This is a genomic window from Pseudobutyrivibrio ruminis HUN009, from assembly GCF_000703005.1.
In the GTDB taxonomy this organism is placed as follows: domain Bacteria; phylum Bacillota; class Clostridia; order Lachnospirales; family Lachnospiraceae; genus Pseudobutyrivibrio; species Pseudobutyrivibrio ruminis_A.
This window is the reverse complement of the sequence record NZ_JNLH01000001.1, coordinates 950,244-1,180,929: the sequence shown is the minus strand read 5'-3', so window position 1 is coordinate 1,180,929 and position 230,686 is coordinate 950,244. Positions and strand designations below refer to the sequence as shown.

Sequence of the window (230,686 nt, the reverse complement as noted above, 5' to 3'; positions counted from 1 at the left end):
GTCTTCTTACTATAAGAGCTATCTCTATTAAATCAGCTCTAATCCATTTATTTACTATTGCCTGAACACCACTCCATATTAAACAAAACAACAATACCCACTCATTCAAATTCTCAATATATTTATATTTTTTATCCATAAGATTCTTTTTATTTTTAATTTCTAGCTGAGATTGCTCTTCTAATTGTCTTTTTATTTCCTCAGTTTTTTCATTAATAGTACTTTGAATTAATTCTTCCTCTTGTGATAATAATGCTTCATATTTTCTTTTATTCTTTTTTGCAGACTCATTATCAGCCTCATATACCTCAGTAATCTCCTTTACCTTTGCATTACAAGTCGAAATCAATTTCTCTTTTTCTTTCACGCTGGAGTCTAACATTATTTTCAAAGATTGTATTTCTGACTTCATGTTCTTGTTTTGCTCGTAGATTTTCTCTACGTCGCTTAGAGTCTTTATATACTCTGTCTGCTTTTCCAATTGCGATTGTAGCCTCTGATTGATGGATAGCAGCTGTTTGTTCCATTCCATAGTTGCCTCCAACTCCTCTTGTGATGGAGGTATCTCTGTTTTGTTCTCTATCTCTAGATTTTCCAGTAAATTCACTAATCAAACTCTCCTTACTAATATCAATTGAAAATGTCTTTGAAAGATTAGATGCTCTAACCCTCTGTCCTCTGCTGTTAATAAAAGTAATATTCTTCCTATTATCTTCCCAAACTGTATTCCAATCCCTTTTAAGCATTTCTCTAATAAAGTCTGCTTTACTAAAGCTATTTTGCTTTGCATTCATAACAGCATATAAACAATCAACTACATAGCTTTTTACTTTGTTATTCTCAAATAGATGATATTTATCTTTGCTCCATGTGGTAGTAGTTCCAAGTTCAAATTCCTGCCCATCAAAATGCTTTCCCTTTTCGGGCACATGAAAACCACGTTCCATACACATGTCATTAGTTAAGTTCTTCATTTTTTGTAAATCTGCTCTAGTTGTGTGAAGTTTTTTACCATCAATATAACTGACCGTATTTGTTACCATATGAACATGTACATGATCCTTGTCCTGATGAACCGATATGAGAGTTTGAAAACCGGTAAACCATTTGGAAACAAATTCTTTAGCAAAATCAAAAGCTTGAAAAGGCGTAATCTTTTCATCTTTGTGAAATGAAATAATATTATGTGCATACATACGTCCACTATCCTTATCCCATAGCTTTTTCTCGTCTATAAATGCTCTATAAACAGAGTCCCAAGTTATTTCATCGGGAGCTGGTCCGGTCATATCAATCAGTCTATCCGTGGTCTTCTGTTCCTTCAGTACATATTCAATACAGTTTCTCATGGCTCCATGACTCTTTGTTGATGAATTGACTGTCTTGTTAATTGCCAATTCTTTCTCACCTCATTTCTAAAGCTTGTTACCTCATGTGATATCTCCGCTAATTTGATTGCAGATGGTATAACTCCTTGACCATTGGCAACATAAGCCAATTGATTTACATTGGTTCCTATTCCTCGTAATTGCCTGTCTATATCTTCTAAATGATTGCTACGCTCACGAAGAATATTGATTTCTTCAATAGTAGATACTTTGCCTTCTAAGGCTGCATGAATGATGTATGCTTGCATTGATAGACCTGATTGTTTCACTTTACTTTGAAGCTTTTCAAACTCATCAGTAGTCATGCGGATGTAAACTGCATGATTTCGCTTTCGCATATTTTTTACTCCTTTCTATGAACTGCGATAGGGGTTCCAAGGGGGCGAAGCCCACTGGCAAGTTGCAATGTGGCTTGCCACATTGCGAAACTTGCCTATCATATCCGTCAATTCATTGGCGGGTATGATAGTGGTTTGCTGTAATGCTGCTAATGCAAATAGACGAGCGCTCTATTCCTAAAATCTTCCTGCTTACGCTGATAGCGAGTCATTTGCGTTAGCAGCTTTACAGCGTGGTTTGAGCGAAGATGTCTTATGGAAAAAGAAAAACATACAAATCTTTTCTACAGTCAATTTCATAAGACATCCGAGCAAAAACCACTAAGTGGGAAACGATATTCCGCGCCCCTCTAATTAATAAAAGGGCCCAAAATTTTAAAACTGGTATAGTTCAAAGTAATTGTTTCTAAATAAATACAATCCACCAACATCCCGCTACTAAATTCACTTTCCATTAATCCACATTAACGGAAGGATATTCAGGATTAATGGAAAACTTATAATCTAAAAAAGAACAAAAAAATTCCATTAATTGAATTTAACATTACGTTAACTTCAATTAATGGAAAATCATGACAATCTCAAATAATTTACTTTTCGTGGATTTTACTCATGCTCATCTACCCTCACAGCGCTTACCGTAAAGCGCACATCTGAATCATAGGAACAAGTAGACAATGTAACAATATGTGTCTCATCATCAACGTCTATATCTGCATCCACGTAGCTACCTTGACATATAGTATCCTCTACAAACTCCTTAAAATCATCATCCACATACTTCCATGTGGTATAGATGCCACCAGTGAGGGTACTAACATCCTTATAGGCAAATATTTCATAGCGATAAGCACCTGACTCTGTAATTAGCTGGAAATATTTGTTGTCATCTAAGTAATCCTCGTCTGTCTTGTAGTATCTTAGTTTTCCAAACATAGATAGATTTCGCATATTATGACCGTAGATTAAGGTATGTGCCTCGCTTAAATCTGGATTGTTATTCTTATCTATGTAAATAGAGCCTGCCGACTCTTCTTCTTTCTGGTAATTATGCTTTAAATAATAATCATCCCCGGAGTAAAGAAGTGGATAGCTAATACCTACATCACCTTCAAAATAAATCCACCCCACAATATCAGGGTTCAGCTTTTTTAAACCTGCTAAATCTACATCAATGTCATGATACCAGACATTAGGATCATCTTCTGTGGCTTCATCTGTTTCAGAAGAGCTAGTAGCTGGTTTATCAGTCAACTCATTCTTGTCGGATGAGTTGGAAATATATTCTTCCTGCAAGGCTTGGATTTCTTTCTCTTGCTTAGCTTCGGCAGCGTGAATTTGGATTATTTTTGTTATGCTGACTATAGCTAATATTACAAGTACTACACTAAGCAGCAAGGATATTTTTTCTTTTTTATTGCCACTAAGTATATTTTGACATATCCACTTTATTTTGTTTTTTAATAAGTCTAATCTGTCTTTTATCATGTCACCTACAGGACAAATGGCTATGCCGTATAGGGCACAGCTATTTGAATGATTACCTTTTATGCTGTTTTATTTGTTAACTCTTTTCTTCTTTGTATATCCAAGGTATCCTAAACCTCCAAGAGAAACTGCTAGAAGCAAATACCATACTCCAAGATGATTATTGTCTCCTGTTCTTGGTGCAGAAGACTGAGTGCTATTTGATGTACTGCCTGCCACTGCTGAATCATTGTAAGCTAGTGCGTATGTTGAGAACTTATCTGTTTCAAAGGTGAATACGTGGGTGTTCTCATCATAAGTACCTGAAATAACTGTTGGTACACCATCATGTACACGGATGATTTCAAAGTTTCTGCCAGCCTTCCACAGGCTTTCTGGAATAAGAATGCTTGCCTTTACTGTGCCATTTGTTTCAGTTATCTTTGTGGCTGCATTACCACCAACCTTTTTGAAAAGGTTAATGTCTAAATACATACCTACTGTAAAATCATTTGATGCACTTTGTACCAAATCCTTATCAGCCTGAGGCACTGTAGCACTCATATCCTGAATATCAAGCCACACATTAACGCCCTGTGCCACCTCTTCTGGGGTAAGAGATAAAAGTGTGGTTAAGTTATCATTGTTTTCAATCTTTGTTCCAAAAGGATTCTTCTCTGCTGTTGCGGCAGCTGTTCCTGTGATGTCATTTACAGCACCTGTGCTAATTGCAACATTTTCGTATGGAACTGTTGCAGGAGCTGGTGTGCTTGAGCTTGAGTTGCTTGATGTTCCACTGCTTGTATTTGAACTACTAGAAGAACCTGATGAGGAACCACTGTCTGTACTACCACCTGAAGTACTACCACTCTCGGATGAGCCACTGTTTCCGCTGTCAGAAGAATCTCCACCTGAAGATGTTGCATTTACTGTAACCGCACATGTTGCCGTCTTGCTTCCATCTGTTGTAGTCGCTGTTATGTTTGCAGTACCTGAACTAACAGCAGTTACCTTACCGTTGGCATCAACTGTTGCAACACTTGTATTATCACTAGACCATGTAACAGACTTATTCGAAGCACCATCCGGGCTAACTGTTGCTGTCAGTGTTTCTGTATCTCCTACAGTCAGAGCAGTAGAATTTTTATTAAGAGATACGTCCGTAACCGCAACAGTGGTTTGAGTAGCATATCCATAAACCTCGATCGATGTGACGCCATTCATATCATTATTTTCTTCACACATATACTTCCCATGATAGGTATCTTCAACAAAATGAAGTTCAAATGGCTCACTTGCAACTGCGACAGAACGAGAAGCTTGTTTGAATATAACTTTGGTGAAAGTGTACCCTTCACGGCCTGTAACTTTCAGAGTACCAGCAGCAGCATTCCACAGCCATCCTAAGCCATCAGTATAATCGTCATTATTATGTGAAACTATAACGACTCCTGCTTCCGTTTCATCGTAGGTTGTTGTATTTTTGGCTATAATGGTGGTCAGCAGTGTCTCGGTATTATCCGCATGCGCAGTCATACCCATCCCTGGCATCAAGCTCAACACTAGCGCAAAGCAAACTATAATGCCCAATATTTTTTTCTTTAATCTCATAAGCTAATATCCCCTTTCATAATTCACATTTTTAGCTATTCGTATATGTATCTTCAAAAATGCTAAAACTTCTGCATTTTCTTAACAATTACCATATATGAAACTCTTATTACATCAATTACTCCCAACCATATTTTCACCCATCATTCAGCCATCTCTTACCTTTACACAACAAAAAAAGTCCGAAAATTGTAACCATGTTTTACCACAGCTTATTTTCGAACTTAATAAATCAATATTTATATAATTAGGCGCAATAAACCTAATCTTGTCTTGTCTTGTCTTGTCTTGTCTTGTCTTGTCTTGTCTTGTCTTGTCTTGTTTTGTCTTGTCTTGTCTTGTCTTGTCAACAAGCTTGCCTCATAACTCATCCCCGTTCAAGTCCTTCCCAAAAAACATTTTTCATAATCCACATTTTTATTTTAGCCGTTTTTAATTGTATACACAATAACAAATTATAAAATATTATTTACAAACAAAAAGACTACCGCATTATACAGTAGTCCATTCCATATCCACTATTCTATTCACACTATTTCATAGGAACAACCGCTAAAGTCTTACCCAATGCTGCTAACAACTTAATAATAGTTTCAAGCTGCGGATTGCTACTTCCATTTTCGATTCTTGCTATAACAGGCTGCTTAACACCACTTAGTTCTTCTAATTTACGCTGCGATATTCCTTGTTCCTTACGAGCTTTAACTAACTCGCCCATAAGAGCAACCCTTAAATCACTTTCCGCAATTTCTTCAGGTGTAAATAATTCGCTTCTTACTTCATTCCATGTTTTACTCATATCTGTTCATTCCTCTCCAAATAATCCGCCAACTCTCGCTTTGCCTGCTCTATCTCGCGCTTTGGTGTCTTCTGTGTTTTCTTGGGAAACTGGTGTAATAAAATGAATCTTCCATTTACCAATGCTGCAAATAAAATTCTATTACTTAGCGGCCTTAATTCCCATATTTCTCCATCCAGATGCTTGCAAACAGGTTCTCCTATATATGTACCATAGGTTGCTAATGATTGAATATAATCATTCACTTTGTTTGCGTTAATTCGTGCATCCTTTCCCTTTTTAGATGTTAATTCACGAATAAAGTCATATACTTGTGATTTACCATCCTTATCCTCGTAAAAGATTATTTCGTACAATATTATTCCTCTTCCTAATGATAACTTATTCGTTATCTAAAAATATGATAACTTATAAATTATCAGTTGTCAATTATTTATTGCTAAAGAAAAGCCCCTCCACAAAAATATTTTTATCCATAAATATACAGGTATAAACCTGGTATAAAGTATTATTCATTATGCCCCTCAAGCTTGATATTACAGGGTTTCAGAAAAAACCTATAATATAAAACCATGGCAAACAAAAAGTATTTTAGTCATTATTATCCTCCGCTAAGACTGTAAATCCAGAGTCGGCATAGAATCTATTACTTCTTGTAAAGGAGACCATGCCATAACATCAAAATCATCTTCCCCTATACTAGCATTTTCATCCTCGGCATCCAAGCCCTCGCCCTTGTTTCTATTAGATTTTCTTACCTCTTCTATTTCATCATTATTGCTAGGCAAACTAGCATATGCATCTGTCTTTTTGAATTCCCTTACCACTTCATCCAAGGCTGCAATTATAGCTGTTTTATATTCATCTTTATCTGAAATACTGTTGTAAGCAAAGAAAATAATATCGTTAACCTCTTCTTTAGACTGAGCAGTCTTCAGCTGATGCTCCAAGTTTTCAGCCATTCTTCTTATCCTAAGATATTGCTGATAGAGTTCTGGATTATGTTCTTTCAAATATGACTCTTCTTTTTTTGTAAGCTTTTTTCCGCTTTTTATTTTGGCCTGAATTTTTTCCATTAGTTTGGAATCTTCCTTGCTATTTGAATCAGAGGCTTCCTCCTGTAATTTTCTAACCACATTCGTCAAATGTGCTGATACCGTTTGCCCCTCTATACTATTATTTTTGAAACTCATAGTTCCTAAATCAAACGAAATCTCCATAGCTTTCTCCTAAATCTTACTAATAAAATAAGGTTCATGAATGATTGTTATTTCATCCATGAACCTTTTGATATCCTTAATATCGTTTAAAGCATCAAGCCACTCGAACTATAAGTTCCTGAGCTTAGTGCCATAGCCTTATTGACTATTGTGTCAATAGAATCAACTGTGCTAGCAATGTTTTTGTAATATGAAGAGGTACTACCAAGAAGAGTCTTGATATCCTCTGGCTTTGCTGCTGCGAGCTTTTCCTGGTCGATTACAAGCTTGTTATCGCTGCTCATTGTAATTCCAATATTTGCAAAATCCTCAGCCTTTGCTTTATAAGCCTCCAAGAACTCTGATTGGAATGTATTGTATAATGTACCGCCACATGAAGTCAGATTTGTAACAGTGCTGTTGTAAGCTGTTACAAAATTAGTAACACCTTTTAATAATTCAGCATTGTCGTATTCTTTTCCTGACTCTGCCTCATATAAAGATTTATCATCAAGCTTTGAAAGAGCATCTAAAAGATTTGTAGCAGCCTTATCAACATTTTTGTATTTGCTGTTGGAGCTGTTAGATGAAAGCCCCATAGATTCCATCTTGCGCTGGAATTTCAAATCATTGTTTGAAATGATTTGGTCAATAAGAGCATTTCCACTTTTTTTACTATTTAACATTGAAAGCAGACCTTGACTACTCTGATAATACTCATATGAATTATTAATCGTACTCATCAAAACCCTCCTTTTTCATTCTCCACATATTATATCGGATAGGTTTTGCCACAAATTAACAGGTTAAGTTTATTATTTTTATTCTTCTGTTTTAAGCTCGTCAAATTCAACTATTGCTTTAAACAAATCTCCATCAATCTCAAGGGATAATGTGCCTCCCATAGATTCTGTTAAGCTCTTTGCAATTGAAAGGCCTAGGCCATTTCCATCTGTAAAACGAGACTTGTCACCACGAACAAAACGTTCCATAAGCTCATCTGCTGAAATGTTTAACTCATTTTTTGATGTGTTTCTAAAGCTAAATCTGACTTTGCCTTCTACTCTCTTCAAATCAATATACGCTCTTGTATCCGGTTGCGCATATTTCACGATGTTGGACATAAGGTTATCAAAAACTCTCCAAAGATATCGATTGTCCGCCATAAGGAAGATGTCATCTGCTGGAAAATCTGTTACCACTGTAATCTTGCCAGCTTCTAGTCTTTCGCTAAATTCACCTATCGATTGATTTAAAAGAACAACAGCATTTATTTTTTCCATGGTAAATGTAATATTTCCCGTAGATGCTTTTGATGCTTCTATTAAATCTTCTATTAGCTTTTTTAAACGGGCTGACTGGCGACTAAGGACTCCTAAATATTCCTTTGCCTTTTCATTATCAATCTTTTCTTTGTTGAGCAAGTCCACATAGTTAATGATAGATGTAAGAGGAGTCTTAATGTCGTGAGAGACATTTGTGATAAGTTCGGTCTTCATTCTCTCGCTTTTTGTTCGCTCATCAAGAGCTACATTGATACCATCACCAATTTGATTCATTGCTATGGCGTGCTCTGCCAAAAACAAAGGCATTCCATTTAAATCGACCTTAGCTGATAAATCTCCTGCCGCAAGGGCTGTGGCTGTCTCCTTTATTTTGGCATAGCTATATAGCAATTTATGAAGTGCTATAGTAAAAGCTATTTTTTCAAGCGCCCAGAAAGGAGCAATTCCTCTATCATATGACATCATAATTATAAAATATTCAATTATCGTAATTACGATAAAGATAAACCAAATTCTTCTAGTCCATTTAATATTATTACGAATCTTTATTGACTGTTGCTGAAGGATAGCAAGCCGCCCCTTCCCCCAGACGATAATTTTGTAGGCAAATGTATGCTTGAAGAATCGATGTAGCTTTACATTTACCGCTAAGTTTGCAGACCATAAAAGTCCTACTGTCATCATAGTCGCTGTAACTATTCCAAACATAAATATAGACATTCCAAGAGATAAATTGCTATCTCTCATTGTTTCTACAAGCCAATAGGATATTGCAAAAATAATATATTCCGTAATAATAGCGCACCAGAAAAATACATCAGTCCAAACCTTACCAATCCAATTAACGCTAATTTCATCGGAATCTTTTTTATGACCAATGGCACTCATATACAAAATATAACATGCAATTGATAGTATGAATGAAATGATTGCTACTATCGGAAATACGTATTTTGTATCCTCGGCAAATCCGATGAACCATTTAGCCTGTGCATAGAAATCATTTACTCCATTAAATGTATCTTTAGGGAAGCATACAAAAACATAATTCTCTGTTTCGGGATTTAAAGTTGCAATCTCAACTGTAGAAGCAGTTTTTAAATATGCTTCATAATATATTTCTGAAAGTGTGTTATGTATAGTAGAAAAGTCAGCAATATATTCACCCATTGGTGCTTCTTCTCCGTACCCGTCCACATAAATATTTACAGCAAAATCTTCTATACTATCTGTGATTGGAGAAAACTGGGTATCTTCAATATACAAACCATCTGTATTTTCTACAGGAGCATTAGGCAGAGCACGTTCTGCCGGCAAAGAATCTACCACATCCGGTTTATTGGCTTCCCAAATTTTTCTGTAAATAATATTCACAGATGAATTCAAATATTCTGATTTCGATTCTTCATCGGCATAATCAACTGTACCGATGTCATAGCATGACTCACTAAGCTTGTAAAACTCACCGTTGCTATATACGTACATGTTCTGACTTATAGGATCATAGCCAATACCATTGATATCATAAGTTTTCCATTCAGTAGTATTTACATCAATAATCTGATTGCCACCCCATATGTCCAGGAAATTATCACTAAGCACAAATTCTGTATCTGGATTAATGCTGTAATCTCCTACATAAGCATTATCTGGAACAGTTGTGGTGAAATTTTTATATAAATACAAAGATTCATCATCAAGATCAATGTTTTCAGCATTTGTCCCCTTGATGATGCCATAATAGCAATTCATTTCATCTAGCTTGTCTTTACTAAAGTCATCCTGATTATCAGAAAGAGCTAAAGTGGCATAGCTTGTGCCCGCGTATCTATAAGCAAAATCTGAAAATGCTTCTTTATCATTCGAATATAACTTCCAGCTTTGGAAGAATGCGCATATCACCAGTGATAAAACGCAAATAAATGCAAAAATAGTGCATCCCACTGCAAGAAGTATCTTACTTGCATTACTGTATAGTCGTTTCATAATCATCCTCCTGATGAGCTAGTCATCAATCTTATATCCGTGCCCCCAGACAGCCTTTAGGTATCTTGGGTTGGCACTGTCATATTCTAATTTTTCCCTGAGATGGCGGATATGAACAGCCACAGTGCTTTCTGCGCCAAGCACTGTATCATTCCAAACCTTCTCATAAATGTCGCGTGGTGAGAGAACTTCCCCCTTATGTGTCATAAGAAGTTTTAAAATATCGAATTCTAGTGGAGTGAGATTTACCAGATTGCCATCTAATGTAACCTCTTTGGATTTATCATTTAGCTCGATGCCACCAATTTGAAGGATACTAGCGGTGTCTGTATCACTTCCTGTTGATGCACCAAGTAGCGTGTATCTTCTAATCTGAGATTTAACTCTAGCCATCAGCTCTACTGGATTAAAAGGCTTTGTTACATAATCGTCAGCGCCTATTGTTAGCCCCATGACCTTATCAGCATCTTCGCTTTTGGCAGTAAGCATGATGATTGGCACATTGGAAAATGTTCTTATTTCTGCCATAGCTGCTATGCCATCCATGACCGGCATCATCACATCCATAAGAATCAACTTAATATCAGTCTGAGCTTTGATGGCATCTACTGCTTCCTTTCCATTTGAAGCACTAATCACTTCAAAACCTTCACTTACAAGATAGATTTTTAACGCTGAAATGATATCTGGTTCATCATCACATATTAGAATTTTGTTCATTTTATCTCCCATATTGTTTGGACCTTTCGGCCTCCTATGATTAATCACAAATATATATTATTGTATATTATCTTAAGTTCCAATGGGGTAAATTATTAAGATTTGTTTAAGAAAAAGATTAAAATAAAAAACTAGGAGCCTTTACCTAAGACTCCTAGTTCAAAACTCATATTATGGCACTTCTAAATACTAATACTACAACGACAAATCAACATGGGCTACAGTTCCCGCAGCTCCCGTGCTCTCCTTCAAATAGATGCCTGATTTTCTAAGAACTGCATCGGTCTGACCAGCCACATTCTTATATGAAAATTCAGTATCTATATTACCAAGGTAAATGGCTCCCACATCAGCCTGTTTCAGATTCAAAAGCTTATCATTGCCTTCTGAATCTTTAGTCCATACCTTAAGCTTGCTGAAGACGGAATCATTTTCATCTATCCAGCCATTTCTGTCTTCATCATATTCTGACAAATCTCTGAAGCCATCACCGGACTTTGTTCCAAACAATTCTGAACCGTCATTAATCTTGCCATCCTCATTTTTATCCAAAGCCAAGAAGCCACTTCCCTGTCCAACAAAAGAAATGTCGTCTTCCTTTCCATCTGAATCAATATCAAACATAAACTTTTGATCAGATATTGCTGTGGCGTTTGTATCCATGTTTATTACAAGAGGGTCTGTAAGAATTCTTGTGTACGTCTCTTCTGATATGGAATCAATCTTTTGAGACAAGCTGCGGCCTAACATTACTTCCACATTAAAATCTATGGTGCGGCCATCAGAAGTCTGCACTGTCCCCGTACTCTTAAATCCCGTATTTTCATACTCCAAATGAGAACCCGATGTTGCTGTAATACGCTGCCATACCTGGGTGGAAGTTCTGCCACCTGACGATAAATCCAGTGTATTCTGCTGCGCGCCATTTACACTAAACTTAACTCCATCCACTTCGCATTTTGAAAATACATTTCGTTGCCAATCATTGAAGGCTCGCATTTGATCAGACAACTTTTTGTCGTTAGGGCTTGTTTTTCCATTGAGAAGATCAAGAATCTTCTTCACAAGACTAATTTGCAAATCTTCGAAATCCCACTGGGACATTTGAGCATTAGCCTCTCGAATCTGCTTATCATGCTCAGCCATTTGGTTAATCATACTTTGAAGATTCTTTTGTTGTCTTTCCTTTTCCTGTTCCTTTTCAGTTTTCTGATACTCTTCTAGTGATTCTTTTAATGATTTTTCCCCATCTTTTGATAACTCAACAATCGCACCAAGCGTATCCACATTCGCTCTCTGTTCAATTGTAACGGTTTCAATATGGGTGTAAGAATAAGAATTGTGTTGAGATGCCATGTTTACATGGCTGTTTTCAATCTTCATAGCGGACTCCTTTCCACAAATAAAGAATATAAAAGTGCCAAACGCCGAAAACTGTTGCACATCCATGTGCCTAGTCTTCTTATTCTATATCGGATAAAAAACTGACAATTTATAGTTCTAATGCTAAAAAATGTGATAAAATATTTTTATAATGTATTAAAGGGGCTCACGTTATGGACAATAAGGTAATTTCAAAATCTGGAATCGATCCCAAAAAGCAATATTCTGAATATCTCATTATTGCGTATCTGACTTACATGTCGCTGTATATCATTATTAATTCAGCCATCGATTATTTTTATGAATCAACTTCCATCTATCGAATTGGAAACTATGTTGGTCTGATTCTAGCGATTGGCACGCTGGTGCCGCTGGTAAGAAAAGTACCTACAGATTTTCTGATTGAACCACTAAAAGTAAACAAGGCAAAAATCTGGAACGCTATTACCAGAGGCTTTCTGGTTTGCGCCTTCTTCGGTGGATTAATGATTCTATTAAAGTTTGCAATACTTCAGCTGAATCCAATTATGCTTAAGCGATGTCAGCCATTCTTTTATATCGACCGATTAATGCCAGGCAAAATCACAACTAACACAATGCTATATCCTTTCACTGCCTTTTGGCAGGAGTATTGCATGAATGTCATGGGTTATGACGGAATGCGTACACTGTTAGTAGGTAATCACAGAAAGCACAAATCTGTTTCTGTTGTAGCACTATTCTTTGGTGCTATGCATTACACCTACGGTTTTCCGATGATAGCGCTGACAATTCTATTTGTTTTATTTATGAATTACATTTATCGTCGTACTAAAAACCTTTGGGTTTGCATGCTGGTTCATATTATCCTAGGGCAGTTACTTTTCACTTTACAGCTACAAAAGATAACCTTTTCTTTTTAATTGAAAATATACAAGCATTTATCTATAATAGATTGTGTACAATTCATTCCATAAGGAGGATATTTTCATGAAAGAAGTTTGTCAGTTTTTAAAAGATGCTGGTATTTACTACCTTGCAACAGTAGAAGGTGACCAGCCAAGAGTTCGCCCATTCGGCACAATTGAAATTTTCGAAGATAAGCTTTACATCCAGACAGGAAAGTCTAAAGATGTTTCAAAGCAGATTCAGGCTAATCCTAAGGTTGAAATCTGTGCTTTCAAGGATGGACAGTGGATTCGTATCTGTGGAGAGCTTGTAAGAGATGACCGTGTAGAAGCTAAAGCTCACATGCTTGATAACTATCCTGACTTAAAGGCTCAGTACTCTGCTGAAGATGACAACACTGAGGTTCTTTACTTCAAGAACGCTACAGCTACTATCTCATCATTCACAGCTGCACCAAAGACAATCAATTTCTAAATATACTATAAAAGGGAGGTACAAACCTCCCTTTTTACATGCTTTTCTTACATTCTGGACAGATATGCTTTCTGCCATCAGCAATATATAATTTCACATCATTAAAATTCAAATAAACCTTCTTTTTGCATTTTGAGCAAACATACATATATAAAGCCATTACGCTTCTCCCTTTGTTATGATGACTTCTAGCATTCACCATAAAATATACATCACGAGAAGTATAATCTCTTTTGCGTTATGTATCAAGAGGTTTTGTGAAATATCTATCGTTTCATAACTAATTTTGCAACCGTCTCTGTGTGCATGGTGTGACCGAATTGATCAACCACTGTATATTTCTCTAAATGATAGCCATGCTCCTCTAGATGCTTGAGGTCGCGTGCTAGGGTAGCGCTGTCGCAGCTGACGTAAACGATGCGAGATGGCTGCATTTTTATCATAGTATCAAGAGCCACTACATCGCAGCCTTTGCGAGGTGGGTCTACCATGATGACATCTGGATGGGACATCTTCTCATAAATCTCTGGAAGGACTACTTCCGCTTCGCCGCAATAGAACTCTGCATTGCTAAGGCCATTTAACTTTGCATTAGCCTTAGCGTTTTCGATGGCCTGAGGTACTACCTCGATACCGATTACACGGCCTGCTCGCTTTGCCATGGAAAGAGAAATGGTGCCGATGCCACAATATAAATCCCATACTTCCTCTGTACCGTGCAAATCTGCATATTCAAGTGCCTTACTATAGAGTCTTTCCATCTGGTCGTGATTCACCTGATAGAAGGAATTGGCACTGATGTCAAAGGCGATAGTATCACCATTAGTGAGGGTGATTGTATCGCGAATCGCTTCTTTGCCGTATAAGGATTTTGTCTCATATCCCATGATGACATTGTCACGGCGAGTGTTAACATTAAGCACAAGTGATGCAAGCTCTGACTCTACTGTTTTGATATGAGCCACCAGCGAATCTACCTTAGGCAGTGAATCTCCATTAACTACTACACATACCATTGTCTCACCTGTAGCCTTGCCTTCACGAACTAGCACATGACGAATTAATCCCTTACCTGTAGCCTCATCATAAGAAGCTACACCACATTCCTTCATATAATCTATTACCGCATATACGATATCCATGCTCTTCTTTGAGCAAATCTTACAATCATCTGATGGAACAATTCTATGGCTTCTGGCTCCGTAAAAGCCTGCAATAATATTACCATCTTTATCAAGGCCGATTGGAACCTGGGCCTTATTGCGATAGCGAAGTGGCTCGGTCATGCCGATAATAGGCTCACGTATAGAGTCCACAAACTCTCTATCGTATCCGCCGATTTTGACAAGGTTATTAGCTACGATATTATCCTTGATTTCAAGCTGTTTATCATAAGAAACCTGCATGATTTGGCAGCCACCGCATTGTTTTGCATTGGAGCAAGCAGGCTGCACTCGATATGGGCTGGCCTCCACAACTTCCTTAAGAGCAGCAAAACAATAGGTCTTTTTAACCTTTGTGATGATGACGTCACATACATCCCCAACCACGGCATCCTTCACAAAAATGGTCACACCATCAGTGTGACCAATTCCTGCTCCCTCCAAGGACATATCTTCAATTGTAAGTCTTACAATATCATTCTTATTCATTAATTCTTTCCTGTTCTACGGATGTTAGAATCCAATAAACGATTGAATCCCTGCCATGTAAGGTTGTTTTCCTCAACATTTTCAAGGGCCTCGAAGATTGTTTCCATCTTTGCATCAATATTATCTGCAAATGAAAGCGCGATAGCTTCTGCAATGGCTGGCTTCTTTGGTGAACCAAACTCTAGCTCGCCGTGGTGAGAAAGAATACAGTGAATAAGCTCTTTACGCTTTACCTCTGGGAAATTAGGAATATCGTCAATAGCCCTGTCTACCATATTGGCACCAACAAAGATGTGTCCTAGAAGCTGTCCCTCATCTGTGTAGTCGTTTCTAGGGAATTCTGAAAGCTCACGTACCTTTCCGATATCGTGGAAAATAGCAGCAGTGATAAGCAAATCTCTATCTAAAAATGGATACTGATTGCTGAAGTAATCACAGTTTGTAGCAACTGAAAGAGTGTGCTCTAAAAGGCCCCCTGTGAAACCGTGATGAACAGATTTAGCAGCTGAGTGTCCCTTAAATGTCTCGATGAATTCTTTATCCTCAACGAAGTATTTGTTAAGTAATGCTTTCATATATGGTGACTTTACTGAATTGATAAGCTTGATTAAAGCGCTCCACATTTCACCAATATCCTTCTTGCTAGAAGGGATATAATCAGATATTTCGAATTCGCCAGGATTAGCCTTGCGAAGTCTTTTAATATTAAACTGTAAAGCACCATTCCAGCTAGTGATATCGCCGGTAACTGTAATGAAATCAAGCTCATCATAATCGCTGATTCCTTCGGAATCTACATCCCAAATCTTGGCATCAATAGTGCCTGTCTTATCACACAGAGTAAGTGATTCGAATGCCTTTCCAGTCTTAGATACACCAAGTGTTTTCTTCTTACATAAGTATGTCTCTGTACCTCTGTCTCCCTCTTTGAGGGTGTTAATATATTTCATTTATTACTCCATTCTAAGGCAAATAATTGCCACAAAAGATGTATTTAATTATAAGTGATAGCCCCCCGATAATCAATGCGAATGGGATGGTCGAAAATATAAATTATTTCTCTTTTTTTTATTCATTTTTGCACTTTTCGTATGATATTATTCTTTTTAGTATAAGGAGAAGAAAATATGGAAAGAAACAGGCTTTTTACAAAGATTTCTGGGATTTTACACGGGGGTGATTACAATCCAGAACAATGGCTTGATAGACCAGATATTTTGGATAAAGATATTGCCTACATGCGAGATGCCCATATTAATACTGTCACTTTAGGTGTTTTCTCTTGGGCTGTACACGAACCCACTGAAGGAAACATCAATTTAGACTGGCTTGCAGCTATCATTGAGAAACTATACAACAACAATATCTATACAGTACTTGCCACTCCATCTGGGGCTCGCCCTGCATGGCTTGATGAAAAATATCCATCTGCTATGCGATGTGATGAAATGGGTGTAAGAAATCATCATGGGCTTCGTCACAATCATTGTATGCAGTCCCCAGAATATAGGGAGAAGGTTCGCATCATTGATACTGCTCTTGCAAAGCGTTTTGCTGGAAATCCTGCCATTCTAATGTGGCATATTTCAAATGAGTTGGGTGGATATTGCTACTGTGATACTTGCCGCAAGAAATTTCAGGAATGGCTGGCAGATAGATATGATAATGACATTGAAAAATTAAATAAGGCTTGGTGGACCACATTCTGGTCTCATAAATTCAATAGCTTTGATCAAATTGATCCACCATATGCAAATGGTGAGAACTGCGTGCTTGGCCTCAATCTAGACTGGAAAAGATTTAACACCTGGTCGGCTACAGATTTCATGAAGTTTGAAATAGATACTTTAAGAGAAAACGGTGCGACAGAACCTACTACCACAAACTTTATGGAAATGTTTATGGATTATGACTACCACTATATGAGTCAGTTCATAGATGTAATCAGTTGGGACAACTATCCTGAGCTTCACAACAACTGGCAATCCGACGCAGATACTATGCTTGAGCGAAGCTTCAATCATGCTTTGTTTAGAAGCATGAAACCAGGTCAGCCTTTTATGATGATGGAGTCCGCTCCTGGTGTAGTTAACTGGCGACCATATAACAAATATCGTCGTCCCGGGGTACATAAGCTTATTTCAATGCAGGCTGTTGCAACTGGTTCGGATACAGTTCAGTACTTCCAGATTCGAAAGGGCAGAGGTTCTTCCGAACAATATCACGGTGCTGTTATAGACCATATTGGTACCAATGACACAAGAATTTTTAAGGAAGTAGCTTCACTTGGTGATGATTTAAATCACATATCAGAGATAACAGGATCTGTTTCAGACAATAAAGTGGCTATTCTTTTTGATTGGGACAACAGGTGGGCCATAGATGATGCTTGGGCTCTTGCAAAAGATACAAAGAACTACGACAAGACCTGTATGGAAATCTACAATGAATTTATGAGTTTTGGAATTGAGCCTGATATTATTTCATCTGATATGGATTGGTCAAATTACAAAATTATTTGTGCACCAATGCTTTATCTTCTTCACGATGGAATTGGGGATAAGATAGCTGATTTCATCGGTGAAGGTGGACAATTCATGGCAACCTACTTTACCGGCTATGTTGATAAAAGTTGTTTGAACTGGCTTGGAGGATTTCCAGGTGATGGGCTTCACAATATTTTTGGCCTTCGCTCTGAAGAAATCGATACACTTTATCCAGAGGATGTTGTAAATATTAGAATAAGACATAAAACAGGATTTACATATCACTCTGCTGCAGTTCGTGATTACCAGGAATTACTTAGAGATGTAACTGCAGATGTTTTGGCAAGATATGACAACGACTATATGGCTGGAACTCCTGCCATTACAAGAAATCAATTTAAAAAAGGATATGCTTACTACGTAGCATGTCGTACTAATCAAGATGACATTGAATTCCTATATCGTGAAATGCTTGATAGAGCTGAAATTCCTTATAGCAAGCTTCCAGCAGGAATCGAAAAACACACTAGATTCGCTAATGATATTAGATATGACTTCTATCTCAACTGTACCGACAAACCAGTATGTATATCAAAGATAAATGGATTTGAACTTATTTCTTGTACATCAGTTGATGGAAAACTGCACCTAGACAAATATGGCGTAGCTGTAATAAAGAATTAAAAAATGGACTGGCTCATGTAGCCAGTCCTAATTTTTACATATTTCGATTAAATGACACTACTAACACATCATCTGTTTCTTCATCCTCAACAAAGAAATCTGTTATTTCTACTCTGCGAAGCTGACCATCATCACCTTCTTGAATAACTCTGATTTCCACCTTATCTGCACCTTTCTCGTGCTCCTTCAGAAGATTTTCTCTAGAAAATGTTTTCTTGAATAAATCTTTATCCATATCATGGATGGTGGTACACCCCGACTCTATTAATTCATCAAAGGTTCCTGCAGCGCAACACTTAGTGGATGTGAAATTTTCACTAGTAAGCATATAGTATGTGTTTTGTGTCAGATTACCCAATATTAAAAGTGGGTATTTCTTAAATACAGCCTGTTTTAAAAGGCTATTTATATGATCATCTGTTAATAATTCTTTTCTATTAGTCTCCATAATGCTCCCCTTTATTTCTCGACAACTTTATATAATATACTTCTATTGTTGAAAAATTGCAAGGATTAGCATTATATAGTAAATCTTTTGAACTACTTAAACGTTACAATTGTGACACCTGCATCACCTTCGCCAAACTCTCCAAGATGGAATTCTGCTACGTTTTTACACTTGCGAAGATACTGCTGCACACCTGCTCTAAGAGCTCCAGTTCCCTTTCCGTGAACAACACGTACAGATGTAAGATGGCTGATATATGCATCATCAAGATATTTTTCAAGCTTCGCTATACCTTCATCTACTGTACAACCAAGAAGATTGATTTCCGGTGAAATAGATGCTGCTTTGTTGAAACCACCGTAAGTCATATTCTTGACTCTAGTTCCCTTCTTTGGAACGAATTTATCTTCCTCTTCGATAAGTACCAAATCTTTGATATTTACTGTAGATTTCATAATACCCATCTGAACAGTAACATCTCCTTTGGCATTAGGCGCAGTGCATACGTTACCAGTTAGATTCATAGACAATACCTTTACCTTATCTCCCACATGAAGATTTGTTGGCACATTGTGATTCTCCTGAACCTCAACCTTTTCTTTTGCTTTGCTCTTTGATTTATTAATACCTTTACCAAGGGCTGCACGTTTTGCTTCCATTGCGGAAATGTTGCCGCCGCCCTTACCAAATTTATTAAAGTCACGAATAGTTTCGTCTGCAATATCCTTCGCTTCCTGAAGGATTGCTGCTGCATCCTCGTGAGCCTGACGAATAAGCTCTTCACGCTGTGATTTAATCTTTTCCTCTTTTGCTGTGGCATTAGCAAGCTTTGCTTCTGCTTCCTTTAAGTCTGCAGCTGCCTTTGCCGCATCTTCCTCCACCTGGTGACGCTTCTGTTCCAGGTCTACCATCAAATCTTCAAAGGATCTATCATCCTCTGAAAGACGGCTCTGGGCGTCGTCTATTAAATCCTGTGGAATTCCAAGCTTTGATGAAATTGCAAAAGCGTTGGATTTTCCCGGCACACCAATTATCAAATGATATGTAGGGCTTAGTGTTTCAAGTGAGAATTCACAAGATGCATTCTCTACTCCTTCTGTCGAAAGAGCATAAACCTTAAGCTCACTGTAGTGAGTAGTAGCCATAGTACGTACATCCAAGGTGTGTAATCTATCAAGAATAGACTGGGCTAAAGCTGCACCTTCCTTTGGATCTGTTCCGGCACAAAGCTCATCGATAAGAATTAAGAACTGAGGAACCTTTGCTTCCTGATTTGTTCCATATATTACCTTTGAATGATGCAAATCCTTTTGAGTCTTAGCAAGCATTTCTTCTGTCTCATGAGAATAGCTTCCACTGTTAATAGCTTCTAAAATGTGGACAATGTTTACCATATGAGATGAGAATGTTGATAAGGACTGTTCAATTGACTGCTCATCTCCAATATCTGCGTATACATCATCGAAAACAGCAATCTGGCTTCTATCCTTTGCTGGAATGTGAAGGCCAGCCTGGGCCATCAATGTAAGAAGACCACATGTCTTTAGCGAAACTGTCTTACCACCTGTATTTGGCCCTGTAACAAGCAAGAGATTGTAATCTTCACCAAGCTTGATATCTGTAGCTACAACCTTTTTAGGGTCCAATAATGGATGTCTTGCTCCTCTAAGATTAATTATTCCATCCTCGTTAAATTCTGGATTGCTAGCGTTAAGCTCGATTGCATAACGTCCCTTAGCAAGAATAAAATCGATTTCTGTAAGAAGCTCAAAGTTTCTGATGATACCTTCTGATGATTCTGCAATTCTATTTGAGATATTTGCAAGAATGCGGGCAATTTCATCCTGTTCACGAACCTGTAACTCTCTCAGCTCATTATTTAAATCAACAGCCTGCATTGGCTCAATAAAGAATGTGGAACCTGTAGATGACTGGTCGTGTACCATTCCTGGAACTCTTGATTTAAAATCTGAACGTACTGGCAAGCAGAATCTGCCGCCACGTACTGTGACAACTGGCTCCTGTAAATAGCCACGAGTAGTTGTATTGTTAAGAAGTGAATTCATAACTGACTTAATCTTGTCATTTGTTCTCTTCATTCCCATACGAATATCATACAAAGCTGTGCTGGCATCATCAGCAATTGTCTCTTCATCAATAATGCATCTTCTAATTTCATTTAAGATAGCCACCTCTGGTGAAAGACCGTTGAAATAGAATGTTAATGCATCTTCCTCTTCCATCTGCTTGCCATAGGTAGCAACTCTTTTTGTAACCTCAAGAACTGAAGCTACCGCAAGAATCTCCTCAATGGTAAGGCTTGAGCCAAGCTCTAATCTGGCAAGAGATGGTCGTAAATCTGTGGTGCCACTGGCGCTAACATCTGAGAACTTCACAAGACGATTAAAAGCGCATGCTGTCTCCTGCTGCATGATTTTGATTTCTTCTATATCGTTGATTGGCAATAGCTCAAGACAACGTTTCTTTCCTGCCTCACATGTAGCCAATTCAGAAAGTCTATTTATTATTTTGTCGTATTCAAGGGTCTTTAATACTTTTAAATTCATTTATTTACTCCTGATTATTAAGCTTCAAATAAGCCTTTCATATCCGTTAAACTATCCAGCCTTGCGTATAAAATCTTTTGCAGTTCTTCATCTGGCTCTGATAAATCTGGAATCATTATTACATTACATCCAGCTCTGTAGGCACTCATGCAACCGTTCGGAGAATCCTCTACTGCAAAAGTCTCTGCCGGGTCCACCTGCAGCTCTTTACATGCATAGGCGTAAATGTCTGGCGCTGGCTTTCCTTTCTCCACCATATCTGCGCAAATAATAGCGTTGAAATAATCAAACAATCCGATTTTTTTAAGATATCTATGGGCGCGCTCTTTATCATTTGCTGTCACAAGAGAAATAAAGATGTTATGCTCCTTAAGCCATGAAAGTGTTTCATGAACACCTGGCTTTAAAGGGATTCCTTCTTCTTTTAAAATATCCTCTACCAAGGCTTTGCGATAATCACGAATTGCCCAATAGTCTACATCTTCGCCATACCATTCCTTGAATTTTTCGAATACGAATGGCCTTCCTAAGGAGCGAAGCTCAAGTGGCTTCTCAGGTGACATCTCATATCCAAAATGCTTAAGTGCCTCTGGCCATGCCGACTGATAGTATTTTTCTGTATCTGTAAGGGTTCCATCTAAATCAAATAGAACTGCCTTTATTTTTTTCTCCATACAAGAATCCTTCATCCTATAATCTTAACAAAAAGACTTTAACACTGCCTACCTGCAAAAGCAAGAATTACAGGGTTTAAAGCACATTAAAAGAGAGTTGCTTTGATTGCCAAAGTAACTCTCTTTTATAGTTAATCTTATCTGTTTTTAATATCGATGTATGACTTTACTACTTCGATTAATTTGTCATAATCCATAACTCCTGTATCTAAACAGAAATCGTAGTTTCTAGCATCATTCCAATCATGACCTGTGTAGTAACGATAGTAATCTGCGCGATGTTTGTCGATGTCATGCATGCGCTTTATAAGCTCTTCGTCCGTTCCACTAACCTGCTTGTGAAGTCGTTCCAAACAATCGTCCTCGGATGCATAGAAGAAAAGCGATAATACATATGGTCTATCCTTTAAGATATAATCTGCGCATCTACCAACGAAAATGCAACTGCTTGTGTTAGCTATACGTTTGATAACATCCGCCGTCAGTTCGAAAAGATTGTCGTCAGAAGTAAATGCTGCATACTCAGGTGTCAATGGCATGCCTTTGTATTTGCCCTTTGCTGACATGAAAATCTTTCTAACATGCTCATCAACCTGTCCGAACATCTCCTCGTTAATACCACTTTGATCTGAAGCCATACGAAGAATTTCTCTGTCGTATACAGGAATCCCCAATTCCTTTCCCAGCTTCTTTGCCAGAGTCAAGCCTCCTGAGCCATAGCTTCTAGCGATTGTGATAACTAGTTTTTTGTCATCCATGTGATGTACCCCCTACTCACCTAAATAAGCTTTCTTTATGGAGTTGTCATTTAGAAGAGTTGTTGCATCACCAGAAAGTACTATATTGCCTGTTTCAAGGACATACGCCCTGTCCGCAATAGCAAGAGCTTTTTTAGCGTTCTGCTCTACTAAAAGTACTGTGGTGCCCGCCTTTGAGATAGATTCTATGATATTGAATATTTCTTCAACATAGATTGGCGAAAGTCCCATTGAAGGCTCGTCCATCAAAACTATACGTGGCTGGCTCATCAAGGCGCGTCCCATAGCAAGCATCTGCTGCTCACCACCTGATAGTGTTCCTGCCAGCTGATTTTGACGTTCCTTAAGCCTTGGGAAGCTCTCGTAAACTCGCTCAAATGCATCTGCAATCTCACTCTTGTTACTTCTAGTATATGCTCCCATTTTCAAGTTTTCAAGTACTGTTAATCCCGCAAAAACTCTACGTCCTTCAGGCACGTGAGCCATTCCCATAGACACTATTTTATGGCCTGGAACCTTGGTAATATCTGTACCTTCCAACAGTACTTTTCCTGATGTCGGAGTAAGCATTCCTGAAATTGTTTGTAGTGTTGTTGTCTTACCAGCGCCATTTGCTCCAATAAGGGCGATTACCTCTCCTTCATTTACTTCAAAGCTAATGCCCTTTAGTGCTTGAATCACACCGTAATTAACAACTAAATCTTCAACCTTTAACATATGTAAACCTCTAGATTTTATTCTTAATTATTCTCCTAAATATGCCTTAATAACTTCTGGATCGTTTAATACATGAGTTGTCTGCCCCTGTGAAAGCACACGACCAAAGTTTAAAACTGTAAGCTTTTCGCAGATTCCCGAAACAAGCTTCATATCATGCTCAATCAGGAGAATTGTAACGCCAAATTCTTTTCTAATCAGCGCGATTGTGTTCATCAAGTCCTTTGTCTCGTTTGGATTCATACCAGCTGCTGGCTCATCCAATAAAAGCAACTTTGGATTTGTAGCAAGGGCTCTGGCAATTTCAAGCTCTCTTTGCTTTCCATAAGGAAGATTTGATGCAAGTACATCAGCCTCCTTATCAAGCCCAAACACTGACAAAATTTCCAATGCCTTTTTATCCATTGCCTTTTCCACATTGAAATATTTAGGCAATCTGAAGATTCCAGTGGCTGTTCCGTAGTCAAAGGAATTGTGTAATCCGATTTTTACATTATCAAGTACTGATTGATCTCCAAAAAGACGGATGTTTTGGAATGTTCTAGCTATACCAGCTTTATTGATTTCTGCAGTTTTCTTTCCTGTAATATCTTTTCCATCAAGGAAGATTTTGCCGTCTGTTGGCTGGTAAATACCTGTAAGCATGTTAAAGACTGTAGTCTTACCAGCACCATTAGGACCAATCAAGCCGTACAACTCTCCCTGTTCGATTGTTAGATTAAACTCATCTACGGCTCTAAGTCCACCAAAGGAAATGCCAAGATTAGTAACTTCAAGTAAGCTCATTAGCGCACCTCCTTTGTCTTTTTAAACTTGCCTACAATTGCAGCTGTAGTAATACCGTGTTCCTCGCGCCACTTAAGAATTGCAGGAGCCCAATTAAATAACATAAGCACAATCAAAACAATTGAGTAAATAAGCATTCTGTATGTTGAAAGTCCTCTAAGCATTTCTGGCAACATTGTAAGAACAACTGCTGCAATTACAGAACCAGAGAAATTACCAATTCCACCAAGGACTACGTATACAAGAATCATGATAGACATGTTGTATCCAAAGTTGTTTGTTGTAGCTGTAAGGGAGTTGATATTATGAGCATATAAAACTCCACCTACACCTGCTATAGCAGCGGAAATAGTGAATGCTACAAGCTTGTATTTTGTAACTGGAAGACCTACTGTCTCTGCTGCAATCTGATTGTCACGAATAGCCTTTACTGCTCTACCAGTTCTTGAATTTACAAAGTTGTGTGTAACGATAAGTGCCACTATCAAAAGAATAACTGCAATAGTAAATGTTGATTGTCTAGGAGTACCTGTAATTCCCTGGGCACCATTTACTAGCATCTTGCCATCAAGCTCCATACCAAGAGACATTTGATCCTTGATTGAAAAATGAAGGCCATTTGAGTCAACACCTACGTACAAAACATTGATTACATTTTTGATAATCTCACCAAACGCAAGTGTAACGATTGCAAGATAATCGCCGCTCAATCTAAGTACTGGAATGGCAATCAAGAATCCAAATAATGCAGCCATTAAAGTTCCGATGATAAGTGCAAGAATAAAGCGTGGTACATCTGGGATGGAATCCTGGAATAACTTTGAGAAAAATGCAGATGTAAATGCGCCTACGCACATAAATCCTGCATGTCCCAATGACAATTCGCCCAAGTATCCAACACAAAGGTTAAGTCCAACGGCTACAAGTGAATATGCACATACTGGAACCAATAATCCGCTCATTAAAGAGCTTAGATTTCCAGTTCCATCCATTATTGACATTACAATGTAAAGAACAACTATTACCGCTACGGTTGTTATTAATTTTTGTGTAGATTTGTTTAGTTTCTTCATGCCTGTCACCTACACTTTCTCTTTGATTTGCTTGCCTAAAATACCAGTTGGCTTAACAAGCAATACAATGATTAATACCGCAAATACGATGGCATCTGCAAGCTGACTTGAAATATATGCTCTTGCTAAAATTTCGATTATACCAAGTAATAATCCACCAACAAGAGCTCCTGGAATTGAACCGATACCACCAAATACAGCAGCTGTAAATGCCTTGATACCTGGCATTGAGCCTGTGTATGGAGTAAGTGATGGATATGATGAACAAAGCAATGCACCTGCGATTGCTGCAAGTCCAGAACCAATTGCAAATGTAAGAGAAATAGTTGCATTTACGTTAATTCCCATCAGCACTGCTGCATCCTTGTCCTCTGATACGGCTCTCATTGCCTGACCTGGCTTTGTATTCTTTACAAACCACATCAATACAATCATGATAACCACACAAGTGATGATTGTAACAATGGCATTTCCTGTAATCTTTAAAGCTCCACCTGCAAGCGAAAGACCTTCCCAATTAATAACAGATGTAAAAGAAACTGGATTTGAGCCAAATATCATGAGCGCCATATTCTGCAAGAAGTAGCTGACACCGATAGCTGTAATCAAGACCGCTAGGTTTGTTGCCTTTCTAAGTGGTTTGTATGCTATCTTTTCTATTATCATTCCTAAGGCTGTGCAGCATACTATTGAAATAACAATAGAAACAACAGCAGGCATGCCGGAATTAGACATGCACATAAACACCACGTATGCACCAATCATGATTACATCTCCGTGGGCAAAATTCAGCATCTTTGCAATACCATATACCATGGTATAACCAAGTGCTATAAGGGCATAAACGCTACCAAGGCTTAACCCATTAACTAAATAAGTTAAAAAACCCATAATTACTACTCTCTTTCCCGTATAATTTAAACACGATGCGGCCTCCCCCGTGTTCCTGAGGAAGGTGCTCCGCATCGTCTTTGATGTGCAATATTTAGATGAGGTGGTAGTTCACATTCAATGTGTACATCATTTAGATGAGGATGTAGTACACAAGCTCTGATAATTCTTAAGCGAGAAATCTTCGAGCGAAGAATTCATCAGGCTTGTGGACGTAACATCCGGACTTTGTTTGTGAACGTAACCACCGGATGTGGATTACTGTACAGATACGTATCCACCATCCTGGATGATGACAGCCTTTGGTGATTTAGATACTTCACCAGCTGCATTCCATGTCATGCCTTCTCCTGTGAGTCCGTCATAGTTTACTTCCTGGATTGCTGCGATAAGTGCTTCGCAGATTTCCTCATTTGAAGCCTCTGGAGTAAGATTTGCTGACTCAAGAGCTTCCTTAAGGATGTAGATTCCATCGTAAGCATCTGCTGCGAACTGGTTTGGTGTTCCGCCGTACTGCTCTTCATACTTAGAAACGAATGACTGTGTTGCCTCATCATCTGCATCAGCTGCGAATGGTGTAAGAAGATATACACCTTCTGCAAGGCTTACATCGAAGTTTTCAACACCAAGCAATCCGTCAAATCCATCTACACCGAACATTGTTGGCTCGTAGCCCATCTTGTTAGCCTGTGTAAGTACGATTGAGCCTTCTGTATAGTAGAATGGAAGGAAAAGAAGATCTGCTTCTGCATCCTTACATTTCTGAAGCTGTGTTGTAAAATCTGTCTTTGAATCAGCTGTAAATGCTTCTGTTGCTACGATTTCAAGTCCTACATTTGCTGCCTCTGTAGCGAAGTTCTGGTAAACACCTGTTGAATATGGATCTGAGCTATCATAGATAATACCAATTTTGTTTCCAAGACCATTTTCTGCAATGTAATCTGCTGAAACAGTACCCTGGTTAGGATCTGAGAAACAAATCTGGAATGTATTGTCGTGTCCCTCAGTAACACTTGTAGATGATGCAGATGGTGTAACCTGGAAGATTCTGTCGTTGTATGTCTCTGCTGATACTGCTGCGCATGCACCTGATGTTACAGTACCTTCAAGAATCTGCATTCCCCAATCCTTTAATGTGTTGTAAGCATTAACTGCCTTCTGAGGATCTGCCTCATCATCCTGGAAATTAAATGCTACCTGATATCCGTTGATACCGCCTGCTGCATTAACTTCATCAACAGCAATCTGTATTGCATTCATAACGCCCTGTCCGTACTGAGCAGCTCCTCCTGTAGTTGGTCCAATACCACCAATCTTCCAAGTAAGCTCTCCTGATGTGTCAACATTCTCAGACGAACCTGTTGATGCACTATTGTCCCCACATCCTGCAAACATTGTTGCTACCATTGCACCGCAAAGAGCAAGGCTTAACATTCTTTTCTTCATACTAATCCCTCCTATGACATGAAATAGGCTTTCCCCAAAAAGCATATTCCACTTTCTCACTTCATCACTTTAAAGGCCAAAACCCCTCGTTGAAATTATATTAAACTTTGTAAATTAAATCGTCAATAAAAACTTTCACGCTTTAGTTCGATGATGTGACTTTCTGGTAGTAATTCTTCGTCCAACAAAAGTGGTCCAAACGCCGTTCTTTTCAGCTCTAGCACCTGTTTTCCAACTGCAAAAAACATTCTTTTTACTTGATGAAATTTTCCTTCATGAATTGTTATATAACATGTATTTCCACCTTCATATTTGATGGTAGAAGGTGCTGTTAAGTCTCCTTCACCAATATGAACTCCATTTTCAAGTGCATTTATATCCTCAGATGTAAGAGGGCCATCCAAAGTAACAAAATAAGTTTTATCTACATGTTTTTTTGGGGATAGTAATTCATGAGCCAAGGCTCCATCATTTGTGATAAGGAGCAAACCAGTAGTATCTTTATCTAATCTACCAACAGGAGCTAAGCCTTTTGGTGCATCAGGACATTCGCGGTAAAACAAATCCATTACTGTGGCTTCTTTTTTGTCCTCAGTGGCTGTAATCACTCCTTTTGGTTTATTCATCATATAGTAGTGGAACTGGGCATAAGCATAGTCTTTGCCACCATAAGAAATAGTTACACTATTTTCATCTACCTTTGTTTCAGGTTTATTTATTTTTTCTCCGTCAACTAAAATAAGGCCCTTCTTTAGAAGAGCCTTTACTTCAGACCTGGTTCCGATATTTAATTCAACCAGTAATTTATCTAATCGCATCAATATGAAATTACCTCATAGCCTGTTTCTGTTACAAGTACCTGATATTCCCACTGAGCAGAAGGCTTACCGTCTAAAGTAGAAACCTCCCAACCGTTGTTAGGATCAGTTTTAATCTTTTGTGTGCCCATGTTAATCATTGGCTCAATTGTAAACATGAATCCTGGAACTAATAGTAGTTCTGTGCCAGGAAGTGTGTTATATCCAACCCATGGATCCTCATGGAACTCCAAGCCTACACCATGGCCACCGATTTCACGTACAACCTGGTACCCATTTGCATGAGCATGCTCACAAATAGCAGCACCTACATCGCCAAGGAATCCCCATGGCTTAACCTGCGCCAAGCCTAAATCGCAGCATTCCTTTGTTACTTCAACCAGCTTCTTTGTCTCTGGATCTACATCGCCAATCATAAACATTCTTGACGAATCAGAAAAATAACCATCAAGAATTGTAGAACAGTCTACATTTACGATATCTCCACTTTTAAGAATAACATCCTTAGATGGATATCCATGGCAAACCTGATCATTTACAGATGTACATACACTATATGGGAAGCCCTCGTAGTTAAGTGGTGCTGGAATACCTCCCATTTTGATTGTTGTCTCATGTACAATTCTATCGATTTCAGATGTTGGCATACCTTCGCAAATAGCCTCTGCAACAGCATCAAGACATGCCATATTAATAACTGCAGATTCTTTAATCTTTGCAACCTGCTCAGGTGTTTTGAGCATATCGTGTCTTGGTACCTTGTGGCCCTTAACTGCAAAGCTTTCGATTTTTCTATCCATTGCCTCATGGCACTGCTTGTATTTACGGCCACTGCCACACCAGCAAGGGTCGTTTCTGTTTAATTTAACCATCTCTATTGCCTTTCTTCTTTTATTTCTTTTTCTTGTCCTCATCAGTTAATCCATTAATATAATTAAGCTTACCGTGGGATAATGTTATATCACCAAGTACCAGTCTATCCCAAAGTTTGTCGTTCGTTTTGACCTGGTGTTGTTCCATTATCTGCTTATAATAGTACCCATCATACTTGTAGGCAGCCTGACTAGGGCCAAGCTCCTCTGCCAAATAATTCTGATATTTTTCAGCTATGGCAGCAAGTCTGATTTGTTCGTTAATAGTTTCTTCTGAACATGGAAGCTTTTCCCACTGAATATCAAGCAGGTCTTCCCAGAAATCCGTGGTTCGGTATTCTAGCTCCTGCTCCTCTTCCTCTGTAAGGGTATCCATGCCTTCTGCCACTGCCATCTGATAAAAAAGATGATCGTGAACTGCCATCCCCAACACAACCTCTTTTGCCTCTAGCTGTATGAAAGTATCGTTTGTGTGGAGATTCCAGTAATCCTTGGTGTAATCAGGATTATAGATTCTGGCCTGCTCTTCTATCTTACCTTCTTCGTAGAGGATATAAAAAGCTAAATCCTGGAATGTGATTTCCTCTGAATCAACGGTAACCGCTGTATCCTCCAGGTGTTCCTGATAGTTCAGCTTTGCTCTGTTATTTCCCATAGTAAGAAGTGCGTAGGCCATTACAGCTACGCACAGAATTAACACTATAGGTTTTACGAGTTTATTGATTCTCATAGTACCCTTCGTATAGTAATTATTGAATGGCAATTAACTGATCGGTAATTAGTAATACCAGTAGCAGTACTTTGTGCTTCCACAATTGTACCTCCACCTTGGTATATTGCTACATGTCCTGGGTAGCAAACTATATCACCGGGTTGCATATAATTGTAACTAACTTCTTGACCCACACTCCTAAATGAACCAGAAGTCATTCGCGAACCATAAGTAATGCCAAAGTTGGCCAGTACCTGCTGGACAAAACCAGAGCAGTCACATCCACCGCCAAGGGAATTTCCTCCCCATACATATGGACATCCTACATACTGATTTGCAAAAGAAACAACACTGGATCCGCTAATGCCAGTAGCGTAACCAGGATTTAAATCTCCATTAACATTGTAGCTTGAACTTGCTGATGTGTTGGCGCCACCGGATGTGTTGCCATTTGCTGCCGCTGCAGCTGCTGCTCTTGCTGCTGCAAGTGCCGCTTCTCTTGCTGCAATTTCTTTTGCTTCCTTCAGTTCTTCATCCAAGTCATCCATCTCGCCCTGCTTTTCACTAATCATTGTTTCAAGGGCTGATTCCTGGGTTGCTAATTCTGATTTGGATGCTTCCAAACCTGCCTTTTCTTCGTCAAGAGCAGTTGCTAATTCCTCGATTTCAGCTTGTGTAGCTTCGAACTGCTCAAGCTTTTCTCTATCATAGTCATATACGCTGCTTGCGTACTCTAATCTATTTAAGAACTGGCTAATAGAACCAGACTCAAGTAACATCTCGAAAACACTAGGGTCCTCAGTCTCATACATATATTTGATTCTGAGCTTCATAGCTTCGTATTGCTCGTCCCTTGCATCCTGTGCTTCCTGCAAGGCTGCTGCTGTTTCTTCTATTTCTGCTTCTGTATCTGAAATGGCTGTTTCTATTTCTGTAATCTGGCTAACTAATTCGTATAAATCAGAATCCAATGTGTCGATTTCATCCTGTAAAGCATCCTGCTCCGCCTCGATTTCCGAAACAGAACGTACCGCTTTAGAAATAATTGAATCTGATGCAAGAAGACAGCCTATAAGGGCTACTCCCAAAACAGACTTAAATATTTTTTTGTATTTCATAAACACTATCTCCAAAAACCTGAGCCTAAGCCCAATATCTAGTGCAAATTCTCATAATCTCTCTACATTATGATACAAGTTACAAGCCCAGTTTTCAATAATTTTACACAACTATTCAGACATCCTTCACAAAAAAACAAAAAAGAACCGCCGGAATAATCCGACGGTCCTACCAAATCCATATTTAGTTGTAACTAGCAAACCAAGCTTAGCAAAGTTTCATGCGAATCTCTTTAGTAATAATATCTGTATAACTGAAAGAAAGTAACTGTGATGGGCTTGTTTCTGTGTCGTCAACTAAGATAGTGAATACACTAGGATAAGCCTCCTGTATAACACCCTGCTGGATGTCTACCTTATTACGTCCTCTGTCTAACTGAATTACAACTCTACTACCGCACTGCGATCTAACCGATTCACGTACTTTGTCAAAGTCCTCGCGTTCCACGATGTCCTCCCCCTTTTCTAGCATTTGAGTATTTAATGATATACTCTTATGTCGTTGGGGCTATTTTATCACTTTTTGTGAATTTTGTCAAAAAGTACGGCCATTATTTTGAATAATTATTATAAAAAACTCCTGAACCACTTACAATCATCACCATTTTAAGCCAAATTAAATTTAGATATAACTGATAGTTTATTAATACCATTCATTTTTTATGAGTAATTATTCATTTTCTCTTCATTGATAATTAATTATAGCTATTCTATAATATAAGCATTCGGAGAAAATATCTGAATAATACATCAAAATATGGAGGACTCTATGATTAGAACCATAATAACAGTAGCTTTCGTTGTTATATTCCTAATTTGTAGTATTCCAATCTGGCTAATTCTTCTTATCTTAGGTTTGTTCAATAAACCAGCCAAGGATAAAATCGCTTACAACATTGTAGCTTGGGCATTTGGCGTAGTTGCATTCTTAGCCGGAGTAAAATACGAAGTAAAAGGACTTGAGAATATTCCTAAGGACAAAGCAGTACTTTTCATTGGTAACCATCAAAGCTTTTTCGATGTAGTACTTGGTTATCACCTTTGCCCAGCAGTCACTGGTTTTCTTTCAAAGAAAACCTTTGAAAAGGTACCACTTTTAAATGTATGGATGCACATGAATTATTGTCTATTCCTTACACGAACAGATCCTAGACAGGATTTAAAGCTTATTATAAAAGCACAGGAATACATTAAATCTGGCATTTCAATGTTTGTTTTCCCTGAGGGTACTCGTTCAAAGACTGGCGAGATGGCTGAATTCCACGAAGCAAGCTTTAAAATTGCCACAAAAACTGGTTGTCCTATCGTACCAGTAGCTTTCACAAACACAAGAGAAGTTTTCGAGACACATCTTCCTCGCTTAAAGAAAACTCGCGTCATCGTTACCTTCTGCCCTGCGATTGACACTACAGTTCTTGAAGGCGACAACAAAAAGAAGCCAGGCGCATACGTAAGAGGCATTCTCGCAGATCAGTTAGAAAAAGACGCAAAATTAATCTAAATCAAAAGGCACCTCGTCTGAGGTGCCTTTAATATTTATGCTAATCTTTCTTTTAATGCTTCAACTACTTTTGTAAAGTTCATAAAGTGTGATGCCTTTACTAAAATGGTATCTCCACCGCGGATGATAGGAAGTAAATCCTCAAGCATAAGATCCACATCAGTATAATGATGAGCCATGCAAGAGCTATTCTTCTGAGATAATGATTTATTAATCTCTTCTGATAAATCTCCCACAGTGAATACATATCCAATATGATTATCCTCAAGAGCCTGTCCGATTTCGTAATGAAGCTGACGCTCATCCTGTCCAAGTTCTCCCATATCACCAAGGACTGCAATTGTTCTGCCTGTAGCCTTTCCAAGGACCTCAATAGAAGCCTTCATTGATACAGGGTTTGCATTGTAGCAATCATCGATAATGTTGATATCACGAATAGTAATGATGTTGTTTCTACCGGCAATTGTTTCTGCCTTTGATAACCCTTTTGCAATCTCCTGAATTGTAAGGCCAAGCTCTTTTCCAACAGCAGCTGCTGCAAGTCCATTCATAACATTATGGCTGCCTGGCAATGGGATTGTAACATCGATATGTTCATCCCCAACATTAAGAGTTGCATCAGTTCCTGTAAGACCATTTGGCTTTACATCTGTGGCATTGATTTGCTGACCGTTTAGGCCATAGAAAATCTTTCTAAGTCCTAGTGTATTGGCATTGATTAGCTTGTCATCATCACCATTAAGGATAACAAGACCATTCTTTGGCATGTGTTCAAATACCTCTGTCTTTGCCTGAAGAATACCGTCTCTAGACTTTAAAAACTCCAAATGACACTGGCCGATATTTGTCATAACAACAATATCTGGCTTTGCAATATCGCCAAGACGATGCATTTCTCCAAAATCAGATATTCCCATTTCAACAACTGCAACCTGATGATTGTCTCTAATTCTACAGATTGTAAGTGGAAGACCGATTTCGTTATTAAAATTGCCCTCAGTCTTTAAAACAGAAAATTTTGTTTCAAGAACTGATGTAATCATTTCTTTTGTACTAGTCTTTCCTACGCTACCAATAACACCAACTACTGGAATAGAAAGCTCCATTCTGTATGCTGTTGCAATTTGCTTAAGTGCAAGCTTTGTATCCTGAACCTGAATATATGGTCCGCTAGGATTATCAAGCTCTTTCTCAGATAATGTAGCTAACGCACCCTTTGAAAATGCATCCTCTATGAAATCATGCCCATCCACACGAGCGCCAACCATAGGAATGAAAAGGAAATCCTTTTCAACCTTACGATTATCATTTACAGCTCCTGCAATCTCCTGATTCTGTGCAGACTCACAGCCAGTTTTTAAAACTAATCTTCCGTTTGTAACTTCGGCAATCCTTGCCAATGTCATGTTCTTCATAAATATCACTCTTACTTCTATATCTTAGTATTTCTTTAAAGACACCTTAATCAAATGCTCACATAAATCTTCAAAATCCATGCCAATAACCTTTGCTTCCTGTGGAAGTAAGCTTGTTGGTGTCATTCCTGGAAGTGTGTTTGCCTCAAGACAATAGATGTTTTCATTTTCATCCATCATGAAATCCATGCGGGCATATGTAGTAAGCCCAAGTGCCTTGAATGCCATCTCGGCGTATTTTTTCATAGCCTGAGTAGCTTTCTCGCTAATGTCAGCTGGGCATGTCTCTACTGCAGAGCCAGCTGCATATTTATTCTTGTAATCGTAGAATCCCTGCTTTGGTGCAATTTCAATAACAGGAAGAGCCTTACCTTCCATAACACCATCAGAGAACTCACGGCCCTTAATGAACTGCTCGATTACAACTTCATCTTCCCATTCAAATGCTGCATCTAAAGCTGCATCTAAATCCTCTGCCTTTTCTACGATTGTAACACCAATAGATGATCCACCGCAGTTTGGCTTTACAATACAAGGGAATTTGTCAAACTTAAATCCTTTTCTGTTTGCTTTTTTTAGAGATGTGCCAACAGGTGTAGGCACACCTGCTCTGTTGAAGAATTCCTTTGTCATCTGCTTATCCATAGCTATGGCGCTTGAGATGTAGTCATTTCCTGTATATTTGATTCCATATAAATCAAAAGCAGCCTGAACCTTACCACTTTCGCCATCTCCGCCATGAAGTGCCATAAATACAATATCAGCCTTCTGGCAAATCTTTATAACATTTGGTCCGAAAAAGCTTGGGCTCTGATCAGCTCTGCTTTTAATGATAGCATCAATATCTGGAGCTTCTGATGGGATTGTTTCAACCTTAACCGAATTGTTAATGCTATCCTCGAAAATATCTGTAATATCACACTCTGCATCAGAATATCCCATAAAAACATCAAGTACTAATGCTCTATGTCCTCTGGCTCTAAGTGCCTCTGCTACCATTGAACCAGATTTAAAAGATACGTCACGCTCAGAGCTAAGTCCGCCTGCTAAAACTACTATATCCATAATATATCCTCTTTAAAAATGTTTTTTCCGAACCACATTATACGTTTTTTCTTTCAATATATAAAGTCACTTTTTTATTTATCTACTTTATTAGTCTGTTATGGTGTAATAGTTATTAAAATAATTTACCATAACTGCTGCCGCTTCAAAGAAATCATTTATTATTTTCTCCCCCTCCGTGTTTCCCATCTCTTTAAACAATTCTTGCTGCAGACACATAACCTGGAAGAACACTCTTCCGTCAATATTTTTAATGGCTTTTGAAAAGATATATCCAATGCACTTTTCAGCTTTCATATAATCATGCTTCGCTATAAGTAATTTCGCTAAACTTGCTGAAATAGAATTACATCTTTTTCTATAATAATCAGTGTTGTCATGAAAACCATTATTTAGTAATAACTCATACAGCTCCTGCGCTTTTTCAAGATACCCTGTCTCAAGTAAAGCATTTGCCTTCAGATAAATACCAAAATGCTCCAATTTAGTAAACTGATGGCCAGTTAGCAATTTAGATTTTTCCATTTCTTGATTCGTCGGGAATAATTTCTCTATTCTTTCAATAAATTCCTCCTTATCCATTCCGCTCTTCAACATGTAAACTAAATCACTAAGCAGCACGTATTTCTGATGCTCCTCATTTTCATGATCCATATATTTTTTAAACTTTTCAAGTTTCTTTTCAATGGTCTTTTTTCCCTTAGAATTTAAGGCTAAAATTAGTTCCTCCTTAACTTTTTGGAATTCCAAGTTCTCATCCATTGTCAATTCATGATAATCAACTCCATGCATCTCAAATTCGACGCAAATTTTGTCAAAGGTTTTCACGCTCGGACAAGTCTTACCTGTTTCAATTCCTGAAAGAGTGGAAGGTGCACATTTTAGTTTCCATGCCATGGTCTCCTGGCTCCAACCATTAGACTTTCTGTAACTGTGCATATTTCTTCCTAAATTCTTCAATACCATAAAAATAACCTCCTGATATATCTTTCTACCCAAAGCGGAGATTATATAATCAGGAGGTTAAAAATCCTTGAAAATTTTATTATAAAATTGCGAATTTAGAACTCTGGTTCAATCAAGCCATAAGCTCCATTTTTTCTCTTGTAAACCACGTTGATTTCATCTGTATCAGCGTTGCGGAACATAAAGAAATCATGTCCTAACATTTCCATTTCAAGGCATGCATCTTCGGCATACATTGGCTTCATATCAAATGTTTTCTTACGGATAATCTGGATTGTCTCCTCGTCCTGTTCCTTCTCCTCGATGAAATCCTGTGCAAATATTGTTCTAGAATCTGATTGTTTCCTATCTATAATTTTATTTCTGTGTTTCTTTAACTGAGCTTCTAATGTGTCTGTAACTGCTTCGATTGAAGCGTACATGTCTGAAGTAACTTCCTCTGCTCTAAGATAAGAGCCTTTCATTGGAATAGTAACTTCTATTTTCTGACGCCCTTTCTCTACGTCTAAAGTAACGATAGCTTCTGTGTCCTTATTGAAGTATTTGTCTAATTTCTTAAAACGCTCCTCCACTGCGTCCTTTAATCCCTGTGTTAACTCAATGTTCTTTCCAGTAATTGTTGTTTTCATGATGTCTACCACCTTTGCGACGTATTTGAAAAACTATAAAACAGATTAGTGACATTCACTAATTTTATATTTGCTAGGAAGTTTTTCATGTAAAAATTATACCAATAGTATTTCATTTTCTCAAGGCTTTTATCTGAAATCTTTCTTAAATAATTATTAATTGTGTATACAACAGTCCTTGGCGTATTGTGTTATACTAAGCACAGATATTACATTGGAAAGGCGTATATTTATGAAGAAAACTGCAATTATCACAGGTGCCAGCCGAGGAATCGGAAAAGCCATTGCTGTAGCCCTTGCTGCAGAAGGATATCATCTGGCATTGTTTTGTCATAACAATATAGAAATGCTGAATCAATTAGCTTCAGATTTAAAAAATGAATATAAAGTTGAGGTATACACTTATCAAGGTGATATTTCTGATAGTAGCTTTGTAATAGATTCTTGCAAGGATGCACTTGCCAAACTAGGTCAGGTAGATGTGCTTGTTAACAATGCAGGTATCGCTCACATAGGTTTATTAACTGATATGTCTGTGGACCAGTGGAACACAATGGTTAACACAAATCTTTCGCCACTGTTTTACACAGCAAAAGCTGTGGTACCTTCAATGGTTAATAAAAAGGCTGGAAATATTATCAACATCAGCTCCATGTGGGGCACTGTTGGAGCCAGCTGCGAAGTTGCTTATTCTGCTACAAAGGGTGGAGTCAATTCCTTTACAAAGGCTTTAGCCAAGGAGCTAGCACCAAACAATATCGCCGTTAACGCTATCACTTGCGGTGTAGTTGATACAGATATGAATGGAATGCTATCGGCCGATGAAAAAGCCGAGCTTGCAGAAGAAATACCTATCGGTCGTTTCTGCCAACCCGAAGAAATCGCTGAAACAGTTCTTGGCATAATAAAAGCCCCATCATACATGACAGGGCAAATTATTGGTGTGGATGGCGGCTATATTTAATTATTCCGCCATCAATACTTTCCATTATTCTACACCTACTTATCCAGTATTGCTTTTATATAATCCTTAAACTTCCTTTCTTCCTCCTCAGGAAAACATATCGTTGCCCCTATTCCTGTAAGCCAGCCGTACAATTGAGGCGAAACCGCAACTGATATACGAGCTCTAACCAAATCTTCTCCTTCTGCTCGAATATCAATATCCGCCCCAAATTTATCCAGCACAACACCAATCAATCTTTTATCAAATCTGATGGTTACCACTCTTTCATCGCCTGCAAACATACTGATGTGTTGCTTTGCGTATTCGTGAGGATTAAGAGCACCGCGCTGTTTATCACCGCTTCTTTCCTCTTCGAGCATCTCGGCAGATATTATTTTATCTACGCGATAGTGCCTTATCTGCTGGCTATCATCATCGTATGCCACAAGATAATAGTTCTCATCATTTCTAAGAAGAAATGCGGGACTTACAACATAAATTTTGCCACCATGCCTAGGCTTCATCTCCTTTGTGAGAGTCCAGTCCTGATATTTAAAAGACATTTTTTTATTGTTATCAAGGCACTGGTAAATCACATCAATGGAATAGAAAATCTTTTCATTTCCCGTGGACCTTTTCTCTGGCACAACAACCTGACGAGTCAACTGAGCAGCTTCATCCATACTGGCCAGCGTGGTTATCTTTTCCACAAGTTCCTTTGTTTTCTTTTGAGATATGAACTTTGATGCACCTACCGCATCCACAAGTAGTTTGAGTTCCGCAAGCTCAAATACTCGTGAGCCTATGTAATAGCCTTTGTCCCCTTTTACCACATCAACACCGGCTTCCATAAGCGTAGCCATATCTTTATAGACAGTTTTTCTCTCTGCAGGGATTCCTCGTGCTTCGAGACGCCTTGTCATTTCAATAGCATTGATTTGGTGATGTTCATCACTTTCATTCATGAGGATTTGGTATTCATTTATGATTTTATACTTCTGTCCTCCAACGTGTGGCATAACGTCTCCTTAACTATTTTTTATTAAAGTATTATGATATATTATATATTTGATTATAAAAGATTTATAGAATGTTTCAAAGGAATTATATGAGTAGAACAGATTTTTATAAAAAATGCAGATTAGATTATCCTACCTTTACTTATCAGGGATATTCGTACGATTTAAATGACGAAGGCATTAGCATGACCTTTGATTTTTCAATTGATGGATTATCAGAGTTTCATCCAACCTGGTTCATACCTCGCATCAACGCTGTAGATTCTATTGACGAATCACTTATTGATGATATGGTATTTTCACTTGGTATGGTAGAGCTTATTAGCTATTGGAAAATAGCTTGCCCTCCTACCGTTATTATTAAAGATAGAAAGCTTACAGACCAGCAGATTAGCTGGTGGAAGAAGCTCTATTTTAATGGGCTTGGTGAATTCTACTACACAAACGGAATCGAAGAAGACTTCGACGCCTTCATGACAGTTAAATGCGAAAGCGACAAGACTACTCGCCAGTTTACCCCAGTAGATATACCTACAGCTTCTACTAATAAAAAGCCAAAGGTTCTTATACCTGTAGGTGGCGGCAAGGATAGCGTTGTTTCTATTGAATTGCTTAAAGAAAAAGCTGATATCAATTGCTATGTAATCAATTCAAGAGGTGCAACAGATGCTACTGTTGAAGTTGCAAATCTCACAGATAAAACAATCTACGCAAAACGTACATTAGATAAAAACATGCTAGATTTAAACAAGCAGGGATTCTTAAACGGTCACACACCATTTTCTGCCTTAGTTGCTTTTTCAAGCATCATCGCAGGATATCTTAACGGATTAAGCTTTGTAGCTCTTTCAAATGAAGGTAGCGCAAACGAATCCACAGTACTTAACAGCTATGTAAACCATCAGTATTCAAAGAGCTTTGAATTTGAAGCTGATTTCAGAAGCTACGAAAGAAATTACATCGGTTCTGGTGTATTTTATTTCAGCTTCCTTCGTCCACTTTCAGAGCTTCAGATTGCCATGCTGTTTTCTCGTTTCAAAAAATACCATGGCATTTTCAAGAGCTGTAATGTAGGAAGTAAGCAGGATATCTGGTGCGGACATTGCCCTAAGTGCTTATTTGTTTATATCATCCTTTCTCCTTATCTTTCAGTTGAGGAATTGGATGCAATATTTGGAAAGCGCTTATTTGAGGATGAAACCTTAATGGAAGATTTCGATAAGCTATGCGGCATTCTTCCAGAAAAGCCATTTGAATGCGTTGGAAGTCGCGACGAGGTAAATGCATCTGTTACTGAAGCAATCAGCAAATACGCTGCTCGTCAAATGCCTCTTCCTGTACTACTTAAGCACTATCAGGATGAAGCTGTTGTTCCAGCTATTCCATTTGCAAAATATATAAAGCAATATTCAACAGAACATGCTTTAAATGAATACTTTGAAAATATAATCAAGGACGCTCTTAACAATGAAAGAAACAATTAGAAATTTAATTAAAGACAAAAAAGTTTTAATTCTAGGATATGGACGAGAAGGACAATCAAGCTTTCGTATGATTAGCTCTGTAGGCGGGTACCAGGTGCTTGATATTGCCGATGCAAATGCTGTTAGTTCCGATTTAACATCAAGCCACAAGGTTATCACCGGCGCCAACTATCTTGACTGCCTAGATGAATATGATGTTGTTTTCAAAAGCCCAGGAATTGTTCTTCCTAAGGATATTAAAGAATACAGCTGCCATATCACCTGTCAGGCAGACCTATTTTTGCAGGTTTATGGTGCTCAGACAATAGGAATTACAGGAACTAAGGGAAAATCCACAACATCTTCACTTTTATATCATATACTGAAGGAGTGTGGTAAGGATGTTCTCTTCGGAGGAAATATCGGATTACCAATTTTCGATATCACTGATCAGATTCATCCTCGTACAATTATTGTATTTGAGCTTTCTTGCCACCAGCTTGAATATGCTCATTATTCACCATCAAAAGCAATCCTCTTAAATCTTTATGAGGATCACCTGGATCACTATGGTACAGTTGAAAAATACTGGAATGCCAAGAAAAACATATACAGAAATCAAGGTTACTGCGATTTCCTTTTCTGCAATCCAGAGTTTTTGCCAGCTCCAGGAGAATGCAAAGCTACTGTTATCAAGGTTAAATCCGCTGATTTACCTTTCAACTCATTTGATGAGATTGAAGGCGTAACACTTCGCGGTACACACAATCTTTTCAACACAGCATTTGTTTACGATATCTGCAGAAGATACGATATCACTGACGATGAATTCAAGCAGGCATTAACTACTTTTAAAACTTTGGCTCATCGTTTACAGTTCCTCGGCTCCTTAGATGGAGTTGATTACTATGATGATTCAATCTCTACAACTGTAGAATCTGCCATTAGTGCAATTAAAGCCATTCCAAATGCCGGCACAATCCTTCTTGGCGGAATGGACAGAGGTATCGACTACGATCCTTTGGTTGCATTTTTACAAACACGTAGCTTAGAGCATATTATTTTAATGTATGATAGCGGAAAAGTTATTTTAGAAAAGCTTAAGGCCGCTACTAACGATGAGTTCATGACTCATGTACACTACATAGAAGAACTTGCAGATGCTTGTACCTATGTAAAAGAAAACGCATCTAAGGGTACTGCTGTTATTCTTTCACCAGCTTCAGCAAGCTATGGTCACTTCAAGAATTTTGAGCAGAGAGGCGATTTCTTTAAAGAACATATTGGACTATGAGGATAAAGTATGGGTAGTACACGATATTCTTTTTTGAATGATGAAGGTCCTGCAGTTAAACACTGTTCTAAATGTGGTAGACGTATACCACTTAGCTCACCTTATGACCAGTGCAAAGAATGCATGAAAAAAGAACTCTTTCCAAAAGTGAAAGAGTTCATTAATGAAAACTATGATGTCAACGAAATGATTGTTGCTCAAGAGTTTGGTATCGACCGAAGCATCATCCATGAGTGGGTCCGTGATGGTCACTTGGAATATAAAACACGTCCACAACTGTAGAATTTATATTCTACTGTCGTGGCATGTGAAATATACTGTTTGTCGTTCGTCGGCAATTTTATGAAGGAGTTTTAATGACTCCTTTATTTTTTTGTCATCAAGATTTGTAAATGGATCATCCAAAATAAGAATTGGCTTCTCATCTGGATAAAGCACGTCAACAAGAGCAAGTCTGGAACAAAGAGCAACTAAATCCTGGTATCCCTGAGACAGATATTCAGCACTTTTGGTGCTTCCAGAATATGCCAGCTTTATATTTAAATCCATATCAAGCTCAAAATCCTCAATGGCATATCCTGATTTTGTAGCCTCCGGACCATTAATCAATCCAAGGTATTTGTGAAGTCCATTTTGAAGCGGTTGCATATACTTAGACTGGAAGCTTTCTCTGGCTCTTTGAAGGAAGTCCTCTGTCTTTGTAAGAAGCTCAGCATTCTTTTTGTACTCCTTTTCCTTTACCTCAAGACGTTCTATTTGCTCAGAAATATCGCTTAATCTTTCAACATCCTCAAGTGCCTGTGCGAGATTTTCTTTCTCCTGCATGATTTGTCTATTAAGCTCCATGATTTGTTCATCCAAAGCATTTTGCTTTTGCTGAAGATCATCCACTGACTGAACCTGCTCATTCACATCGTACATTTCCTCAAACTTAGCGATTTCTTCTTTGAGGTTGTCCACACGCTCTTTTATAGCAGTGTAGGCGCGCTTTTTAATACTGATGCTTTGAATCTGTTCAAGACGCTCAAGCGACTTATCAATTGGATATCTTGAAAGGATATTGTTAATATCCTCAGTCATAGTCTTTATAGAGCTTTCATGACTGTCAATCTCTTCCTGCTCCTCAAGGTATTTTGCATACTTTTCAGCATCCTTTTTGAGCTGTGCAAGGAATTCGTATTCCCCGCCCATTTCGTAGAGATTGATTCCATACCATGTAGCAAAAGGCTGTATCTTTGTGTATAGCTCTAGCTGCAAATCTGCAAGCTCATCAAGTGTGCCTTCTGCTTCCTGATGTCTTGATTTTTCTTCTTCAAGAAGATGTCGATACTGATCCAGCTTTCTACGAATTTCGTATACATTTTCCTGCATGGTATCAGCTCTGGTAAGAAGGAAGTGGGACAGAAATTCTGAGCACTCTTCCTGCAATTCTCTAAGCTCTAATGTGCTGAGTTCAAGGGCATCCTCTTCTTCCGATACACGCTCCTCGTATTCTGCAGCCTGTTTCATTTTATTCTTGTGAGTACGTCTTCCGCTGATTGAAAGAATAACCACATCCACAATGATGGCCACAAAGCTGACTATTTCTACAATTCTTCCAACAATATCTGTCAGATAGTTGCTAAACACAACACCTGTCATAATAAAGATTGCCAGGAAGATTGTGCCAATAATGTGCCAAACGCTAACTGTATTTTTCTTGTTGAGTTTTTCATTTGCCTCTCGCTCCGCTCTAAGGGCGATAAGCCTTTCGTTGCTTTGACTCACCCTTGCCTCAAGGCCAGTAATCAAAGTTGTCTGGCGTTCTATATGAGAAAGCTGTTCGTCGGTAGGCTCCATTTTATCAAAGAAGAATTTAAGCTCTGTGAGCTGCTTATTGGATTCCTCTGAGAGTTTTGAATGCTCTGCCTTTGCACGGAGCTCTGAAAGATTCGATGCCATTTTGTTCCACATAGCAAACTCAGAATCATCTGGTATTCTCTCTGTAAATGGCTTATCAAAAACTGGTGTCTCTCTACTTCTATCCTCTGATAATCCTCTTAGGGCACGCTCATGAACAGCCAAATCTCGCTCAGTCTGTTCCAGCATAACAATTTCATCATCGCTAGGAATCCCTGCTTTAAAGAATTCTTCTAACTCCGACAGCTTGCCAAGCTCGCTATCTAAGTTTTCTTTATGAATTCTGTATGCACCAAGCTCCTGCTCCTTTTTACTTTGAAGCTGAATTGTCTCGGCCAGCTTAGTTTTTTCTGCATTAAGCTGATTAAGATTGCCCTGCTTTTCCTCTACCAGGCAACTCATGGCCTCAACACTTTCCTCTATAGCTGGAAGCTTTTCGTATTCTTCCTTGCATTTATTTATTTCGCTTTTAACGCCATAAAGCTTGCCTGGATTGATTTTACTATTTCTAGTGTATTCAACACGTGCATCCTTTACGCTCTTTAAGGCTACATCAAAGTTGCTGATGTCATCTCTGGCAGCAGTAAGATTTCCCATTTTTGCATTGAGGGAATCTGTCATTCCTGTTCCCAAAGAAAGCTGTGGAATATATACACTCTTCTCAAATGAATCCCTATCAACTCTGAATAATTCTTCACCAATATCCTCGGTATAGTCGTTTGACAAAAGGCCTGTCACATCATCGTAAAGAGCGAATGTATCATCCTTATCTGTCTTGCCAAAGGTACGCTCGATTCGGTATCTACGGTCTTTTGCCGTAAAGACGATATTTCCTCCACAAAGACTACCATCCCATGGAAGATAATGATTTCTCTCTAAAAGCTTTTTCTTTGTATTTGGAGAATATTCCAATCCATAAAACATGGCCTTAATGAATACTGAAAATGTGGTTTTGCCCCATCCATTTTCCTGAAGTATTGGATTGAAACCTTCATCAAAATCGTATTTAAATTCTGTAATCTTGCCAAAGTGGGCAATATAGCATGATACTAATTTCATTCAATATCCTCCCCCATAATGGCTCTAATTCCTAGTTCGATAATCTTGGCTTTCTCCTCTTCATCCATATCCTGAGCCTGAACCAGACGGACAAATTCGCCCTTCAAGCTCTTGTCGTATTTGAAGCTATCATAATCAACCAATGTCTTTGTTCTGTCATAACATTTTACGAAGAAATATTTATTCTCAAACAAACGCACAAACCGTACAATATCAAGCTCGTCATCCAGCTCACGTTCGCCAGTAATAACGAACTTGATAAGGTCCTGGTCGTCTACATCAAGTAGCAATTCCTTTGCCTTTGCCACTGTATCCTGAAGGGACATATCAGCTGTAACTTCTACCTGAATTTCATGAAGTCTTCTAAGGGCAAATGGAATAAACTCTGATGTGATTTTTCCATCATCTATATCCATCAGCACAAAGCCCTTATCTCCAGTTTCATCGAAGCCACGACCCTCAAGACAGCCTGGATAGCAATACACACCTCTATCATCCAACTGCTCATAAATATATTTATGCACATGACCAAGAGCAAGATAATCAATAAACTTGCCCTTTAAAGCAGTGGTATTGATGATTTCAGCACCATCCCTGCCATCATAATCAGACTGCTGCCCATGCAACATAACGATATTAGTGTTTGCAGAATCAAGCACCAAACGTTGAGCCATAGTTGCAACGTTTGCAGAGTTAATCTCCATACCAGTAATCACAACATCATCTAGCTCATAGCTAGTCCATCCATCATCTGTAAACATATGGAAATTAGAAGGTATCTCATCTATACCCTCTTCCATAAAGTCGCATCTATCATGGTTGCCCTTCAGATAATAAAACTCAATCTGAGGATTATTTACTATCTGCTCAACAACTCTTCTTTTAACTTCTTTTCTAATGTGGATTTTATCGAATAAATCTCCGGCAATAAGAATAGCACGCACCTGATTATCGAGAGCGTACTCTACCATACGTTCAAAAGTCTCTATCAACTCCGAACGCCTAAGAAGTGCCTGGTCTTTATCAAGATTGCTTTCCATCTTGGAGTCTAAGTGCAGGTCTGCACAATGAATAATTCGCATACAATCTCCCTAACAATTTCTCCCTTATTCTTGCCTATAATTCTAGCACAACTCCCGCCCCCGTTACATCTTCTTTTTCACCAAAAAGTAACGGCACCCACTATTCACTTTTTCATAGGGCCGGGCTCCCCCACTGTAACACGGGCGCTGAAACTGCAAGAGAGTGACATCGCATGAATATTATGTTTTTCTAAGGTACAAGGAGAACACACTAATTTGTGGTGTCTTTTGCAGGTCTGTACATTTTCTGAATCTGTATGTCTATGGACGGACACATGGTTCTTGATTAGATTATGGATTTCAAAAACTATGGTAACCTTTGGGTGATTTTGGAAAAAGCTTAGTAGAACAAAAAGAGATATTTGATATGGATGAGCAGCTGTCGCCAGGACGGCGACAGCAGTGGTCACGCTGAAACACGATGTTGAATGTGCCACGGTGCTCATACATACAAATATCTCTTTTTTAGTTCTACTTAGCGAATGTAATATGAACCCAAGGTACCATAGCTTTGGAAATCCATATTTATAGTTTAAAAGTGTCCGTCCTAGCCTATACAGATTCAGAAAAGGTTCATCCCGCAACAAGACACTCACAGTGTGTTCTCCTTTTGTACCAAGAAAAACTATAATATTCGCGAAATCGTCACTCCATTGCAGTGCAAGCGCCCGTACCACAGTGGGGGAGCCCGGTCTGTAGACCTAGATTAAATTCAATTCCTTCATCCCATTATATATTCCGTCTTCAGTGATATTCGTTGTAACGAAATCCGCTATCGCCTTTAAATCATCTGAAGCATTTCCCATGGCAACCCCAATGCCAGCATATTCAATCATTTCAAAATCGTTTGGTCCATCTCCAAAGGCAACTGTGTCTTCTCTTTTGATTCCCAAGTATTCCACAAGCTTTTCCATTCCTACAGCCTTTGTAATTCCACCAACTGCTATTTCACCAGAGGATTCGTTTTCATTTTTAAAGCTCATGGCAGTAATGTAGTAATCTTCCCCAAGCATCTCTTTTATCTGTCCCAGCGATAATCCTGCCTTGTAATAGCATATTTTCTCCGCATTTTTATACTTACCTGCGTTATTTATTAAATTGTCATCTACATATTCATGCTCGAAAATCTGTGAAATATTCTTTGGAACCTTACCCTTTAGACGTTTCTTAAAATTCTCATGCATCGCCTCAAAACACTCTGTAGTACCAACCACCTTATCCGTGCATTGAAGCATGTATATCATTTCTTGAGATTTCATAAAATCAAGAAGTTTAGATAGCTGTGCCTCTGTCATATAGTTTGCAAAAATCTCTTTTCCTCCATATGAAACATTAGCTCCTGCTGCAGATACGAATCCGTCGAATCCGAATTCTAATAATCTTTCTTCGATTTGGCAGATGCTTCTGCCTGTACATAAAATAATCTTGTGGCCATTAGCCTTAGCCAATCTTAAAGCTTCCTTGGCAGATTCTGGAAATTCCCCGCCAAAATTGATGAGTGTACCATCAATATCAAAAAAAATAACTTTCTTACTCATAATAACTAGACCTCGTCGTAATTAATTCGATTATTCCATAATTGAAATTATCTGTCTAGACTATTATTTTCTAAAATATACATAAAAAAGTGAGGTCACCTATGATTACATAAATGGCCCCACCCCTTATCAATATTGAGTATTATTTAGGTTAAATATTGTTTTCAGTGTCCAACTTAAACTGACTAACAACCCTTGTTAAATCATGTGCAATGCCATTTTGCTTATCTGACATTCCATTAATCTCAGTTACTGTCTCAGATAGCTCGGAAACAGAATCCATTACTTCGCCACTATTTGCTGCTGTATTCTGAGTGGCCTCTGCAATATTTTGAATTGCTGATTTAACCTCGTTCATAATTTCCTGAATTGATTCAGTCATATTTGAAAGCTTCTCAGATGTTTCTTTAATTGATTCTGCATCCTGTCCATATCTTTCAGCAACACCTACAAAGTTTTTATAATCTGGTGTTACTGTATTTGAAACATAGTCAAGAAGGGATTTAGCGTTAGTAGCAAGGCCTTCAAAGGCATCCTGTATAGCAGAAATAGTTTCCTGAATCTTCTCTACAGAATCTGTTGTCTGACCTGCCAACTTACCAATTTCTGTTGCTACAACTGCGAAGCCTTTTCCTTGCTCGCCTGCACGTGCTGCCTCAATTGATGCATTAAGAGAGAGCAATGTAATCTGATCTGCAATGTCTGCAATTACACTTGCCATCTCACCAATGTTTTCAACAACCTGAGACTGTGCAATACTGTCTTCCAGCTTGGTCTCGAAGCTAGACTGCAAGGTTTGAGATTTATCGAAGGCCTCCTGGCTGTTCTTGCCGATTTCTGTAGCTCTCTTCTGAATATCAATAGCAAGATCCAAGCTGCCTTTAGTCTCATCATTTAAGCTGTCTGTAGACATTGCAACCTGCTCAACAGATGCTGAAAGCTGCTGTGTTGCAGCTGAGGAATTCATCATATCCTCGTTTACAGCTGTCATAATATCTACAATCTTATCGAACTCAATCTTCAGCTCATTCGCAGAAGATTTAAGATTATTGCTCGCCTCGTTAATATCCACTGAATAATCTGAAATACTTTGAATAACACCCTTGTTATTGCCGTACATATCATTCAATGAGGTTGACATTACAGCAAGCTCATCCTTACCTTTTACAGAAAGCTTCTCAATTGTAAAATCGCCTTCCGCAAGCTCTGTAGCAAAGTTTTGAACCTTTCTGATTGTCTTGGCCACGCCACCGATACCCATAACAATAATTACTATTGCTACTACCAATGCCACAATACATACGATTACTAAACGATTGATTAACAGGTATATTGGCTGTTTTAATTCATATGCATCAATGGAAACCATAAGCTTCCATCCTGTCAAATCTATAGTATCAAAGTATACTTTGTAATCAGTCTTTCCTGCGGTATATCCAGATGTTCCTTCATCTTCAGCAAGCACTGTACTCATCATCGATACAACAGATGCATTATCATCTTCTGTTAAATAGGCACCTGATTGAACTTTTTCGTCATCATATCCTGCAATAAGTAAACCGTCTGCAGATGTAAGGATGCCTACACCTGTTTTTCCTACTGTTACATTACTAATAATTTCGGTAATAGCGGAAAGTTCGATATCTACTGTAACGCAGCCAATCTTTGTGCCGTTTACAACAATAGGAGTAGAACATGAGGACATTACTGTTCCTGATGTTGGATCATAATATGGGTCCGTTATTACAGGGCCATCGCTTGCCATTGCATTTGTATAGTATTCCTGAGCGAAATAATCATATGTGGAATTACTATATTCCCATGTAGTAACTGATTTGTCACCATCCTTATATACATATGGACCATAATATTGTTGCTCTGGGTCGTAGGCATATGGTTCGAACCACAATCCTGAGCCTAATACGATATCGTTTGTTGCAATCATATCCTGAAGCATTTTCTCATATGCTTCCCATGTTGTGTATGTATATGATGAAGCAACACTGATAGCGATGGAATCTGCTAGAGTTTCAACATCCTGCAAATATCCGCTTACCTCAGAACTATTAGCTCGCAATTCTGCACTCATAGACTCTTGAGTTTTTGTATCCACAAGAGCGTCACTTGATGTTGCAGACATAATAGTCAACACTATCTGTGCTATTACGAGTATTGGTAAAATCATTACCAACATCTTTGTCCCGATTTTCTTAAAACTCATACTTACCCCTCCATATTGTCTGATAATTGATTTTATTTTAATCTATAATTGTGTATAAATGTTGAAAATTCAACGTCATCAAGTGAACATTTTGTGCATAAAAAAGCGCCCCTAAGGGCGCTAAGCTTACGATTCAGATTGTTTTAAGAAGATATTCTCTATCGCATTTATGATTTTTGTCTGCATTGGTGGCTTTACAAAATAGCCTGCTGGTTTTAAATCGAGCACGGCATCTACATGCTCCTTATCCGCTATTCCTGTGAGGAAAATAACTGGAACATTTTTGTAATCATCCTCTGCTCTAATCATTTCAAGAGTCTGCTTACCATCTACAACTGGCATCTCATAATCAAGAATGATTAAGTCTGGCCTATCCTGGCCCATAGCCTTCATGCACTGAGCAGCAGATGTAGCAAGTGTAACTCGATATTTATCTTGAAGCATATTTCGCATATTTCTAAGGAGCACTGGATTATCATCTACAACAATGATATGGCGCTTCTCAGTTTCCACTACAGCGTTCAGAATAGCATCTGCATTCATGCTGAAAGCCTTACAGATTTCTTTTATAATTTCCTCACGGCTAGGCTGCTGAATATGCTTGCACTGTCCTGAATAGTAGTAAGAAATAAACATTTGCTTCTTGAGCTCGCGACCAAATGTTATTACAGGAAGTTGATCGTTGTACTCTCGAATCGCTTCAAAAATATCTTCCTGATGTGTTTCAAAGTCGTCAATGTCCATCAAAACTAAATCAGGAGCGTATAACTTCAACATGCTCTTAACTATTTTTGCACTACTAGTACATAACTGTGTATGGAAATGTTGTGCAAGGAATGAATTTACATCTGATGGTGATTCGTTACTAAAATCTCCCACTATAAGTATTTTACGCATTTTGTATTCTCCTTAACTAGCTTTGTAGCTCTTCAATATCTGCAAGTGCCTCATCTTCTTCTAGATTCATAATACGAAGATTTAGTTGCTCCAATTTGATTTGTTTATCTTCATCATAAGAATATGACATAATCTGTTTCATAATATTATCAGCCTGCTCTGAGTCATGTGTCATAATAGACATCTTTAACATTTCTAGCAAAGCAAATAACTCGTCAATATCCTCTAACTTAGGTTTTTCAACATCCGAAGAAAGAACCTTCAGTCTGTCATGCATTATTTCCAACTCTTCAATAAGAATTGGTGTAATTGCTTTTATTCTATCGATATTATTATCTTTTGCAGCGAACTCACAGGTCTTTGCAAGTCCACCTAAGGCTGTGGCACCGATTGTATTAGCCATGCTTTTAACAGCGTGAACTTTTATACGGTAATCTTCAAGTGTATTTCCGCTGTCTATATCTTTATAATACCGAAGAATCTCATCCCTTTCAAACATTATTGAATCATAAAAATCCACTGCCGTCTGAAATACCATGTTTGTATCAGGGAAATGAAGCAGTGCATAATCCCAATCAATTCCTTCAATATCAGGAAGCTCGATTTTCTTAACGCGATTCTTCCTTGCCTCATCTTTTGCATCCGGCTCGTGATACTCTAGTAAGGACTCTGGAAGGAAATCGCGGATTGTTTTTTCAAGCTGTGCTGGAACTACTGGCTTCGAAAGGAAACCGTGGAAGCCAAGTGTTAAATATCTTTCTTTTGCTCCCGCAATAGCATTTGCAGTAAGAGCAATTACCGGTGTGCCCAAGCACTTATTACCTTCAAGCTTTGCCATAGCTTTGAAGGTTTCGACACCATCCATACCAGGCATCATATGATCCAGGAAAATCATATCGAAATGCTGATTCTTGATAAGTTGCAAACAGTCATATCCATTTTCAGCTTCAACAACTTTTACCTTTGAATCTCTAAGCAAAGCCACAAATACCTTGCGGTTCATAGCATTGTCATCTACTACAAGGAAAGTAGCATTTGGCGCCTCAAAGCTTGTGCTGTACTCATAATTTGAAGTAAGCTGCTTTAGCTTTTGCTCGAAATCTCCGATTGGCTCAGGATTAACAACCTCCTGACTGATTGTAAATGAAAAAGTAGAGCCCTCGCCATAGGTACTATCTACATTTAATGTGCTGCCCATCATCTTAAGAAGATTTTGAGTAATGGGCATTCCAAGGCCTGCGCCTTCAATGTTTCTATTTCTATTAACTTCCAGTCTTTCAAAGGACTCAAACATCCTTTTAATGTCCTCTGGCTTAATTCCAATACCTGTATCTTTAACAGAGAATGTAAGCTCAACGTACTCTCCAAAGCTCTTTTTACATGTGGTGGTTATTTCAATGTAGCCTTCCTGAGTATACTTAACTGCATTTGTAATGATATTTGTAAGAACCTGTTTGATTCGAATATCATCACCTAGCATGTTGCAAGGAATATTGCTTGCAATGTTAAGCTTTAATTCCAAATTCTTTTCTTTTGCCCTCAGCACAACATTATTCAAAACATCATGCATAAGGCTCATGAAATCATATTCGCCTTTGACGATGCCCAACTTACCGGATTCGATCTTGGTGATATCCAAAATATCATTAATCAGAGAAAGCAAATTCTGTGATGCAGTCTTTATATCAAGGGCATATTCTTCAACAACCTGTTCTGATGTTTCTCTCAGAATCATTTCATCCATACCCATAATGGTATTGATAGGAGTTCTGATTTCGTGAGACATATTTGCAAGGAAATTACTCTTTGCTTCTGTTGCAATCTGAGCCTGCTTCTCCGCCTTCTTAGCCTGCAAAGTTTTTTCTAGCAAATCATCATTATTTATTGCTGCCTGTCTATATAGTTTTTCATAAATCGATCTTTGGAATTTGATGATGGAGCCAATAGCAAAAGCGCTAATCATCATTGATTGCACAACATCAAAAAATACACTTCGCTTTGTCTGTAAGCTCACAACATATTCTGGATGATAATAAGAAATAACGTAGCAACCAATAATGATTGCCACATCAGTTAATAACATAAACAAGAAATCCATGCCATCCAAAAGCATGAAAATAAAAATTAGTCCCATGGAAAACCAGCAGACCATTCCACTGTTGATTCCTCCTGTAACAAAGAACATTACAGGGAAGAGAGCTATTCCAACCACAAAACATACAGCTATTGTGCTGTTTTTCAGCCTGTTCATATAGTTGGCCATATATATGCAAACTGCATCTATTACTACCGAAACAATAATTACTGCAGTCAAAATTCCAGACATACCATTGATTATATTGAATGGAATTGTAATAACTCCACCAATAAATCCAACAATAGTTATGATGTTAAATAAAACCAAATCTATAGGTAGGTCTGGACTAAAAAACTTTTTCTGAAATGCCTTAAGTTTATTCAAAACAACGTCCCCATTATTCCTTACAAAGTGTGTATTTTCGCCGAAAATACCCTAAAATAAATATAATGGAATAAATAAAATTGTACAATACCGGACACACGAATAATTCGTGAAAAAACTGTGAAGGCATCACATTTGTCACCTATATATTCTCAATCTGCCAGTCAATGGGGCTTAAACCCTTAGATTTCAAGAATTCATTGGTCTGCGAAAAGTGCTTGCAGCCAAAGAATCCTCTATATGCAGAAAGAGGTGATGGGTGTGGTGCTTTCAGTATTAAATGATTTGGGTTATTAAGCTTTGCGCATTTTTTTGCTGCTGGTGAACCCCAAAGCAAAAATACTATCGGACGATCCTGCTGATTCAGAATGTCGATAACCGCATCTGTAAACTGCTCCCAACCAATACCTGCATGGCTGGCAGCCTGATGAGCCCTAACTGTAAGCACATTGTTAAGCATAAGAACACCCTGTCTTGCCCATTTCTCCAGATAACCATTGTTTGGAATATAACATCCCAAGTCATCGTTTAGCTCTTTATATATATTCACAAGTGAAGGTGGTGTTTTCACTCCCGGTTTTACCGAAAAGCAAAGGCCATGTGCCTGCCCTGGCTCATGATATGGATCCTGTCCAATAATAACAACCTTTACCTCAGATAACGGTGTGAAATCGAAAGCATTAAAAATATCATCTGCTGGTGGATAAACCAGATGCTCGTGATATTCCTTTTTTACTGTTTCGTATAAATTTTTATAGTATGGCTTTTTAAACTCTGGAGTGAGAGGCTCAAGCCAATCATTTGTAATTGCTGACATACTACATCCTTTCGTTTCTAATTTGTCATAATATTATGAATATTGCAAAGGTTTCCACAAATCACATCTGCGGCATCTTTTAACGCACATCTATTCATATTTATTCTTTTTACGTGCTCAATTGCCTATTAATCTTTCATGCTTGACGAGAAAAATCAACTTTGCATTCATACTTTATTAGGAAAAAATTGGATTTTGCTACTGCAAAATCCAATCATCTAAAGGTAACCAAAAGCCTAAATCCTTAAGCTCCTGTTCAATAATATCAAGTGTTTCCTCGTTATCTGCACTAATGATATGATAATGGTATCCACTTGTAGCAGAGCTTAGGGATTTTGATTTTCCGGAAACTATCGCCTCCATAAATTCCTTTGCTTGCCTTCTTGAGCTAACATTAAGTGGCGCCTCGAGGCGATTATAAAAACGATGGTTAATAATGATATTTTCTGCACAACCACCATTATCAACTATTGCAAAAAGCTCATCCAATATCTGATCATCATTGTGATGACTCTTTATTATTCTTTTGCATTTGTTCTCCGATGCTAACACATATCCTCGGTTTGTTGATGTGATTTCTATGCCATTAGCTCTAATTAATGCAATATCCGTAACCACAACCTGGCGACTAACATCAAGCTCGTTTGCCAAGGCTGTGCCCGATACAGGCTTATCCGATTTTCGAATTATCTCTATAAGTCTTTTTCTTCTTGCCTGTCCGTCCATAGTTCCTCCCTTTATGCAGATTAAACTGCATGTAAGTTTTTCATTGAAATATCAAGAATTGGAGCAGAATGAGTTAATGCTCCGCTTGAAACATAATCAACTCCGCTGTCTATTATATTTTTTATATTCTCTTTTGTCACGTTTCCTGAGCATTCTGTTTTAGCGCGACCATTAATAATTGCAACAGCCTCTTTCATTGTGTCAACATCCATATTATCAAGCATGATAATATCTGCTCCAGCTTCAACTGCTTCCTTAACCTGCTCAAGACTCTCTGTTTCGATTTCAATCTTTCTAACAAATGGAGCATACTCCTTTGCCATCTGAACAGCCTTTGTAATAGAGCCTGCTGCTCCGATGTGATTGTCTTTTAAAAGAATACCGTCAGAAAGATTGTATCTGTGGTTTTGTCCACCGCCACACTTTACTGCATACTTCTCGAAAATACGCATGTTAGGTGTAGTCTTTCTTGTATCAAGAAGCACTGTCTTGCTTCCCTCTAAAAGCTTTGCCACCTGATTTGTGTATGTTGCAATTCCACTCATACGCTGAAGGTAATTAAGAGCCACACGCTCTCCTGAAAGAAGCACACGAATATCTCCCTTCACCTTTGCCATAAGTTGTCCCTTTGTAACCTTATCGCCGTCCTTAACATACTTTTCCACAATTGTATCTTCATCAAGTATCTTGAATACACGCTCGTATACGTCCATTCCACAGATTACTCCATCCTGTTTACATATAAGCTCTACCTCACCCGCCTGTGGGCCAGGCATAACAGAGTTTGTAGTAACATCTTCACTTGAAATATCTTCTCTTAACGCCATTTTAATAAGCTCATCAGCATTAAGCTTCATTGTAATATTGTTCATTTATATAGCCTCCTTTTCGGCTCTCAAGTCTGCTTCTTTTTTAATTTCACCAACCACCATTGCATGATAGTTTTCCATGATACTTGGAAGGTCCTCATAACCATCCATGTTTACAAGATTATCAAAATCCTGAGCTGTTTTATAGTCATTTCTTGCTGCAATATCCAGTGCTGCACGCTTTGCAAATACAAGGCTTTCAAGCAATGAATTGCTAGCAAGACGATTCCTTCCATGTACCCCATTACAGCTTGTTTCGCCAACTGCGTACAGCTGTTCCATTGTTGTTTTGCTGTCTTTATCTACATAAATGCCACCCATGAAATAGTGCTGTGCAGGCACCACTGGAACCCAATCAGTAAGCGGATCATATCCAGCCTCCTTGCACTTGTTGTAGATATTTGGAAAATGATTTAAAATTTCATCCTTTGGAATTGGTGAAAAATCCAGCCATACATGCTCAGTTCCCTGCTCCTTCATCTTGTCAAAGATTGCATGACTAACCACATCTCTTGGCTGTAATTCATCTGTAAATCTTTCACCGTTCTTATCTCTGAGGACTGCTCCCTCTCCACGAACAGACTCAGAAATCAAAAAGCTTCTTCCACCCTGCTTAGTAAATAATGTGGTAGGATGAATCTGAACATAATCACAGTTTTCCAGCTTTACATTGTGATACATAGCAAGTGCCAGAGCGTCCCCAGAGATATGCCTGAAGTTTGTCGAATGAGGATATACACCGCCTAAGCCTCCGCAGGCCAGCACTGTTACATCCGCTTCTATTGCTGTTGTTTTACCATCCATATCTGCAACAACAATTCCATAGCATACATTTTCATGACAAACCCAATCAACCATAGTTGTATGAGCCATCAAAGTGATATTATCTCGCTCCTGCGCTCTCGCCAAAAGCTTGCTTGTAATCTCGCGTCCTGTAATATCTGCATGAAACAGAATACGATTATTTGAATGTGCTCCCTCTTTTGTAAAAAGGAACTCACCATCTTTTTTATCAAATTCTACCCCATAGTTAACCAAATCATTTATTATACTTTGAGAGCTCCTTATCATGATTTCCACCGACTCACGACGATTCTCATAATGTCCCGCTCTCATTGTATCTTCAAAATATGCCTCATAGTCTGATTCGTCCCTAAGCATACATATTCCGCCCTGTGCCAAAAAGCTATCGCATCCATCCAAAGCATCTTTTGAAATGCATAATATTTTTTTATCCTGTGGTAGGCTCAGCGCGCAAAACAAACCAGCAACACCTGTACCTACGATTACAACATCATATTTCTTTTCCATGATTCATACTCTTTCCCACAAATTATTTTGCCAACTCCAGCATTCTCTTAAGTGGAACCAATGACTTCTCTCTCTTTTCGTCACTTACTTCAACAACGCCTGTGCCGTCTCTCAAACAATCCCTTACCTTCTCCAAAGTAACCTTCTTCATGTTTGGACAAATCTGAACAGACCCTGCTGAATAAAATGTCTTATCAGGATTATTCTTCTTAAGCTGATAAAGCACGCCCAGCTCAGTAGAAATGATGAACTCCTTTTTATCAGATGCAGTAGCATAATCAATAATCCCTGATGTACTTCCAATATAGTCCGCATACTCCAATACATCTAATGTACACTCAGGATGAATAAGAACCTCAGCCTCAGGATGAGCTTCCTTTGCCCTCTTTACAGCATCTACCGTCACTGCCTTATGAACATGGCAATAACCATCGTTAAAAATGAAATTCTTCTCAGGAACCTTACTAGCAATATACCTTCCCAGATTCTCATCAGGAATAAAGTAGATATTCTTATTAGGCAACGACTTTACAATCTTCATAGCATTTGAAGAAGTAACACACACATCAGAATGCATCTTCAGTTCCGCAGTAGAATTGATATAGCAAACAACTGCCACATCATCATACTCAGCCCTCACCTGATTAATCCTTTCCACTTCAGCCATATGAGCCATAGGACAATCCGCTTTTTCATCAGGCATCAACACCGTCTTCTCAGGATTGAGAATCTTAGCCGATTCCCCCATAAACTTAACACCTGCAAAAACAATGGTGCTCTCCTTCAAATCCACTGCAACCTTTGCCAAATAGTAACTATCCCCCACATAATCCGCTATAGCCTGCACATCATCATTCACATAATAATGTGCCAAAATAACAGCGTTCTTTTCCTTCTTTAACTCCTTAATCTCTTCTGCCAGAGTAGACATAACAATTCTCCTTTTACATGCCAATCTCAGTTGACAGCAAGTATACCACATGTATAGTCTACTGACAAGACACTTGTCAAAACACCGTACATCCTCCAGCACTCCAACTCTTTCAGGCCGCCATGCCCTCCCGGCCGCTAACGTATAATGGCCACCCTACCCCGGCCCCGGCACACCCGCCTGCTGCCTCCTGCAAGTATCATTGGAGCAGATTTTTGGATTACCTTAATGTGTAAAGTCGCCCATATGTAGGTGTACTTACGAAGCTTTTACTATTCGAAGGTAATGTATGGGTGGGACGGACAATGGTAATTTACATAATCATCTAGTCTTAACTAGTCTTTGTATTATTACTTTTGCTACTACATTCACTAAGAAAAATTAAAAAAGAGATATTTGTATGAATTGGCACCGTGGCACATTCAACGTCGTGTTTCAAGTGACCACTGCTGTCGCCGTCCTAGCGACAGCTGCCAATTCATATCAAATATCTCTTTTTATTTTTCTAAGTTCACTACAAAGCAAATAGTAATAAATACAAAGCTAGTTTAAGACTGATGATTACTTGGAGTAGTGTTTGTCCGTCTCCACCCATACCTTACTGATAGAATTGTAAAACTTTGTAAGAACCCCTATGCCTGGAGGGCTTGTTCGATGCCGAGGGCAAGTTGGTCGGCGCAGCTGGTGCCTTTGAAGCCACAGAGGTTGCCCTTGAGGATTTCTACGGTGTGGGCTGCATCGGCGCCCTCAAGGAGTTTGCTAATGGCTAGTGTGTTGCCTGCGCATCCCCCAGTGAATTTTACGTTGTGAAGCTTGCCGTCCTCAATTTCGAAGTCGATTTTGCGGGCACAAACTCCCTTTGGTGTATAGCTGTATTTTTCCATTTAAACTCCTTTTATCGCTCTGCCAGTGAGCGTATTACATTGTGTCTATTGAATTTAGCATGTCGAGGTTTTTGACCTCAGTTTCTGTAAATACGTCCTCAGAAAAATCTGCAGGCATTACAGATGGAGAGTACCAAACCTGACCCATGAAATAATTCATTATTTCTGAATCTCTGAAACTATAGCCGTGACGGGCATAGATTTCGTTTTTTGCGATGTGTATAACCTCTGCAGGTACATTTTCAAAATCTGCTGTGGTGTAAACTGTTGTGTCTGTGTTGAATAAGTATGTGCAGTAGCAAGCATCACCGGTGACACCACGTGATGTCTCCCAATAGCTTGATACTGTAGGCCAGTATTTGTTGTCTGTAAGGTATTGGCTGCGTTCGGATATTGCCGCAGATATTTCCTCAGATGACCAGTCTTTGATGGTGTCAACGTATTCGCCAGGATCCACAACTGTGATAACAGAATTGTCTTCTACAGCCTCCTCTGAGGATTCTGTGGATTTTGCTGTGTCGGTTGTTTCTACAACTTCTTCCTGGGCTACCGCATTTTCCTCGCTCACTGTAAGTTTTTTATCCTTCTTGTGAAGGGCATTATAAGAAAAACAGCCTGCAAGTAGACCTACCACTATACATACCACGATTTCGATTGTCCATCGACGAACATTTTTGTTGCTATAAAGTTTAACTATAAACTTGCGTAAATCATCAAAACGTGAAAACATTTCTTCCATAGCTACTCTTCCCTTTTTCTGTTTTTCTTTAGAGTATACCATATTTTGACGAATTTGTTACATTATATTGCGTTTTTGTTACATTGTGCGTTCAATTTCATTTCTGGTGGCTGCTACACTGCCTTGAGCCATTTGCTTGCTACCGCCACCCTTAGCCCCTAGAAGTTCTCGCATTCCTGCTGCAATTGCAGCACAATCTCTGGTCTTGCTTCCAATTACAAAGTTGTAGCCCTCTTCATCGTTTCCTGAAAAGATGCAGCATAATCCATCATGCTTTTCAACCAAAGCATTGACTCCATCACGCATTAACTTTGCATCTAAATCCTCCGAGAAGATTGTAATATCTGAAACCTCAGAAGGATAACTTTCAATCTGGTTCATCAAAATCCCAGATTTGATATCGTTTATACGATACTTTAACTGCTTGCCTTCATCCATTAATGAAATGATTTTGTCCGGGACTTCATCCTCTTTACAGCTCAGTGTGCGATATGCTTTTGCAAGCAATTTCATACGACGGTTGTAATCATCTAAGGCTCTTAACCCACAAAGAATATAAATTCTTGTTCCGCCTTTGTATTTCTCATGCGAAACTACCTTTAGCATGCCAACCTGGCCTGTGCTTTTAACATGAGGTGCACAGCAAGCACATAAATCTACCCCTTCGATTTCTACCAATCGAACTGGTCCATCAATTTCCTTTTTACTTCTGTAGGCTATTGCTCCAAGCAATTCCTGTTTAGGATAATATGCCTTAATAGCCACATCAGCAGCAATTATTTCATTTGCTCTTCTTTCGATATGCTCAACCATATCCTCCGAAAACTCGATATTCAAATCTAATGTGGCTGTATTGTCGCTAAGGTGGAATCCAACATTTTCAGCACCATATTCATTATGAGCAAGTCCTGTAAAAATGTGCTCTCCTGTATGCTGCTGCATGTTCGAAAAACGATGATTCCAATCAATCACACCATGAACTTCCTCACCAATCAGGAAGCCCCCTTTGCAGTAATGATAAACTGTATCCCCCTCAATCTGTACATCCACCACCTGATGATCATCTAAATGACCTATATCACTGGTCTGCCCCCCTTGCTCAGGAAAAAATAGTGACTTATCAAGAACTACCTTATAAAGCTTTTGATCATCGATTATAGCTTCGTCGCAAGAAATTACTTTTGCAGTAAAGTCCTTTGCAAATGCATCTTCATCATAAAGTGCTATTGTTTTCATATTTATTCACCCTTAGTTTTTGCCGATTGGAATGCCAAAAATCTTTGTCTGGAATCCGTCTCTTAAGTTTTCGTAATCTGTGTAGTTAATAGTAGATTTAAAATGATTATTCCAAGTATCCTTTAGCTTGTCACAGATTTCCTTGCCGTTTTCTTCGTTTGTAAGAATAGATGGAAACACGTAATAAATCATGAAGTAATTCAGATTCATTAAATCAGCACCTCTTACCTTGCCAAACTTTTTGAATGCAGCTGTTACATCCTCACAAAGTTCCTTTGCGCTCGCTTCAGCATCATCGGCTTCCACCAAATCCTTTAAAAGTTCGTAGCGCTGCTCATTAAACATATCCATTTGTTTTTCATAGTCCTTTTTGTTGTGGACCTTGCTAAGATATGCTACATCCTCAAACAATTTTTCAACATTAAATCCCATCAATAATACCTCCTAAATCTTTTATGTCATCAACCTTTGCTGCGTAACCATCTACAGAATCACCATAGCCATAGGCTGCCCAGATGAAATCTACCCCCGCTGCATCGCAAGCATCCTTATCGCCTTGAATATCACCAATATATACCGGTTTCTTTAAACCATTTTTCTTGGCAATTCCCTTTATGTTATCAGCCTTTCCAAGGCCATTGTCACCATAACAAATGAAGTCAGTGAAATACTTTCCGTAACCACTTCTCTCTAGAAATGATTCGATATATCCCTGCTGACAATTGCTTACAATAAAAAGCTTTGTCTTTTCACACAGAGTCTTGAGTGTTTCTTCTAAACCTTCGTATGTTGTATCACCCTCTGACTGTGCCAAATCCTGCATTTCATACTCTTCACAGAGCTTCACTGTATCGTATCTACGATTTGGATCTTCGTCAGGAATACAAGCATCAGCAATGTCTGTCATTGTCTTTCCAAAAAGCTTCTGAAGTTTCTCTGGTGTAAACTTTACGTCATACCCTTTATCCTTGCAGGCTCTTTCCCAGCTTGCAGCGAATAGTGGTGTGTTGTCCCAGATTGTTCCATCCATGTCGAAAATCAATCCATCAGTATGTATCTTGCTCATTTAATTGCTCCATTTTCTATATATAACTGGTGCTATTTTATAACATTTTCAGTATAATTGATAGATAAATTACCTAGAAAGGAAACGGTATGAACGACGACGATCAACTTTTATATAAACGATTAATAGAGCTCTCCAACAGAGCTTATCAAAATAACATATATACCTTCAGCGATTTTCTAAGCCTCTCCCAGCAGGATGTACTTTTTCAGGCTGCAAGGGACAAATCTTTTGCGCCTATCAAATACGATTTGTTTGGCGGTTATGAAAATTGCGAGCGTAAAATGGTTCGCTTTGGAAGTGAGGCGGATTTTGGATACGAAATCGATTATCCAATCAAATGTATCAAGGTAGAGCCTCTTGCAAAGAAATTTGCAAAGGAATACACCCACAGAGACTACCTGGGCTCTCTCATGAGCCTTGGCATCGACAGAAAAAAGTTTGGCGATATCTTTGTGGATGGCATGGATGCATATATCTACGCCGATGAATCCACCGCAGATTATCTTCTAGAAAACTTTGTTTCTGTAGGTCGTAATTCCGTTAAGTGCTCCATTTCAGAATTACCTGAATCATATAAAAAATCAGCCCTAAAGGAAACCACCATACAAGTAGCGTCCCCTAGAGCTGATGCTGTTATTTCTAAAGTTTATAACCTAAGCCGCAAAGACACGATTCCATATTTCACAGAGAAAAAGGTATCGGTTAACGGGCACATTGTCGAAAACAACGACAAGATTCTCTCTGCTGGAGATTCGGTATCTGTCCGTGGCTTCGGTAAATTTAACCTTGTAGAAGAAGGTGGCCTGTCTAGAAAAGGCAAGCTCAACCTTGTGGTAGAAATCTTCGGCCGATAGCCGCTGTAATTAATGTCTCTTGTATGCAGGCATTAACTGAAGCTTGTGAAGATTTGCCACATGCTTTCTATCAATTGATTCTCTAACGTCGGCTGGAATGTCGGCGTTGGAATCTGAAATATATTCATCAAGCTGAGCATACTTAAATCCAAGCTTATCTTCATCAGACATTCCTGATAATCCATCAGAAGGTGTCTTGTGTACTAACTCATTTGGAAGTCCCAAATATTCTCCAATCTGAAGAACCTCTGTAACTGTGAAATCCTGAAGCAATGAAACATCACCTGCTGCATCGCCGTACTTTGTTGAATATCCAACATAATCCTCTGAAGCATTGCATGTGTTTACAACGAATGAAGTAACAGGCTGTCCCTGTGCAACTGCGTATAAAGTAGACATACGAAGTCGTGGTGCCAAATTGATACGTAAATCCTTTGTTACTTCAAAAACGCTAGCCTTTTCAAAAGTAGCAATAGCTGCGTTGTAGTAATCTGTGATAGGTACTACCTCGTTTGGTATTCCAAGGAAATCTACAAGCATTTTAGCATCTGCCAAATCTGACATCTCGCCATTTGGCATAATGATTCCAACTACTCTATCTGCTCCAAGTGCCTCTTTTAAAATAGCTGCTGTAACAGAGGAATCCTTTCCACCAGAGATACCAATAACTGCTCTTGTGTTATCTCCAAATTTGTTGAACCACTCTCTTGTGTACTCAATCAGCTTCTTTGTTTGATCTTCAACATTAAACTCTCTCATCGTTATGCTCCTTATTTCAGTCGATATAATTCCGACATTCTACGTCCTACAATTGACTTTTCTTTCCTACCAACTGGCTCAATTCTGTCAGCAACCATAATTCTAAAGTTGGCCTTGTAAAGGCTATGACCTAAAAGTAACTCATAGATTACCTGTAAATCAGGAAGTGTAAATTCTTTGTTAGCCATGCTGAATGGAAGGTCCGTATATTCGATTTCTCTTCTAAGCTTAATCATTGCCTCAACAATAATCTCGTCATGATCGAATGCCAACTGAGATTTGCTCTTTTGCGATGCCACAGTGTTTGCATATCTAACATTTCCGTTTTGGAATCTCTTTGTAGAAAGCTGATATACGATTTCCACTCCAATATCGTCATTGAAAATACGAAGCATATTGTCTGTAAACTCGAAATCAAACCATGCTGCTTCCAATGCATCATCTCCACCTCTTACTGGTGGTGCAACTGGAGAAAGTGCCATGTAGGCAACGCTCATTACACGTGTACGTGGATCTCTGTTAGGCTTTGAGAATGTGTAAACCTGCTCAAGGAATACATTCTTAAGACCTGTCTCCTCCTTAAGCTCGCGGGCTGCAGCCTCATAGCATGATTCATCCTCGTGTACGAATCCACCTGGAAGAGCCCAACAATTAATGAAAGGATGTGCTCCTCTTTTTATAAGTAATATCTTTAAGCCAGAATAATCTTTTTTAGGTCCTAATACCATCATATCAACTGTTACGGATGGTCTAGGATAATCTCCTGGGCTGTACTGTGCAAGAAATTCTTTTTCTGTTAGACCGTTCTTGTCCTTATACTCCATCTTATCCTCCTATAATCCCTCATTATTAATAATTCCATAGTAGTAATGTACTACCTGTTTTATATTTTGTCAATCATTATTCAATATTTCTTACTATTCTTATTTATGATATACTTAGTACTTGAAATCTAAATATTATGATGATTGGAGAATTATTTTGAGAAAAAAACTAATAGTAATCCTTTGGATATCATTGGTTGTTTTAGTTATTGCCTTTTGTTCTCTTGTAATTTATCAGAACAAATTGGCTAACGAAAAATTAAAAGAACAAGAACGTATAGAAGCTGAGCAGGAAGCTGCTGCTTTAGAGGAAGAAGAAGCTGAAGAAGAAACCGATGAGAAGCTTCCAGCTGACGAATATACCTTTACAGATTTAGAAGCTACTTATTTTGCTCAGTCTGACGCCACTGTTCGTGAAGAGCCATACGACACTGCCGAAATAATCGGCACTCTTTCCATTGATTCCCGCATCACTGTTGTGGGCACATGCAACGAAACTGACTACTACAAAATAAAAATTAATGGAGACTATGGTTATATTGCCTTTGATGATGTTTCAGAAGAGTATATTGACATACCTGTTCCTTCTGCGACAAAAGCTGTCCCTACAGCAACAAAGGATATCCTTTTCATAGGAAATTCCATCACTTTCTATCCAGCCACATCAGACTGGTGGGGTTCAGGATGGGGATGCGGTGCATCAGCACCTGCCACTGATTATGTTCATTTGACTGTAGCTGCAAAGGGATACTCATCATACGATTGCATGTCTCTTAGAGCATGGGAGTTTTCAAGCACTAGAAATTACGAGCTTGATGACTTGGATCCATACATCACCAACTATCAATACAGCACTATCGTTATTGAGCTAGGAGAAAATGTTAAGGGACATGAGACTCATTTCAAAGAAGATTTAAAGGATATGATTACATATATCAAATCTTACAATCCTAACGCTCGTATCGTAATGCTTGATAATTTCTGGAAATATAGCAGTATCATTAGTACTAAAAAAGAAGTTGCTTCAGAAATGGGCTGTACTTATGTAAGCCTTTCAGATATACAAGGCGTTGCCGAATATCAGCTTCAGGAGGGTGATCAATATACAGCACCAGATGGCACTGTATATACAATCGGTTCCTTCCTTGCTGGTCATCCAAACGATGCTGGATATGCTGCAATCGCCCAGCATTTAATAAGTGCTTTGTAGTATTATTTCAAAACGTTAATTACACGTTGCATTGTTTTAAATGCTTCGTAGTCGTATCTTTCTACGGCTTCAATAACAATTACATCAGAGTTTTTGATGTCAGAGTGTATTTGCGACATATAATCACGATGTGCAAATGTACACTGAGTAAAATCCTTTGAAATATAAGGCATCATGTTTACACGAAAGCTGTCGCCGATAAGGCACAGCTTTTTTTGATTTGCTCCATCGCTTGTGGTACGGCAAACCATTGCCTCCGTATCCAAACCATTCACTGTAATTTCTGGTCGATAATCCACTGTGTACTCCACATCATCGTGGTAGATTTGATCATCTGGTATTCCCATGTATGTATATAATTCATATTTATCTGCATCCTGAATACCAGCAATCCACTCAGACGGATCAGTCTGTTCAACCCCCATTGCCGCGTAAAGAGCATTTGTACCGTACAATGCCCCCATGTGGTTCCAATGACTATCGTATTTATAATAGGTACGTGTAACTCCAGCAGCATATAACGATTCTGTCAAAGGATACAAAAATGGAGTTGAGCAATTCTCAGTTATATAACTGTGTAACTGCTGCTCTCTTTTATATGTGTTTACTATATCTACTGTAGGCATATACTGGGAATATACCTGAGATTTATTTGGAGCGATGTAAATGTATAGCTCCTTTCCCTGCGCCGTGCATAATGCCTGTAATTCATTAAGTGTAGCTGCGTAGCTAGCCATTTCACTCTCACTAAGTATATTTGTGCCCTGATAGCATTCTATTTCGTTTTCTCCATATAAAAACAGCCAATTTTCTCTAGCAATTATTACATCCTGATATACATGAAGTGGGAAGTACGTATCCGTTCCAGCAACCTCTTCTACCGACTCATTTGTTTGAGCTTCCTCTCCTGGAACAATAGGCTTGTTCGTTTCACCCTTGTCAACAGTTTCAACTATGTTTGTAGGAGTGTAAAGCTTGTTTCCGATAGCAGTTTCAACCTTATCAAACTGGCCTTCCACTGTATCATTAAGAGATTTGTACCAGGTTATAAGGGTATATCGAAATGGTATTCTATCGTCAATAAAGCTTGAAACAGTTTCTCCAGAGTTAAGCAAATCGCCCCAGTCTATTGTGGCCGCCTCTCGATTCTCTGTCTCTACATTGGAAATCTTCCCATAAAAATCAGGAGCAACAACTCTAAGCAATCCTCCGCCCACCCAAGGGAACACAAGAATTGCTAAAAAGATTAATATGAAGATTTTGTTCTTAAGATTCGTAAAATTCATATTGCTCCTTAAAACTGATAATAAATAAATGGATTGTATGTTCCATTTACAAGGAATAACAAACTAACAAGTAAAAGTGCAAGGCATACTACCATGTTGCCCTTTACCGCTTTTACGCTCATATGAGCCTGCACAAATCCAGCAAATATTATTGCTGCAAATAATGCAATCACACCCATTCCTGACAAATATGTAAACAGGTTCAGTATTCTGATTCCCCCTGCAAACATTCTAGAAATATATGTAAATGCAGATATTATGGAATCGGCTCTAAATACTACCCACAAAAGATTTACCACAAAAAATGTCAGCAATCTGTTTAGCATTTTCACCGGATTCTTTTCCAATATCTTTCCAAACCAAACTCTTTCGAATATAAGCAAAATGCCATACACAAGCCCCCATGTAATAAAGGTCCAGTTAGCTCCATGCCATATTCCTGTTAAAAGGAATACTATAAATATATTCATACAGGTCTTCTTAAGTGAGCATCTGCTGCCACCAAGTGGGATGTAAACATAATCTCTAAACCATGTAGATAAAGAAATATGCCAGCGTCTCCAAAACTCTCTAACTGATTCCGCTCTGTAAGGATGATCAAAGTTTTCTTTAAAATCGAATCCAAACATCTTTCCTAGGCCAATGGCCATATCAGAATATCCGCTGAAGTCATAGTATATTTGGAATGTGTAGCAAATGGATCCAAGCCATGCGACTGTGGCATCTAGCTGGGATATATCAGCTGCCCAGATTTTATCTGCAATGGACGCTAACGTATTTGCGATAATAACCTTTTTGCCAAGGCCAAAACAAAACCTTTTGATACCAGCTGCAAACTCGTAGCTTCCGACACTTCGCTCTGTCAACTGACCTGAGATATCTTTGTAATGAACAATAGGACCAGCAATCAGCTGTGGGAAACATGAGATATATAACGCAAAATACCAAAAGCTACTTTGTACCTCCACCTGGTCATTGTATACATCGATTACATAGGACAGAGCCTGAAACGTAAAAAACGAAATACCAACTGGAAGAACAATCTGAGGAAGATTTAATGCACCTGTACCCACTCCCGAAAATAGATTTGTAAATCTATCTGAAACAGTAAGACTTCCTCCAAAGAATATATTTTCAATTATTGCTATGAAAAAGTTGAAATACTTAAAGAAAAACAGAATGCCTAAATCAAGAACAACCACCGATATCAGCGATATCTTGTTGAACCTACGGCTATGACGATTGCTTGCGCACAAAAATCCTCCAGCCCAATTTATAAAAATAACTATGCCTATCAGCAGGAGATATTTCACCCCGCCGAAAGCATAGAACACCAAGCTGAATATTAAAAGGATTATGTTGGAAAGCTTAATCCTATCTGTATATGCCCCACCTTTAAGCCTTGGGATTCCATAGTAGGTCAACAGGCATAAAGGTAGGAAAATTGTAGTAAATATAATAGAACTAAAAACCAAGTTATTCTCCCTTTATAATACTAGTTTTTAATCATTAGTGTTGTAAGTGGCTTTTTCTTGTTAAAAAAAGTAACTACTACATCACATACATAAGCCCCGATAAGAGTCACCACTGTGCATCCCAAAACCTTTGCTGGGAAGCTGATGTTTGGAAGAAGTGACTGCACTAATCTGATGCTGTAAAACTGATTTAAATATATCAACAGGCTCATCTTGCCACACCAACCAAATACTGGTTTGTCAAATACCTGATGACATGGATTTACATTTGAAAATGTAAGAATTAAACCAATCATCATGATAAAAAGTGTAGGGAAACTATACTTAGGATCAACTCCTGTTACCGCATATCCAAATACAAGTAAATAACAAACTAGCTCTACTATTGCTAAGATAGTTTTCCCTGCCTTTGTAAATTCGATTTTGTTAAGCTGTCTTGTAAGGCTGTATGCACTACATCCAAGCGCCATTTCAGACATTCCTCTAAGGAAGCACTTGTAGAAGTGACCTGTCCAACCATCAATTCCAGCTAAGCTGTTGTATTCATGAGCCATGTAGCCCAGCACGAAGAGGGCTAAAAGGGGGCATACAATTTTTACAAAAGCTTCATAGTGACGTCTAAGGAAGTACCAGAAAATGAATGTGACCATAAGCCATACATCCAAATACCAGGTAAGCTTATTTACCCATGTGCTATCAAATCCAAAGACCTGAAGGAAAAATACAGAAGCCCATGAATCAACCACATAGCTGATTCTTCCTTTTACTGTATTCTCCAAGAAATACGCATTTACGATAATCGTAAGAATAATCGCAAACAAATGATATGGAAAAACATTTTTGATTTTCTTCCACATCATCTGTGCTGTTTCTGTACCAATTAATTCTGTGCTGACAGCTCTTTTAGCAAAAGCACTGGCAGCCAGCAAATAGCCTGAAACCAAAAAGAAAAACTCTACTCCAATATACCCATGATTGAAGAAGTATATTCCTTTTATTCCAATGCTAATATTTCCATCCACTGCAAAACGCTTGTGAATATGGAAAAATAGAATCCCCAAAGCAAAAATAAAACGTAAAAACTCCACTCGTCCATTTTTCCCTTGTTTACTCATATCTTCTAAAAATCTCCTTCGTGGATATCGTTGTCATCCACATCATCTACCATATTTTCTCTTGTGTATACACGCTTTGCCTCACGCTGCTGTTCAACCTGAACTGAAAGCATTTCCTTTACATTTGCAGAATGCTTTACATTTCTGATTTCAAAGGTGCCAAGACTTTTGTCCGATGAGCTAACAATGATAGAACCTACTCCAAAAATTCTCTGACCCAAGCTACGCTTAAGCTGTAAGTCAAGAATTCTATATAGCCTAACTTCATTCTGCTCTAAATTGAAAAAGCCTGTTTCAACAAAAAGTCTATCTTCACTCATGCTGTACTTTGTGAAGCTGATAGGTAAGCCAAAATGTCTTTTTCTATCGTGCCATAAAATGTTTGCCATAGTTATCCTCCCAATAAATAAATGATGTAGCCTTCGGCTACTAGAGGAGGCTTTTTCTGCGCAAAGCTTGAAAAAACCTCCTCATTAATTATATCACTTATGCCTCAATTGTTCCTTCTCTTTTTGCTATAGACTTGAGAATCAATCTTGTTAAGAAGAATGAACCAACTGCAAGTACCCCTAAAACAACCGCAGTTGAAATCATGCTAGAAGTATTAGCACGTTCTGCCTCAGCCGCTTCTGCAAAGTCCATCCCAACCTGTTCCATTGCCCAATTCATCATAAATAGAAGAGCCATATTGTATCCATTGAATACGATATGCATAATCATCGATGTAAAAATGCTTCCGCTAGCTCTGTTTGTGTAAGCAAAAATCAAACCTAACACAGTTGCATAGCAGAACTGGTTAATATTCATATGTGGAGCACCAAACATCAGAGCTGAGATAATAGCTGCAGCTGTGAATGACATTATTTTATTAAGTCTATTCGTGAAGAAACCTCTGCATACTATTTCTTCTACAACTGGTGCACAGAGTACTGTAGCTACTAATGTAAGTCCAACCGATTCTGATGCAAACTGGTCAACTCCTTGAACCATTGTATTTGGGACGAAAAACTGTGAAAGAACATTTGCAAACATTGCCATAGGGCTAACTACAATTACAAGTAAAATAGTCTGGAAGAATGTAGCTACCTTAATTCCTTTAAACCCAAATGCTTCAACAATTGAATCTCCCTTTTTGATAGTATATGCAAACACTGGAATCAAAAGGCAGATGTCCAATGCCAATACATGCATATAGGTTGGCACGCTGATTCCTGCCACATTACCTATTACATTTAGAAGGGTTCCTACAGCAAGTGCAATTACTATTTCTAAAATAAATACTAAAACTAACTTTACTAACTCAATTTTGTCAAAAGTCTTTTCCATCGTCTCTCCCTTTATAAATCATTATTTACTGCTACTTTCCTTGTTGTAAGCCAGTTAATAATCAATGTTAAAACAATAAAAATAATAATCTTCATCCAAATACCTCCCTGACTATACGCAGGACTAACAACCATATCTATGCCACTTGCCACAACATCCATTGCGCCTGGCAAAAGATGCAATAATCTCGGAGAACCAAATGTCACTAATAAAAGCAATACATAGTATACCCAGTATGCATTTTTTCCATATCGAATAATACTATTACCAGCAATACCAGATATCAGTGTAAATATTCCAAAGCAAATTGCTCCTACTTTGAATATGACATTGACACCAACCGCAATTGGAAAGCATATCATAATGATTGTTATAAGTAAGATTTCAGCCAAATCGAACAATCGCATATATGCAAACAGCTTTCTTCTTGTCATTCCAAAAGATATACCTTTTGAAAAGTCCAGTGCTTGCATAAATGGTTTGATAAATATATTCAGTCCTATATATGCGCCAGCAACAATACTTACAAGTATTGTAGGCATTTCTATCATATCATCAATTCCTATAGCAAGTATCACCGCAAGAATCACTGCCGAACATACCATTACAATATTAAATATTTCGCTGGATTTCCTTATGGCGAAAGTTGCTTTTAAATCTCTTATCATATCGTCCCCCTACCTAACCATCATGGTTTTGCTGAGCTTGTATACCCATGCTTCCAAAACTACATATATCAGCACAATTATTATTGGGAATATAACTGGAGATATACTAGCTATACTTGTTAATAGATATATATTGCCGTGTACTGCAGCGCTTACGCCAATTGAACCACCTAATATGGCACAGCCAAAAGCAATTATAATAATTACGATTTTGCCATAACGTCTAAGCTTGTATCCAACAATAAGTCCTGCAGCACCAGTTAGCAGCGCTAATAATCCTGTTGAATATGCATATAGCACAAAGAATTTACTCAAGAACAATGATCCAGCCAATGCCACAACAGCAGTATTACATACAATCATAATTAATTGCCTTATTATTTGGCCCACGAATATATCTTTTCTTCTTGCCCCCATTGAAAGAGTAAGACTGTCATACCAACTTGGACCGTACATAGAATAAATACCGTTCATTAATGGCGTAAATAGTCCACATACCATACAGAACATTCTAGGAACATAGTCCGTCAAATCCTCATCACTGCCTATTAAAATCCATTCTACAATTAGCACTAATTCTATTAACAATACAATTCCATAGCTTTTTAGACCATTGAGAAAATAGTACTTATACGTTCTCTTTGAAAGATTAGACATACTAAGCCTCCCTTCTCTCATCCACACTCATGGCATAGAAAAGATTCTGAAGTGAAACCGGTTCTACTAGTACCTCACCATCAAATCCATCAACAGGCGCATCAGCAAGTACTGTAACCACCTTGTTACGTCCGATTGACTCTGGATGATAAACCTTTAAATCCTTTACAGCTGCATCTACGACTGTTTCTTCACCGCTGATGCGATATGCTCTAGCTAATAAGCCTTCTGTATTTTCCTTAATAACAATCTGGCCATCATCAATCATGATAACCTCTTCAAACAATGATGCGGCCTCTTCGATGATGTGTGTACTGATGATGAATGTTCTGCCTGTAGCTGCATATTCTTCAATAACGAGCTTGTAGAACTGTTCTCTTGCTACAACATCAAGTCCTGCTACTGGCTCATCAAGGATTGTGATTTCTGCCTTGCTTGCAAGTGCAATGATAATTGTTACTGCTGAAAGCATTCCCTTTGAAAGCTTGCTGATTCTCTTCTTTACATCGATGTTAAAAAGCTTAACAAGCTCCTTTGCGTATTCCTCATCCCAGTTAGCATAAAATGCTTTTGCTGTAGATAAATATTCCTTTACTCTGTATGTGTTTGGGCCAAACATTGTGACCTGTGAAATCTCTCTCGAATAACAGATTCTTGACAGTGCCTTTTCATTCTCCCAAACAGGCTCACCGTCAAGTGTAACTGTTCCTTCTGAGGCAGGATTTTGAGCTGTAAGGATAGAAAGAAGAGTAGTCTTTCCTGCTCCGTTTCTTCCAATCAGTCCATAAATCTTTCCTGTCTCAATATTAATGTCTACGTTCTTTAGAACTGTATCTTTACCATATCTTTTAACGATATTCTTTCCTACTAATGTGCTCATATATCCTCCATTCCTCCAATAAAGAAAAACTATACTTCACTAGTTTCATCAATAAGCTTTTTCAAATCTTCTTTTGTAATACCAATTAACTTTGCCTCGCTAATTATTTTTTTGAGGTAAGTTTCTTTGAAGCTTGCCTTGCGAGCTTCCATTATTTTTTCTTTAGCTCCTGCCTGCACAAACATACCAATACCTCTTTTCTTGTAAATTATTCCTTTATCAACCAATAGATTAATTCCCTTTCCAGCCGTGGCAGGATTAATCTTATAAAACTTTGATAGCTCTGTTGTGCTAGGCACTTGCTCTTCTTCCTTAATAATGTCCCTTAATATTTCATCTTCTATCATTTCGCTAATCTGTAGATAGATTGATTTATCTTTCCCTAAGTTGCTTAACACATCCCCACCTCCTTTACTTCATCGGTTAATTACTTGTGTAATTAACCATATCACCATATATTATATCTGTCAATTATTTTTCTAATATTTTTTTGCCAATAAAAAAACGTAGCAGACTCTTTCAAGTCTGCTACGCCTTATATTTACTAGGTTTTTAAGCCTTATATACTTAATCGATTCTCCTTCTGTAAATTATTCTTTCACTCTCATATTGAACATATCTAACATCCTCAGGATCGAGAAAATCCCCTTTTTTAACTGTAATTATGCCATCACTATGACTTGTTTCTATTCCTTTCTCTGGATTAACCTCTGTACCTAAAGCAACTAAATACATCCAAACTACAAATATTAATCCTCCTATTACAGCACCCATTATAATAAACAGGTTTTCTAATGCATTAAATCTCTCTAATTTTTTAGTTACCTTATGTCTTAAGATATAGATACATAAAAATCCTATTCCTAATATCCACATGAACAGAACTAATTCATATAAATCCATATATATAAATTCTCTCAGTTCTAATTGTTTTGGCACACTGTGCAAAAGTATATATAATACTACAGATAGAACTGCAAGCACTTCAAAATATATTGTTGCGAATCGCTTTAAAGAGTCTTCTTTCATTTCGCATCCTCAAATACTTTCTCTGCTCTCCAATATGAATAGTTGAACTTTCTAATGCTACCTGCATAATTAGTTTCCCACTGATCAAAGTAGATATTATCTTTGTATTCACTAAGTAACTGCTCATTTGATTCAATAGCTGGAATAGCATCCAATGATAAATTATATACAATGTATCTTTGTACTGAGCCATATATACTTGTATCAGGCATATCTGCATGTGCCAAATCATATTTTGCTACCTGATAATCAGGATTAGCAAATGCAAATGCTAAGTAAGCAACAGTGATTGTCACCATAGCAGCTTTGAATACTGGAAAGTCTGATTTATACAATCCAATAATCAAATATGCAAGCCAAAGGCTAAGAACGCAAAGGAACCAAAGTACAAACAATCTAAGGAATGTAAGCGTATACGCTCCGATGTATAGAATCATTCTCATTGCAGAAGATGCAATCATTATGTATGTACATATGCCGATGATTGATAGAATACATGTTAGCAACTTATTCTTTGCAAACATTCTTGAGCAAACTGACACAAGTGCCACGTTAATCAAGCATACTGCAAGCAACTGGTAGAGTCCCTCGTGAGCATATTGTGCGTATGTGTATCCAGCTGGTAAAGTCATGCTTCCTGTAAATAAGAATAATACCTGTATCAAGCAGAAAAGAAGATACACTAAACCAAGTAGAACCGTGAATGTAATAGCTATAAGCGGATTTGTGTTTCCCTGCTTTGCTGGGCCAATTCCAATTTTCTTCTTATATAAGGAATTTGGAATTATATATGCGCAGATAAATGAGATGCACAAAGTTAATACTATTCCAACAATGTCTCCAAAGTTATCTGGTAGGTGGATGCCCTCAAATACTTTTTCTAAAATGCGGCTGAACACTGCATCTGCTGACACAAGCAAGCTAACAACCACTGCAAGAAGCGGAACTGCAACAATAAGTCCTATAAGAACTGCCATAATAGCATTCTTTTTTTCTTTACTTGTCTCACTGCCTCTTTCCTTTACAAAAAGAGCAACGTCCTGAAATGGCCATGCAATGTTTGCTATAGGTCGTATCATTGTAAGTGCGATTCCGCCAAGCCATCCAACTATATCCCAACCAGTAGTATCAATGTAAAGCTGCATGATAAACGAAAAGAATAGTAGGAATATGGCCAATCCGCTAAGCCACTGAATGCTATAGCTTGTAAACATGCACTTTGTAACTGATAGCAATAACAATGAAATCACATAAAATAAATTTAATCCTACTTTTCCATTTTTGTCTTTCAGGAATGGTAAATCATCTGACTTTCTGACTGCATATATTAGGCCAAATGTTATTGCCATAAAAATTGGATAAGTGATTCCTGATTTATTCTTGTACAAGCAAAACGTATATACGATAGCAAATACAAGAGATAATAATCCATATTTTCTGAAGCTTTTTGCATCGCCTTTAACCTGCGCCTGCACTGGGGCTTCTATAACAATATTTGTCATACTTGGTTCATTATAATTATTTTCTCTAGCGGTATTGTCCATAACTATTCCTCCTCATCTACAACATATTCCAATATGTCTCCCGGCTGGCAATCAAGTGCTTTACATATGGCATCCAAGGTTTCCAGCCTAACTGCCTTTGCCTTATTGTTTTTTAGAATTGAAAGATTGGCATTTGTGATTCCAACTATTCCTGCCAGCTCAGTCAATCCAATTTTTCTTTTTGCCATCATGACATCTAAATTTATTACAATCATATTTTCACCTGAGCTTTCTATATAGTTAAATCATTTTCCTGCTTGTAACTAACAGCTCTTTCAAATACTCGAGCTAAAACCTTGCTGAATAATCCTGCAAAGAAGAATACTCCTGCCACTACAACAGCCGAAGGTGTGAAATATACGAAGCAACGAAGTAGCTTCACTCCAGTGATTACAAATGCGTATGTTCCCATCTTGTAAAGACTTGTTACATTTTGCATTACAAAGCAATCATCCTCGATAACTGTTTTCATCATCTTTCTAAGCTCAAACAGAATCAAAAGTGCTGAGCCGCCAGCTACCATAATGGAAACAACTGCATATGGATAATGCTCTAAAATCTTTGCATACTCTGTTGTCTTGCCAAGAATCTTAATTGTAAGATTTACTGCATATTTCAGACCAAATGGAACGGCCACTTCCATCACTGCTCCTATGAAAAAGCATATGTCCAAAATCCTTTTTACAAATACATTTAATTTATTGTTCATTGTATGCCTCCAATGCATTTCATTTCTTAACTTAATTTTGTTATATCACTCTTATTTTTGTTTTGCAACAATTTTTTATCGATTTGCGATAAATATTTTCCGTTTTACATTTGTTCCAAGTATAAAAAAGCCCACCCCCTCTTCATTGGGATGAGCTAAAAATCAATTATTAAATTACTCTATACTCGTTGTTTTCTAGTATTTCTAGATTCAAATCTGCTTTCTTTGAATGATGTAAAACCTCTAGAGCATTGCGCATATCTGAGTATTCTACGAACTTCCTTGCATCCTCTATTGGAGTATTCTTGGCTTTGCGCTCCACCAGTCTACCACGAAGCATATCTTCATCTGCTGAAATGAAAATAGTGTAGTCTGCCATACTTGAAATATCCTTCCAACCATCTTCATCCAAAAGCAGATAATTGCCCTCCAGAAGCACTATGTCCGAGTCAATCTGGATTGTGTCCTCTACTGGATTGTGGAGATTTCTATCATAGATTGGCCAACCACATTTTGCGCCACTTGCTACTAACTGTACGCGATTTGAAAGCGCATCCAAATCAAAGGTAATTGGTGCACCCTTGATTTCCACCATCTTGATCGTCTTTCCATCTCTGACAGTTTCATGACTAAGTAAGTAGTCCTGATAATGATGAAATCCATCCATTCCAATTGTCTGGATTTCCTTCACCCCATCTGTATTCTTAGACAAATACTCCAGAAAATCAAGAAGCGTACTCTTACCCGCCCCTGGAGGCGCTGCAAGCATCACAAGTATCCTCCGCCCCTTCTCCTGCTGCATAACCGTAAGCTTTCGTAGCAGCGGCACAAAAATCTCGTTGACATTATCTTCACTGTAATACGCCTCAACCGCATAACCGTTGATCGTAGCTGAATAATTCATAGATGTTGAATCTCCCATTTTATTTTTCAAAGAGTAAGAAAGCCCAAGTAGGCATCAAGCTCCGTTGTCTCTCAAAGTAAGAAAGTTCAAGTAGACATCAAGCTCTACTATTTCTTAAGAGAGACGTCCTGTCGAACGTAGAAATAGTAGGCTTGTAGTCGTAACTTGAACTTTCGTATTCATTAGGCTTGTAGCCGTAACTTGGAACTTTCGAAGTCTTTAGAATTACTTAAATATTGGTTTTAAAGCTTCAGCAAGCTTGTCTTTCATTGCCTGTGCTTCAGCGAGATCTTTTCCTTTTGTTGTGAAGTAAGTCTTAATCTTTGGCTCTGTACCTGAAGGGCGTACAACAACTGTGCATCCATTCTCAAGGCCGTAGATAAGAACATTTGAAGAAGGAAGTCCTGTCTCTGCTGTGTTCTTGTAATCTGTAACCTTTGTAACAGCGATACCTGCGATATCCTTTGGTGGATTCTCACGAAGTGATGTCATAATACCAGCCATTGTGTCCATACCTGAAAGGCCTGGGAACTCAAACGAATCTACCTTGTTGAGGTAACGACCATACTCAGCATAAATCTCCTCAAGACGCTGCTTGATAGAGCTTCCGATGCTGCGGTAGTAAGCAGCCATTTCGCAGATAAGCATTGAACCGATAACTGCATCCTTATCACGAACATAAGGACCTGCAAGGTATCCGTATGACTCCTCGAATCCGAAGATAAATCTATCTACTTCTCCATCAGCCTCAAGACCAGCAATCTGATCACCAATCCACTTGAAGCCTGTAAGAACTGAGCGAAGCTCTACACCATAGTGCTCTGCAACTGCATCAGCAAGTGGTGTTGAAACAATAGACTTAACTGCTACAGGGTTCTTTGGCATTGTGCCCTTTTCGATACGTCCTGCTGCAATGTAGTCAAGAAGAAGTACACCAACTTCATTACCAGAAACAAGCTCATAGCTTCCATCTGGGCACTTCATAGCAATACCAACACGGTCTGCATCAGGGTCAGTAGCAAGCATTAAATCTGCGCCCTCTTTCTTTGCAAGCTCAAGACCAAGCTCAAGTGCTTCAAAGATTTCTGGGTTTGGATAGCTGCAAGTAGTGAAGTATCCATTTGGATACTCCTGCTCTGGAACGATTGTGATATCTGTGATACCGATATCGTTAAGTACACGTGTAACTGGAACTAAGCCTGAGCCATTAAGTGGGCTGTAAACAAGCTTGAGGCCAGCTGTCTTGCAAAGGCCTGGACGAACCTGTCTATCTTCGATTGCTGCATAGAAAGCATCCTTGCAGTCATCACCAACGAACTTGATAAGTCCTTTTTCAACACCCTCTGCAAATGACATGTATTTAACGCCATTAAGAATATCTGTCTTTTGAATCTCTGCATAAACGATAGCTGCTGCATCGTCTGTCATCTGGCATCCGTCTGGACCGTATGCCTTGTAACCGTTATATTTAGCAGGGTTATGAGATGCTGTAACCATAATACCTGCGTTGCATTTGTAGTAACGTGTAGCAAATGAAAGTGCTGGAACTGGCATAAGTGCATCGTAAATACGAACATTAATACCATTAGCTGCAAGAACACCTGCTGCAGTCTTTGCAAAAACATCACTCTTGATACGGCTGTCATAGCTGATAGCTACTGTCTGGTTGCCACCCTGAGTCTTAACCCAGTTTGCAAGTCCCTGTGTAGCCTGGCGAACAACATAAACGTTCATACGGTTTGTACCTGCGCCAAGTACACCACGAAGTCCTGCTGTACCAAAGGCAAGTGCTACTGCAAATCTGTCTTTGATTTCTTCGTCATTACCCTCAATCTTTAATAATTCTGGCTTTAAATCTGGATCATCAAGATCAGCTGCAAGCCAACGCTTATATTCATCATTGTACATAATTATTTCTCCTCCATATGTCCTTAACTGTTATAATTTTAAGTTTTCCGGTTAGTGGTGTCAACCTAACCTTAGGCTTTATCAAATAGGGAGATTAGATATAAAGAACCTGCTAGACATACTACCTCTGATTCTTTTTTTATATCTTCAATAGAACTTTTTGAATCCAAAGGCTCAGCTGCAATTCCTCTTTCCTGTATCATGTCAGCAAGCAGCTGTGGCTCCATAGTCCTTGGGTTTGGCACCGCCACTGTGTAGCACTTCTTCATAATTGGAGCCAGTGTATCTATTATCACATCCACTTCTTTATCAGCAAGGATTCCTAGTACAAAAGTAACCTTTTCACCAGGGAAATATGCTTCAAGGGATTCCAATAAAACCTTCGCTCCCTGCCTGTTATGTCCACCATCAATAATCACTGGAGGATTATCTGATAGCAATGTAAAGCGGCCAAACCACTTCGTATTTACGATTCCTTTTCTTATGGACTCCTCAGTAATATGATATCCCTTCTCCGTAAGCTTTCTTGCTGCTGCAATGGCCACTGCTGCATTATCTACCTGATATGTGCCAAGCATCATGGTTTCATATTGACTTCCATCCGAGGTAGCAAATCTCTGACCATGAATATCTCTTGATAAAATCTTTGCAGGCTCCACAAACTCTATTGGAACATTATCCTTCGACTTACAAGTATCTCTTAATACCAGCTGAACTTCCCTCTCTTGGGTAGCACTTACAACTGCTGTACCAGGCTTTATGATTCCAGCTTTTTCAGTAGCTATTTCCGTTAGCGTATTTCCAAGTATAGTCATATGGTCGTAGCTGATAGGAGTGATAATAGATACAAGTGGTGCAGGGATTACATTTGTGGTATCCATTCTGCCACCCATACTTACTTCTAAGAGCACAATCTCACAGCTCTTTTTCAGAAAATAGATAAATGCCATAACAGTCAGAAATTCGTATTCGCTAACAAAGACTCCATCTGCTGCAAGTTCATCGTAGGCTGGCTTTACCTCTGAAAACACCTCAGCAAAATCAGCATCCGAAATATCCTCACCGTTTACTTTAAACATTTCGTTATATCTATACAAAAATGGCGAAGTAAAGGCACCCGTAACAACGGATGCCTCATTTAAAATACTCGCTAAATATGATGTCGTGGAACCTTTGCCATTTGTTCCAGCTATATGAACATATTTCAATTTATCCTGAGGCTTGTCTAGTTTTTCCAAAAGCATTAATTCTGCATCTAAAGAGAAATAATCTTTCTTGGCTCCTCCACCCTTGGGTGGAATGAAATGGGGCATGTTTTTGAAAAAGTCTATTGCCTGAGAATAATTATATTCCTTCATTATCTTGCGAACTCTCCTATTCTTGTTCTGCCAAATGCTTTGACGATTGAATAATAAATCACTGACATAATAGGAATCATGATAAGTTCCTTTGGAAGTCGTGCCATGATTGTTGCAAAATAACCGTTCTGAAAATATAAAACGTCCAGCCAGTAGCTGTTTAATATTATTCCAACTACTATAGTGTAAACAACCTGAGTTGCCAACACTCTTGCAAATGTAATCTTTTTGTTGTGTAGCATTAGTCCAAAGATAATACCGCCAACGATACTGCTAAATGTGAATCCTGGGAAGAATGGACCTGTTGGCTTAACTAGGTAGCCACCGATATCTGTGATTCCTCCTACAACTCCTGCTACAGCTGGTCCAAAGAGCTGACCTGCCATCTCAATTGGCAAAGCGCCAAATCTGATTTCTATCAGCTGATTGATTGGTATTTTGAAAAATCCCAGTACAATTCCAAGGGCTGATAACATGGCTGCAGCTGTAAGTGTTTTTGTGTTAGTTAATTTCTTCATAAAAAATACACCTCCTTTGCAGTCTCCTTTTGTCTACAATGAAGGTGTATGTAACCTCGTATGTAGCAGCGGGATGCGACCATAAAACCGCGGATAATCCTTCGTCCATCTGCCAACTCCCTGTGCAAACGGCACTTAACGCTTTACAGTCTACTCTGCATTTCTTGTTAATAGTTGCCTAGATTATATGTGTATTCCACATAAATAGCAATACCTATTACAGAAAAAATCTCCTTTATTTGAGTTTCTCAATTACATCCAAAACGATTGCAATTGATTGCTCTGCAGCCTTACCTGCAAATGTGTTGTAATCCATTGCACTTCCATCTGCATCTGAAATAGAACGGATAAGTGTAAATGGAACTTTATTTACATAGCATGTTTGAGCAATGCTTGCGCCTTCCATATCTGCTGCAATTGCATCGAATCTGTTTCTGATTGTCTCACGCTGCTTGTTTGTATCTACAAATAAATCTCCTGAAGCAATAACACCAACCTCGTAATTGATGCCTCTTGCAGAAAGTACATCTGTAACATTCTTTCTAAGATCGGCATCTGCTTCAAAGTTAATTACATTGATACCAGAGATAAGTCCTAGTGGATCACCTACTGCTGTTGTGTTCATATCATGCTGAACAGCTGACTCTGCAACTGCCACATCAAGTACCTTAAGTGTAGGTACAAGTGAACCTGCCACACCGATATTGATTACATGGTCTACTCCAAAATGAAGCACCATAATCTCTGTACAAATAGCAGCGAATACCTTACCGATTCCACTAACTGCTGCAACAACTGGCACACCATTAACTTCACCCTCAATAAAATTTACACCACTGATTGTTGATGTTTTTTGATTCTTAATGCTTGGCTTGAGATTCTCAATCTCAATCTGCATAGCACCGATAATTCCTAATTTCATATAATCCTCCTAGTTTATTTCTCGGAAGTTACATACACAAGCCTTAGTATTTCTCCGCTCGACTACATGTCTCGTTTGAGAAATCTAAGAGCTTGTGTATTACTTCCTATCTTAATCTGGATAAGTGAATTCCATATTTGACCATGAATTAAGAACGTCCAAGTAACGCTGGCACTCTGTTTTAGCGAGCTGGATATCCAGGTTCTCATAGTGTCCACACTCAATTGCGCTCTTTCCGAATACATCTCCTTCGTGGTCTACTGTCTGTTTGAATACTTTCTTTACTACCTCGAATGTCTTTTTAGGATCTACGCCCTTGATCACAAGGTAGAATCCAGTCTGGCATCCCATAGGTCCAAAGTAAATTACATGGTCTGCGATTTCTGAGTTACGCATATATGTTGCAATCATATGCTCTACCGAATGCATAGTCGCATTATCCATATAATCACCTGCGTTTGGCTTACGAGTACGTAAATCGTATGTGATTATATCTCCATCATCTACACGTGAAATGTAGAATCCTGGAGTAAGTACATTATGGTTAATTGTAAAGCTTTTAATTTTTTCCATTTTAAACCTCGTTTAATTATTATATACAATAGCCTTTGCTAATTTGTTTGCTACTTCTTCACCCTTGAATGTCTTCACAATTTCAAGTGCAAATGGGATAGCTGTGCCCATACCACGGCTGGTAATAATATGGCCATCATGGCAAACACTGTCTGTTGAAACATTTGCTCCCAGCAAATCCCCTTCCATTCCTGGATAGCATGTAGCTTTCTTTCCCTGAAGTAGGCCTGCCTTTCCAAATACTGTTGGTGCTGCGCAAATAGCAGCAAGTCCCTTCTTTGATGTGTTAAATCCATGTATCTGATCCATGAGAGGCTCGCAGAGCCCAAGATTTAATGTGCCTGGCATTCCGCCTGGAAGCACTATCATATCTGCACTTTCAAAGTCAGTATTTTCTATCAGCTTATCACAGTATGTTGTGATGCCATGAGCGCCAGGGACCTTTTTGTTGCCTGTGATAGAAACCATCTCAATTTCAATATCAGCACGTCTCAGAATATCAACAACTGTAAGTGCTTCTATTTCCTCGTGGCCTTCTGCCATAAATATAAGAACTTTGCTCATATCCTTTACCTCCCTACTATTATCATATCAACTAAAAACTATGATAACACAAAAGAAGCCGAATTTCTCGGCTTCTTTTATCATCTATATAATATTAAATTTATGCGTATGCATCAAATCGACTTCCCGCCATTCCATAGCTAGCGCCTACACCTTTCATACTGTAGCTAGTATTGTTTGATGAGAACTGCATTGCTATGTTGTTATAATCGTTTGAAACCTGAAGTGTTTTCTGCTGTCTCTCCAGCGAATCAATTTGAATAGCAGACTCATCGACATCCTGAATCTGTGCATCTGGGTACTGGACAGGAGATGCCCCATTCACTACTCCACTTTGCTTGGTAGACTCAGTATTGTAAACATCTGAAAAATCTGCATCGTTATCAACCGCATAATTCATCGGTTGAACATACGATATACTGCTATATGAACCTATTCCCATAATTGGTGAAATCGCCATACTCATTTCCTCCGTGCTTTTTCATAATACCACTACTGGATTTTTCAAAACCGAAAATCACAATCTTTATAAAGTAAAATCACAGAGAATTCATTGATACACATGATGCCAAAATATGTAGCCGGAAGTATCTACTTTCCGCTTTTATCTAAGGAATCCTGCCACAATTTGTTCTTCTGCCTCTTCTTCTGTAAGTCCTAGTGACATAAGCTTAATAAGCTGGTCGCCAGCAATCTTTCCGATGGCTGCCTCATGGATAAGTGCTGCATCCACATTCTTTGCATCAAGACGTGGAATAGCTACTACGTGTGCATTTCCCATGATGATAGCATCACAGGCAGCATGTCCGTTACAAGCTGTGTTACCTTCGATTGCTACTTCAAAAATCTGCTCAGACTCATCCTTTGCAACAGAACGAGAAACAACATCTGCACTAGAGTTTTCACCGTTAAGAACAACCTTATAGTCAGATGTAGCCTGCTGCTTTCCATGTGTCATAAGAGCCTCATGAATAAGAAGTGTAGCGCCATCTGCAAGCTCAGCATAGTTTTTTCGAACTGTTGAATCAACGCCCTTAATCTGAACCATTTCCATTTCTACATAGCTACCTTCTTCCTGGTAAACAGTTGTAACTGGATTAAGGATTCTAGCACCATTTCCATCACCTTCGCCATAGTGCTTTTCAACGTATTTAACCTTAGCATTTTTGCCAACGTGGAATGTGTGAATACCATCGTGCTGTGAGTCCTGATCTCCGCAGTTGGAAATACCGCAGCCTGCTACGATAGTAACATCAGCTCCCTCTCCAACATAGAAATCGTTGTATACCATATCCTTAAGTCCACTCTCTGTAAGAACTACAGGAATGTGAACGCTTTCGCCCTTTGTACCTGGCTTGATGATGATATCAATACCTGGCTTATCTTCTTTTGTAACGATGTCGATATTTGCTGTTGTATTTCTGCCGGCGCTTGTACCGTTTGCACGGATATTATATGCGCCCTGTGGAATGCCATCTAAATCAGCGACCTCATGTAAAATGTTCTTTTGAATTGCATCTAAAGCCATTACTGGTCACCTCCTAACTTTTCGCAAGCCATATTTGCTGCTGATGATGTACCTAAAAGTTCAGGAAGGATTTCATCCTTTGGTCCCTGCTTCTTAACCTTACCGTTTTCGATAACTACGATTTCATCAGCGATGTTTAAGATACGTTCCTGATGAGAAATAACAATGATTGTGCCATTGATTGTTTTACGCATGTTCTCGAAAACCTTGATAAGGTTCTGGAAACTCCATAAATCGATACCAGCCTCTGGCTCATCGAAAATTGAAAGCTTTGTACCACGTGCAAGAACTGTAGCGATTTCGATACGCTTAAGCTCTCCACCTGAAAGTGAACCATTTACCTCACGCTCAACGTAATCCTTTGCACAAAGGCCCACGCGAGATAGATATTCACAAGCTGCTGCAACTGAAATATTCTCTCCTGCTGCAAGACGCAATAAATCAATTACTCTAATTCCTTTGAAATGAACAGGTGCCTGGAATGCAAAACTAATTCCAAGCTTTGCTCTTTCTGTAATATTCTTCTGTGAAATGTCCTCGCCATCAAGAATAATCTGTCCTGATGTAAGTTCATTTACACCCATAATAAGCTTTGCAAGTGTTGACTTACCGCCACCGTTTGGTCCTGTGATGACGATAAACTTTCCATCCTCTACTGTGAGATTAAGATTATCAATGATTTCTTTGGTAGTGTCACCCTCATCTTCAACCTTGTAACACAGGTTTTTGATTTCTAGCATATTTCTACTCCTAACTCTATAAAACTCTCCCTAACCACTATGCCAGTAGCAGTTAGGCACAACTAATTCGATTGTACAAAATTAATCGAGCTTTATTATATTACCACGTTTTGCTCCGATTTTTTATTAAAAATTTATTAATAAAGGGCTACTGAGAAACATTCTCAGTAGCCCAACATTTTTCATTGACTAATTAATTGTTCGCTTTTTCTTTTTTTGCAATCATTGGTAAGATTACGCCAAGTGCTGCAAGAACAATTGGTGTAAGGATGTTAAGGAATGTGTTGAATAAATCACCCTCAACATACATACCAAGTAAGCAGCTAGCTGCTGTTACGAAGAAGCACCAGCATCCTGCAAAGATAGCTACGCCCTGATTCTTAACAAACTTGTATTCAGGATTGAATTTCTCGCCAGCCTTACGAAGCATGATGTATGCGAAGAATACCCAAAGGTAACGAAGTGGCATACATACTGAGTTAAGCTTTGTAAGCTGCTTAAGAACTACTGCTGCACCAGGAACGAATGACTGGATAAGGATGATGGCACCTGAAAGAACTGCAACCATCTTGATACCATTTACATAAGCACCTGCATCGTTCTTCTTGAGAAGCTTAGATGGGATGAACTCTCTAGCATCCTCATTATCAAGAAGCATACGAAGTGGAGCATCAATTGAAATAACAAGTGTTGAAAGCTGACCGATAGCATTGCAAAGTGCATATATAATCATGATTGAATTTCCAACATGATAGTACTGACCAAGCTTCTGGAATGCCCAGTAAGAACCGTTTGAATTGTATGCATCAAAGTTTGCATTGATCTCAGCTGGGTCAAACATCATTCCCATTGCGATAGTACCAAGAATAGCACATACCATAACCATGATAGCAAGTGTAATCATAGCCTTAGGGAATCCCTTTGAAGGGTTCTCTACCTTGTTAACATATGGGGAAATCTTTTCACATCCACCTACTGCAAATACAAGGATTGAAAGTGATGTGAAGTACTTAACATTAAACTGTGGAATAAGTGTCTGTCTTGTAAATTCCATTGATACATAATCAGCATGAGGATTGATTGCAGGTGCTGCAAACATCATGATGATGTAAAGAATAGACATAACAAACATTGATGTACCTGCGATTGTAGCAAGCTTCTTAAGTGGGTTAAGACCACGAGATGCTACGTAGCAGAATAAAATCAAAATAGCGAATGTTACAAGCTGAACTGCAAGTGTTGGGAAGCTATCATAAGTTTCACCATTTCTGAAGATTGCCCAGCTAAGAGCCTTTAAGCCACCTGATGACTTAGAAGCGATGTAAGTAATGTGGCAAGCCCAGTATGTCCAACCAGCATAGTAAGCTGCCTTTGCTCCAGTTGTTCCGAAAATCCATGAGCTGACACCTCCGCCTGATGTCTTGAATGCTGAACCAAGCTCACCTACCATAAGTGCGTATGGCACGAAGTAGAGTGCAAACATAAGAATCCAGCTAAAGATGCTCTGGATGCCGTTAAAGTAGATAAATCCGTTTAAAACGTTTCCGAATCCCCATACAGTAGAAAACGCCATAAACGCAAGTGTAGACCACTTGATTTTTTTTGAATCCATTAATTAAATGTCCTCCCTTTTTTCTTTATCGGTTTAAAGCGAATATTAGTATTATACAGCATCTCTTTAAAGAATTAAATCAGGAATTAAATATTCAGACAATTTGCTTTAACACTTTAAACAACTCACCTGTTTATTAAATTGTAATTATATAGTTTTTGTAGTCCACTGACTGCAATCCCAAACGTCTGTAGCAAGACCTTCGTAAAACTCTGGCTCGTGACATACCATAAGGATACTTCCATTGTATTCCTTCAGGGCACGCTTTAACTCATCCTTGGCATCCACATCCAAATGGTTTGTAGGCTCGTCCAAAAGAAGAAGATTTGTCTCACGATTTAACAGTTTGCAAAGACGAACCTTTGCCTGCTCTCCTCCGGAAAGCACTCTACACAAGCTTTCAATATGCTTTGTTGTAAGGCCGCATTTTGCCAATGCAGAACGAACTTCATTTTGATTGTAAGATGGGAATTCATTCCATATTTCCTCAATACATGTTGTTGAAATATGCTGATCCATCTCCTGCTCAAAATATCCGATTTCCAAAAACTCTCCCTGATAAACTGTTCCTGAGAGAGGTGGAATAAGACCAAGAATACTTTTTAAGAGAGTAGTCTTTCCAATACCATTTGCACCAGTAAGTACAATCTTTTGCTTGCGCTGCATTTCCAAATTCAGCGGCTTTGATAGTGGCTCATTTTTGTCATAACCAATAATCAAATCCTTTGTAGAGAAGATTACACGGCTAGGTGTTCTCGCCTCTTTGAAATAGAATTCTGGCTTTGGCTTTTCTGCTGCAAGCTCAATTACGTCCATCTTATCAAGCTTCTTCTGACGTGACATAGCCATATTTCTTGTGGCAACATTTGCTTTATTTCTTGCAACGAAATCCTTAAGCTCTGCTATTTCCTTTTGCTGACGATTATAAGCTGCCTGAAGCTGACTTTGCTTCATAGCATAAACTTCCTGGAACTTATCATAATCACCAACATATCTGTTGAGCTGCTTGTTATCCATATGGTAAATAAGATTGATTACTGAGTTAAGGAATGGCACATCGTGTGAGATAAGAATAAACGCATTCTCATAGTCATTCAAATATCTCTTAAGCCACTCAATGTGTTCCACATCCAAATAGTTTGTAGGCTCATCCAAAAGAAGGATATCAGGCTTCTCCAAAAGGAGCTTTGCCATAAGTACCTTTGTACGCTGTCCGCCTGAAAGCTCCGTAACATCTTTATCCAGGCCAAGCTCTAATACGCCAAGTGCACGTGCTACTTCTTCAACCTTTGAATCAATCATGTAAAAATCATGCATTGTAAGAAGATCAGCGATAGTTCCTGCCTCTTTCATGCGCTTATTCATTTCGTCATCGTCAGTAACATCACCAAGGCTAGCGTAGATATCATTCATCTCCTGTTCCATCTCATAAAGGAAATCGAAAGCAGAGTGAAGTACGCTTCCAATTGTCATGCCCTTTTCAAGAACTGTATGCTGGTCCAAATATCCAACACGAACCTTCTTCGACCATTCGATTTTTCCCTCATCAGGCTGAAGCTTTCCTGTGATGATGTTCATGAATGTAGACTTACCTTCACCGTTCGCTCCAACAAGACCGATATGCTCGCCTTTTAATAATCTAAAGGAAACATCTTCAAAAATAGCTCTATCTCCAAACCCATGGGATAAATGTTCAACGTTTAAAATACTCATAAAAAACCTTTCTATCTCTAACTCTGTTTACGCATTCTACTTAAATATGATGAGGTGGCTGCCGTATAAGAACCTGCTGGCGCTTTTACCTCTGCCTTTATTGTTTCTTCTTTTTGTGGCCTCAGCTCATTTATAAATACTGATTGCTTGTCAGTATATTTGAAGATTGTAAGCTTCTCTTTTGCTCTTGTTATTCCTACATAAAAGATTCTACGTTCTTCTTCAAAATTTTTCTTGTCTTGAACTGTTGCCCTAGAGTTTGACCTAATGACCTTATTAGGAAATACTCCGTTTATTGCATCTATTAAAATGACATTCTCATATTCCAATCCTTTGCTTGAATGAATGGTGGAAAGAATAAATTTTGCCCCAGGAGTATATTGCTTTTCCTGCAGTAGCATTCTAAGTTCATTCAACCTGTTTAAGAATGATGGAATATCCTTTTCCTGCTTTGCTAGCATCTTTAATATAAAGACTTTGTTGTTATCTATATTGTTTGAAATGAGATATTCCCCGTAACCCATAAACTTTTCTATTCTATTTATGGCCTTGTATGGGTTCTCACTGGCCATGTTCTTAAAATGAGTCCTGAGAGATCTGCAATTTCCAAGCACATGTCCATTAAGATTTATAAGCTCTGCTGCATCAAGTATTCCTGAGTGATTTCTCTCTGCAAGCTGACACATTTCAATTGCATCCTTCTTGCTCAGGTATGTCTGGAATTTGAAATAAATCTTCATAAATATTTCTTCATCCATCGGTACAAATGCAAAGCGAAGCATGTTCACTATGTCTATAACCACTCTGTTTGTGAAGAAGGCCATATCTGCATTTTTAATGTTGTATGGCACGCCTTCCCTTTCCAACAGGTCTACTAGTGGCAAAACGCTTTCATTATCTCTATATAAAACAGCAGTCTTTCTATTTACATCTTTTGCCAAGCTTAGCAGATATGAATACTGCTTCTCACGTCCAAGCTTTACAAACTCAATATCTGTTGATGCTGCTTTTGTAGCACAGATATGCTTTTTATGTCTGTCTTTGTTGTGCTGGATAAATATGTCAGCAGCCTCTACGATTCTTGCATTCGAACGATAATTTTTATCCATCACAAGGACCTTTGCGCCTGGATGCTGATTTTCAAAATTGAGCAAGGCATCAGGATAGGCTGCTCTAAATCCATAGATACTTTGATCCTCATCACCTACCATGAAAAGATTGCCCTTAGCGCCTGCCAAAAGAGCAATAATCATATGCTGGATTTTGGATGTATCCTGAGCCTCATCTACGCATATATACTTGTAGATTTCCTGAAAATGATTAAGAACCACTGACGAGCTTTTAAGCATTCTATAGGCGTACATCATCTGGTCATCATAGTCCATCATATTGCGCTGCTTAAGTTCATTATTGTAGGTCTTATAAATCTTTATTAAATCGATGCCCTCATCCTTGCCAAGCTTCTTAATCTCCTCATCAGAAAGGTACATATTTTTACAATATGTGATAAGGGTTCTAACTCCTTTGATATCACTGTCTGTTGGATATTCTCCCACAACGTTTACATATATGTTTGTCAGTAGCTGCCCTGTAAACTTTTCATCTGTGCACAATTCAAATGGGTCTTTTCCAATCATTCGACCATAATATGCAATTATCTTTGCACATATGCCATTGATGGTTCTAAACTCCAATCGGTCAGCAAGCTCCGGTCCAAATATACTAACGAATCTTTCAGACATATCCTTTGTGGCTGCCACCGTGTAAGTAAGTGTTAAGATATTTTCCGGTGCAATGTCCTTGCAATAAATCATATATCCCAATCTATTTACCAGAACTGTGGTCTTTCCACTTCCTGGCACAGCAAGAAGCAGCACAGGGCCTTCTACGGTCTGCACTGCTTCCTGTTGCTGTGAATTCAGCCTTGATATGTACTTTTCAAAAAAATCTTTTTCCTGCATAAATTACAAATCTAAAATTTCTATATCTATTTCTTCTAATTCAACGTCCTCATCTACATCTGATGGTCTTGGACGTTTCTTTTTCTTTGGTCTATTGCCTCTTTCCTTTTCCTTTTTCTTAAAGTAAATCTCTGGAATGAAATGCAAAACAAATATTGCCACTACAATATACAAATGGCAAAAGAAGATATTTGTGATTACTCCGTTATGTTTTAATAAATATGATGTGGAATATCCATATAAACATAGAATACCAAGGTAAGTCAATCCCATAATCATAATAGGAATGTTTGCCGCTGCCTGCTTAATACAATGAAGGAAATCCTTAAAGCTTGCATCAAAATAAACAAATCGACCTATCATAAGTGTAAGGAAATAAGTGATAAACATATCATAATTGTTATCTTCATATATAAACTTGATATAACAAAAGATGAGAATCATATACAGCATGCCTGTAAGTCTGATGGATGCCATTTCATCTCTATCAAGTCGCTTTAAAGGAACTAATATATGGTCAAAAAATGTGTTGACCAATATGGATATTATCATAAATACCAGCAAAAGATAATCCTTATAATCGCTCCAGAACTGATAAAAAGCTCCCGCTGTCACAAAGCGATTAATAAGATAATATGCCGCCATAAATCCTATTATGCTTCCGCCTGAAAAAATCAGCTCATAGAATCTTTCTGTCAAAGAGAAAAACTCATGTTGCAGCTTGCGAGGATTTTTGAAGCGGCCCTTTGAGTAAATATAAAATGCAGCGTAAACAACTGCTAATAATACCAATGCTAATACAAAGAAAATAATACAATCTGGTAATGTAAAATAATGCTTTACATATTCTGCGTAACTCATAATCAGCCTCCATTATTTACAAATATCTCATATTACGTTTAAAACATTTTAAATTTTACCAAACCTCTACCTATTTTTAAATGTTACTTATTGTTAGAAATAATTCAATTTATGCTATATATTTTTATACTCTATTTACTTTAACAAGTTAAAGCGTTAAAATATCACTTAATAAATGCCTTGGTATAAGGTAAATAAACTAATAGGGAGTTCTTATATGAAACTAGTAAAAGCGTATAATAGCGTAAGTCTTATTATTAGGATTTTATGCGGATTATTGATAGGTGCAGTCCTTGGACTACTTTTTGATAATCTCCAAGTTGTTTCACTTCTAGGTACTATTTTTGTTGGAGCATTAAAGGCTGTTGCACCTGTACTTGTATTCGTACTTGTTGTATCTGCCCTCGCTCAAGGAAATGATAAGCTTGATAGAAGATTCGGTCTTGTTATCATCCTTTACATGGTCAGCACATTTTTAGCATCAGTGGTTGCTGTTATCGGAAGCTATATTTTTCCTCAGACAATCATGCTCAGTGAAGCTGCTGAAGCAGAAACTGTACCTACAGGAGTTGGTGAAGTTCTTTCAAATCTTCTTGTAAACATGGTTGGCAATCCTATCGGTGCTATTGTTGACGGTCGCTATATCGGTATCCTTTTCTGGGCTGTTGTTCTTGGTCTTGCTTCTAAGAGAGTTGCCAGTGACAACACAAAGAAGGTAATGGAAGATTTTGCAAACATCGTTTCACTTGCTGTTAAATGGATTATCAATCTTGCTCCATTTGGTATCATGGGACTTGTTTATTCAAATGTTTCAACAAACGGACTTGCAATCTTTACTGATTACGGAAAGCTTTTAGCTCTATTAGTTGGATGCATGCTTGTTGTAGCACTTGTAATTGATCCACTTCTTGCAGCTATCGTACTTCGCACAAATCCTTATCCACTTGTATTCAGATGCCTTAAAGAATCAGGTGTGACTGCTTTCTTTACTAGAAGCTCTGCTGCAAACATTCCTGTAAATATGGAGCTTTGCGAAGCACTTGGCATGGACAAAGAAATGTATGCTGTATCAATTCCACTTGGCGCTACAATCAACATGGACGGCGCAGCTATCACTATCGCTGTTATGTCCCTTGCAGCTGCCAATACTGTTGGAATCCACGTATCATTTGCAACAGCTCTCATCCTTGCATTCATTGCTACTCTTGCAGCTTGCGGTGCTTCCGGTGTTGCTGGTGGTTCATTGCTCCTTATACCAATGGCTTGCTCATTGTTCGGTGTTAACGCAGATGTAGCAATGCAGGTTGTTGCTGTAGGCTTTATCATTGGTGTAGTTCAGGATTCTGTTGAGACTGCCCTTAATTCTTCTGGCGATGTAATGTTTGCAGCTACTGCAGAATACTCACAGTGGAAGCGCGATGGCAAATCTCTTCCTACATTCCTTGGTGGAACTACTAAAGTTGATATCTAATTCTGTCTAGATATATTAAAAGCTCACCTCTTAATGAGGTGAGCTTTTTGCTTTTAGAATAAATCTAATGAACTGTCTAAATAGATTTCTTCTCTGACTATAAGCTGATATTCCGGTTTTACCATATAGTACAATATGAATTCCAAAACTATTGCACTTCCCAGGCTACGTCCTTCTATTTTGAAATTAGAAAAACCCATTGGCATATATGTGTTTTGAATATCCTCTACGCTGATAAAACCAGGATTTCGCATTGCATCTGAGAATCGGTATCCTCTTTTAGCCTGAGGCGATTGACATATGTGATCCTCGCAATCCTCCCCGAGACTTTTACGGCTAACATTCTCATAGCATTCTTTTCTATCTGTGCATCCAAATGAGCAACATTCATTGCACAAAAATTCCACCTTATCTTTCTGGATTGTGGATAACTGACCTAGTTTTTCAAGTGATTTGTTTAAACGAAAGTCCGGAACTACATATTTGAAATCTTCTCTATCAAGTTCTGCTTCTAAATCCTTAAAATCTGTTAGAACTTTTGTTGTCGATGAAACAAAATAATACTCTGGATAGTTTTGCTTTATATAATCCATAAGTAAGTCGGAGTATATGATAATACCGTTTTGAGTACCCGTTTTTTCAAATAGCTCACACAGCCTGTTGCATCGCTTATCTGTTAGATGCTCTTCTCGGATTAATGAATTGCTGAATGTAAGTCTTGCTGATATACCGTATTCCCTGAGTAGCTTTATTACATCAGTTGCCTGTTCTTCGCCAAATCCAACGCGGCCTCCGCCCCACAGGCAATCTGCTGGAGCACCATAGATTGAACCTATTTCACACCAGTCATAAAAATATTCTCTGTGCTTTTTGAAGAGTGGTAAAAGAACTCTATAAAATTCATAAAACTCAAACAAACCTGGTAAATGATAATATGCTTTCATTCTTGCTCCTAACATGATTTTCTATGGCAATTATATCATTTATTTAGCTTATTCTTGTGAAGTATTTTGTATCATCTTCATGATGTATATATGCTCCATTTGCCAGCTGTGCTTTAAGACTTGGAGTGTTATCCTTGTTTACTGATAAATAAATCTCTTGTATATCCTTCTTTCTGGCTTCATTTATAGCAAGTTTTAATCCCTTTGTAGCATAGCCTTTTCCTCTATATGCTCTTCCTACACCATATCCAATGTGACCTGAGCCTTCTCTAAGAGCATCGTTCAAACAATGTCTCAGGTTGAATATTGCCACATACTTATCCTCATCCTCTAAAACAAATGTAGTATCTGGCACAAATCCTTCAGGAAGATTCTTTCCCATGGACCAATCTCTTTTTATCTCTATCCATTCAAGGAATTTGTCATAATTGTAGCCATATACCGGATTCAAGAAACCATTCTCATCTGCCTCAAATGTCATAAACAATTCGTAAGTCTTTTTGTAGTCTGAATCCTGTACTCTAATTAGTTCCATAAGTGTATCCTCCTGTTGTATATTATTTTCCATATCAAATGATATGAAATAAAGGTGTCCGCTTTATTAGCAGACACCTTTATTATTTTGTGGAAGTATACATCTATATCCTTGAATAGTCAAGCATTTCCCCAATATTTATAAATAATCTTTTGCATTTGAGGCATCCACGCTTTCAAATGGAACCCACAAATGTAATTTATCGCTTGAAATCGAATCAAAGTCACTAATGGATCCGCCATTTGCAAGTTCTATTGCCGCCTTTGCTGCCTCAGCTCCCTGTGGTGCTGCTGGCTGATATACTGTGAATACCATCTCTCCGTCTATAATAGCCTGACAACCATCCTGTGTTGCATCGACACCTAAAATTGGCATATCACTAAGATTAATATTATTATCCTGGCACGCTTGGATTGCACCTCTTGCCATGGCATCATTATTGCAAACTATTATGTCAAATTGTATGCCTTTGCTTACTGCAAAGTTTACATATTGTCTTGCAGTATCTGTATCAAAATCTGCAAAGTCCTCAAATACATAGTTTATCTTTTTACCACTGGCATTAAGGCCTTCCTTTAATGTTTTAGTTCTTCCTACTGTTGCAGAATGTCCATCAAGGCCCTTCAATAATAATACATTGATTTCATCCTTTGATGAAAACATATTTAATATATACTCTGCCTGAAGCTGTCCAGCAACACCTTCATCTGATGCACAGTAAATATATTTATCCTCTTTTAAAGTGGCATCATCAGGTGCATTATTACAGAAAATGATAGGTAAATCTCCTGCTGCCGCCTCTAATTGTCTAGCGGTAGATGCATCCTCTGCTATGCACATTATTGCATCATAGCCATTGCTTTGGGCCGACTTAATAGATTCTATCTGCTTCTCCAGAGAATTCTCTGCATAATCACACTCTACTACGGCACCTACACTTTCTGCATATTCCTGTGCCCCCTCAGCTAATGTATCTCTAAATGCATTTCCTTCTTCCTGCGAATATGTAAACAGTATTTTTACACCACCACCGCCAGATGAGCTGCCTTTTGAAGAAGATAATCCACAACCAGAGATACATAATGATACTAATAAAACTAGTGATAATATTTTCTTTCTCATCTCGATTACCTCCATTAAATCTTAAACTGGTGTACTTGTTTGTCTAATTCAACTGAGGTTGATGCTAACATCTCAGATTCCTTAGCAACCTTCTCACTGTTGCTTGTCAGCTTAGATGACTGTTTTACAATTTCTTCTGATGTAGATAGGATTATGTCTGCACTTGCCGCCTGCTCCTCTGAAATTGCTGCTACATCAGTTGCAACTGCATCTACTTCACCTACTTTCTCTATCATGGCAGCAACCATTTCATTAGTCTGCTGAATATTCTGGTAAATTAATGAGAATGTATCAACTGCATTGTTGATGTATTCACTACTCTCATCAATACTCTTAACACTTTCTTCTGCCTTCTTTTCAGCATCCTTTACAAGATTATCAATTCCGTAAACAAGTTCTGTAATCTGCTGTACAGAATTTGTACTTGTCTGAGCTAGCTTACCAATCTCGTTTGCAACAACTGCAAATCCTTTTCCTGTTTCACCCGCTCTGGCTGCTTCAATAGATGCGTTTAATGAAAGAAGATTTGTCTCCTCTGCGATACTACCAATCAACTTAACAATTTCTGTAATTTCATTAGATGCTGTTCCTACGTCGTTAATAGCATTCTGCAAGTCATTAATTGATGAAATGATATTGCTCATTGCATCACTGACTTTTTCCATGTCCTTCTGACCCTTGTTTGCTACAGATACAGTTTCTGTCATTTGCTCGCTTACGCTTTCGCCATTTGTTCTAGTATCTGTTACAACCATCGCTAGTGTTGTTGCACTGTTGGCGATTTCATTGATTGAGCTTGCCAATCCATCAACAGTTTCATTCAAGCCCTGCATAGATGTTTCCTGCATTTTTGAAGCATCATACATTTCTCTTGATACTGAATTACTTTCATCAGCCTGATTATTAAGATTAACTGCAATATTTCCAATCTTGCTTATCAGACCCTGCATAGTGCCAGCGAAATCTCTGATTCCCTCTGACATAGAAGTAATTTCGTTATTACCTTTGACTTCTACTTCCATGGTGAAATCACCATTTGTCATTGTATTGATAACTCCTGAAAGCTTATTTACAGGATTAATCAAGATATGTACTGTTCTTTCAATCAATACAATCAGAACTAAAATACCAACTATCGCAATTACTGCCAGGACCTTTCCAAGCATTCTAACATCATTAAGAATAATATTTGAAGGAACAAATGAAACCAGTATCCAATCTGTACCACTTACCTCACAAAACGCTGTCATATTTCCATTGATTTCTTTTGTTGATAAATCATCAGAATTAATTGAATCAGCTACTCCACTATAGAATTTATCAGAACTATAGTCTGCGATATTTGCGCCAACCTTTGTTGAATCTCTATTACTGATAATTGTTCCAGTTGTGGCTTCTACAAGAAATGTCTCAGCATTTTCCATCTCAACATTAGAGTTAACAATAACGCTGATTTTATCCAATGTAACATCGGCACCAAGTACACTAATTCCTTCTCCATAATTAAGCATACCTGTAGCACTTATTACATTAACGCCATCATTATTAACATATGGTTCACCATATGCCATGTTGATTCGTGTAGAGCCTTCCTTGTACCAATTAGACTCTCTGACATTGCTTTCTGTCTTTGATGAGCCGGCACCAGTGATTAAACGTCCATCGCTTGTTCCAATATAGAATCCATCAGCAAAAGTACTGTTATAGCCCACTGTACCATCCAATATCAGTTTTAGACCTTCCTCATCTGGAGTAGTACTTTCTATTGTGTTTTTAAAAATTTTGAAAGAATCCAAATTATCCTTCATCCATGACTCAATGTCATTTTTCTGACTTCTAATGGATGTCTGTAATAATTCTTCAGCTTCTTTTCTTAAACTATTAGAAGAAATCTGGTACGAGATTGCCACTAAACCAACCATCATAACTGCTACTATTGGAATAATAATAACTAGCAAATTAAACTTGATGGAACCTCTTCGTTTTGTTTTTTTAAGCCCTTCCATTGAACCCTCCTTCAAAATTATTCATATATCACACTATATTTAATAATGTCATTGCATATTCCTTGATACTAGCCTTTATGATACAAAAAGATTATTAATTTTCTGTGTATCTTTCATGTAATATGTATATTTATCAATAAAAAAAGCCCTCCGAGGAAAATCCTCGAAGGGCATAATTTTATAATTTGAATTATTAAATATAGCCTACAATTTTTTAATTTTCTTCATCTAATTTCTCACTGATTCTTATATACCAATCCTTTTTTTTATTAAGCATATCAATAAATCTTGCTATCCCAACGCATACAAACCAACAAAGAATTGAAATTATTGCTACTAGTATATAAACCATTATTTTTCCCTCTTTTCATCTTTATCTTTTTTCTCTGGACCATTTTCAATCCACCATGCAGCAACTGCTCCACCAAATATTATTACTGCAAAAACTCCTATTAAAATATTTTCAAACATATTTTTTAACTCCTTTGCACGCAAAATAAACCTATGCATTTTCTGCATAAGCTTAAAATCCTAGTTGAAGTTTTAAATACGTTTACGCCCGTCCTTATTGTGGATAAATCTGATAACGAAAGTTCTAAGATATGTTGCTTCAGATATGAACAGATTATATCTTTTAAATATATAGGAACATCCTAATATAACTAATATGAGTATATATAAAAAATATCTAAAATTAGAAAATGTTTTCAGTTGAACTGCTTTAGCAATAGTACTTGCTACTACAGCACTAACACTCTTTTCACTCTTGATTTCCATCTGAACACCATTAGGCACATGTATAGTTATAGATGGTGAATCATTATAACTAAATGCATCTGCCTCGGTAAGACCGTCCTTATCAAGACAGAAAAAATTGCATAACAAAAAAAGACATACAAAAACATATATAATTTTTCTAATTATTGTCTTTTTCATTATATGCATCTTTCTATATAATCTCTTATGTTCTACATTTTCCCTTCACCTATTATCACCCATTACATTTTTATTTTCAACAAAGAAAAAAGCCCTCCGAGGAAAATCCTCGAAGGGCATAATTTTATAATTTGGGTTGGGCTGTTCGCTCGAAATTATTCGATGATTGTAGCAACACGACCAGAACCTACTGTTCTACCACCCTCACGGATAGCGAATGTAAGACCCTGCTCCATAGCGATTGGGTGGATGAGCTCGATTGTCATCTCTACGTTATCGCCAGGCATGCACATCTCTGTACCTGCTGGAAGCTCGCAAACACCTGTAACGTCTGTTGTTCTGAAGTAGAACTGTGGACGATAGTTGTTGAAGAATGGAGTATGACGACCACCTTCATCCTTTGTAAGAACGTAAACCTGAGCTGTAAACTTTGTGTGGCATGTTACAGTACCTGGCTTAGCAAGTACCTGTCCACGCTGGATCTGGTCACGGTTAACACCACGAAGAAGTGCACCGATGTTATCACCAGCCTGAGCCTCATCAAGAAGCTTACGGAACATCTCGATACCAGTTACAACAGTCTTCTGTGTATCTTCCTTGATACCGATGATTTCAAGTTCGTCGTTAAGGTGAAGAACACCACGCTCTACTCTACCTGTAGCAACAGTACCACGACCTGTGATTGTGAATACGTCCTCTACTGGCATAAGGAATGGCTTATCTGTCTCACGCTGTGGATCTGGGATGTAAGAATCAACAGTATCCATAAGTTCCATGATCTTGTCGCCCCACTCGCCGTTTGGATCCTCAAGAGCCTTAAGAGCTGAACCCTTAATGATTGGGCAATCATTGAAGTCATACTCTTCAAGCTGCTCTGTAACTTCCATCTCTACGAGCTCGATAAGCTCCTCATCGTCAACCATATCACACTTGTTAAGGAATACAACGATGTAAGGTACACCTACCTGACGAGAAAGAAGGATGTGCTCCTTTGTCTGAGCCATAACACCGTCAGTTGCAGCTACTACAAGGATAGCGCCATCCATCTGAGCAGCACCTGTGATCATGTTCTTTACATAATCAGCATGGCCTGGGCAGTCAACGTGTGCGTAATGTCTCTTCTCTGTCTGATACTCAACGTGAGCTGTAGAAATTGTGATACCTCTTTCACGCTCTTCTGGAGCCTTATCGATGTTCTCGAAATCTACCTTAGCGTTACCAGCTACACGCTCAGCAAGTACCTTTGTGATAGCTGCTGTAAGAGTTGTTTTACCGTGATCTACGTGTCCGATAGTACCGATGTTACAATGTGGTTTGGTTCTGTCAAAATGCTCTTTTGCCATTTTTAAAAATCCTCCTTAATATACTGCCCCTATTTGGGCAAAGTTAGTTCTATACTCTCAGTATCTCGATTATATCGAAAATACTGAGAGTTTTCAACTATTTATGTTTTATTTTGCGTGGTTAGAGATGATCTGCTCCTGAACGTTCTTTGGAACTGGCTCATACTTCTCGAAGAACATTGAGTAGTTACCACGTCCCTGTGTAGATGAACGAAGCTCTGTTGAGTATCCGAACATCTCTGCAAGTGGAACAAGTGCTCTAACAATCTTGCCGCCGCCAAGGTCATCCATTGACTGGATCTGACCACGCTTTGCGTTAAGTGATCCGATTACATCACCCATGTATTCCTCAGGCATTGTTACTTCAACCTTCATGATTGGCTCAAGAAGAACTGGAGCTGCCTTAGCCATAGCTTCCTTGAAGCACATTGAACCTGCAATGTGGAATGCCATTTCTGATGAATCGACTTCATGGTAAGAACCATCGTAAACGTCTGCTTCTACACCAAGAACAGGGAATCCGCAAAGGATACCAGCCTTAGCTGCTTCCTCGATACCCTCACCAACAGATGGGATGTATTCCTTAGGAATAGCACCACCAACTACTGAAGACTTAAATCTGAATGTCTCTTCAGCGTTAGCATCAATTGGAGTAAATCTAACTTTACAATGACCGTACTGACCACGTCCACCAGACTGCTTAGCATACTTGTATTCCTGATCAACTGCCTTTGTAAATGTCTCTTTGTATGCAACCTGAGGTGCACCAACGTTAGCCTCAACCTTGAACTCTCTAAGAAGACGATCAACAATGATCTCAAGGTGAAGCTCACCCATACCAGCGATGATTGTCTGGCCTGTCTCCTGATCAGTATGCTGACGGAATGTAGGATCCTCTTCAGCAAGCTTTGCAAGAGCTTCGCCCATCTTCTGCTGTCCAGCCTTAGTCTTAGGCTCGATAGCAAGCTCGATAACTGGCTCTGGGAATTCCATAGACTCAAGGATTACTGGATGCTGCTCATCGCAGATTGTATCACCAGTTGTTGTAAACTTAAGACCTACAACAGCTGCGATATCGCCAGAATAAACCTTGTCTAACTCTGTACGCTTGTTAGCGTGCATCTGAAGAATACGACCAACACGCTCCTTCTTATCCTTTGTAGCGTTAAGGCAGTATGAACCTGAGTTCAATGTACCTGAGTATACACGGATAAATGCGAGCTTTCCAACGAATGGATCAGCCATAATCTTGAAAGCTAAAGCTGCGAATGGCTCATCATCTGATGAGTGCTTCTCAACTGGGTTACCATCTAAGTCTGTACCCTGAATAGCTGGTACGTCTGTAGGAGCTGGCATGTACTCAATGATAGCATCAAGAAGCTTCTGAACACCCTTGTTTCTATATGCAGATCCACAGCATACTGGGATAGCCTTACACTCGCAAGTTGCCTTACGAAGTGCAGCCTTAAGCTCATCAACTGAAGGCTCTTCACCCTCAAGGTAAGCCATCATAAGATCATCATCTAACTCACAGATTTTCTCAACGAGCTCTGTGTGATAAAGCTCAGCATCATCAGCCATATCAGCTGGGATGTCTGTAATAGAAATATCATCACCCTTATCATCGTTATAGATGTATGCTTTCATCTCGAAAAGGTCGATAATTCCCTTGAAATCATCTTCCTTACCGATAGGAAGCTGAAGAACGATAGCGTTCTTCTTAAGTCTATCACGGATCTGATCAACAGCTCCGTAGAAGTTTGCACCAAGGATATCCATCTTATTGATGAAAGCCATTCTTGGTACGTTATATGTGTCAGCCTGTCTCCAAACATTCTCTGACTGTGGCTCAACGCCACCCTTTGCACAGAAGACACCAACGGCGCCATCAAGTACACGAAGGGAACGCTCAACCTCAACAGTAAAGTCTACGTGGCCTGGTGTATCAATGATGTTGATACGGTGCTCAAGAGCACCCTTCTTAGGCTTGCAGTTTTCCTGCTCAGTCCAGTGACATGTTGTAGCAGCTGAAGTAATTGTGATACCTCTCTCAGCTTCCTGCTCCATCCAGTCCATGGTTGCAGTACCTTCATGAGTATCACCAATCTTGTAGTTAACACCAGTATAGTAAAGAATACGCTCTGTAAGTGTAGTCTTTCCGGCATCGATATGAGCCATAATACCAATATTTCTGGTACGCTCAAGTGGATATTCTCTTCCTGCCACTGTTTGTCCCTCCTATTAGAATCTGTAATGAGCAAATGCCTTATTAGCTTCTGCCATTCTATGCATTTCTTCTTTTCTCTTAACAGCTGAACCTGTGTTTCCAGCTGCATCCATAATCTCGTTTGCAAGACGCTCTTCCATTGTCTTCTCAGTACGTGTACGTGAGAACATTGTGAGCCATCTAAGGCCAAGGGCCTGACGACGATCTGGTCTTACTTCGATAGGTACCTGATATGTAGCACCACCGATACGTCTAGCCTTTACCTCAAGTACAGGCATAACGTTGTTCATAGCTTCCTCGAAAACCTCAAGTGCAGGTCTTCCAGTCTTTTCCTCGACTTTGCCAAATGCACCATATACAATCTTCTGAGCTACACCCTTCTTACCATCAAGCATGATGTTGTTGATAAGCTTTGTAACTACTTTGCTATTGTATATAGGATCTGCCAAAACGTCTCTTTTTTGAGTATGTCCTTTTCTTGGCACGATACTTCCCTCCTTAACTATAATTTGTTAGATCAACGGTACTCACAAATTTACTTGTGTTCATGCATTATTTATTCTATAGAGAAAAAATAACAACATTAACCAAATTTTTGTGATATACAATAAATTTCCTAAGCCTTTACGCTATTTTACTTAGCATCCTTAGGTCTCTTAGCGCCGTACTTTGAACGTCCCTGCTTGCGGTTTGCAACGCCGGCTGTATCAAGAGTACCTCTGATTACGTGATAACGTGTACCAGGTAAATCCTTAACACGACCACCACGAATCAAAACAACGCTATGCTCCTGAAGATTGTGACCTTCGCCTGGAATGTATGAAGTTACTTCGATTCCGTTTGAAAGACGAACTCTGGCAATCTTACGAAGAGCTGAGTTAGGCTTCTTAGGTGTAGCTGTCTTAACAGCTGTACATACACCACGCTTCTGTGGAGAAGAAGTGTTAGTAGGCTTCTTCTTAAGAGAGTTATAACCTCTCTGAAGTGCTGGTGCTGTAGACTTCTTTACAGATGTCTGACGACCTTTTCTAACTAGCTGGTTGAATGTTGGCATTCTTTTTTACCTCCTAATTTATTTCTTTACGCAAAAATAGGCATAAATATCCTATTAGCGCATGCTAGAACATTATATTTCCTTAATTTCATAATGTCAAGGTTAAAAATGTGAAAAAAAGACCCTGGCAATGCCAAGGTCTTTTATATATTTTGATTATTCTACATCTACAAGCTCATCTGAAAGTGCTTCTGCACCATTAGCCTCGCCTTCGAACTCTTCTACAGGCATTGCTGCATCTGCAAGCTGATTGTCTGTTGAAAGAGGAATGTTTGAATATCTCTTCATACCTGTACCAGCAGGGATTAAGCGACCAATGATAACGTTCTCTTTAAGTCCGTTAAGTGGATCAATCTTACCCTTGATAGCTGCATCAGTAAGAACCTTTGTTGTCTCCTGGAATGAAGCTGCTGAAAGGAATGAGTTAGTAGCAAGGGCTGCCTTTGTGATACCAAGGAGTTCCTGTGTACCAGTTGCAACTTCCTTACCCTCTGCCTCCATCTTCTCGTTAGCTTCTTCAAAGTCAAGCCAGTCTACAAGTGAACCAGGCATAAATCCTGTATCACCAGCCTCGTCAACTCTGATACGCTTTAACATCTGACGGCAAAGAACTTCGATATGCTTATCGTTGATATCAACACCCTGTAAACGGTAAACACGCTGTACTTCACGGATGAGATAATCCTGAACAGCTGACTTACCCTTGATTGCAAGGATATCATGTGGGTTTACAGAACCTTCTGTAAGCTCATCACCAGCTTCAAGTTCCTGACCTGAAATTACCTTGATACGTGATCCGTAAGGAATTAAGTACTTCTCTACATCACCTGTTTCAGAGTTTGTAACAACAACTTCTCTCTTCTTTGTCTTTGAATCTTCTTCGATTGAAACTGTACCAGCAATCTCTGTAATGATTGCAAGTCCCTTAGGCTTTCTAGCCTCGAAAAGCTCCTCGACACGAGGAAGACCCTGAGTAATATCGTTACCAGCAACACCACCAGTATGGAATGTTCTCATAGTAAGCTGTGTACCTGGCTCACCGATTGACTGAGCGGCGATGATACCGATTGCTTCACCAACCTGTACAGCACGACCAGATGCCATGTTAGCGCCGTAACACTTAGCACAAACACCAACGTGTGAACGACAGTTAAGTACGTTTCTGATCTTAACTCTCTTGATTGGGTTGCCCTTATCATCAACACCCTTTTCGATGATTGCAGCTGCACGCTTAGGTGTGATCATGTGGTTAGCCTTAACGATAACCTCACCCTTAGCATCGCAGATTGTGTAGCATGAGAATCTACCAGTAATACGATCCTTAAGTGATTCGATTTCTTCACGACCATCCATGAATGCGTATACCCACATACCTGGAATCTCGCGATTTGTACCAGCAACACAGTCAGATTCACGAACGATAAGTTCCTGAGCAACGTCAACCATTCGACGGGTCAAGTATCCTGAATCGGCTGTACGAAGAGCTGTATCAGAAAGACCCTTACGAGCACCATGAGCTGACATGAAGTACTCAAGTACATCAAGACCCTCACGGAAGTTTGACTTAATAGGAAGCTCGATAGTCTTACCTGTTGTATCAGCCATCAAACCACGCATACCAGCAAGCTGCTTAATCTGCTTTTCAGAACCACGGGCACCTGAATCAGCCATCATGAAGATGTTGTTGTACTTATCAAGACCATCAAGAAGGTCCTTAGTAAGCTCATCATCAGTCTCTTTCCAAGTATCAACTACTTCACGATAACGCTCTTCTTCTGTAATAAGACCACGCTTATACTGACGTGTAATCTTATCAACTGTCTCCTCAGCCTTTGCGATAAGCTCTGGCTTCTGAGGAGGTACTGTCATATCTGAAATTGAAACTGTCATGGCAGCAATTGTTGAGTAGTGGTAACCCATTGCCTTGATATCATCAAGAACTTCTGCTGTCTTTGTAGCTCCGTGTGTATTAATAACTTTTTCAAGAATCTGCTTTAACTGCTTCTTACCAACATGGAAGTCTACCTCTGGCAAAAGCTCGTTCTCAGGATTAGTTCTATCTACATAGCCAAGATCCTGTGGAATGATCTCGTTGAAGAGAAGTCTACCAAGTGTTGATGAAACATTACCTGTAACAACAGTTCCGTCAGCATGCTGCTTTGAAACACGAACTGTGATACGTGCATGCATTGTTAATGCATCGTTCTCGTATGCAAGAATTGCCTCGTTAAGGTTCTTGAAGATTTTGCCTTCGCCAAGCTCTTCTCTAGTATCACCTACAGACTTACCACGCTCCTGTGTGAGGTAGTAAATACCAAGTACCATATCCTGTGAAGGAACGGCAACAGGACCACCATCTGAAGGCTTCAAGAGGTTGTTAGGTGAAAGAAGCATGAATCTACATTCAGCCTGTGCCTCCTGAGTAAGTGGAAGGTGAACAGCCATCTGATCACCATCGAAATCGGCGTTGAAAGCTGTACATACAAGTGGATGAAGCTTGATAGCTCTACCTTCTACAAGGATTGGCTCGAAAGCCTGAATACCAAGTCTATGAAGTGTAGGAGCACGGTTAAGCATAACTGGATGCTCTTTAATGACATCTTCAAGGATGTCCCAAACCTCTGGCTCAAACTTCTCTACCATCTTCTTAGCATATTTAATGTTGTGAGCCATACCATTACCAACGAGCTCCTTCATAACGAAAGGCTTGAAGAGCTCGAGTGCCATCTCCTTTGGAAGACCACACTGGTAAATCTTAAGCTCTGGTCCTACGACGATAACTGAACGACCTGAGTAGTCAACACGCTTACCAAGAAGGTTCTGTCTGAATCGACCAGACTTACCCTTAAGCATGTCTGAAAGTGACTTAAGAGGTCTGTTACCAGGACCTGTAACAGGACGGCCACGACGACCGTTATCGATAAGAGCATCAACAGCTTCCTGAAGCATACGCTTTTCGTTACGTACGATGATATCAGGAGCACCAAGCTCTAAGAGTCGACGAAGTCGGTTATTTCTATTGATAATACGACGGTATAAGTCGTTAAGATCAGATGTAGCAAAACGGCCACCATCAAGCTGTACCATAGGACGAAGATCTGGTGGAATAACAGGGATAACTGTCATAATCATCCATTCAGGTCTGTTTCCTGACTCGCGGAATGCCTCAACAACCTCGAGTCTCTTGATGATACGTGAACGCTTCTGGCCTGTAGCGTTATCTAATTCGATCTGAAGCTTTGTAGCCTCTTCATCAAGGTCAATATCCTTGAGAAGCTCCTGGATAGCTTCAGCACCCATTCCTACTCTGAAGCCGTTACCATACTGCTCTCTAGCTTCCTGGTACTCAGCTTCTGTGAGGACCTGCTTATACATGAGAGCTGTCTCTCCTGCATCAAGAACGATGTATGATGCAAAGTAGAGAACCTTCTCAAGTGTTTTTGGTGAAAGATCAAGAATAAGTCCCATACGTGAAGGAATACCCTTGAAATACCAAATATGTGAAACTGGTGCAGCAAGTTCAATGTGACCCATACGCTCACGACGAACGCTTGCCTTTGTGATTTCAACACCACAACGATCACAAACTACACCCTTATAACGAATCTTCTTGTACTTTCCGCAGTGACATTCCCAGTCCTTGCTAGGTCCAAAAATCTTTTCGCAGAAAAGACCATCCTTCTCAGGCTTCAGTGTACGATAGTTGATTGTCTCTGGCTTTTTAACTTCGCCACGAGACCACTGTCTGATCTTTTCAGGTGAAGCCAATCCAATCTGTATTGCGTCAAATGCTATTGGTTGATATGTCGCTTCTTTATTCTCTGGCATTTTCTAGCTCCCTTCCTATTTATTCCTCATCAAAATCATCTGCTACATCTGTAAAATCATCATCTTCTTCAAATGCTGCATCATCTTCATCATCAACAAGATCTCCATCAGAATCAAACTTCTTTGTAGAGAATCCTGCCTGTGCGAATGAATTGTCATCCTCGAAGGCAAAGTTTCTATCGCTTCCAGCGATGATTGCATTGAGGTCTGTATTTCCATATTCACTTGTTTCCATAAGTTCAACTTCTTCACGATTTTCATCGAGAACACGAACATCAAGACCAAGTGACTGTAATTCCTTAAGTAATACCTTGAATGACTCAGGGATACCTGGCTCAGGGATGTTTTCACCCTTGATGATAGCTTCGTATGTCTTAACACGACCGATAACATCATCAGACTTCATTGTAAGGATTTCCTGAAGTGTGTATGATGCACCATAAGCCTCAAGAGCCCAAACTTCCATCTCACCGAAACGCTGTCCACCGAACTGTGCTTTACCACCGAGTGGCTGCTGTGTAACAAGTGAGTAAGGACCAGTTGAACGAGCATGAATCTTATCATCAACAAGGTGGTGAAGCTTAAGGTAATGCATGTGTCCGATTGTTACAGGACCATCAAATGGCTCACCTGTACGACCATCGCGAAGCTGTACCTTACCATCACGAGAGATTGGAACACCCTTCCAAAGTGCACGGTGTGCACGGTTTGTAGAAAGATACTCCATAACATCGTCACGAAGAATATCAACGTACTTGTCGTAGAATGTCTCCTCGCCGTTTGTAGCTTCTTCCTTGTCAAATGGCATATTTACATAGTCATTTGCAAGCTCAAGTGTATCCTGGATATCAATTTCATTTGCACCATCAAATACTGGTGTTTCAATGTCAAATCCAAGTGCCTTTGCAGCAAGTGAAAGGTGAATCTCAAGGACCTGACCGATATTCATACGTGAAGGTACACCCAATGGGTTAAGTACGATATCAAGTGGACGACCGTTTGGAAGATATGGCATATCTTCTACTGGAAGTACGCGGGAAACTACACCCTTGTTACCATGACGACCAGCCATCTTATCACCTACACCGATTTTTCTCTTCTGAGCAATGTAGATACGTACTGATTTATTAACACCTGGAGAAAGCTCATCGCCGTTCTCACGAGTAAATACCTTTGCATCAACAACGATACCGTAAGCACCGTGTGGAACACGGAGTGAAGTATCACGAACCTCTCTTGCCTTCTCACCGAAGATTGCAAGAAGAAGTCTTTCTTCTGGAGTACGCTCTGTCTCTCCCTTAGGTGTAACCTTACCAACAAGGATATCACCTGCACGAACCTCAGCACCGATACGGATAATACCGCTCTCGTCAAGATCCTTAAGTGCATCATCACCTACACCAGCAACATCACGTGTGATTTCCTCTGGTCCAAGCTTTGTATCACGAGCATCGATTTCGTACTCTTCAATATGAATAGATGTATAAACATCATCCTGTACAAGTCTCTCTGAAAGGAGAACCGCATCCTCGTAGTTGTAACCTTCCCATGTCATGAAACCGATAAGAGGGTTCTTACCAAGGGCAAGCTCACCATTCTTTGTAGAAGGACCATCAGCGATAACCTCGCCTGCTTCTACATGGTCACCCTTGAATACGATTGGACGCTGATTGTAGCAGTTAGACTGGTTTGAACGTGTGAACTTGAGAAGATCATATTCATCTCTTGTTCCGTCTTCGTCAGCCTTGATGATAATACGCTTTGTCTCTGACATCTCTACGATACCAGCGCGCTTAGCAACTACGCAGACACCTGAATCGACAGCTGTCTTTGGTTCCATACCTGTACCAACAACTGGAGCCTCTGTAGTAAGAAGAGGTACTGCCTGACGCTGCATGTTTGATCCCATGAGGGCACGTGTAGGGTCATCGTTCTGAAGGAATGGAATAAGGGCTGTAGCAACTGAGAATACCATCTTTGGAGATACGTCCATGTAATCAAACATAGTCTTATCGTACTCCTGTGTCTCCTCACGGAAACGACCAGATACGTTCTTTCTCATGAAGTGGCCTTCTGCGTCAAGCTTGACGTTAGCCTGTGCTACATGATAGTTATCCTCTTCGTCTGCTGTCATATAGACAACCTCGTCTGTTACGCGAGGATTCTCTGGGTCTGATTTATCAATACGTCTGTATGGCGCCTCAATAAAACCATACTCATTGATACGAGCATAGCTTGCGAGAGAGTTGATAAGACCGATGTTTGGTCCTTCAGGTGTCTCGATAGGGCACATACGTCCATAGTGAGAATAGTGTACGTCTCGAACCTCGAATCCGGCACGATCTCTTGAAAGACCACCAGGACCAAGGGCAGAAAGACGTCTCTTATGTGTCAACTCACCAAGTGGGTTGTTCTGATCCATGAACTGTGACAACTGTGATGAACCAAAGAACTCTTTGATTGCAGCTGTAACAGGCTTGATGTTGATGAGGTTCTGTGGAGAAATATCCTCAAGGTCACGAGTTGTCATACGCTCACGTACAACCTTCTCGAGACGTGATAAACCGATTCTGTACTGGTTCTGTAAAAGCTCACCAACAGCACGAATACGACGGTTACCAAGGTGATCGATATCGTCATCCTTACCAATGCCGTACTCAAGATGCATATTGTAGTTGATTGATGCAAATACATCCTCAACTGTAATGTGCTTTGGAATCAAATCAGCTACTGAACGCTCAATAGCATCCTCAATATCTTCTTTTGTTGTGTTTTCTGAAAGAATTCTCTCTAATACTGGATAGTATACGAGCTCTGTAATACCAAGAGCCTCTGCATCGACATCAACAAACTTTGTGATATCAACCATCATGTTTGAAAGAACCTTTACATTGCGTGTCTCAGTCTGGATGAATACATGAGTAACAGCTGCATTCTGGATTTCATCAGCCTTCTCAAGTGTAATCTTATCTCCAGCCTTTGCGATAATCTCGCCAGTTGTAGTGTCAACTACATCCTCTGCAAGAATCTGACCTGCAATACGGTTGCGAAGCATAAGCTTCTTATTGAATTTATAACGTCCTACCTTTGCAAGATCGTAACGTCTTGGATCAAAGAACATACCGTGAATTAATGACTCAGCGCTGTCCTTTGCAAGTGGCTCGCCTGGACGAAGCTTACGATATAACTCAAGTAAGCCTCCTTCGTAGCTACCCTGAGGATTCTTCTCAGTGATAGAAGGATCCTTAGCAAATGTAGCAAGAATCTTTGGCTCTTCGCCAAATACATCAATAATTTCCTGGTTTGTACCTAAACCAAGAGCACGAATAAGTACTGTAACAGGTACTTTTCTGTTACGGTCTACACGAACATAGAAAACGTCATTGGAATCTGTCTCATACTCTAACCATGCACCTCGGTTAGGTATTACTGTACATGAATAGAGCTCCTTACCAATCTTGTCGTGACCGATAGCATAATAGATACCTGGTGAACGAACAAGCTGACTGACGATAACACGCTCTGCTCCATTAATAACGAATGTGCCAGTCTCTGTCATAAGTGGTAAATCACCCATGAAAATTTCATGCTCCTGCATGTCTCCGGACTCCTTGTTTACAAGGCGTACCTTTACTTTCAAAGGTGCTGCGTATGTTGCATCTCTTTCCTTGCACTGTGGGATGGTGTACTTAACTTCATCCTTGCACAATGTAAAGTCAACAAAGTGCAACTCAAGCTGATTACCCCTATCCTGAATAGGAGAGATATCAGCAAATGCTTCTTTTAATCCGTCCTTAACGAACCAGTCATAACTGTTCTTCTGGACCTCGATTAAATTAGGCATTTCAAGTACCTCTTTTTGTCTCGAGTAACTCATACGCAAGTTCTTTCCAGCTTTCACTGGACGTATTCTGTTTTTCTCCATTGACGTTCCACCTCTCATAATATTTAAATTTGGATAAATCTTATCAAATAAAATGTGTGAAAATCCGTGCATAAAAATAAGCATAGAAATACACACTGCACCACAATAGTGCAAACTACATTCTATGCCAAAGTCAATAACAAAGTCAAGTATTAAATTATATATTTTCAAAAAAATTTAGCAGGTTCAAATGAACCTGCTAAATATAAAACAATCGAGTTTGAATTACTTAAGAGTAACCTTTGCACCGATCTCCTCAAGCTGAGCCTTGATTGACTCTGCTGTAGCCTTGTCAGCTGCTTCCTTGATAACCTTTGGTGCGCCATCAACGAGTTCCTTAGCTTCCTTAAGTCCAAGACCAGTAGCCTCACGAACAACCTTGATAACCTTAACCTTCTCAGAACCTACTTCTGTAAGCTCTACGTCGAACTCGTCCTTCTCCTCAGCTGCTGCTGCATCGCCAGCTGCTGCTGCAACTACAACGCCTGCTGCTGCAGAAACGCCGAACTCTTCCTCACATGCCTTTACAAGGTCATTTAACTCTAATACGCTAAGCTCTTTGATAGCTGCGATAAACTCTTCTGTTGTCATCTTTGCCATGATTATTTTCCTCCATTAAATAATAATTAAAATCAATTAAATTACTCTGCTTCTGTTGCAGGTGCTTCCTCTGCTGGAGCCTCTGCCTCTGCAGCTGGTGCCTCTGTAGATGCACCACCCTGCTCTGCGATCTGGTTGAGAACGCGAGCGAAGTTTGTGATTGGTGACTGTAAGCTTCCAAGTAACTTTGAAAGAAGTTCCTCTCTGCTTGGTACAGCTGCAACTGCTGACATACCATTAGCATCATAGAATGTACCTTCTACGACACCAGCCTTGATCTCAAGGTTTGTAGCTGTCTTAGCAAATTTAGCAAGAATTCTTGCTGGAGCTGTAGCATCATTCTTTGAAACAGCGATTGCACTTGGTCCTTCAAGAACATCATCAAGTGATGCAAAATCTGTTCCCTCGAAAGCACGCTTCATAAGTGTGTTCTTGTATACCTTGTAAGTAACACCAGCCTCGCGAAGCTGCTTACGTAACTGTGTGTCTTCTGCAACTGTAAGTCCACGAGCGTCTACAACTACTACTGAAGCTGCATCCTTAATCTGCTCTGAGATCTCGTCAACTATTGGCTGCTTTAATTCAACTTTTGCCACGAATTTTTCCTCCTTATAATATTTGTTTGTTGCTTATATGAGGATAAAGTAAAACCCTCTATGTCAAAGACATAGAGGGTGATTAATCGATAAATACTTAATCGTCCTCGGCTGGTAGATAAAATCTTTACGGCTAACGCCACCTGCTGTCTTCGGCAACAACTTTATGCATTATATCATCATGTATATTGGGCTGTCAACAATTAGTTTGAAACCTTTGCTACGTTAAGCTTAACGCCAGGACCCATTGTAGGAGCAAGTGAAATGCTCTTAATGTACTGACCCTTTAAGCTTGCTGGCTTAGCCTTGTTGATAGCGTCCATAAGAGTCTGGAAGTTGTCCGCTAACTGCTCCTCTGTGAAAGAAGCCTTTCCGATAGGTACATGGATAATGTTTGTCTTATCAAGTCTATACTCAATCTTACCAGCTTTGATTTCTTCAACAGCCTTAGCAACATCCATTGTTACTGTACCAGCCTTAGGGTTTGGCATAAGTCCTCTAGGTCCAAGTACACGACCAAGACGACCAACAACACCCATCATGTCTGGAGTAGCAACTACTGAATCGAACTCTGCCCAACCTTCGTTCTGGATCTTAGGGATGAGTTCCTCGCCGCCTACGAAATCAGCGCCTGCAGCCTGTGCCTCATCAAGCTTAGCACCCTTAGCGAATACTAAAACTCGAACAGTCTTACCAGTACCGTGTGGAAGTACTACAGCACCACGAATCTGCTGCTCAGCGTGACGTCCGTCACAACCAGTTCTGATATGAGCTTCAATTGTCTCATCAAATTTTGCAGTAGCATTCTTCTTTACCTGTGCGATTGCTTCTGCTGGATCGTATGCAGCTGACTTATCGTATGAGCTAACAGCTGCAACGTATTTCTTTCCTCTTTTCATGTTTACCTCCTGTGGTTTATCGAGCTAATGCTCTCCCACTCAAATCTTTAATAGTAAGAACGTTGTTTTCGCTAAGCTGTGAATTATTCAACAACCTCAACGCCCATTGATCTACATGTTCCTTCGATCATGCTCATAGCAGCCTCAAGTGATGCTGCGTTAAGGTCAGGCATCTTTGTCTCTGCGATTTCCTGAACCTGAGCCTTTGTAATCTTTGCAACCTTTGTCTTGTTAGGTGTGCCTGAAGCCTTCTGAAGCTTGCAAGCCTTCTTAATAAGAACTGCTGCTGGTGGAGTCTTTGTGATGAAGCTGAAGCTTCTATCTGCATAAACAGTGATAATTGTAGGAACAATTGTATCTCCCATATCTGCTGTCTTTGCGTTAAACTGCTTTGTAAACTCCACGATGTTTACACCATGCTGACCAAGTGCTGGACCAACTGGTGGGGCTGGTGTAGCCTTGCCTGCTGGAATCTGCAACTTGATATAGCCTTCAATTTTCTTTGCCATGATATTCCTCCTAATCCATCTTGCGTACGTCTGTGAAATCAATTTCTACTGGTGTTTCACGTCCGAACATTTCAACGCTGATGGTTACTGTCTGCTTCTTAGCATTGATAGACTTAACAACGCCCACAGTATCTTTCCAGGTACCGTCTACGACACTAAGAGTATCTCCGACTTCGAAGTCAACCTCAACGTTGACTCTTTCAGTGCTTTCGCCTAGTAAGTATGCTTTAACTTCAGCCTCTGACAATGGCACTGGTTTACTTCCTGGTCCAACGAAGCCTGTAACACCTCTAGTATTTCTGACAACGTACCAGGTCTCATCATTCATAATCATCTCAATAAGAACGTAACCAGGGTACATCTTCTTTGAAACTTGCTTCTTGACGCCATCCCTAGTTTCGGTAACCTCAACCATAGGTACTCTTACATCAAGAATCTGCTCCTCGAGATGTTGTGTCTCGATAGCCTTTTCAATGTTTGTCTTGACTTTGTTCTCATAGCCTGAGTAAGTATGAACTACATACCACTTTGCCTCTGCCATATGCGATGCCTCCATTATAAATTAACTAGGATATTTACACCCTTGTTGATCACTGCATCTAAAACGATGATGATCACTGCTACAACTACTGACACAGCAACAACTGCTGTTGTCTGTTTTGACACGTCTTTTGGATCTGCCCAGACGATCTTTCCGAACTCTGTCTTAAGACCCGCAAAACGTCCTGACTTGGTTTTCTTTTCCTCTGCCATTTCGCACCTCCCGGATGACTATTTAGTCTCTTTGTGCATTGTGTGCTTCTTGCAGAATCTGCAATACTTCTTTGTTTCCATTCTGTCAGGGTGTGTCTTCTTGTCTTTTGTCATGTTGTAATTACGCTGCTGGCACTCTGTGCAAGCTAATGTTATCTTTGTGCGCACAACTTCCACCTCCGTTAAATTTCTACTTTGGTCTACTTACGCTCACTTGTCATAGCGAACAATTTGACAAGGCGAAAAAAGAGCATAAAAAAAAGACCTGCTTTTCTTAGTCGCTAGCTAAATTTAGCATACGACGCAAGAACTGTCAAGTCTTTTTCATTATTATGTTTAGCCCTTTACACCGCCAAGTGTTACGCCACCTACAATATATCTAGAAAGTATTAGATATACAATTATAACAGGGAAGATTGAGAATGCAATCATAATATAAACCTGTCCCATATCAAACTTTAACCAGTCTGCATTACGAAGCTGAGCAATTAATATAGGAAGTGTCTTCTTTGTATCATCATGAAGAACAAGTGCTGGAGTGAAGTAATTGTTCCAGCTACCTACAAAGCTGAAGATTGCCTGTACAGCTATCGCTGGCTTCATAAGGGGTACTACAATCTGGTTAAATGTTCTAAATTCGCCTGAACCATCAATTCTGGCAGCCTCGATTAATGAAAGAGGCAATGTCGAATCCATGTATTGCTTCATATAGAAGAATACAGCTGGAGATGCAATTGCAGGGATGATAAGTGGAATAGCACTATTATCTAAATGCATCTTATCAATGAGCTGTAAGAAACCAAGTACAGTTACCTGTGTTGGAATCATCATAATCATTAATATGAAAGTAAACATGAATTTCTTCAATTTAAAGTTATATGCATGGATAGCATAAGCTGTCATTGTTGAAAAGTATGTTGCAAGTGTTGCTGTAAGCACTGCGATTACAAGTGAGTTAATCATACCACTTACAATAGGTAATGTTCCATTTTTCAAATTTGTCCAGTTCTCTATAAGATGGACACTTGGAAATGGTGTAAAGCCTGCGCTCAATTCTGAATTACTTCTAGTAGAATTGATAAATAGTACATAGAACCAGAATAAGCACAAGAATGATATCAATATTAATACTATATAAGAAACTAGTCTTCTTGCATGGACTCCGCCGCCTTGGCTATTACTTGTGTTATTTGCCATTTTTATTCTCCTCATCTATTTTACTTAATCTCAACGATTTTATTTCTGTTCCTGAACATTAGTAAACTTATAAACTATCAAGCTTAAAATGGCTGTAATTATAAACATAAATACTGAAAGTGCACCTGCAAGTCCAAAGTTCTTACTATATAAATGCTTGTTCAAGTACATAATCAATGTCATAGATGAACGCATTGGATTACCTGTACCATTTGTCAAAATCTGAGGTACATCAAACATCTGCAAACCACCAATAAGAGATGTAATCATAACATATACAAGAATTGGTCGAAGCAAAGGTAATGTTATTTTATAGAAAATCTGATTAGCAGTTGCACCATCAACCTGAGCAGCCTCAAAAAGAGATGGATCAATTCCAAGCATACCTGCCATCAGAAGAATTGTCGTATTTCCAAACCACATAAGGCAGTTCATTGTAGCTACCAATCCACGAACACTTGCTGCATGATCCATAAATGAGAATGCTTCCTTGAATACACCCAACTGGATAAGCAATGAGTTTATTGGTCCGCTATCTGCAAACAATGTAAAGAACAGCATAGCAAAAGCTGATGCCATAATTAAGTTTGGTAAATAAATTACCGTTTTAAAGAATGTCTGACCTTTTAATCTAAGAGATGGATCTGTAAACCATGCTCCTAATAATAATGAAAGAATAATCTGTGGCACAAAGCCTAAAACCCACATAATCATTGTATTCTTGAAATACAATGGCAAATCACCGTTAGTTATGATTGTTGCATAGTTTGCAAGACCTACAAAATTAGGTCCAATTTGTGTAAGTCCTGAACGGTAATTTTCAAAGAATGAATTGTAAATAGTTGAAACTAGTGGGATCAACTGGAATATTAAAAATATTACTGTAAAAGGTATCAGAAAGATATAACCCCACTTATTATATCTAACAACTTTGCTCTTCTTGTTCATAAATGCTCCCTTTTAGTTCTTTTAAATAGGGCGCACAGGGCCAATCCCCATGCGCCCCAAATCATTTCACAGATTAGTTGCAGCTAGAATTAGTCTACTGAAACATCTGGATACTTCTCATGAACAGCTGTCTTGAACATATCAATAGCTTCGTCTTTTGTTGCATTTCCTGTGAAGTAGTTCTTCATTGCCTTCTGGAACTCTTCTGTACATCCCTGATCGTACTTAGAAAGGTTTGAAAGATCTACTGTCTCAGCGCCTGCTGCAAGCTGCTCGTATGGATTCTGTCCGCCGAGAAGGTCAAGGTTACCTTCGTCTGATGATGCAAGTTCTGCAAGAACTTCCTTGCTATTTACGCAGTCAGCGTATGTTGTAGCAATATCCTTAAGAACTCCCTTATCTGTTGTCATTGTTACAATGATATCTTTTACAAGGTTAGCGTTGTCTGTACCTGTTGCAGCGCATACCCATGTACCACCCCAGTAGTAAGACTGAGGACCTTCGCAGTATCCCCAACCGCCCTGGTTAGCGATTGTGCCATCCTGATCTGCATCAAGGCAGAAGTTGAAGAACCAAGCTGGTCCAAAGTAGCAGAATACCTTTCCTTCTGGTCTCTTACCCTTTGCCCAGTCATCACTCCAAAGATCATCTGTATCTTCAGCGCCTGCTTCAATAAGTGCCATAGAATCATCTACCCACTTATCAACGTTAGGATCGATAACAAGCTTGCCATCCTGTACCCACTGTCCAGATACGTTGTTAGCATATGTACGATATGTATCGTTTACAGAACACATTGTGTAACCTGCATCAGCTACCTTCTGAGCTGTCTCATTGTACTTATCCCAATCAGCTACTGCTGCCTGAACCTCTGCTGGATCATCTGTTCCAAGAACTTCCTTTGCTGCCTCTCTGTTGTAGATAAGACCTGCTGAGCATGCCTGCCATGAAGAGCCTTTAAGTCTACCATTGCTATCTGTTACGATGCTCTGTGTGTATGAATACTGATCTGCAACCATATCAGAAGTAATGCCGAGGTCAGATAATGGCATTGTTACATCTTCGTCAACATACTTAAGAGCGTAGTCAGCTTCAACTAAGAATAAATCTACCTTATCATCTGCAGCTGCGTCTGGCTGAGCGAGAAGAGCCTCATCAAGGTTGTTCTGATATGCATTGTCTGTAGATGGTGTAATGTTCCAAACTACTTCAACATCACCAATCTTTCCGTGAGTAGCATCTACTTCTTCGTATCCAGGATAGAAATCCTTTACACGTGTCTGCCACTCATCGTTCCAACAATAGATGTTAAGAACTTTACCTGTATCCTCAGGAAGTTCTACTGCTTCTGCCTCAGCATCAATCTCCTCTGTTGATGCTGGAGCTGCTGCTTCTTCTGTAGAAGCTGTTTCTGAGCTTCCACAGCCAGCAAACATTGTTGCTGTCATTGTTGCCATTGCGAGCAAACTAACTAATCTTTTTTTCATTGTGTGTTCCTCCCAAAATATTTTTCCTGGACTTTCGTCCTTTGATGCTGATAACACATCAACATCATATCTACATTAATTTGTTTGCATTTATATAAGTTGATTTCTCAACTAAATGCCTAATTCAGCTTCTTGAGGGTATCACCTTCAAGCAGTCTCCCTTTAACTACAACCCTTTGTACTAATGTAGTTTTTGGTCTTTCAATTAAATCGATAAGATTCTTTCCTGCTTGTCTTCCTAACTCTTCTGTATCCTGTCTGTAAGTAGTAAGTCTTGGTCTAATATGTCTCGCTACTTTGATTCCATCGAATCCAACTACTGATACATCATCAGGAACCTTTAACCCTTTTTCTGATATTGCCCTCATACCGCCATAAGACGCGTAATCATCAGGATAGAAAATGCAGGTTGGTCTGTTTTCTAATTCCAACAGCTTTAATGTGCATTCATAAGCACCATGTGTATCTCTATATGGAGATTCCATTAAGTACTCATCCGGAGTTTCTATTCCATATTCTTCCATCTTTTTATGGAAGGTAACTAATCTTGTGCGTGTTACCGAAGAATCAGCACCGTGTATGTAAGCGATTTTTCTATGGCCAGAAGCTACTGCAAAATCTACAAGCTCTGTCATGCCTCCAACATTATCCGAAAGGATTGTTGTCGTATCATTATAGACATGATCAATTGTCACAACAGGTATGTCGCTCTTTACCAGCTCAACCACCTCGGGATCTCCGAAGTGAACATTTGCAATTATGACCCCATCGAATCTTCTGTATCTTGCATGTGTGAGATAAGAATCTCTTCCAGGTCTTGATCTGTCATTTGAAATGAAGGTTATATCATATCCTTCTTTTTCAACTTCTCTTTTAAAACCTTCAAGAACACTTGCGAAAAAGTCATGCTGTAAACCGCTGTTGGCATCGTCCATGAAAAGAACTCCTATATTATGTGTACGATTTGTTTTCATGGATTTTGCTGCTGCATTAGGAACATATCCTAATTCATTAGCAACTTTTCTGATTCTTTCCTTTGTTTTTGCGCCGATGTCACTGTGATCATTCAGTGCTTTACTAACTGTAGCAACTGATACACCGCATCGACCGGCAATATCTTTTAATGAAACCATCACTCTCTCCCTAGTGTGTTAAACATTCGCTTAATCGTTTTCGTAATTTCAATATAGCCCCTTTTTACGAAATGTACAATAGTTTTTCGAAAATTTGTCTTTTCGTTACAGTTTCGTAACCCGTTTTAGTGAAATATCGCCAAACATTTAACAACCTAATTGCTTTTTAGGATAATTATGGTATTCTAATGCCGAGAAATTATATCTTTTAACTTAAACGTTTACGCTTCGTTTTCTTTAAATGAACCGCTTTTCTCTCAAATTATTCACTTAATCGTTTTCTGTATGAATAATTGGTTCTTAGTTTTAGGGAGGAATATATGAAGTTCGGACATTTCGACGATCAAAACAAAGAATATGTAATCACAACTCCAAAAACCCCATTACCATGGATTAACTACTTGGGTTGTACCGATTTCTTTTCTTTAATATCAAACACATGCGGTGGCTATACTTTCTATAAAGATGCAAAGCTTTTACGTATGACTCGTTATCGCTATAACGACACAACACCAGATACAAATGGTAAGTATTTCTATATTAAGGATGGAGATACAATTTGGAATCCTGGCTGGCAGCCAACCAAGACTGAATTAGATTCCTATGAATGTCGTCATGGTATTGGTTACAGTAAGTTTACTGGTGCTAAAAATGATGTGAAGGCTGAGCTTATTACTTTTGTTCCAATTGGTGATCCTGTTGAACTTACAAAAGTAACAATCACAAACAACAGCTCAGCTCACAAAGATATACAGCTTTTCTCGTATGTAGAATGGTGTCTATGGAATGCCGATGATGATATGAAGAATTATCAGCGTAACCTTTCAATCGGCGAAGTTGAAGTTATTGATTCAACTATCTATCATAAAACAGAATATCGCGAGCGTCGTAATCACTACGCTGTATATTCAGTTAATACTAAGATTGATGGTTTCGAAACAAGCCGAGATGAATTCAGAGGTGCCTATAATGGTCCAGATAAACCTGCAGCTGTAATTGAAGGAAAGCTTCACAATACTATCGCTTCAGGATGGTATCCAATTGCTTCACATCAGATTAATCTTTCACTTGACGCTGGAGAGTGCAAAACTTTTGTATTTGCTTTAGGCTATGTGGAAAACCCTGAAGATGAAAAGTGGGAAAAACCAGGAATCATTAATAAAAAGAGAGCTAATGCTCTTCTTGCTAAATATCAAACTACAGAAGATTTTGACAACGCACTTGCAAAGCTTAATACATACTGGGATGGACTTCTCAGCAAGTTCCATGTTGAATCAAATGATGAGCATGTAAACCGTATGGTTAATATTTGGAATCAATATCAGTGTATGGTTACATTCAACATGTCTCGTTCAGCTTCTTACTATGAGACCGGTATTGGGCGAGGAATGGGATTCAGAGATTCTTGCCAGGATTTACTTGGATTTGTTCATCTTATTCCAGACAGAGCTCGTGAGAGAATCATTGATATTGCTTCAACTCAGTTCCAGGATGGTTCAGCATATCACCAGTATCAGCCTCTTACAAAGAAGGGTAATTCTGATATCGGTTCAGGATTTAACGATGATCCACTTTGGTTAATCGCTGGTACATCTGCTTACATCCGCGAAACCGGAGACACATCAATTCTTAAGGAAATGGTTCCTTACGATAATGATATGTCAGTCGCTACAACACTTATGGAGCACTTAAAGCGCTCATTTGATTATATTGTAAATCACAAGGGTCCACATGACCTTCCACTTATTGGTCGTGCTGACTGGAACGACTGCCTCAACCTTAACTGTTTCTCAGAGCATCCAGGCGAAAGCTTCCAGTGCTTCGGACCTAGTGAAGGACCTGTTGCAGAATCAGTATTTATTGCTGGTATGTTTGTAAAATATGGTCGTGAATATGCAGCTCTTGCAAAGCTTATGGGAGACACTGCTGAAGAAGCTCGTGTTCTTACAGAAGTTGATAAGATGACTGCTGCTATTGAAAAAGATGGCTGGGATGGTGATTGGTTCGTAAGAGCTTATGACGCTTACAGCCACAAAGTTGGTTCAAAGGAATGTGATGAGGGACAGATCTACATCGAGCCACAAGGTATGTGTGTAATGGCCGGTGTAGGCGTTGATGATGGTAAGGCAAAGAAAGCCCTTGATTCTGTAAAAGAAAAGCTTGATACAAAGTACGGCGTAATGATTTTACAGCCTGCTTATACGAGATATCATCTTGAACTTGGTGAGATTACATCATATCCACCAGGATACAAAGAGAATGCTGGTATCTTCTGTCACAACAATCCATGGATTTCAATTGCTGAGACATGCATCGGCCGTGGTGACAGAGCATTTGAAGTTTACCAAAAAACCTGTCCTTCATACATCGAGGACATTTCAGAAATTCATAGAACTGAGCCATACGTTTACTCACAGATGGTTGCTGGCGCAGATGCCAGATTCCATGGTGAGGCTAAGAACAGCTGGCTTACAGGTACTGCTGCTTGGACATTTACAAATATTTCCCAGTATATCTTAGGAATCTACCCAACCTTAGAGGGATTATCTGTAAATCCATGTACACCTGCTGCATTTGGTGATTTCAATATCACACGTGAATACAGAGGTGTAATATACAACATCGAAATTAAGAATCCTAACAAGGTTCAAAAGGGTGTTGCTAGCCTTACTGTTGATGGCAAGGAGATCGAAGGAAACGTTATCCCATTCGATTCTTCTAAAAAAACAGTTAGCGTGGTTGCTACAATGAAGTAAAAGAGTAATAGCTTTACTTTCTTCATTTAACCAATTCTCCTTCTTCAATAAGAGCTCATACGCCCCAGTATGAGCTCTTTATTTTTGACTTTTTCTTTATATACAGATAAATTATAGCTATGAATAGAACATTAACTTATGAAATCAATTCTGAATATGCAGGATATTCTATAGATAAATATCTAAAAGCTCATGGTTACTCCAGCGCTAACATCACCGCAATTAAAAAAATGCCAAACAATGTGGTTATCGATGGTGAGTGGGTACATATGAATCGCAAACTCCAGGCCGGCGAGATTTTAACTGTAAATATCTCCGAAGATGATTCATCCGAAAAGATTCCACCAGTAAAAATGGATTTGGATATCGTTTATGAGGATGAGGATATAATCGTCATTAATAAGCCTGCTGGACTCCCTATACACCCTAGCTTAAATCACTACGAAGATTCCTTAGCAAACGGTCTAGCATATTATTATGAGGCTCAGAATAAGCCTTTTATATTTAGATGTGCTAATCGACTAGATAAGAATACTTCTGGGCTTACTGTCATTGCTAAGCACTTAGTTTCCGGAAATATTTTATCTACGATGGTAAAAAACCGTGAGTTTCATAGAGAATACTATGCCATCGTCCGTGGTCATCTTGATGAGCCTGAAGGCACAATAGATGCTCCTATAGGACGTGTAGACGATTCTATTATCACAAGACAGGTAGATTTTGAAAATGGCGAGCGCGCCATCACCCACTATAAAGTGATTGATGAGAAAAAAGGGCACAGCCTAATCTCAATTCATCTTGAGACAGGCCGTACCCATCAGATTCGTGTTCATTTTCAATATATTGGCCATCCATTAATCGGAGACCATTTATACAATCCTGATTTTGAATATATGACAAGGCAGGCTTTACATTCACACAAAATCAGTTTTATTCACCCTATAACAAAAAAGGCAATGGAGTTTGTCGCTCCATTGCCTGATGATATGAATTTCATTACATCTGATTTTTGAGATCCTCGTATTCACGATTAATCTCTGCCACAGTAGCTGTGTCGCCAGATTCTCCATCAGGATGGTAAATCTTAATAAGGTCCTTATAACGCTTTTTAAGGGCCTTTGGTGTGGTGACACCAGAAAAGAACATCTCCCCATGGACGATGTTATCCTCAGCTACATAAGGCTCCACAGAGTGAGCCTGTACTTGATCAAAGAATTTCTTCTTTCTCTCAAATTGTAATTTATCATCAGCAAGCTTTTGAGTTTCCTGGATTAGTAATTCCCATTTCAACTCAAACTGTTTTTCCTGCTGTTCGAGAGTATGAATCCTTGCTTCAAACTCTCTTCTTTCTTTTAGCAAATCATTCCATGCTTTTTCTAACTCTTTATGTCGGTCCTCAAGTGCTTGCATGTCGATCTTGCCTTGACATGTGAGATCCTTTGCCATAATAACTCTCCCGTATAGTATTACATCCTAAGTATTGTGGAACATTCCCCAAACTTGTAATGATTATACTATATGTTGTACATGCTTGTAAAATAAAATATCCATTCTATCTTTTGTACACTATGCCGGTATATGGTTGAAGGCTGACGTGAAGGTTTCCTCCTTCAACAATTATATCGGTAGGCATTATTGAATAGCCAACCTCATTGGTCATAATTACTCTTTCCAAGTTGCAATTTAATGGAACGCCAGCTATCCAAACTGGAATATCCACTTCTATGCCATTGCCATTGCTGTTGATAACTACGATAACTTGCTCATTGGCTGTGAATCTGGCATAGCTAATAAATCCCTGACCACAATTTAAAAATCTAAACGATCCCTGCTTAATGGCTGGACTTAGTTTATGAACCATAATCATATCTCTAGTGAAATCGATAAGATCATAGTTACAATGGCCCCATGGATATGTTCTGCGGCTATCTGGATCTGTGAAGCCACATACGCCAGCTTCATCACCATAATACAATGTCGGAGCACCAGGCCATGTCATTTGTATCATTTCAGCCAGCTTCATAACAGGAATACTTACACCATCCTCAGCAGCCTTAGCCCCTTTGGTGGCAAGTCTTCCTACAGTGTGATTTGTTCTTGTCAAAAATCTTGAATGGTCATGGTTAGAAAGCTGATTCATTGCGCAATACAATGATGGAGTCTTCAGCCTTGCCATAAAATGGAGCATTGTATTTTTGAATCTTTCACCGTCACCAATAGCGCTAGGTTGGAATTCATCAGAATGCTTCTCCATTCCCGTTAAAAAGAATGTAAGCGGCTCCATAAAGGCATCATAGTTCATTACTGTATCCCACTGGTCACCAGCCAGCCAGGCAGTCGGATTACCATAATGCTCTGCAAGGATGATTGCATTTGGATTTGCTGATTTTACTGCATCTCTAAAATCATGCCAAAACTTATGATTAAACTCTTCTGAGTGACCTAAGTCGGCAGCTACATCAAGTCTCCATCCATCGCAATTATATGGCTCACTAACCCATTTTTTACCTATATTGAGGATATACTGGCACAATTCAGGCGATTCCTCATAATTTAGCTTTGGCAACGTATCATGACTCCACCAGCCGTCATATGATTTGTTGTCTGGCCATGTATCCTCATAAAAGTAGAAGAAATTGTGATATGGGCTGTCCTTGCTTTCATAAGCTCCTGGAGCGTACCCCTCTTCCTTTGAATAAATCTTTTCTCTGTTGAGCCATTTGTTGAAGGAACCACAGTGATTAAATACACCATCAATAATTACGCGTATTCCCTTCTCATGAGCTTCTCTAACAAAGTCTGCAAAGAATTGATTACTTGCTTCAAGATTTTCCTTATTGGTCACTCTAAGCTTGTATTTAGTGGCATGAGAATTGTCATAATCCCCATCCTTTAGACACTCTCCTCCATCTTTTTTAATTACAGTGAGGTGAGGATCTATGTAGTCATAATCTGAGGTATCGTATTTATGGTTAGAAGGGGAAACAAACAGCGGATTGAAATATATTACTTCAACCCCCAAGCTTTTGAGATAATGGAGTTTCTGTCTGACTCCCTCTAGGTCTCCGCCATAGAATCTTCCTATATCAAGATTTGCAGGTATAGAATCCCAGTTCTCAACACGCTCAACTGGTGCTCCTACATAATGATATTCATTTGTTTCTACATCTGTGCTTGGGTCGCCCTTATAGAATCTATCCACAAGGATTTGGTACATAACCGCACCTTTCGACCAGGAAGGTGTGGAAAAACCTGGCATAATAGAAAACTCGTAATGTTCTCTATGATCACGCCAAAGACCTACTCTATCGTAATAATATAGGCCATAGTCTCCCACTATTTCAAAGTGATATCTAAACTCTTTATCTTCAAGCTTAACATCGCATGTATAGTAATCAAACTCTCCACGAGTTCTCTCTAGATGCATTCTAATGTTCTTATCACCAGATACTAAAAAAGCCTCCAGGTCTTCCTGATGGTATACACGCAATCTGATAGTTACTAAGTCAAAAGGCTCCGGTTCCATAGGAGTTCTATATTCAGCTGTACCGTCCGAGTAAATAGCTTGGATGTTCATTCCAACTCCCCTTAGATATTTTTAGATAGTAAAAAAGACAGCAACGATCGCTGTCTTTTTAGGAGAAGGTATTTTTACTATGGGGTTAGTAAAAATTATATAATGTATTGGGGGGTTTTTACGATGATTATTATATGACCTCACAATACTTAAGTGTGCACAAATATAACAAATACCAACTATGACTTTTGTGCATATTGCACTATTCTCCCCAGTTTATACCCTCTACAGCGGTCTCATTCGTACCTGAAGATTCAAATAGGGCCTCAAACTCGCTTCGTCCTATCTTTTCTTTTTCTAATAATAGATTAGCACATTTGTGTAGTATCTGTTCGTTTTCTCGCAAAATTTTCACAGCTTTTTCATAACATTCATCAATGATTCGTTTAACTTCATCATCGATGGCTTTAGCTGTAGCCTCTGAAAAGCCTTTTGTATGAGCCAAATCACGGCCGATGAATACTTCTTCATCGTCATCACCGTAGTGAATCATACCTATATTTTTTGAGAATCCATACTTTGTTACCATGTTTCTAGCCATCTTTGTAGCCTGCTTGATGTCATTAGAGGCACCAGTGGTAACATCGTCAAATATAAGTTCTTCGGCAACACGTCCACCCAAAGAAACGATAATATCCTGAGTCATCTTGCCTTTTGTATTAAAGATCTCGTCATTTTCATTGATAGGCATTGTGTAGCCTGCTGCACTTGCACCTGTAGGAATGATAGATACTGAATATACCGGTCCTACATCTGGAAGCACATGGAAAAGAATTGCATGTCCAGCTTCGTGGTATGCTGTAATCTTCTTTTCTTTCTCTGAAACAACCTTACTCTTCTTTTCTTTACCAATTCCAACCTTTACGAAAGATCTCTTGATATCTTCCTGAAGGATATATTGTCTTTTTTCACCAGCTGCTAGAATAGCTGCTTCATTAAGAAGGTTCTCTAAATCTGCGCCAGTAAAACCAACTGTTGCCTGAGCAACCTGTTTCAAATCAACATCCTCCGCTAGAGCCTTGTTGCTAGCGTGTACCTTGAGGATTTCCTCGCGGCCCTTTACATCAGGGCTGCCAACATAAACCTTTCTATCGAAACGTCCTGGACGCATGATAGCCTGGTCTAAAATATCTACACGGTTTGTAGCTGCCATAACAATGATGCCTTCGTTAACACCGAAACCATCCATCTCTACAAGAAGCTGGTTAAGTGTCTGCTCTCGTTCATCATGGCCGCCACCCATACCTGTACCACGGCGTCTTGCTACCGCATCAATCTCATCGATAAACACGATACATGGTGCATTCTGCTTTGCTTCCTGGAACAAATCACGGACACGGGAAGCACCAACACCAACAAACATCTCAACAAAATCTGAACCAGAGATTGAGAAGAATGGAACTCCTGCTTCTCCAGCTATAGCCTTTGCAAGAAGTGTCTTACCTGTTCCTGGAGGGCCTACTAAGATAACTCCCTTAGGGATTCTAGCACCGATTTTTGTGTACTTAGCAGGATCCTTCAAGAAATCGACAAGTTCTTCAACTTCTTCTTTTTCTTCCTTTAATCCGGCTACATTATCAAAAGTAGTGTGAATGTCTTCTTTGTTGGTAAGCTTAGCTCTGCTTTTCCCGAAGTTCATCATTCTGGCATTGGCACCGCCACCACCAGCGCCCTGCGCATTCATCATAATCATAAAGAGAATAAATACTGCGCCTAAGACAATAAGCATTGGTAACAATTCAGAAATCCAACTGTCATGTGGAATATCTGAAACAGTATAAGCAACCTTTGCTTCTTTTAATTCATCCTGAATTTCGTTAACATCCGAAACATAAAGAGTAGCCTCTGTGCCATCAGTAAGAGTAATTTCTGCTGCGCCAGTTGGCACCTCTTCATTCTGAGTAATATTGACTGATTTTACCTCATCTCTTGCCAAGGCCTTGTCAAATTCTCTTCGGGTGTATGTGGTAGTTGATTTACCCATGCTTGTGTAAAGAATAGCTAACACAACAAAAACAAACAAAGCATAGATAATCATTCCTGAAGCTCTGTTTTTCTTCAAATCCGCCTCCTAATCTAGCTCTACAACGCCAATGTATGGAAGATTACGATACTTCTGGTCGTAATCAAGGCCGTAACCAACTACGAACTGATCTGGAATAGTAAATCCAGTGTAATCAACGTGTACATCTACCTCACGACGATCTGGCTTATCAAGCATTGTGACCATACGAACTGACTTAGCGCCACGATCTTTGAAAAGCTGACCAAGGTAGTTTAATGTATTTCCACTATCAATGATATCTTCAACGATGATAACGTTCTGGCCTGTTGGATCTAAATCCAAGTCCTTTTTAATCTTAACTACACCAGAAGAAACTGTGCCGCTACCGTAGCTTGATGTAGCCATAAAATCGATAATTACTGGAACTGTGATTCTTTTTGCCAACTCACAAGCAAAGAATGAAGCGCCCTTTAAGATGCAAACAAGAAATACTGATTCTCCTTCATAATCCTTGCTGATTTGTGCTCCTAATTCTGCAATACGTGCTGCCAATTCTTCTTCAGGCAAAAGAACTCTGATGTTCTCACTCATTTTACTATTCCTCCGTATAACTAATCTCTAATACTCGAGTGGTATTTTTTGAAATTTTGTAATACTCGCTGACTCGGTGACCAACCACCCACATTACATGATTTCCATCACATACGAGTGGCACCTCATCTCTTAAATGTCGTGGAATTTTTTCATCTACAAAATAATCCTGTATAGATTTGCGATTTCCATCTGAATCGATGCATAGATAGTCACCCTCTGCACGGGTTCTTATTACAATATTAGCCCCTATTCTATCACAATCAAACCATTTCGTATAGGTTTCGGTAGGGTATTTCATGCTCTCTTCGTAATCAAATTCACGATAATTAAAAGTAGGATTAATCTGCTTTTGATTATCCTCATTTTCTGTATCAATTACATATATTTCTTCATAGGATATGATAAGGGTCTTTTTGTATGGAAGCTGAATTTGACGTTCTCCATCTTCGTTTAATAGGTCCAGGATAGAATCCACGTGAACAGCAGCCACATCCTTCTGATATGGCATAAACTTGCTTAAATAATCCTTTATCGCCTGGCTAGCGATTACACGTGGTGCAGTTGCGATAGTTCTTTTTCTAAGCTTATCTCCATCAAGCTTGGCCATCTGAAGCAAACCATTGGACTCCAGAGAGATATACTCTGCAATTTCAGATAGTCGTGTTGTCATATCCGAAATATGCTCTAGGGCTCTATCATTTATCTTAGTTAATTCCGGCATGATGTTGTGTCTGATTCGATTGCGGTCGTAATCAGTTTCGGCATTTGTTCCATCAATGCAATATGCCACTTCATTTTCGTTGAGAAATTCCAATATGTCTTTCTTAGGAACTGCAAGCAAGGGGCGAATGATTTTATCACGCTTTGGAGAGATTCCGCAGACCCCATCCAATCCTGTGCCTCTTGCCATGTGAAAGAGCACAGTTTCAGCATTGTCATCAGCATTATGTGCCACCGCTATCTTTGCTGGTATCCCCTGCTCCTCAAAAGCTGCTGCAGCCCTCTCAAAAGCGTCATATCGGGCAATTCTTGCCTCTTCTTCGATAGAACGACCTGATTCCTTTGCAAGCGCAGGAATGTCGATTCTAAGAGCATTTAAAGGAACATTGAATTCCTTGCACAACGTCTCCACATATTCCTGATCCTCGTCTGCATCCTTGCCTCTAATCATATGATTTATATGAACCGCTGATATAGTCAGATTGTATTCTTCTTTAAGTGCCAACAGTACAAAAAAAAGGCACACAGAGTCAGGTCCACCTGATAGACCTAGGACGACTCCATCGCCTTTGTTTAGCATATTGTATTTTTCAATATATTCTTTAATCTTCTTTTTCTTTAAAAATAATCCAATTGTCATGTGTCAATCCAAGTTTCTGTGATGCTTCACTTTCTATATATTCGTCAGTACCAACGTATTCCTCGTATTCCTTTAACTGCTCACTTTTTTCGTTTGCTTCATCCACTTGGCTTTGAAGCGATTCCTCCTGCTTCTTTAAGTCCTGATTCTTATCGTATAAACGAACCATCTGGACAGTCATAACGCAAATCATGAACAGCATGATAACTGCAACATATATTCTACCTGTTGAGGTTTTCTTTCGTCTTTTAACTCTTCTAGCTCTTGCCATCAAATACCTCGATAACTGATATTAAATATACTTAAATAGGTCTGCTGCCGCATCCTTTTTTGTGGTGTCCTGGATATCCAAAACCTCTACTTTTACATTTTTGTTTCCAAATGCTATTTCTATTATATCACCAATTTTAACATCAGTGGATGCTTTCGCAATTTTTCCATTGATTTGAACTCTACCACTGTCGCATGCTTCATTAGCAACAGTACGACGCTTTATAAGTCTACTAACTTTTAAGTATTTATCAAGTCTCATTCCATCACCTCATTAAAAAATAGGGTCCGGCAAAACCGAACCCTAACCATCATCTAAATAAAATATACATTCAATTAGTTGATAGAATCCTTAAGAGCCTTACCAGCCTTAAACTTAGGAGCCTTAGATGCAGGAATCTTCATCTCTGCGCCTGTCTGTGGGTTTCTACCTGTACGAGCTGCTCTCTTAGATACTTCGAATGTACCAAAGCCTACAAGCTGAATCTTCTCCCCCTTCTTAAGCTCTTCAGCAACAACCTCTGTAAAAGCCTTTACAGAAGCCTCAGCGTCCTTCTTAGAAATGTTAGCCTTGCTAGCGATAGCTGCTACTAATTCTGTCTTGTTCATTACTATTCCTCCTCGAGAATTTGTATTGTATTATAGCGGGCTTTAGCGCCCTTAACTACAATATCCTTTATAATTCTTTTGCTTTACGGTGTCAACAATAAAACCCCAAAAAATCCCCATTTTATAAGGTTTTTATGGATTATTACAAATTTTTTGCACATTTTTTAAACATTATTACTATTTACAAATCCTTGCATTTTAGAAAAGTTCACTTTTTTTTCACATATTCCTAATTTCCAAGCTTACTTATAAGATCCGAAATAGTTGATAAATAGTCCACTTCATAGTCAAAATCGTCTGATTTTTCTTCGGTTTCAGTCTCATTTTCTGTAGACGATTCTTCACTATTTTCCTCTTCTGTTGACTCGTCTTCCTGGACAACTTGTGAGTCAGTGGTGTCTGATTCTGATTCCGCCTCTGACTCAGATTCTGTTTCCATTTCAAGAGTAATTGTAGCTGTTTCAGAATTAACTACTAAAGTCTTGTTCCAAGCGGTATAACCATCACACTGAACTACCAGTTTATGATTGCCATACTGAACGTACTGTGGCTCTGCCGGATCAATCATTTGGCCATCTATGTAAACATAGGTATCCGCAACTGTAACAATAAAGGTAATCAAGCAGAAGGATGGCCCTTCGCCTTTCAAATCATCCAAATTAACCTGCGTTGTTTCGTTTCTACTGACTGTGTATTCGGCGCTGCCTCCCCAGCCGTTGTTTGCTACGGTAATTTTGTATGTTCCCTCAGGAACCTCGATAACCTGTTCTCCATTTACCATAGAAACAATCTTGTTACCAATAAAGATAAGACTATCATCAAATAACTCTGTGTTTGTAAGATAGATGTAGCCATGTCCTGTGGTAACAGCAATAGAGATAACCTGCTTATCCTGGCCAATGACCGTAATTACATCATCCTCGCTGATGCTTGATAGCAAAATCTTTTCAGAATCTGAATAAACCTTTGTCTTGTCCGTAATCTTGTAATTGGTTCCATCAATAGTGATAAGATTTTTACCGGCATCAAGAGTGTATTTGGATATATCTTCATAAGCCCAAACATCATCTGATTTCTGAACCGATGATAGTGCCCCAGAAGCTGGAAGCAAATCTCCAATTGTAACAACTGTACCTGCAGTAAAGCTTGCCCACAAAGCATTACCCCCAAATTTATCAAGGAATTTTGTGGTCATATTATAGTTGTAGCGCAGTTGCTTGTCCTCTTCCAAAGAATAGAGTGCGATGGTTTCTTCCATCATATCTAGACTTTCTACGATATACAGCCCCTGTGGCTCTTCCTCCACAAGTGCCGTATCCTCCTCCACAGTCTCCTCCTGCTTTTTCAGGGCAGAGCCTGTGTGTTGAGTAACCGTAGCAGTATTAGGGTGACTTCCGCACCCCTCAAGCAAAGCTGCGCTCATGCATAAAATCAATGTTAAGTTAATTAGTTTTTTTGCAAAAATCCCATTCATACGATTATTGTAGCATATCTTTTACACGATTTAACAGATATTCTCTATCGTTCAAATCCGGTTGGTCTACTACTTCGTCAAAAACCGTTTTAAGTATCTGACCGATTTTTTGTCCCTGAGGCACTCCCATTCCTATTAAATCCTTACCATTAATCTTTAAATCTTTAATAGATAAGCAGTCCTCCTGCTCAAGGATTTTATGGTACATTTCCTCAAGTGAATCAATATATGCAAACTTTTCTTCGCGATTTTGCAGGCTTTGGCCCCATGTATCAGCTCGTTTAACCGCAAGAAGATTTTCAAAATTATCTTTTCCTACTCTGATAATCAGACGGCGAACATTTCTCGGATTAATTTCTGGTCTATCATCATGATTTTTAACCAGATTGCAAACTGCATCTGTTGTATCATTATCAAATTTCAGTCTGCGCAAAATAGCCTTTGCCATTTCGGCACCCTTCATAGGATGCATTTTGAAATGGTCTACACCCTCATCATCTGTTGTCTTACATACAGGCTTTGCCACATCATGAAGAAGCATTGTAAGCCTAAGTACCTTATCAGCAGGACAGTTTTGCATAGTAACAATGGCATGCTCACCTACCGTGTACATATGATGCATATTGTTCTGCTTGCATTCCATCATCGCGTTGAACTCAGGGAAGAAAACATCTGTAAGACCTGTCTCGTAAACATTTCTCATCCTCTCCGGATGTTCAGATGTGATTAGCTTTACAAGCTCTACCTGGATTCTTTCTGCACTGATTCTATCTAGGGTAGGAGCTAGTGTCTTGATTGCATCATATGTGGCTGGCTCGATTTCAAAGCCAAGCTGCGCTGAGAATCTGAGAGCGCGAAGCATGCGAAGAGCATCCTCCGTAAAGCGCTCAGTAGGATTTCCTACGGCCTTGATAATGCCATTCTGCAAATCCTGCTCGCCACCAAACAAATCCACCAAGCCTCTGGTGTCGTTGTATGCCATGGCGTTGATAGTAAAATCGCGGCGCTTTAAATCCTCCTCAAGGGAAGCTGTGAATGTAACTTCCTTTGGATGACGGCCGTCCTCATACTTGCCATCTACTCTGTATGTGGTGACCTCGTAGCCCTCACCATGAAGCAACACCGTCACAGTACCATGCTCAATGCCTGTGTCAAATGTACGCTCAAAAAGAGCCTTCACCTGCTCTGGCAAGGCCGATGTGGTGATATCCCAATCGTGAGGAATTTTCCCTAGAATGCAGTCACGGACACAGCCGCCTACTGCATAGGCTTCGTGTCCGTTAGATTCTAAAATATTTATTATTTTTGAAACGTCTGCTGGTAAATTCATATTAATAAGCTTTACCCCAATATACTAATTTCTTAGCTGGCTTGCCGCAGCATGCGCATACATCAGAAATGTGCTCCTGATCATTAAATGGCATACAACGTGAAGTTACAGCTAAATCTTCTTTTATCTTATTCTCGCACTCAACATCGCCGCACCACATTGCACGAATGAAGCCAGGCTTGTTGTTAGCAATTTCTGTGAACTCTGCATAGTTGTGAGCATCCCAGATATGGCTATCGCGGTGAGCCTTTGCGCGCTCAAACATATCCTTCTGGATAGTCTCAAGAAGCTCTGCTACCTTTGCCTCTACCTGATCAAGTGGGCACTCAATCTTTTCACGTGTATCACGGCGAACAAGTACACACTTGCCTGCCTCGATATCCTTTGGTCCAAGCTCTACACGAACAGGGATACCTCGCATCTCTGCCTCAGAGAACTTCCAACCTGGTGACTTATCTGAATCATCAAGCTTAGCACGCATTGTCTTACCAAGACGCTCGCAAACCTCGCCTGCCTTTTCAAGTACGCCTTCCTTCTTCTGCTGAATAGGAATAACAACTACCTGTGTAGGTGCGATACGTGGTGGAAGTACAAGACCTGAATCATCACCATGTACCATAATGATAGCACCAATAAGACGAGTAGTCATGCCCCATGATGTCTGGTAAACATACTGGAGCTGATTATTTTTATCTGTGTACTGAATACCAAAAGGCTTAGAGAAGTTCTGGCCAAAGTTGTGTGATGTACCAGACTGTAAAGCCTTACCATCGTGCATAAGAGCCTCGATTGTGTATGTAGCCTCAGCACCTGCAAATTTCTCTTTATCTGTCTTCTGTCCGCGAACTACTGGCATAGCAAGTACTTCCTCGCAGAAATCAGCATAGAGGTTGAGCATCTGAACTGTACGCTCCTCAGCCTCCTCAGCTGTTGCATGAGCTGTATGGCCTTCCTGCCATAAGAACTCACGTGAACGAAGGAATGGACGTGTCTCCTTTTCCCAACGAACTACAGAGCACCACTGGTTATAAACCTTTGGTAAATCTCTGTGAGAGTGAATAATATCTTTATAGAAATCACAGAAAAGAGTTTCTGAAGTCGGACGAACGCAAAGACGCTCCTGAAGCGGGTTAAGACCACCGTGTGTAACCCAAGCTACCTCTGGTGCAAATCCCTCAACATGATCCTTCTCTACCTGTAGAAGACTCTCTGGAATAAACATTGGCATATATACATTCTGTACGCCAGTTGCCTTGAATCTTCTGTCTAACTCGTGCTGGATATTTTCCCAAATAGCATACCCATCGGGCTTGATAATCATGCATCCCTTTACAGATGAGTATGCAATCAAATCTGCCTTAACAACAACATCGGTATACCATTGTGCGAAATCCTCTGACATAGAGGTAATCGCTTCTACCAGCTTTTTTTCCTGTGCCATTTCAATCTCCTTTGTAATAATTATTCGCATTTTACTATGAAAATGCCGTATTTGCCCGTTTATTTTATAACATACCGCCACTAAAAACAAGCCCACCTCACGTAAGGTGAGGCGGGCTATCTATTATATCTATACCAAATAAAGTTCTTCGAAGCGCTTGACTGGAAGGGGCTTGTCGAAGAAGTAGCCCTGCAGGTAGTCGGCTCCGGTGCCACGAAGGTATTCCATTTGTTCCTGAGTTTCTACGCCTTCGATGATTACAAGCATTCCCAGGGCTTTTGCAAGGGTGATGATTGTGTTGACAATCTTGCGGCCCCTTGTAACATTTTTGTCCATTGATAGGAATGCCATGTCCATTTTGAGGATGTCGGCTGGTACTTCTTTTAGCATGTTTAATGAAGAGTAACCACTGCCGAAGTCATCGATTTCTACAAGGAAGCCGTATTCCTTGAGGGAGTTGATGATTTCAAGCTGACGCTCTTTCTCCGTCATGAATATGGTTTCTGTGATTTCTAGCTTTAACCGGGATGGGTGAATGTGATACTTTTCAACTAGTCCTACCAAAGTTTCGTATAAGTCGATATAGTAGAAATCCTTTACGGAAATATTTACCGAAATTGAAAGGTCATCGAATCCCATAGATGTCCAGTAAGCAAGTCTTTTGGCGGCCTGTTCCCAGATGTACATATCAAGCTTGTAGATGTAGCCAGTCTTTTCCAAAAGTGGAATAAATGAAGCTGGTGCAATGATTCCGCGGTCCGGATGAATCCAGCGAACCAAGGCTTCCGAAAGCTTTACCTTCTGGTCCATATTTACAATTGGCTGAAGGAACATCGCAAACTGGCCAGTCTGTAATGCTTCCTCAAACTCTCCAAGAATCTTTTGCTCGCTAAGGTACTCGCGGCGAAGCATGTCTCCGTAGTAGGCAATGGAGTTCTTGAAGCTTGAGCTAATTGAATCAATCGCAAGGAACGCTCCATCTACCATGGAAATAACTGGTGCCTGCTTGTCAAAGATTTCGTATACACCAACAAGGATTACCATTCTGTACTGGGCATTGTTGAGGTAGTTGCTTACCATGTTCATGCCAGTCATAAAAAGCTCTTCGGTGTAGCGGCTCTTTGGCATAAGAACTGCAAATCTGTCCGCTTCAAGACGGGCAAATGTTGCACCCTTTTGAATCTTTTCTCTGATTGTGTCAGCGCATCTGATAAGCAAACGATCTGCTTCCTCAACACCAAACATGTCGTTGATAAGCTTGAAGCCTTTAATGTTGCAGCATACCATTACATATTCTACATTTGGATATTCATCAAGGATATTACGAACCTCCTCAAAGAATGCTTCTCTGTTTAGGGCTCCTGTAAGACTATCGTGGGTACTACGATATTTTTCCTCTTCGTATGCAATGAAATCTCCAGTTACATCATAGAAGGATAAATAGCATCCGCAGTAGTAGCCTTTTTTGTCGTATATTTTGTTGAAATGAATATCGAATCGATATTCATCTCCATTGATATTGAAGATATCATTCCAACTTGAATTGGAAATAGAGTTTGTTTCTCTTCCATCTCGCCATTTTCGAAATCTATCTTCAAATACTCTTTTCTCTCCACTAGGACAAAACAGTCTGTTTGCAAACTGATTTGAGTAGATACAACAATCATTTTCATCAAAAGAAATAAGTGCACATTCCATTCGCTCGGTGATGGTTGTAAGCATGTACTCAACAAATGTTTTTGGATTGTACAAAAGTGAGTAGTAGCCAACATAAACTGCCGCAACTGAATAGAAGCATATCGATACATCAACTGGGAAATCAAAGAACAAATACAGTACATTCAAAAATATAATTCCCACAAACATAATGAGAATTGCCAAATATCTATTTCTATGAAAACCACTCGTTATGATTGTCTTCTTTAAAAGAACTACAACAATAATTGCTACCAATATGTAGCAGAACACCAAATGCACTAAATAATAGTCATTAATTTCAAAGGCGTAGAACCATTCCTCTGGATTCAATCTACGCTCTACTAGTGAAAATGCATGGTGCCACTTTTGATTTGCAAACAAACTAATGCTGTCAAGCACAGCAATTGCAGCTATTATAAGTGGTGCCGAATACGTATCTAACCAAATTCTTGTATATTGTCTTGCATAGAAAACAAATGTAATCAAAAGCCAATCTATTCCAGCAAAATATAGTGCATAACCAAACTCAACCTGACCGAAATCGTGAGTGGAAATTGCTCGCACGTAAGCCAAACTTGTTATTATTCCAACTATAAAAAGCTGAATAATAGATATGCTCAGTTTACTATGTTTAATTGTGTGTCGTGTTCCTATGTATACCGCACATGCAAGCATTACAAATGCTGTCAGCATGATTAGTAAACTGTATATCTTAATCAAATGATACCCCCCGTTCTATGCTAGCCTGCCACCTTGCTGTCTGCGAAGTCTGCTCCCTTAGGTTTAATGTCAAATCCCATTCTTTCACCTGTCACTGGATGATTGAAACCAATGTGATATGAGCATAACGCAAGATTATGTCCTGTAGAAATTCCGCCGTATTTTACATCACCAACGATTGGCGCAGTTCTGCTGGCCAATTGGATGCGAATCTGATGATGTCTTCCGGTGAACAAATCAATATCAAGAAGCTTTTTGTCATCCCAGTGGTCCACTGCGCGATATCTAAGAATCGCTTTCTTGGCACGAGGATCTGACTCCTTTACTACCTTTGATAGATTTGTACGATTATCCTTTACTAAATAATCAACAAGCTCTCCTTCGTCCGGGAAGGATTCCCTGCTGATTATGGCATAGTACTTCTTACTAAAAATGTGGTCTGTAATCTGCTTTGTAAGCTTATTTGCAGCCTCAGATGTCTTAGCAAAAACCATAACTCCCTCTACAGGCTGATCCAGTCTGTGGACCACATGGGCAGTTGGCTTTTCATTTTTGGATGCGAGATAATTGTTTATCTCACTGACCATATCCTTTTCTCCGATGCTTTTTGTCTGTGTTGCCACTCCCGCTGGTTTGTAGCATACGAGAATGCTATCATCCTCAAAAATTATGTCCATGCATTATACCCCCCTTATTATTTGAGTCTTAATAGAATTTTAGCACTTTTCTGTATTCTTTCATAGATTTCGCAAAATTCTTACACTTTAAATCTGTAGCCTACGCCCCAGATTGTTTCGATGTACTGTGGCTTTGATGTGTTCAACTCAATCTTTTCGCGAATCTTATTAACATGCACTGTAACGGTAGAGATATCACCGATCGATTCTTCTCCCCAAAGGGTCTCAAAAAGCTGTTCCTTTGAGTAGATAACATTTGGATTCTCTGCAAGGAATGTAAGTAAATCAAATTCTTTTGCAGTAAATGTCTTTTCCTCGCCATTTATCCAAACACGACGACTAGCCTTGTCGATTCTAAGTCCACGAATGCTGATTTCATTTTTTTGAATAGCTGGCGACTGAACGAGGCGCTCATATCTTGCAAGATGAGCCTTTACTCTCGCTACAAGCTCACTTGGTGAAAATGGCTTTGTGATGTAGTCATCTGCACCGAGGCCAAGTCCTCTGATTTTGTCGATTTCTTCTTTTTTAGCTGTAACCATGAGAATAGGTACATTTTTAACCTCACGGATACGCTTGCAAAGCTCAAATCCGTCTACACCTGGAAGCATTAAATCCAGGATGTACATGTCGTAGTTGCCTGCCAAGGCCTTCTGCAAGCCCTTTTCTCCATCAGCTTCTATATCTACTTCGAAATTAGAAAGCTCTAGGTAATCTTTCTCAAGTTCTGCAATTGCTTCCTCATCTTCGATGATTAATATTCTACTCATTTACAACCTCCTCATTTTCAATGAATTTTCTAATGACGAAATACATTGTTGTACCTTCGTTTTCCTTGCTTGTAACCCAAATCTTGCCGCCATGGTCCTCGATAATTTTCTTTACTATTGAAAGACCAATTCCGCTACCACCGGCTGCAGAATTGCGTGATGTATCTGCTCTATAGAATCTATCAAAAACATATGGTAAATCATGTGTCGCAATTCCCTTGCCATTATCTGATATTTCCACTTGAACAAAATCACCAACATCCTTTATAACGATGCCAACGCGGGATGCCACATCTGCCCTCATGTATTTAACGGAGTTGCTGACAATGTTGTGAATGATACGACCAAGCTGCTCTGGGTCTGCAATTATCAAAACATCTGGATCCACAAAATTAGCATAATCAAGCCTGATGTGCTGGTTTTCAAGATCCATACCAAGCTCTTCAATGCAATCCTCAAAGTACGCTCTCAAGTTGAGCTTCTGGAAATTGTATGGAATCTTGTTGGTATCGATATTTGAATACAAGGTCAGCTCATTAATCAGCGTATTCATTTCATTGGCCTTGTTATATATTGTGCGAATGTATTTCTCCTGCTTTTCAGGAGTATCTGCAACACCATCAAGCATGCCTTCTGCATATCCTTTGATTGCAGTGATTGGGGTTTTAAGATCGTGAGCGATATTGGAAATCAATGCCCTCTGCTCTGCCTCATCCTCTAATCTATCCTTGGCATTATTCTTAAGGCGAACTCGCATATCTTCGAATGCATTGCAAAGCTCGCTCATTTCATCTGTGCCCTGGCTTGCTACGCTAAAATCAAGGTTGCCTTCTTTGATATTATTAGCTGCAAGCTTCAGCGTCTTCAGCTGTGGAGCGATTCCACGGTATATCCAAACAACCATAATAATTGCTGTCACTAGCAAAATAATAAATTCAGCCACACAGAAGTTGGTTACCAACTCGTCAAATTTACCAGCCTCATCCATATAATTCTTAAATGAGTGCATGATTTCGTTGGATATAATTTGCTCTTCAGTGGCCTCTAAAACGATTTTTTTCATTCCCAGCATCAAACTGCAGAACAATGCAACCGGAACAAGTGTGATAATGAAAAACGAAATAATAAGTCTGTTTTTTAGTTTCATAATACTTACCTCACAAAAATAGGCAGCCCCTAAGGACTGCCTAAATTATAACATAAGTGATTTATTAAAGATATTTCTTTAAAGCCTCTGCTTTGTCTGTTGCTTCCCATGGAAGCTTAACATCTGTACGGCCGAAGTGACCATAAGCTGCTGTTGGACGATAGATTGGACGACGAAGGTCGAGCATCTTGATGATTCCTGCTGGACGAAGATCGAAGTTCTCGCGAACGATTTCGATAATCTTTTCATCTGAAAGCTTTCCTGTGCCAAATGTATCTACCATAACTGATGTAGGTTCAGCAACACCGATAGCGTATGAAAGCTGAATCTCGCACTTATCTGCAAGACCTGCTGCTACGATGTTCTTTGCAACGTAACGTGCTGCATATGCACCTGAACGGTCTACCTTTGTGCAGTCCTTTCCTGAGAAAGCACCGCCGCCGTGACGAGCGTATCCACCGTATGTGTCTACGATAATCTTACGTCCTGTAAGACCTGCATCGCCATGAGGACCACCAATAACGAAACGTCCTGTTGGATTGATGTAGAACTTTGTCTTATCATCAATCATGTCCTTTGGAAGGACTGGATCGAATACGTATTTTTTGATGTCTTCGTGAATCTGTTCCTGAGTAACATCTTCATCATGCTGAGTAGATAAAACTACAGCCTCAAGTCTAACTGGCTTGCCAGCCTCGTCATACTCTACAGATACCTGTGTTTTGCCGTCTGGGCGAAGATAGCTAAGTGTGCCATCCTTGCGGACATTGGTAAGCTGAAGAGCAAGTCTATGAGCAAGAGAAATAGGATAAGGCATGAGTTCTTCTGTTTCGTTAGTAGCGTAACCGAACATCATACCCTGGTCACCAGCGCCTGTATCCAGGTCATCTGTAAGTGAGCCTTCCTTTGCCTCAAGAGCCTTGTCAACACCCATAGCAATGTCAGCGGATTGTTGATCAAGAGCGACCATAACAGCGCAAGAGTTTCCATCGATGCCTTTCTTTCCATCGTCATAACCGATTTCAAGAAGAGTCTTGCGTACAATAGCTGGAACATCAAGCTGTGCCTTTGTTGTGATTTCGCCTGTTACAAGAACGAATCCTGTACATGAAGCTGTCTCACAAGCAACACGGCTCATTGGATCTTCAGCTAGGCAAGCATCGAGGATGGCATCCGATATGGCATCACATACCTTATCTGGATGGCCTTCTGTTACTGACTCTGAAGTAAAAAGTAACTTTTCCATTTTTTGACTCTCTTTCTTAAAATAAAAAAATTAGTTGCCTAAGCCTATATAGTATAACGTCATATGGGAGTTTCAGCAATATACATATTTTTGTAACTGTCATCGTCTAAGTATTGCCTTGTAATCCCGAAATTGTATACGTATAATTATAATATATAATTATGAAAAATTAGAGGTAAAACAATGACACTAGCAGTAGACGAATTGAAGGCTGGTATGGTTGTAGCAGAACCTATCTTGACCAAGCGTGGCCAGACCATTTCAAAAGCTGGTGAAACGCTGACTAATCAGCTTATTGCCAAGCTCGCCTTCTACAAAATCGAAGCGGTTACTGTTGAAGACCCCGAGCCCGAACCAGAGCCTGAGCCTGAACCAGAACCTGAACCAGAACCAACGCCTGCTCCTGCTTCCGCTAAACCAGAATCAAGAGTAAGTGATCAAATCACCTATACTCAACGCCTGAAGGCTTCACCTAAGTTTCAGAAGTTCCAATCTGACTATGCGTTGAATATTGGTTATTTAAAAGAAAACTTTGAAGCTATTATCGCAGGAGGTGGTGCTGAATGCTCCGACCTCATGCTTGAAAACTGTGAGTCTCTTTTTAAATCAAAGACTTCACTTGAGCTTTTAGATATGCTTTCAAACATGCGTAACTTAGATGACCCAATTTACACTCACTCTTTGAACGTAGCCCTCATTTCCCGTTCAATCGGAAAATGGCTTCAGCTTCCAAAGAATGATTTGAACGTCCTTACACTTGCTGGTCTTCTTCATGATATTGGAAAGACACAGATACCAGAATCTATTCTGAACAAGCCTGGTAAGCTGACCGCAGAAGAATACGCCACAATGAAGACTCATCCTCTTCTTGGCAAAAAGCTTCTCAATAATAAGGGCTTTGATTCCAGAATCCTTTCCGCAGCTCTTCAGCATCATGAGCGAAGCGACGGTAGTGGCTATCCTAGAGGCCTTCTGGAAGATGAAATGGATGACTTCTCATGTATCGTTGCCATTGCTGATGTTTACGATGCAATGACTTGCGCCAGAGCACATCGTGATCCGCTTTGTTCATTCCAGGTTATTGCTGAGTTTGAAAAAGAAGGACTTCAGAAATATCACACTAAATACGTGCTCACATTCCTTGAGCGTATTGCCAACGCATACAGCAACAGCCGCATTATTCTTAATAATGCAAAAACAGGCCGCGTGGTTTACATCAATAAGAGCAACCTTTCACGACCTGTTATTCAAATGGACAACGGCGACATCATCAATCTCGCCGATTCTGTCAATAAAGATTTATATATTAAAGCTATTCTATAAAGGCTTCCTGTATTCTGTCTTTTAATCCAGAATATCTAGCAGCCTGGGATGTATTATCCACCATAGAATAAAATACATTTGCGTCGCCTACCATGGTGACGCATTTTTTTGCTCTAGTAATGGCTGTGTAGAGAATGTTTCTGTTCATCAGCATCTTCGGACCATCCATAACTGGCATTACAACTGCTGGATATTCAGAGCCCTGAGACTTGTGAATAGTAATGGCATATGCCAATTCCAACTCATCCAAGTTAGCAAATGGATAAACCACTTTTCTTTTTTCTTCGTATTCTACCGTGATGGTCTTAGCCCAATCGTTGATATCCTTGATGATTCCCACATCTCCATTAAAGACACCAACGCCCTTTTCGATGGTGATGTTGTAGCCACCAGTAACCTCCCACTCAAGCTGATAATCGTTGCGAATCTGCATGACCTTATCGCCCTCACGGAAAATACGAGTATCTCCTGACCACTCTTTTTTGTTAGGGGCAGGTGGATTTAGGAAATTCTGTAGGATACCATTTAATCGCTCTACACCAATCAATCCCTTTCTGGTAGGGGTGAGGACCTGTATCTCGCTGATGCCTGCATCTACGTATTTTGGCATTTTGTCTCTAACAAGAGTAAGCATGACATTGATGATTGTATCTGCATCGTCTCTCTTTAAAAAGAAGAAATCCTTTGATTTATTATCAAGCACAACATGCTCTCCCTGATGAATTTTGTGAGCATTTACGACGATGTCACTTTCCTGAGCCTGACGGAAAATCTTTTTTAATGTAACCGCTGTAAATCTTTCTGATGCCAAAATATCCTTTAAAACATTTCCCGGTCCTACACTTGGTAGCTGATTTTCATCACCAACCAGAATAAGTCTGGTGCCTGGTGAAATTGCCTTTAGCAGTGAATACATCAATGAAACATCTACCATGGACATCTCATCTATGATGATTACATCGCACTCCAAAGGATTCTCCTCGTTGCGGTCGAATCTTGCAAAGGATGTGACGCTATCATCGTCATTCATGTTGCCTGCAACCTCAAGCATACGGTGAATTGTTCTAGCTTCATAGCCTGTGGCTTCACTCATTCGCTTGGCTGCGCGACCTGTTGGCGCCCCCAAGAAGATATTGTAGCCCTGGTCCTCAAACAGCTTAATCATGGTGGTGATAGTTGTTGTTTTACCAGTACCTGGACCACCGGTAAGAACGAAAAATCCTCGCTCTGCCGCTGCAATTACAGCATTTTTCTGAAGCTCATCAAGCTCCACATTCTCCTCGATTTCGATTCTGCGGATAGTATTTGAAAGGTCTTCTTTATCAACCTTATATTTCACATCAAGCTCGCGAAGCATGCCGGCGATTGACTCTTCCATGCGATAGAATGCCTTTGAATACACCTGGCGATTTCCTTCAGAGTCTTTTTTTATAATTATCTTGCTATCCATGGCAAGGTTCATAATCTGGGCATCGATTGCGTCCTCATCTACCTTTAGCAAATCCTGGGACATACGATTGAGGGTCTCGATTGGTAGATAGGTGTGCCCCATTCCAGCGCCCTGGCCAAGGATATATTGTATTCCGCCCTTAATTCTGAATTCAGAATCCACCTTTATGCCAACTTGGCTTGCGATTTCATCTGCAGTTTTGAATCCGATTCCTGAGATTTCATCTGCAAGCTTGTATGGATTTGTCTGTATAACATTGTAGATTTCATTGCCGAAGCGATTGTAGATTTTGATAGCCTTATTGCCATGAAGACCATATTTATCAAGAAAAATGATGGCATTGCGGATATCCTTAGCTCCAACAATCTGGTCGGAAATTTCCATAGCCTTTGTGATGGAAATGCCCTTCACTTCTGCCAGGCGTTCAGGCTCATCCTCTATGATTCTGAATGTATCGGCACCGAACTTCTTTACAACTCTAGCAGCGAGCTTTGGACCGATACCCTTGATAGCTCCTGAGCCCAAATATCTTTCCATGGATAGCTCATCTGCCGGTGCCTCCACCTCATAGCTTGCCACCTTGAACTGCCTTCCGTAGGTTGGATGCTCCACAAATTCTCCTCTAAGAAGAAGATTTTCACCTTCTCCAATTACAGGAAAAAGTCCTGTACATGTGATCAAATCATCGTCTGCCACAAAGTCCAGAACTGTGTATCCATTATCTGTATTTCTAAAAATTATGTTTTCTACGTAACCCGTTAATTCTTCCATGGGTACAATAATAGCATAAAAAAACACCGCGTACTATATGTACGCGGTGGTCATTATGCTAAAACTTCTGTCACTTTTGACGCGTTTGTCTGTGCGATGTCTTCTGAAACTGTAGCTGCGTCAACACCTGCGGATTCTGTCTGAGCGCCTGTTGTTCCGGTAATTCCATAGTTGCGCATAATCTGCTCAACAAAATCATCTGTTACATCTCCACCGATTTGATCTACAAGCTGAGATGCAACCTCTGTGATTGCTTTGTCCATATACAAATCCTTGTACATCGACATGTTTGTGTCTTTGTTTTCTTTGTCTTCGTTTACGAAAGACTCCTTAACCTGCTTTACAACCTGCTCCATCATGTAAGTCTCGAAGCTTTTTACAGCCTCTTCGATTTCTTCTCTTGATGAATTCTGGGAAATATTGCCAATTGATTTGGCAGTTGTTTCCGCTGCTGCTTTTGCTTGGTTGGTGTATTGCGATTGCAAATACGTATTCATACTCGTTAAATCCATTTCTCAATCCCCCTATTAGATAGATTTGGCATCATCCGCATCCCCTCTTCTATCAACTAGTTAACCTCCGCTCCGCGTAGGCTTGTTACTTTATCTCTTAAGGTTATTAGCCTGCTCCAACATGGTGTCTGAAGTAGTAATTGCCTTTGAGTTCATTTCATATGCACGCTGTGAGATGATAAGGTTTACCATTTCATCTGCAACGTTGACATTTGAGCCTTCCAAATAGTTCTGGAGAACAGAGCTTCTGATAACTCCATTTGTATTCCATTCAGAAACTGGCTCACCAGAAGCTACAGTCTCATCATACAAGTTTTCACCGATTTTTGAAAGACCAACTCTGTTTGTAAACTGGTACAAAGCAATTGACTGGCCTGTGTTGGTGTATGTACCATCAGGATTTCTATATGAAATAGACGCATCGTCTGGATTTACAGTAAATCCATTTTCACCAGCTGTTGCAGGAAGTGTAATTGGCTTTCCTGCCTGATCAAGTACTTTATAGCCTTCAGCTGTAGTAAGGACCTTTGCACCAGTATTATCGATAGCCCATGTGAAGTTACCATTTCTGGTGTAGTGAGTCTCCTCACCATCCTGCACTGCAAAGAAACCTTCGCCTGTGATACACATTGCTGTATTGCTATCATTTGCAAGCTGTGGTCCCTGTGTAAAGTTTGAGTTGATTGAAGCAACTCTTGTTCCAAGACCAACCTGAGCGCTTGTAGGCTTTGCTTCACCCTCTGCGTTTGTGCTGGTTGCCTGGAGTGTCTGGTATAGTAAAGTCTTGAACTGTGTATTCTGAGCTTTATAAGATGTAGTGTTAACATTAGCAAGGTTGTTTGCAATTGTGTCTACTGATGTCTGCTGACTCTTCATTCCTGAAGCCGCAGCCCACAAAGATCTCATCATAAGCTAATTCCTCCTAGAATTTGGCCATTTATACTTGGCCTACTTGGTTGACGGTCTTATCTAATGTTTCGTCCTCAGTCTGAATCATTTTCTGGCCTGCCTCGTATGCTCTGGCTATGGTAATCATTGTAACCATTTCATCGACTACATTGACATTGGATGATTCCAAAACGCCCTGCTCTATGTAGCCATTTTCTGCTTCTATTATTTCTCCTCCATCAATAAGTGAATAGAGGTTTTCACCATATTTATTAATGTAATCGTAATCAGCTACATCCACTAATCCGATTGTATCGACTTCCTCACCATTCTGAGTGATGGTACCATCCTTCGATACTGCATATTCCAATGCTGGATCAATCTGTACGTAATAGTCCTCACCGTACTGTCCGGTAAGAGCTCCCTCCGAATTGAGAAGGTAATCTCCGTTGGATGTTCTGATATAACCATCTGTGTCTACTGTGAAAGCACCGTCTCTTGTGTACATAACAGATGTCTCACCAGCTTTGTTGGTGTAAGCAACTGCGAAGAATCCACTTCCTGCGACTGCTAAATCTGAAGGTTTATCGGTAATCTGGAATCCGCCCTGCTCCCAGTTTGTGTAAGTCTCGCCTACCTTTGTACCAAGAGAAATGTATCCGATTCCCTCTGGTCTGTTTGCAAGTGCTGATGTGTCCTTAATCTTGATTGCTAGGCGTTCGTCAAATGACTGTGCCACCATGCCTTCCTTTTTAAAGCCTGTAGTGTTGGAGTTGGCAAGGTTGTTAGTAATAGTATCAAGACGCTTCTGCTCATTAATCATGCCTGTATAGGCTGTATAGAGTCCTTTTACCATGGAGTCTCCCTTCTTTTAGACTTGGTTATAATACTCTCCATCTCTTTTATCGGTTTTCCGAAAAATAAAATTAACCCCTTTTATGGAAAAATAATTATTTTTCATAATCATTTTACCATATAAAGGGGTCAAACATTCAATATTATTTAATTAATCTCCTGCAAGAAGCTCTACATAGCGACCTGTACCGATAGCTACGCATGTCATTGCTTCGTCAGCAGTCATTGTGTTGATGCCTGTGCGGTCCTCGATGAGTTCCTCAAGACCACGAAGAAGTGCACCACCACCTGTAAGAACGATACCTCTGTCTGCAACATCGGCTGCAAGCTCTGGTGGAGTCTTCTCGAGAACTGAGTGAATAGCCTCAACAATCTGCATTGTAGATTCCTTGAGTGCTTCCTCTGTCTCCTCTGAAGAAACAGTAATTGTCTTTGGAAGACCTGAAACAAGGTTACGTCCTCTAACGTCCATAGTCTCTGCCTCGCCAAGTGGGAAGCAACGACCAATTTTAATCTTGATATCCTCGGCTGTACGCTCACCGATAAGAAGATTATGCTTCTTTCTCATGTAACGAACGATAGCTTCGTCGAAGTCATCACCAGCAACCTTGATAGATGTGCTGACAACTGAGCTACCAAGTGAGATAACAGCGATATCTGCTGTACCACCACCGATATCTACGATCATATTTCCCATAGGAAGTGAGATGTCGATACCAGCACCAATAGCTGCTGCGATAGGCTCCTCGATAATAGAAACCTCACGAGCGCCTGCTGCGAAAGCTGCATCCTCAACGGCACGCTTCTCTACCTCTGTAGCGCCAGAAGGAACACAAACAGCAATACGAGGCTTACGATAGCTCTTCTTGCCCATTGCCTTCTGAACGAAGTACTTAATCATTTTCTCTGTAACTGTGTAGTCAGAGATAACGCCCTGACGAAGTGGACGAACTGCCACAATATTTCCAGGAGTACGTCCAATCATGAGACGTGCCTCCTCGCCGATTTCCTTAATCTTGTTAGTATCTCTATCAAAAGCCACAACTGAAGGCTCTTTTAAAACAACGCCCTTGCCCTTTGCATATACAAGAACGCTTGCTGTACCCAAATCAATTCCGATATCTGATGCTGCCATGTTATTATCCTTTCTAATTCTAATCTATTCTACTGCCTTATCGGCAGAATTGCGCATTTTCACGTTTCTATTATATACGAATTATTTCATTATTCAAGTATTTCTAATCTCCCTTTTGCCAGTTACGCATACAAGCCTTAGTATTACTTCGTCGCGAGATTGGCTCCTTAAGTAATACTAAGAGCTAGTCTGCTACTGGCATCCGAGTAATAAAAAAGCCAGCGTAAAACGCTGGCGTATTTCTCGGGGAGTGCGACCAAAGTCTCCTTCGGTCGCTGAGTTATGAAAAATTTGGTATTAGCTTTCCGCTAGTACATGAAGTAATATACAGTGCTTATGTGATGGCTATGTGAAGTTTTGTGAAAAAATGTAACCTATTGCCAATCTTCCTCACCTCAATAAACATGCGGTTTTATATATATTCTTTGAGATATTGACCTGTATAACTCTTTTTCACTTTAACGATGTCTTCAGGTGTTCCCTTGGCAATTACTGTTCCCCCGCGGTCACCTCCGTCTGGGCCCATGTCAATTATGTAGTCTGCACACTTAATAACATCAAGATTGTGCTCGATTACAACAACTGTATTTCCAGAATCAGAAAGCTTACGCAGAATCTCAACAAGCTTGTTTACATCGTCAAAATGAAGACCTGTAGTTGGCTCATCTAGGATGTAGATTGTTTTGCCTGTTGCTCTTCGTGAAAGCTCTGTGGCAAGCTTGATACGCTGAGCCTCACCACCTGAAAGTGTTGTACTTGGCTGACCAAGCTTGATGTAGCCAAGTCCTACATCATACAATGCCTGAATTTTGTTGAGGATACTAGGAACATTTTTAAAGAATTCCACAGCCTCTTCAACTGTCATATCAAGCACATCGTAAATTGTCTTTCCTTTATAATGTACCTCTAGAGTTTCGCGATTGTATCTCTTACCACCGCATACCTCGCAAGGAACATAAACATCTGGAAGGAAGTGCATCTCAATTTTAATGATACCGTCTCCGGAGCAAGCCTCGCATCGGCCTCCCTTTACATTGAAAGAGAATCTTCCTTTATTATATCCGCGCTCCTTTGCCTCGGTTGTGCCGGCAAACAGATCTCGAATCAAATCAAACACACCTGTGTATGTGGCAGGGTTTGAACGAGGTGTACGTCCAATTGGAGACTGGTCGATATCGATAACCTTATCAAGTGCCTCTGTGCCGATGATATCGTCGTGCTTTCCAGAAACCTTTCTTGCTCGATTCAGGCGCTTCGCCAAATCCTTGTAAAGAATCTCATTTACAAGGGAGCTCTTTCCCGAGCCAGAAACACCCGTAACAACTGTCATGATTCCCAGTGGAATATCAACGTCGATGTTTTTAAGGTTGTGCTCGCGGGCGCCCTTGATTGTGAGCCAGCCCTTTGGCTTGCGGCGCTCCTTTGGAACAGGGATGCAAAGCTTTCCGCTAAGGTACTGGCCTGTGATGGAATCCGGACATGCCATGATTTCCTCTGGTGTACCAGCTGCAATAACTTCTCCACCGTCCTTGCCGGCGCGAGGTCCGATATCCACAATATAATCCGCTGCTCGCATTGTATCTGCATCGTGCTCAACAACAATCAGCGTATTTCCAAGGTCTCTAAGGCCTTTCAGGGATGCTAATAACTTGTCGTTATCTTTTTGATGAAGACCGATTGATGGCTCATCAAGGATGTAGGCAACGCCAACAAGTCCCGAACCAATCTGTGTTGCAAGACGGATTCGCTGGGCCTCTCCACCTGAAAGTGTGGCAGTGGCACGGCTAAGTGTAAGGTAATCCAATCCAACATCCACCATGAATTTCAAACGAGCCTTGATTTCCTTCAAAACAACAGCACCAATCTTCTTCTGCTGCTCTGTAAGATTGAGACTGTCAATCATTTCGTACAATTCACGAACAGGATACTGAGTCATTTCGAAAATGTTTTTATCATCCAGAGTAACAGCAAGGGATTCCTTCTTCAAACGCTGACCATGACAGCATGGACAATCACTGTAGAACATGAACTCCTCGTACTCTTTCTTTGCTGACTCTGAATATGTCTCTTTATATCTGCGGCTAACGTTTTCGATAAGGCCTTCGAATACGGTAGGGTACACTCCGCGGCCTCGTTGGCCTTCGTAATAAACATCTACTGACTTGTCGAATCCATGGATGAACATGTGGCGAATCTTCTCTGGAAGCTCCTTGTATGGAGTGTCCAGTGAAAACTTGTATTCCTTTGCAAGCGCCTCAAGCAAAGCATGAGCAAAGCTTGTGGACTTGTTGGATGACTGCCAGCCGATAACCTGAACTGCCCCCTCATTGAAGGAAAGGCTCTTGTCAGGAATCATTAAGTCCTCGTCAAATTCCATCTTGTATCCAAGACCGAAGCACTCTGGGCAGGCACCAAATGGATTGTTGAAGGAGAAGCTTCGTGGCTCCACCTCGTCAATGCTGATTCCGCAATCAGGACATGAAAATCCCTCAGAAAAGTTGATTGGTTCTCCATCGATAACATCAACAATCATCAGGCCCTCTGCTAGCTTGAGCACTGCTTCGATTGAATCTGTAAGACGCTTTTCGATACCTTCTTTTATAACAAGTCGGTCAACAACGATTTCAATGTTGTGCTTTATATTTTTATCAAGCTTTATCTCTTCAGATAAATCGTATACATTTCCATCAACGTTTACACGAACATAACCCGATTTCTTTGCCTTTTCAAAAAGCTTTTCATGTGTACCCTTACGGCCTCTGACAACTGGTGCAAGAAGCTGAATCTTTGTACGCTCTGGAAGTGCCATAATGGCATCAACCATCTGGTCTACAGTCTGTTTGCTGATTGGCTTGCCGCAATTTGGACAATGAGGCACGCCGCATCGAGCATATAACAGACGCAAGTAGTCGTAAATCTCTGTAACTGTGCCGACTGTAGAACGTGGGTTGTGGTTGGTGCTCTTCTGATCAATTGAGATGGCAGGTGGCATACCTTCCATGTGCTCTACATTTGGCTTTTCCATCTGGCCAAGGAATTGGCGCGCGTAGGAAGAAAGAGACTCCATGTAACGGCGCTGTCCCTCGGCAAAAATTGTATCGAATGCCAACGAAGATTTACCTGAGCCTGATAATCCTGTGAGAACAACAAATTCATCACGAGGAATATCCAGACTAATATTTTTCAGATTATGCTCGTTGGCGCCCTTTATTTTAATGTATTTTCTTTCTTTCATTATAATTTCCTCTTATTACTCTTCAGACATATCTCTAAGCATGTTCTTTAGCTCTACCATCTTGTCGCGGTATTCTGCGGCAGCCTCGAAGTTAAGCTCTGTTGCGGCTTTCTTCATCTTCTTTTGGATGTCTCCAATGAGCTTCTCAAGCTCCTGCTTGTTCATCTCTTCTGGATCCTTCTTGAACTGCATCTCCTTGTGGGCTATTTCCTTAGAAATAGAAATAAGCTCGCGAACTGATTTTTGAATTGTCTGAGGAGTGATTCCATGCTCCTTGTTATAAGCCTTTTGAATCTCTCGACGGCGCTCTGTCTCAGAGATAGCCTTTTCCATGGATTCTGTCATAGTATCAGCGTACATAATAACGTGGCCCTCAGAATTTCGAGCGGCACGTCCAATGGTCTGAATTAGTGAGCGCTCGCTTCTAAGGAAGCCTTCCTTATCAGCATCCAGGATTGCTACTAAGGTGATTTCCGGAATATCCAATCCCTCTCTAAGAAGGTTGATTCCAACCAGAACATCAAACACATCCAGTCGCAAATCCCTGATGATTTCTGCACGCTCCATGGTATCAATATCGGAGTGCATGTATTTAACTCTCACGCCAAGCTCGGCAAGGTAGTCTGTTAAATCCTCTGCCATTCGCTTGGTGAGAGTTGTAATCATAACCTTATTTTTCTTTTCAACTTCCTTCTGGATTTCGTTGAAAAGATCATCAATCTGGCCCTCAACTGGGCGAACCTCAACCTCTGGGTCCAACAGACCTGTTGGGCGGATAACCTGCTCTGTGCGAAGCAGCTCGTGCTCTTCCTCATAATCACCTGGCGTGGCTGACACGAACATAATCTGGTCGATTTTTGATTCGAACTCACCAAAGTTTAAAGGACGGTTATCAAGGGCCGATGGCAATCTGAAGCCATACTCTACCAGCGTCTTTTTGCGGGCCTGGTCACCTGCAAACATACCACGAACCTGTGGCAATGTGATGTGGCTCTCGTCCACTATAATAAGGAAGTCGTCGTTGAAATAATCAATCAAACACTTTGGTGGCTCCCCAGGCTGCTGATTTGTCATGTGACGGCTGTAGTTTTCGATGCCGGAGCAGAAGCCTGTTTCCCTCAGCATTTCAATATCAAAATTGGTACGCTCTGCGATACGCTGAGCCTCGATAAGCTTGTCCTCGGATTTGAAGAACTTCACTCTCTCCTCCAGCTCTGCTTCGATGCTGGCGCAAGCTGCGTTAATCTTGTCCTGTGGGATAACATAGTGGCTGGCTGGGAAAATCGCCACATGCTCAAGCTCGCGTTTCACCTGTCCTGTCATAATATCTGTCTCGCAAATGCGGTCAATTTCATCTCCGAAGAACTCGATGCGAATGCCGTAATCGCTGGTGTTGGCAGGGATAACCTCTAGCGTGTCACCGCGAACACGGAATGTGCCTCGGTCAAAATCCATGTCATTTCGCATGTACTGGATGTTAATCAGTTCATGGATAACATCATCCCTGTCCTTCATATCCCCTGGGCGAAGGCTAACCATCATGTTTTGGAAATCGTCTGGCTCGCCAATGCCGTAAATACAAGAAACAGACGAGACAATAATTACATCTCGTCTTTCTGATAATGAAGCTGTGGCTGAAAGTCGCAGCTTGTCTATTTCATCATTGATTGAAGAATCCTTCGCAATGTACGTATCAGTACTAGGTACATAAGCCTCTGGCTGATAATAATCATAGTAAGACACGAAGTACTCAACAGCGTTTTCTGGGAAGAATTCCTTGAACTCAGAGTAAAGCTGGCCTGCCAAAGTCTTGTTGTGAGCGATAATCAAGGTAGGCTTATTGAGCTGCTCGATAACATTGGCCATGGTGAAAGTCTTTCCAGATCCGGTAACGCCAAGAAGTGTCTGCATCTGGTTTCCTTCCTTGAAACCTCGCACCAAATCTGCGATTGCCTGAGGCTGGTCGCCTGTTGGCTTATATTCTGAATGTAATTTGAAATCCATAGTTTAAGCCTCCAAATTAACATGTGTGGGTGAATGGGTAGTGATTGCGGCCCTTTGTAAGTTAGGGCCAGTTCTGCAACGAGCCCTGGTTCAATTGTGCGCAATCGTATGTATTGTATTATATCACAGAGGTTGGATAAGTCAAACATTTGTTTGTTAAATAAAATGTTTCTCTCTCGCGTTATTATACTTGACATTTTTGTTTTATCTATGTTATATATAACACTCGTGTGATTCACAACACACATTTCAATTTCATGCAGAATCAATTTTGTAATGAACAGCAGCATTACAGTGATTATGTGCATGTCACGTCGATAAATCGGCACTTTCCCACCAAAGACAATTGAATAATGGCATGATATGAGTAGATTTTTGTAGATTTTGGTTGTGCGGTAACTTTCTGCAGCTTTTAGCATGGGCTTAACTTCTAGGTATTTAAGTGTTTATTCTTAATCCTTTTATACCACTTACTCTCTCTTTAAGATAGTTAAGTGCATTTTTCTATTTTCTTATTACGCTTACTTTTTCTCTGAAAAGTTAAGTGTATTTCAACTTATCTATGAAAAAGTTTACCGCTCAACTTTATTTGTTAAGTGTATTCTCTAATCTTTCGAAAATCGCTTATCCTCTCTCTTTTTTTGTTAAGCGTTTTTCAGTCATTAATTATTTCCACTTATACTTATATAAAAATGCATAAGTGCTAATTTCATTCTTCAAAAATACACTTACATTTTTCAAAAAAATGTGCGCTTTTTTCCTTTTCTTATAATTACCACTTAACTTTTATCTACAATCATCTCACGTGGCATTATTTATCCAAAAGACACATAATTAGCAAAGGAGTTTTAATGGTTACTGAGATTAAATCAAATCGTCCTTCTATATTTTATAACAATACGGGATGGCCCAATCATCCAACACAGACAATAGTGAGAATGCCAACTACTGAAGAACTAATCTCCCTAATTCGATCATATATTAAGTCTACTGAAAAGGCACTGACAAAGGCGCCTACCGGGCGAATCCAGTTGCATACTAGCAAGGGCTATCCTCGTTACTATTATTATGCTGATAACTCAGCAACTGGTAAATACGTTTCAGCTAATGACATACTATTAATATCATCTATATGTCAAAGAGATTATAATCTAAAGATTCTTAATGCTCTTTATAATCAGCTTAAACGAATCGAACATAAGCAGCAGGTTAATCTTCCTTATGAACTTGATCAAATTTATCATTCTTTTAAGAAAGGAAAACAAAGTATGATATCACCCATTATCAGTCCAATTGAAGATTATATTAGAGAATGGTATTCCCTTACACCAGCTTGCCAAAATACTTTTCCAACAAAAACAATTTATTTAACAAATAAAGGAGAACAGGTGCGTTCAAAGTCTGAAAAAATAATTGCCGATAAGCTACAAATGATGGACATTCCTTATATTTACGAACCAAAGATTGTAATAAATGGAATCAGTAAATATCCAGATTTTTTTGTATTAAATGTAAAGACTCGAGAATCTTTTATTTGGGAACATTTTGGTCTATCTGACAATCCTAATTATGCTTCTCAAAATCTAATCAAAATGGCATTATACGAAAAAAACAAGCTCTATATGGGGCGAGACGTCATCCCTTCTTTTGAAACTCAGGAGCAGCCACTATGTGCCGAGCTTATTGATGATAAAATCGCTACATTTCTCCTAAAATAACTTCTTTATATTCTATCTAAAAAACGAGGATGCCTATCTATTGACATCCTCGTTGTATTCTATAATTCATCCTCTTTTGCGATGTCCTCCTCGGTCATGTATTTGCGGAAGACTTTTTCGAGAATTGGGTGCAATGTGCAAGAAACAATTCCTGGCGCGAATAAGATTAAAAATAGGAATCTATAGCAAAGGTAATATATGGCAATCAAAAGCACAAGCATTACCAAAGTCCAGCCGATGTTTGCAATCATGAAAACTGCTGAGACTTTGAAGGATTCCTTGAAGCCATTTTCAAAGCGGGCGATGTACGCAAAATGGTAGATTGCCCAAAGCACTGTGAATACTAGAAGCACCATGAAGAAAATTGATGCTGCAGCAAATGGGCTATCTGGGGATAAGTAATTTCTGGTGATGTAGATGTCGCCCCCAAGGATTGCGTATAGCAAAATGAAAATCAGCCATGATAATGTGGACTGTTTGAAGTTATCCTTGAATGAGTGGAAGAACTCAGTGGTGTAACCGCGGCCCTTGTAAATGCATTTGTGTGTGGCATAGTAAAGGGCTGTAGAGCTGGCGCCGATTGTCACAAGTGGCAATGAGCATGCCAAGAAGTAAAAACTAATCAAAATCACGTCTGCGATTTTTGAAATCCCGTCAATAAATCTGTTGTTAAATAATTTTTCCAAAACCTATTCTCCTATTTCTATTTCATAAAGCAGATTGTAGAAATTCTGCATGTATTCTTCATTTCCTGATAAATCAACAATAACTAAATAACACATGGTGTCGTCCAAGCCGAAGTATTCCTGCACTTTTGTGCCGGAAATGTCGATGGCTGCGTAGTTATCGAAGTATGTATCATCATTTTCGTTGCGTTGACTGAAGGTAGCTTCGCGATTTGCCCATAAATCTAAGAGATTGTCGGGAAGCTGCTTTGTCACATCAAGTGGTGTGCCAAGGTCGCATAAATACTGGACGCCTGCTTCATCAGTGAAGGCGAAATCCATCTGACCTGATACTGTATAGATATCGATTTGATTGTAGTAGGCTGTTGAATTTGCATCCACATCTCCGGATAAACCAGCCACCATTGAGAAGCCTTCGTGCTTATCCATGCCAAGCAAATCTGGCATTGTCTTCTCTAGATTTTCATCAACCTGAGATGAATTGATAACAACTCCGTAAAGCTTGTAATCTATGTACGTCATCTGATGGTGGACGAACCAAGCAATCACTCCGATGATGACAAGCACAATCAGCATGTGCATCCAATAATACGTAAATACGTATCCAATCTTTTTATCCAGCGGCATCTGGGCTAGCTTTGCTTTTTCCCCTGCCCATGTTTTAGTAACCTGTTCTTGCTCGTTATCTTGATATGCCATAATACCCCGCTCCATTATTTCGTCTAGAACTTATCGTAAACTAAAAAAACGGCTACCGCAATAAGCGATAGCCATTTTTAATAAACATTTTATATTCGATTAGATATCAAGAAGCTTTGCGTATGCTGCAAGTGCATCTGATGTATCGCCAGCAAGTACCTTCTTTGCAAGTACCTTACCAAGCTGAACACCTTCCTGATCGAATGAGTTAACATTCCATACAAATCCCTGGAACATAACCTTGTTCTCGAAGTGAGCAAGAAGTGCACCAAGTGTCTCAGGTGTAAGCTGATCACCAACGATGATTGATGATGGACGGTTGCCTTCGAAGTATTTGTTGCGGTTGTCGTCATCCTTACCACAAGCGAATGCCATAATCTGAGCTGCAACGTTTGCCTTGAGCTTCTGCTGTGATGTGCTGCCTTCGATTACAACGTCTGTTGCCATCTGGCTGTTCTTGAAGCCAACGAACTGAAGAGGGATGATGTTTGTTCCCTGGTGAAGGAGCTGGTAGAAGCTGTGCTGTCCATTTGTACCTGGCTCACCAAAGATAACTGGACCAGTAACGTAATCAATTGCCTCGCCGAAACGGTTAACGCTCTTGCCGTTTGACTCCATGTCGAGCTGCTGTAAGTGAGCAGGGAAACGGCTAAGTGCCTGTGAGTATGGAAGAACGGCTGTAGACTCATATCCAAGGATGTTTCTCTCGTATACGCCGATAAGTGCATCAAGTAATGCTGGGTTCTTGCGGATATCTGTGTTCTTTGCAAGAGCATCCTCTGCAGCTGCACCGTTAAGGAAACGAGCAAATACATCTGGACCGAATGCAAGTGAAAGAACTGCGCCACCTACTGAAGATGTAGATGAGTAACGTCCACCGATGTAATCATCCATGAAGAATGCATCAAGGTAATCAGATGACTTTGCAAGTGGAGATGTCTCTGATGTAACGGCGATCATGTGCTTTGAAGCATCAAGACCAGCGTTCTTAAGAGCATCCTTAACAAATGACTCGTTTGTAAGTGTCTCAAGTGTTGTACCTGACTTAGAAACGAGGATGAAAATAGAGTGAGCAACATCAACGCCTGCAAGAACAGCTGCTGCATCATCAGGATCTACATTTGAAATGAAGTGAGCCTCCATCTTGAATGTACCTGTAACCTTTGCCCAGTTCTCAAGAGCAAGGTACATAGCGCGAGGACCAAGGTCTGATCCGCCGATACCAATCTGAACAACAGATGTGAACTTCTCGCCTGCTTCGTTAACGATTTCGCCAGCGTGAACCTTGTTAGCGAACTCAGCGATGCGCTCCTGCTGCTTTACATAGAATTCTCTCTTGTTAACGCCATCAGCAATAACATCATCGCCAAGCTGACCACGTGTGAGCTGGTGAAGAACGAGACGCTTTTCACCTGTATTGATAACCTCTCCGTTGTAGAGGGCTGCGAACTTGTCAACAAGCTGTGCCTCGTCAGCAAGCTTTGCAAGTGCATCAAGAACTGTGTCATCAACCTGCTTTGAAGCGAAGTTATAAACCATGCCGTTTGACATTGGCACACAGTACTCAGCAACACGCTTTGCACCATTTGCACCAGCCATAGCTGTCTTGAGCTCTACCTGATTCTTAAGCCTCTGGAGAGTCTTGAATGACTCGAGCTTATCAAAATTTTTCCATTCTACCATTTTGAACACTCCTTTATATAAAACAATGTATATTGAAAACGATTTCAGTGAAAATTTTATAATAAAAGCCATGGTATTTCAAGAAACACCACGGCTTTTTCACAATAATTCCTATTTATTACACTTGAAATTGATTTATCAAATCTTCGATTCTTACAGAAGACTCTGATACTGCTGTAGCGCTTCCATCCACTTTCTTTGAATGAGATGCAACCTGCTCAGCTCCCTCTGCAAGTGTTGTTGCTGTAGCGCTTACTTCTTCTGTGCTAGCTGACTGTTCTTCCGAAATAGCCGCCATAGCAGAAGCTATGCCATCAATGCTTCCAATTTTCTGAATCATTTCTCCAACAGTTTCACTAGCATTATCAAGGCTCTTGAAAATCTGCTCAAAAGTTTCACCTGCTGTATTTACAGACTCCATACTTTGATTGATTTCCCCAACATTCTGCTGAGCCTTTTCTGATAAGAGCTTGATTTGCTCTGAGATTTCTTTGATAATCTCCGAAATCTGCTGAGTGCTTTCCGCAGAATTCTGAGCCAATGCACCAATTTCATCTGCAACTACCGCAAATCCTCGACCTGCTTCACCTGCTCGCGCAGCTTCAATTGAAGCATTCAAAGAAAGTAGATTTGTCTGGCTAGAGATTGAATTAATCATATCTACAATTGAATCAATCTTCTTTGCTGATTCATCTACAGAGCAAACAACATCATTCATTTCCTGCATAGAATCAGCAACAGCTGTCATTCCAGACTGCACAGCTTCCATATCCTTTTGACCAGTACGGGCTGCGGATACTAAATCATCCATAGTTTCTTTTGTTGATTCACTCTGCTGTGTAAGGTCGTCAACCTGCTGCGCAAGATCAGTCGCATTCTCAGCAAGCTCTGTAACGGCGTTTGCCATGTCTTCCATAGTTAGCTGAATCTGCTGCATTGCACTTGCCTGGTCCTCTGCACGTTCATTAAGATCTGTTGAAACCTCTTTGCTTGTGTTTGCTTCTGATGCAAGTGTTCCTGACATTGATTTTATTTCTACCAATGTCTCTCTCATGCTAGCCACGTAATCATGCATATTATTATTCATGATTCCGATTTCATTTTTTCCACCTTCTGGAATTTCAACAGTGAAATCACCACTAGCAATCCTTGTGATATTTTCAGTAAGGTTGCTTACTGGCTTTGTAATCATTTTGTTAATCAAACTAAGAAGTATAGCTGTGATTGCAACTACAATGCCTGCTGCAATTATCATGCTTATATACATGAATGTGTTTAGTTCTTTTAACACAGCATTTTTAGACACATATGCAGCCATTATCCAGTTTGTATTTGGCACTTCATTAAATGATACAAAATAATATGTACCTTTTATTTGAATTCCTTCTACTTTGCCAATCTGATCCGAAGATAGTTCTTTTCCAATAGCTGTAGTCATTGGATCATCACTGTGTGAATCGATTGTTGTTCCTATGAATTCTGTCTCTGGATGAGCAAGAATCATATTCTCATAGAAAAGCATTGTTTTGCCAATTCCACTAGGCTGATAAAGACTTGCAGTAGCAGAAATATCTGACAAGGAAATGTCGATTGCCATTACACCTTTTCTGCCATCTTTCAATGTAATCTGACGTGATGCAGATACTATCATCTCATTTGTTGAATCATCTATGTAAGGTGCACCAAGTGTCATCTGGGATTTATCAGCACCATCTTTGTACCAATCACGCTGAGTTGGGTCGTAACCTGCCCCTGGATCCCACCCTGATGGATCAATATAAGTTTTATCTGATAATCCTATATAGCAACCATTTGGAACCTGTTCAAAAGCTGTTAATGATGGCTGCAAGATAGCTGCGATTTCCGAATCATCCATAAATGTTCCCGATTCTACTAAATCGGCAGCACTATCAAAATAGTTTAAAATGTCTCCAAGCTGAGAGCCGATATCCAAGGAATTAGCTCTAGACTCTTGATTTAAGGCATCTGTAGCAGATTCTGTGATTACAGATTTTGCTCGAATTGCCACAAAAGAAGTTACAAAAACAATAGCAACTGCAATCATTGGAATCAATGCCATCAATAGCTGCCTACTAATTTTCTTATTGCCTCGCTCCTGTCCTTTGTTCTTTTTGTTCATTATTATACCTCCACTCATAGGTAGTTTTTACACTATCCTCAAATATGTCTTTTTTGCCTCGCCAAAAAGGCACAAAACTCATCATAGTCCTAATATTGATTGAGGTCAATACATCACAGACTTAAAAAGAGCTGCCTCCCAACTTCATTCAGAAGTTAAAAAGCAGCTCCTAAGCGAATACTGATAATGTCATTATTAGTTCCTTTCTCGAATTGTCTTTCCGCTGTGCCTTCGCGTCAGCCAACCTGACCTTTGTCAAATCAGCCAACGGAGATTTGGTCTTCCTGCCGAAAGAATCAATTCTTTTGTTTTATATTCTTTATATCGGCAGGAAGGATGGAATATATTACCCTCTCTCATTCAACTCCACATCAAGCCCTAATAGATTTGCTATTCTCAGAGCCTTGTCTAATTCAATAGTCTTTTTCCCATTTTCCAAATCAGACAAAAAGCTTGCGCTTATTCCTGTAAATTCTGATATATACTTCTGCGTATATCCCAGTTTTTTTCTTTTGTTTTTTATTGCTGTTCCAAATGAATTTGAATCTGTTACTTTCATAAACACCTCTTAGCCGTACGGCTATATTTGCCTTTGCATTGTATAAAATTAGCCGTACGGCTATATAATCTTATTTTGATTATACATTTCGCCGTACGGCTATGTCAATTCAGAATCTTACACACATTTATATTCCCATTCTGATATGTTTCGTGTCTCAGTTGAAAAATTGGCCCCTATTATCCATTTATCTCGACTATCTGCTGAATAAGGAATCAAATATCTATTGTCCTCTATTTGTTTTAGTGCTTCCTGTGCAGTCTTATTTACTTTGAATTCGAATATAAATATGCTTTTATTTGTTTCAACTATACAATCGGCACGGCCATTAGCACTATGCGGTTCAACCTTTACAAACTGTCCCAATAAAATGAACACTATATAAATCACATTTTGAAAATCTCGTTCAACTAGCTTTGCATCCTTATTATTCGTATAAGGCAAGCTTTCAAATAATGACTCGAATCGCCTTTTCATTCCCTCCAAATCATTGTTTTGAATATCATTAATAAAAGATCTAATCTCAAGAGGTGATATGCCCTCGCTATTATACATAAACATAGGTGCAAGGCTCTTTAAAAAACTATATCTAACCTCATCATTCGGATAATCTAACAGTAATGCGTTAATTTCTGCATCATACTTCTTTATAGTCAAATAGCCTGTTTGGTACAGTAAAGGGATCAGATTAATCTCATCTGCCTTATATTCTAATAAAGCATATCTTTCAGCATAAAGCTTACCTTCAGTAATTAGTTTTACATCAAAATCCTCATTCTGTATTTTTTCGAGTAAAAATGTCGGTGTACCAGTACTAAACCAATAAGGCTCGAACTCATTATTATTAAGAGAACATAAAAGACTATATGGGTTATATATATCAGGAGAATCATTATGAAAATGATATCCATCATACATTTTCTTTAGTTTTTCTCTACATGCAGCCTCAGTTAAACCTAAAGATAATGACATTTTACTAACGTATGATGAAAGATATAAATCTATTTCCTTATCTGTTATTCCACAAATAGCTGCAAATTCCTTATTGATAGAGATATCTGTCAACTGGTTTAAATCGCTAAATATGCTAACTTTGCTAAACTTCGTTACCCCAGTAAAAAAAACAAACTTGATATACTTGTCGTAGCTTTTTAATGTACTGAAGAAACCTTTGAATACGTCCTTATTATGCTCTTCCTTAGAAGTGTCAGTAATAACATCTAACAAGGGTTTATCATATTCATCCACTAGAACTACTACATTTTTTCCAGTTTTAGCTACAGCATTTTCAATGAGAAATCGAAATCTCTCCGGCAATGATGCTTCTCTTTTCTCATCGCCATATATTTGCTCCCAGCTAGTCAAGTGTTCATTTAATACTTCTTCTAAGGCATTTTCTCTAGAATATGTATCTTTATTAAAATCAAAATAAAAAACCGGATATTGCTGCCAAGCATCTTTATTATTAGCTTCCAATTTTTCTATTTCAAGCCCTGTGAAAAGTTCTTTTTTGCCTTCCCAATATGCCATTAATGTGGAAACCAATAAACTTTTACCAAATCTACGTGGACGACTCATAAAATATGGAATCCCAGCGTGAGCCAATTTATATACATATTCTGTTTTATCTATATATAAGTACCCTTCAGTCCTTATTTTTTCGAAATTTTGTATTCCCAATGGCAGCTTCTTTTCCATAATTATTCTCCATTTTGCTGTTCTAACGATATGCTTATACAAATATTAGTAATTACAATTATATTACATCACATCAACTATATTTGTCATCCTTCCGAAAAATGGATCTTCTACAACAAGATTCTTAAATGACTGATCTGTAATTTCCAGCTTTCCAATTAAAATTAAAAATGCCTCATCCAACATTTTATTCTGCTGTCTCATGGACACGGGAACAATTTCTAAATAATCATCTACATACTGCATAATTCCCTGCTGCATTCGCGATACACATTCCAGATTCTCATCGCTTCTAGTTTCTTTTGCATATACAGGTTGTCCCGCTTCATCAAATTCATCAACAGATGGCATAGGTGATGTAAGAATAGTTTCTAGAAAATAATAGTTATCAAATATAGCACTGGTATCACGCTCTTTTTCTGTGTAGAAAGATTCTATATCTACACCTTTATCAGCCATAAACTCCGGCTCAAGTTGTAAGAAATACAATCCGCTCATTTGCTGACGCATAAACTTCTGTAGAAATAATTGCGTCGTGCCCTTAGCTACAAAATCGAATACACCTAGTTTTCCATCTGGCAAATTTAATGAATCAATGTATTTTAAGTAGTTGCGGCGTTTATCCTTTGCCTTTTCCAATATTAGCGCATTCCTATCTTTGGCATCTACGTCTTCTTCTATTCCAAACCTGACTAACATACTTTCCTTTTCGGTACCAAAGAATTTCATGCTATCTACATAATTAATATCATCTTCATCCATTATTCCTGAACGAATAGCAGATATTCTGGATGTCAAAAAATAAAAACCATCTTTATCTTCACAAAATCTATTATAAATTTTCTCCAGTAAATACCCGTCTCTCGCACATAATAAGATGCCGTCCAATCCAAGTTCTTGTTTCTTTGCAATCATCCATTGCATAAAATCTACTATCATCGGACCGCATATATAGTAGCCTATATCGAAACAATCATTTATTTCTATTTTTGCGCCATTCTCAAATTGAAATGGGCTTAAAAACTTTCTTGAAAGAAACAATCCAAGCTTAGCTCTGTCAGAATATGTCTCTGCTATCGATTCAACTCCCATTCCACCAAGCGCGTCCATGATGCTATTATTTCCATATATGTGAAAGGTGTCGATTCCATATTCCTTTGCTTTCTCTATATCTGCAAATTCATCATTTCCAATATGAAGAATCTTCTTTTCTCTATTTGCCTCAATAACATGTGAAAATAGTTTCTGTGTTTTGAATGTACCATATTCGCAAGAGACAAATAACTCATCAAATATATCTAGTCCACACTTTGCCAGCAATTCCTCCATTTGTGCTTTTGAATAATAAGTATCACTTGTAAGAATTACTTTTTTCCCGTTTTTCTTTGCATGTGAAATAATAGTAGTCATACCATCTCTAGGAACTACCATTTTACTGTCTATTTGAAATTCGATAGATGCTAATTCTTCAGCCGACTCTTTTATACCAGTGAGTTTTTCTTTTACCCATGTATAAATATCAAGAAGTGTTGGAGATGAATTACGGGATAATTCTTTTTCAGCAGCAATTCGTATATGCGATAATTCTTTGACACCTACTTGATTAGCAACCAAATCAAATATATCTGTGTAATCACTTATTTTTCTGTTGATGAGGGTATCAAAAAAGTCAAAGCTAATTACATCTGATTCATCTATCTTTTTGAATAAATCATCTTTGGTATAGGTTTCGATATTTGAAAATTCATAGGATGCTCTCTTTTCTTCTAATAAATTATTTCCACGAACATCATATACTTCTACACCATTCGCTATGCAAGCGTCTTTAATACGCTTTGCAATCACCTTACATGATCCTGGACGAGCAACAACTATTATTCTCTCAACTTTAAGATCAATAGCCTGTTGCAAAGAAATAATTGGATAGCCAAATGCTTCGCCTGATTCTTTAAAACCATCTAATAAACCAACTATTTTAGGCCCACTTCCCCACTGGGAAATGAGCCTTTCTGTTTCGGTACCAAGACCGTAGAGTGCTATGGAATTAAAATTACACAACCATTCTTTATTCAAAATTCGCACCTTGTTTTTTAACCATCTCCATCTATTCGTAGTTATTTACCACATCAGGAAATTGGCAACATTCCATCTACTTCCAATTATAAGTTATGTATTATTTTCAAGCTGCACTGCAACAGGGACTCTATTCTTATTGCTTGGTCCCCATCCCGAGCAGTTCTTGCAAAAATCTACATATCCTTTTGTTGTATATCCAAGCATAAATTCAACCAATTCTCCACGTCGCTCATCTGTCATTTTACTTAAGTTAAAATAATCATTTTGGCTTTCATCGTATAAACCTGCTTTAGATGCAAATCTAGCAAAATTACATGAATACAGTTTCCCTCCATCATACGCATGCCAAGGATTATTACAACTATCAAAATAATGCGTCAACTCATTTTCATTCATCCAAGAATTATCTGTATTTTCTATATCTAATGAGAACCACTCTTCAACAGTATTATCAATCCATTTAATTTGATATTTTTCAAACTTCTGAATGATTTTTTCCCGCTGATTAGCTTGCTTTTTTATTGAATCAATATAATTGTCCAAATATACTGTCATATCGTATTTTTTTATGAGTTCACAAGTCTCATCACTCGGTACAACGGTCCCATTAAACACAGTTTCATAAACCCCAATTTGATTTCTATAGTTTTCGCCTATGTACTTTATCACTTTATTAAAATCTCTATACAACAAAGGCTCTCCCCCGGATACTTGAAAACGTTCAGAATAATCAATCCACTTAAAATACAAATCTGCATCTTTACGAATACAATCATAGTCATATGTAATATGCTTCTTTAAATAAGGCGTGAAATTAAGGCAGTCTCTACAATTCAGATTACATGTTGTATCTGGCACAATACATCCAGATGTTGTATACACTTTATTCATTGCATAAAGCGAAAAAAGTGGCAAAAACGGATGATTTAATCCATAAATATCGCCCCAAAAAGAATCATTATATAGAAAATAATCCCATCCATGAGTGTATCCTGCTCTATTTAATCTTTCAACCATCTTATTTCTATACTCATCCATTTGGGTGACAACAATAATATGGCTCACGTCATGTTGACTAAACAGTATATCATCGGAATATATCGGATATGGATATACATCTTTTTCTTCTGCTGTTATATCTATCGTAATATAGCAGTCCACAGCTTTTCTAAGGAATGGATGACATATATTTAACAAGAAAAACTCCCTTGAAGATTCATTCCCATATAAGCATATCTTTTTTCTTTTTGATAAATGGTCTGATATTTCTTTATATTGTTTTCCTCGATTAGTCCATCTCATCCTACTACCTCTTCTCCACCTGTATCGCAGGATAGTACCAATTTTCATTTATTAAATAGTAACCGGCACATTGATTGCAAAACGATGTATATCCTTTATTATTATGGCGCAGTCTAAACTCTATTAATTCTTTCTTTTTACTCACATCATAATCCGTCAAATCATAATAATCATCTTTACATCCTTCCAATAATCCAGCTTTTTCAGCATATAACATATAATTACATGCTGAAATCTTTCCATTTTCAATTGTTGAATATGGATTAGCACAACTATTAAAAAAATCCATCAGCTCTTCTTCGGATTGCTTTTTTGTTCCAGGATAAATCTTAAACCAACGATCAACATAATTATTTAAGTATCTAACACCAAAACTTTCAAACTTTCTTTCGATATCTTTTCGTATCTTTTTGTGTTCATTTTGTAACGAAAGCGTGTAATCATCTAAAAACACAAATATTTTACGCTTTGCTAAAAATTCACATATTTCATCATTCGGAATAATTGTGCCGTTCGTAACAGTTTCCAATCTAAAAATTCTATCACGATAATTATCATCTATATACTCTAATACTTCTTTAAAATAAGGATATAAGAGTGGCTCTCCACCAGTTACTTGAAATCTCCATATTAAATCAACAGCATTAAAAAATACATCTATATCTTTCTTTACATTCTCCAACGAATACACTACAGGCTTTTTTATATAAGGATTAAAATTAAGACACTCCCTGCAATTTAAATTACATGCGCTAGATGGGACGATATTTTGTGATGTAAAAAATACTTTGTCATACTTGTATAGGAAATATATTGGAATTAGTGTAAATAGAAAATCAAAGCCCATAGCAATTTTATCTTCTTTTACTCCATTCGCAATCAACAAATCCCTAATCTCATCTCCTGTCTTTCCCAAAGGACATGCAACCACCAAATATCTATCATTTTCTTTATCTAGCGCCTCATATAGCTCTCTAGGAGATATAATTCGTTGTCCACAAAAACCCACAGATTGAAGATTTTCATTCCTATCCACAAAAGAAAAACTTATATCCGAGAACCACTCCCGTCCACATTCTATACATTCCCATATTTCTTTTAAATGGCCTCCGATCCCGTAAAAATATACATGTTTTACACTTGCTAAAAATCTTCCAATACTGTCAAATTCATGGCTCTTATTATTCCATTTCATTGCTTTATTCCTCCCAAATACTCTCATTAACCGGAAATAGTCTGAACAAATAATGATTAACCTCGTTGTATGTCAAAATATTTTGCACACCATATTCTATTAATTGTTCTCTTATTTCTTCAATATGTTGTGCCATTGCAATAATGACAATGTTTCGATCCATTGCTCCATCTATTTCTTGTAGCGCCTTACATGACAAACCTGAGATGATTGTCCCTTGTTTTGCAACATCATTATCAATAAATCCTGCTGGTTCAAATCCATAAGCCCTAAGCTTCTCCAGCATCATATTTCCATATCCACCAGCGCCAAATATATAAACTACTGAGTTCTCCGGCATTGTATGCCCCAACAACTCTTTCCACATGCTTATTGCAGCATCATTTTTTTTATAATTTAACCGCTCTTTAACAATAAGCTTTTTCAAATATAAAAGGATACTATCTGCCGGTTTGCACGTTTTTAACAGGGTATATAGGTTATAATTAAAATTTAATACACTACCACAAAAATCAGTTTTTTCTTCTGTTGTTAATTCTTCGCAGAAATCCTTAAACATTTGATTATATTCCTCTTTATGGCAGGCCATTGTACGCTGCCCCTGCTCTCTATGGAGGCGGCCAATAATTAATGGCTCTTCAACAAAAACTGACTTTTGTCCTCGCATCACTCTAAACAAAAATTCACTATCTTGTGTCGCCAGTAGATCTGTCCTATATTTTCCAACTCGTTCAAAATGACTTCTATGAAGCAAAACTGTACTTCCATGAATTGCCAAAAATACAGGCGCAAAACAACTATTTTCCATCTCTAACTTATCATGAACTGTAAGCCAATTAACATGAGTTGTCGTATTTGACTCCATATCCAAAAAGTCAAAATTTCCATGACAAATAGCTTTTTCATTTCCACTATCTAGTATAGCCTTCATCTGTAGCTCAATTTTATTATCATAGAACACATCATCATGTGATAGCCAAGCAAAGTATTCTCCTCGCATTTGTTCTATTCCATAATTGACCGCAGTTGCTACTCCACCATTTTCTTTTTCAAAATATCTGATTCTATCTCCATACGACCTTGCTACTTCTGCAGTCGCACCTCCATCAGTCGATCCATCGTTTACTACTATCACCTCACAATTTTCATATGTCTGTGCTAACGCACTATCAATCGCTTCTCGCATATAATTTGTTCCGTTATAAACTGGAATAATAATCGACACTAAGGGTTCTTGCATATTCTTACCTCCATCATTATCTAATATCTAGTTGTTCTGTTATGTATTTTAAATTTCTTTCTCCAAAATAAGGAAGTATCGTGTAAGGAATATTTTCGTCGATACAACGTTTTGCTAAAAAAACTGCTCCATCAATCACTTCTTGTGGCAACATATCAGTTTTTGAAGTTATATCACAAGAAATATACACCTCTTTTGTATTATTGCTTTTGGCTATTTCAATAAATCCATCATAGTCTTCTTGCGTGCAATTATCTGAAAGTAAAATATATTTTAATAATATTTGTATTCCATCATTCGAATAATGCGCTAATGTACTTACCACTTGTTCAAAAGCATCTACTCCCTTAACTTTTATATATGTATCCGCTGTCCCCGCATCAATACTAACATTTAAATAACTACTGCAATCTTTTTTGACAGCTCTTGACACATCCTCGTCATAGATAATTGCATTAGTGAAAACTTGAAGAGGATATTTTGAAACTGTGCTAAGAAATTTTTTCTTATTAGGTGCTAATGTTATTTCTCCACCAGATAATTGTATTGGTTCTGATGGATCAAATCCTCCTCTTTTTTCTAATAATGCCATTAACTTTTCGATATCAATAGATTTTGCTTTCTCTATTTCCTTCGGGTTATAAACTGCATTTTTTCCATTGCTAAGAAGCTCACAATATGAGCATTTTAATTGGCATGGATAACTCAATGATAATGCCAACACTCTTATGCGTCGCTCCGTTGACCATCGAGCTTTGCTTAGAGCAGGACAATCTGTACACGCATTTCTCGTTTTCTTATCCTGTAATTCTCTAATTATGGTATCTCTCTGCTGTATAAACGCATCCACAGTTTCCTCTAAAGAAGACTTCCAATTTACGTATGGAGCAGAATTTCTTATATTATCTAATGAACAGCAAGAATATATACCTTCATTTGTAATAATCGCTACGTTTTCCAACGATGGGCAACTTATATACACCTCATTCATTGACCTGTTAATTATGCGCTCCCTATCAACAATACCTTCTTGTATTATTTGTCCTTCAATTTCTTCTTTAATCGGGCTAGCTGGAGAAATATAAACATAGATATCATCACCTAGACTTTTTAATTTTTCCTTTGAAATGATCGGCAAATTCTTAATTTCTTTACCATGCTTAAGAATGTCTGAATCGCAAAACGCAATTACATCTTCCCCCTCTTTGATGCACTTTTCATATGCTACATTTGCATTTTTACCAGCACCATAAATGACAGTTTTTCTAGCCATTCACATCCTCCTCACATAATCAATAAACCACGCAAGATCCAAAGTATCCTTAATTTCAGTCCTTTGAAAAGCTGAATCTTTCGAATCCTCAAACTCTGTTATTATTTGGTGATACTCTTCATACGAAAGTCGGAAATCAATATACTTGAAGTCATTTTTTTCTATATCATATATTAGCAATGTGTCACACTCGTATGGGAAAAAAAACACTTTATTATTACTTTCTAAAACATCTACAAAAGGCTGCGCATTTTTTGATAATCCATGAATATTATTCCAATCGATAACACCTAGTGTTTTATTATTTTCTATGATTCTTATTTGATTACCTCTAACCGGTATAACAATATCCCCCGCTTTTTCAACATGTACAATCCTTGTATATGCCATAGATCCATATTGTGGAATAATAGTAGTTCTATATTTATACGGAAGTTCCACTTGTTTATTATCATATTCATCAATAATTATTACTTTATTATCTGAAGCAGATAGCACTTTGCAAGCATCAAATGTATTTGTACCATATGTAGCGAAAAGCTTCTCAATACCTTCCACCTTCTCAATTGTTAATTTGAAGGTTTTGATATTAAAATATGCCAATTGCGAATATCCCGGTGTAACATATAAACAATTATCCCCCTTTTTTCCCGTTCCCAAAAAATCTATTGAATTATGCACAATCACGTCTTTTTGGCAATTCATTTGAACTGGTATCTTAACTATTTTCTCTTGCTCAAAAGAAAAAAACCAAGCATACCCTAATAAGACAGCTGGAAACATCAGCAGTTTTCCTTCCTCAAGCATTGTGCAATTATATGATATGTATTCCTTCTCTATATAAACATACCTTATTGATTTCTTAGCTATATCATAAATAGCAATATGTTCGGCAACGCAAGGAATCAATAATATCTTTCCTTTATAATAATATGCTCTCGTATAAAGTGAGCCGGAGTAATTATCCGTCTCATCAAATGATGTAACATATTCAATTTTTAATGTTTTTACACTTAAAAAGAATAACGCGTTAAACGAATTAGATGTAAACCAAAAGTTTCCTTCTTCATCCTTACATACAGCTTGTGTTTGAATGTATACGTTTTTATCTTTCATCATTTTCCTGTTCTGCTGCCTTCACTTTATATGGATTAAGTTCCATATAACCTGCACACTTCTTACAAAACTCTACGTACCCTTTTTCTGTATACCCCAGCCTAAATTCTACTAATTCCTTTTTCTTCTGAGGCGTATAATTCTTCAACGAATAAAATTCGTTTTCCATATCCGGCACACCCTTTTCAGCATTATATGCAAATGCTGCATAATTGCATGAATAGAACCCGCCATCACGATATTCTTGCCATGGGCAGTGACATTTATCATATCTTTCTATTAGTTTATCTTCATCCCAGCAACCAACAGGATGTGGGAACAAACTTATCCATTCATCATACTTACGAACTATTAAATCTTCTCCTTTGTCTAGCTCATTAAGTATCTGTAAATTCGATGTAATATTATTTTCTTTGTCTGGAATCGAATCTCTATAATCATCGAATGTTATTCTTATTTTTGCATTCTTTAATGTATCCAACAGAGCGTGAGAAGGCTTTATTGTCCCATTAGTAACAATTCCAAACTCATACATTTTTCCTCTATAGTTTTCATTAATGTATGAAATTAATTCTGGTAAATCTGGGTACAAAAAAGGCTCGCCACCAGAAATAAAGAATAATCCAGTGTAGTCAATATATTTAAAATATAAATCTATTTCCGCTTTCAACTTATCTATTGAGCGGAATGTAAAATTTTTAATATAATTTGTGAAATTAAGACATGCCTTACACCTCAGATTGCATGCGTCTGTCGGTAAGATACAAATTGATGAGAAAAACACTTCATCATGCTCATAAGCCGCATATATAGAAATGAACTGTTCGAAATGCCACGCATTTTTTCCGATTTCAAAGCCCATATTAGATACTTGCTTATCAATAGAATCTATAAACTCAGAGGCAAAACTAATGATGATTCCAGTATCATTTTTAAATTCTATCTCATTAGGAGAAAAAACATTAGCACCATTAATTTTTTTACCCCACAAGGATTTTTCATTATCAATGAACCCCTTTATTTCTATCCCTTTATATCGATTACTAAGAACATCTAATACCATCTTTCCATCGTGTCCTGCTCCAAAGAGATATACTTTTTGAATTCTTTTTATATTTTCGTACTGAGCATCAAACTCATGCCCCTTATTCTTCCATTTCATCAGACAACCTCAAACATTCTTCAAACGTGTCGTTAAATATAGCGCTATCAATATTTATTTTTAAGTAATAATTCTTTATTCCCATACTCTCAAGCTGCACAACAAATGGTTTATAAAATTTATTAGTTATAACCACCATCGCTTTTTCAGGTATATTTTCTATTTCAAATTTTTTGCATATGATTCCATCTATAGACTTTCCATCTTTTTTATAGTCATTGTCTAAAAAAAACATAGGTTTAAAACCGTTCTTTAGCAGTTCATAATTTAATCTTCGACCATAAGCCCCAGCTCCCACTAACAATATGTTTGTTTCAATTGGCTTTTCTACGTTTTCTAATTCATCAGTCACAGGCCCCAAGCCCCGGATAATCCCCCTTATCTTATTAATGGTCTTTGTTTTATTACCACTAAGACTCGCTAATTCTTCATCACTAAGCTGAGTTAAAATCCACTCATAGAACTTTTTATTTTCCCTATTAACTGTTTCCTTATTTGTTGCTGTACCCGCCAAAGAGTGCAATCTGACATAGCTTCCTACATCTTTTACAAAGCATATATTTTGCCCTCTTAACAACCTAAAAATAAAATCATTATCCTGAGCAGTCATTAGTTTTTCATTGAACAATCCTATTCTTTCAAAATGTTTTTTGTGGAATAATAAACTACTAAAATGCAATTCTCCCCATAACAACAAAAATATAGAATTCTCTATTTTTTCAATAGGAAAATACTTTTCAAACTCTGACGCAACGCTTTGCCTGGTATCTTCATCAAAAAATTCATAATTCATAGCAGATATTTTCATTTCATCTCCACTATTTTTTACAGCCCTCATCTGCTTTTCGATTTTCGATTCATCAAATAAATCATCATGCGAAAGCCAAGTGAAATATTCACCAGTCATTTTTTTTATGCCAGTATTTAATGCTGACGCTACACCACCATTTTCTTTTTCAATATATATTATCTTCGATCCATAATTTTTTAGGCAGTCCCTCGTCATCCCCCCATCTGACGACCCATCATTTACAACAATGATTTCAATATTCTTATAAGTCTGTTTCAACGCACTATCAACAGCCTGACACACATAATTCGAACCATTATATACAGGAATAATTATTGAAACTTTATCTTTATTATCTACTTCACACATATGTCATGATACCATCTCATATATTCTACAAGGCCTTCTTCCAGCTCTTTTTCAACTTTAAATCCTATTTTTCGTTCTATCTTTGAAGCATCAGCCTTGCAATGTTTAACATCACCAACTCGTTCTGGCTTGTAATCAACTCCAACTTTTATTCCTGCTATCTCTTGCAACATTTCTGCGAGCTTATTTATTGTTATGCTTGACCCACTTCCCAAATTAAACACATCTGTCTCATTACATTTAATAGACGAAATGTAATTAGCTCTAGCAACATCAGAAACGTTTACAAAATCTCTTGTCTGCTCACCATCTCCGTATATTGTCAATTTTTCATTATCATATATACGTTTCGCAAAAATAGGAATAACATTTCCATATGCGTCATATCTCTGGTTATTTCCATATATATTAAAATATCTTAAACATATTCCTGTAATATTATGTATACCCGAATACGAAAGAATCATCTTTTCCGCAGCTAATTTACTAACCCCATATGGAGAGTCTGCATTTTGTACATGATTTTCATCAATAGAAGGCTCTTTTAATTCTCCAAAAATTGCCGCTGATGATGAATATACTATTTTCCCAACATTGTTTTTTCTCATTCCTTCAAGAACATTCACAGTACCAACTAGATTAATAGTTGAATCTAGTGCCGGATTATCTATTGAACGCTGTCTTCCCACAGAAGCGGCCATATGGTAAACAACATCTATATTTTCAGTTGCTCTCGCAACCATATCTGCATCTCTCACATCTCCTGCTACAAATTCAATATCATTGTTCGCTATATATGATGCGATGTTTTCAATATGACCTGACGAAAGGTTATCTAATACTCTAACATCATGCCCCTCTTCCAATAATAATTTTACAAGATTTGAACCAATAAACCCTGATCCACCAGTAACTAAAGCTTTCATTAAATAATTCCTCCTCTATTTTTAGCATACACTCAATAGTTTATCTTCTTGGTAATTAGTACTAATTTAATACGATTAACTATATATCGGCAATTATGCCACATTCCTTTAATAAAAAAGGCCCCGCACCACTAGGTGCGAAGCCCTTGAATTATTACCATATTACCATTACTCCCACCAAGCATTCAGTTTTAAATTAGCCTAGCTTCCCCATCCGTGGCTAGATTTACTCCACGGATTTATCATCATGTATTAATTATATTGAATATAGTAGGGTTATTCAATAAATATCGAGTGTGGACACAGAATTGTCACAAGGATTTTTTCATCTCAGTATGTTCTGCATACATCGGTCTTCTCCACATAAACTTTAGTCCGCATAATCTTTATTATTCCTGATAATATATTCATATTTTTTTTACAAGATTTTTTACCTCTTGTGAATCGTAGTTTTTGCTTGCAATCTTCCTCCAATATTTCTCATATAATTTTTTTATCTGTCGGAAAACTTCTTGGACATCGGATATATAAAACTCTCCATTTTCATCTATTATAGGATAATAATTACCACACAAATCTTTATCAAGTACTAATGCTGTACTCGCAGTTGTTTGACCTTGATGCATTATGCCACAGCGAATTCCTTTGTAAAATATGGTTGCACGCTCATCTGTGATATCTTTATCTATTAATTTTAATACATAAATATATGCATCTTTAACCTTTCCTCCATCTTGATTCGACAAATCAAGCCCATTTACGAGCTCATAATATAATTCAATTAATATGCAATTAATTGTCATAAGTAGAAATGAAGTATTAACAGCACATCTTTCATCTGTTGACGGCATGAGTCTGCTTTTAGCAGGTTCTATATAGTTTTCCTCTAATCTTAGCTTTGTATTTTCCTTTATTAAATCCAAGTTTTCCTTTGCAGATATACTATCATTTATCAAAACCGCTTCTTGAAATCTTTTTAATATATCTGCTGCCTCATCTGTTTCAAGGCTGCTATTAAAAAAAGTTTTATTATTGATAAACATAGTCCAACCATCCCTTTATCTGCTTAATTTATGTCTAGACACTAACATTCACTAACTTTCATAGAGTACTACTCCCTCTTTTTCAACGCTGTTGAAGAACGGATAATTGTCCACCCATTTATAAAATAGTTCCTTACTATGTGTCATAGGATTTATCTCTACATCATTATATATGTTGAAGTCATATGTTTCATCAAACAGCTTCTTTTGAAATGCCTTAGCTTCAATATCACTGATATTTACAAGTATCATAATATCAATATCAGATCCGATTTTTTTATCCCCTCTTGCATATGAACCAAAAAGCATTATCTTCTCGAGCTTTGAACCATATATCTGCTTTATTATCTCTATGTAGTTTGCTAGTATTACATTTACTTCCACATCTGCTCTACTCTCTTCATATTTCTCTCTATTTCTTTGGAATAATGTCATACATCACAATCTTTCTTTGAGAGTTCCATAATCAAATTAACATTATTCTTTAGCAGCCCTTTATATCCCTCAATTTCCTCATCTAAATATCCATGTATGTCTTCCCAACGATATTTCGGTAACCAACAAACCGCATTATGAAATCCATCATGCTCATCAGGTGTTTCTATATACACTTTGACTGTACCATCTGACTTCATCTCAGAATATGTTATTTCGGTTTCATCTGTTAATGTTAAAAATGGATACATCATATCTAAATCCTCCAAAACCAGCGATGACTCTTATATTACATTCAAAAACATATGCTATTTTCAACTATGGGCACTCTGTGTCTTTCATATATATATCGTTAAAAAAGCCATCTAAACTATGTAATGTATAAATTAGACTTTCATAAACTTTAGCAGTATTTTCAATCGTATAAGTTGTATTTCTCTTTTGCGAAAAGTACGTTTTCATTTTCATATCAAAAGGGTATCTATATTTGCTTGATGTACAATCAATTCTTTCGATAGTATCAATCACAATACTAATATCCTCGAAGTATATTTTAGCCTCTTTATTAGCCGGATCATATAAATAATACCAATCTTTAATTTTTTCCCACAATTTACTTATATTGTGTTTTCTTTCATTTAATATTTTGTATTTTTCATCATTCTCTATAAAATTATTGTCATAGATTATTTTTTTTAATATAATTTCAAGAGCTACTCTATAGAAGTATACCATCGGAAAAAAAGCTTTTTTATCTATTTCTCTATTTTCTATTTTGTGGCGAATCATGACTCCACATCTATAATAACCCTCAATGTATTCACTGAACTTGTCTCTAAATCTTCCTAAAACAGCTTTTTCATAACAGGTGCCGCCTTCCTCTAATAATGTAGGATTATTTGGTTTCTTATATATGTTTAATCCTTTTGATTGTAAGCCAATAAATGCATATCTAAATTTTTCTATTAATCTATTCAAATCTAAATCTACTCTATTTTCAAAACCAAAAGTATATTCTTCTCCAAACAGAATCCTCATATCTTTATTCATCATGAATGGATACCGAAATAGGTCGGACTCTTTATCGTTTCGATGCAACTCCTCAAAAAACTTTGTAAGCCATATTTCATCATCTTTTGAAAAACATACTGTTTTTTTTACTAATTCAAACAATGCAAGTAAATCATGTCCTGCATTTATTGTACAATTATTAGAATCGTGTGAATTCGTTAATATAATTGATTTCATCAATAGTTCTAACGCATGCCTGAATGAAAAAGCCATAGGGAATACCATTGTATCCAAAATGCTTATGTCACTAGTTTCAATTAAAATATAATCGGCAATTATATTTGCTACATAAAAATAGTTTTCAGCATATATTTCTAAATCTTTATAATGCAACCCGCTTGATTTTACACTTACATCATGATTTACTCCGGTATTTTCAATCTTTATATTTTTTACAATATTTATATCTTCATCAAATGGTTTATTTGGCCACATTTTTACAAATCCTCGTTCAGGAATTATTTATTCTCTTAAATTCAATAATTTTATATCAACTTAATCCCTCAAACACCCATAAGGCACCACTTTAACCCCATTCTTGGTAGTATATGCCATTGGTGCATTAGCGCAGATTACTATCAAAGCTGATGGCTCACGGTACACCGGTTTTGGATGTTTTTCATTTTCTAATGCTTTTTCGTTGTGCGTTCTAATAACATCTCTGAATTTTAACAACGATTTCTCTGCTGCATCAATTTGATTTGCCCCTGTTTTAACTTCTATAAGCGCGTATCTGCCATCTGCTAATTCATATATAGCATCAGCCTCTAATCCTGTATCGTCAGTATAGTGTTTTACATGAGCATCATGGACTTCAGCATAGCTAAGTAAATCTCTTAAAACCATATTCTCTAAAACATGACCAAATAAATCTAAATCGTTATTAAAATAATCAGGTGCTATTCCGAGTGCTGCAAGTGCTATCGATTGATCTAAAAAAATATGTTTCTTAGCCGCTCTTATTGCTGTTTTTGACCTTATCTGAGGTGTCCATGCATCTATATCTTTAATTACATATAGCTTTTCTAGCACTTCAACATAGGAGAATAACGTAGCATCTGTAATTTCTTGTGTTGCCTTTACATCTGCAAAAATACTTGTCTTTTTTGCTGTTGTTGCCATATTTCTAGCGTAAGACCAAATCAACGTTCTCATCCATTCTGGATTCCTCTTTATTCCATCAATGTTTGATGCATCCTTGGTATATATTTGATTAAAATAATCTTTTGCAATTTTCAGTTTAGCCTTTTCATTGCTCAAAGCTAAACATCTAGGCCATCCTCCCCTACAAGCTACCGTAAACAGTTTTTCTAATGATGTATTATTTAATTGTCCATCTATGTCATAACTATCGTCTTCAATAATTTTAGTTATTGATACTAAGCCATTTGACTCTCCTAATTCAAAAAGTGTCATTGGATACATTGTTATCTCTGATATTCTTCCAGTTCCCGTATGCGGTGTATCTACTCTTTTACTTGTTGAACCAGTCAAAAAGTATTCTCCTACCGATTCTGGATTATCATCACAATTTTTTCTAATAGAACCCCATATTTTAGGCGCATCTTGCCATTCGTCAAATAGAATAGGCTTATTATTTTTTAACAATAACGAAGGATTTGTTTCAGCTACAGATAAATAAGCTTCTCTTTTATCTTCATCCTGAAATTCAATTACAGTTTCACAACGTTCTTGCGCTGTACGAGTTTTTCCGCACCCCTTAGGGCCGACTATATTTATTGCGTTAAATGCCATAGCCCTTACATCTAGTTCGTCATCTATTATTCGTCTAATATATTCCATATTTCATATGCTCCTTATACACATATTTTACCATTGTTATCAGACGTATTCAATTTCATTTTAGTAATTTCGGCATTTTTATTTTAGTAATTTCGGCACTTTTGTTTTAGTGTTTTCGGCATTTTTGTTTTAGTGTTTTCGGCTTTTTGTTTTAGTGTTTTCGGTTTTTATAATTTCCTTTTTTCCAAATAAAAATGAGATGGTCCCCCATCTCATCTTCTACAAGTACTATATATTCATTTTTGTTTACTCCAACGATTTTTTATGTTTTAAAAATTCAAACCATTTCCCTTCCTACCGATTCTCCCCAATCAAACTCATATACCTCTATTTCACCATCATATTCTTTGAGTCGCTCGGAAAAGGATTTATGTTCAAATAGTTTACTACTATCTTCTGGCTTTTCCATTCCAGCCATTTTCTGTTTTAAATAATCCAATAACTCCACTTTTCCATCCTCTTTTACATACATTTTAATAACTTTTTCAACTTAACTTCGATTATAACATAAGACACAAATAGCTTCGCAGCATCAGCCGCGAAGCTATTTTCACCTTTCTATTTTTGTGAAACTGGTTTTGCTAACCTTAATTTCCTTATCACCTTATTATGTCAATAAAAATTTACAAAAAACGTAGTTTATGTCAAATTTTATCGACATTATAATTTTTCTCCATATTTTTTGAAATAAAACACTACGGCTAATATATTAGTCTTTTCCGCTTATTTCATCCAATATGACTAATATATTAGTCCATATTCAACTCTACTCCCCATTATCTCAGGTTTATTTTCTCATCATTTTAATTTATATTTAAATCATTTCACCAGAATTTTAAACTACCCCCATCACCTTCACATACTCTTCCTTCTTATCCCTCATAATCTCAAAGCCTTCCAGAATCTCCTCCAGCCCGAACTTATGAGTAATCAGCTTCTCAGGCTTCACTGCGCCCTGCTGCAATCTGCCAAGCACGTAGTGCCAGTCGTCGATGGTGTCGTGGGTGAAGGATGAGTTCCAGGTGCCCACCAGGGTCAGCTGGTTGCGGAGAATTTGCCAGTATGCGTGGCGGTCGATGTTCATGTCACTGGATGGGTTGCCAACAGTGCAGACCACGCCGCCAGGGGCGGCTGCATTGATTCCGGTGATGAGGCTTTCTGTGGAGCCCACGCATTCGAAGAAAAGGTCCACATCTGAAATCTCTTTTACATAGTGAGCTTCGTCCACGCCAAACTCAAAGGCTTTCTGCCTTTGTATCTCTTTTTTTCCGATAGTATACACATTTTCAAATCCCATGTCCTTCAAAAACATGGTCAATAGCAAGCCGATAGTACCAAGGCCTATTACAGCCACCTTAGCTTTGCGAAGCTGGCCCAAATCCTGCAAGTCCTTACCGCAGGCTCTCAACCCCTGCCTAATCGCATGCACAGCCACAGCCATTGGTTCCATCATGGCAGCCTGCTCCATGGAAACGCCGCTGCCTAGCTCCATCAGATTCCATTCTGGCACTGCCACATACTCGGCGAAGCCGCCATCCACACGTGAGCCCAAATAAGAATAGTTTTTGCACATTTCGTATTTCTTTTCCACACAGCAAGGGCACTTCTTGCATGGAATAAGTGGAAAGATTCCAACAGCCTTGCCGGCCCAGTCACCAGACACGCCTTCACCAACTTCACAGACCTCGCCTGCAAATTCGTGACCTATCACAAGTGGCATGTTGTGGGCGCCGTCCTTGTAGGCTCTTGGTATGTCCGAGCCGCATATACCGCAGGCCTTTACATGCACTAAAACCTCCCCCTGTTTAGGGGAAGGTTTTGCTATATCATCTATTTTGATTTTTCCAACATCTTCTAAAACTAATGCCTTCATTTCATCGCCTTTATCTGTTCAGTAAATCGTTCTAAATCATCACTTGTAGTGATTTTAAAATTGCCCTCGTCCCCTGCAATCATATGCATTTTCATGCCTGCCATCACTGCAGGTTCTGTGGATCCGTTGATTCTCATAATCTCACCAGAATTTACAAGCCTTTCATTGGCCTCCAAATATTTACCATACACAAAAGTCTCTGGCGCTTGACCAGCAAATATTTCCTGGCGGTTCAAAAGTGAATCAATCTCCAAACCGTCCTTGCTCAAATAAACTGTATCCTTCATTGGAAGGACCGGGATAACTCCGTCGTATCCACTTATAGCTTCAAATGAATCCTGAATTGTTGATAACCTAAGATTTGGTCTGGCTGCATCGTGGATAAAAACGTTATCATCATCGCTGGCAAACTCTCTAATATCCTTCAGCCCATTATAAATAGACAACTGCCTATTCTCTCCTGGCTTTGAGAAACCACAAATCTTTTCCTCCACACCATACTGTGCAGCCCAATATTTAATCAAATCCGCCCATTCCTCATGTGCAACAATTTGAATCTTATCTATTAATTCACTTTTCTCTAGGGTCTCCATGCAGTACATGATGATTGGCTTGCCTTCCACATCCAGATACTGCTTTGGCTTCTGCGAACCAAGCCTGCTGCCGGTCCCCCCTGAAAGTAAAATCGCTATATTCATATGCTTACCTATAAGTTCATGTTTCTAATATCGTTGATAATCTCATCATATGGACGTCCCTGGCCAAACAAAAGTGTAGTTCCAAGAACAAATCCATCAAGTCCCATTGGCGCGTACTTCATAATCTTATCCTTTGCGCAGGCGCCATCCCAATAGAGCTTGAAGTCCATCTCCTCCCTAAGCTCCAGAAGACGTTCCACCTTCTGACCAACATAAGGCAGATACATCTGACCAGCGTTTCCAGGATTTACAGACATTACTAAAACCTTATCAACAATGCGAAGCATCTCCATTACCGTTTCAATACTTGTACCTGGGTTGATAGCAATTCCAGGAATCATCCCTGCATCGATAATCTTCTGCAATGTTGTGGATGGATGATACTCTGCCTCAGGATGGATGTAGATAGTATCGCCCTTTCTCAAATTCCTGATAAACAAATCGATTGTGTTGCTAGGGTGCTCAACCATCAAATGAACATCCATTGGCTTATAAGTAACTCTGGAAATATATGTCATATCATTCAAAGACATGGCAAAGTTTGGCACATATCGACCATCCATAATATCGATATGGAAAGAATCGATGCCTGCATTTTCCAATTCGTTTACTTCTCTGGCCAAATGTCCATAATTGGCACACATCATTGATGCATTTAATTCAAAGCTCATACGCTCTCCTTTTCAAGCACATCCACATTTTGGATCATGATTGGTTTTTCTAATTTCTCATACAACTGCACAAGACTGCTTGGGTCCCCGTAATAGGCGTCGCTAATTATAATTGCTCTGTCCATATCTGGGGTGTCATCATAGATTCCCCAGCCTTCAGCACGATAATCCTCAATTATCTTTTTATATTGGTCACGAATCTCAGGAACCATACTTTCGATGGTTGCCATAGTAAGTGGATGTGGACGCCACAAAAGGGCTACATCATCCTTACACTCCTTGAATACTTCCAAGGCATCCTTTATCTTATCAATCATTTTTTGCTTCTGATTGAGCATGGCAACTACGCTTGTATTGTAAAAAATGATTTTCTTTCTGCTGCCATCTGGCTTAGTGATAATCTTCTTCCAATCCTCTGGAATATCCTGTTCTTCTTTCGACATACGAAGCAGCTTTTCCACCTTTGGCGAGCCAGTACCTTTTATTTTGGCCTCCCAGCTAGGTCTGGTATCTTCTCCAAACTGAGCAGTAAGCACTCTGATATAGGCCTCACGCATCTGCTCAGACTGAACAATGACCTCATCTGCGTTTACCACACCCTTCGATAGCACATATCCCTTCAAGCTCTCAAGAACATCAGGATTGTCCACATCTGGCTCCGCCAATACGAAGTATGGTATGTAAATAAGCTTGTCTGTAAACTTTTTGATGTTATCTGTATAGAAATATGGATGTACCGATGTTACGTAATTCCAATCATCGTATGGATTGTGAATATACACCTCCTCTGGATGAACACCCATAAAATCAAAGTTTTCAAATGAAACTACTGGCACATTATCTGGATAGTCATTTCCTTCGTAGTGCATTTCTTTTACTGAACCATCCGGGTTCTTGTCGAAATAAGGTATCGGAATTACGATAGCTGTACAGTTGGGATCTTCGTTTGCCTTCATCCAAACGCTCTCAAGTGAATCCCACATGCTTGCCTTATATGGCAAAAACACTTTCACCGTAGTGATGGTGATATCATTATTTGCACTTTCTTCAATTCTGTTAACCATGGTATCGAGGCGGGCCTTGGCAGAGTCTGCCGATAAGCCCCTTTCAGATTGAATCTCCTCGTGAATTTCATATAGAACTTCGCAAAATTCTTCCAGCAATTTTACTGTTGGATGACCTTCCCCTTCTTCACCCTCAATAAAAGTACCGAAATCAATCGCGCGCTGTTGGCACATTTCCAGATATGAACATGCCCCTTCAACATCCACATTTTTTGCGGATAAACTTGTGTAGATTCCTTCTACAATCTTCCTAAATAATGCAATGTAATTAGTAATTTGTTTAGCCTTAGACTGTCGCATCAATTAGTCTCCTATTTTTCTACAAACTCCCCAATCGCCTCTACCGTAGCCTCTGTCTGCTCTTCCACGGTGATTGTAGGCTCGCCATCCCCAGACTGCATGCCATAGTCCCCAAAGTATCCGTGGCAGCCACCCTGGATAATCACCTCTTCATAATCTGCAGGCAGATTTGCCAAGTTTTCATTATATTTCTCCATATTTAATACGCCGTCTTCAGAACCGCGGATTGATAAAACATTCATGGCTGGTTCATCTGTCAAATCCTTGGTAGAGTATGCGGCAAGAAGAATCAGTCCTTCGTATTCGCTCTGATGTCTGTCGGCATAAAGCGATGCCATGGCTCCGCCTAAGCTGTGGCCGCCTAAGTACCACTCATCGATTTGGGGATACTTAGCCTGGATGCCTCTGGCCCCATTTGCATCAAACATGGCCAGATAGTATGGCATTTCAACAATGATGCACATGATATCCTGCTCTGCCAGCTGTTCCATCAAAGGAGCATATGCTTCCGATTCTACCAGCCCGCCTGGATAAAAAATAAATCCGGCCACTGGATTTTCCGGCTCAAATACGATTGTATTATCAACATACTCCACAGTTACTCCCTCTGCTGGATTGTTGATGTACTCCATGGCTCTATCTGTAGCCTGATAATAATTATTTACATAGCTATAGAACTTAACTACGATTGCAACGATTAACACAAGGACCATAATCCCTGTAATTCTTAACTTTTTTCCCTTATTACTTTTCATTTATACCCTTATTAACCCTTTTCTAGAATGCCCCTCAATGTACCGCCAGTCTGTTAATCTGGGTTGCTATATAACCTGCTCCGTAACCATTGTCGATGTTTACCACCGAAATTCCATTGGCACATGAATTAATCATGGTAAGAAGTGCCGATATTCCGCCCATGTTGGCTCCATATCCTACGCTAGTTGGCACAGCAATAACCGGAACCTTAACCAGTCCGCCTACCACTGACGCCAGCGCGCCTTCCATGCCTGCCACTGCCACCACGCAGTTGGCTTCATTTAAAGTATCTACGTTTTCAAGCAATCTATGAATTCCGCTTACTCCCACATCGAAAACCCTAGTTGCCTTACTTCCAAAATACTCAATTGTTTGTGCTGCTTCCTCAGCTACAGGAATATCTGCTGTGCCAGCTGTCAGCACTGCAACATTGCCGATAAGCTCTGGCTCCTCAAAATCCGGCTTTTTTGCCTTGAGAATCCTGCTTACTTTATCATAAGTGGCTGTTGGCAATACCGCCTTTACGATTTCATACTGATGCTCAGATGCTCTGGTACCAAACACGCAGCCATCTCTTTCGTACATCTTTTGATAGATATCTACCAGAAAGTCATCCATTTTGCCCTGGCAAAAAATCACTTCTGGGAATCCTGTCCGATTCTTTCGATCAAAATCCAAGTTTGCAAATTCCATTCAGAATCCTCCTAGATACCTCCATTATAATGGAAATGCAACAAAAATAAAACGGGGTAGCACTGCTACCCCGACATCATTGCCTACATCATTTCCATATAAGCTTCTGCGATTCTCTTATAGTCAATCTGGTTGGTGATCTTTTCTACTTTGAAATCTTCCTCTCCAACCTTTACTCTGTAGATGAAACAGCCCTCATCGCTAACTGTGTCTCCATCCACCAAAGCCGCTGCAACATAACCCTTGTTCTCAAATTCGAACTGATCTATTACAGCCATCTCAACCTCATCGCCATCTTTAGTGTTAACCACAAATGTGATGTACTCTTTGAATTCATTATCCATCGTTGGGAACCTCCTTCTAGGATTCATAGCTCTCCCCGACTATAGGAAATATTGTACAATAGATTTGTGTATAAGTTTAGCAAAATTTATGAATTAAAAGCGAACTTCATATGTTGTTGGCATAGTCGTGAACCTAGATGTCTTTTCCATCAACGCATTTGCCTCTGCCGACAACTCTTCAAATATTGCTTTAATTTCCTCTATATCGTCTGTTTCATTTATTCCCATAGCAAAGCTCTGCAGATTGATAGCAGAAAACTGAATATCAGAAATCATGTCATTAAATCTAGCCTTGATAGAATTAACCGACATACTGATATCATTCATTTCACCTGGGAACTCATCCATATCGGCCACAGCCAAATTTCCCTGTTCCATCTCAGACAGTACATACTGCTGAATATGGATAATATCCGAAAGCTCCGCCAAGCTCATAGCCAGCTTGTTCTGCAAATCACCAATCTCGTCATCGGCCGTTGCAAAATCAATAGGTGTAGAGAAATCACCCTCCATGATTCTATCCATTGCTGGATTGATTTTATCCAAAGGCTTAAGCACTTTTCTAACTGTATAGGTAATATCCCCAACCGCAAGAAGAGCACAGATGATTGCCACAAATATACTGATTCTTATTCCTCTATCAACATGTGCCAAGAATCCTTTTTCTGGATATGCCACTGCCACCGTCCAGCCACTGTCATGGAGCTTTGTCACCGAATATACCATCTCTGTGCCAGTGTAATCCTTTGCCGTAATATATTCACCCTTGGAATCCAGCACTTCCTCAAGCTCCGGCATTACTTCTACTGCCGAAACAATAGCTTCCGATGTTGGATTGTACTGAGAATTTGGATGAACGATGATATTATCCTGGCTATCAAGCAGGAATCCGTATGAACCTTCCTCGAAATCGATTGTATTCATAAATTCCTGAATACTCTCAATATCTGCATCCACAGCAACTACGCCTACCATTGTGGTTCCCCAATATACTGGCGTTGCCACCGTAACCATCATTACATCTGGCCTGGTTGCACTTGCATATGGGTCAATCACAACTGTGTGACCATATTTTGCAGCTTTTTGATACCAGCCTCTCATTCTTGGATCCACACCAGTTGCTTTAAAATCGATTCCCCTAGCCATTGTCATGTTTCCATGATAGTCAGAGAAGTATACATAGAAAAACTCAGGATGATTAAGAGCCACTCTATCTACAACCGCCCTTACTGTAGCCTCATTTAAATCTCCGATTGCCGTAAGGCTGGTTGCCATATCCTCAGTTACTGTGGCCATATCATTCAACCAGGTTTCAACTTCATGAGCACTCATCTGAGTGGCCAATTCAAGCTTAGTCTCCTGCTGTTCTATTATTCTTCTAGACAAATATACCAGGTTGATAACTGTCATAACTGTAACAGTAATTACCAACGCTGCAATCACATGTCTTGTTATCTTTCTTCTGATAGATGAACGCTTCCTATTTTTCATTCTGAATCCTCTCAAATCCACAATGTCACTAAGGTACTATACGAGTATCTTAGTATATAAATAAGAGAATTCTGTGAAAAAACTATTTAATTTCTCGCAAAAACAAAGCAATCGTAGCGAATCGCTTTACCTTCCAAACTGTAGCTTGGTTTTCTATCTGCCAAGTATGGCCCCTTCAGCGGACGCTTAATTACAATTCGTTTTGGATCCGCCGCCACTGCTGCATCTAAAAGCTGTTCTTCTGTAGAGCATGGGCTTTCAAGCCTTTGAATCAACTGAAACTTCTTCTTTATCAATGCGCTCTTCTGTCTTGCTGGAAACATTGGATCAAGCAGCACGATATCTGGCTTAAAGTCCAGTTTTCTCATGCCTTCCGTGCTATCTCCACAAACCAGCTTCATTCGCCCTACCGCTTCTTTCAGCTCTGGGATTTCCAATGCTCGTTCCATACCATCCTTCAAAAGGACAGCTATAACTTCATCAAATTCATAAAGCTGCACCTGAAAACCTGCTGCCGCTAAAATAAGGGAATCCTCTCCAAATCCTGCAGTTGCATCGATAAGAGTCTGTGGCATTGGCTGCCCCTTTATTCTGGCGGCCTTCACAAGCATCTCTCGCTGAAGATTGCTCTGCTTTAATCTTGGAAGCATTTCCCTAAAATCTACCATTATAGAAAGCTCACCGTCAGTCAAAGTGAGGCCCTCAGCATTTTGCTGAAGGCTCAAATTAACTGTGGCAAGCTTTGTATTAAATCTTAATAATTCTTCATTTGTCATGAACTATTTGTCCTCTTTGCGAAGAAGATCCATCTTCATGTTGTAGTAGTTTGGAGTCATATCTAGGTAGTGCTTGTGAGGATTCTCGAAACGCTGCTCCTCAGGCCATACACTTGTCTCCAATTGAGTCTTAACACGGTTGCGGATTGTCTGCATATCCTCATCCTCAGCTACCTGCTTTCCACCGCGGATAAGAGGCTGCTGCAACAACTCAGCTGTGCAATTTTCAAAGATGTGTGTGCTCTTCCATGGCTGCTCTGGGTCTACAAATTTGTATCCACCCTCTGCAGTTATATCCACTTCCTCGCCCTTAATGGCAAGCAAATCTGCAACTGCTCTGCCGTGCTCGTCCTTGATTCTATATACATCCTTTAATCCAGGATTTGTAATCTTTTCAACAGTTTCAGAAATCTTGATCTTTGGAATCACCTGGCCAGTCTTTGAATCTGTAACTGCACAAAGCTTGTAAACAGCACCAAATACAGGCTCTGACTTTGCTGTGATAAGTCGCTCACCTACACCAAATGAATTTACCTGTCCACCCTGCTGTAGGATAGATGTGATAGTGTACTCATCCAAAGAATTGCTTACGATGATTTTGGCATCTGTAAAGCCAGCATCATCAAGCATCTTTCTAGCTTTCTTTGTAAGATATGCCAAGTCACCAGAGTCGATTCTGATACCAAAGCTCTTTGATTCAATGCCGGCATCCTTCATCTCCTGGAATACCTTGATAGCATTTGGCACACCTGATTTTAAAACATTGTATGTATCTACCAAAAGGATGCAGTTGTTAGGATAGCTCTTTGCAAAACTTCTGAAAGCTGCAAGCTCAGAAGTACGGTAATCGTTGTCATCAGATGTGAAGTACATTACATAGCTGTGGGCCATAGTTCCACCGATTGGAATATCGAAGTACTGGCCTGCAGATACTGTAGCTGTACCGCTGGCACCGCCGATGTATGCTGCTCTAGCACCATAAATAGCTGCGTCGTTGTTGTGAGCACGTCTTGCTCCGAAATCTGAAACTGCACGACCAGCTGCTGCACGAACAATACGACTAGCCTTTGTAGCAATCAAAGACTGGTGGTTAACCTGAGCCAAAATCTCTGTCTCAACAAGCTGTGCCTCAATGATAGGGGCAGTAACTGTGATAATTGGCTCGTTAGGATACATGATAGTTCCCTCTGGGAATGCATCCACATCACCTGTAAACTTGAAATCCTTAAGATACTCAAGGAAGTTCTCAGTGAAGTGTCCCACACTTCTCAAGTATTCAATATCCTCGTCAGTGAAGTGCATGTTAAGAAGATAATCCTTAACCTGCTGAAGTCCTGCAAAAATTGCAAAACCGCCTCCATCTGGATTTACTCTGTAAAACACATCAAAGCTAACCCTAGTATTGTTATCGATAGTAGGGTCGTTAAAGTACGCATTTGCCATAGTAAGTTCGTACTCATCCATCATCATGGTAAGATTACGAGCTTTATCCTGTGTTTGCTTCATCATTTCCTTCTTTCTCCCAGTTTATTCTCCTGGTGCACTGTTAATTACTTTACCAGTATTCCAAAGCATTGCTGCTTTCTCTGCAGCTTCTAATCTGCCCTCTTCTGTCTTGAAGCCAACAGTACCTGTGTAGCTTCCGCAATCAAGGCATGCCACATAATATCCGTGATCCTCTGCCTCAATCAAACCTGCGCCTCCGCAGATTGGGCAATCATGTATGTCAATGTTTTCTGTAATATCGCTCATGTGTATCTCCTTAAAACCGTATTTCTAAATTATTATAATTTAATTACAGTAAAAAAGCTATCTTGTAAGCAACAAGCTCTGATATTTCTCAAGCGAGACATGTTGTCAAGCGGAGAAATCATCAGGCTTGTAGCTGTAACAAGATAGCTACACAGACTGTCTGTATATACAGATTTATTTAGCTGATGCTTTGAGCAATTCAACAATTTCCTTTTCTGTAGTAAGGGCAAGCACCTTCTCTGCGAGAGCATCTGCCTCAGCCTTTGACCACTTAGAAATAATTGAACGTGCTGTAAGTACAAGTACAGGGTTTACACTGTATTCCTTTAATCCGAATGAGATAAGGAGTGGAATCATAAGTGGATCTGCAGCGGCCTCGCCACACATACCAACAGTGATGCCAGCAGCGTTACCAGCCTGGATAATGTTCTTGATAGAACGAAGTACAGCTGGCTGGAATGCTGAGTAAAGGTATGCAACTTCTGCATTTCCTCTATCAACACTCATTGTGTACTGTGTTAAATCGTTTGTTCCAATTGAGAAGAAATCAGCTTCCTTTGCAAGGATATCAGCGATAAGTGAAGCAGCTGCTGTCTCTACCATGCAACCAACCTCGATGTTCTCATCGAACTTAACGCCTTCTGCTCTAAGCTCATTCTTGCACTCCTCAACGAGAGCCTTCACTGCGCGAACCTCGTCTACACAAGTAACAAGTGGAACCATGATCTTAACATTTCCGAATGCACTAGCTCTGAGGATACCTCTAAGCTGAATCTTGTACATCTCAGAATTTGCTAAGCAATATCTAACTGCTCTATATCCGAGGAATGGGTTTTCCTCTTTTTCAAGTCCGAGATATGGAATATCCTTGTCACCACCGATATCAAGTGTACGGATGATAACTGTGCGGCCACCCATGATTTCTACAGCTTCTTTGTAAGCCTCGAACTGCTCTTCCTCTGTAGGAAGGTGTGGTCTATCCATAAATAAGAACTCTGAACGGAAAAGACCGATGCCTTCGCCGTCGCATTCAACAGCTTTTCTAGCATCCTTTGGTGTACCGATGTTGCAGAATAATTCAAGCTCTGTTCCATCAGCTGTAACTGTCTTCTGTCCAATGAACTTCTTAAGCTCTGCCTGAGCCTTAACGAACTCTTCGCGCTTAATTACGTACTGAGAAATAACTTCTCCGTCTGGGTTGATGTAAACATCACCCTCAGTACCGTCTACGATTGCTGTATCCTTATCCTTAACGATTTCTGTGATGTTAGGAACTGAAAGTACAGCTGGGATCTCAAGTGCTCTAGCAAGAATTGCAGAGTGAGATGTCTTACCACCAACTTCTGTAATGATACCTACAACGTTCTCCTTAACAATCTGAGAACACATAGAAGGTGTAAGATCATGAGCAACAAGTACTGTACCTGGTGCTACCTTACTAATATCAACATCCTCAATGCCAAGTAAAAGCTTAAGTAAGCTGATCTTGATATCAGAAATATCTGATGCACGCTGACGCATCATATCATCTTCCATCTTTGAGAACATGCCAATGAACATATCGCAAACAGCTGTAACTGCAGCTTCTGCGCACTGACCAGCTTCGATCATCTTTGTCATCTCGCCAGCCATAGTAGGATCAGCGATCATAGCAAGATGACCTTCCATGATTTCTGCTTCCTTAGGACCGATGTTCTTTCTGATGTTTTCAGCCATAGCTGAAGTCTCTGTCTTAAATGCTTCGATTGCGTTATTGAATCTAGCCTTCTCTGCCTCAGTATCATCGATGTGCTTAGATTCAAAGCTTAAATCGTGCTCAACAATAAGACAAATGCTTCCGATACCAATACCTCTAGACGCTTCAATGCCTTTGTACATAAGTATCCTCCTGTATTAGTCTCCGAGACCGCTCTCTACTAACTCTACTGCCTTTGCAAGTGCAGCTTCCTCATCAGGACCATCACACTGGATCTCGATTTCAGCACCACACTTAATGCAAGCTGCCATAAGCATCATAACGCTCTTTCCGTCGTATGCGTTACCGTTGAATAAAATCTTAACATCTGAATCGAATGGTGTAACAGCTGCGCTGAATACTGTAGCTGGGCGCATGTGCATACCCTGTTCGTTAGTTACCTTTACCTTCTGTGAAACCATAAATAAAACTCCTTTCGTTTCGCAAAATACAATTATCTATTTTATGTGTCTATACTTTATAGAATAAACGGGAAGTCTATAAAGTACAAAAACATAAAATCCATTCTAGGGGAGCATAGTCCCCCAGAATGGTTTTTTATCGTTCAATATATTAACAGATTCTGAACTATTCTTCTACATTTTTTTTCAATAAGCCAAGAAGTACACAGCTTACAACTGAACCAACTGCAAGAGCTACAAGGTAAAGTGCCCAGTGGCCAACTACAGGGAATACGAAGATTCCACCGTGTGGAGCCATAAGTGTACATCTAAATACCATTGAAAGTGCACCAGCTACACCAGAACCAACCATAAGAGATGGGATTACGTGAAGTGGATCTGCTGCTGCGTAAGGGATAGCACCCTCTGTGATGAAGCAGAAGCCCATGATGAAGTTAACTGGGCCAGCCTTTCTCTCAGCAACTGTAAACTTCTTAGGGAAGATAAGTGTTGCAAGAGCGATTGCGATTGGAGGAACCATACCACCAACCATAACTGCTGCCATGATCATCCAGCCTACTTCGTTCTGCTCTGCAAGAGCTGCTGTACCAAATACATATGCTGCCTTGTTAAGTGGGCCACCCATGTCTGTTGCCATCATTGCGCCAAGGATAATTCCAAGTGGTACAAGTGATGTTGTTCCCATGCCTGAAAGAACACCAGAAATCCAAGCGTTAAGTGCACCAACGATTGGGTTAACAGCGCACATGATAACACCGATTACTGTAATACCGCAAAGTGGGTAAATAAGAACTGGCTTGATACCTTCAAGAGACTGTGGAAGCTTGTCGCAAAGCTTTTCGAGCCACTTCATGAAGTAACCAGCTGCAAAACCTGCTACTAAAGCGCCAAGGAATGCTGATGGAATGTTTCCTCCTGGAGCTGCAAATGTAGCACCAGAAGCTGCAAGAGCACCACCAACGAAACCAACTGCAAGACCTGGTCTGTCTGCGATTGACTGAGCGATGAAACCAGCAAGAATTGGAAGCATGAATCCAAATGCTGCACCACCAACTGTCTTGAACCAAGCTGCTACTGGAGTGTTCATACCAAAGTTGCTTGGATCAATTGAGTAATCATCAAGTAAGAATGCGATAGCGATAAGGATACCACCACCGATAACGAATGGAAGCATGTGTGATACACCATTCATAAGGTGCTTGTAAAGCTGACGTCCGATTGACTCGTTGCTGTCGTCAGACTTCTTTGAAACTGCACCTGTGTGATGATATACAGAAGCTGTCTCAGCCTTGTCGAAAAGCTTCTCTGGTGTGTGGATTGCATCCTTTGTAGATGCAAGTACAACCTTCTTGCCATCGAATACGCTCATATCTACGTTCTTATCTGCAGCGATAATAACTGCATCTGCTTCTTCGATTTCCTTTGCTGTAAGAGGATCCTTAGCTCCGCCAGAACCATCTTTTTCTACTCTAAATGCAATACCAAGCTCTTTAGCCTTCTGCTCAAGAGACTCAGCTGCCATAAATGTATGTGCAATACCTGTTGGGCATGCTGTAACTGCAACGATCTTCTTTGTGCCTGAAGCAGCCTTTGAAAGATCTGTCTTGTTTGCACTTGCTGCATCCTTCTCAGCTTCCTTTGCATCGATGTGTGCAAGGAATTCATCAACTGACTTTGACTCAACAAGAGTCTTGCAGAATGCAGGGTCCATAAGCATCTGCATAAGCTTTGAAAGAACCTCAAGATGTGTATCAGCGCCACCCTCTGGAGCTGCGATCATGAATAATAAATTACTTGGCTTACCATCAAGAGCCTTGTAATCAACACCTGCTGGACATGTAATTGCAACAAGACCAGCCTTCTTAACTGCTGCTGACTTTCCGTGTGGTACTGCAATACCATTACCAATAGCTGTTGTGCCCTTTGCCTCACGTGCAAGGATTGCCTCTTTAAATCCTGCTACGTCGCTTAAGTTGCCTACTTCGTTATGAAGAGCAATAAGCTTGTCGATTGCTTCGTCCTGAGAAGCTATCGCCTCTTGAAGCTTGATCCCTCTAGGATCGATAAACTCTGAAATTTTCATATTCCCTCCTACATGTGTTTAAAAATTAATATATATTAACTGCCTTCTCCGAGTAAGCAGCTAATTACAATGTTTTATAAAGTGCATCGATATCTGCAGCCTGTGCAAGACCATCAGAAAATGCTGTTGCAGAACCTGCAGCTGTTCCCATCTTTAACGCTACATCGTAGTCCTTTGTCTTCATATATCCTGCAACGAAACCAGCAACCATTGAATCGCCAGCTCCTACTGAGTTGCGAACCTTTCCCTTAGGTACGCCGATGCGATATCTGTTTCCATTTTCATCAACGAGCATTGCGCCGTCCCCAGCCATTGAGATAAGAACGTTTCTTGCGCCCATTTCCTGAAGCTTTAATGCTCCCTCGTAAATCTCATCGTCTGTCTTAAGCTCTTTGCCTACGATTTCGCCAAGCTCAAAATTGTTTGGCTTGATTAAGAATGGATGATACTTTAATACGTTTGTAAGAAGATCCTTTGTAGCATCAACTACAAACTCGATTCCCTTGCCATCTAAAGCAGAAAGGATTCTTTCATATACATCATCTGGTAAAGAATTTGGAATTGATCCAGCGAGAATAAGTACATCGCCCTCTACCAGCTTTGAAAGCTTATTGAAAAGTTCCATCTGTGCTGCTTCGTCAATCTTTGGTCCCTGAGCATTAATCTCTGTTTCCTCTGTTGCCTTAAGCTTTACATTGATTCGTGAAATGCCTTCTTTTAATTCGATGAAGTCTGTGTCGATTCCTGCAGCCTTAACACCTGCGTCAATTGCATGACCTGTGAAGCCTGCGATAAATCCTAATGCTGTACTCTTTAATCCAAGCTCTGAGAGAACCATTGATACGTTGATTCCCTTACCTCCGAAATAATATTCCTCACTTGAAGAACGGTTTGTCATGCCTGGAAGTAAATCTCCATCCATACGCACAACATAATCCAATGCTGGATTGAATGTAACAGTATAAATCATTACGTTTCCTCCTAGTTTATTCTGCACATACTTTTACTACTGTGTGATTAATATAATCTCTAGCCTGTAGCTTATCTGTGATGATGCAGCAATCACCAATCTGCGCAAATGTGACCGAATTAATCTGATCAAATTTGGTGTGGTCTGCCAAAACGTATGACATATAAGCATGTCTGATTGCTTCTGTCTTAATCATGGCCTCGTCCACATCTGGTGTGGTAAACCCTGCATGAATTGAAATGCCATTGGTTCCCATGAAGGCTTTAGTAAAATGATATTTTCGAATAAACTCAACACAATCTGGACCAACTACTGCCTCTGTTGGGGCCTTGAGCCTGCCTCCAATCATGATGGCTTCAAGCCCTTTGTCCATAAGCTTCTTTGCATGAACTACACCGTTAGTAATGTACTTAGCCTTGTGATTATCAATGTAATCAATCATGGTAAGTGTTGTAGTTCCTGCATCGATGTACACAAAATCATTGTCCTGTATAAGCCCTGCTGCATATTTGCTGATGCAATCTTTTTCAGCTACATTTTTGCTAGCCTTTGCCTTTACTGCGTCCTCTTTGGTGTTTACATCCAAAGTGGATATTGCAGTAGCACCTCCAAATACCTTCACCAGTTGCTTAGAACGATTGAGTGCATTGATGTCTCTTCGAATGGTAGCTGCTGATGTGTCTAGCAACTCTACCAATTCATTTACTGAAACCGCCTTTTTTTCATTGACTATTTCAATTATTTTTGCCCTTCGTTCTTCTGTTAGCATTTTCCACCCCTTGAACAAATTCGATTGAATTTGATTGTTCTAAGGAAAATATAACACCATATTTCGGGCTTTGCAATCATAAACGCTCATAAATAATCACACCTAGTCAAATTCTGTCACTTTTACTATTTCAATGTGGTATATTTTGTAACAATTTGATAAATGAAAAAGGAAGGCACAGTAGTAGTGCCTCCCAAATCTTTATCCTTTCTTCGACAGCTTGTCGTCATACATACGTTTATCTGATAATTCATACATACGATCCTTATCCTCTGTCTCTTTATAAGTTGATACTCCAACTGATACTCTTACTTTTATATCCTCATTACCTATTCTCTTTATCTTTGCAATTTTGTAATTAAAGTCCTGAACTATACTATCCAACTCTGTTTTGCTAGCATACTGGTGCAAAAGGGCAAACTCATCCCCTCCTATTCTAAATACCAGACTATTGTTATTAGTTACCTCCTTTAATCTTTTGCTTACAGCTTTGAGAACCAAATCTCCAAACATATGACCATAACGATCATTTACCTGCTTAAACCTATCAATATCAAATACCATCATTGCAAAATCCGTTTTATCTATATTGTATTGATCAATGTATTTGTCTACAATTTCATCAAAAGCTCGTCGATTTAACATTCCTGTTAATTCATCTGTATTTGATAATGCTTCTAGATTAGCCTTCACTTTTTCATCATCAGTTATATCAACAAAATATCCCAATAATCCAACAATTTTGCCATCAATAACAAATGGCTGCTTGCTTGCTGATATGCGCCTGAGCTCGCCTTTTACAATACACTCGCCTGGAACATTTCTAATTACCTTTCCTTCTTTTATGACCGCCAGTTCATCCTGCTTAAATGGTTCGGGATTAATATGCCATCCCATATCTTCATCAGTTTTTCCCCTTATGCTGTCGACCGTTTTCAAATCATAATAATCCAGGAACATCTGATTTGCTCCTAAAAATCTGCGTTCTCGATCTTTCCAAAAAACACCAACCGGCACAAGTCTTAGGATATTTTCAAAGGCATAATCATTATCGTTTATTTTGTTAATTAAGCTGTTACTGTTATCATATGACATAATTTCACTCATATGATTAGACATGCCTTGCGTAGCCTCAGCAACACAACTCATCAATGCTTCTCTTCCGAATATAGAAATAATCCTTGTAGTGACAGACTTCCATACGTACTCACCATTAGCATCGGATATTCTAAGTAGACCAAACTTAACTCCTCCTGGTTCATATATATGGTTTTCCTTGGCGTGCTCCAAGTCCATCAACTTATAAAACAATTCTCTATCGTCTTCATGTATCTTGTTTTTACATAAGCTTTCTATCATTTCTTTTGCTTTTAAATTTTTATCCCGCACATGTACACTGCCATTTGAAAGGTATATATTTTCATAATAAACTCCATCTAATCCAAAGACGTCAATACATTCGTAAAATGAGAATATATAACTACTTACAATTTTGACCTTGCTTTCATAGCTTTCATTTAAATAGTTTGATAATAATCTGATTGAAACCAGATACGCATCCGTCTGTGTTTCGTCATCATATGCAATATGACGAGCTCTCATATTCACAATATGCCCATTTTCTACAAATTCTATACTTTCAGCTTCTCCCGATTTCTTAGCTAAAAGGCACATATTCCAAAAATCATTTTTTTGAATCCAAGGCCATTTTTCATCTCCATTTATCATCGCCTCGGCATTTTCCATATTTTCATTACCAAAGATTTTTATTGCCTTTTCATACCCTTCATTGAAATAGGCAAATCTCCACTTATTATCGCGTACAAGGCCCATTGCTAAAGGAAGATCATTTTCTGTAACAGTATCCGGCTTTCCTTCCAACGGATTTTGTCTAAGCAGATCTGTTTTCCCAACTAAATCCAAAAATGCTCTATAATCCAGGTTTTCAAACTTATATCCTGCTTTCTCCACTTCCCGCATACTTTCATCAAGAGGCAGTGGTCGCCCGATATAATATCCCTGTAACAGTTCGCAGCCTAACAGCTTCAAAAAATCGTACTGCTCCTTTGTTTCTACCCCCTCAGCAAGAGTATGAATACCCATATTTTTCAGCATAGATACAGTATGCTTTAATACAATCTTTCCATTGTCTGATGTATCAAAATCCTGCAAAAATTCCATATCTATTTTGGCTAGGTCAAACTGAAATGCTCTCAGCAGATTAAGAGAAGAATAACCACTACCAAAGTCATCCATCCACACTTTGTAGCCATTTTCTCTTAATCTGGATATTTCTTCCTGGATAAATCTAGGATTATCCATCATAACGCTTTCAGTTACTTCTAGTCTGATAATGCTTTTATCTGTATCATATTTTTCTATCAGACTACCAACATAAGAGATTAAATCTATTGTCTCAAAATCAATTCGCGATAAATTCACAGATACTGGGACAGCAGCTTTTAGTCCATCTCTTTTCATTTCAGAAAATTTCGCTATAACTTTTTCGATTACATAGCAATCAACCTTATGAATCAATCTGTATTCTTCCAATACAGATATGAACTCATCCGGATAAAATACTCCTCTTTTAGGATCAATCCAACGAACTAGTGCTTCCCATCCACAAATATTACCTGTGAGGCTTCGTATAATTGGCTGATAATATACCTTTATATATCCTTTTTCTAAAGCTTCATCTACAGAATCTATAATTAATTGTTTTCGTTGTATTGTTCCAGCTAGTTCTTCATCGTAAAACCTATAGTCGATATCATATTTTTTCTTGATGCTGACACATGCCATTCTTGCTCGGTCCACGCATCTTGAAACATCTATGTTGTCATCTTCTAATATGTAAACACCAGCTTTTAGCTCAATATTTATTTTTCTTTGTAGTGCCTTTACGCGTTTTCTTGTTTCAACTATTGAAGGCACTATCTGTATACTATTTGTACAAACTACAAAATGGTCCCCAGAAAACCTGGCGACAAGCTCATTTTTAAATATTTCTTCTAATATCTTTCCTATTTCTACTAATAATTCGTCTCCCTTTTCATACCCGTAGTTAATGTTGTAGAGCTTAAAGTTTTCCATGTCAAAAAAGACAAACCCATACTCAACCTGTTTGTCTTGCGTGTCAATAAGTTCCTGGCCCCATTCTATAAAAGCGTGTTTATCCAGAAGGCCTGTCAATTCGTCTCGATTGTCCTTTAAAAACTCACTCTTCCCCATTACTTGGCCCTTTTCTTCTCCGATAATACATTCTATCACTCATTTGTGAATAAATTTTATACATTCTATGTGTTGCAAAATAGGGCCATCCTTTCTTATAAAATAAGAAGAATGGCCCTTATGATGGCTAACAAGTTTATTTATGCAATTTTCTTTCCCTCTGCCTTAGCAGCTGCTCCCTGAGCAATTGGAATAAAAATCATAGCAATGATGTAGCAAAGTACATACATAGGAATGAAAGTTCCAAGGAATGCAAACAAGAATGCTGGAGCTGGAACTCCTGCAAAAATCTGCACGTTTACAAAGTTCATTGCAAGTCCAATGATTACAACAAAAATGAATACAACTGGTACATTTCCTAGGAATCTTCCAGGAACACTCTCAGGATCAATTTTAAATAACCCTGGAAATTTCATTGCAATAAGTGGAATAGGGAATATCGTATTTACGATACACGCCAATATAAATCCTAGCAGTATATTAATAGGAAGTGCCGGAGTAGCTAAATTTGCAGCATTTCCTGAAAAAATCATTCCACCAATTGACATAGCTGTTGCCAATGGAATATTCATTACTAAGTTAAATACAATAAAGAACTTTAAACTTGGTTTTCCCATTTCGTTACCCTCCCAATAATTCAATTAGACTGCCTTCGATGGTGAAGGAGTTGGTGCTACTACATTTGTATAGTGCTCCTTACGAGCCTTAAACTCTGGATCCTTGAAGAGGTTCATAAGACGTCCCTCGTTCTCAAAGATATCATCGCCGTGAAGCTTCTTTCCTGAGATTGTGTCATGAGCCTTGTGCTCATCTTCTGGAGCAAACTTGAACTTGAATGCACCGTCTACAACCTCAAGTGTTCCCTCAAGACCGCAAAGCTCGCATACACAGTGAGTTGTGCCTGGGAAGATGTAGAAGTTGTTACCATTGCAGTGAGGACATGCACCTGGCTCACCCATCCACTTAGCATTGTCAACATCCTTTGCAGCTTCAACAAGGTTACGTCCGATCTGTCTCATACGCTCAACCTTCTCATCCTGCATGATTACATCCTTTGACCATGAGAAGAACTCATTATTTACTACAGTCCAAGCTGGGCTCATTGCAAGCATAGCGTGATCTGTCTCAACACGGCATGCCCAGTCAGATCCACCGATACCTACAAAAGAAATTGCCTTCTTCTTTAAGTACTTAGGATCAAGACCTTCCTTACCCTGCTCCTTAAGCTTTCCATCAAGCATGTACATCATTCCGATGTCATGTCCAGGGCCCATACGGTCACATAATACGTGGAATAATCCAGATCCACCTGACTCATAAATAGGGTCAACTACAAGAACGCCATCTGCCTCAGCCATCTTATCGAAAAGCTTTGCAAAATCGTCCTTCTGAGAGCAAACCATGCCCTTACCCATTACTAAACTTCTAGAGCAAGCAACACAGCCTGTACAGTACTTGATGTCCCAATCAAATACGTGGATAAACTCGATTTCTGCCCCCATTTCTTTTGCTGCTTCAAGAGCAACACGGCACATTGTATCGTTGTTGCCGTTTCTTGTTCCGCATGAAAGTCCTAAAATTTTCATACCATAAACCTCCTAAATTGTTATTAGTTCCTTTTTATAAAATTGCTCCGCTGAACATTTTTATCTAGTTATTTGCCATACGCTAATTTAGTTACTGGCTTCTCTATAACAAGACTTGTAATAAGGCCTACAATATGAAGAATAGGATAGGTAGAAAACCAAGTTGCTATAAGCGAATCCCCAACTCCAACATTAATAATGGCCATACAGAAGCTTACTATGGTCACGTATATTGCATTTACAATGAAATTCCTTGCCAGCATTTCAAGGAAGGTACCAGGTTTCTGATTGCATATCTTTTCTGCAAACCAGCTTCCAATTAACCCCATCGGAAGAATAATTGCTGCAACTGTGTTGATAGTAAAAGCACAGCAGCATCCTCTCACCCAGCCGGCCAATGAATCTCCACCTGCTAGTATGGTTGCTGTAGTATTGATAGAAAGCGCCATACATACATTGATGATTACATTCCATCTGAAAAAGCGAATTTTATCATCCATTTCTATTTTCCTTTCGCAGGTCGTTTAATTAATAAAGTACAGATTGTAGCAAGTACAATTGCGCCAATCATAATCATGAAAATGCTAAGATATGTGCCTTGCATGTCGTAAATCATACCTGCAAGAGTCCCTCCGAATGATGCCAATAGCAAATTCAAATTGATAATTGAAAAGTTAACAGGATAATTCTTAACACCGTAAAAATCCATTATGTATGCAGAGTTTGTTGGTGTTACACCTCCGTAAGAGAGGCCAAAGAATATAAATCCAATTACAACAAGTGGTAGACTAACTGAGTTGATTGCTACGATGTTGATAAGTACTGAAACTAAGAAAAGCCCGCAATTTAAAAGCATTGTTTTCTTCTGTCCAAGCTTGTCGTACAAACCACCGAATATTACTCGTCCAATTCCGTTGAACACAGAAATAAGTCCTACGATTGTTGCGATAGAGCCTGCTGCAAGTACAGGTGCTGTCTCTGTAACAATTCCACTTGCCTGTGCGATAAGTGCCAATGCTGCTGCGCTAAGCAATATCGCATATACGAAGTAAAGCCAGAAGCTTACCTTCGACACCATTTCTATTGTGGTGAAATCCTCTGAAGTGTTCTTCTCAGATTTTTTATCTTCTACTGCATATGCTTTCTGCTCTTCGGCAGTAGGCTTTCTAACGATAAATGCGCCAATGAAAATTACCGCAAATACGATAATTCCAAGTGCCTTGAATTCTGCTCTCCAGCCATAAGTACCTAATAGCCCGGCATAAACTTTTCCTATAATAAAAGCACCAATTCCAAAACCCATAAGAAGGATTCCAGAGATAAGTCCCTTTTTATCCGGGAACCATTTTGTAACGCTTCCCATTACTGCGTTATAAGAAAAACCTGCACCAAGGCCAGCTAACACTCCAAAACCTAAATAAAGCATTCCAATAGAAGAAATCATGCTGACTAACTCAAAGCCAATCAAGAAAAGCACCGCAGATACAATGAAGATGTATCTCTCCTTAACCTTGTCTGCTACAAGTCCTGCAACAAGACCTCCTATACAAAAGAAGCTCATTGCCAAAGTGAAAGTAAGGGAAAGAGCTCCCTTACTCCAGGATGTAAACTCTGCAGCGATAGGGCTGGAAAGTACACTCCAAGCGTAGATTAGTCCTGCAAACAGAAGCACAATTACTCCTGCGATTGCATAAATCCATCTATTTGTTTTATTCATTTATAAACTCCAAATTTCCAATAAGATTATTCGTAGATTCTTGCCTTTTCCTGGCCTCTCATAACACGAAGAGTTCCTTCGGCAAGAGCTTTCATTTCGTTTTCACCAGGAATTACTTCGATTGGTCCAACGAAACCTACATGCTTTTTGATTGAGTCTACGAACATATCTGAATAAGCAAGACCGCCTGTAAGTACAATGTAGTCAACCTTTCCGTCAACTGATGGGGCAATACGAGCAATTGTCTTTGCTGTATTAAGTGCCATTGCTTCGAAAAGAAGAGCTGCCTCCTCATTTCCATCAACAACCATCTGCTCTACTTCACGCATATCTGCTGTTCCAAGATAAGAAGCAATTCCACCCTTACGCTGAAGCTTCTTCATCATCTCTTCCTTTGTGTACTCGCCGCTGTAGCACAAATCTACAAGTGCGTATGTAGGAAGTCCGCCTGCTCTCTCTGGAGCAAATGTTCCGATTTCATCGTTGAAGAAATCAACAATCTGTCCGTTCGAATGAAGGTTTACTGTGATACCTCCACCAAGGTGAGCTACGATGATGTTTACCTTGTTATAATCAATCCCCTTGTCTGCACAAAGCTTGAGGGCAGCTGCTCTAGTATTTAAGTTGTGTCCCTTTGCAGGAACTCTAACGCCCTTAAGTCCTGTAATTTTGTTTACCTCAGTCATCTCGTCAACTGTGATAGCATCGTAGATGTAAGCCTTTACACCTATTTCCTGGGCAAGGCTGTATGCAATACCAGCACCAAGATTTGAAGCATGCTGATCAACTGGATGATATCTTAATGTATCAACCATCTTCTCATTTACTTCATAAGCGCCAGTCTTTACTGGAGGAAGTGCTCCACCACGACCTACGATTGCTCCAAGAGAATCAAGCTTGTCGCCATGCTTTGCAAGGCATGCCATGATTAGTTCTTTTCTCATATCAAGCTGATCATAGATTGTTGGGTAGTTCTTTAAGTCATCCATCGAGTGAGCAATACTTTCAACCCATTGCTGTTCATCAGCCTGATAAACAGCAATTTTTGTTGAAGTAGAACCTGGATTGATGACAAGAATTTTTTCATTTGCCATGTTTTTCTCCTTATTTAACAGCTGCTGCAGAAACAACTATTGAAAGATATTTCTCCTCAGCCGATGAACCTCTTGAAACCATAACGATTGGGCACTTTGCACCTACGATAAATCCGGCCATCTTTGCACCGCAGCTTATTGCGTACATCTTTCCCATTATGTTTCCAGCATGGATGTTTGGAGCAACAAGTACATCTGGGTCGCCAGCGATTCTAGACTCAAGTCCCTTGAAATCAGCAAGGTCTTTTCTCATAACGCAATCGTACTGGATAGGTCCTTCTACGATACAATTTGTAATCTCGCCTCTTTCATTCATTGCTTGGAGCTCTGCTGCATCAACAGACTCTGGCATCTTTGGATTAACCTTCTCAACACATGCAAGAACACCAACCTTTGGGCAGTCATATCCCATAGCAACAAGTGTGTCTACTGTGTTTTGGATAATCTCTTTCTTCTGCTGAAGGTCAGGATATGTTACCATACCGCCATCTACTGGAAGAATTAATTTGTGATATGTAGGAACTTCAAACATTGTGAAGTGAGACATAAGTCTTCCCTGTCCAAGTCCATATTCCTTATTAACAACTTCCTTAAGGATAATTTTTGTATCAACCTTACCCTTCATAAGGAAATCTGCCTTACCTGAGCTAACAAGCTTTACAGCTGTTTCGCAGGCCTTCTGTAAATCATCAGCAGGAACATCGATAATGTTTTCCTCAGGAATTTCTTCCTCAAGCTTTGCTAAGATTTCTGTAATGATTGCCTTCTCACCAACAAGAATTGGCTCAACAATGCCTTCGCGTCGAGCGTGAACAACAGCCTCAAGTGTGTGATCATCGTTTGCACATGCAACTGCCATAATCTTTCTTGAAGGGTTGCCCTTTACCTTTGCGATAAGCTCATCAAAATTATGAAATACCATATGCTTTACCTTTCAAATCAAATTAGTTTTTGCCATTCTTAACCTTGAACTCACGACCGATTTCAAGACCTTTATCAAAAGCAGCCTTGTTGAGAGGTAAAAGCTTTGGCTTGCTTGAAAGCTTGTGCTCTACTGTGCCCCAAACGATTTCTGGAGCGATAACCTCTGTATAACCTACGTATACACCAAGCATGATTACGTTAAGAACCTTTGCATTACCCATTTCAAGTGCAAGCTCTGTTACAGGTGCTTCTACGATTTCAACATCTGTTCTTTCAATCTTGTCCTTTACGATTGAGCTGTTGATGAAAAGGCGTCCGCCTGGCTTAAGTGTTCCGATGAACTTGTTTAATGAAGGACCATTCATAACGATAAGGTCGTCCATTGTGTCACCAAGTGGTGCACCGATCATTTCATCTGAAATAACTACGTAGCAGTTTGCTGTACCACCACGCTGCTCTGCGCCGTATGAAGGGAAGAATGTTACATTCTTATCTGTTGAATCACATGTTGCAGAAGCAAGGAATTTTCCGAGGGTCATAACGCCCTGTCCGCCGAATCCGGCTACACATAAATTTGTTTCCATTATTTCTCCTCCATTCCCTTGTCTCTAATTACACCAAGTGGGTATTCCTTAAGCATGTTCTCCTCAAGGAAATCAAGTGCCTTAAGTGAATCAAGTCCCCAGTTTGTTGGGCAGCTTGTAACGATTTCAACAAGTGAGAATCCCTTGCCTTCCATCTGATACTGGAATGCCTTCTTGATAGCCTGCTTTGTCTTCATTACATTTGCTGGAGTGTTACAGCTTGTACGTGCTAAATAATATGGTGCAGTAAGCTGGTTAAGTGTCTCGCAAACATGCATTGGATAACCATGCTCTTCAGCGATACGTCCCTTAGGAGCAGTTGATGCCTTCATTCCGAAAAGTGTAGTAGGAGCAAGCTGACCACCTGTCATACCATAAATTCCGTTGTTAACGAAGATAACTGTGAAGTTCTCGCCACGGTTTGCTGCAGACATTGTCTCTGCAAGACCGATTGAAGCAAGGTCACCATCACCCTGATATGTGTAGTAAATTGTATCTGGATTTGCTCTCTTCATACCTGTTGCAACAGCACATGCTCTACCGTGTGGAGCTGTGATGTTGTCGTATGCCATGTAGTCCATCTGAAGACCACAGCAACCAATACCAAGTACAGCTGCTGTCTTATCAACGATACCAAGCTCATCGATAACTTCACCGATTAACTTCATAACTGAAGAGTGCATACATCCTGGACAAAATCCTGAAACCTTGTCCTCCTGAATTGTTTTAGTTCTGCTATATAATAATTCTGCCATGTTAAGCCTCCTGTCCTGCTAATTTCATTACAGCCTCAAGCACGGCCTCTCTTGACATTACGTTACCACCAGAGCATAAGCACTTCTCAACTGGGCAACGACGTCTAACAACTGCTTCAACATCTGTTGCATACTGAGCTGGGATTGACATCTCAACATCAAGAATTGCCTTTACCTTTGAGTAATCCAACTTCTCAAAAGCTTCTGTTGGGAATGGATTAAGAGTGATAGGACGAATAAGTCCAACCTTGATTCCCTGCTTTCTGAGAATATCTACAGAAGACTTAGCAATACGTCCTGAAATACCATAGGCTGTAAGGATGATTTCAGCATCCTCTACCATGTATTCCTCAACCATTACGTCATTCTTCTTCCATGACTCATAAAGTGCTGCAGCTTCTTCGTTACACTTCTGCATAACAGTTGTCTGCCACTGACCTGGCTGGATCCAAGCACGATTTGCATAATCAAGCTCATGACCTATGCAAGCCCACTTCTTCTTTGACTCTCTGATTTCAGCAACCTTTTCCTCAGACATCATCTCTGGAAGCTCAACTGGCTCCATCATTGTTGCGATAACACCATCAGCAAGGATGTGAACTGGGTTTCTATCTCTATCAGCAAGCTCGAAAGCCTTAACTGTAAGATCTACAGCTTCCTGTACTGTTGAAGGAGCAAGTACCATCATCTGGAAACCACCGTTACCAGCTGCCTTTGTAGCCTCGAAGTAATCCATCTGTGCTGGCTGGATTGAACCTACTCCAGGGCCCCCTCTTGCGAAGTTTGTATACACAATTGGAATACGAGCTGATGCACAATATGAGATTCCCTCACTCTTAAGTGCGATTCCTGGTGAAGATGAAGATGTCATTGCTCTGACACCTGCTGATGCAGCACCGTAAACCATGTTGATTGATGCTACTTCAGACTCACCCTGTATAAATGTTCCACCAACTTCTGGAAGTCTTCTTGAGAAATACTCTGGGACTTCGTTCTGAGGTGTGATAGGATAACCTGCGAAAAAACGGCAACCGGCACGTACTGCTGCTTCAGCTACAGCCTCGCTGCCCTTCATAAATGTTCTAGCCATTTTTAATCCTCCTTATAAATCTCAATTGCCCCATCAGGACAAATGCGACCACATGTTAGACAACCTACACAGTCATCTGGTCGTGCAGCCACTACATATTCATAGCCTTTTGCATTTACTTCTGTTCCAACTTCTAGAACATTCTTTGGACAGAACTTCATGCAATAGCCACAGCTTTTGCAACGTTCGGCAACTACATTAACTCTAAACTTTGCCATTATTAGACCTCCTTTATCTAATATCTATATCCATAAACTTAGTCTCTTAACCATTCATAGGTTAGGAACAAGTGTATAGGCATAATCTTTTCTTTTTGGAGCTTGTTTTTTACGGATTCATAAAATCCTTCATGAATTACATTCATCTCTATTTCTCTGTATTCAGAAATGATTTCATTCATCTTGTTTGCACCTTCAACAACTTCATCAATAGTTGTTGTCAGGCCTGCATTTGGATTATCCACAAAGTGAATATCCTCTAAAGTTAAGTGGGAAACTGCGAGTATTTCCGAAAGAAATCGATCAATATGTTCAATGTCTTGGCAGAATGGTCTGTAGTAATTTAGTACATACATGACGCACATAGATTTCTTGTCCACACCAAGCATGAAGCCTCCAATGGATCTGGCGCCAATATCATCTCCGCCTACATCCATAACAACAATGCTTTCCGGATCTGCTAAAAGCTCTCTGACTCCGCCCACAACTGTTGGGGCGTCAAAGAACTGTTCTTCATAGTGGATATTTACATCAGAGAGCTTCCCGCTGTTTAGCAAATCCCTGGATCTAAATAGAGGTTTTGTCATGTCCATATCAATCAGATGGACATGCTTATCAGTATTTTTAGCAAGGTATTCAGCAAGATTGAGAGCTATCTCACTCTTACCACAGCCTGCCTCGCCAATGAGAATGAAATTTGTTTTTTTCATTGCTAATGCATTTTTGATAAGTTGCATTTTCCTACCTCGCTAAAACCTATAAGTGAATTTATCTAAGTGTGATATAGCCCTGGTACTGTCTTAGGTTGTCAGATGTACATCTGTCACCAAGGAAAACTGAAGCTATATTGTGCTGTGGCTTTAAGAATGGGAACTCATCCTGCTGTGCCCAAGCTGGCTTTGTAAGATGTGTCTTTGCAAGGTTTACACAAAGCTCATGCCATTCTTCTGGTCCTTCAAACCAAACCTCAACAACTCTATCGAACTGTGCCTCTGGAGCACCGTAGTTTACGATTACCTTGCTACTTACTACTCTGTTTACTCGAACAGATCCTGTAAGGAATGGAACCACTTCTTCATGGAACCATCTTTCTCCTTCTTCCTTACCGCACTCCTCTGGATACTTGATAAGGAACTGCCAACGGAAGTTTGGTCCATCTTCCATTGTCCTATCTTTTCCCTTGAAATCTTCTTCCCAGTTGATTGGAACGAATGAGAAAATAAATGGTGGGAAATCTCCGCCACCTGCTGCGCGACCTGCGTCGCCAGATTCTGAATTATCATGTACTGTTGCGCTTTCTACATCAGGAATGCATCCCTGCCAGCGAAGTACATCCATTGGCATATATTCACAGAAGATGTTGTTTGCCATCTCTGGAAGATGCTCATTTACTAACCAGTAATGCTCTGTAAGCTGCATCTTTCTTGCACCAAATCTGTCTCCCTCTGGTGGTGTTGGGTATGCCTGGTAAAACGCATACTTTGTTACATATGGGGAAAACTTGCTGATACTTTCTGGCACATGATGATAGTAAAGCCAGTGCTCAAGCTTAGGTCTGTATTCTTCCTTTGCTAACCCCACATAGATTAAGCTTCTCATTAAGTTAAACTCGTAAGCCATAACGATCCTCCTTCTACATCGGTTAGATAAAACTAACCAACTGGACTTCTCTTTTAAGCACATTTATTGTGCATATTTAACTATTTGAGATAATAACACCGCAGATTCTTGATAAAAAATATCAATATTGTTGGACATTGATAACAAAAATGATATAAGTCTGTTAAATTTTTAACCTATATAATGAAGGAATTTTTTGTCCTGATTTGGACTTAGTTGAGAAAATTTTTTCAATAACAAAATTGATATTATTGATGACCACTTTTTAATATTGGACTTAGCTAAAAATTCAGACCTATAATTAAGACAATCACTTATAAGGAGGTTTTTATGAGCGAAAAGTTTTATGCTAAAAGCCCAGGAAACGAAGGCTACATAAAGAACATGGAAGTTGTCGCATATCACGATGCTGACAATCATTACTTATTCCAGTCACAGTTATATAAAACAGCTGACGGCAAGTATTATCTTTACGGCGGCTGCTTCTACGGATATGGTGTTGAAATTATTGATGTAACAGACCCTGCAAATCCACGTCATGTACAGTACATGCCTGTTATGGATCCAGAGGTTTACCCTTACATGTCCACACCAAAGGTTCAGATTGCAGATGATCTCATGATTGTTTCAAATGGTAACTGTCTTGAGTTCCTTCATGGACCTGCTCCAGAGAAGTACACTCCTGCTCCAGGCGGAGTACATATCTTCTCTCTTAAGGAAGACCCTGAGCATCCTAAGAAGCTTTCATTCTGGTCAACAGGTGATGAGGGTAACCCAGGTGCCGGTGTTCATCGTTTCACATATAACGGTGGCAAATATTTACATCTTTCTGCTACAGCAGTTGGATTTAAGGATTTCATCTACAGAATCGTAGATATTTCAGACCCAACAAACCCACATGAAGTTGGTCGTTGGTGGAATCCTGGTCAGTTCTTCGGTAATCAGACCAAGAAGACTAGAGAAAAAGAATGGAATGGATGGCAGGGCTACAACACTTACCCTGGTTTCGTACATTTCCCATATGTTGATGGCGATACAGCTTACCTTAGTTGCGCTGGTGCCGGATTCAAGATTCTTGATGTTTCAAATCCAGAATGGCCACAGGTAATCGGTGAAGCTAAAATGACTCCACCTTTCGCTACAAAGTTTGGAGGCGCACTTTGCCACACATTCATGCCTATCCACGGCACAAAGTATGCTATTGGTATGCAGGAAGGCGAGCGTCAGTGGACTTATAACAAAAATGATTTTGATAAATTCGGCGTACAGGCTATGTGCGGTATTGAGATGTTTGATATCTCTAATCCTGAGGATCCAGTACTTATTTCAGTACTTCCTTATCCTGAGGTTCCAGAGGACTTCCCATATAAAAACTTTAATGATTTAGGATATGGTTATCCTACTTCCTTTGGTCCACACAACCTTCACGAGCCAATGACTGGCAAGCCTTGGCTTGAAGACAGAAGTGACAGAGCTTATGACTGCTACTTCCATGCAGGACTTCGTGTATACGATATCTCTGATCCATACGTACCAAAGGAAATCGCTTACTTCATCCCACCAAACCCAGAGAAGCTTTGCTTCGATGTAAAGATGCCTAACAAGCCTCTTGGCACAGCTGAGGATTTGGTTGTTGATGACAGAGGATACATCTACATGAACGCAATGCATGATGGCGTTTATATCCTTAAATGTTTAGTATAGGTTATTTCTACTAATTTTAAATTCTCCATATATAAATAACAGTTGCCCACGTGACAGCTGTTATTTTTTTGCTATAATAGGTGGCATGAATGATAAACAGATAGAATGTTTTTTACAAACAGCAAAACATTTAAGCTTTACAAAAGCTGCCCAAAATTTATATCTTCCTCAGCCAGCTGTCAGCAGATATATTTCTGCCTTGGAAGAAGAACTTGGAGTAGATCTTTTCATCAGAGAAAACAGCAGACACATCTCTCTTTCTGATGAAGGAACTCTTTATTTCAATTTCTTCCAGCGCTATTTCGCTGAGCTACACAACATCCGCAAGATGCTTGCCAACACCACCAACCATATCCGCTTGGGATACAACATCGGTTGGAATGTTTCAAGCTTTCTTCCAAAGGTTGTTAACGAATGCCGTAGTGAGGATCCAGACTTTATGATTTCATTTGAATGTCTTGGCTTTAGAGACCTTCTTCAGGCCCTTGAGGACAAGCATTTAGATGCTATTATTACTTCGTCTGATTATGTCGAGGGAAGAGCAGATTTGGTAAGATACAAGTTCACAAGCATACCTCGTATCGTGGTATACTCTGAACTTTTACCAGATTTTGACAAAATAAAAACAGCTGCCGATTTCGCCTCATATACTTTCTATATGATTGACGACCCACGTGTTGGCGAGCTGTGTCAGGACATTGAATTATTATTTAGACCTTATGGTTTTGTCCCAAGATTTACTGCAGTTCCAAACATCAATACGGTGTTTGCCTCTGTAGAAAATGGACTTGGAGTGGCAGTCCTGGATGGTTGGTACCAGGGAATCCACCACCCAGGAATCCATTATTTCAATCTCAATGATCATCTTCCAATCTCTATCGCTTGGAAGCGTAACACTATTTCGTCTTCAATTGATATGCTCTACAAAAAGATTAACGAGCATTTCAAATCTATCGACTAAAGACCGCAATCCTTTGCCAGTTGTTCAAAGGCTGGCAAAGAGCGTTCTATCATTTTGTAATCCACACAATATGCAATACGTACATATCCAGGACAACCAAATGTCTTAGTAGAAACTAAGATTATGTGGTTTTTCTTAGCTGCTTTTACAAACTCTTCCTCATTTTCATATGGAGATTTTACAAGTAAATAAAATGCTCCCTGAGGCTTAACAACTTCAAAGCCAAGATCTGTAAGCTTGCCGTATAAAAGCTTTCTATTCTTGTCATAGAAATCTAAATCTACATCTACATCAAGGCATCTTGATACTACAAGCTGGAATAGAGATGGAGCGTTAATATATCCCAAGCATCTATTGGCTACAACCATGGCACCAATCATTTCCTCGTAGTAATCCATTCTCTTAGAAAGAGCCATATAGCCAATTCGCTCTCCTGGAAGGGAAAGAGTCTTGCTGAATGAATACATATAAATGCTATTCTTGATGATAGAAGGAATGTAAGGCACTTCATCTCCATCGTATACAAGCTCTCTATATGGCTCATCTGCGATTACATAAATTGGATGCCCCACTCTCTTTTCAGCCTTCTCCAAAATATCTGCTAGCTTCTGAAGTGTAGCTGCAGGATAAACCTTTCCTGATGGATTATTTGGATTGTTTACAATGACACACTTTGTTTTCTCGTTGATAAGTGCATCAAGCTCATCCAAATTCAAATCGAAATCGTCAAGCTTTGCTGGTACAACCTTCAAGATACCGCCATAGTTTGCCACATAGCTTCTATATTCACCAAAATAAGGAGCGAATGCAATTACTTCATCCTCATATCCTAAAAGGGCTCTGAACACGCAATTCATGGCTCCAGCAGCACCTACAGTCATAACGATATCTTCTGGCCCATAGCCCATATCAAACTTTTTATTTAAGTTGTTTGCAACGTTTGATCTAACCTCATCAAATCCTGCATTCTTCATATATCCGTGAACATATGCATCAGGATTCTCAGCTAATATATCCTTAATAGACTGAGTAACCTTCTCAGGCACAGGTGCAGCTGGATTTCCCAAGCTGAAATCGTACACATTCTCTGCACCAACTTCAGCCGCAAGCTGTAACCCCTCTTCAAATAATTTTCTGATTGTAGAACTGCCTGCTACAAGCGCTTCCATGTTCTTCGAAATAACCATTCTTCTCACCCTCTCTGTCGCTTTAAATCGTTAAATTACTTTGTATTATATGCCTATTTTCAACCAATGTCCATGCAAAAAAATAAGAGACTAAACAAATGTTAGTCTCTCATTTTTATCTATACTCATTCATTCCTTTAATTCATGCTGCTTCGAGAGATTGTGAGGATGTCATGGAGAATTTCTTTGGTGCTTTCCATGTCAGCTTCACAATCTTGATTAAGAGTGATGCTAGATTCTGAAGATGCAGCAACTTCCTGGGATGTTGCAGATAGGTTGCTGATGGCATCCATTACCTTGCTATTAGCATCTACACAGCCATCTACGTTGTCGGAAATCATTGCTACGCGGCGAGCAAGATCTGTGATTTTCTCAAGGATGATTTCAAATTTCTCTCCAGTTTCTGCAATCATTTCACCCTGCTGATTTGCTGAGTCCACGCTCTTTTGCATGTTTGTAGATGCTGTATTTACACGCTGGATTAATTCGTCTATTGTTGATGAAATCTGCTCTGCCGATTCCTTTGTATGTTCTGAAAGGGCACGGATTTCGTCTGCTACTACTGCAAAGCCCTTGCCAGCTTCACCTGCTCTAGCAGCCTCAATAGAAGCGTTAAGCGCAAGAAGGTTTGTCTGGCCAGAGATATCAAGAATTGTACCAACAATATCTTTTACAGTTACGGCTGATTCCTGAAGCTCGCTTGTCATTGTGGCTGTCTCAGCGTTAATAGTAGATGCCTCGTCTGATTTAGCTCGAAGCTCTTCAATGAGGGCATTACCGTCACTAATATTCTCAGATACTTCATCTGAGTTGCGTCTCATAGCTCTAGCCTGATGTGCAATTTCTTCTAGTGAATCTGTGATATTAGAGTTCATCTCTGTTTGAGTCTGAATAGCCTCTGCTGTAAGGTTTACAGACTCGCTAATCTGCTGTGCTGCTTCTGCACTTGAGCTAACCTTTGATGCCAAAGCTTCCATTGCATCATTAGCATCTTCAAGCTTTTTGGCAATTGTGATACCTGTATCTTTTATAAGCTCAGAGCTTTCTTCCTGTAGTCTGATATTTTCTTCTATCTCATCCATTGTCTCTTTATTCTGATTAGAATTAAGGCGCACATAGAATATACCCATAAGAGAAAGTAATACCATGAATATAGTATCTGTCATGACTGCAAAATGTCTGTCTGCCACTTCTACAGAAAACATATAAAACAATGGGATATATAACAAATTAATTACTGCTGTAATTATTGATGTAGCTATAGTCAGTTTTACATCATTAAATAAAAGGGAAAGAATAATAAATGATGGTCCGAATGCCCACATGTATGTGACATGAACACTTCCTGCCATCAATACAGCGTATCCAATGAGCATTGAGCCTAACATCAAATATCTGCCTCTGGTTCTATGACTATATCGCAAGTATGCATAGATTGAGCAAATAAACATTATAATCTGTATGATAGACATAGTTGTGGTATTTACAAATGAAAATCCCACTCGCTGATCACTATAGAGAATGGTGGCAGCCAATTCGAACACTTGAATAATACATGCCAACTTAAATCCTAGCTTGTTACTTTCATATATGTGTCTTTCCTTCAAATCCATAAATAGTCCTCCTATCCCTTATAATTAAGAGAATATATTGATTTTCATTTATTTTCAACAAGGTTCACAGTTTGTTACGCTTTTTTCACATAAATGTTCATTAATAGCCTTTTATAACAATAAAAAATACCTTCCTGAAATATCATTCCAAGAAGGTATTATAGCCTAAATTAATTATTCTGTTACAACGTTTTCTTTAACATCATCAGCGTTTTCTTTATTGAATTCACCTGCTGCTAATCTCTTTTCATAACGTGTGTAAATGATCCATGCTGCTAATCCAAAGATTACAGGACCACTTAATGACCAGAATGTTGTCTTGATATCGCCATCAAGAGCTGGCTGAATAATAGCAAATGCATTTGCAAAGAAAAGTGTAAGTGTTACAACATAGCCCCAGAAATTTGCAGACTTCTGTGTCTTGAATACTTCGAAGCTTCTGTCGATGTTCTTCATCTTCTTAAACTTAGGGAATGCAAATGAAATAAACATGTATGGTACTGTCATACCAACGTTTACCATTGCTGTAAGGATAACGAAGAACTGCTGCATTGTATCGCCACCAAATGAAACTAAAAGAACCATGATACAAACGATTGCACACTGAATCCACATAGCGTTCTTTGGCATACCGTCTTCTGCAATCTCACCCATCTTACCTGGCCAAAGCTCCTTTGGAGTTCCGTCGATAATCTGCTTAAGTGGTGAATATACAAGTGTAAACATAGCACCCATAAGTGCAAGAAGCATAATAAGTGCATATACTCTAGCGAATCCGTGAGCAAGAGCAACCTGTGTAGCAGCTGAAGCACCAAATGCCTTACCAAATGCTGCTGCAAAGTTTGACATGATAACATATGAAACATTTCCAAGTGTAATATTGTCTGAGCCAAGGATTTCGCTGTAGTTTGTAAATGAACCTACAAGCATGATAAGAAGTGCATAACCAACTACGATTACCATAGCTGCTGTTACGATTCCCTTAGGGAAGTTCTTCTTTGGGTTCTCTGTCTTATCAACAAGACCACCAACTGCTTCGATTCCGCCGTAAGCGAAAAGTGCATATACAATAAATGATAAAATCATGATAGGGCTGCCCTGGTAAGCTGCGTTAAGAGGAACCATCAATGACTCTGTGCCAAGGAATGGCTGCTCAAGCTGTCCGCGACGAGCGATAATCATAACGATTGAACCAACTACTACCATAATGTTGATTACAAGAACTGCTGTACCACCAATTGATGTAACCTTGCTAATCTTATCAATACCCTTTGAATCAAAGTATGTGATAAAGATAAAGAAGATGATTGCCATGATACCAAGAAGTCTTGAGCCAGAAAGGATTTCTGAACCAAAGAAAGACCAGCTTGATGTACAATCTTCACCAAAAATAAGGTTTGATACAGGTACCCAGATACCTGATGAAACATTTACCATCCAAAGTACATATGATGTGTACCACATGAATGTTCCAATGAATGCATACTTAGGACCTACTGACTTGCACATCCAAGAATACATACCACCTGTCTCATCCTTAAATGCAGAACCAAACTCTGCTACCATAAATGCAAATGGTATAAAGAATAAAATACCAGCAATTACAAACCAAGGAATTGCTGCATATCCCATCAAGTAATAAGAACGTGGGATATTGTTAAATCCGTATACTGATGTAAAGATCATCAGTATGAGGGCCATGAGCCCTAATTTCTTTTCTTCTTTCATTACTACTTCCTTTATAAAATATATTCTTTATTTAATTTTCTTATACACGCAGCGTCCTCGATTATACCATGATTCTCTATGTCTTTAGGGCTCATAAACACAGAAAATACAATACATTAGCACTTTAAACTTTAGAACTTTAAATGCTAAAATTTCATGCAACAAAAAAACCTCCCTGGATATTTCTATCCAAGAAGGTTTTAAAAGCTTATTTTAGTATAACTTAGCACCAGCTGGGATGTGGTTATCAATCATGAGAAGATGAAGCTCCTCATCCTCGCTGTCCTTAAGGTTGTTAACAGCGCTAAGAAGCATACCGCATGATTCAATGCCCATCATTGCTCTAGGTGGAAGGTTTGTAATAGCTACAAGTGTCTTTCCAACAAGCTCCTCTGGCTCATAGAATGCATGAATTCCTGAAAGGATTGTACGATCTGTGCCTGTACCGTCATCAAGTGTGAACTGAAGAAGCTTCTTTGACTTTGGTACTGCCTGGCAAGCCTTTACCTTTACTGCTCTGAAATCACTCTTTGAGAATGTCTCGAAATCAACCTGCTCCTCGAAAAGTGGCTCAATCTTTACGTTTGAAAAATCGATGCTAGAATTTGGAGCAAAGAATCCATTATCAACGCCTGTTGCCTGTGGCTTTGCAGGGTTAAGTGACTTCATAGTAGGGAATAATAATACGTCACGGATTGCAGCGCTATCTGTAAGAAGCATGCAAAGTCTGTCGAGACCGTATCCGATACCGCCTGTAGGTGGCATACCAATTTCAAGTGCGTTAAGGAAGTCCTCATCTGTGTGCTCAGCTTCGTCATCACCAGCTTCTGCATTTGCATCCTGTGCTGCGAAACGCTCACGCTGATCGATTGGATCGTTAAGCTCTGAGTATGCGTTACACATCTCCCATCCGTTGATGAAGAGCTCGAAACGCTCTACCTTTGTAGGGTCAGATGGCTTCTTCTTTGTAAGTGGAGAAATCTCGATTGGATGATCCATAATAAATGTAGGCTGGATAAGATTCTCCTCACAGAACTCCTCGAAGAAGAGATTAAGGATATCTCCCTTCTTGTGACGGTCCTCAAACTCGATACCCTTCTCACGAGCAAGTGCCTTTGCAGCCTCATCGTCTGCAACTGTATCAAAATCGATGCCTGCGTACTTCTTAACAGCATCTGTCATTGTAAGTCTTTCGAATGGCTTGCCAAGGTCGATTTCGACTCCGTTGTAAGAAATCTTTGTAGAACCAACAACCTTTTCAGCAAGATATCTGAACATGCTCTCTGTGAGCTCCATCATACCTTCGTAATCTGTGTATGCCTGGTAAAGCTCCATAAGAGTGAACTCTGGGTTGTGACGAGCATCAACACCCTCGTTTCTAAATACACGGCCAATCTCGAATACACGCTCAAGACCACCAACGATAAGTCTCTTAAGGTAAAGCTCAAGAGAGATACGAAGCTTACGCTCCTCGCCAAGTGCATTGTAGTGTGTGAAGAATGGACGAGCTGCTGCACCACCTGCGTTTTCAACAAGCATAGGTGTCTCAACTTCCATGAAATCACGGTTCGCAAGGAAGTTACGGATTTCACGCATCATAAGTGAACGCTTAATAAATACATCCTTTGAATCCTTGTTCATGATAAGGTCAACATAACGCTGACGATAACGTGTGTCTGTATCTGTAAGACCGTGGAACTTCTCTGGAAGAATCTGAAGTGACTTTGAAAGAAGAGTCATTTCCTCAGCATGGATAGAAATCTCACCTGTCTTTGTTCTGAATGCATATCCCTTAACACCGTAGATATCACCGATATCCGACTTCTTGAAATCTGCATATGAATCTTCGCCGATTGCGTCACGAGCAACATAAACCTGAATGCTGTTCTGTAAGTCCTGGATATTGCAGAAGCTTGCCTTACCCATAACACGCTTAAACATCATACGACCTGCAATGCTAACGTGAATTGGATCTGCATCCATGATAGCACGACGCTCGTTGTAATCATCATTAATGGCCTGCTTTGCAGCCTCCTCATCCATTCCATCTGTGTTAACAGCTGGACGACCTGCTAAAAGCTTTGCCTCATGCTCCTCGTAAAGAGCGCGAACTTCATCGCTGTGATGAGTCTGATCGAATTTTGTGATTTGGAATGGATCCTTGCCAGCTTCCTGAAGTGCAGAAAGCTTTTCACGGCGAACCTGAAGTAACTGATTAATATCCTGCTCTGCCATAATTTCTCCTTATCTATTTAAAAACATTTTAATTATTGTCAAACTACTTGATTATAGTCTAGTTTCCTCGATTGTGTCAAGGAACTATACTATCTGCTGGAGCCATACATCGCTCTTTACCATGAAATATCCCATGATGTTTTTGATTATTTCTGTTCCCTGAACAAAGAAGTACACCCAAACAATTCCAAGGCCTGTAAAATGAGCCAATACAAATGCTAAAGGAGCCATTACAACCCATGTAAACACTGAGTCGAACAGGAATGTTACAAGTGTCTTGCCGCCTGAACGAAGCGTAAAGTATGAGCAATGGCTAAATGAACAGAATGGCATCCATAGTGCAGCTACAGCAATAAACTTTGTTGCAAGTGCTCTGATTTCAGGTGTTACATTGTAAATGTGAGGGAACAATCCACCAAATGCAAACATGATAACTGCCATGATAGTACAGCAGAATACGCTGAAGGCAATCATCTTATTATCTGCATCCTTTGCTTCCTCAAGCTCACCTGCGCCAAGGTATTGACCAACAATAATGCTGATACATGCACCAAGCTGGATGAATACAATATTAAACAGATTTCCTACGGTATTTGAAATGCTAAGTGCAGTAAGTACGTTCATTCCACGTATTGAGTAACTCTGTGTTACTGCGCTGACGCCTGCTGCCCAAAGTACCTCGTTGAGCATAAGTGGCGCACCTTTGATAAGAATCTGGTTGAATATCTTTCTTGGGATTCCAAAACCAAGGTAAGCTCCTGCAAGATATTTATTTTTGTCTGCGTGAGTGTGAGCCCAAACTATTACGATGGCTGCTTCAATGTATCTTGCAATAACAGTTGCGATTGCGGCGCCTTCTACACCAAGCTTTGGAAATGGGCCAAATCCGAAAATCAAGCAGTAATCCAAAATCGCATTTGTAGCTACTGCAACCATACCTGCAACCATTGGCACTACCGTCTGACCAGTTTCTTTGATATTAGTAGCGTATGCTTGGTTTACAGCGAAAGGTATCAAACCAATCAAAATAATACTTAAGTATTGAAGTCCAAGTGAAAGTGCAAGCTCTGTAGATGCGCCTTCACTTTCTGTAAGGAAAAGGGAAATAAGCTGGCTTCCCCAAACCTTAAACATCAAAATACCTAGTATAGTTACAAGCAATGTGGTGTAGAGCTTAAATCGGAAAGTGTACATATGACCTTTGTGATCGCCCTTACCAAAATACTGAGCTCCGTAAATACTTCCTGCGGAAGCTGCACCAAAAACTGCCAGCGAAAAAACAAAGTTTAACTGATTGACTGTTGCGACAGCAGATATTGCTTCCTGTCCCAATTGTCCAACCATGATATTATCCAGGAAACTTACGAAGTTGGTAATTGCATTTTGGATAATCATAGGTGTTGCCAGGAAAATATATCGTCTGTAAAACGCCTTGTCACCGATGTATTTTTTCTTAAGTCTAGCTAGCATATTTTCCTCCTTTTATTGTGTGATTATTTATAGGTACAAAAAAAGCGGCCCTGAATAGGCCGCTTTAATGTGCGATATTACTTGCTCTTCTTTGCAGCAAGAATCTTGTACTGGAATTCTCCAGCTTCTGTCTCTACTGTAACAGTATCGCCCTTCTTGTGTCCAAGAATAGCCTTACCTACAGGAGACTCGTTAGAAATCTTGCCCTTAAGGCTGTTTGCCTCTGTAGAACCTACGATTTTGTACTCAACTTCCTCGTCAAACTCTACATCAAGAAGTGTAACGGTCCATCCGATGTTAATGTTCTTTGTATCGTGTTCTTCTGTAACGACCTCAGCGTTTTTAAGAATCTTTTCGATTTCTTCGATACGAGCTTCGATATCTCTCTGCTCATCCTTTGCTGCATCGTATTCTGCGTTCTCAGAAAGGTCGCCCTGCTCACGAGCTTCCTTAATCTTCTGTGATACTTCTTTACGTTTATTGACCTTGAGATCCTCAAGTTCGTCCTCTAATATTCTAAGTCCTTCAGCAGTAAGTAAATTCTTCTTTGCTTCCATATTATTTCCTCCAGGGTCTATAATTTTCAAAAGAGCCTTGCCAAGCAAGACCCTACTAACTTCAATAACTTAGTGAATTATAAGCCACCCACATATTGATGTCAAGAATTCCAAATTAATTCATAAATTATTTAAAATTTGCCAAAAAGTTGTGGAAAAGAGCTTCTAATTCTTCGTATGATTCTACATCATTTATCATGCCTCTGAGCTTGCTTGCACCCTTGTATCCAGCGGTGTACCAAGCTGCATGCTTGCGCATTTCTCTAATTCCAAGGTAATCTCCTTTGAACTCGATTTGAAGTCTGGCATGACGAAGCATTGTATCAATCATTTCCTCGATAGGTGGTTTGCCAATCACTTCTCCAGTTTCAAAGTAATGAAGAATCTGATGGAATATCCATGGATTGCCTTGTGCACCACGACCTATCATAAATCCATCGCAGTTTGTCTGCTCCTTCATGGCGATTACATCCTTTGCATCAAGAATGTCTCCGTTCCCAATTACAGGGATTGATACTGCATTTTTTACATCAGCAATAATACTCCAATCAGCCTTTCCAGAATAGTATTGCTCACGGGTTCTTCCGTGGACTGCAACGGCAGCTGCACCTGACTCCTGTGCGATGTGAGCCATCTCCACCGCGTTAATATGTTCATCGTCAAATCCCTTACGAATCTTAACAGTGACAGGCTTATCGATTGCCTTTACCATTTTTTCTATGATTTCTCCAGCCAATTTAGGATTCTTCATGAGTGCAGAACCGTCGCCGTTATTAACTACCTTGGGAACAGGGCATCCCATATTGATATCAAGAATATCGAAATTACGATGCTCGATTTTTGCTGCCATGGCTGCCATAATTTCTGGGTCTGAGCCAAAAAGCTGCAGACTTACTGGGCGCTCTCTTTCATCAACAGTAAGAAGACTTTCAGTGTTCTTGTTGTTGTAGTAAATGCCTTTGGCGCTGACCATTTCCATGCAGCAAAGAGCCGCTCCCTGTTCCTTGCATAACAGACGAAATGGCAGGTCTGTTACGCCTGCCATTGGTGCCAAAATTAAATTATTGTCTAGTGTTACATTTCCAATTTTTAATTTATTAATCATTATCTCTTTTGCTTATTATAAATAAACTTCATTCCATAGAGTGTAAGATTTGGATTGTAGATATCGATGCACTTTGTTTCGCTTGCAATAAGATTTCCAAGTCCACCTGTTGCTACAACCTTCACATTATCATAGCCACTCTCTTCTATCATGTGTTTTACGATGTATTCTGTCTGACCAATCTGACCGTATACAAGACCTGCCTGCATAGATGAGATTGTTTCCTTTGCGAGAATCTTTTCAGGCTTCTTGATTTCGATTTCAGGAAGCTTTGCTGCATCCTCCCAAAGAGCCCTTGCGCTGATTCGAATACCCGGAGCAGTTACACCTGATACGAATGCTCCATTTCCATCTACCAAATCGTATGTAGTAGCTGTGCCGTAATCAATTACGAGAACTGGACCACCGTAGAGCTCATAAGCGCCTGCTGCATCAACAATTCTGTCTGCACCAATCTGCTTTGGATTCTCTGTAGCGATGCGGATGCCTGTCTTGATACCAGCCTCAACGATGATAGGCTGAATATCGAAGTATTTAATGATTGCACTTGTAAGAGAGTGCATTACATTTGGAACTACAGATGCGATTATAACATCGTTTACCTTTGATGCATCCAAATCGTTTGAACGAAGGATATCCTTGATTACGATACCAAACTCATCTGATGTTCTGTTTATCTTTGTAGTGATACGGAAGTTGCCAAGAAGAGTATCTCCATCAAAAACTCCCATAGTGATATTTGTATTTCCAACGTCGATTGTAAGTAACATTACATGCCCTCCCCAAGGAAAACTACTTTATAGTATGTCTCAAGTGCTTCGAATAATTCTGTTCGTTCTCTCTGCATTCTTTTTACTTCAAGTGCAGAGCCAATCTCGTCATAGAGTAAATCATCCTCGTTGTGATCTACGTCGATTCTAAGACTGCCATCCTCTTCGTAGATGAACTGAATTGTTCCACTAACTTCTTCAGTGTACATAACGCACATGATTTTTAATTCATCCTTAATCATTGGAGGGAGTCCCTCGAAGTCCGGATTCAAATAAAATTTTTTAGTGTAGCAGCTGGCGCCGCATAATACTACTTCTTCTTCCATATCAAATGTATCCATAGATTCCTCTAACAGAAACCTCTCCTGTACTAATTATTTGTTGTTGACCGTCAACTTCTATGATGAGCTGGCCGCGGTCATCGATTCCTCTTGCAATCGCTTCGTAGGAATTCTCCTGAGCCTCTATTCTAACACGTTCGTTCAGATTAGCAAGATATCTTTCGTATTCTTCCTTTAGGCCGGACATATCCTGAGTCTTTATGAAGATATTGTAATACTTCCTAAAGCTCTCCCAAATAGCTTTTGTAATCTCTGAACGATGTCCCTTTTCACCGGATTGCTTCTGCAATTCAATATCTACTGAAGTGGCCTTGAACGCAATTTCCTCTGGGAACTCAGTGTTGTGAACGTTGACACCAATACCTACTACAACGTACCAAACCTTGTTGTCCTTCATTTCCATCTCTGTCAGGATACCGCAGATTTTCTTTCCGCCAAGTACGATATCGTTGGGCCATTTTATTTTGCCCTCTAGGCCATATAGATTTGATAAAGCATCCCTAACTGCCATAGCTGCAACAACGGTGATTGTTGGGATGGCCTCTAATGAAATATCATCTGGTGTAAGCAAGAGTGAAGTTGAAACTGAATCCTTTGTAGGTGATTCCCACTTTCTTCCGATGCGGCCCTTGCCGGCTGTTTGTGTGCCTGCTGAAATAACTAGCCCCTGTGCTTCGTTGTCATGAGCACGTTCTTTAATTCTGTCGTTTGTTGAATCTACAGATTCGTAGTATTCGTATCTTATTTCTTCTAACATGAACCTAATGTTGCATACATGATAGCTTTGATGGAATGCATGCGGTTTTCTGCTTCATCAAATACTATTGAATGCTCGCCTTCAAAAATTTCGTCTGTAACTTCCATACAGTCTATTCCAAATTTGTCGTGAATCTGCTTGCCGATTGTAGTATTCAAGTCGTGGAAAGCAGGAAGGCAATGCATGAATTTTGCATCTGGCTTTGCATAAGAAAATGCCTTTGCATTAACCTGATATGGGCTAAGGTCGTTGATACGCTCTACCCAAACCTCATCAGGCTCACCCATTGATACCCACACATCTGTGTAGATAACATCAGCATCCTTGCAGCCCTCTGCTACATCCTCCGTAAGTGTGATTGTAGCTCCTGTCTTGCTTGCAATATCCTGGCACTGCTTTACAAGTGACTCCTCTGGGAAATATTTTTTGTTTGTGCAAGCCACGAAATCCATACCCAACTTTGCACAAGTGACCATAAGGGAATTACCCATATTATAACGGGCATCGCCCATATATACAAACTTTATTCCCTCAAGTTTGCCAAAATGTTCTTTGATTGTCATCATATCTGCAATCATCTGCGTTGGATGTGATTCATTTGTTAGACCATTCCATACAGGAACACCTGCATATTTTGCCAAATCTTCAACAATAGTCTGCTCAAATCCACGATACTCTATTCCGTCATACATGCGACCAAGGACGCGAGCTGTATCGGCAATAGATTCTTTTTTGCCAATCTGAGAACCTGATGGATCAAGATAAGTTACATTAGCCCCCATGTCGTAAGCTGCAACTTCAAATGAACATCTGGTACGTGTTGATGTCTTCTCAAAAATCAATGCAATATTCTTTCCGGCCATATAATCTTTTTGAGACTTACCCTGCTTTTTTTCAGCCTTAAGCTGAATAGATAAATCAATAAGATAATTGATTTCCTCAGTAGTTAAGTCCAACATCTTTAAATAGTTCTTTCCCTTTAAGCTCATAACGTACCTCCTTAGCGATGTATATTTATGCATTTATTGTAATTAATTATGCATTATACAATAAAAGAGCTCTTGGGTAAAGCCCAAGAGCTCAGATTTTGCATCAATATATTCAAAACTAATAGAAAACGTGGTTACCAATAATGAGTCCATCTTTTGAACCTGCGCGTCTAAAGTGTGTTGCACCACCTGTTGTATCAACACCTGCAAGGGCATCATAAGCTGCCTGAACACAAGAAGCCTTTGGTCCCTTTGAGATAACTGATGACATACGTGAAGTTGCAAACTGTCCCTTTGCGAAAATAACTCCGCTGATAGTGTTTGCATAAGAACCGCTGCGAACTCTGTTCATAACAACAGAACCAACTGCAACCTGGCCCTCGTAAATCTCGTTTCCTGCTTCAATCTGAATGATTGCTGCAAGAAGAGTAACATCGTCTGCAGAATCAATAATGCTTTGATTTTCTGCAGCGGCAGCAGCTGCTGCCTCCTTTGCCTGACGTGCTGCTTCTTCTGCTGCAGCCTTAGCCTCTGCCTCTTCTTCAAGAGTGATAGCTTCGCCAGTAGCCATGTCCACCTGAACATACTCTGCCTTAACATATCCTGATACGCCTGCTGATGTAACTGCTACCCAGCCATCAACTTCCTCTGCATCAGAATTAACCGTAAGCTTTGTTCCCTCAGAAACAACCTTGAGGATGCTAGAATCCTCTGATGCTTCGCTACGAATGCGAAGTCCTGCTACATCTGTTGTAGCGTATGTATCACATACATCCATTGCAAGCTCATAAGCTTCGATGCCTGTGACACAGAAATCTGCTGATACAAAGCCGTGTGCATTACCTGACTCGATTTCGTACCATCCGTCAAAAACATCTACGAGTGTAGCAACATCGCCAGAACGAAGCTTTCCAATAACTTCTGAATCTGAGCTGGCTTCTGAACGAATAGAAAGATAATCGTCAACCTGTGCCATAACCTTGTCTGCCCACTCATCGTATTCATTTTCTAAATCAGGCTCAACCTGATCTGTTGTAGACGCAACCACTGTAACATCCGCTGATGCATAAACCAGACTTGAATCTCCTGCTGTGAGCTCCATTGATGATACTGCTGAGAATACACCTGCTGTGCTAGTTGGCTGAACATCTACAGCTGTAGTAGAAACCTCTTTCTCAGGTGCGCCTGTGTATGCGCCTGTAAATAAGAGCATCAATGCTACTGCAAGAGCTCCTGACTGCATAGTACGTTTATTGATATACTTTCGATTCTTATCGTACGCTGCAGCAAGATAATTGCTAAATTTAACCATAAGCCTCCGTTGTTTTTTACAAAAAAATTCTATTTATTACAACTTTGTTACGAAGGCTAATATAACATTATTACAATTTTTTGTCAAATTACGGCATCAATACAGTCCCAAAGCTCTTGATATTTGATTGGTTTTTGGATGCAATACTTAGCTCCCATAAGCTTATATTTAAGCAAATCTGTCTTCTGTCTGCCTGAGCAAACTATGATTTTAGCGTGCTCATCAAGCTGGAGCAATTTATCTATTAGCCAGTCTCCGCCGATGCCACCTTTCATCATAATATCTGTGATTACTACATCAGGATGAAATGCTTCATACATTGTGTATGCGTCGTAACAATCCTGTGCCTCGATAATTTCTGCATCATCAGAAAGAATTCTTTCCAAAGTGCGTCTTGCAAAAAGTTCGTCATCAACTATTAATACTTTCATTAACCATTCCCCTTTTTTTCATAATAGTTATTCTCCATAACTAATTTTATCACGTATTTTCGCCGGATTGTACTATTATTTGACTTTTAATTCACGATTGTTATCATGTAAATGTTCAAATAAAAATACTTAATATTTATATAAGAGGTTCTATATGAAAAAGATAGTAATGACAGGCGGTGGTACTGCTGGTCATGTCACTCCAAACCTAGCTTTAGCTCCACTTCTCAAGGAGCAGGGCTACGAAATCTACTACATCGGTTCATATACTGGAATCGAAAAGAAATTGGTAGAAAATGCAGGCATCACCTACTATGGTATTTCATCTGGCAAGCTTCGTAGATATCATGATTGGAAGAATTTCACAGATCCTTTCAGAGTTATCAAAGGCTTTTCTGAAGCAAATCAATTGCTCAAGCACATTCAGCCAGATGTTGTATTTTCAAAAGGCGGATTTGTTTCTGTACCAGTTGTTATGGCAGCTGCTCGTCAGCATGTTCCTTCTATTATTCATGAGTCTGATATGACTCCAGGACTTGCCAATAAGCTAGCTATTCCATTTGCCACAAAGGTATGTTGCAATTTCCCTGAAACACTTCAGTATCTTCCAGAAGGCAAATCAGTTCACACTGGCTCGCCTATTCGCCGAGAGCTTTTCACTGGCTCAAAGGAAAAGGGCCTTGAGTTCACGGGATTTACTGCCGACAAGCCAGTTATTTTAATTATGGGTGGAAGCATTGGCTCCCGATTCATCAACAATGCTGTTTGGGAATCACTTGATACACTACTTTCAGATTTTCAGATTGTTCATTTAGTTGGTAAGGGAAATATCAACAAAGATTTGGAAGGCAAGACCGGTTATCAACAATATGAGTTTGTCAGTGAACAATTAAACGATGTGTTCGCCATGACAGATTTGATGATAAGCCGTGCAGGTGCAAACTCAATTTGCGAGATTCTTGCTTTAAAGATTCCAAACATTCTTATCCCGCTTTCAGCTGCAGCTAGCCGTGGAGATCAGATTCTTAATGCAGAAAGCTACAAGAAGCAAGGATTTTCAACAGTTCTTCAGGAGGAGGAGCTTACATCTGAAATTCTAATTAATGCGGTAAAAGATGTTTACGATAGAAGAGATTCTATAAAAGAAACCATGGCATCAAGCCATTTGTTAGATGCTAATAGCACAATATTAGAGTTAATAAACGATATTAACAAATAAAAGAAAGGAGCCGGTACATTAAGTACCTGCTCCTATTTTTATCTTAGTACAATGATGAAGCGATTGCAGCTCCGAAAACAGCAATCAAAATAATGTAAAGTACTAACACGATAGCTACCCAGATAAGTGCAGCTCTAGCCCAGTTCTTCTTAGATGGCTTTGTGTTGTTGCTGAATGACCAAACAAACATCAAAACGATGTTTACGATTGGAATACAGCAAAGAAGTGTTGTAAGCATCCACTCACCTACACCAACTGTCTCATCAACTACAGGCTGCTGGTATACAGGCTGCTGATTAACTGGCTGACCTGTCATTGGGTCAAAATTCATATTGTTGTCCATATCTCTTCTCTCCTTTTTGTTATGAAATTAACATACCTGTAAATTATAAATTTCTTAACTTTCAGAGTCAAGAGATTAGTTAAATCTTTTTAAAATAATTTTTTTCACTATTATTTTATAATGAAAGCTTCTTTACAACCTCTGCAGTCTCTTCTTCAGTAAATGACTGATGGCTCCAACCGCAAATTGTTTTATCAGGATCATCCTCATATCTTGGGATGATGTGGATGTGTAAATGATGGACTGTCTGGCCTGCTGCCTCACCATTGTTTTGTACGATATTTACGCCGGCGCAGCCAAGTTCTGCCTTCATTTTATTTGCTACTTTTTTAGCAAGTGGTAATGCCTTTTCAAGCACATCATCATCTGCCTCAAGAAGGTTTGCAAAGTGATTCTTTGGAAGGATAAGTGCATGTCCTTTTGTAGCAGGATCTGCATCCAAAATTACCTTAAAATCATTATCCTCAAAAATAGAATTTGTTGGAATATCTCCATTTGCCAACTTACAGAAAATACAATTGTTGTCCTTCATTACATTATCCTCCTAGCTAAAATTGAATATTTCATCAAGCATGCGAAGGGTTCTGAAATTGCCCTTTGCTGTCATATCTCCCACTGAAAATGCACGCTGGAATGTTTCACGGCCTGCTACGATGTTGTCCATGATTGAGCCGGAAAGCTTCATGTAAACATCAATATTGTCTTCTTTGCCGTAGTGGCATTCAAGCTGCTCACCCATTACATTCATAAATAATGGCTGGCTCTTCCCCTCGACCATAAATAGATATTTTGCATAGAATTCTGGGTTTCCTCTAAAGTGAACCTTGAAATCGTTTATGTATTCATTAGCGCTGTCTTCCTGCTTCTGCCCCATCATATCTCTGAACATGCTCGTAAGATCGGCGATGTCTGCCTTCTGTGTCTGAACATACTCATCGTCAGATACAAACTTTGAAAGCTGCTCTGATTCCTGTGGTGAAAGCTCAAGCTGAGCAGTCCTGAGGATGCTTCGTGTGACAGCCTGATTGCTGGTTGGCAATCCCTTTGTATGCTGTGAAATTGTGCGGTAAAGTGTCTCTACTTTCTTTTCGATAATGTGAGCATATTCCGCATTTTCTCTGAATTCTTTAAGATCCTCTACGTATCCGCAGAAGCCAGAACATGGCAAGCCACCAAGAATCTCCCAAGCATTTTCAAGGGTAACCATAGCCTCACGCTCGCCATAGGTTGTAGACATTACAACAGGCTGCATGTATGTGGTGGCAAGAGCTGATTTATCAGCATACAGCCAACATGCATCCAAGAACTGATTCATATATCCGCCGATTCCAAGCCATTCCACTGTGGTTGCAAGAATAATTCCATCTGCATCCTTAAGTGTCTGTGGAAGCATTGAAATCGCATTTTTTTGTTCGTAAATATTGTAAAGGCGAACCTCAACCTGGAGCTCTGTCAAAACCTGCTCCATTTTGTTAATTACATATAAAGTTGGGTCCTCCAAAAGGCCTCTTCCGCCGTAATAGATATTAACTTTCATACATCATTCCTCATTGATATCATCCTGTTTTAAAGTATAATTTTTTTCGGACTCAAAATCAACGTGTGACCCCTTTATTAATGTAGGAATTCCGTAGGTAAAGAATGTTATGACTAAGCCTGCAGTAAGACCTCCCAAATGACCTACATTATCTGTTCCAGCATATGCGAAACCGAAATAAAGAGTAAGTCCCGCCATAATCAGCATTCTTTTGGTGCTTATTCCGTTATATTTCCCTTTGTGTACAAGAATAACAATAAGCATTCCACCAACTATTCCAAAAATTCCACCGGATGCTCCAGCCACAATATCGTTTTTTCCCATCAAACACATAAAAAAGAATGACAAAAAAGAGCCAGTAAGTCCTGACCCTAAATATATTCCTAAATAACGCACTGGTCCCACTGCTCGTTCAAAAATCTGCCCAAGCAAAAATAAAAGCAGCATGTTATTCATCAAATGTTCAATTCCAAAATGCATGAATGTAGCTGTAAGAAGACGATACCACTCCCCATCTGCAAGTACTTTGTTTGGGTTCATGGCACCGTTTAACAGCATGAATAAACCATCCGTAGTGTCACCCATTATTTCCAACACTACGAATGTAATGATATTTATAGCAACCAATATAAAAGTTATTGGTGTTTCCTTTGGATTAAAATACTCGTCCCTCAAAATTATGCTAGCATTTCCTGTGGCATTCTGTGTAAAAGCTTACTCATTGCCACTTTGTGCTCTTCCTCCATCTCCGTAAGTGGAAGTCTAAGGCTTCCTACATTAAATCCTAACATATTCATTGTGGATTTAACAGGGATTGGATTCACTTCACAGAACAATGCATCTACTAACTCAAGGTAATCGAGCTGTAATCTTCTGGCCTTTTCCTCGTTGCCATTAAGATATTCCATAACCATATCGTGAGTGCCCTGAGGTGCAACATTGGAAAGCACTGAAATTACACCAATTCCTCCGAGGGAAAGAATTGGGATAACCTGGTCGTCGTTTCCTGAATAGATATCAAGGCATCCTCTGCAAAGGCTGGCAAGCTTGGTAATCTGAGAGATATCTCCGCTTGCTTCCTTGATTCCTACGATGTTTTTATTCTCAAGGCCCAACTTCATAGCTGTTTCTGGTTGGATGTTGCATCCTGTACGACTAGGTACATTGTACATGATAATTGGAAGGCTTACTTCATGAGCGATTGCTGTGTAATGCTCGTACAAGCCCTGCTGTGTTGCTTTGTTGTAGAAAGGCGTAACAATAAGAAGTCCATCTACCCCAAGCTTTTCAAGCTTCTTTGAAAAATCAATAACAAGCTTTGTAGAATTGGCACCTGCTCCTGCAATAACAGGAATTCTGTGGTTAACTCGTTTTACTGTAAAATCTATAACAGAAAGCTTTTCTTCCTCAGTCATTGTGGCTGGCTCGCCTGTTGTGCCGCATACAATGATTGCATCTGTATGGCCTTCAATCTGTCTATCAATTAAAGTTCCGAGCATGTCATAATTTACGGTATCGTCTTCGTTAAATGGAGTAATAAGTGCTACTCCTGCTCCCTTAAATAATGTCATGTCCATCCTCCTTAATAATATCTTCGATAAGCTCACGCTCATCCATGTGGTGCTTTACACCTTTTATTTCCTGGTAATCCTCATGACCCTTACCTGCAAGTACCACAATATCACCTTCTTTTGCATTTACAAGGCAATAACGAATTGCTTCCTTACGATCAGGGATTGTTACGTATTCGCCATCAGCTTTCTTAACGCCGATGAGAATATCATTGATAATATCCATTGGCTCCTCGTTACGTGGGTTGTCTGATGTAACAACTGTAAGATCAGCAAGCTTTGAGCTTACCTCTCCCATTTCATAACGACGGCTCTTTGCACGGTTTCCTCCGCATCCAAAGAGGCAAACCAATCTGCCTGGCTCATAGGCCTTGAGAGTTGTAAGAAGGCTATCAAGAGCCATTGCATTATGTGCATAGTCAATCATGACTGTAAATTTCTTTGAAACTGGCACAAGCTCAATACGTCCCTTTACGTGAACATCCTTGAGGGCTGCCTTGATTTTATCCTCTGCAACATCAAACTGCTTGCAGATAGCAACTGCTGTAAGTGAGTTGTAAACAGAGAATGTTCCTGGAACGTTTACCTCAACATCCATGTTTTCCTTGCCGGCGATGTGATACTTAACACCAAGAGCGCCGTGCTCCTTGAGAAGCTCAACATTTTCAGCAATAAGGTCGTTGTCCTTACCGTAACCATATTTAATGACATCGCAAGTGTGTCCCTTAAGGATACCATCGATGTGCTCGCTATCTCCATTAAAAATACCTACTTTACACTGCTGGAAAAGAAGGCTCTTGCAGTGCATATAATCTTCAAAATCCTTGTGCTCATTCTCACCGATATGATCTGGCTCAAGGTTTGTGAATACACCGATGTCAAAAGTGAAACCTGAAACTCTGTGAAGCATAAGAGCCTGGGAGCTAACCTCCATAACTACTGCATCAAGGCCAGCATCAACCATCTGTCTGAAAAGCTCCTGAACACGGTATGATTCTGGAGTTGTGTTTACAGCAGGAATGCGCTCCTCACCAACGATTGACTCGATTGTGCCAATAAGACCTGTCTTGATGCCTGCCTTTTCAAGGATTGACTTTACCATGTATGTGGTAGTTGTCTTGCCCTTTGTACCAGTGATACCGATAGTCTTAAGCTCCTTTGCAGGGTGACCAAAGTATGCAGCTGAAAGAATTGCAAGAGCCTGACGGCTGTTCTTTACTTTGATGTAAGTAACACCTGGAACTGTTTCAACATCTTTTTCGATGATGATAGTGCCTGCGCCCTTTTCGATTACATCTGGAATGAAATCATGGGCATCTCTAACTGTGCCTGAGATGCAAACAAACACTGAATCCTTTTCTACTTTTCTTGAGTCGTATGTAAGTGTAGATATTTCGCGGTCTAATTCTCCTGCGAATAACTCATAGTCTAATTCTTCTAAAAGAGTTGTTAATTTCATTTTTATACCTCTATTTCTCCTGAAAATACCTCGGTTGCTGGACCTGTCATGAATACGTGATTGCTTGCGCGGTCGTATTCTATGGTAAGGTCACCACCTCTCAGGTGAACTAATACTTTGTCTTCTGTCTTTCCATTAAGGATGCACGCCATAACACATGCACATGTGCCTGTTCCGCAAGCCCAAGTCTCGGCGCTACCGCGCTCCCAAACTCGCATGTTAGCCTCAGTACGGCTGATAACCTGAACAAATTCTGTATTGGTACGCTTTGGAAATCTTTCGTGATTTTCAAAAAGTGGACCGTATTTTTCAAGTGGGAAATTTGCTGTGTCATCTACAAAAACAACTGCATGTGGGTTGCCCATTGAAACGCATGTTATGTTCCAAGTCTTGCCGCCTACTTCGATTGGTTCATCAATGACCTGGTCATTTTCAGAAACCACTGGAATATCTGCAGGTGTAAGAATTGGCTCACCCATATCTACGCGAACCTGCTGAACCTTGCCGTTTTCTGGATAAAGGATAAGAGTAAGAACTCCGGCTCCTGTTTCTACAGTGATTTCAGTTTTGTCTGTAAGCTTGTGGTCGTAGACATATTTAGCAACGCAACGAATGCCGTTACCACACATCTCTGCCTCTGAACCATCAGCGTTATATATGTGCATTCTGAAATCTGCCTTGTCAGATGGGCCGATTGTGATAAGACCATCTGAGCCGATTCCGAAATGTCTGTCGCTAACTTTAATAGAAACTTCTGCTGGGTTATCAAGCTGCTCCTCAAAAAGATTTACATAAACGTAGTCGTTACCGCAGCCATGCATTTTTGTAAATTTCATATAATGTCCTTTCGAAACTAGTTAACTGTACGGTTTCTATCATACCACAAGTATACTCCGCACTTTTTAATATTATAATGCCGCTTTGTGCTTAAATTATTGCAAATAGTGCTGATAGATATATAATAAATTTAAGATATTATAGGAGGTTGCCATGGATAGATACTCGAAAAAAGGCTATTTATATGATAATTTCAAGATTTTTCATCTCGTGGATTCGAA

213 protein-coding genes, 1 riboswitch and 1 other annotated feature (2 of these 215 only partly in view) are annotated in these 230,686 nt (G+C 39.2%); of the genes, 19 read left to right on the top strand and 194 right to left on the bottom strand.

Going from position 1 to position 230,686, the window contains the following annotated elements:
• From BO15_RS13105 to BO15_RS13085, 12 genes are all read right to left on the bottom strand, one after another.
• Positions 1 to 367: the 5' end (the start) of a hypothetical protein gene (locus BO15_RS13105; RefSeq protein ID WP_157752321.1), read on the bottom strand. Its footprint begins 368 nt before the window's first position; 367 of the gene's 735 nt are visible here — the first part of the coding sequence; the start codon lies at positions 365 to 367; its stop codon lies off the left edge, out of view.
• Positions 333 to 1,397, bottom strand: a complete 1,065-nt coding sequence (locus BO15_RS12865) for a relaxase/mobilization nuclease domain-containing protein (protein ID WP_081828565.1) — start codon at positions 1,395 to 1,397, stop codon at positions 333 to 335. The genes BO15_RS13105 and BO15_RS12865 overlap by 35 nt, the downstream gene beginning before the upstream one ends.
• Positions 1,346 to 1,726, bottom strand: coding sequence for a plasmid mobilization protein (locus BO15_RS0105295; protein WP_033153015.1), 381 nt, complete (start codon positions 1,724 to 1,726; stop codon positions 1,346 to 1,348). Before BO15_RS0105295 ends, BO15_RS12865 begins: the two co-directional genes overlap by 52 nt.
• A gap of 606 nt (positions 1,727 to 2,332) precedes the next feature.
• Entirely contained in the window at positions 2,333 to 3,124 is a 792-nt protein-coding gene (locus BO15_RS0105290; protein ID WP_167541209.1) for a class B sortase, read from the bottom strand.
• Positions 3,125 to 3,283: 159 nt separating this feature from the next.
• Complete coding sequence (locus BO15_RS13100) at positions 3,284 to 4,804, bottom strand: Ig-like domain-containing protein (protein ID WP_052169784.1); 1,521 nt, start codon at positions 4,802 to 4,804, stop codon at positions 3,284 to 3,286.
• 532 nt (positions 4,805 to 5,336) lie between these two features.
• Positions 5,337 to 5,603 carry a helix-turn-helix domain-containing protein gene (locus BO15_RS0105280; RefSeq protein WP_033153013.1) on the bottom strand — a complete coding sequence of 89 codons (267 nt, stop codon included), beginning with the start codon at positions 5,601 to 5,603 and terminating at the stop codon, positions 5,337 to 5,339.
• Positions 5,600 to 5,959 (bottom strand): type II toxin-antitoxin system RelE/ParE family toxin, encoded by a 360-nt coding sequence (locus BO15_RS0105275; protein WP_033153011.1) that lies wholly within the window; start codon positions 5,957 to 5,959, stop codon positions 5,600 to 5,602. The genes BO15_RS0105280 and BO15_RS0105275 overlap by 4 nt, the downstream gene beginning before the upstream one ends.
• A gap of 255 nt (positions 5,960 to 6,214) precedes the next feature.
• Positions 6,215 to 6,823, bottom strand: a complete 609-nt coding sequence (locus tag BO15_RS13095; protein ID WP_052169783.1) for a hypothetical protein — start codon at positions 6,821 to 6,823, stop codon at positions 6,215 to 6,217.
• Positions 6,824 to 6,909: 86 nt separating this feature from the next.
• On the bottom strand, positions 6,910 to 7,545 hold the full coding sequence (locus BO15_RS0105265; RefSeq protein ID WP_033153010.1) for a hypothetical protein: 636 nt from the start codon (positions 7,543 to 7,545) through the stop codon (positions 6,910 to 6,912).
• 78 nt (positions 7,546 to 7,623) lie between these two features.
• On the bottom strand, positions 7,624 to 10,074 hold the full coding sequence (locus BO15_RS13090) for a sensor histidine kinase (protein ID WP_052169782.1): 2,451 nt from the start codon (positions 10,072 to 10,074) through the stop codon (positions 7,624 to 7,626).
• A gap of 18 nt (positions 10,075 to 10,092) precedes the next feature.
• Complete coding sequence (locus BO15_RS0105255) at positions 10,093 to 10,794, bottom strand: response regulator transcription factor (RefSeq protein WP_033154711.1); 702 nt, start codon at positions 10,792 to 10,794, stop codon at positions 10,093 to 10,095.
• 195 nt (positions 10,795 to 10,989) lie between these two features.
• The gene (locus BO15_RS13085) at positions 10,990 to 12,177 is read right to left on the bottom strand and encodes a hypothetical protein (RefSeq protein WP_052169781.1); all 1,188 of its coding nucleotides are present in this window, start codon (positions 12,175 to 12,177) and stop codon (positions 10,990 to 10,992) included.
• A 173-nt stretch (positions 12,178 to 12,350) separates the two neighbouring features.
• On the opposite strand from BO15_RS13085, the gene BO15_RS0105245 reads away from it, so the two are divergent.
• On the top strand, positions 12,351 to 13,079 hold the full coding sequence (locus BO15_RS0105245) for a CPBP family intramembrane glutamic endopeptidase (RefSeq protein ID WP_033153008.1): 729 nt from the start codon (positions 12,351 to 12,353) through the stop codon (positions 13,077 to 13,079).
• A gap of 67 nt (positions 13,080 to 13,146) precedes the next feature.
• A complete protein-coding gene (locus BO15_RS0105240) occupies positions 13,147 to 13,539 on the top strand; it encodes a pyridoxamine 5'-phosphate oxidase family protein (protein ID WP_033153006.1) in 393 nt (130 codons plus the stop codon).
• 34 nt (positions 13,540 to 13,573) lie between these two features.
• On the opposite strand, the gene BO15_RS13860 is transcribed toward BO15_RS0105240, so the two are convergent.
• The 3 genes from BO15_RS13860 to BO15_RS0105230 all read right to left on the bottom strand — a co-directional run bounded on the left by BO15_RS13860 (position 13,574) and on the right by BO15_RS0105230 (position 16,141).
• Positions 13,574 to 13,699: a hypothetical protein gene (locus BO15_RS13860; protein ID WP_256377526.1), complete on the bottom strand. Its 126-nt coding sequence runs from the start codon at positions 13,697 to 13,699 to the stop codon at positions 13,574 to 13,576.
• 106 nt (positions 13,700 to 13,805) lie between these two features.
• Positions 13,806 to 15,191, bottom strand: a complete 1,386-nt coding sequence (gene rlmD / locus BO15_RS0105235) for a 23S rRNA (uracil(1939)-C(5))-methyltransferase RlmD (protein WP_033153005.1) — start codon at positions 15,189 to 15,191, stop codon at positions 13,806 to 13,808.
• Complete coding sequence (locus BO15_RS0105230) at positions 15,191 to 16,141, bottom strand: 3'-5' exoribonuclease YhaM family protein (RefSeq protein WP_033153003.1); 951 nt, start codon at positions 16,139 to 16,141, stop codon at positions 15,191 to 15,193. Before BO15_RS0105230 ends, rlmD begins: the two co-directional genes overlap by 1 nt.
• A gap of 177 nt (positions 16,142 to 16,318) precedes the next feature.
• Here BO15_RS0105230 and BO15_RS0105225 point away from each other — a divergent pair, with 177 nt between their 5' ends.
• Positions 16,319 to 18,361, top strand: a complete 2,043-nt coding sequence (locus BO15_RS0105225; RefSeq protein ID WP_033153001.1) for a beta-galactosidase — start codon at positions 16,319 to 16,321, stop codon at positions 18,359 to 18,361.
• Between the two features lie 34 nt (positions 18,362 to 18,395).
• Here BO15_RS0105225 and BO15_RS0105220 read toward each other — a convergent pair whose 3' ends face one another.
• The 14 genes from BO15_RS0105220 to BO15_RS0105150 form a co-directional block, all read right to left on the bottom strand.
• A complete protein-coding gene (locus tag BO15_RS0105220) occupies positions 18,396 to 18,809 on the bottom strand; it encodes a hypothetical protein (protein ID WP_033152999.1) in 414 nt (137 codons plus the stop codon).
• A gap of 92 nt (positions 18,810 to 18,901) precedes the next feature.
• Entirely contained in the window at positions 18,902 to 21,376 is a 2,475-nt protein-coding gene (locus tag BO15_RS12860) for an endonuclease MutS2 (RefSeq protein WP_036978861.1), read from the bottom strand.
• A gap of 17 nt (positions 21,377 to 21,393) precedes the next feature.
• Positions 21,394 to 22,050: an HAD family hydrolase gene (locus BO15_RS0105205; protein ID WP_033152997.1), complete on the bottom strand. Its 657-nt coding sequence runs from the start codon at positions 22,048 to 22,050 to the stop codon at positions 21,394 to 21,396.
• A gap of 137 nt (positions 22,051 to 22,187) precedes the next feature.
• Positions 22,188 to 22,808, bottom strand: a complete 621-nt coding sequence (locus BO15_RS0105200; RefSeq protein WP_033152996.1) for an AAA family ATPase — start codon at positions 22,806 to 22,808, stop codon at positions 22,188 to 22,190.
• Between the two features lie 12 nt (positions 22,809 to 22,820).
• A complete protein-coding gene (locus BO15_RS0105195) occupies positions 22,821 to 23,525 on the bottom strand; it encodes an ABC transporter ATP-binding protein (RefSeq protein ID WP_033152994.1) in 705 nt (234 codons plus the stop codon).
• 27 nt (positions 23,526 to 23,552) lie between these two features.
• Entirely contained in the window at positions 23,553 to 24,311 is a 759-nt protein-coding gene (locus BO15_RS0105190; protein ID WP_033152992.1) for an ABC transporter ATP-binding protein, read from the bottom strand.
• Positions 24,311 to 25,384, bottom strand: coding sequence for a branched-chain amino acid ABC transporter permease (locus tag BO15_RS0105185; protein ID WP_033154707.1), 1,074 nt, complete (start codon positions 25,382 to 25,384; stop codon positions 24,311 to 24,313). The genes BO15_RS0105190 and BO15_RS0105185 overlap by 1 nt, the downstream gene beginning before the upstream one ends.
• A gap of 9 nt (positions 25,385 to 25,393) precedes the next feature.
• Positions 25,394 to 26,275, bottom strand: a complete 882-nt coding sequence (locus BO15_RS0105180; RefSeq protein WP_033152990.1) for a branched-chain amino acid ABC transporter permease — start codon at positions 26,273 to 26,275, stop codon at positions 25,394 to 25,396.
• 258 nt (positions 26,276 to 26,533) lie between these two features.
• On the bottom strand, positions 26,534 to 27,721 hold the full coding sequence (locus tag BO15_RS0105175) for an ABC transporter substrate-binding protein (protein WP_033152988.1): 1,188 nt from the start codon (positions 27,719 to 27,721) through the stop codon (positions 26,534 to 26,536).
• A gap of 122 nt (positions 27,722 to 27,843) precedes the next feature.
• The gene (locus tag BO15_RS0105170; RefSeq protein ID WP_052169779.1) at positions 27,844 to 28,539 is read right to left on the bottom strand and encodes a pseudouridine synthase; all 696 of its coding nucleotides are present in this window, start codon (positions 28,537 to 28,539) and stop codon (positions 27,844 to 27,846) included.
• Positions 28,539 to 29,411 carry a methionyl aminopeptidase gene (locus tag BO15_RS0105165; RefSeq protein WP_033154706.1) on the bottom strand — a complete coding sequence of 291 codons (873 nt, stop codon included), beginning with the start codon at positions 29,409 to 29,411 and terminating at the stop codon, positions 28,539 to 28,541. Before BO15_RS0105165 ends, BO15_RS0105170 begins: the two co-directional genes overlap by 1 nt.
• 19 nt (positions 29,412 to 29,430) lie before the next feature.
• Positions 29,431 to 30,141: a hypothetical protein gene (locus tag BO15_RS0105160; RefSeq protein WP_052169778.1), complete on the bottom strand. Its 711-nt coding sequence runs from the start codon at positions 30,139 to 30,141 to the stop codon at positions 29,431 to 29,433.
• Entirely contained in the window at positions 30,138 to 31,241 is a 1,104-nt protein-coding gene (locus BO15_RS0105155) for a coiled-coil domain-containing protein (protein ID WP_052169777.1), read from the bottom strand. Before BO15_RS0105155 ends, BO15_RS0105160 begins: the two co-directional genes overlap by 4 nt.
• A gap of 208 nt (positions 31,242 to 31,449) precedes the next feature.
• On the bottom strand, positions 31,450 to 31,713 hold the full coding sequence (locus tag BO15_RS0105150) for a Veg family protein (RefSeq protein WP_242843752.1): 264 nt from the start codon (positions 31,711 to 31,713) through the stop codon (positions 31,450 to 31,452).
• Between the two features lie 297 nt (positions 31,714 to 32,010).
• On the opposite strand from BO15_RS0105150, the gene BO15_RS0105145 reads away from it, so the two are divergent.
• Positions 32,011 to 32,742: a lysophospholipid acyltransferase family protein gene (locus BO15_RS0105145; RefSeq protein WP_033152983.1), complete on the top strand. Its 732-nt coding sequence runs from the start codon at positions 32,011 to 32,013 to the stop codon at positions 32,740 to 32,742.
• A gap of 35 nt (positions 32,743 to 32,777) precedes the next feature.
• Here BO15_RS0105145 and BO15_RS0105140 read toward each other — a convergent pair whose 3' ends face one another.
• The 4 genes from BO15_RS0105140 to hpf all read right to left on the bottom strand — a co-directional run bounded on the left by BO15_RS0105140 (position 32,778) and on the right by hpf (position 36,817).
• Positions 32,778 to 34,157 carry a UDP-N-acetylmuramoyl-tripeptide--D-alanyl-D-alanine ligase gene (locus BO15_RS0105140; RefSeq protein ID WP_033152981.1) on the bottom strand — a complete coding sequence of 460 codons (1,380 nt, stop codon included), beginning with the start codon at positions 34,155 to 34,157 and terminating at the stop codon, positions 32,778 to 32,780.
• A 24-nt stretch (positions 34,158 to 34,181) separates the two neighbouring features.
• Positions 34,182 to 35,222, bottom strand: coding sequence for a D-alanine--D-alanine ligase family protein (locus tag BO15_RS0105135; protein WP_033152979.1), 1,041 nt, complete (start codon positions 35,220 to 35,222; stop codon positions 34,182 to 34,184).
• Between the two features lie 90 nt (positions 35,223 to 35,312).
• Positions 35,313 to 36,188, bottom strand: a complete 876-nt coding sequence (locus tag BO15_RS0105130) for a helix-turn-helix domain-containing protein (RefSeq protein WP_033152977.1) — start codon at positions 36,186 to 36,188, stop codon at positions 35,313 to 35,315.
• A gap of 95 nt (positions 36,189 to 36,283) precedes the next feature.
• A complete protein-coding gene (gene hpf, locus BO15_RS0105125; RefSeq protein ID WP_033152975.1) occupies positions 36,284 to 36,817 on the bottom strand; it encodes a ribosome hibernation-promoting factor, HPF/YfiA family in 534 nt (177 codons plus the stop codon).
• Between the two features lie 232 nt (positions 36,818 to 37,049).
• On the opposite strand from hpf, the gene ymfI reads away from it, so the two are divergent.
• The gene (gene ymfI, locus BO15_RS0105120; protein ID WP_052169776.1) at positions 37,050 to 37,781 is read left to right on the top strand and encodes an elongation factor P 5-aminopentanone reductase; all 732 of its coding nucleotides are present in this window, start codon (positions 37,050 to 37,052) and stop codon (positions 37,779 to 37,781) included.
• Between the two features lie 35 nt (positions 37,782 to 37,816).
• Here the strand turns inward: ymfI and BO15_RS0105115 are convergent, their stop codons facing one another.
• Positions 37,817 to 38,782 (bottom strand): helix-turn-helix transcriptional regulator, encoded by a 966-nt coding sequence (locus BO15_RS0105115; RefSeq protein ID WP_033152974.1) that lies wholly within the window; start codon positions 38,780 to 38,782, stop codon positions 37,817 to 37,819.
• Between the two features lie 89 nt (positions 38,783 to 38,871).
• Between BO15_RS0105115 and BO15_RS0105110 the strand changes: the two genes are divergently transcribed.
• Genes BO15_RS0105110 through BO15_RS0105100 form a run of 3 tightly spaced genes read left to right on the top strand, consistent with a single transcriptional unit; the run spans position 38,872 to position 41,821 of the window.
• Entirely contained in the window at positions 38,872 to 40,266 is a 1,395-nt protein-coding gene (locus tag BO15_RS0105110) for a hypothetical protein (RefSeq protein ID WP_033152972.1), read from the top strand.
• Positions 40,250 to 41,539 (top strand): UDP-N-acetylmuramoyl-L-alanine--D-glutamate ligase, encoded by a 1,290-nt coding sequence (murD, locus tag BO15_RS0105105; protein ID WP_033152970.1) that lies wholly within the window; start codon positions 40,250 to 40,252, stop codon positions 41,537 to 41,539. The genes BO15_RS0105110 and murD overlap by 17 nt, the downstream gene beginning before the upstream one ends.
• Before the next feature lie 9 nt (positions 41,540 to 41,548).
• Positions 41,549 to 41,821: a hypothetical protein gene (locus BO15_RS0105100; RefSeq protein ID WP_052169775.1), complete on the top strand. Its 273-nt coding sequence runs from the start codon at positions 41,549 to 41,551 to the stop codon at positions 41,819 to 41,821.
• 3 nt (positions 41,822 to 41,824) lie between these two features.
• Here BO15_RS0105100 and BO15_RS0105095 read toward each other — a convergent pair whose 3' ends face one another.
• The 16 genes from BO15_RS0105095 to BO15_RS0105015 all read right to left on the bottom strand — a co-directional run bounded on the left by BO15_RS0105095 (position 41,825) and on the right by BO15_RS0105015 (position 61,275).
• Positions 41,825 to 44,497: an AAA family ATPase gene (locus BO15_RS0105095; RefSeq protein ID WP_033152969.1), complete on the bottom strand. Its 2,673-nt coding sequence runs from the start codon at positions 44,495 to 44,497 to the stop codon at positions 41,825 to 41,827.
• A complete protein-coding gene (locus BO15_RS0105090) occupies positions 44,494 to 45,579 on the bottom strand; it encodes a metallophosphoesterase family protein (RefSeq protein ID WP_033152967.1) in 1,086 nt (361 codons plus the stop codon). Before BO15_RS0105090 ends, BO15_RS0105095 begins: the two co-directional genes overlap by 4 nt.
• Before the next feature lie 701 nt (positions 45,580 to 46,280).
• Complete coding sequence (locus BO15_RS0105080) at positions 46,281 to 47,117, bottom strand: Cof-type HAD-IIB family hydrolase (protein ID WP_033152957.1); 837 nt, start codon at positions 47,115 to 47,117, stop codon at positions 46,281 to 46,283.
• Between the two features lie 151 nt (positions 47,118 to 47,268).
• On the bottom strand, positions 47,269 to 49,338 hold the full coding sequence (locus BO15_RS0105075; protein ID WP_033152955.1) for a methyl-accepting chemotaxis protein: 2,070 nt from the start codon (positions 49,336 to 49,338) through the stop codon (positions 47,269 to 47,271).
• Between the two features lie 126 nt (positions 49,339 to 49,464).
• Positions 49,465 to 50,235 (bottom strand): response regulator, encoded by a 771-nt coding sequence (locus BO15_RS0105070; RefSeq protein ID WP_033152953.1) that lies wholly within the window; start codon positions 50,233 to 50,235, stop codon positions 49,465 to 49,467.
• A 16-nt stretch (positions 50,236 to 50,251) separates the two neighbouring features.
• A complete protein-coding gene (locus BO15_RS0105065; protein ID WP_052169774.1) occupies positions 50,252 to 52,696 on the bottom strand; it encodes an ATP-binding protein in 2,445 nt (814 codons plus the stop codon).
• A gap of 142 nt (positions 52,697 to 52,838) precedes the next feature.
• A complete protein-coding gene (gene ung, locus BO15_RS0105060) occupies positions 52,839 to 53,513 on the bottom strand; it encodes a uracil-DNA glycosylase (RefSeq protein WP_033152951.1) in 675 nt (224 codons plus the stop codon).
• Between the two features lie 198 nt (positions 53,514 to 53,711).
• On the bottom strand, positions 53,712 to 54,239 hold the full coding sequence (locus BO15_RS0105055) for a transcription repressor NadR (RefSeq protein WP_033152949.1): 528 nt from the start codon (positions 54,237 to 54,239) through the stop codon (positions 53,712 to 53,714).
• Positions 54,240 to 54,259: 20 nt separating this feature from the next.
• Positions 54,260 to 55,111, bottom strand: coding sequence for a carboxylating nicotinate-nucleotide diphosphorylase (nadC, locus tag BO15_RS0105050; RefSeq protein WP_033152947.1), 852 nt, complete (start codon positions 55,109 to 55,111; stop codon positions 54,260 to 54,262).
• Positions 55,112 to 56,419 carry an L-aspartate oxidase gene (locus BO15_RS0105045; protein WP_099047343.1) on the bottom strand — a complete coding sequence of 436 codons (1,308 nt, stop codon included), beginning with the start codon at positions 56,417 to 56,419 and terminating at the stop codon, positions 55,112 to 55,114.
• A gap of 22 nt (positions 56,420 to 56,441) precedes the next feature.
• Positions 56,442 to 57,350, bottom strand: coding sequence for a quinolinate synthase NadA (nadA, locus tag BO15_RS0105040; protein WP_033152945.1), 909 nt, complete (start codon positions 57,348 to 57,350; stop codon positions 56,442 to 56,444).
• A gap of 632 nt (positions 57,351 to 57,982) precedes the next feature.
• On the bottom strand, positions 57,983 to 58,234 hold the full coding sequence (locus tag BO15_RS0105035; RefSeq protein ID WP_033152943.1) for a TIGR03905 family TSCPD domain-containing protein: 252 nt from the start codon (positions 58,232 to 58,234) through the stop codon (positions 57,983 to 57,985).
• 34 nt (positions 58,235 to 58,268) lie between these two features.
• Entirely contained in the window at positions 58,269 to 59,015 is a 747-nt protein-coding gene (locus BO15_RS0105030; protein WP_081828562.1) for a YARHG domain-containing protein, read from the bottom strand.
• A 36-nt stretch (positions 59,016 to 59,051) separates the two neighbouring features.
• The gene (locus BO15_RS0105025; protein ID WP_033152939.1) at positions 59,052 to 60,209 is read right to left on the bottom strand and encodes an alanyl-tRNA editing protein; all 1,158 of its coding nucleotides are present in this window, start codon (positions 60,207 to 60,209) and stop codon (positions 59,052 to 59,054) included.
• A 12-nt stretch (positions 60,210 to 60,221) separates the two neighbouring features.
• Complete coding sequence (locus BO15_RS0105020) at positions 60,222 to 60,641, bottom strand: hypothetical protein (RefSeq protein ID WP_033152936.1); 420 nt, start codon at positions 60,639 to 60,641, stop codon at positions 60,222 to 60,224.
• Positions 60,631 to 61,275 carry an HAD family hydrolase gene (locus tag BO15_RS0105015; RefSeq protein ID WP_033152935.1) on the bottom strand — a complete coding sequence of 215 codons (645 nt, stop codon included), beginning with the start codon at positions 61,273 to 61,275 and terminating at the stop codon, positions 60,631 to 60,633. Before BO15_RS0105015 ends, BO15_RS0105020 begins: the two co-directional genes overlap by 11 nt.
• An 89-nt stretch (positions 61,276 to 61,364) precedes the next feature.
• Between BO15_RS0105015 and BO15_RS0105010 the strand changes: the two genes are divergently transcribed.
• A complete protein-coding gene (locus tag BO15_RS0105010; protein ID WP_033152933.1) occupies positions 61,365 to 62,132 on the top strand; it encodes a YlmH/Sll1252 family protein in 768 nt (255 codons plus the stop codon).
• Between the two features lie 9 nt (positions 62,133 to 62,141).
• Here BO15_RS0105010 and nadE read toward each other — a convergent pair whose 3' ends face one another.
• Together nadE and BO15_RS0105000 are read right to left on the bottom strand one after the other, a co-directional pair.
• Positions 62,142 to 62,891, bottom strand: a complete 750-nt coding sequence (nadE, locus tag BO15_RS0105005) for an NAD(+) synthase (protein ID WP_033152931.1) — start codon at positions 62,889 to 62,891, stop codon at positions 62,142 to 62,144.
• Positions 62,892 to 62,902: 11 nt separating this feature from the next.
• Complete coding sequence (locus BO15_RS0105000; RefSeq protein ID WP_033152929.1) at positions 62,903 to 63,715, bottom strand: NUDIX hydrolase; 813 nt, start codon at positions 63,713 to 63,715, stop codon at positions 62,903 to 62,905.
• Between the two features lie 157 nt (positions 63,716 to 63,872).
• Between BO15_RS0105000 and BO15_RS0104995 the strand changes: the two genes are divergently transcribed.
• On the top strand, positions 63,873 to 64,925 hold the full coding sequence (locus BO15_RS0104995; protein WP_033152927.1) for an SGNH/GDSL hydrolase family protein: 1,053 nt from the start codon (positions 63,873 to 63,875) through the stop codon (positions 64,923 to 64,925).
• A 2-nt stretch (positions 64,926 to 64,927) separates the two neighbouring features.
• Here BO15_RS0104995 and BO15_RS0104990 read toward each other — a convergent pair whose 3' ends face one another.
• From BO15_RS0104990 to BO15_RS13080, 27 genes are all read right to left on the bottom strand, one after another.
• Positions 64,928 to 66,211, bottom strand: a complete 1,284-nt coding sequence (locus tag BO15_RS0104990) for an alginate O-acetyltransferase AlgX-related protein (RefSeq protein ID WP_033152926.1) — start codon at positions 66,209 to 66,211, stop codon at positions 64,928 to 64,930.
• A gap of 8 nt (positions 66,212 to 66,219) precedes the next feature.
• Positions 66,220 to 67,467, bottom strand: coding sequence for an MBOAT family O-acyltransferase (locus tag BO15_RS0104985; RefSeq protein WP_242843751.1), 1,248 nt, complete (start codon positions 67,465 to 67,467; stop codon positions 66,220 to 66,222).
• A gap of 239 nt (positions 67,468 to 67,706) precedes the next feature.
• Positions 67,707 to 68,801: an acyltransferase family protein gene (locus BO15_RS0104980; RefSeq protein WP_033152922.1), complete on the bottom strand. Its 1,095-nt coding sequence runs from the start codon at positions 68,799 to 68,801 to the stop codon at positions 67,707 to 67,709.
• Between the two features lie 5 nt (positions 68,802 to 68,806).
• Positions 68,807 to 69,190: a PH domain-containing protein gene (locus tag BO15_RS0104975; RefSeq protein ID WP_033152920.1), complete on the bottom strand. Its 384-nt coding sequence runs from the start codon at positions 69,188 to 69,190 to the stop codon at positions 68,807 to 68,809.
• 97 nt (positions 69,191 to 69,287) lie between these two features.
• A complete protein-coding gene (locus BO15_RS0104970; protein WP_033152918.1) occupies positions 69,288 to 70,127 on the bottom strand; it encodes a CPBP family intramembrane glutamic endopeptidase in 840 nt (279 codons plus the stop codon).
• Between the two features lie 11 nt (positions 70,128 to 70,138).
• Positions 70,139 to 70,795, bottom strand: a complete 657-nt coding sequence (locus BO15_RS0104965) for a hypothetical protein (RefSeq protein ID WP_033152916.1) — start codon at positions 70,793 to 70,795, stop codon at positions 70,139 to 70,141.
• Between the two features lie 9 nt (positions 70,796 to 70,804).
• Complete coding sequence (locus BO15_RS0104960; protein WP_033152915.1) at positions 70,805 to 71,452, bottom strand: hypothetical protein; 648 nt, start codon at positions 71,450 to 71,452, stop codon at positions 70,805 to 70,807.
• Position 71,453: 1 nt separating this feature from the next.
• Positions 71,454 to 72,332, bottom strand: a complete 879-nt coding sequence (locus tag BO15_RS0104955) for an ABC transporter ATP-binding protein (RefSeq protein WP_033152914.1) — start codon at positions 72,330 to 72,332, stop codon at positions 71,454 to 71,456.
• Positions 72,333 to 72,361: 29 nt separating this feature from the next.
• Positions 72,362 to 72,730: a GntR family transcriptional regulator gene (locus tag BO15_RS0104950; protein ID WP_033152913.1), complete on the bottom strand. Its 369-nt coding sequence runs from the start codon at positions 72,728 to 72,730 to the stop codon at positions 72,362 to 72,364.
• A 169-nt stretch (positions 72,731 to 72,899) separates the two neighbouring features.
• Positions 72,900 to 73,361, bottom strand: a complete 462-nt coding sequence (locus tag BO15_RS0104945) for a hypothetical protein (protein ID WP_033152912.1) — start codon at positions 73,359 to 73,361, stop codon at positions 72,900 to 72,902.
• On the bottom strand, positions 73,358 to 74,905 hold the full coding sequence (locus BO15_RS0104940) for a DUF4153 domain-containing protein (protein ID WP_033152909.1): 1,548 nt from the start codon (positions 74,903 to 74,905) through the stop codon (positions 73,358 to 73,360). The genes BO15_RS0104945 and BO15_RS0104940 overlap by 4 nt, the downstream gene beginning before the upstream one ends.
• 2 nt (positions 74,906 to 74,907) lie before the next feature.
• Positions 74,908 to 75,120 carry a helix-turn-helix domain-containing protein gene (locus tag BO15_RS0104935; protein WP_033152907.1) on the bottom strand — a complete coding sequence of 71 codons (213 nt, stop codon included), beginning with the start codon at positions 75,118 to 75,120 and terminating at the stop codon, positions 74,908 to 74,910.
• 17 nt (positions 75,121 to 75,137) lie between these two features.
• On the bottom strand, positions 75,138 to 75,614 hold the full coding sequence (locus tag BO15_RS0104930) for a DUF2975 domain-containing protein (RefSeq protein ID WP_033152906.1): 477 nt from the start codon (positions 75,612 to 75,614) through the stop codon (positions 75,138 to 75,140).
• Between the two features lie 169 nt (positions 75,615 to 75,783).
• Positions 75,784 to 76,536, bottom strand: coding sequence for a nucleoside/nucleotide kinase family protein (locus tag BO15_RS0104925; protein ID WP_242843750.1), 753 nt, complete (start codon positions 76,534 to 76,536; stop codon positions 75,784 to 75,786).
• A 207-nt stretch (positions 76,537 to 76,743) separates the two neighbouring features.
• Positions 76,744 to 78,426 carry a phospho-sugar mutase gene (locus BO15_RS0104920; protein ID WP_033152902.1) on the bottom strand — a complete coding sequence of 561 codons (1,683 nt, stop codon included), beginning with the start codon at positions 78,424 to 78,426 and terminating at the stop codon, positions 76,744 to 76,746.
• A 71-nt stretch (positions 78,427 to 78,497) separates the two neighbouring features.
• On the bottom strand, positions 78,498 to 79,784 hold the full coding sequence (locus BO15_RS0104915) for a bifunctional folylpolyglutamate synthase/dihydrofolate synthase (protein ID WP_052169772.1): 1,287 nt from the start codon (positions 79,782 to 79,784) through the stop codon (positions 78,498 to 78,500).
• On the bottom strand, positions 79,784 to 80,302 hold the full coding sequence (locus BO15_RS0104910; RefSeq protein WP_033152900.1) for a folate family ECF transporter S component: 519 nt from the start codon (positions 80,300 to 80,302) through the stop codon (positions 79,784 to 79,786). The genes BO15_RS0104915 and BO15_RS0104910 overlap by 1 nt, the downstream gene beginning before the upstream one ends.
• A gap of 64 nt (positions 80,303 to 80,366) precedes the next feature.
• Positions 80,367 to 80,462: riboswitch (THF riboswitch) on the bottom strand.
• A gap of 75 nt (positions 80,463 to 80,537) precedes the next feature.
• The gene (locus BO15_RS0104905) at positions 80,538 to 81,224 is read right to left on the bottom strand and encodes a 5'-methylthioadenosine/adenosylhomocysteine nucleosidase (protein WP_033152898.1); all 687 of its coding nucleotides are present in this window, start codon (positions 81,222 to 81,224) and stop codon (positions 80,538 to 80,540) included.
• 111 nt (positions 81,225 to 81,335) lie between these two features.
• Entirely contained in the window at positions 81,336 to 81,797 is a 462-nt protein-coding gene (locus BO15_RS0104900) for an S-ribosylhomocysteine lyase (protein WP_033152897.1), read from the bottom strand.
• 12 nt (positions 81,798 to 81,809) lie between these two features.
• Positions 81,810 to 82,361, bottom strand: a complete 552-nt coding sequence (locus tag BO15_RS0104895; protein ID WP_033152895.1) for a DJ-1 family glyoxalase III — start codon at positions 82,359 to 82,361, stop codon at positions 81,810 to 81,812.
• Between the two features lie 100 nt (positions 82,362 to 82,461).
• Entirely contained in the window at positions 82,462 to 82,821 is a 360-nt protein-coding gene (locus BO15_RS0104890; RefSeq protein ID WP_033152894.1) for a hypothetical protein, read from the bottom strand.
• A gap of 144 nt (positions 82,822 to 82,965) precedes the next feature.
• Positions 82,966 to 83,889, bottom strand: a complete 924-nt coding sequence (locus BO15_RS0104885; RefSeq protein WP_033152893.1) for a SufB/SufD family protein — start codon at positions 83,887 to 83,889, stop codon at positions 82,966 to 82,968.
• A complete protein-coding gene (locus BO15_RS0104880; protein ID WP_033152891.1) occupies positions 83,889 to 84,629 on the bottom strand; it encodes an ABC transporter ATP-binding protein in 741 nt (246 codons plus the stop codon). The genes BO15_RS0104885 and BO15_RS0104880 overlap by 1 nt, the downstream gene beginning before the upstream one ends.
• Before the next feature lie 193 nt (positions 84,630 to 84,822).
• The gene (locus tag BO15_RS0104875) at positions 84,823 to 86,241 is read right to left on the bottom strand and encodes an amino acid permease (RefSeq protein WP_033152888.1); all 1,419 of its coding nucleotides are present in this window, start codon (positions 86,239 to 86,241) and stop codon (positions 84,823 to 84,825) included.
• A gap of 147 nt (positions 86,242 to 86,388) precedes the next feature.
• A complete protein-coding gene (locus BO15_RS0104870) occupies positions 86,389 to 87,954 on the bottom strand; it encodes an ABC-F family ATP-binding cassette domain-containing protein (protein WP_033152886.1) in 1,566 nt (521 codons plus the stop codon).
• A 17-nt stretch (positions 87,955 to 87,971) separates the two neighbouring features.
• Complete coding sequence (locus tag BO15_RS0104865; protein WP_081828560.1) at positions 87,972 to 89,915, bottom strand: ATP-dependent helicase; 1,944 nt, start codon at positions 89,913 to 89,915, stop codon at positions 87,972 to 87,974.
• Between the two features lie 3 nt (positions 89,916 to 89,918).
• The gene (locus BO15_RS13080) at positions 89,919 to 90,776 is read right to left on the bottom strand and encodes a hypothetical protein (RefSeq protein WP_052169771.1); all 858 of its coding nucleotides are present in this window, start codon (positions 90,774 to 90,776) and stop codon (positions 89,919 to 89,921) included.
• Positions 90,777 to 90,993: 217 nt separating this feature from the next.
• On the opposite strand from BO15_RS13080, the gene sstT reads away from it, so the two are divergent.
• The gene (sstT, locus tag BO15_RS0104855; protein WP_033152884.1) at positions 90,994 to 92,247 is read left to right on the top strand and encodes a serine/threonine transporter SstT; all 1,254 of its coding nucleotides are present in this window, start codon (positions 90,994 to 90,996) and stop codon (positions 92,245 to 92,247) included.
• Between the two features lie 53 nt (positions 92,248 to 92,300).
• Here sstT and BO15_RS0104850 read toward each other — a convergent pair whose 3' ends face one another.
• From BO15_RS0104850 to BO15_RS0104745, 22 genes are all read right to left on the bottom strand, one after another.
• Positions 92,301 to 93,191, bottom strand: a complete 891-nt coding sequence (locus tag BO15_RS0104850; RefSeq protein ID WP_033152882.1) for a hypothetical protein — start codon at positions 93,189 to 93,191, stop codon at positions 92,301 to 92,303.
• Between the two features lie 43 nt (positions 93,192 to 93,234).
• Positions 93,235 to 93,726, bottom strand: a complete 492-nt coding sequence (locus tag BO15_RS0104845; RefSeq protein ID WP_033152880.1) for a GNAT family N-acetyltransferase — start codon at positions 93,724 to 93,726, stop codon at positions 93,235 to 93,237.
• A 138-nt stretch (positions 93,727 to 93,864) separates the two neighbouring features.
• Complete coding sequence (locus BO15_RS0104840; RefSeq protein WP_033152879.1) at positions 93,865 to 94,848, bottom strand: sugar ABC transporter substrate-binding protein; 984 nt, start codon at positions 94,846 to 94,848, stop codon at positions 93,865 to 93,867.
• A gap of 14 nt (positions 94,849 to 94,862) precedes the next feature.
• On the bottom strand, positions 94,863 to 96,854 hold the full coding sequence (locus BO15_RS0104835) for a methyl-accepting chemotaxis protein (protein ID WP_033152878.1): 1,992 nt from the start codon (positions 96,852 to 96,854) through the stop codon (positions 94,863 to 94,865).
• Between the two features lie 543 nt (positions 96,855 to 97,397).
• On the bottom strand, positions 97,398 to 97,739 hold the full coding sequence (locus tag BO15_RS0104830) for a hypothetical protein (protein ID WP_157752319.1): 342 nt from the start codon (positions 97,737 to 97,739) through the stop codon (positions 97,398 to 97,400).
• A 206-nt stretch (positions 97,740 to 97,945) separates the two neighbouring features.
• A complete protein-coding gene (tuf, locus tag BO15_RS0104825) occupies positions 97,946 to 99,133 on the bottom strand; it encodes an elongation factor Tu (protein ID WP_015548549.1) in 1,188 nt (395 codons plus the stop codon).
• A 108-nt stretch (positions 99,134 to 99,241) separates the two neighbouring features.
• Positions 99,242 to 101,359 carry an elongation factor G gene (fusA, locus tag BO15_RS0104820; RefSeq protein ID WP_033152876.1) on the bottom strand — a complete coding sequence of 706 codons (2,118 nt, stop codon included), beginning with the start codon at positions 101,357 to 101,359 and terminating at the stop codon, positions 99,242 to 99,244.
• A 15-nt stretch (positions 101,360 to 101,374) separates the two neighbouring features.
• Complete coding sequence (rpsG, locus tag BO15_RS0104815; RefSeq protein WP_033152875.1) at positions 101,375 to 101,845, bottom strand: 30S ribosomal protein S7; 471 nt, start codon at positions 101,843 to 101,845, stop codon at positions 101,375 to 101,377.
• A gap of 149 nt (positions 101,846 to 101,994) precedes the next feature.
• A complete protein-coding gene (gene rpsL / locus BO15_RS0104810) occupies positions 101,995 to 102,414 on the bottom strand; it encodes a 30S ribosomal protein S12 (protein WP_028234583.1) in 420 nt (139 codons plus the stop codon).
• 156 nt (positions 102,415 to 102,570) lie between these two features.
• A complete protein-coding gene (gene rpoC, locus BO15_RS0104805) occupies positions 102,571 to 106,242 on the bottom strand; it encodes a DNA-directed RNA polymerase subunit beta' (RefSeq protein ID WP_033152873.1) in 3,672 nt (1,223 codons plus the stop codon).
• A gap of 19 nt (positions 106,243 to 106,261) precedes the next feature.
• Positions 106,262 to 110,167 carry a DNA-directed RNA polymerase subunit beta gene (locus tag BO15_RS0104800; RefSeq protein ID WP_033152872.1) on the bottom strand — a complete coding sequence of 1,302 codons (3,906 nt, stop codon included), beginning with the start codon at positions 110,165 to 110,167 and terminating at the stop codon, positions 106,262 to 106,264.
• Between the two features lie 225 nt (positions 110,168 to 110,392).
• Positions 110,393 to 110,767 carry a 50S ribosomal protein L7/L12 gene (gene rplL / locus BO15_RS0104795; protein ID WP_028234586.1) on the bottom strand — a complete coding sequence of 125 codons (375 nt, stop codon included), beginning with the start codon at positions 110,765 to 110,767 and terminating at the stop codon, positions 110,393 to 110,395.
• Positions 110,768 to 110,808: 41 nt separating this feature from the next.
• The gene (gene rplJ, locus BO15_RS0104790) at positions 110,809 to 111,363 is read right to left on the bottom strand and encodes a 50S ribosomal protein L10 (RefSeq protein WP_033152870.1); all 555 of its coding nucleotides are present in this window, start codon (positions 111,361 to 111,363) and stop codon (positions 110,809 to 110,811) included.
• Between the two features lie 39 nt (positions 111,364 to 111,402).
• Positions 111,403 to 111,537, bottom strand: a sequence feature (ribosomal protein L10 leader region).
• Between the two features lie 29 nt (positions 111,538 to 111,566).
• Entirely contained in the window at positions 111,567 to 112,262 is a 696-nt protein-coding gene (gene rplA / locus BO15_RS0104785; protein WP_033152868.1) for a 50S ribosomal protein L1, read from the bottom strand.
• Between the two features lie 83 nt (positions 112,263 to 112,345).
• Positions 112,346 to 112,771, bottom strand: a complete 426-nt coding sequence (rplK, locus tag BO15_RS0104780; RefSeq protein ID WP_028234589.1) for a 50S ribosomal protein L11 — start codon at positions 112,769 to 112,771, stop codon at positions 112,346 to 112,348.
• 10 nt (positions 112,772 to 112,781) lie between these two features.
• Positions 112,782 to 113,312, bottom strand: coding sequence for a transcription termination/antitermination protein NusG (nusG, locus tag BO15_RS0104775; protein WP_033152865.1), 531 nt, complete (start codon positions 113,310 to 113,312; stop codon positions 112,782 to 112,784).
• 14 nt (positions 113,313 to 113,326) lie between these two features.
• A complete protein-coding gene (gene secE, locus BO15_RS0104770) occupies positions 113,327 to 113,524 on the bottom strand; it encodes a preprotein translocase subunit SecE (RefSeq protein ID WP_033152863.1) in 198 nt (65 codons plus the stop codon).
• 18 nt (positions 113,525 to 113,542) lie between these two features.
• Positions 113,543 to 113,692 (bottom strand): 50S ribosomal protein L33, encoded by a 150-nt coding sequence (gene rpmG / locus BO15_RS0104765; protein ID WP_028234592.1) that lies wholly within the window; start codon positions 113,690 to 113,692, stop codon positions 113,543 to 113,545.
• A 168-nt stretch (positions 113,693 to 113,860) separates the two neighbouring features.
• Entirely contained in the window at positions 113,861 to 114,721 is an 861-nt protein-coding gene (locus BO15_RS0104760) for a carbohydrate ABC transporter permease (protein ID WP_033152860.1), read from the bottom strand.
• A gap of 39 nt (positions 114,722 to 114,760) precedes the next feature.
• The gene (locus BO15_RS0104755) at positions 114,761 to 115,669 is read right to left on the bottom strand and encodes a carbohydrate ABC transporter permease (protein ID WP_033152859.1); all 909 of its coding nucleotides are present in this window, start codon (positions 115,667 to 115,669) and stop codon (positions 114,761 to 114,763) included.
• Between the two features lie 89 nt (positions 115,670 to 115,758).
• Complete coding sequence (locus BO15_RS0104750; RefSeq protein ID WP_033152858.1) at positions 115,759 to 117,156, bottom strand: ABC transporter substrate-binding protein; 1,398 nt, start codon at positions 117,154 to 117,156, stop codon at positions 115,759 to 115,761.
• Positions 117,157 to 117,275: 119 nt separating this feature from the next.
• Complete coding sequence (locus tag BO15_RS0104745) at positions 117,276 to 118,289, bottom strand: LacI family DNA-binding transcriptional regulator (RefSeq protein WP_033152856.1); 1,014 nt, start codon at positions 118,287 to 118,289, stop codon at positions 117,276 to 117,278.
• Positions 118,290 to 118,609: 320 nt separating this feature from the next.
• On the opposite strand from BO15_RS0104745, the gene BO15_RS0104740 reads away from it, so the two are divergent.
• Positions 118,610 to 121,045 carry a GH36-type glycosyl hydrolase domain-containing protein gene (locus tag BO15_RS0104740; protein WP_033152854.1) on the top strand — a complete coding sequence of 812 codons (2,436 nt, stop codon included), beginning with the start codon at positions 118,610 to 118,612 and terminating at the stop codon, positions 121,043 to 121,045.
• 119 nt (positions 121,046 to 121,164) lie between these two features.
• Positions 121,165 to 122,058, top strand: coding sequence for an RluA family pseudouridine synthase (locus BO15_RS0104735; protein WP_033152852.1), 894 nt, complete (start codon positions 121,165 to 121,167; stop codon positions 122,056 to 122,058).
• On the opposite strand, the gene BO15_RS0104730 is transcribed toward BO15_RS0104735, so the two are convergent.
• The 16 genes from BO15_RS0104730 to metK all read right to left on the bottom strand — a co-directional run bounded on the left by BO15_RS0104730 (position 122,042) and on the right by metK (position 139,963).
• Positions 122,042 to 122,491, bottom strand: a complete 450-nt coding sequence (locus tag BO15_RS0104730) for a hypothetical protein (RefSeq protein WP_044936401.1) — start codon at positions 122,489 to 122,491, stop codon at positions 122,042 to 122,044. The two genes, BO15_RS0104735 and BO15_RS0104730, sit on opposite strands and share 17 nt — an antisense overlap.
• A 106-nt stretch (positions 122,492 to 122,597) precedes the next feature.
• Positions 122,598 to 124,622 (bottom strand): glycoside hydrolase family 13 protein, encoded by a 2,025-nt coding sequence (locus BO15_RS0104725; protein WP_033152850.1) that lies wholly within the window; start codon positions 124,620 to 124,622, stop codon positions 122,598 to 122,600.
• Between the two features lie 202 nt (positions 124,623 to 124,824).
• Complete coding sequence (gene ftsH / locus BO15_RS0104720) at positions 124,825 to 126,660, bottom strand: ATP-dependent zinc metalloprotease FtsH (protein ID WP_052169935.1); 1,836 nt, start codon at positions 126,658 to 126,660, stop codon at positions 124,825 to 124,827.
• 33 nt (positions 126,661 to 126,693) lie between these two features.
• Positions 126,694 to 127,218, bottom strand: a complete 525-nt coding sequence (gene hpt, locus BO15_RS0104715; protein WP_033152848.1) for a hypoxanthine phosphoribosyltransferase — start codon at positions 127,216 to 127,218, stop codon at positions 126,694 to 126,696.
• A gap of 4 nt (positions 127,219 to 127,222) precedes the next feature.
• Positions 127,223 to 128,581, bottom strand: coding sequence for a tRNA lysidine(34) synthetase TilS (gene tilS / locus BO15_RS0104710; RefSeq protein ID WP_033152847.1), 1,359 nt, complete (start codon positions 128,579 to 128,581; stop codon positions 127,223 to 127,225).
• Positions 128,544 to 128,852: a septum formation initiator family protein gene (locus BO15_RS0104705; RefSeq protein WP_033152846.1), complete on the bottom strand. Its 309-nt coding sequence runs from the start codon at positions 128,850 to 128,852 to the stop codon at positions 128,544 to 128,546. Before BO15_RS0104705 ends, tilS begins: the two co-directional genes overlap by 38 nt.
• Before the next feature lie 21 nt (positions 128,853 to 128,873).
• Positions 128,874 to 129,113, bottom strand: coding sequence for an RNA-binding S4 domain-containing protein (locus BO15_RS0104700; protein WP_033152845.1), 240 nt, complete (start codon positions 129,111 to 129,113; stop codon positions 128,874 to 128,876).
• A 74-nt stretch (positions 129,114 to 129,187) separates the two neighbouring features.
• Complete coding sequence (locus tag BO15_RS0104695; protein ID WP_015548570.1) at positions 129,188 to 129,460, bottom strand: HU family DNA-binding protein; 273 nt, start codon at positions 129,458 to 129,460, stop codon at positions 129,188 to 129,190.
• A 229-nt stretch (positions 129,461 to 129,689) separates the two neighbouring features.
• A complete protein-coding gene (locus tag BO15_RS0104690) occupies positions 129,690 to 130,934 on the bottom strand; it encodes a hypothetical protein (protein ID WP_167541208.1) in 1,245 nt (414 codons plus the stop codon).
• 4 nt (positions 130,935 to 130,938) lie between these two features.
• The gene (locus tag BO15_RS0104685) at positions 130,939 to 132,270 is read right to left on the bottom strand and encodes a CCA tRNA nucleotidyltransferase (protein ID WP_033152836.1); all 1,332 of its coding nucleotides are present in this window, start codon (positions 132,268 to 132,270) and stop codon (positions 130,939 to 130,941) included.
• Positions 132,266 to 133,705, bottom strand: a complete 1,440-nt coding sequence (gene proS / locus BO15_RS0104680) for a proline--tRNA ligase (protein ID WP_033152834.1) — start codon at positions 133,703 to 133,705, stop codon at positions 132,266 to 132,268. The genes BO15_RS0104685 and proS overlap by 5 nt, the downstream gene beginning before the upstream one ends.
• A 129-nt stretch (positions 133,706 to 133,834) precedes the next feature.
• Complete coding sequence (locus BO15_RS0104675; RefSeq protein ID WP_157752318.1) at positions 133,835 to 136,123, bottom strand: EAL domain-containing protein; 2,289 nt, start codon at positions 136,121 to 136,123, stop codon at positions 133,835 to 133,837.
• A gap of 20 nt (positions 136,124 to 136,143) precedes the next feature.
• Positions 136,144 to 136,800 carry an RluA family pseudouridine synthase gene (locus BO15_RS0104670; RefSeq protein ID WP_033152831.1) on the bottom strand — a complete coding sequence of 219 codons (657 nt, stop codon included), beginning with the start codon at positions 136,798 to 136,800 and terminating at the stop codon, positions 136,144 to 136,146.
• 80 nt (positions 136,801 to 136,880) lie between these two features.
• Positions 136,881 to 137,570 (bottom strand): response regulator transcription factor, encoded by a 690-nt coding sequence (locus BO15_RS0104665; protein ID WP_033152829.1) that lies wholly within the window; start codon positions 137,568 to 137,570, stop codon positions 136,881 to 136,883.
• Positions 137,563 to 138,717, bottom strand: a complete 1,155-nt coding sequence (locus tag BO15_RS0104660; RefSeq protein WP_033152826.1) for a sensor histidine kinase — start codon at positions 138,715 to 138,717, stop codon at positions 137,563 to 137,565. Before BO15_RS0104660 ends, BO15_RS0104665 begins: the two co-directional genes overlap by 8 nt.
• 64 nt (positions 138,718 to 138,781) lie before the next feature.
• Positions 138,782 to 139,963, bottom strand: a complete 1,182-nt coding sequence (metK, locus tag BO15_RS0104655) for a methionine adenosyltransferase (RefSeq protein ID WP_033152825.1) — start codon at positions 139,961 to 139,963, stop codon at positions 138,782 to 138,784.
• Between the two features lie 183 nt (positions 139,964 to 140,146).
• Here metK and BO15_RS0104650 point away from each other — a divergent pair, with 183 nt between their 5' ends.
• A complete protein-coding gene (locus tag BO15_RS0104650) occupies positions 140,147 to 141,286 on the top strand; it encodes an HD-GYP domain-containing protein (RefSeq protein ID WP_033152824.1) in 1,140 nt (379 codons plus the stop codon).
• Here BO15_RS0104650 and BO15_RS0104645 read toward each other — a convergent pair.
• From BO15_RS0104645 to uvrB, 7 genes are all read right to left on the bottom strand, one after another.
• On the bottom strand, positions 141,276 to 143,507 hold the full coding sequence (locus BO15_RS0104645; protein ID WP_033152823.1) for an ATP-dependent RecD-like DNA helicase: 2,232 nt from the start codon (positions 143,505 to 143,507) through the stop codon (positions 141,276 to 141,278). The genes BO15_RS0104650 and BO15_RS0104645 overlap by 11 nt on opposite strands.
• 53 nt (positions 143,508 to 143,560) lie before the next feature.
• Positions 143,561 to 144,019 carry a hypothetical protein gene (locus BO15_RS0104640; RefSeq protein ID WP_033152822.1) on the bottom strand — a complete coding sequence of 153 codons (459 nt, stop codon included), beginning with the start codon at positions 144,017 to 144,019 and terminating at the stop codon, positions 143,561 to 143,563.
• 90 nt (positions 144,020 to 144,109) lie between these two features.
• Positions 144,110 to 144,928, bottom strand: a complete 819-nt coding sequence (locus BO15_RS0104635) for a flagellar hook-basal body protein (RefSeq protein WP_033152821.1) — start codon at positions 144,926 to 144,928, stop codon at positions 144,110 to 144,112.
• A 28-nt stretch (positions 144,929 to 144,956) separates the two neighbouring features.
• Positions 144,957 to 145,763, bottom strand: a complete 807-nt coding sequence (locus BO15_RS0104630) for a flagellar hook-basal body protein (protein WP_033152820.1) — start codon at positions 145,761 to 145,763, stop codon at positions 144,957 to 144,959.
• 150 nt (positions 145,764 to 145,913) lie between these two features.
• Positions 145,914 to 146,897: a rod shape-determining protein gene (locus tag BO15_RS0104625; RefSeq protein WP_033152819.1), complete on the bottom strand. Its 984-nt coding sequence runs from the start codon at positions 146,895 to 146,897 to the stop codon at positions 145,914 to 145,916.
• A gap of 412 nt (positions 146,898 to 147,309) precedes the next feature.
• Entirely contained in the window at positions 147,310 to 150,132 is a 2,823-nt protein-coding gene (gene uvrA / locus BO15_RS0104620; protein ID WP_033152818.1) for an excinuclease ABC subunit UvrA, read from the bottom strand.
• Between the two features lie 15 nt (positions 150,133 to 150,147).
• On the bottom strand, positions 150,148 to 152,136 hold the full coding sequence (uvrB, locus tag BO15_RS0104615) for an excinuclease ABC subunit UvrB (RefSeq protein WP_033152817.1): 1,989 nt from the start codon (positions 152,134 to 152,136) through the stop codon (positions 150,148 to 150,150).
• An 851-nt stretch (positions 152,137 to 152,987) separates the two neighbouring features.
• Between uvrB and BO15_RS0104610 the strand changes: the two genes are divergently transcribed.
• A complete protein-coding gene (locus BO15_RS0104610; RefSeq protein ID WP_033152816.1) occupies positions 152,988 to 153,854 on the top strand; it encodes a hypothetical protein in 867 nt (288 codons plus the stop codon).
• Positions 153,855 to 153,913: 59 nt separating this feature from the next.
• Here the strand turns inward: BO15_RS0104610 and BO15_RS0104605 are convergent, their stop codons facing one another.
• From BO15_RS0104605 to BO15_RS0104365, 50 genes are all read right to left on the bottom strand, one after another.
• The gene (locus tag BO15_RS0104605) at positions 153,914 to 154,540 is read right to left on the bottom strand and encodes a YesL family protein (RefSeq protein ID WP_033152815.1); all 627 of its coding nucleotides are present in this window, start codon (positions 154,538 to 154,540) and stop codon (positions 153,914 to 153,916) included.
• A 3-nt stretch (positions 154,541 to 154,543) separates the two neighbouring features.
• The gene (locus BO15_RS0104600) at positions 154,544 to 155,239 is read right to left on the bottom strand and encodes a hypothetical protein (RefSeq protein ID WP_033152814.1); all 696 of its coding nucleotides are present in this window, start codon (positions 155,237 to 155,239) and stop codon (positions 154,544 to 154,546) included.
• Positions 155,240 to 155,338: 99 nt separating this feature from the next.
• Complete coding sequence (locus tag BO15_RS0104595; RefSeq protein ID WP_033152813.1) at positions 155,339 to 156,922, bottom strand: glucose-6-phosphate isomerase; 1,584 nt, start codon at positions 156,920 to 156,922, stop codon at positions 155,339 to 155,341.
• Between the two features lie 118 nt (positions 156,923 to 157,040).
• Positions 157,041 to 159,062 carry a methyl-accepting chemotaxis protein gene (locus BO15_RS0104590; RefSeq protein ID WP_033152812.1) on the bottom strand — a complete coding sequence of 674 codons (2,022 nt, stop codon included), beginning with the start codon at positions 159,060 to 159,062 and terminating at the stop codon, positions 157,041 to 157,043.
• A gap of 346 nt (positions 159,063 to 159,408) precedes the next feature.
• Positions 159,409 to 159,621 (bottom strand): helix-turn-helix domain-containing protein, encoded by a 213-nt coding sequence (locus BO15_RS0104585; protein WP_033152811.1) that lies wholly within the window; start codon positions 159,619 to 159,621, stop codon positions 159,409 to 159,411.
• Between the two features lie 117 nt (positions 159,622 to 159,738).
• The gene (locus BO15_RS0104580; RefSeq protein ID WP_033152810.1) at positions 159,739 to 161,319 is read right to left on the bottom strand and encodes an ATP-binding protein; all 1,581 of its coding nucleotides are present in this window, start codon (positions 161,317 to 161,319) and stop codon (positions 159,739 to 159,741) included.
• 63 nt (positions 161,320 to 161,382) lie between these two features.
• Positions 161,383 to 163,392: an HAD family hydrolase gene (locus tag BO15_RS0104575; RefSeq protein ID WP_033152809.1), complete on the bottom strand. Its 2,010-nt coding sequence runs from the start codon at positions 163,390 to 163,392 to the stop codon at positions 161,383 to 161,385.
• Positions 163,393 to 163,485: 93 nt separating this feature from the next.
• Positions 163,486 to 164,697, bottom strand: coding sequence for a radical SAM protein (locus BO15_RS0104570; RefSeq protein ID WP_033152804.1), 1,212 nt, complete (start codon positions 164,695 to 164,697; stop codon positions 163,486 to 163,488).
• Positions 164,698 to 164,701: 4 nt separating this feature from the next.
• Positions 164,702 to 165,892, bottom strand: coding sequence for a radical SAM protein (locus BO15_RS0104565; RefSeq protein WP_033152802.1), 1,191 nt, complete (start codon positions 165,890 to 165,892; stop codon positions 164,702 to 164,704).
• A gap of 4 nt (positions 165,893 to 165,896) precedes the next feature.
• Positions 165,897 to 167,132, bottom strand: coding sequence for a glycosyltransferase (locus BO15_RS13075; RefSeq protein ID WP_052169769.1), 1,236 nt, complete (start codon positions 167,130 to 167,132; stop codon positions 165,897 to 165,899).
• Positions 167,133 to 167,148: 16 nt separating this feature from the next.
• A complete protein-coding gene (locus tag BO15_RS0104555; protein ID WP_033152800.1) occupies positions 167,149 to 168,405 on the bottom strand; it encodes a radical SAM protein in 1,257 nt (418 codons plus the stop codon).
• Positions 168,406 to 169,524 (bottom strand): hypothetical protein, encoded by a 1,119-nt coding sequence (locus tag BO15_RS0104550; RefSeq protein ID WP_157752317.1) that lies wholly within the window; start codon positions 169,522 to 169,524, stop codon positions 168,406 to 168,408.
• Positions 169,511 to 170,683 carry a radical SAM protein gene (locus tag BO15_RS0104545; protein ID WP_033152796.1) on the bottom strand — a complete coding sequence of 391 codons (1,173 nt, stop codon included), beginning with the start codon at positions 170,681 to 170,683 and terminating at the stop codon, positions 169,511 to 169,513. The genes BO15_RS0104550 and BO15_RS0104545 overlap by 14 nt, the downstream gene beginning before the upstream one ends.
• On the bottom strand, positions 170,667 to 171,842 hold the full coding sequence (locus tag BO15_RS13070; protein ID WP_052169768.1) for a glycosyltransferase: 1,176 nt from the start codon (positions 171,840 to 171,842) through the stop codon (positions 170,667 to 170,669). Before BO15_RS13070 ends, BO15_RS0104545 begins: the two co-directional genes overlap by 17 nt.
• Complete coding sequence (locus BO15_RS0104535) at positions 171,830 to 172,768, bottom strand: SDR family NAD(P)-dependent oxidoreductase (RefSeq protein ID WP_033152794.1); 939 nt, start codon at positions 172,766 to 172,768, stop codon at positions 171,830 to 171,832. The genes BO15_RS13070 and BO15_RS0104535 overlap by 13 nt, the downstream gene beginning before the upstream one ends.
• Before the next feature lie 407 nt (positions 172,769 to 173,175).
• Positions 173,176 to 173,811, bottom strand: a complete 636-nt coding sequence (locus BO15_RS0104530; protein WP_033152792.1) for a hypothetical protein — start codon at positions 173,809 to 173,811, stop codon at positions 173,176 to 173,178.
• A 51-nt stretch (positions 173,812 to 173,862) separates the two neighbouring features.
• On the bottom strand, positions 173,863 to 174,246 hold the full coding sequence (locus tag BO15_RS0104525; RefSeq protein ID WP_081828555.1) for a nucleotidyltransferase domain-containing protein: 384 nt from the start codon (positions 174,244 to 174,246) through the stop codon (positions 173,863 to 173,865).
• Positions 174,243 to 174,500 (bottom strand): hypothetical protein, encoded by a 258-nt coding sequence (locus BO15_RS0104520; RefSeq protein WP_033152789.1) that lies wholly within the window; start codon positions 174,498 to 174,500, stop codon positions 174,243 to 174,245. Before BO15_RS0104520 ends, BO15_RS0104525 begins: the two co-directional genes overlap by 4 nt.
• A gap of 64 nt (positions 174,501 to 174,564) precedes the next feature.
• A complete protein-coding gene (locus tag BO15_RS0104515; protein ID WP_033152787.1) occupies positions 174,565 to 175,752 on the bottom strand; it encodes a hypothetical protein in 1,188 nt (395 codons plus the stop codon).
• A gap of 60 nt (positions 175,753 to 175,812) precedes the next feature.
• Positions 175,813 to 177,120 (bottom strand): ATP-binding protein, encoded by a 1,308-nt coding sequence (locus BO15_RS0104510; RefSeq protein ID WP_033152784.1) that lies wholly within the window; start codon positions 177,118 to 177,120, stop codon positions 175,813 to 175,815.
• A 277-nt stretch (positions 177,121 to 177,397) separates the two neighbouring features.
• Positions 177,398 to 177,592 (bottom strand): hypothetical protein, encoded by a 195-nt coding sequence (locus BO15_RS13630; RefSeq protein ID WP_167541207.1) that lies wholly within the window; start codon positions 177,590 to 177,592, stop codon positions 177,398 to 177,400.
• A 363-nt stretch (positions 177,593 to 177,955) separates the two neighbouring features.
• Complete coding sequence (locus BO15_RS0104505; protein WP_033152782.1) at positions 177,956 to 178,993, bottom strand: galactitol-1-phosphate 5-dehydrogenase; 1,038 nt, start codon at positions 178,991 to 178,993, stop codon at positions 177,956 to 177,958.
• Positions 178,990 to 179,691, bottom strand: a complete 702-nt coding sequence (locus BO15_RS0104500; RefSeq protein WP_033152780.1) for an IspD/TarI family cytidylyltransferase — start codon at positions 179,689 to 179,691, stop codon at positions 178,990 to 178,992. Before BO15_RS0104500 ends, BO15_RS0104505 begins: the two co-directional genes overlap by 4 nt.
• Before the next feature lie 8 nt (positions 179,692 to 179,699).
• Complete coding sequence (locus BO15_RS0104495; protein WP_033152778.1) at positions 179,700 to 180,362, bottom strand: ribulose-phosphate 3-epimerase; 663 nt, start codon at positions 180,360 to 180,362, stop codon at positions 179,700 to 179,702.
• Positions 180,359 to 181,726, bottom strand: coding sequence for a hypothetical protein (locus BO15_RS0104490; protein WP_033152776.1), 1,368 nt, complete (start codon positions 181,724 to 181,726; stop codon positions 180,359 to 180,361). Before BO15_RS0104490 ends, BO15_RS0104495 begins: the two co-directional genes overlap by 4 nt.
• 11 nt (positions 181,727 to 181,737) lie before the next feature.
• On the bottom strand, positions 181,738 to 182,481 hold the full coding sequence (locus BO15_RS0104485) for an alpha/beta hydrolase (protein ID WP_033152774.1): 744 nt from the start codon (positions 182,479 to 182,481) through the stop codon (positions 181,738 to 181,740).
• Between the two features lie 34 nt (positions 182,482 to 182,515).
• Positions 182,516 to 183,175 (bottom strand): nickel pincer cofactor biosynthesis protein LarB, encoded by a 660-nt coding sequence (larB, locus tag BO15_RS0104480; RefSeq protein ID WP_033152772.1) that lies wholly within the window; start codon positions 183,173 to 183,175, stop codon positions 182,516 to 182,518.
• Between the two features lie 83 nt (positions 183,176 to 183,258).
• Positions 183,259 to 183,519, bottom strand: coding sequence for a DUF1292 domain-containing protein (locus tag BO15_RS0104475; protein WP_044936461.1), 261 nt, complete (start codon positions 183,517 to 183,519; stop codon positions 183,259 to 183,261).
• A 93-nt stretch (positions 183,520 to 183,612) separates the two neighbouring features.
• On the bottom strand, positions 183,613 to 185,010 hold the full coding sequence (locus BO15_RS0104470) for a cache domain-containing sensor histidine kinase (protein WP_033152769.1): 1,398 nt from the start codon (positions 185,008 to 185,010) through the stop codon (positions 183,613 to 183,615).
• An 86-nt stretch (positions 185,011 to 185,096) separates the two neighbouring features.
• A complete protein-coding gene (locus BO15_RS0104465) occupies positions 185,097 to 185,786 on the bottom strand; it encodes a class I SAM-dependent methyltransferase (RefSeq protein ID WP_052169767.1) in 690 nt (229 codons plus the stop codon).
• 3 nt (positions 185,787 to 185,789) lie between these two features.
• Entirely contained in the window at positions 185,790 to 187,292 is a 1,503-nt protein-coding gene (locus BO15_RS0104460) for a nicotinate phosphoribosyltransferase (protein WP_033154688.1), read from the bottom strand.
• A gap of 21 nt (positions 187,293 to 187,313) precedes the next feature.
• A complete protein-coding gene (locus BO15_RS0104455; RefSeq protein ID WP_033152766.1) occupies positions 187,314 to 187,538 on the bottom strand; it encodes a Lar family restriction alleviation protein in 225 nt (74 codons plus the stop codon).
• A 174-nt stretch (positions 187,539 to 187,712) separates the two neighbouring features.
• Positions 187,713 to 189,416 (bottom strand): phosphoenolpyruvate--protein phosphotransferase, encoded by a 1,704-nt coding sequence (ptsP, locus tag BO15_RS0104450; protein WP_033152764.1) that lies wholly within the window; start codon positions 189,414 to 189,416, stop codon positions 187,713 to 187,715.
• Positions 189,417 to 189,431: 15 nt separating this feature from the next.
• Positions 189,432 to 189,695, bottom strand: a complete 264-nt coding sequence (locus BO15_RS0104445; protein WP_033152762.1) for an HPr family phosphocarrier protein — start codon at positions 189,693 to 189,695, stop codon at positions 189,432 to 189,434.
• Positions 189,696 to 189,861: 166 nt separating this feature from the next.
• Positions 189,862 to 191,778, bottom strand: coding sequence for a PTS fructose transporter subunit IIABC (locus BO15_RS0104440; protein WP_033152760.1), 1,917 nt, complete (start codon positions 191,776 to 191,778; stop codon positions 189,862 to 189,864).
• A gap of 64 nt (positions 191,779 to 191,842) precedes the next feature.
• A complete protein-coding gene (pfkB, locus tag BO15_RS0104435; protein WP_033152758.1) occupies positions 191,843 to 192,748 on the bottom strand; it encodes a 1-phosphofructokinase in 906 nt (301 codons plus the stop codon).
• Positions 192,749 to 192,764: 16 nt separating this feature from the next.
• Entirely contained in the window at positions 192,765 to 193,517 is a 753-nt protein-coding gene (locus tag BO15_RS0104430; protein ID WP_033152756.1) for a DeoR/GlpR family DNA-binding transcription regulator, read from the bottom strand.
• 201 nt (positions 193,518 to 193,718) lie between these two features.
• A complete protein-coding gene (locus BO15_RS13065) occupies positions 193,719 to 196,790 on the bottom strand; it encodes an EAL domain-containing protein (RefSeq protein WP_207641076.1) in 3,072 nt (1,023 codons plus the stop codon).
• Between the two features lie 101 nt (positions 196,791 to 196,891).
• A complete protein-coding gene (locus BO15_RS0104420) occupies positions 196,892 to 197,368 on the bottom strand; it encodes a hypothetical protein (RefSeq protein WP_033152754.1) in 477 nt (158 codons plus the stop codon).
• Between the two features lie 24 nt (positions 197,369 to 197,392).
• Positions 197,393 to 198,337 (bottom strand): flavodoxin family protein, encoded by a 945-nt coding sequence (locus BO15_RS0104415; RefSeq protein ID WP_033152752.1) that lies wholly within the window; start codon positions 198,335 to 198,337, stop codon positions 197,393 to 197,395.
• Positions 198,338 to 198,405: 68 nt separating this feature from the next.
• The gene (locus tag BO15_RS13060; protein WP_052169765.1) at positions 198,406 to 198,837 is read right to left on the bottom strand and encodes a hypothetical protein; all 432 of its coding nucleotides are present in this window, start codon (positions 198,835 to 198,837) and stop codon (positions 198,406 to 198,408) included.
• A gap of 2 nt (positions 198,838 to 198,839) precedes the next feature.
• Positions 198,840 to 200,054 carry an MFS transporter gene (locus tag BO15_RS0104405; protein ID WP_033152750.1) on the bottom strand — a complete coding sequence of 405 codons (1,215 nt, stop codon included), beginning with the start codon at positions 200,052 to 200,054 and terminating at the stop codon, positions 198,840 to 198,842.
• Between the two features lie 26 nt (positions 200,055 to 200,080).
• Positions 200,081 to 201,148, bottom strand: coding sequence for a butyrate kinase (gene buk, locus BO15_RS0104400; RefSeq protein ID WP_033152749.1), 1,068 nt, complete (start codon positions 201,146 to 201,148; stop codon positions 200,081 to 200,083).
• Positions 201,149 to 201,158: 10 nt separating this feature from the next.
• Positions 201,159 to 202,070: a phosphate acyltransferase gene (locus BO15_RS0104395; RefSeq protein WP_033152748.1), complete on the bottom strand. Its 912-nt coding sequence runs from the start codon at positions 202,068 to 202,070 to the stop codon at positions 201,159 to 201,161.
• A gap of 22 nt (positions 202,071 to 202,092) precedes the next feature.
• Positions 202,093 to 202,656 carry a 2-oxoacid:acceptor oxidoreductase family protein gene (locus BO15_RS0104390; RefSeq protein WP_033152747.1) on the bottom strand — a complete coding sequence of 188 codons (564 nt, stop codon included), beginning with the start codon at positions 202,654 to 202,656 and terminating at the stop codon, positions 202,093 to 202,095.
• The gene (locus tag BO15_RS0104385; protein WP_033152745.1) at positions 202,656 to 203,411 is read right to left on the bottom strand and encodes a thiamine pyrophosphate-dependent enzyme; all 756 of its coding nucleotides are present in this window, start codon (positions 203,409 to 203,411) and stop codon (positions 202,656 to 202,658) included. The genes BO15_RS0104390 and BO15_RS0104385 overlap by 1 nt, the downstream gene beginning before the upstream one ends.
• Position 203,412: 1 nt before the next feature.
• Positions 203,413 to 204,501, bottom strand: coding sequence for a 3-methyl-2-oxobutanoate dehydrogenase subunit VorB (gene vorB, locus BO15_RS0104380; protein WP_033152743.1), 1,089 nt, complete (start codon positions 204,499 to 204,501; stop codon positions 203,413 to 203,415).
• Positions 204,502 to 204,503: 2 nt separating this feature from the next.
• Positions 204,504 to 204,719 carry a 4Fe-4S dicluster domain-containing protein gene (locus BO15_RS0104375; protein ID WP_033152741.1) on the bottom strand — a complete coding sequence of 72 codons (216 nt, stop codon included), beginning with the start codon at positions 204,717 to 204,719 and terminating at the stop codon, positions 204,504 to 204,506.
• A gap of 38 nt (positions 204,720 to 204,757) precedes the next feature.
• On the bottom strand, positions 204,758 to 205,456 hold the full coding sequence (locus BO15_RS0104370; RefSeq protein ID WP_033152735.1) for a hypothetical protein: 699 nt from the start codon (positions 205,454 to 205,456) through the stop codon (positions 204,758 to 204,760).
• 31 nt (positions 205,457 to 205,487) lie between these two features.
• Positions 205,488 to 206,339 (bottom strand): hypothetical protein, encoded by an 852-nt coding sequence (locus BO15_RS0104365; protein WP_033152733.1) that lies wholly within the window; start codon positions 206,337 to 206,339, stop codon positions 205,488 to 205,490.
• Between the two features lie 330 nt (positions 206,340 to 206,669).
• Between BO15_RS0104365 and BO15_RS0104360 the strand changes: the two genes are divergently transcribed.
• Both BO15_RS0104360 and BO15_RS0104355 read left to right on the top strand, forming a co-directional pair.
• Positions 206,670 to 208,043 carry an LVIVD repeat-containing protein gene (locus BO15_RS0104360; RefSeq protein ID WP_033152732.1) on the top strand — a complete coding sequence of 458 codons (1,374 nt, stop codon included), beginning with the start codon at positions 206,670 to 206,672 and terminating at the stop codon, positions 208,041 to 208,043.
• An 85-nt stretch (positions 208,044 to 208,128) separates the two neighbouring features.
• Positions 208,129 to 209,004: a LysR family transcriptional regulator gene (locus BO15_RS0104355; RefSeq protein WP_033152730.1), complete on the top strand. Its 876-nt coding sequence runs from the start codon at positions 208,129 to 208,131 to the stop codon at positions 209,002 to 209,004.
• Here BO15_RS0104355 and BO15_RS0104350 read toward each other — a convergent pair.
• The 13 genes from BO15_RS0104350 to BO15_RS0104290 all read right to left on the bottom strand — a co-directional run bounded on the left by BO15_RS0104350 (position 209,001) and on the right by BO15_RS0104290 (position 223,499).
• Positions 209,001 to 210,191 (bottom strand): pyridoxal phosphate-dependent aminotransferase, encoded by a 1,191-nt coding sequence (locus tag BO15_RS0104350; RefSeq protein ID WP_033152728.1) that lies wholly within the window; start codon positions 210,189 to 210,191, stop codon positions 209,001 to 209,003. The two genes, BO15_RS0104355 and BO15_RS0104350, sit on opposite strands and share 4 nt — an antisense overlap.
• 137 nt (positions 210,192 to 210,328) lie before the next feature.
• A complete protein-coding gene (locus BO15_RS0104345) occupies positions 210,329 to 211,804 on the bottom strand; it encodes a methyl-accepting chemotaxis protein (protein WP_033152723.1) in 1,476 nt (491 codons plus the stop codon).
• Between the two features lie 174 nt (positions 211,805 to 211,978).
• Positions 211,979 to 213,532 carry a glutamate/gamma-aminobutyrate family transporter YjeM gene (yjeM, locus tag BO15_RS0104340; protein WP_033152721.1) on the bottom strand — a complete coding sequence of 518 codons (1,554 nt, stop codon included), beginning with the start codon at positions 213,530 to 213,532 and terminating at the stop codon, positions 211,979 to 211,981.
• Positions 213,533 to 213,745: 213 nt separating this feature from the next.
• Positions 213,746 to 215,767: a lysine--tRNA ligase gene (lysS, locus tag BO15_RS0104335; RefSeq protein WP_033152719.1), complete on the bottom strand. Its 2,022-nt coding sequence runs from the start codon at positions 215,765 to 215,767 to the stop codon at positions 213,746 to 213,748.
• Positions 215,768 to 215,851: 84 nt separating this feature from the next.
• Positions 215,852 to 217,237 (bottom strand): MATE family efflux transporter, encoded by a 1,386-nt coding sequence (locus BO15_RS0104330; RefSeq protein WP_033152717.1) that lies wholly within the window; start codon positions 217,235 to 217,237, stop codon positions 215,852 to 215,854.
• Positions 217,238 to 217,314: 77 nt separating this feature from the next.
• A complete protein-coding gene (gene greA / locus BO15_RS0104325; protein ID WP_033152716.1) occupies positions 217,315 to 217,794 on the bottom strand; it encodes a transcription elongation factor GreA in 480 nt (159 codons plus the stop codon).
• A 127-nt stretch (positions 217,795 to 217,921) separates the two neighbouring features.
• Positions 217,922 to 218,899, bottom strand: a complete 978-nt coding sequence (gene dusB, locus BO15_RS0104320) for a tRNA dihydrouridine synthase DusB (RefSeq protein WP_033152714.1) — start codon at positions 218,897 to 218,899, stop codon at positions 217,922 to 217,924.
• Entirely contained in the window at positions 218,899 to 219,669 is a 771-nt protein-coding gene (locus tag BO15_RS0104315; RefSeq protein WP_033152712.1) for a type III pantothenate kinase, read from the bottom strand. Before BO15_RS0104315 ends, dusB begins: the two co-directional genes overlap by 1 nt.
• Positions 219,669 to 220,010 (bottom strand): DUF6145 family protein, encoded by a 342-nt coding sequence (locus BO15_RS0104310; RefSeq protein ID WP_330371741.1) that lies wholly within the window; start codon positions 220,008 to 220,010, stop codon positions 219,669 to 219,671. Before BO15_RS0104310 ends, BO15_RS0104315 begins: the two co-directional genes overlap by 1 nt.
• Positions 219,997 to 220,767: a biotin--[acetyl-CoA-carboxylase] ligase gene (locus BO15_RS0104305; RefSeq protein ID WP_052169764.1), complete on the bottom strand. Its 771-nt coding sequence runs from the start codon at positions 220,765 to 220,767 to the stop codon at positions 219,997 to 219,999. Before BO15_RS0104305 ends, BO15_RS0104310 begins: the two co-directional genes overlap by 14 nt.
• Positions 220,761 to 221,756, bottom strand: coding sequence for an ornithine carbamoyltransferase (gene argF, locus BO15_RS0104300; protein WP_033152711.1), 996 nt, complete (start codon positions 221,754 to 221,756; stop codon positions 220,761 to 220,763). The genes BO15_RS0104305 and argF overlap by 7 nt, the downstream gene beginning before the upstream one ends.
• A gap of 118 nt (positions 221,757 to 221,874) precedes the next feature.
• The gene (locus BO15_RS0104295; RefSeq protein WP_052169763.1) at positions 221,875 to 223,068 is read right to left on the bottom strand and encodes a cell wall hydrolase; all 1,194 of its coding nucleotides are present in this window, start codon (positions 223,066 to 223,068) and stop codon (positions 221,875 to 221,877) included.
• A gap of 83 nt (positions 223,069 to 223,151) precedes the next feature.
• Positions 223,152 to 223,499, bottom strand: a complete 348-nt coding sequence (locus tag BO15_RS0104290; RefSeq protein ID WP_033152709.1) for a response regulator — start codon at positions 223,497 to 223,499, stop codon at positions 223,152 to 223,154.
• A 154-nt stretch (positions 223,500 to 223,653) separates the two neighbouring features.
• On the opposite strand from BO15_RS0104290, the gene BO15_RS0104285 reads away from it, so the two are divergent.
• On the top strand, positions 223,654 to 224,718 hold the full coding sequence (locus BO15_RS0104285) for an undecaprenyldiphospho-muramoylpentapeptide beta-N-acetylglucosaminyltransferase (RefSeq protein WP_033152707.1): 1,065 nt from the start codon (positions 223,654 to 223,656) through the stop codon (positions 224,716 to 224,718).
• Between the two features lie 43 nt (positions 224,719 to 224,761).
• Here the strand turns inward: BO15_RS0104285 and BO15_RS0104280 are convergent, their stop codons facing one another.
• The 7 genes from BO15_RS0104280 to dapF form a co-directional block, all read right to left on the bottom strand.
• On the bottom strand, positions 224,762 to 225,061 hold the full coding sequence (locus BO15_RS0104280) for a hypothetical protein (RefSeq protein ID WP_207641075.1): 300 nt from the start codon (positions 225,059 to 225,061) through the stop codon (positions 224,762 to 224,764).
• 115 nt (positions 225,062 to 225,176) lie between these two features.
• Positions 225,177 to 225,593 (bottom strand): HIT family protein, encoded by a 417-nt coding sequence (locus BO15_RS0104275; RefSeq protein WP_033152705.1) that lies wholly within the window; start codon positions 225,591 to 225,593, stop codon positions 225,177 to 225,179.
• A gap of 12 nt (positions 225,594 to 225,605) precedes the next feature.
• Complete coding sequence (locus tag BO15_RS0104270; protein WP_033152704.1) at positions 225,606 to 226,598, bottom strand: SCP-2 sterol transfer family protein; 993 nt, start codon at positions 226,596 to 226,598, stop codon at positions 225,606 to 225,608.
• A gap of 3 nt (positions 226,599 to 226,601) precedes the next feature.
• Positions 226,602 to 227,183, bottom strand: a complete 582-nt coding sequence (locus BO15_RS0104265) for a rhomboid family intramembrane serine protease (RefSeq protein ID WP_052169934.1) — start codon at positions 227,181 to 227,183, stop codon at positions 226,602 to 226,604.
• A 92-nt stretch (positions 227,184 to 227,275) separates the two neighbouring features.
• Entirely contained in the window at positions 227,276 to 228,169 is an 894-nt protein-coding gene (gene dapA, locus BO15_RS0104260) for a 4-hydroxy-tetrahydrodipicolinate synthase (protein ID WP_033152702.1), read from the bottom strand.
• The gene (locus tag BO15_RS0104255; RefSeq protein ID WP_033152700.1) at positions 228,156 to 229,628 is read right to left on the bottom strand and encodes a UDP-N-acetylmuramoyl-L-alanyl-D-glutamate--2,6-diaminopimelate ligase; all 1,473 of its coding nucleotides are present in this window, start codon (positions 229,626 to 229,628) and stop codon (positions 228,156 to 228,158) included. The genes dapA and BO15_RS0104255 overlap by 14 nt, the downstream gene beginning before the upstream one ends.
• 2 nt (positions 229,629 to 229,630) lie before the next feature.
• Positions 229,631 to 230,464: a diaminopimelate epimerase gene (gene dapF / locus BO15_RS0104250; RefSeq protein WP_033152698.1), complete on the bottom strand. Its 834-nt coding sequence runs from the start codon at positions 230,462 to 230,464 to the stop codon at positions 229,631 to 229,633.
• A gap of 154 nt (positions 230,465 to 230,618) precedes the next feature.
• On the opposite strand from dapF, the gene BO15_RS0104245 reads away from it, so the two are divergent.
• On the top strand, positions 230,619 to 230,686 hold the start of the coding sequence (locus tag BO15_RS0104245; RefSeq protein ID WP_033152697.1) for an AraC family transcriptional regulator. 790 nt of this gene lie beyond the right edge of the window; 68 of the gene's 858 nt are visible here — the first part of the coding sequence; the start codon lies at positions 230,619 to 230,621; its stop codon lies off the right edge, out of view.

What these genes read in the sequence shown, in the direction of transcription:
- BO15_RS0105295 (WP_033153015.1), bottom strand. Translation starts at nt 1,726, where the DNA reads ATGCGAAAGCGAAATCATGCAGTTTACATCCGCATGACTACTGATGAG.
- BO15_RS13100 (WP_052169784.1), bottom strand. Translation starts at nt 4,804, where the DNA reads ATGAGATTAAAGAAAAAAATATTGGGCATTATAGTTTGCTTTGCGCTA.
- BO15_RS0105280 (WP_033153013.1), bottom strand. Translation starts at nt 5,603, where the DNA reads ATGAGTAAAACATGGAATGAAGTAAGAAGCGAATTATTTACACCTGAA.
- BO15_RS13095 (WP_052169783.1), bottom strand. Translation starts at nt 6,823, where the DNA reads ATGGAGATTTCGTTTGATTTAGGAACTATGAGTTTCAAAAATAATAGT.
- BO15_RS0105265 (WP_033153010.1), bottom strand. Translation starts at nt 7,545, where the DNA reads ATGAGTACGATTAATAATTCATATGAGTATTATCAGAGTAGTCAAGGT.
- BO15_RS13090 (WP_052169782.1), bottom strand. Translation starts at nt 10,074, where the DNA reads ATGAAACGACTATACAGTAATGCAAGTAAGATACTTCTTGCAGTGGGA.
- BO15_RS0105255 (WP_033154711.1), bottom strand. Translation starts at nt 10,794, where the DNA reads ATGAACAAAATTCTAATATGTGATGATGAACCAGATATCATTTCAGCG.
- BO15_RS13085 (WP_052169781.1), bottom strand. Translation starts at nt 12,177, where the DNA reads ATGAAGATTGAAAACAGCCATGTAAACATGGCATCTCAACACAATTCT.
- BO15_RS0105245 (WP_033153008.1), top strand. Translation starts at nt 12,351, where the DNA reads ATGGACAATAAGGTAATTTCAAAATCTGGAATCGATCCCAAAAAGCAA.
- BO15_RS0105240 (WP_033153006.1), top strand. Translation starts at nt 13,147, where the DNA reads ATGAAAGAAGTTTGTCAGTTTTTAAAAGATGCTGGTATTTACTACCTT.
- BO15_RS13860 (WP_256377526.1), bottom strand. Translation starts at nt 13,699, where the DNA reads ATGGCTTTATATATGTATGTTTGCTCAAAATGCAAAAAGAAGGTTTAT.
- rlmD (WP_033153005.1), bottom strand. Translation starts at nt 15,191, where the DNA reads ATGAATAAGAATGATATTGTAAGACTTACAATTGAAGATATGTCCTTG.
- BO15_RS0105230 (WP_033153003.1), bottom strand. Translation starts at nt 16,141, where the DNA reads ATGAAATATATTAACACCCTCAAAGAGGGAGACAGAGGTACAGAGACA.
- BO15_RS0105225 (WP_033153001.1), top strand. Translation starts at nt 16,319, where the DNA reads ATGGAAAGAAACAGGCTTTTTACAAAGATTTCTGGGATTTTACACGGG.
- BO15_RS0105220 (WP_033152999.1), bottom strand. Translation starts at nt 18,809, where the DNA reads ATGGAGACTAATAGAAAAGAATTATTAACAGATGATCATATAAATAGC.
- BO15_RS12860 (WP_036978861.1), bottom strand. Translation starts at nt 21,376, where the DNA reads ATGAATTTAAAAGTATTAAAGACCCTTGAATACGACAAAATAATAAAT.
- BO15_RS0105205 (WP_033152997.1), bottom strand. Translation starts at nt 22,050, where the DNA reads ATGGAGAAAAAAATAAAGGCAGTTCTATTTGATTTAGATGGAACCCTT.
- BO15_RS0105200 (WP_033152996.1), bottom strand. Translation starts at nt 22,808, where the DNA reads ATGGATGACAAAAAACTAGTTATCACAATCGCTAGAAGCTATGGCTCA.
- BO15_RS0105195 (WP_033152994.1), bottom strand. Translation starts at nt 23,525, where the DNA reads ATGTTAAAGGTTGAAGATTTAGTTGTTAATTACGGTGTGATTCAAGCA.
- BO15_RS0105190 (WP_033152992.1), bottom strand. Translation starts at nt 24,311, where the DNA reads ATGAGCTTACTTGAAGTTACTAATCTTGGCATTTCCTTTGGTGGACTT.
- BO15_RS0105185 (WP_033154707.1), bottom strand. Translation starts at nt 25,384, where the DNA reads ATGAAGAAACTAAACAAATCTACACAAAAATTAATAACAACCGTAGCG.
- BO15_RS0105180 (WP_033152990.1), bottom strand. Translation starts at nt 26,275, where the DNA reads ATGGGTTTTTTAACTTATTTAGTTAATGGGTTAAGCCTTGGTAGCGTT.
- BO15_RS0105175 (WP_033152988.1), bottom strand. Translation starts at nt 27,721, where the DNA reads ATGAAGAAAAGAATGTTAAGCCTTGCTCTTTGCGGTGCAATGGTAGCA.
- BO15_RS0105170 (WP_052169779.1), bottom strand. Translation starts at nt 28,539, where the DNA reads ATGCGATTAGATAAATTACTGGTTGAATTAAATATCGGAACCAGGTCT.
- BO15_RS0105165 (WP_033154706.1), bottom strand. Translation starts at nt 29,411, where the DNA reads ATGGTTAAATTAAACAGAAACGACCCTTGCTGGTGTGGCAGTGGCCGT.
- BO15_RS0105160 (WP_052169778.1), bottom strand. Translation starts at nt 30,141, where the DNA reads ATGAGAATCAATAAACTCGTAAAACCTATAGTGTTAATTCTGTGCGTA.
- BO15_RS0105155 (WP_052169777.1), bottom strand. Translation starts at nt 31,241, where the DNA reads ATGAAATACAAAAAAATATTTAAGTCTGTTTTGGGAGTAGCCCTTATA.
- BO15_RS0105150 (WP_242843752.1), bottom strand. Translation starts at nt 31,713, where the DNA reads ATGCTAGAAAAGGGGGAGGACATCGTGGAACGCGAGGACTTTGACAAA.
- BO15_RS0105145 (WP_033152983.1), top strand. Translation starts at nt 32,011, where the DNA reads ATGATTAGAACCATAATAACAGTAGCTTTCGTTGTTATATTCCTAATT.
- BO15_RS0105140 (WP_033152981.1), bottom strand. Translation starts at nt 34,157, where the DNA reads ATGAAGAACATGACATTGGCAAGGATTGCCGAAGTTACAAACGGAAGA.
- BO15_RS0105135 (WP_033152979.1), bottom strand. Translation starts at nt 35,222, where the DNA reads ATGGATATAGTAGTTTTAGCAGGCGGACTTAGCTCTGAGCGTGACGTA.
- BO15_RS0105130 (WP_033152977.1), bottom strand. Translation starts at nt 36,188, where the DNA reads ATGGTATTGAAGAATTTAGGAAGAAATATGCACAGTTACAGAAAGTCT.
- hpf (WP_033152975.1), bottom strand. Translation starts at nt 36,817, where the DNA reads ATGAAAACAACAATTACTGGAAAGAACATTGAGTTAACACAGGGATTA.
- ymfI (WP_052169776.1), top strand. Translation starts at nt 37,050, where the DNA reads ATGAAGAAAACTGCAATTATCACAGGTGCCAGCCGAGGAATCGGAAAA.
- BO15_RS0105115 (WP_033152974.1), bottom strand. Translation starts at nt 38,782, where the DNA reads ATGCCACACGTTGGAGGACAGAAGTATAAAATCATAAATGAATACCAA.
- BO15_RS0105110 (WP_033152972.1), top strand. Translation starts at nt 38,872, where the DNA reads ATGAGTAGAACAGATTTTTATAAAAAATGCAGATTAGATTATCCTACC.
- murD (WP_033152970.1), top strand. Translation starts at nt 40,250, where the DNA reads ATGAAAGAAACAATTAGAAATTTAATTAAAGACAAAAAAGTTTTAATT.
- BO15_RS0105100 (WP_052169775.1), top strand. Translation starts at nt 41,549, where the DNA reads ATGGGTAGTACACGATATTCTTTTTTGAATGATGAAGGTCCTGCAGTT.
- BO15_RS0105095 (WP_033152969.1), bottom strand. Translation starts at nt 44,497, where the DNA reads ATGAAATTAGTATCATGCTATATTGCCCACTTTGGCAAGATTACAGAA.
- BO15_RS0105090 (WP_033152967.1), bottom strand. Translation starts at nt 45,579, where the DNA reads ATGCGAATTATTCATTGTGCAGACCTGCACTTAGACTCCAAGATGGAA.
- BO15_RS0105080 (WP_033152957.1), bottom strand. Translation starts at nt 47,117, where the DNA reads ATGAGTAAGAAAGTTATTTTTTTTGATATTGATGGTACACTCATCAAT.
- BO15_RS0105075 (WP_033152955.1), bottom strand. Translation starts at nt 49,338, where the DNA reads ATGAGTTTTAAGAAAATCGGGACAAAGATGTTGGTAATGATTTTACCA.
- BO15_RS0105070 (WP_033152953.1), bottom strand. Translation starts at nt 50,235, where the DNA reads ATGCGTAAAATACTTATAGTGGGAGATTTTAGTAACGAATCACCATCA.
- ung (WP_033152951.1), bottom strand. Translation starts at nt 53,513, where the DNA reads ATGTCAGCAATTACAAATGATTGGCTTGAGCCTCTCACTCCAGAGTTT.
- BO15_RS0105055 (WP_033152949.1), bottom strand. Translation starts at nt 54,239, where the DNA reads ATGGACGGACAGGCAAGAAGAAAAAGACTTATAGAGATAATTCGAAAA.
- nadC (WP_033152947.1), bottom strand. Translation starts at nt 55,111, where the DNA reads ATGAACAATATTACAATGAAGCTTAATGCTGATGAGCTTATTAAAATG.
- BO15_RS0105045 (WP_099047343.1), bottom strand. Translation starts at nt 56,419, where the DNA reads ATGGAAAAGAAATATGATGTTGTAATCGTAGGTACAGGTGTTGCTGGT.
- nadA (WP_033152945.1), bottom strand. Translation starts at nt 57,350, where the DNA reads ATGTCTACTCTGGCAGAAGAGATTAAGGAGTTAAAGAAGGAAAAGAAC.
- BO15_RS0105035 (WP_033152943.1), bottom strand. Translation starts at nt 58,234, where the DNA reads ATGGAAAAATACAGCTATACACCAAAGGGAGTTTGTGCCCGCAAAATC.
- BO15_RS0105030 (WP_081828562.1), bottom strand. Translation starts at nt 59,015, where the DNA reads ATGGTATACTCTAAAGAAAAACAGAAAAAGGGAAGAGTAGCTATGGAA.
- BO15_RS0105025 (WP_033152939.1), bottom strand. Translation starts at nt 60,209, where the DNA reads ATGAAAACAATAGCACTTTATGATGAAGATGCATTTGCAAAGGACTTT.
- BO15_RS0105020 (WP_033152936.1), bottom strand. Translation starts at nt 60,641, where the DNA reads ATGGGATTTAATGTTGAAAAATTGTTTGAGGATGTAGCATATCTTAGC.
- BO15_RS0105015 (WP_033152935.1), bottom strand. Translation starts at nt 61,275, where the DNA reads ATGAGCAAGATACATACTGATGGATTGATTTTCGACATGGATGGAACA.
- BO15_RS0105010 (WP_033152933.1), top strand. Translation starts at nt 61,365, where the DNA reads ATGAACGACGACGATCAACTTTTATATAAACGATTAATAGAGCTCTCC.
- nadE (WP_033152931.1), bottom strand. Translation starts at nt 62,891, where the DNA reads ATGAGAGAGTTTAATGTTGAAGATCAAACAAAGAAGCTGATTGAGTAC.
- BO15_RS0105000 (WP_033152929.1), bottom strand. Translation starts at nt 63,715, where the DNA reads ATGGAGTATAAGGACAAGAACGGTCTAACAGAAAAAGAATTTCTTGCA.
- BO15_RS0104990 (WP_033152926.1), bottom strand. Translation starts at nt 66,211, where the DNA reads ATGAATTTTACGAATCTTAAGAACAAAATCTTCATATTAATCTTTTTA.
- BO15_RS0104980 (WP_033152922.1), bottom strand. Translation starts at nt 68,801, where the DNA reads ATGAGTAAACAAGGGAAAAATGGACGAGTGGAGTTTTTACGTTTTATT.
- BO15_RS0104975 (WP_033152920.1), bottom strand. Translation starts at nt 69,190, where the DNA reads ATGGCAAACATTTTATGGCACGATAGAAAAAGACATTTTGGCTTACCT.
- BO15_RS0104970 (WP_033152918.1), bottom strand. Translation starts at nt 70,127, where the DNA reads ATGGAAAAGACTTTTGACAAAATTGAGTTAGTAAAGTTAGTTTTAGTA.
- BO15_RS0104965 (WP_033152916.1), bottom strand. Translation starts at nt 70,795, where the DNA reads ATGATAAGAGATTTAAAAGCAACTTTCGCCATAAGGAAATCCAGCGAA.
- BO15_RS0104960 (WP_033152915.1), bottom strand. Translation starts at nt 71,452, where the DNA reads ATGTCTAATCTTTCAAAGAGAACGTATAAGTACTATTTTCTCAATGGT.
- BO15_RS0104955 (WP_033152914.1), bottom strand. Translation starts at nt 72,332, where the DNA reads ATGAGCACATTAGTAGGAAAGAATATCGTTAAAAGATATGGTAAAGAT.
- BO15_RS0104945 (WP_033152912.1), bottom strand. Translation starts at nt 73,361, where the DNA reads ATGAAAGAAGACTCTTTAAAGCGATTCGCAACAATATATTTTGAAGTG.
- BO15_RS0104940 (WP_033152909.1), bottom strand. Translation starts at nt 74,905, where the DNA reads ATGGACAATACCGCTAGAGAAAATAATTATAATGAACCAAGTATGACA.
- BO15_RS0104935 (WP_033152907.1), bottom strand. Translation starts at nt 75,120, where the DNA reads ATGATTGTAATAAATTTAGATGTCATGATGGCAAAAAGAAAAATTGGA.
- BO15_RS0104930 (WP_033152906.1), bottom strand. Translation starts at nt 75,614, where the DNA reads ATGAACAATAAATTAAATGTATTTGTAAAAAGGATTTTGGACATATGC.
- BO15_RS0104925 (WP_242843750.1), bottom strand. Translation starts at nt 76,536, where the DNA reads ATGGGAGATTCAACATCTATGAATTATTCAGCTACGATCAACGGTTAT.
- BO15_RS0104920 (WP_033152902.1), bottom strand. Translation starts at nt 78,426, where the DNA reads ATGTACAATGATGAATATAAGCGTTGGCTTGCAGCTGATCTTGATGAT.
- BO15_RS0104915 (WP_052169772.1), bottom strand. Translation starts at nt 79,784, where the DNA reads ATGAAGGAATATAATTATTCTCAGGCAATAGACTTTTTCAAAAACATG.
- BO15_RS0104910 (WP_033152900.1), bottom strand. Translation starts at nt 80,302, where the DNA reads ATGAAGAAATTAACTAACACAAAAACACTTACAGCTGCAGCCATGTTA.
- BO15_RS0104905 (WP_033152898.1), bottom strand. Translation starts at nt 81,224, where the DNA reads ATGAAATTAGGAATTATCGGTGCTATGCAGATTGAGATTGAGAATCTC.
- BO15_RS0104900 (WP_033152897.1), bottom strand. Translation starts at nt 81,797, where the DNA reads ATGGAAAAAATTAAAAGCTTTACAATTAACCATAATGTACTTACTCCA.
- BO15_RS0104895 (WP_033152895.1), bottom strand. Translation starts at nt 82,361, where the DNA reads ATGAGCAAAGTTCTTATATTTATGGCAGAAGGCCACGAGGAAATAGAA.
- BO15_RS0104890 (WP_033152894.1), bottom strand. Translation starts at nt 82,821, where the DNA reads ATGGCGATTTCACCAATTATGGGAATAGGTTCATATAGCAGTATATCG.
- BO15_RS0104885 (WP_033152893.1), bottom strand. Translation starts at nt 83,889, where the DNA reads ATGGCTTTAGATGCAATTCAAAAGAACATTTTACATGAGGTCGCTGAT.
- BO15_RS0104880 (WP_033152891.1), bottom strand. Translation starts at nt 84,629, where the DNA reads ATGCTAGAAATCAAAAACCTGTGTTACAAGGTTGAAGATGAGGGTGAC.
- BO15_RS0104875 (WP_033152888.1), bottom strand. Translation starts at nt 86,241, where the DNA reads ATGGATTCAAAAAAAATCAAGTGGTCTACACTTGCGTTTATGGCGTTT.
- BO15_RS0104870 (WP_033152886.1), bottom strand. Translation starts at nt 87,954, where the DNA reads ATGAGTATTTTAAACGTTGAACATTTATCCCATGGGTTTGGAGATAGA.
- BO15_RS0104865 (WP_081828560.1), bottom strand. Translation starts at nt 89,915, where the DNA reads ATGCAGGAAAAAGATTTTTTTGAAAAGTACATATCAAGGCTGAATTCA.
- BO15_RS13080 (WP_052169771.1), bottom strand. Translation starts at nt 90,776, where the DNA reads ATGAGTTACGCAGAATATGTAAAGCATTATTTTACATTACCAGATTGT.
- sstT (WP_033152884.1), top strand. Translation starts at nt 90,994, where the DNA reads ATGAAACTAGTAAAAGCGTATAATAGCGTAAGTCTTATTATTAGGATT.
- BO15_RS0104850 (WP_033152882.1), bottom strand. Translation starts at nt 93,191, where the DNA reads ATGAAAGCATATTATCATTTACCAGGTTTGTTTGAGTTTTATGAATTT.
- BO15_RS0104845 (WP_033152880.1), bottom strand. Translation starts at nt 93,726, where the DNA reads ATGGAACTAATTAGAGTACAGGATTCAGACTACAAAAAGACTTACGAA.
- BO15_RS0104840 (WP_033152879.1), bottom strand. Translation starts at nt 94,848, where the DNA reads ATGAGAAAGAAAATATTATCACTAGTTTTATTAGTATCATTATGTATC.
- BO15_RS0104835 (WP_033152878.1), bottom strand. Translation starts at nt 96,854, where the DNA reads ATGGAAGGGCTTAAAAAAACAAAACGAAGAGGTTCCATCAAGTTTAAT.
- tuf (WP_015548549.1), bottom strand. Translation starts at nt 99,133, where the DNA reads ATGGCAAAAGAGCATTTTGACAGAACCAAACCACATTGTAACATCGGT.
- rpsL (WP_028234583.1), bottom strand. Translation starts at nt 102,414, where the DNA reads ATGCCAACATTCAACCAGCTAGTTAGAAAAGGTCGTCAGACATCTGTA.
- rpoC (WP_033152873.1), bottom strand. Translation starts at nt 106,242, where the DNA reads ATGCCAGAGAATAAAGAAGCGACATATCAACCAATAGCATTTGACGCA.
- BO15_RS0104800 (WP_033152872.1), bottom strand. Translation starts at nt 110,167, where the DNA reads ATGGAGAAAAACAGAATACGTCCAGTGAAAGCTGGAAAGAACTTGCGT.
- rplL (WP_028234586.1), bottom strand. Translation starts at nt 110,767, where the DNA reads ATGGCAAAGATGACAACAGAAGAGTTTATCGCAGCTATCAAAGAGCTT.
- rplA (WP_033152868.1), bottom strand. Translation starts at nt 112,262, where the DNA reads ATGAAAAGAGGAAAGAAATACGTTGCAGCTGTTAGCTCATACGATAAG.
- rplK (WP_028234589.1), bottom strand. Translation starts at nt 112,771, where the DNA reads ATGGCAAAGAAAATTGAAGGCTATATCAAGTTGCAGATTCCAGCAGGC.
- nusG (WP_033152865.1), bottom strand. Translation starts at nt 113,312, where the DNA reads ATGGCAGAGGCAAAGTGGTATGTAGTTCATACTTACTCAGGCTATGAG.
- secE (WP_033152863.1), bottom strand. Translation starts at nt 113,524, where the DNA reads ATGGCAGAGGAAAAGAAAACCAAGTCAGGACGTTTTGCGGGTCTTAAG.
- BO15_RS0104760 (WP_033152860.1), bottom strand. Translation starts at nt 114,721, where the DNA reads ATGGCAAATAACACAAGTAATAGCCAAGGCGGCGGAGTCCATGCAAGA.
- BO15_RS0104755 (WP_033152859.1), bottom strand. Translation starts at nt 115,669, where the DNA reads ATGAACAAGAAGAGCAAAGTTGTTAGATATAATAAGTGGGGTTATATC.
- BO15_RS0104750 (WP_033152858.1), bottom strand. Translation starts at nt 117,156, where the DNA reads ATGAAAAAAAGATTAGTTAGTTTGCTCGCAATGGCAACAATGACAGCA.
- BO15_RS0104745 (WP_033152856.1), bottom strand. Translation starts at nt 118,289, where the DNA reads ATGGTTTCATTAAAAGATATTGCCGGTCGATGCGGTGTATCAGTTGCT.
- BO15_RS0104740 (WP_033152854.1), top strand. Translation starts at nt 118,610, where the DNA reads ATGAAGTTCGGACATTTCGACGATCAAAACAAAGAATATGTAATCACA.
- BO15_RS0104735 (WP_033152852.1), top strand. Translation starts at nt 121,165, where the DNA reads ATGAATAGAACATTAACTTATGAAATCAATTCTGAATATGCAGGATAT.
- BO15_RS0104730 (WP_044936401.1), bottom strand. Translation starts at nt 122,491, where the DNA reads ATGGCAAAGGATCTCACATGTCAAGGCAAGATCGACATGCAAGCACTT.
- BO15_RS0104725 (WP_033152850.1), bottom strand. Translation starts at nt 124,622, where the DNA reads ATGAACATCCAAGCTATTTACTCGGACGGTACAGCTGAATATAGAACT.
- ftsH (WP_052169935.1), bottom strand. Translation starts at nt 126,660, where the DNA reads ATGATTATCTATGCTTTGTTTGTTTTTGTTGTGTTAGCTATTCTTTAC.
- hpt (WP_033152848.1), bottom strand. Translation starts at nt 127,218, where the DNA reads ATGAGTGAGAACATCAGAGTTCTTTTGCCTGAAGAAGAATTGGCAGCA.
- tilS (WP_033152847.1), bottom strand. Translation starts at nt 128,581, where the DNA reads ATGACAATTGGATTATTTTTAAAGAAAAAGAAGATTAAAGAATATATT.
- BO15_RS0104705 (WP_033152846.1), bottom strand. Translation starts at nt 128,852, where the DNA reads ATGGCAAGAGCTAGAAGAGTTAAAAGACGAAAGAAAACCTCAACAGGT.
- BO15_RS0104700 (WP_033152845.1), bottom strand. Translation starts at nt 129,113, where the DNA reads ATGAGACTTGATAAATACTTAAAAGTTAGTAGACTTATAAAGCGTCGT.
- BO15_RS0104695 (WP_015548570.1), bottom strand. Translation starts at nt 129,460, where the DNA reads ATGAACAAGACAGAATTAGTAGCAGCTATCGCTAGCAAGGCTAACATT.
- BO15_RS0104690 (WP_167541208.1), bottom strand. Translation starts at nt 130,934, where the DNA reads ATGAATGGGATTTTTGCAAAAAAACTAATTAACTTAACATTGATTTTA.
- proS (WP_033152834.1), bottom strand. Translation starts at nt 133,705, where the DNA reads ATGGCACAGGAAAAAAAGCTGGTAGAAGCGATTACCTCTATGTCAGAG.
- BO15_RS0104670 (WP_033152831.1), bottom strand. Translation starts at nt 136,800, where the DNA reads ATGGACATAATTTTTGAGGATGATAGCATTCTCGTATGCTACAAACCA.
- BO15_RS0104665 (WP_033152829.1), bottom strand. Translation starts at nt 137,570, where the DNA reads ATGAGTAGAATATTAATCATCGAAGATGAGGAAGCAATTGCAGAACTT.
- BO15_RS0104660 (WP_033152826.1), bottom strand. Translation starts at nt 138,717, where the DNA reads ATGAAACTAAAAAACAGACTTATTATTTCGTTTTTCATTATCACACTT.
- metK (WP_033152825.1), bottom strand. Translation starts at nt 139,963, where the DNA reads ATGGAAAAGTTACTTTTTACTTCAGAGTCAGTAACAGAAGGCCATCCA.
- BO15_RS0104650 (WP_033152824.1), top strand. Translation starts at nt 140,147, where the DNA reads ATGACACTAGCAGTAGACGAATTGAAGGCTGGTATGGTTGTAGCAGAA.
- BO15_RS0104645 (WP_033152823.1), bottom strand. Translation starts at nt 143,507, where the DNA reads ATGGAAGAATTAACGGGTTACGTAGAAAACATAATTTTTAGAAATACA.
- BO15_RS0104640 (WP_033152822.1), bottom strand. Translation starts at nt 144,019, where the DNA reads ATGGATTTAACGAGTATGAATACGTATTTGCAATCGCAATACACCAAC.
- BO15_RS0104635 (WP_033152821.1), bottom strand. Translation starts at nt 144,928, where the DNA reads ATGATGAGATCTTTGTGGGCTGCGGCTTCAGGAATGAAGAGTCAGCAG.
- BO15_RS0104630 (WP_033152820.1), bottom strand. Translation starts at nt 145,763, where the DNA reads ATGGTAAAAGGACTCTATACAGCCTATACAGGCATGATTAATGAGCAG.
- BO15_RS0104625 (WP_033152819.1), bottom strand. Translation starts at nt 146,897, where the DNA reads ATGGCAGCATCAGATATCGGAATTGATTTGGGTACAGCAAGCGTTCTT.
- uvrA (WP_033152818.1), bottom strand. Translation starts at nt 150,132, where the DNA reads ATGAAAGAAAGAAAATACATTAAAATAAAGGGCGCCAACGAGCATAAT.
- uvrB (WP_033152817.1), bottom strand. Translation starts at nt 152,136, where the DNA reads ATGGATTTCAAATTACATTCAGAATATAAGCCAACAGGCGACCAGCCT.
- BO15_RS0104610 (WP_033152816.1), top strand. Translation starts at nt 152,988, where the DNA reads ATGGTTACTGAGATTAAATCAAATCGTCCTTCTATATTTTATAACAAT.
- BO15_RS0104600 (WP_033152814.1), bottom strand. Translation starts at nt 155,239, where the DNA reads ATGGCATATCAAGATAACGAGCAAGAACAGGTTACTAAAACATGGGCA.
- BO15_RS0104595 (WP_033152813.1), bottom strand. Translation starts at nt 156,922, where the DNA reads ATGGTAGAATGGAAAAATTTTGATAAGCTCGAGTCATTCAAGACTCTC.
- BO15_RS0104590 (WP_033152812.1), bottom strand. Translation starts at nt 159,062, where the DNA reads ATGAACAAAAAGAACAAAGGACAGGAGCGAGGCAATAAGAAAATTAGT.
- BO15_RS0104585 (WP_033152811.1), bottom strand. Translation starts at nt 159,621, where the DNA reads ATGAAAGTAACAGATTCAAATTCATTTGGAACAGCAATAAAAAACAAA.
- BO15_RS0104580 (WP_033152810.1), bottom strand. Translation starts at nt 161,319, where the DNA reads ATGGAAAAGAAGCTGCCATTGGGAATACAAAATTTCGAAAAAATAAGG.
- BO15_RS0104570 (WP_033152804.1), bottom strand. Translation starts at nt 164,697, where the DNA reads ATGAGATGGACTAATCGAGGAAAACAATATAAAGAAATATCAGACCAT.
- BO15_RS0104565 (WP_033152802.1), bottom strand. Translation starts at nt 165,892, where the DNA reads ATGAAATGGAATAATAAGAGCCATGAATTTGACAGTATTGGAAGATTT.
- BO15_RS13075 (WP_052169769.1), bottom strand. Translation starts at nt 167,132, where the DNA reads ATGCAAGAACCCTTAGTGTCGATTATTATTCCAGTTTATAACGGAACA.
- BO15_RS0104555 (WP_033152800.1), bottom strand. Translation starts at nt 168,405, where the DNA reads ATGGCTAGAAAAACTGTCATTTATGGTGCTGGTAAAAATGCAAATGTA.
- BO15_RS0104550 (WP_157752317.1), bottom strand. Translation starts at nt 169,524, where the DNA reads ATGATGAAAGATAAAAACGTATACATTCAAACACAAGCTGTATGTAAG.
- BO15_RS0104545 (WP_033152796.1), bottom strand. Translation starts at nt 170,683, where the DNA reads ATGAAATGGAAGAATAAGGGGCATGAGTTTGATGCTCAGTACGAAAAT.
- BO15_RS13070 (WP_052169768.1), bottom strand. Translation starts at nt 171,842, where the DNA reads ATGTGTGAAGTAGATAATAAAGATAAAGTTTCAATAATTATTCCTGTA.
- BO15_RS0104535 (WP_033152794.1), bottom strand. Translation starts at nt 172,768, where the DNA reads ATGAAAGCTTTAGTTACTGGTGGATCAGGGTTTATTGGTTCAAATCTT.
- BO15_RS0104530 (WP_033152792.1), bottom strand. Translation starts at nt 173,811, where the DNA reads ATGTTTATCAATAATAAAACTTTTTTTAATAGCAGCCTTGAAACAGAT.
- BO15_RS0104525 (WP_081828555.1), bottom strand. Translation starts at nt 174,246, where the DNA reads ATGACATTATTCCAAAGAAATAGAGAGAAATATGAAGAGAGTAGAGCA.
- BO15_RS0104520 (WP_033152789.1), bottom strand. Translation starts at nt 174,500, where the DNA reads ATGATGTATCCATTTTTAACATTAACAGATGAAACCGAAATAACATAT.
- BO15_RS0104515 (WP_033152787.1), bottom strand. Translation starts at nt 175,752, where the DNA reads ATGTGGCCAAATAAACCATTTGATGAAGATATAAATATTGTAAAAAAT.
- BO15_RS0104510 (WP_033152784.1), bottom strand. Translation starts at nt 177,120, where the DNA reads ATGGAATATATTAGACGAATAATAGATGACGAACTAGATGTAAGGGCT.
- BO15_RS13630 (WP_167541207.1), bottom strand. Translation starts at nt 177,592, where the DNA reads ATGTATGTAAAAGAGGATGGAAAAGTGGAGTTATTGGATTATTTAAAA.
- BO15_RS0104505 (WP_033152782.1), bottom strand. Translation starts at nt 178,993, where the DNA reads ATGAAGGCATTAGTTTTAGAAGATGTTGGAAAAATCAAAATAGATGAT.
- BO15_RS0104500 (WP_033152780.1), bottom strand. Translation starts at nt 179,691, where the DNA reads ATGAATATAGCGATTTTACTTTCAGGGGGGACCGGCAGCAGGCTTGGT.
- BO15_RS0104495 (WP_033152778.1), bottom strand. Translation starts at nt 180,362, where the DNA reads ATGAGCTTTGAATTAAATGCATCAATGATGTGTGCCAATTATGGACAT.
- BO15_RS0104490 (WP_033152776.1), bottom strand. Translation starts at nt 181,726, where the DNA reads ATGCGACAGTCTAAGGCTAAACAAATTACTAATTACATTGCATTATTT.
- BO15_RS0104485 (WP_033152774.1), bottom strand. Translation starts at nt 182,481, where the DNA reads ATGAAAAGTAATAAGGGAAAAAAGTTAAGAATTACAGGGATTATGGTC.
- larB (WP_033152772.1), bottom strand. Translation starts at nt 183,175, where the DNA reads ATGGAATTTGCAAACTTGGATTTTGATCGAAAGAATCGGACAGGATTC.
- BO15_RS0104475 (WP_044936461.1), bottom strand. Translation starts at nt 183,519, where the DNA reads ATGGATAATGAATTCAAAGAGTACATCACATTTGTGGTTAACACTAAA.
- BO15_RS0104470 (WP_033152769.1), bottom strand. Translation starts at nt 185,010, where the DNA reads ATGAAAAATAGGAAGCGTTCATCTATCAGAAGAAAGATAACAAGACAT.
- BO15_RS0104465 (WP_052169767.1), bottom strand. Translation starts at nt 185,786, where the DNA reads ATGACAAATGAAGAATTATTAAGATTTAATACAAAGCTTGCCACAGTT.
- BO15_RS0104460 (WP_033154688.1), bottom strand. Translation starts at nt 187,292, where the DNA reads ATGAAGCAAACACAGGATAAAGCTCGTAATCTTACCATGATGATGGAT.
- BO15_RS0104455 (WP_033152766.1), bottom strand. Translation starts at nt 187,538, where the DNA reads ATGAGCGATATTACAGAAAACATTGACATACATGATTGCCCAATCTGC.
- ptsP (WP_033152764.1), bottom strand. Translation starts at nt 189,416, where the DNA reads ATGTACAAAGGCATTGAAGCGTCTAGAGGTATTGGTATCGGAAGCATT.
- BO15_RS0104445 (WP_033152762.1), bottom strand. Translation starts at nt 189,695, where the DNA reads ATGGTTTCACAGAAGGTAAAGGTAACTAACGAACAGGGTATGCACATG.
- BO15_RS0104440 (WP_033152760.1), bottom strand. Translation starts at nt 191,778, where the DNA reads ATGAAAATTTCAGAGTTTATCGATCCTAGAGGGATCAAGCTTCAAGAG.
- pfkB (WP_033152758.1), bottom strand. Translation starts at nt 192,748, where the DNA reads ATGATTTATACTGTTACATTCAATCCAGCATTGGATTATGTTGTGCGT.
- BO15_RS0104430 (WP_033152756.1), bottom strand. Translation starts at nt 193,517, where the DNA reads ATGCTAACAGAAGAACGAAGGGCAAAAATAATTGAAATAGTCAATGAA.
- BO15_RS0104420 (WP_033152754.1), bottom strand. Translation starts at nt 197,368, where the DNA reads ATGGGAAAACCAAGTTTAAAGTTCTTTATTGTATTTAACTTAGTAATG.
- BO15_RS0104415 (WP_033152752.1), bottom strand. Translation starts at nt 198,337, where the DNA reads ATGAAAATTTTAGGACTTTCATGCGGAACAAGAAACGGCAACAACGAT.
- BO15_RS13060 (WP_052169765.1), bottom strand. Translation starts at nt 198,837, where the DNA reads ATGGATGATAAAATTCGCTTTTTCAGATGGAATGTAATCATCAATGTA.
- BO15_RS0104405 (WP_033152750.1), bottom strand. Translation starts at nt 200,054, where the DNA reads ATGAATAAAACAAATAGATGGATTTATGCAATCGCAGGAGTAATTGTG.
- buk (WP_033152749.1), bottom strand. Translation starts at nt 201,148, where the DNA reads ATGGCAAATGAAAAAATTCTTGTCATCAATCCAGGTTCTACTTCAACA.
- BO15_RS0104395 (WP_033152748.1), bottom strand. Translation starts at nt 202,070, where the DNA reads ATGGTATTTCATAATTTTGATGAGCTTATCGCAAAGGTAAAGGGCAAC.
- BO15_RS0104390 (WP_033152747.1), bottom strand. Translation starts at nt 202,656, where the DNA reads ATGGAAACAAATTTATGTGTAGCCGGATTCGGCGGACAGGGCGTTATG.
- BO15_RS0104385 (WP_033152745.1), bottom strand. Translation starts at nt 203,411, where the DNA reads ATGGCAGAATTATTATATAGCAGAACTAAAACAATTCAGGAGGACAAG.
- vorB (WP_033152743.1), bottom strand. Translation starts at nt 204,501, where the DNA reads ATGGCTAGAACATTTATGAAGGGCAGCGAGGCTGTAGCTGAAGCAGCA.
- BO15_RS0104375 (WP_033152741.1), bottom strand. Translation starts at nt 204,719, where the DNA reads ATGGCAAAGTTTAGAGTTAATGTAGTTGCCGAACGTTGCAAAAGCTGT.
- BO15_RS0104370 (WP_033152735.1), bottom strand. Translation starts at nt 205,456, where the DNA reads ATGCAACTTATCAAAAATGCATTAGCAATGAAAAAAACAAATTTCATT.
- BO15_RS0104365 (WP_033152733.1), bottom strand. Translation starts at nt 206,339, where the DNA reads ATGGCTTACGAGTTTAACTTAATGAGAAGCTTAATCTATGTGGGGTTA.
- BO15_RS0104360 (WP_033152732.1), top strand. Translation starts at nt 206,670, where the DNA reads ATGAGCGAAAAGTTTTATGCTAAAAGCCCAGGAAACGAAGGCTACATA.
- BO15_RS0104355 (WP_033152730.1), top strand. Translation starts at nt 208,129, where the DNA reads ATGAATGATAAACAGATAGAATGTTTTTTACAAACAGCAAAACATTTA.
- BO15_RS0104350 (WP_033152728.1), bottom strand. Translation starts at nt 210,191, where the DNA reads ATGGTTATTTCGAAGAACATGGAAGCGCTTGTAGCAGGCAGTTCTACA.
- BO15_RS0104345 (WP_033152723.1), bottom strand. Translation starts at nt 211,804, where the DNA reads ATGGATTTGAAGGAAAGACACATATATGAAAGTAACAAGCTAGGATTT.
- yjeM (WP_033152721.1), bottom strand. Translation starts at nt 213,532, where the DNA reads ATGAAAGAAGAAAAGAAATTAGGGCTCATGGCCCTCATACTGATGATC.
- lysS (WP_033152719.1), bottom strand. Translation starts at nt 215,767, where the DNA reads ATGGCAGAGCAGGATATTAATCAGTTACTTCAGGTTCGCCGTGAAAAG.
- BO15_RS0104330 (WP_033152717.1), bottom strand. Translation starts at nt 217,237, where the DNA reads ATGCTAGCTAGACTTAAGAAAAAATACATCGGTGACAAGGCGTTTTAC.
- greA (WP_033152716.1), bottom strand. Translation starts at nt 217,794, where the DNA reads ATGGAAGCAAAGAAGAATTTACTTACTGCTGAAGGACTTAGAATATTA.
- dusB (WP_033152714.1), bottom strand. Translation starts at nt 218,899, where the DNA reads ATGATTAATAAATTAAAAATTGGAAATGTAACACTAGACAATAATTTA.
- BO15_RS0104315 (WP_033152712.1), bottom strand. Translation starts at nt 219,669, where the DNA reads ATGTTACTTACAATCGACGTTGGAAATACAAATATCACTATGGGAGTT.
- BO15_RS0104310 (WP_330371741.1), bottom strand. Translation starts at nt 220,010, where the DNA reads ATGGATACATTTGATATGGAAGAAGAAGTAGTATTATGCGGCGCCAGC.
- BO15_RS0104305 (WP_052169764.1), bottom strand. Translation starts at nt 220,767, where the DNA reads ATGTTAGAAGAAATAAGATACGAATACTACGAATCTGTAGATTCAACA.
- argF (WP_033152711.1), bottom strand. Translation starts at nt 221,756, where the DNA reads ATGAGCTTAAAGGGAAAGAACTATTTAAAGATGTTGGACTTAACTACT.
- BO15_RS0104295 (WP_052169763.1), bottom strand. Translation starts at nt 223,068, where the DNA reads ATGGTTAAATTTAGCAATTATCTTGCTGCAGCGTACGATAAGAATCGA.
- BO15_RS0104290 (WP_033152709.1), bottom strand. Translation starts at nt 223,499, where the DNA reads ATGAAAGTATTAATAGTTGATGACGAACTTTTTGCAAGACGCACTTTG.
- BO15_RS0104285 (WP_033152707.1), top strand. Translation starts at nt 223,654, where the DNA reads ATGAAAAAGATAGTAATGACAGGCGGTGGTACTGCTGGTCATGTCACT.
- BO15_RS0104280 (WP_207641075.1), bottom strand. Translation starts at nt 225,061, where the DNA reads ATGGACAACAATATGAATTTTGACCCAATGACAGGTCAGCCAGTTAAT.
- BO15_RS0104275 (WP_033152705.1), bottom strand. Translation starts at nt 225,593, where the DNA reads ATGAAGGACAACAATTGTATTTTCTGTAAGTTGGCAAATGGAGATATT.
- BO15_RS0104270 (WP_033152704.1), bottom strand. Translation starts at nt 226,598, where the DNA reads ATGAAAGTTAATATCTATTACGGCGGAAGAGGCCTTTTGGAGGACCCA.
- BO15_RS0104265 (WP_052169934.1), bottom strand. Translation starts at nt 227,183, where the DNA reads ATGGGTGACACTACGGATGGTTTATTCATGCTGTTAAACGGTGCCATG.
- dapA (WP_033152702.1), bottom strand. Translation starts at nt 228,169, where the DNA reads ATGACATTATTTAAGGGAGCAGGAGTAGCACTTATTACTCCATTTAAC.
- BO15_RS0104255 (WP_033152700.1), bottom strand. Translation starts at nt 229,628, where the DNA reads ATGAAATTAACAACTCTTTTAGAAGAATTAGACTATGAGTTATTCGCA.
- dapF (WP_033152698.1), bottom strand. Translation starts at nt 230,464, where the DNA reads ATGAAATTTACAAAAATGCATGGCTGCGGTAACGACTACGTTTATGTA.